Origin of the sequence: Peribacillus sp. V2I11 (genome assembly GCF_030817135.1) — a bacterium.
Lineage (GTDB): Bacteria > Bacillota > Bacilli > Bacillales > DSM-1321 > Peribacillus > Peribacillus simplex.
Genome location: NZ_JAUSYW010000001.1, coordinates 3350587 through 3581272, shown reverse-complemented (window position 1 = coordinate 3581272; position 230686 = coordinate 3350587). Strand labels below are relative to the sequence as shown.

The 230686-nt window shown below is 39.7% G+C and carries 209 protein-coding genes, 20 pseudogenes, 2 riboswitches and 3 other annotated features (2 of these 234 running past the window's edge); of the genes and pseudogenes, 66 read left to right on the top strand and 163 right to left on the bottom strand.

Annotated elements, in window-relative coordinates:
* The 5 genes from QFZ73_RS17460 to QFZ73_RS17440 form a co-directional block, all read right to left on the bottom strand.
* On the bottom strand, positions 1–695 hold the 5' portion of the coding sequence (locus tag QFZ73_RS17460; protein WP_307268719.1) for a sensor histidine kinase. It extends 352 nt beyond the left edge of the window; 695 of the gene's 1047 nt are visible here — the first part of the coding sequence; it begins with the start codon at positions 693–695; its stop codon lies beyond the left edge, outside the window.
* On the bottom strand, positions 692–1438 hold the full coding sequence (gene liaF, locus QFZ73_RS17455; RefSeq protein ID WP_251429541.1) for a cell wall-active antibiotics response protein LiaF: 747 nt from the start codon (positions 1436–1438) through the stop codon (positions 692–694). Before liaF ends, QFZ73_RS17460 begins: the two co-directional genes overlap by 4 nt.
* A gap of 157 nt (positions 1439–1595) precedes the next feature.
* Positions 1596–2231, bottom strand: a complete 636-nt coding sequence (locus QFZ73_RS17450) for a PspA/IM30 family protein (protein ID WP_251429538.1) — start codon at positions 2229–2231, stop codon at positions 1596–1598.
* Between the two features lie 19 nt (positions 2232–2250).
* Positions 2251–2598, bottom strand: coding sequence for a lmo0954 family membrane protein (locus tag QFZ73_RS17445; protein WP_034309581.1), 348 nt, complete (start codon positions 2596–2598; stop codon positions 2251–2253).
* An 874-nt stretch (positions 2599–3472) separates the two neighbouring features.
* A complete protein-coding gene (locus QFZ73_RS17440; RefSeq protein ID WP_251429531.1) occupies positions 3473–4087 on the bottom strand; it encodes a TetR/AcrR family transcriptional regulator in 615 nt (204 codons plus the stop codon).
* A gap of 173 nt (positions 4088–4260) precedes the next feature.
* On the opposite strand from QFZ73_RS17440, the gene kynU reads away from it, so the two are divergent.
* From kynU to QFZ73_RS17415, 5 genes are all read left to right on the top strand, one after another.
* Complete coding sequence (gene kynU, locus QFZ73_RS17435; RefSeq protein WP_307268707.1) at positions 4261–5538, top strand: kynureninase; 1278 nt, start codon at positions 4261–4263, stop codon at positions 5536–5538.
* A gap of 89 nt (positions 5539–5627) precedes the next feature.
* Positions 5628–7049, top strand: coding sequence for an amino acid permease (locus tag QFZ73_RS17430; protein WP_307268703.1), 1422 nt, complete (start codon positions 5628–5630; stop codon positions 7047–7049).
* Between the two features lie 60 nt (positions 7050–7109).
* Complete coding sequence (kynA, locus tag QFZ73_RS17425) at positions 7110–7955, top strand: tryptophan 2,3-dioxygenase (RefSeq protein ID WP_251429963.1); 846 nt, start codon at positions 7110–7112, stop codon at positions 7953–7955.
* Between the two features lie 48 nt (positions 7956–8003).
* Entirely contained in the window at positions 8004–8630 is a 627-nt protein-coding gene (kynB, locus tag QFZ73_RS17420; RefSeq protein ID WP_251429522.1) for an arylformamidase, read from the top strand.
* Positions 8631–8844: 214 nt separating this feature from the next.
* Positions 8845–9477 carry a LysE family translocator gene (locus tag QFZ73_RS17415; RefSeq protein ID WP_307268699.1) on the top strand — a complete coding sequence of 211 codons (633 nt, stop codon included), beginning with the start codon at positions 8845–8847 and terminating at the stop codon, positions 9475–9477.
* 650 nt (positions 9478–10127) lie between these two features.
* Here the strand turns inward: QFZ73_RS17415 and QFZ73_RS17410 are convergent.
* The 3 genes from QFZ73_RS17410 to QFZ73_RS17400 all read right to left on the bottom strand — a co-directional run bounded on the left by QFZ73_RS17410 (position 10128) and on the right by QFZ73_RS17400 (position 12539).
* Positions 10128–10292, bottom strand: coding sequence for a hypothetical protein (locus QFZ73_RS17410; protein ID WP_307268696.1), 165 nt, complete (start codon positions 10290–10292; stop codon positions 10128–10130).
* Between the two features lie 18 nt (positions 10293–10310).
* Positions 10311–10979 carry an MBL fold metallo-hydrolase gene (locus QFZ73_RS17405; protein ID WP_307268695.1) on the bottom strand — a complete coding sequence of 223 codons (669 nt, stop codon included), beginning with the start codon at positions 10977–10979 and terminating at the stop codon, positions 10311–10313.
* A 132-nt stretch (positions 10980–11111) separates the two neighbouring features.
* Complete coding sequence (locus QFZ73_RS17400; RefSeq protein WP_307268692.1) at positions 11112–12539, bottom strand: phospholipase D-like domain-containing protein; 1428 nt, start codon at positions 12537–12539, stop codon at positions 11112–11114.
* A 227-nt stretch (positions 12540–12766) separates the two neighbouring features.
* On the opposite strand from QFZ73_RS17400, the gene QFZ73_RS17395 reads away from it, so the two are divergent.
* On the top strand, positions 12767–13213 hold the full coding sequence (locus QFZ73_RS17395; RefSeq protein WP_307268689.1) for a hypothetical protein: 447 nt from the start codon (positions 12767–12769) through the stop codon (positions 13211–13213).
* Positions 13214–13755: 542 nt separating this feature from the next.
* Here QFZ73_RS17395 and QFZ73_RS17390 read toward each other — a convergent pair.
* Together QFZ73_RS17390 and QFZ73_RS17385 are read right to left on the bottom strand one after the other, a co-directional pair.
* A complete protein-coding gene (locus QFZ73_RS17390) occupies positions 13756–14316 on the bottom strand; it encodes a peptidoglycan-binding domain-containing protein (RefSeq protein WP_251438105.1) in 561 nt (186 codons plus the stop codon).
* 218 nt (positions 14317–14534) lie between these two features.
* Positions 14535–14717 carry a hypothetical protein gene (locus QFZ73_RS17385; RefSeq protein WP_307268685.1) on the bottom strand — a complete coding sequence of 61 codons (183 nt, stop codon included), beginning with the start codon at positions 14715–14717 and terminating at the stop codon, positions 14535–14537.
* 272 nt (positions 14718–14989) lie between these two features.
* On the opposite strand from QFZ73_RS17385, the pseudogene QFZ73_RS17380 reads away from it, so the two are divergent.
* Positions 14990–15764, top strand: a pseudogene (locus QFZ73_RS17380) (alpha/beta fold hydrolase).
* A gap of 91 nt (positions 15765–15855) precedes the next feature.
* On the top strand, positions 15856–16506 hold the full coding sequence (locus tag QFZ73_RS17375) for a DUF2238 domain-containing protein (RefSeq protein ID WP_373458948.1): 651 nt from the start codon (positions 15856–15858) through the stop codon (positions 16504–16506).
* Between the two features lie 169 nt (positions 16507–16675).
* On the opposite strand, the gene QFZ73_RS17370 is transcribed toward QFZ73_RS17375, so the two are convergent.
* From QFZ73_RS17370 to kdgD, 14 genes are all read right to left on the bottom strand, one after another.
* Positions 16676–17128: a DinB family protein gene (locus QFZ73_RS17370; protein ID WP_307268677.1), complete on the bottom strand. Its 453-nt coding sequence runs from the start codon at positions 17126–17128 to the stop codon at positions 16676–16678.
* A 146-nt stretch (positions 17129–17274) separates the two neighbouring features.
* Positions 17275–17424: an FbpB family small basic protein gene (locus QFZ73_RS17365; RefSeq protein WP_095393069.1), complete on the bottom strand. Its 150-nt coding sequence runs from the start codon at positions 17422–17424 to the stop codon at positions 17275–17277.
* Positions 17417–17749 carry a flavodoxin domain-containing protein gene (locus QFZ73_RS17360; RefSeq protein ID WP_307268672.1) on the bottom strand — a complete coding sequence of 111 codons (333 nt, stop codon included), beginning with the start codon at positions 17747–17749 and terminating at the stop codon, positions 17417–17419. Before QFZ73_RS17360 ends, QFZ73_RS17365 begins: the two co-directional genes overlap by 8 nt.
* Before the next feature lie 996 nt (positions 17750–18745).
* A complete protein-coding gene (locus QFZ73_RS17355) occupies positions 18746–19396 on the bottom strand; it encodes a DsbA family oxidoreductase (RefSeq protein ID WP_307268668.1) in 651 nt (216 codons plus the stop codon).
* 259 nt (positions 19397–19655) lie between these two features.
* Positions 19656–22691 (bottom strand): efflux RND transporter permease subunit, encoded by a 3036-nt coding sequence (locus QFZ73_RS17350; RefSeq protein ID WP_307268666.1) that lies wholly within the window; start codon positions 22689–22691, stop codon positions 19656–19658.
* 181 nt (positions 22692–22872) lie between these two features.
* Complete coding sequence (locus tag QFZ73_RS17345) at positions 22873–23058, bottom strand: hypothetical protein (protein ID WP_251438113.1); 186 nt, start codon at positions 23056–23058, stop codon at positions 22873–22875.
* Between the two features lie 170 nt (positions 23059–23228).
* Positions 23229–23927 carry a polysaccharide deacetylase family protein gene (locus tag QFZ73_RS17340; protein WP_307268661.1) on the bottom strand — a complete coding sequence of 233 codons (699 nt, stop codon included), beginning with the start codon at positions 23925–23927 and terminating at the stop codon, positions 23229–23231.
* A 103-nt stretch (positions 23928–24030) separates the two neighbouring features.
* Positions 24031–24480, bottom strand: coding sequence for an ASCH domain-containing protein (locus tag QFZ73_RS17335; RefSeq protein WP_307268658.1), 450 nt, complete (start codon positions 24478–24480; stop codon positions 24031–24033).
* 60 nt (positions 24481–24540) lie between these two features.
* Positions 24541–25011, bottom strand: a complete 471-nt coding sequence (locus tag QFZ73_RS17330; protein ID WP_307268653.1) for a VOC family protein — start codon at positions 25009–25011, stop codon at positions 24541–24543.
* Between the two features lie 66 nt (positions 25012–25077).
* A complete protein-coding gene (locus tag QFZ73_RS17325; protein WP_251438117.1) occupies positions 25078–25401 on the bottom strand; it encodes a hypothetical protein in 324 nt (107 codons plus the stop codon).
* A 122-nt stretch (positions 25402–25523) separates the two neighbouring features.
* The gene (locus QFZ73_RS17320) at positions 25524–25976 is read right to left on the bottom strand and encodes a GNAT family N-acetyltransferase (protein ID WP_307268649.1); all 453 of its coding nucleotides are present in this window, start codon (positions 25974–25976) and stop codon (positions 25524–25526) included.
* Positions 25977–26138: 162 nt separating this feature from the next.
* Positions 26139–27674, bottom strand: coding sequence for a galactarate dehydratase (gene garD, locus QFZ73_RS17315; RefSeq protein ID WP_307268646.1), 1536 nt, complete (start codon positions 27672–27674; stop codon positions 26139–26141).
* An 89-nt stretch (positions 27675–27763) separates the two neighbouring features.
* On the bottom strand, positions 27764–29227 hold the full coding sequence (gene gucD, locus QFZ73_RS17310; protein ID WP_251432806.1) for an alpha-ketoglutaric semialdehyde dehydrogenase GucD: 1464 nt from the start codon (positions 29225–29227) through the stop codon (positions 27764–27766).
* Positions 29228–29244: 17 nt separating this feature from the next.
* Positions 29245–30177, bottom strand: coding sequence for a 5-dehydro-4-deoxyglucarate dehydratase (kdgD, locus tag QFZ73_RS17305; RefSeq protein WP_307268641.1), 933 nt, complete (start codon positions 30175–30177; stop codon positions 29245–29247).
* A 317-nt stretch (positions 30178–30494) separates the two neighbouring features.
* Between kdgD and QFZ73_RS17300 the strand changes: the two genes are divergently transcribed.
* The 3 genes from QFZ73_RS17300 to QFZ73_RS17290 all read left to right on the top strand — a co-directional run bounded on the left by QFZ73_RS17300 (position 30495) and on the right by QFZ73_RS17290 (position 34108).
* Positions 30495–31856, top strand: a complete 1362-nt coding sequence (locus tag QFZ73_RS17300; RefSeq protein ID WP_251432800.1) for an MFS transporter — start codon at positions 30495–30497, stop codon at positions 31854–31856.
* 30 nt (positions 31857–31886) lie between these two features.
* Positions 31887–33245 (top strand): glucarate dehydratase, encoded by a 1359-nt coding sequence (gudD, locus tag QFZ73_RS17295; protein WP_307268637.1) that lies wholly within the window; start codon positions 31887–31889, stop codon positions 33243–33245.
* Between the two features lie 161 nt (positions 33246–33406).
* Positions 33407–34108, top strand: coding sequence for a FadR/GntR family transcriptional regulator (locus QFZ73_RS17290; RefSeq protein WP_063232459.1), 702 nt, complete (start codon positions 33407–33409; stop codon positions 34106–34108).
* Positions 34109–34501: 393 nt separating this feature from the next.
* On the opposite strand, the gene QFZ73_RS17285 is transcribed toward QFZ73_RS17290, so the two are convergent.
* The gene (locus tag QFZ73_RS17285) at positions 34502–35260 is read right to left on the bottom strand and encodes an SDR family oxidoreductase (RefSeq protein ID WP_251432779.1); all 759 of its coding nucleotides are present in this window, start codon (positions 35258–35260) and stop codon (positions 34502–34504) included.
* A 190-nt stretch (positions 35261–35450) separates the two neighbouring features.
* Here QFZ73_RS17285 and QFZ73_RS17280 point away from each other — a divergent pair, with 190 nt between their 5' ends.
* Positions 35451–36074, top strand: a complete 624-nt coding sequence (locus QFZ73_RS17280) for a TetR/AcrR family transcriptional regulator (RefSeq protein WP_307268629.1) — start codon at positions 35451–35453, stop codon at positions 36072–36074.
* A gap of 53 nt (positions 36075–36127) precedes the next feature.
* On the opposite strand, the gene QFZ73_RS17275 is transcribed toward QFZ73_RS17280, so the two are convergent.
* The gene (locus QFZ73_RS17275; RefSeq protein ID WP_307268626.1) at positions 36128–36817 is read right to left on the bottom strand and encodes an alpha/beta fold hydrolase; all 690 of its coding nucleotides are present in this window, start codon (positions 36815–36817) and stop codon (positions 36128–36130) included.
* 163 nt (positions 36818–36980) lie between these two features.
* Complete coding sequence (locus QFZ73_RS17270; RefSeq protein ID WP_307268623.1) at positions 36981–37883, bottom strand: LysR family transcriptional regulator; 903 nt, start codon at positions 37881–37883, stop codon at positions 36981–36983.
* Positions 37884–38004: 121 nt separating this feature from the next.
* Here QFZ73_RS17270 and QFZ73_RS17265 point away from each other — a divergent pair, with 121 nt between their 5' ends.
* Positions 38005–40008 (top strand): YhgE/Pip domain-containing protein, encoded by a 2004-nt coding sequence (locus QFZ73_RS17265; RefSeq protein WP_307268619.1) that lies wholly within the window; start codon positions 38005–38007, stop codon positions 40006–40008.
* Between the two features lie 223 nt (positions 40009–40231).
* Here QFZ73_RS17265 and QFZ73_RS17260 read toward each other — a convergent pair whose 3' ends face one another.
* On the bottom strand, positions 40232–41680 hold the full coding sequence (locus QFZ73_RS17260) for a DHA2 family efflux MFS transporter permease subunit (protein ID WP_307272867.1): 1449 nt from the start codon (positions 41678–41680) through the stop codon (positions 40232–40234).
* A gap of 258 nt (positions 41681–41938) precedes the next feature.
* Between QFZ73_RS17260 and QFZ73_RS17255 the strand changes: the two genes are divergently transcribed.
* A complete protein-coding gene (locus QFZ73_RS17255; protein WP_251432770.1) occupies positions 41939–42835 on the top strand; it encodes a TetR/AcrR family transcriptional regulator in 897 nt (298 codons plus the stop codon).
* A 135-nt stretch (positions 42836–42970) separates the two neighbouring features.
* Entirely contained in the window at positions 42971–44644 is a 1674-nt protein-coding gene (locus QFZ73_RS17250) for a ribonuclease J (protein ID WP_307268616.1), read from the top strand.
* A 46-nt stretch (positions 44645–44690) separates the two neighbouring features.
* On the opposite strand, the gene QFZ73_RS17245 is transcribed toward QFZ73_RS17250, so the two are convergent.
* From QFZ73_RS17245 to QFZ73_RS17235, 3 genes and pseudogenes are all read right to left on the bottom strand, one after another.
* Complete coding sequence (locus tag QFZ73_RS17245) at positions 44691–46028, bottom strand: amino acid permease (RefSeq protein WP_307272864.1); 1338 nt, start codon at positions 46026–46028, stop codon at positions 44691–44693.
* Between the two features lie 206 nt (positions 46029–46234).
* A pseudogene (locus QFZ73_RS17240) lies at positions 46235–46865 on the bottom strand (LysE family transporter).
* Positions 46866–46991: 126 nt separating this feature from the next.
* Positions 46992–48224 carry an MFS transporter gene (locus QFZ73_RS17235; protein ID WP_251432750.1) on the bottom strand — a complete coding sequence of 411 codons (1233 nt, stop codon included), beginning with the start codon at positions 48222–48224 and terminating at the stop codon, positions 46992–46994.
* Between the two features lie 515 nt (positions 48225–48739).
* On the opposite strand from QFZ73_RS17235, the gene QFZ73_RS17230 reads away from it, so the two are divergent.
* Positions 48740–49366, top strand: coding sequence for a LysE family transporter (locus tag QFZ73_RS17230; RefSeq protein WP_307268609.1), 627 nt, complete (start codon positions 48740–48742; stop codon positions 49364–49366).
* Between the two features lie 255 nt (positions 49367–49621).
* On the opposite strand, the pseudogene thrS reads toward QFZ73_RS17230, so the two are convergent.
* Positions 49622–51512 (bottom strand): annotated as a pseudogene (gene thrS, locus QFZ73_RS17225) (threonine--tRNA ligase).
* Positions 51513–51572: 60 nt separating this feature from the next.
* Positions 51573–51794, bottom strand: a binding site (T-box leader).
* Positions 51795–51824: 30 nt separating this feature from the next.
* Positions 51825–52045, bottom strand: a binding site (T-box leader).
* Between the two features lie 30 nt (positions 52046–52075).
* Positions 52076–52296: a binding site (T-box leader), on the bottom strand.
* A gap of 443 nt (positions 52297–52739) precedes the next feature.
* Positions 52740–53339 carry a DUF7010 family protein gene (locus QFZ73_RS17220; protein ID WP_307268605.1) on the bottom strand — a complete coding sequence of 200 codons (600 nt, stop codon included), beginning with the start codon at positions 53337–53339 and terminating at the stop codon, positions 52740–52742.
* 220 nt (positions 53340–53559) lie between these two features.
* Between QFZ73_RS17220 and QFZ73_RS17215 the strand changes: the two genes are divergently transcribed.
* The 3 genes and pseudogenes from QFZ73_RS17215 (at position 53560) to QFZ73_RS17205 (ending at position 56827) form a co-directional block, all read left to right on the top strand.
* Positions 53560–54075, top strand: coding sequence for a TetR/AcrR family transcriptional regulator (locus QFZ73_RS17215; RefSeq protein WP_251432738.1), 516 nt, complete (start codon positions 53560–53562; stop codon positions 54073–54075).
* A gap of 76 nt (positions 54076–54151) precedes the next feature.
* A complete protein-coding gene (locus QFZ73_RS17210; protein WP_307268601.1) occupies positions 54152–55096 on the top strand; it encodes an SDR family NAD(P)-dependent oxidoreductase in 945 nt (314 codons plus the stop codon).
* A gap of 370 nt (positions 55097–55466) precedes the next feature.
* Positions 55467–56827 (top strand): annotated as a pseudogene (locus tag QFZ73_RS17205) (IS1182 family transposase).
* Positions 56828–56977: 150 nt separating this feature from the next.
* On the opposite strand, the gene QFZ73_RS17200 reads toward QFZ73_RS17205, so the two are convergent.
* The 10 genes from QFZ73_RS17200 to QFZ73_RS17155 all read right to left on the bottom strand — a co-directional run bounded on the left by QFZ73_RS17200 (position 56978) and on the right by QFZ73_RS17155 (position 67348).
* On the bottom strand, positions 56978–58441 hold the full coding sequence (locus tag QFZ73_RS17200) for an amino acid permease (protein WP_251432732.1): 1464 nt from the start codon (positions 58439–58441) through the stop codon (positions 56978–56980).
* Between the two features lie 116 nt (positions 58442–58557).
* A complete protein-coding gene (locus tag QFZ73_RS17195) occupies positions 58558–59883 on the bottom strand; it encodes a peptidase (RefSeq protein ID WP_251432729.1) in 1326 nt (441 codons plus the stop codon).
* A gap of 44 nt (positions 59884–59927) precedes the next feature.
* Complete coding sequence (locus tag QFZ73_RS17190; RefSeq protein WP_098937287.1) at positions 59928–60590, bottom strand: 3-oxoacid CoA-transferase subunit B; 663 nt, start codon at positions 60588–60590, stop codon at positions 59928–59930.
* Positions 60575–61273 (bottom strand): CoA transferase subunit A, encoded by a 699-nt coding sequence (locus QFZ73_RS17185; RefSeq protein WP_285847228.1) that lies wholly within the window; start codon positions 61271–61273, stop codon positions 60575–60577. The genes QFZ73_RS17190 and QFZ73_RS17185 overlap by 16 nt, the downstream gene beginning before the upstream one ends.
* A 10-nt stretch (positions 61274–61283) precedes the next feature.
* Positions 61284–62651: an aspartate aminotransferase family protein gene (locus QFZ73_RS17180; RefSeq protein WP_307268591.1), complete on the bottom strand. Its 1368-nt coding sequence runs from the start codon at positions 62649–62651 to the stop codon at positions 61284–61286.
* A gap of 70 nt (positions 62652–62721) precedes the next feature.
* Positions 62722–62952, bottom strand: coding sequence for a ferredoxin (locus tag QFZ73_RS17175; RefSeq protein WP_061464616.1), 231 nt, complete (start codon positions 62950–62952; stop codon positions 62722–62724).
* A gap of 13 nt (positions 62953–62965) precedes the next feature.
* Positions 62966–63829, bottom strand: coding sequence for a putative beta-lysine N-acetyltransferase (gene ablB / locus QFZ73_RS17170; protein WP_307268588.1), 864 nt, complete (start codon positions 63827–63829; stop codon positions 62966–62968).
* A 65-nt stretch (positions 63830–63894) separates the two neighbouring features.
* On the bottom strand, positions 63895–64161 hold the full coding sequence (locus QFZ73_RS17165; RefSeq protein ID WP_063232442.1) for a YokU family protein: 267 nt from the start codon (positions 64159–64161) through the stop codon (positions 63895–63897).
* Between the two features lie 2 nt (positions 64162–64163).
* Positions 64164–65606, bottom strand: coding sequence for a lysine 2,3-aminomutase (kamA, locus tag QFZ73_RS17160; protein WP_251432856.1), 1443 nt, complete (start codon positions 65604–65606; stop codon positions 64164–64166).
* A 260-nt stretch (positions 65607–65866) separates the two neighbouring features.
* Entirely contained in the window at positions 65867–67348 is a 1482-nt protein-coding gene (locus QFZ73_RS17155; protein WP_307268581.1) for a sigma-54 interaction domain-containing protein, read from the bottom strand.
* 171 nt (positions 67349–67519) lie between these two features.
* Between QFZ73_RS17155 and QFZ73_RS17150 the strand changes: the two genes are divergently transcribed.
* Entirely contained in the window at positions 67520–68032 is a 513-nt protein-coding gene (locus tag QFZ73_RS17150) for a GNAT family N-acetyltransferase (protein WP_373459014.1), read from the top strand.
* Positions 68033–68306: 274 nt separating this feature from the next.
* Here QFZ73_RS17150 and QFZ73_RS17145 read toward each other — a convergent pair whose 3' ends face one another.
* The gene (locus tag QFZ73_RS17145; RefSeq protein WP_307268576.1) at positions 68307–69296 is read right to left on the bottom strand and encodes a LacI family DNA-binding transcriptional regulator; all 990 of its coding nucleotides are present in this window, start codon (positions 69294–69296) and stop codon (positions 68307–68309) included.
* Between the two features lie 168 nt (positions 69297–69464).
* Here QFZ73_RS17145 and QFZ73_RS17140 point away from each other — a divergent pair, with 168 nt between their 5' ends.
* Entirely contained in the window at positions 69465–70310 is an 846-nt protein-coding gene (locus QFZ73_RS17140) for an HAD-IIB family hydrolase (protein WP_307268573.1), read from the top strand.
* 94 nt (positions 70311–70404) lie between these two features.
* Here QFZ73_RS17140 and QFZ73_RS17135 read toward each other — a convergent pair whose 3' ends face one another.
* Positions 70405–71322 (bottom strand): M15 family metallopeptidase, encoded by a 918-nt coding sequence (locus QFZ73_RS17135; RefSeq protein WP_307268571.1) that lies wholly within the window; start codon positions 71320–71322, stop codon positions 70405–70407.
* 441 nt (positions 71323–71763) lie between these two features.
* Here QFZ73_RS17135 and QFZ73_RS17130 point away from each other — a divergent pair.
* Positions 71764–72339 (top strand): annotated as a pseudogene (locus QFZ73_RS17130) (DUF6434 domain-containing protein).
* 365 nt (positions 72340–72704) lie between these two features.
* Here QFZ73_RS17130 and QFZ73_RS17125 read toward each other — a convergent pair.
* The 6 genes from QFZ73_RS17125 to QFZ73_RS17100 form a co-directional block, all read right to left on the bottom strand.
* Positions 72705–73352 carry a 3-oxoacid CoA-transferase subunit B gene (locus QFZ73_RS17125; RefSeq protein ID WP_373458947.1) on the bottom strand — a complete coding sequence of 216 codons (648 nt, stop codon included), beginning with the start codon at positions 73350–73352 and terminating at the stop codon, positions 72705–72707.
* Positions 73353–73369: 17 nt separating this feature from the next.
* The gene (locus QFZ73_RS17120) at positions 73370–74065 is read right to left on the bottom strand and encodes a CoA transferase subunit A (RefSeq protein ID WP_251432696.1); all 696 of its coding nucleotides are present in this window, start codon (positions 74063–74065) and stop codon (positions 73370–73372) included.
* 32 nt (positions 74066–74097) lie between these two features.
* Positions 74098–75483, bottom strand: coding sequence for a GntP family permease (locus QFZ73_RS17115; RefSeq protein WP_307268566.1), 1386 nt, complete (start codon positions 75481–75483; stop codon positions 74098–74100).
* An 814-nt stretch (positions 75484–76297) separates the two neighbouring features.
* The gene (locus QFZ73_RS17110; protein ID WP_307268564.1) at positions 76298–77968 is read right to left on the bottom strand and encodes a sigma-54 interaction domain-containing protein; all 1671 of its coding nucleotides are present in this window, start codon (positions 77966–77968) and stop codon (positions 76298–76300) included.
* Positions 77969–78032: 64 nt separating this feature from the next.
* Entirely contained in the window at positions 78033–79208 is a 1176-nt protein-coding gene (locus QFZ73_RS17105) for an acetyl-CoA C-acetyltransferase (RefSeq protein ID WP_307268562.1), read from the bottom strand.
* Positions 79205–80152 (bottom strand): 3-hydroxyacyl-CoA dehydrogenase family protein, encoded by a 948-nt coding sequence (locus tag QFZ73_RS17100; RefSeq protein WP_307268559.1) that lies wholly within the window; start codon positions 80150–80152, stop codon positions 79205–79207. The genes QFZ73_RS17105 and QFZ73_RS17100 overlap by 4 nt, the downstream gene beginning before the upstream one ends.
* A gap of 255 nt (positions 80153–80407) precedes the next feature.
* Between QFZ73_RS17100 and QFZ73_RS17095 the strand changes: the two genes are divergently transcribed.
* Both QFZ73_RS17095 and mleCBF read left to right on the top strand, forming a co-directional pair.
* Positions 80408–81184 carry a 3-hydroxybutyrate dehydrogenase gene (locus tag QFZ73_RS17095; protein ID WP_061464627.1) on the top strand — a complete coding sequence of 259 codons (777 nt, stop codon included), beginning with the start codon at positions 80408–80410 and terminating at the stop codon, positions 81182–81184.
* 314 nt (positions 81185–81498) lie between these two features.
* Positions 81499–82338 (top strand): CBF family alpha/beta fold macrolide esterase, encoded by an 840-nt coding sequence (gene mleCBF, locus QFZ73_RS17090; RefSeq protein ID WP_307268556.1) that lies wholly within the window; start codon positions 81499–81501, stop codon positions 82336–82338.
* A 74-nt stretch (positions 82339–82412) separates the two neighbouring features.
* On the opposite strand, the gene QFZ73_RS17085 is transcribed toward mleCBF, so the two are convergent.
* Positions 82413–82592: a YjcZ family sporulation protein gene (locus QFZ73_RS17085; protein ID WP_285847226.1), complete on the bottom strand. Its 180-nt coding sequence runs from the start codon at positions 82590–82592 to the stop codon at positions 82413–82415.
* A gap of 582 nt (positions 82593–83174) precedes the next feature.
* Here QFZ73_RS17085 and QFZ73_RS17080 point away from each other — a divergent pair.
* The gene (locus QFZ73_RS17080) at positions 83175–83951 is read left to right on the top strand and encodes a hypothetical protein (protein ID WP_307268553.1); all 777 of its coding nucleotides are present in this window, start codon (positions 83175–83177) and stop codon (positions 83949–83951) included.
* 79 nt (positions 83952–84030) lie between these two features.
* On the opposite strand, the gene QFZ73_RS17075 is transcribed toward QFZ73_RS17080, so the two are convergent.
* The 5 genes and pseudogenes from QFZ73_RS17075 to QFZ73_RS17060 form a co-directional block, all read right to left on the bottom strand.
* Positions 84031–84912, bottom strand: coding sequence for an MFS transporter (locus QFZ73_RS17075; RefSeq protein ID WP_307268551.1), 882 nt, complete (start codon positions 84910–84912; stop codon positions 84031–84033).
* A gap of 690 nt (positions 84913–85602) precedes the next feature.
* Complete coding sequence (locus tag QFZ73_RS29170; RefSeq protein WP_483878192.1) at positions 85603–85707, bottom strand: ribonuclease E inhibitor RraB; 105 nt, start codon at positions 85705–85707, stop codon at positions 85603–85605.
* A gap of 71 nt (positions 85708–85778) precedes the next feature.
* A pseudogene (locus QFZ73_RS17070) lies at positions 85779–86234 on the bottom strand (SRPBCC family protein).
* 144 nt (positions 86235–86378) lie between these two features.
* Positions 86379–87251: an AraC family transcriptional regulator gene (locus tag QFZ73_RS17065; protein WP_307268549.1), complete on the bottom strand. Its 873-nt coding sequence runs from the start codon at positions 87249–87251 to the stop codon at positions 86379–86381.
* 108 nt (positions 87252–87359) lie between these two features.
* Complete coding sequence (locus tag QFZ73_RS17060; RefSeq protein ID WP_307268545.1) at positions 87360–87812, bottom strand: GNAT family N-acetyltransferase; 453 nt, start codon at positions 87810–87812, stop codon at positions 87360–87362.
* 252 nt (positions 87813–88064) lie between these two features.
* Here QFZ73_RS17060 and QFZ73_RS17055 point away from each other — a divergent pair, with 252 nt between their 5' ends.
* Positions 88065–88244 (top strand): small acid-soluble spore protein H, encoded by a 180-nt coding sequence (locus tag QFZ73_RS17055; RefSeq protein WP_251432660.1) that lies wholly within the window; start codon positions 88065–88067, stop codon positions 88242–88244.
* A gap of 377 nt (positions 88245–88621) precedes the next feature.
* On the opposite strand, the gene QFZ73_RS17050 is transcribed toward QFZ73_RS17055, so the two are convergent.
* The 3 genes from QFZ73_RS17050 to QFZ73_RS17040 all read right to left on the bottom strand — a co-directional run bounded on the left by QFZ73_RS17050 (position 88622) and on the right by QFZ73_RS17040 (position 92332).
* Positions 88622–89134, bottom strand: a complete 513-nt coding sequence (locus QFZ73_RS17050) for a DUF3189 family protein (protein WP_307272856.1) — start codon at positions 89132–89134, stop codon at positions 88622–88624.
* Positions 89135–89604: 470 nt separating this feature from the next.
* Positions 89605–90723: a D-alanyl-D-alanine carboxypeptidase family protein gene (locus QFZ73_RS17045; RefSeq protein WP_307268538.1), complete on the bottom strand. Its 1119-nt coding sequence runs from the start codon at positions 90721–90723 to the stop codon at positions 89605–89607.
* Between the two features lie 637 nt (positions 90724–91360).
* Positions 91361–92332 (bottom strand): acyltransferase family protein, encoded by a 972-nt coding sequence (locus tag QFZ73_RS17040; RefSeq protein WP_251432655.1) that lies wholly within the window; start codon positions 92330–92332, stop codon positions 91361–91363.
* Positions 92333–92733: 401 nt separating this feature from the next.
* Here QFZ73_RS17040 and QFZ73_RS17035 point away from each other — a divergent pair, with 401 nt between their 5' ends.
* The gene (locus QFZ73_RS17035) at positions 92734–93126 is read left to right on the top strand and encodes a thiol-disulfide oxidoreductase DCC family protein (RefSeq protein WP_137020835.1); all 393 of its coding nucleotides are present in this window, start codon (positions 92734–92736) and stop codon (positions 93124–93126) included.
* Between the two features lie 90 nt (positions 93127–93216).
* Here the strand turns inward: QFZ73_RS17035 and QFZ73_RS17030 are convergent, their stop codons facing one another.
* The 6 genes from QFZ73_RS17030 to QFZ73_RS17005 all read right to left on the bottom strand — a co-directional run bounded on the left by QFZ73_RS17030 (position 93217) and on the right by QFZ73_RS17005 (position 96418).
* Positions 93217–94563: a DUF3238 domain-containing protein gene (locus QFZ73_RS17030; RefSeq protein ID WP_307268532.1), complete on the bottom strand. Its 1347-nt coding sequence runs from the start codon at positions 94561–94563 to the stop codon at positions 93217–93219.
* 164 nt (positions 94564–94727) lie between these two features.
* Positions 94728–95192, bottom strand: coding sequence for a KGG domain-containing protein (locus QFZ73_RS17025; RefSeq protein WP_307268529.1), 465 nt, complete (start codon positions 95190–95192; stop codon positions 94728–94730).
* A 114-nt stretch (positions 95193–95306) separates the two neighbouring features.
* Entirely contained in the window at positions 95307–95573 is a 267-nt protein-coding gene (locus QFZ73_RS17020; protein ID WP_251432644.1) for a KGG domain-containing protein, read from the bottom strand.
* A gap of 156 nt (positions 95574–95729) precedes the next feature.
* Positions 95730–95885 (bottom strand): YvrJ family protein, encoded by a 156-nt coding sequence (locus QFZ73_RS17015; RefSeq protein WP_057913045.1) that lies wholly within the window; start codon positions 95883–95885, stop codon positions 95730–95732.
* Between the two features lie 52 nt (positions 95886–95937).
* The gene (locus QFZ73_RS17010) at positions 95938–96156 is read right to left on the bottom strand and encodes a DUF2922 domain-containing protein (RefSeq protein WP_063235182.1); all 219 of its coding nucleotides are present in this window, start codon (positions 96154–96156) and stop codon (positions 95938–95940) included.
* Positions 96157–96199: 43 nt separating this feature from the next.
* The gene (locus tag QFZ73_RS17005) at positions 96200–96418 is read right to left on the bottom strand and encodes a DUF1659 domain-containing protein (RefSeq protein ID WP_251432638.1); all 219 of its coding nucleotides are present in this window, start codon (positions 96416–96418) and stop codon (positions 96200–96202) included.
* 555 nt (positions 96419–96973) lie between these two features.
* Here QFZ73_RS17005 and QFZ73_RS17000 point away from each other — a divergent pair.
* Entirely contained in the window at positions 96974–97207 is a 234-nt protein-coding gene (locus QFZ73_RS17000) for a hypothetical protein (RefSeq protein WP_307268520.1), read from the top strand.
* A gap of 250 nt (positions 97208–97457) precedes the next feature.
* Positions 97458–98105 carry a hypothetical protein gene (locus tag QFZ73_RS16995; RefSeq protein WP_307268516.1) on the top strand — a complete coding sequence of 216 codons (648 nt, stop codon included), beginning with the start codon at positions 97458–97460 and terminating at the stop codon, positions 98103–98105.
* Between the two features lie 45 nt (positions 98106–98150).
* Here QFZ73_RS16995 and QFZ73_RS16990 read toward each other — a convergent pair whose 3' ends face one another.
* The 4 genes from QFZ73_RS16990 to QFZ73_RS16975 all read right to left on the bottom strand — a co-directional run bounded on the left by QFZ73_RS16990 (position 98151) and on the right by QFZ73_RS16975 (position 100510).
* Positions 98151–98405 carry a sigma-G-dependent sporulation-specific acid-soluble spore protein CsgA gene (locus QFZ73_RS16990; RefSeq protein ID WP_207438891.1) on the bottom strand — a complete coding sequence of 85 codons (255 nt, stop codon included), beginning with the start codon at positions 98403–98405 and terminating at the stop codon, positions 98151–98153.
* 109 nt (positions 98406–98514) lie between these two features.
* Complete coding sequence (locus tag QFZ73_RS16985; RefSeq protein ID WP_034309784.1) at positions 98515–98712, bottom strand: helix-turn-helix transcriptional regulator; 198 nt, start codon at positions 98710–98712, stop codon at positions 98515–98517.
* A 13-nt stretch (positions 98713–98725) separates the two neighbouring features.
* Positions 98726–99235 (bottom strand): DUF6773 family protein, encoded by a 510-nt coding sequence (locus QFZ73_RS16980; RefSeq protein WP_251432626.1) that lies wholly within the window; start codon positions 99233–99235, stop codon positions 98726–98728.
* A 705-nt stretch (positions 99236–99940) separates the two neighbouring features.
* Entirely contained in the window at positions 99941–100510 is a 570-nt protein-coding gene (locus QFZ73_RS16975) for a dihydrofolate reductase family protein (RefSeq protein WP_307268496.1), read from the bottom strand.
* 268 nt (positions 100511–100778) lie between these two features.
* Between QFZ73_RS16975 and QFZ73_RS16970 the strand changes: the two are divergent.
* Positions 100779–101703 (top strand): annotated as a pseudogene (locus QFZ73_RS16970) (NAD(P)-dependent alcohol dehydrogenase).
* Between the two features lie 112 nt (positions 101704–101815).
* On the opposite strand, the gene QFZ73_RS16965 reads toward QFZ73_RS16970, so the two are convergent.
* The 3 genes from QFZ73_RS16965 to QFZ73_RS16955 all read right to left on the bottom strand — a co-directional run bounded on the left by QFZ73_RS16965 (position 101816) and on the right by QFZ73_RS16955 (position 103623).
* Entirely contained in the window at positions 101816–102178 is a 363-nt protein-coding gene (locus tag QFZ73_RS16965) for a hypothetical protein (RefSeq protein WP_251432617.1), read from the bottom strand.
* A gap of 215 nt (positions 102179–102393) precedes the next feature.
* Positions 102394–103119 carry a ZIP family metal transporter gene (locus QFZ73_RS16960; RefSeq protein WP_207438902.1) on the bottom strand — a complete coding sequence of 242 codons (726 nt, stop codon included), beginning with the start codon at positions 103117–103119 and terminating at the stop codon, positions 102394–102396.
* 165 nt (positions 103120–103284) lie between these two features.
* Entirely contained in the window at positions 103285–103623 is a 339-nt protein-coding gene (locus QFZ73_RS16955; protein ID WP_034309801.1) for a hypothetical protein, read from the bottom strand.
* Positions 103624–103828: 205 nt separating this feature from the next.
* Between QFZ73_RS16955 and QFZ73_RS16950 the strand changes: the two genes are divergently transcribed.
* Positions 103829–104323 (top strand): L,D-transpeptidase family protein, encoded by a 495-nt coding sequence (locus QFZ73_RS16950; protein WP_307272852.1) that lies wholly within the window; start codon positions 103829–103831, stop codon positions 104321–104323.
* A 123-nt stretch (positions 104324–104446) separates the two neighbouring features.
* Here QFZ73_RS16950 and QFZ73_RS16945 read toward each other — a convergent pair whose 3' ends face one another.
* The 6 genes and pseudogenes from QFZ73_RS16945 to QFZ73_RS16925 all read right to left on the bottom strand — a co-directional run bounded on the left by QFZ73_RS16945 (position 104447) and on the right by QFZ73_RS16925 (position 110297).
* The gene (locus QFZ73_RS16945; RefSeq protein WP_307268487.1) at positions 104447–105502 is read right to left on the bottom strand and encodes a hypothetical protein; all 1056 of its coding nucleotides are present in this window, start codon (positions 105500–105502) and stop codon (positions 104447–104449) included.
* Positions 105503–105624: 122 nt separating this feature from the next.
* Positions 105625–105984: pseudogene (locus QFZ73_RS28960) on the bottom strand (YiiX/YebB-like N1pC/P60 family cysteine hydrolase); the annotation flags it as partial.
* Between the two features lie 60 nt (positions 105985–106044).
* Positions 106045–106287: a hypothetical protein gene (locus QFZ73_RS16940; RefSeq protein WP_307268483.1), complete on the bottom strand. Its 243-nt coding sequence runs from the start codon at positions 106285–106287 to the stop codon at positions 106045–106047.
* A gap of 393 nt (positions 106288–106680) precedes the next feature.
* The gene (locus QFZ73_RS16935; protein ID WP_307268480.1) at positions 106681–108282 is read right to left on the bottom strand and encodes a sodium:solute symporter family protein; all 1602 of its coding nucleotides are present in this window, start codon (positions 108280–108282) and stop codon (positions 106681–106683) included.
* Positions 108283–108423: a hypothetical protein gene (locus QFZ73_RS16930; RefSeq protein ID WP_214793556.1), complete on the bottom strand. Its 141-nt coding sequence runs from the start codon at positions 108421–108423 to the stop codon at positions 108283–108285.
* Positions 108424–108518: 95 nt separating this feature from the next.
* The gene (locus QFZ73_RS16925) at positions 108519–110297 is read right to left on the bottom strand and encodes a sigma-54 interaction domain-containing protein (RefSeq protein ID WP_307268475.1); all 1779 of its coding nucleotides are present in this window, start codon (positions 110295–110297) and stop codon (positions 108519–108521) included.
* Positions 110298–110633: 336 nt separating this feature from the next.
* Here QFZ73_RS16925 and QFZ73_RS16920 point away from each other — a divergent pair, with 336 nt between their 5' ends.
* Complete coding sequence (locus tag QFZ73_RS16920; RefSeq protein WP_307268474.1) at positions 110634–112592, top strand: oxidoreductase; 1959 nt, start codon at positions 110634–110636, stop codon at positions 112590–112592.
* Between the two features lie 213 nt (positions 112593–112805).
* Here QFZ73_RS16920 and QFZ73_RS16915 read toward each other — a convergent pair whose 3' ends face one another.
* Complete coding sequence (locus QFZ73_RS16915; protein ID WP_373459013.1) at positions 112806–114224, bottom strand: MDR family MFS transporter; 1419 nt, start codon at positions 114222–114224, stop codon at positions 112806–112808.
* 577 nt (positions 114225–114801) lie between these two features.
* Between QFZ73_RS16915 and QFZ73_RS16910 the strand changes: the two genes are divergently transcribed.
* Positions 114802–115215 (top strand): (deoxy)nucleoside triphosphate pyrophosphohydrolase, encoded by a 414-nt coding sequence (locus QFZ73_RS16910; protein ID WP_307268467.1) that lies wholly within the window; start codon positions 114802–114804, stop codon positions 115213–115215.
* A gap of 5 nt (positions 115216–115220) precedes the next feature.
* Here QFZ73_RS16910 and QFZ73_RS16905 read toward each other — a convergent pair whose 3' ends face one another.
* From QFZ73_RS16905 to QFZ73_RS16840, 14 genes and pseudogenes are all read right to left on the bottom strand, one after another.
* Positions 115221–118031 (bottom strand): DEAD/DEAH box helicase, encoded by a 2811-nt coding sequence (locus tag QFZ73_RS16905; RefSeq protein ID WP_307268464.1) that lies wholly within the window; start codon positions 118029–118031, stop codon positions 115221–115223.
* A gap of 290 nt (positions 118032–118321) precedes the next feature.
* Entirely contained in the window at positions 118322–118876 is a 555-nt protein-coding gene (locus QFZ73_RS16900) for a hypothetical protein (protein WP_307268460.1), read from the bottom strand.
* A 372-nt stretch (positions 118877–119248) separates the two neighbouring features.
* A complete protein-coding gene (locus QFZ73_RS16895) occupies positions 119249–119704 on the bottom strand; it encodes an SMI1/KNR4 family protein (protein WP_307268456.1) in 456 nt (151 codons plus the stop codon).
* A 123-nt stretch (positions 119705–119827) separates the two neighbouring features.
* Positions 119828–120442, bottom strand: a complete 615-nt coding sequence (locus tag QFZ73_RS16890; RefSeq protein ID WP_307268453.1) for an SMI1/KNR4 family protein — start codon at positions 120440–120442, stop codon at positions 119828–119830.
* 60 nt (positions 120443–120502) lie between these two features.
* The gene (locus QFZ73_RS16885) at positions 120503–121066 is read right to left on the bottom strand and encodes an ankyrin repeat domain-containing protein (RefSeq protein WP_307268450.1); all 564 of its coding nucleotides are present in this window, start codon (positions 121064–121066) and stop codon (positions 120503–120505) included.
* Between the two features lie 367 nt (positions 121067–121433).
* Entirely contained in the window at positions 121434–121871 is a 438-nt protein-coding gene (locus QFZ73_RS16880; protein WP_307268447.1) for an SMI1/KNR4 family protein, read from the bottom strand.
* A gap of 18 nt (positions 121872–121889) precedes the next feature.
* Positions 121890–121973 (bottom strand): annotated as a pseudogene (locus tag QFZ73_RS16875) (HNH endonuclease); the annotation flags it as partial.
* A gap of 458 nt (positions 121974–122431) precedes the next feature.
* Positions 122432–122893 carry a YrhA family protein gene (locus QFZ73_RS16870; RefSeq protein ID WP_307268444.1) on the bottom strand — a complete coding sequence of 154 codons (462 nt, stop codon included), beginning with the start codon at positions 122891–122893 and terminating at the stop codon, positions 122432–122434.
* 269 nt (positions 122894–123162) lie between these two features.
* Positions 123163–124284: pseudogene (locus QFZ73_RS16865) on the bottom strand (IS3 family transposase).
* 78 nt (positions 124285–124362) lie between these two features.
* Positions 124363–124589: pseudogene (locus QFZ73_RS16860) on the bottom strand (SMI1/KNR4 family protein); the annotation flags it as partial.
* Between the two features lie 240 nt (positions 124590–124829).
* On the bottom strand, positions 124830–125339 hold the full coding sequence (locus QFZ73_RS16855) for an ankyrin repeat domain-containing protein (RefSeq protein WP_307268441.1): 510 nt from the start codon (positions 125337–125339) through the stop codon (positions 124830–124832).
* 263 nt (positions 125340–125602) lie between these two features.
* On the bottom strand, positions 125603–126058 hold the full coding sequence (locus QFZ73_RS16850) for an SMI1/KNR4 family protein (protein WP_307268437.1): 456 nt from the start codon (positions 126056–126058) through the stop codon (positions 125603–125605).
* A gap of 350 nt (positions 126059–126408) precedes the next feature.
* On the bottom strand, positions 126409–126753 hold the full coding sequence (locus tag QFZ73_RS16845) for a tRNA-Val4 (RefSeq protein WP_307268434.1): 345 nt from the start codon (positions 126751–126753) through the stop codon (positions 126409–126411).
* A 2-nt stretch (positions 126754–126755) separates the two neighbouring features.
* The gene (locus QFZ73_RS16840; protein WP_307268432.1) at positions 126756–128489 is read right to left on the bottom strand and encodes a T7SS effector LXG polymorphic toxin; all 1734 of its coding nucleotides are present in this window, start codon (positions 128487–128489) and stop codon (positions 126756–126758) included.
* 737 nt (positions 128490–129226) lie between these two features.
* Between QFZ73_RS16840 and QFZ73_RS16835 the strand changes: the two genes are divergently transcribed.
* Entirely contained in the window at positions 129227–129475 is a 249-nt protein-coding gene (locus tag QFZ73_RS16835) for a hypothetical protein (RefSeq protein WP_307268429.1), read from the top strand.
* Between the two features lie 1203 nt (positions 129476–130678).
* Here QFZ73_RS16835 and QFZ73_RS16830 read toward each other — a convergent pair.
* The 5 genes and pseudogenes from QFZ73_RS16830 to QFZ73_RS16810 all read right to left on the bottom strand — a co-directional run.
* Positions 130679–131515, bottom strand: coding sequence for an alpha/beta fold hydrolase (locus tag QFZ73_RS16830; RefSeq protein WP_307268427.1), 837 nt, complete (start codon positions 131513–131515; stop codon positions 130679–130681).
* A gap of 392 nt (positions 131516–131907) precedes the next feature.
* The gene (locus QFZ73_RS16825; protein ID WP_307272849.1) at positions 131908–132516 is read right to left on the bottom strand and encodes an alpha/beta hydrolase; all 609 of its coding nucleotides are present in this window, start codon (positions 132514–132516) and stop codon (positions 131908–131910) included.
* Positions 132510–133457 carry a ring-cleaving dioxygenase gene (locus QFZ73_RS16820; protein ID WP_307268424.1) on the bottom strand — a complete coding sequence of 316 codons (948 nt, stop codon included), beginning with the start codon at positions 133455–133457 and terminating at the stop codon, positions 132510–132512. The genes QFZ73_RS16825 and QFZ73_RS16820 overlap by 7 nt, the downstream gene beginning before the upstream one ends.
* Positions 133458–133562: 105 nt before the next feature.
* Positions 133563–134504: a ring-cleaving dioxygenase gene (locus QFZ73_RS16815; protein ID WP_307268421.1), complete on the bottom strand. Its 942-nt coding sequence runs from the start codon at positions 134502–134504 to the stop codon at positions 133563–133565.
* A gap of 390 nt (positions 134505–134894) precedes the next feature.
* Positions 134895–135167: pseudogene (locus tag QFZ73_RS16810) on the bottom strand (low temperature requirement protein A); the annotation flags it as partial.
* 266 nt (positions 135168–135433) lie between these two features.
* On the opposite strand from QFZ73_RS16810, the gene QFZ73_RS16805 reads away from it, so the two are divergent.
* The 5 genes from QFZ73_RS16805 (at position 135434) to QFZ73_RS16785 (ending at position 140063) form a co-directional block, all read left to right on the top strand.
* Positions 135434–135994 (top strand): NADPH-dependent FMN reductase, encoded by a 561-nt coding sequence (locus QFZ73_RS16805; protein WP_307268418.1) that lies wholly within the window; start codon positions 135434–135436, stop codon positions 135992–135994.
* Between the two features lie 160 nt (positions 135995–136154).
* Positions 136155–136799, top strand: coding sequence for an isochorismate family cysteine hydrolase YcaC (gene ycaC / locus QFZ73_RS16800; RefSeq protein WP_251437498.1), 645 nt, complete (start codon positions 136155–136157; stop codon positions 136797–136799).
* 183 nt (positions 136800–136982) lie between these two features.
* Complete coding sequence (locus tag QFZ73_RS16795; protein ID WP_053535280.1) at positions 136983–137627, top strand: hydrolase; 645 nt, start codon at positions 136983–136985, stop codon at positions 137625–137627.
* Positions 137624–138217, top strand: a complete 594-nt coding sequence (locus QFZ73_RS16790; protein ID WP_307268409.1) for an antibiotic biosynthesis monooxygenase — start codon at positions 137624–137626, stop codon at positions 138215–138217. Before QFZ73_RS16795 ends, QFZ73_RS16790 begins: the two co-directional genes overlap by 4 nt.
* A 13-nt stretch (positions 138218–138230) precedes the next feature.
* Entirely contained in the window at positions 138231–140063 is a 1833-nt protein-coding gene (locus tag QFZ73_RS16785; protein WP_307268406.1) for an amidohydrolase, read from the top strand.
* A gap of 124 nt (positions 140064–140187) precedes the next feature.
* Here the strand turns inward: QFZ73_RS16785 and QFZ73_RS29165 are convergent.
* Positions 140188–140268: pseudogene (locus QFZ73_RS29165) on the bottom strand (IS6 family transposase); the annotation flags it as partial.
* Positions 140269–141137: 869 nt separating this feature from the next.
* On the opposite strand from QFZ73_RS29165, the gene QFZ73_RS16775 reads away from it, so the two are divergent.
* Positions 141138–142418, top strand: a complete 1281-nt coding sequence (locus tag QFZ73_RS16775; RefSeq protein WP_307268402.1) for a M20 family metallopeptidase — start codon at positions 141138–141140, stop codon at positions 142416–142418.
* A 336-nt stretch (positions 142419–142754) separates the two neighbouring features.
* Here the strand turns inward: QFZ73_RS16775 and QFZ73_RS16770 are convergent.
* The 3 genes and pseudogenes from QFZ73_RS16770 to QFZ73_RS16760 form a co-directional block, all read right to left on the bottom strand.
* A pseudogene (locus tag QFZ73_RS16770) lies at positions 142755–144230 on the bottom strand (IS1182 family transposase).
* Positions 144231–144790: 560 nt separating this feature from the next.
* A complete protein-coding gene (locus tag QFZ73_RS16765; RefSeq protein WP_307268398.1) occupies positions 144791–144943 on the bottom strand; it encodes a hypothetical protein in 153 nt (50 codons plus the stop codon).
* 310 nt (positions 144944–145253) lie between these two features.
* Positions 145254–145709 (bottom strand): SRPBCC family protein, encoded by a 456-nt coding sequence (locus QFZ73_RS16760; protein WP_307268394.1) that lies wholly within the window; start codon positions 145707–145709, stop codon positions 145254–145256.
* Between the two features lie 221 nt (positions 145710–145930).
* On the opposite strand from QFZ73_RS16760, the gene QFZ73_RS16755 reads away from it, so the two are divergent.
* A complete protein-coding gene (locus QFZ73_RS16755) occupies positions 145931–147199 on the top strand; it encodes an ATP-binding protein (RefSeq protein ID WP_307268391.1) in 1269 nt (422 codons plus the stop codon).
* A 473-nt stretch (positions 147200–147672) separates the two neighbouring features.
* Here QFZ73_RS16755 and QFZ73_RS16750 read toward each other — a convergent pair.
* From QFZ73_RS16750 to helD, 4 genes and pseudogenes are all read right to left on the bottom strand, one after another.
* Positions 147673–150842 (bottom strand): annotated as a pseudogene (locus QFZ73_RS16750) (ATP-binding cassette domain-containing protein).
* Between the two features lie 275 nt (positions 150843–151117).
* On the bottom strand, positions 151118–151252 hold the full coding sequence (gene sspL / locus QFZ73_RS16745) for a small, acid-soluble spore protein L (protein ID WP_307268388.1): 135 nt from the start codon (positions 151250–151252) through the stop codon (positions 151118–151120).
* Positions 151253–151501: 249 nt separating this feature from the next.
* Entirely contained in the window at positions 151502–151714 is a 213-nt protein-coding gene (locus QFZ73_RS16740; protein ID WP_307268384.1) for a hypothetical protein, read from the bottom strand.
* Between the two features lie 121 nt (positions 151715–151835).
* Positions 151836–154175: an RNA polymerase recycling motor HelD gene (gene helD, locus QFZ73_RS16735; RefSeq protein ID WP_307268380.1), complete on the bottom strand. Its 2340-nt coding sequence runs from the start codon at positions 154173–154175 to the stop codon at positions 151836–151838.
* 425 nt (positions 154176–154600) lie between these two features.
* On the opposite strand from helD, the gene QFZ73_RS16730 reads away from it, so the two are divergent.
* Positions 154601–154858, top strand: a complete 258-nt coding sequence (locus QFZ73_RS16730; RefSeq protein ID WP_251437481.1) for a zinc ribbon domain-containing protein — start codon at positions 154601–154603, stop codon at positions 154856–154858.
* Positions 154859–155053: 195 nt separating this feature from the next.
* Here the strand turns inward: QFZ73_RS16730 and QFZ73_RS16725 are convergent, their stop codons facing one another.
* Positions 155054–155974, bottom strand: coding sequence for a response regulator (locus tag QFZ73_RS16725; RefSeq protein ID WP_307268376.1), 921 nt, complete (start codon positions 155972–155974; stop codon positions 155054–155056).
* Positions 155971–157242, bottom strand: a complete 1272-nt coding sequence (locus tag QFZ73_RS16720) for a sensor histidine kinase (RefSeq protein ID WP_307268373.1) — start codon at positions 157240–157242, stop codon at positions 155971–155973. Before QFZ73_RS16720 ends, QFZ73_RS16725 begins: the two co-directional genes overlap by 4 nt.
* A 221-nt stretch (positions 157243–157463) precedes the next feature.
* On the opposite strand from QFZ73_RS16720, the gene aspA reads away from it, so the two are divergent.
* Positions 157464–158885 (top strand): aspartate ammonia-lyase, encoded by a 1422-nt coding sequence (gene aspA, locus QFZ73_RS16715; protein ID WP_307272847.1) that lies wholly within the window; start codon positions 157464–157466, stop codon positions 158883–158885.
* Between the two features lie 192 nt (positions 158886–159077).
* Here the strand turns inward: aspA and QFZ73_RS16710 are convergent, their stop codons facing one another.
* A complete protein-coding gene (locus tag QFZ73_RS16710; RefSeq protein ID WP_307268369.1) occupies positions 159078–160055 on the bottom strand; it encodes a 2-hydroxyacid dehydrogenase in 978 nt (325 codons plus the stop codon).
* Between the two features lie 100 nt (positions 160056–160155).
* A complete protein-coding gene (locus QFZ73_RS16705; protein ID WP_307268367.1) occupies positions 160156–161478 on the bottom strand; it encodes an Nramp family divalent metal transporter in 1323 nt (440 codons plus the stop codon).
* Positions 161479–162040: 562 nt separating this feature from the next.
* Here QFZ73_RS16705 and QFZ73_RS16700 point away from each other — a divergent pair.
* Together QFZ73_RS16700 and QFZ73_RS16695 are read left to right on the top strand one after the other, a co-directional pair.
* Entirely contained in the window at positions 162041–162343 is a 303-nt protein-coding gene (locus tag QFZ73_RS16700) for a hypothetical protein (protein WP_307268364.1), read from the top strand.
* 368 nt (positions 162344–162711) lie between these two features.
* Positions 162712–164028 (top strand): annotated as a pseudogene (locus tag QFZ73_RS16695) (IS1182 family transposase).
* Positions 164029–164552: 524 nt separating this feature from the next.
* Here the strand turns inward: QFZ73_RS16695 and QFZ73_RS16690 are convergent.
* The 3 genes from QFZ73_RS16690 to QFZ73_RS16680 all read right to left on the bottom strand — a co-directional run bounded on the left by QFZ73_RS16690 (position 164553) and on the right by QFZ73_RS16680 (position 167009).
* Positions 164553–165107 (bottom strand): competence protein ComK, encoded by a 555-nt coding sequence (locus QFZ73_RS16690; protein WP_307268361.1) that lies wholly within the window; start codon positions 165105–165107, stop codon positions 164553–164555.
* A gap of 489 nt (positions 165108–165596) precedes the next feature.
* Positions 165597–165914, bottom strand: coding sequence for a protealysin inhibitor emfourin (locus QFZ73_RS16685; RefSeq protein ID WP_251437178.1), 318 nt, complete (start codon positions 165912–165914; stop codon positions 165597–165599).
* A 33-nt stretch (positions 165915–165947) separates the two neighbouring features.
* Positions 165948–167009: a M4 family metallopeptidase gene (locus tag QFZ73_RS16680; RefSeq protein WP_307268356.1), complete on the bottom strand. Its 1062-nt coding sequence runs from the start codon at positions 167007–167009 to the stop codon at positions 165948–165950.
* Positions 167010–167386: 377 nt separating this feature from the next.
* Here QFZ73_RS16680 and QFZ73_RS16675 point away from each other — a divergent pair, with 377 nt between their 5' ends.
* From QFZ73_RS16675 to QFZ73_RS16655, 5 genes are all read left to right on the top strand, one after another.
* On the top strand, positions 167387–168730 hold the full coding sequence (locus QFZ73_RS16675) for a PepSY-associated TM helix domain-containing protein (RefSeq protein ID WP_307268352.1): 1344 nt from the start codon (positions 167387–167389) through the stop codon (positions 168728–168730).
* Between the two features lie 70 nt (positions 168731–168800).
* On the top strand, positions 168801–169226 hold the full coding sequence (locus tag QFZ73_RS16670) for a FixH family protein (RefSeq protein WP_307268349.1): 426 nt from the start codon (positions 168801–168803) through the stop codon (positions 169224–169226).
* Positions 169227–169460: 234 nt separating this feature from the next.
* Positions 169461–169943: a hypothetical protein gene (locus tag QFZ73_RS16665; RefSeq protein WP_307268346.1), complete on the top strand. Its 483-nt coding sequence runs from the start codon at positions 169461–169463 to the stop codon at positions 169941–169943.
* A 290-nt stretch (positions 169944–170233) separates the two neighbouring features.
* The gene (locus QFZ73_RS16660) at positions 170234–170395 is read left to right on the top strand and encodes a hypothetical protein (protein ID WP_307268343.1); all 162 of its coding nucleotides are present in this window, start codon (positions 170234–170236) and stop codon (positions 170393–170395) included.
* Positions 170392–170559, top strand: a complete 168-nt coding sequence (locus QFZ73_RS16655; protein WP_179890993.1) for a hypothetical protein — start codon at positions 170392–170394, stop codon at positions 170557–170559. The genes QFZ73_RS16660 and QFZ73_RS16655 overlap by 4 nt, the downstream gene beginning before the upstream one ends.
* A 256-nt stretch (positions 170560–170815) precedes the next feature.
* On the opposite strand, the gene QFZ73_RS16650 is transcribed toward QFZ73_RS16655, so the two are convergent.
* Positions 170816–172015, bottom strand: coding sequence for a phosphoglycerate dehydrogenase (locus QFZ73_RS16650; protein WP_307268339.1), 1200 nt, complete (start codon positions 172013–172015; stop codon positions 170816–170818).
* Positions 172016–172152: 137 nt separating this feature from the next.
* A riboswitch (ZMP/ZTP riboswitch) is annotated at positions 172153–172231 on the bottom strand.
* A 393-nt stretch (positions 172232–172624) separates the two neighbouring features.
* Between QFZ73_RS16650 and QFZ73_RS16645 the strand changes: the two genes are divergently transcribed.
* Positions 172625–173140, top strand: a complete 516-nt coding sequence (locus QFZ73_RS16645; RefSeq protein WP_307268336.1) for a GNAT family N-acetyltransferase — start codon at positions 172625–172627, stop codon at positions 173138–173140.
* A gap of 82 nt (positions 173141–173222) precedes the next feature.
* Here the strand turns inward: QFZ73_RS16645 and QFZ73_RS16640 are convergent, their stop codons facing one another.
* The 4 genes from QFZ73_RS16640 to QFZ73_RS16625 all read right to left on the bottom strand — a co-directional run bounded on the left by QFZ73_RS16640 (position 173223) and on the right by QFZ73_RS16625 (position 175466).
* Positions 173223–173639, bottom strand: coding sequence for a VOC family protein (locus QFZ73_RS16640; protein ID WP_251437166.1), 417 nt, complete (start codon positions 173637–173639; stop codon positions 173223–173225).
* 107 nt (positions 173640–173746) lie between these two features.
* Positions 173747–174238 carry a PTS sugar transporter subunit IIA gene (locus tag QFZ73_RS16635; protein ID WP_251437165.1) on the bottom strand — a complete coding sequence of 164 codons (492 nt, stop codon included), beginning with the start codon at positions 174236–174238 and terminating at the stop codon, positions 173747–173749.
* A gap of 88 nt (positions 174239–174326) precedes the next feature.
* A complete protein-coding gene (locus QFZ73_RS16630) occupies positions 174327–174716 on the bottom strand; it encodes an iron chaperone (protein WP_307268328.1) in 390 nt (129 codons plus the stop codon).
* A gap of 102 nt (positions 174717–174818) precedes the next feature.
* Entirely contained in the window at positions 174819–175466 is a 648-nt protein-coding gene (locus tag QFZ73_RS16625; RefSeq protein WP_307268325.1) for an alpha/beta hydrolase, read from the bottom strand.
* A 199-nt stretch (positions 175467–175665) separates the two neighbouring features.
* Between QFZ73_RS16625 and blaOXA the strand changes: the two genes are divergently transcribed.
* The 6 genes from blaOXA to QFZ73_RS16595 all read left to right on the top strand — a co-directional run bounded on the left by blaOXA (position 175666) and on the right by QFZ73_RS16595 (position 184558).
* Positions 175666–176457: a class D beta-lactamase gene (gene blaOXA, locus QFZ73_RS16620; protein WP_251437161.1), complete on the top strand. Its 792-nt coding sequence runs from the start codon at positions 175666–175668 to the stop codon at positions 176455–176457.
* 403 nt (positions 176458–176860) lie between these two features.
* Positions 176861–178621, top strand: a complete 1761-nt coding sequence (locus tag QFZ73_RS16615; protein WP_307268322.1) for a cache domain-containing sensor histidine kinase — start codon at positions 176861–176863, stop codon at positions 178619–178621.
* Between the two features lie 60 nt (positions 178622–178681).
* The gene (locus QFZ73_RS16610) at positions 178682–179854 is read left to right on the top strand and encodes a response regulator transcription factor (RefSeq protein WP_307268319.1); all 1173 of its coding nucleotides are present in this window, start codon (positions 178682–178684) and stop codon (positions 179852–179854) included.
* Positions 179855–179892: 38 nt separating this feature from the next.
* The gene (locus QFZ73_RS16605) at positions 179893–181170 is read left to right on the top strand and encodes an ABC transporter substrate-binding protein (protein ID WP_307268316.1); all 1278 of its coding nucleotides are present in this window, start codon (positions 179893–179895) and stop codon (positions 181168–181170) included.
* A gap of 236 nt (positions 181171–181406) precedes the next feature.
* Positions 181407–182873 carry a glycoside hydrolase family 68 protein gene (locus QFZ73_RS16600; protein ID WP_307268314.1) on the top strand — a complete coding sequence of 489 codons (1467 nt, stop codon included), beginning with the start codon at positions 181407–181409 and terminating at the stop codon, positions 182871–182873.
* A 182-nt stretch (positions 182874–183055) separates the two neighbouring features.
* Entirely contained in the window at positions 183056–184558 is a 1503-nt protein-coding gene (locus QFZ73_RS16595) for a glycoside hydrolase family 32 protein (protein WP_307272843.1), read from the top strand.
* A 494-nt stretch (positions 184559–185052) separates the two neighbouring features.
* Here QFZ73_RS16595 and QFZ73_RS16590 read toward each other — a convergent pair whose 3' ends face one another.
* The 10 genes from QFZ73_RS16590 to QFZ73_RS16545 form a co-directional block, all read right to left on the bottom strand.
* Positions 185053–186810 (bottom strand): SulP family inorganic anion transporter, encoded by a 1758-nt coding sequence (locus tag QFZ73_RS16590; RefSeq protein WP_307268309.1) that lies wholly within the window; start codon positions 186808–186810, stop codon positions 185053–185055.
* Between the two features lies 1 nt (position 186811).
* On the bottom strand, positions 186812–187420 hold the full coding sequence (locus tag QFZ73_RS16585) for a beta-class carbonic anhydrase (protein ID WP_307268306.1): 609 nt from the start codon (positions 187418–187420) through the stop codon (positions 186812–186814).
* Positions 187421–187761: 341 nt separating this feature from the next.
* On the bottom strand, positions 187762–188496 hold the full coding sequence (locus QFZ73_RS16580) for a PepSY domain-containing protein (protein WP_307268303.1): 735 nt from the start codon (positions 188494–188496) through the stop codon (positions 187762–187764).
* Positions 188497–188524: 28 nt separating this feature from the next.
* A complete protein-coding gene (locus QFZ73_RS16575; protein WP_307268298.1) occupies positions 188525–189868 on the bottom strand; it encodes a sensor histidine kinase in 1344 nt (447 codons plus the stop codon).
* A complete protein-coding gene (locus tag QFZ73_RS16570) occupies positions 189865–190566 on the bottom strand; it encodes a response regulator transcription factor (protein WP_251437144.1) in 702 nt (233 codons plus the stop codon). Before QFZ73_RS16570 ends, QFZ73_RS16575 begins: the two co-directional genes overlap by 4 nt.
* 355 nt (positions 190567–190921) lie before the next feature.
* The gene (ppsA, locus tag QFZ73_RS16565) at positions 190922–193537 is read right to left on the bottom strand and encodes a phosphoenolpyruvate synthase (protein ID WP_307268294.1); all 2616 of its coding nucleotides are present in this window, start codon (positions 193535–193537) and stop codon (positions 190922–190924) included.
* Between the two features lie 415 nt (positions 193538–193952).
* Complete coding sequence (locus QFZ73_RS16560) at positions 193953–194450, bottom strand: SRPBCC family protein (protein ID WP_307268292.1); 498 nt, start codon at positions 194448–194450, stop codon at positions 193953–193955.
* Positions 194451–194656: 206 nt separating this feature from the next.
* Positions 194657–195376, bottom strand: coding sequence for an alanyl-tRNA editing protein (locus QFZ73_RS16555; protein WP_307268289.1), 720 nt, complete (start codon positions 195374–195376; stop codon positions 194657–194659).
* On the bottom strand, positions 195345–196421 hold the full coding sequence (locus QFZ73_RS16550) for a threonine aldolase family protein (RefSeq protein ID WP_251437140.1): 1077 nt from the start codon (positions 196419–196421) through the stop codon (positions 195345–195347). The genes QFZ73_RS16555 and QFZ73_RS16550 overlap by 32 nt, the downstream gene beginning before the upstream one ends.
* Complete coding sequence (locus QFZ73_RS16545) at positions 196408–196866, bottom strand: MarR family winged helix-turn-helix transcriptional regulator (protein ID WP_307268284.1); 459 nt, start codon at positions 196864–196866, stop codon at positions 196408–196410. Before QFZ73_RS16545 ends, QFZ73_RS16550 begins: the two co-directional genes overlap by 14 nt.
* A 380-nt stretch (positions 196867–197246) precedes the next feature.
* On the opposite strand from QFZ73_RS16545, the gene QFZ73_RS16540 reads away from it, so the two are divergent.
* The 3 genes and pseudogenes from QFZ73_RS16540 to QFZ73_RS16530 all read left to right on the top strand — a co-directional run bounded on the left by QFZ73_RS16540 (position 197247) and on the right by QFZ73_RS16530 (position 199897).
* The gene (locus QFZ73_RS16540; protein ID WP_251437137.1) at positions 197247–197462 is read left to right on the top strand and encodes a hypothetical protein; all 216 of its coding nucleotides are present in this window, start codon (positions 197247–197249) and stop codon (positions 197460–197462) included.
* A gap of 295 nt (positions 197463–197757) precedes the next feature.
* Positions 197758–198102, top strand: coding sequence for a hypothetical protein (locus tag QFZ73_RS16535; protein ID WP_251437135.1), 345 nt, complete (start codon positions 197758–197760; stop codon positions 198100–198102).
* A gap of 435 nt (positions 198103–198537) precedes the next feature.
* Positions 198538–199897: pseudogene (locus tag QFZ73_RS16530) on the top strand (IS1182 family transposase).
* 162 nt (positions 199898–200059) lie between these two features.
* Here QFZ73_RS16530 and QFZ73_RS16525 read toward each other — a convergent pair.
* The 6 genes and pseudogenes from QFZ73_RS16525 to azlC form a co-directional block, all read right to left on the bottom strand.
* Positions 200060–200467 (bottom strand): YbaN family protein, encoded by a 408-nt coding sequence (locus QFZ73_RS16525; RefSeq protein ID WP_307268277.1) that lies wholly within the window; start codon positions 200465–200467, stop codon positions 200060–200062.
* Positions 200468–200558: 91 nt separating this feature from the next.
* Positions 200559–200987: pseudogene (locus tag QFZ73_RS16520) on the bottom strand (GNAT family N-acetyltransferase).
* 219 nt (positions 200988–201206) lie between these two features.
* Positions 201207–201605 carry a large conductance mechanosensitive channel protein MscL gene (mscL, locus tag QFZ73_RS16515; RefSeq protein ID WP_307268274.1) on the bottom strand — a complete coding sequence of 133 codons (399 nt, stop codon included), beginning with the start codon at positions 201603–201605 and terminating at the stop codon, positions 201207–201209.
* A 398-nt stretch (positions 201606–202003) separates the two neighbouring features.
* The gene (locus QFZ73_RS16510) at positions 202004–202408 is read right to left on the bottom strand and encodes a PaaI family thioesterase (RefSeq protein WP_307272840.1); all 405 of its coding nucleotides are present in this window, start codon (positions 202406–202408) and stop codon (positions 202004–202006) included.
* Positions 202409–202550: 142 nt separating this feature from the next.
* Positions 202551–202883, bottom strand: coding sequence for a branched-chain amino acid transporter permease (locus QFZ73_RS16505; RefSeq protein WP_251437129.1), 333 nt, complete (start codon positions 202881–202883; stop codon positions 202551–202553).
* The gene (gene azlC / locus QFZ73_RS16500) at positions 202880–203635 is read right to left on the bottom strand and encodes an azaleucine resistance protein AzlC (RefSeq protein WP_307268269.1); all 756 of its coding nucleotides are present in this window, start codon (positions 203633–203635) and stop codon (positions 202880–202882) included. The genes QFZ73_RS16505 and azlC overlap by 4 nt, the downstream gene beginning before the upstream one ends.
* A 196-nt stretch (positions 203636–203831) precedes the next feature.
* On the opposite strand from azlC, the gene QFZ73_RS16495 reads away from it, so the two are divergent.
* Positions 203832–205220, top strand: a complete 1389-nt coding sequence (locus QFZ73_RS16495) for an aminotransferase-like domain-containing protein (protein WP_307268266.1) — start codon at positions 203832–203834, stop codon at positions 205218–205220.
* Between the two features lie 296 nt (positions 205221–205516).
* On the opposite strand, the gene QFZ73_RS16490 is transcribed toward QFZ73_RS16495, so the two are convergent.
* Both QFZ73_RS16490 and QFZ73_RS16485 read right to left on the bottom strand, forming a co-directional pair.
* On the bottom strand, positions 205517–206203 hold the full coding sequence (locus tag QFZ73_RS16490; RefSeq protein WP_251430341.1) for an MBL fold metallo-hydrolase: 687 nt from the start codon (positions 206201–206203) through the stop codon (positions 205517–205519).
* A 150-nt stretch (positions 206204–206353) separates the two neighbouring features.
* Entirely contained in the window at positions 206354–206575 is a 222-nt protein-coding gene (locus QFZ73_RS16485; protein ID WP_307272837.1) for a DUF3953 domain-containing protein, read from the bottom strand.
* Between the two features lie 126 nt (positions 206576–206701).
* On the opposite strand from QFZ73_RS16485, the pseudogene QFZ73_RS16480 reads away from it, so the two are divergent.
* Positions 206702–207025, top strand: a pseudogene (locus tag QFZ73_RS16480) (cytosine permease); the annotation flags it as partial.
* 32 nt (positions 207026–207057) lie between these two features.
* Here QFZ73_RS16480 and QFZ73_RS16475 read toward each other — a convergent pair.
* Complete coding sequence (locus tag QFZ73_RS16475) at positions 207058–207507, bottom strand: NUDIX hydrolase (RefSeq protein ID WP_307268261.1); 450 nt, start codon at positions 207505–207507, stop codon at positions 207058–207060.
* Between the two features lie 244 nt (positions 207508–207751).
* On the opposite strand from QFZ73_RS16475, the gene QFZ73_RS16470 reads away from it, so the two are divergent.
* The gene (locus QFZ73_RS16470) at positions 207752–208333 is read left to right on the top strand and encodes an LOG family protein (RefSeq protein ID WP_251430338.1); all 582 of its coding nucleotides are present in this window, start codon (positions 207752–207754) and stop codon (positions 208331–208333) included.
* 72 nt (positions 208334–208405) lie between these two features.
* On the opposite strand, the gene QFZ73_RS16465 is transcribed toward QFZ73_RS16470, so the two are convergent.
* The 3 genes from QFZ73_RS16465 to QFZ73_RS16455 all read right to left on the bottom strand — a co-directional run bounded on the left by QFZ73_RS16465 (position 208406) and on the right by QFZ73_RS16455 (position 210006).
* The gene (locus tag QFZ73_RS16465) at positions 208406–208822 is read right to left on the bottom strand and encodes an NUDIX hydrolase (RefSeq protein WP_251430335.1); all 417 of its coding nucleotides are present in this window, start codon (positions 208820–208822) and stop codon (positions 208406–208408) included.
* A gap of 5 nt (positions 208823–208827) precedes the next feature.
* Positions 208828–209253, bottom strand: coding sequence for a 3-hydroxyacyl-ACP dehydratase FabZ (gene fabZ, locus QFZ73_RS16460; RefSeq protein ID WP_307268255.1), 426 nt, complete (start codon positions 209251–209253; stop codon positions 208828–208830).
* Between the two features lie 138 nt (positions 209254–209391).
* Positions 209392–210006, bottom strand: a complete 615-nt coding sequence (locus QFZ73_RS16455; protein ID WP_307268253.1) for an undecaprenyl-diphosphatase — start codon at positions 210004–210006, stop codon at positions 209392–209394.
* A 216-nt stretch (positions 210007–210222) separates the two neighbouring features.
* Between QFZ73_RS16455 and QFZ73_RS16450 the strand changes: the two genes are divergently transcribed.
* Entirely contained in the window at positions 210223–210549 is a 327-nt protein-coding gene (locus tag QFZ73_RS16450) for an SRPBCC family protein (RefSeq protein WP_251430326.1), read from the top strand.
* A 140-nt stretch (positions 210550–210689) separates the two neighbouring features.
* Positions 210690–211283, top strand: coding sequence for a dienelactone hydrolase family protein (locus QFZ73_RS16445; RefSeq protein WP_307268248.1), 594 nt, complete (start codon positions 210690–210692; stop codon positions 211281–211283).
* A gap of 19 nt (positions 211284–211302) precedes the next feature.
* Here QFZ73_RS16445 and QFZ73_RS16440 read toward each other — a convergent pair whose 3' ends face one another.
* The 12 genes and pseudogenes from QFZ73_RS16440 to QFZ73_RS16385 all read right to left on the bottom strand — a co-directional run bounded on the left by QFZ73_RS16440 (position 211303) and on the right by QFZ73_RS16385 (position 221059).
* Positions 211303–211497, bottom strand: a complete 195-nt coding sequence (locus QFZ73_RS16440) for a Fur-regulated basic protein FbpA (protein WP_251430320.1) — start codon at positions 211495–211497, stop codon at positions 211303–211305.
* A gap of 25 nt (positions 211498–211522) precedes the next feature.
* Positions 211523–211732 carry a Fur-regulated basic protein FbpA gene (locus tag QFZ73_RS16435; protein WP_251430317.1) on the bottom strand — a complete coding sequence of 70 codons (210 nt, stop codon included), beginning with the start codon at positions 211730–211732 and terminating at the stop codon, positions 211523–211525.
* 193 nt (positions 211733–211925) lie between these two features.
* On the bottom strand, positions 211926–213125 hold the full coding sequence (locus QFZ73_RS16430; RefSeq protein WP_307268242.1) for a M20 family metallopeptidase: 1200 nt from the start codon (positions 213123–213125) through the stop codon (positions 211926–211928).
* A 46-nt stretch (positions 213126–213171) separates the two neighbouring features.
* Entirely contained in the window at positions 213172–214044 is an 873-nt protein-coding gene (locus tag QFZ73_RS16425; RefSeq protein ID WP_251430311.1) for a MetQ/NlpA family ABC transporter substrate-binding protein, read from the bottom strand.
* A gap of 21 nt (positions 214045–214065) precedes the next feature.
* Positions 214066–214716, bottom strand: a complete 651-nt coding sequence (locus tag QFZ73_RS16420; RefSeq protein ID WP_056523294.1) for a methionine ABC transporter permease — start codon at positions 214714–214716, stop codon at positions 214066–214068.
* Positions 214717–214729: 13 nt separating this feature from the next.
* The gene (locus QFZ73_RS16415; protein ID WP_307268237.1) at positions 214730–215752 is read right to left on the bottom strand and encodes a methionine ABC transporter ATP-binding protein; all 1023 of its coding nucleotides are present in this window, start codon (positions 215750–215752) and stop codon (positions 214730–214732) included.
* 384 nt (positions 215753–216136) lie between these two features.
* Positions 216137–216247: riboswitch (SAM riboswitch) on the bottom strand.
* Positions 216248–216388: 141 nt separating this feature from the next.
* Positions 216389–216862: a GNAT family N-acetyltransferase gene (locus QFZ73_RS16410; RefSeq protein ID WP_251430305.1), complete on the bottom strand. Its 474-nt coding sequence runs from the start codon at positions 216860–216862 to the stop codon at positions 216389–216391.
* 86 nt (positions 216863–216948) lie between these two features.
* Positions 216949–217317 (bottom strand): nuclear transport factor 2 family protein, encoded by a 369-nt coding sequence (locus tag QFZ73_RS16405; protein ID WP_251430302.1) that lies wholly within the window; start codon positions 217315–217317, stop codon positions 216949–216951.
* 56 nt (positions 217318–217373) lie between these two features.
* A pseudogene (locus tag QFZ73_RS16400) lies at positions 217374–217739 on the bottom strand (hypothetical protein); the annotation flags it as partial.
* A 57-nt stretch (positions 217740–217796) separates the two neighbouring features.
* The gene (locus QFZ73_RS16395; protein WP_307268229.1) at positions 217797–218102 is read right to left on the bottom strand and encodes a hypothetical protein; all 306 of its coding nucleotides are present in this window, start codon (positions 218100–218102) and stop codon (positions 217797–217799) included.
* A 463-nt stretch (positions 218103–218565) separates the two neighbouring features.
* The gene (locus QFZ73_RS16390; protein ID WP_307268226.1) at positions 218566–219876 is read right to left on the bottom strand and encodes an amidohydrolase family protein; all 1311 of its coding nucleotides are present in this window, start codon (positions 219874–219876) and stop codon (positions 218566–218568) included.
* Positions 219877–220069: 193 nt separating this feature from the next.
* Positions 220070–221059, bottom strand: coding sequence for a zinc-dependent alcohol dehydrogenase family protein (locus QFZ73_RS16385; protein ID WP_307268224.1), 990 nt, complete (start codon positions 221057–221059; stop codon positions 220070–220072).
* A gap of 174 nt (positions 221060–221233) precedes the next feature.
* On the opposite strand from QFZ73_RS16385, the gene QFZ73_RS16380 reads away from it, so the two are divergent.
* Entirely contained in the window at positions 221234–221572 is a 339-nt protein-coding gene (locus QFZ73_RS16380) for a YmaF family protein (RefSeq protein ID WP_251430290.1), read from the top strand.
* Between the two features lie 97 nt (positions 221573–221669).
* Here QFZ73_RS16380 and QFZ73_RS16375 read toward each other — a convergent pair whose 3' ends face one another.
* From QFZ73_RS16375 to QFZ73_RS16330, 10 genes are all read right to left on the bottom strand, one after another.
* Positions 221670–222461, bottom strand: coding sequence for an ABC transporter ATP-binding protein (locus QFZ73_RS16375; protein WP_307268216.1), 792 nt, complete (start codon positions 222459–222461; stop codon positions 221670–221672).
* A 15-nt stretch (positions 222462–222476) separates the two neighbouring features.
* Complete coding sequence (locus QFZ73_RS16370) at positions 222477–223490, bottom strand: FecCD family ABC transporter permease (protein ID WP_307268213.1); 1014 nt, start codon at positions 223488–223490, stop codon at positions 222477–222479.
* Positions 223487–224491, bottom strand: coding sequence for a FecCD family ABC transporter permease (locus QFZ73_RS16365; RefSeq protein ID WP_307268210.1), 1005 nt, complete (start codon positions 224489–224491; stop codon positions 223487–223489). Before QFZ73_RS16365 ends, QFZ73_RS16370 begins: the two co-directional genes overlap by 4 nt.
* A gap of 84 nt (positions 224492–224575) precedes the next feature.
* Positions 224576–225544, bottom strand: a complete 969-nt coding sequence (locus tag QFZ73_RS16360) for an ABC transporter substrate-binding protein (protein ID WP_307268208.1) — start codon at positions 225542–225544, stop codon at positions 224576–224578.
* A 316-nt stretch (positions 225545–225860) separates the two neighbouring features.
* Positions 225861–226238 carry an MFS transporter gene (locus QFZ73_RS16355; RefSeq protein WP_307268205.1) on the bottom strand — a complete coding sequence of 126 codons (378 nt, stop codon included), beginning with the start codon at positions 226236–226238 and terminating at the stop codon, positions 225861–225863.
* A 300-nt stretch (positions 226239–226538) separates the two neighbouring features.
* Positions 226539–227384 carry an HAD family hydrolase gene (locus tag QFZ73_RS16350; protein WP_307268202.1) on the bottom strand — a complete coding sequence of 282 codons (846 nt, stop codon included), beginning with the start codon at positions 227382–227384 and terminating at the stop codon, positions 226539–226541.
* 119 nt (positions 227385–227503) lie between these two features.
* Positions 227504–228772, bottom strand: a complete 1269-nt coding sequence (locus QFZ73_RS16345; protein ID WP_307268199.1) for a PTS ascorbate transporter subunit IIC — start codon at positions 228770–228772, stop codon at positions 227504–227506.
* Positions 228773–228803: 31 nt separating this feature from the next.
* Positions 228804–229070: a PTS sugar transporter subunit IIB gene (locus QFZ73_RS16340; protein WP_048883161.1), complete on the bottom strand. Its 267-nt coding sequence runs from the start codon at positions 229068–229070 to the stop codon at positions 228804–228806.
* A 16-nt stretch (positions 229071–229086) separates the two neighbouring features.
* A complete protein-coding gene (locus QFZ73_RS16335) occupies positions 229087–229353 on the bottom strand; it encodes a PTS sugar transporter subunit IIB (protein WP_048883162.1) in 267 nt (88 codons plus the stop codon).
* Positions 229350–230686: the 3' portion of a BglG family transcription antiterminator gene (locus QFZ73_RS16330; RefSeq protein ID WP_307268158.1), read on the bottom strand. 730 nt of this gene lie beyond the right edge of the window; the window shows 1337 of its 2067 coding nt (coding positions 731–2067); its start codon lies beyond the right edge, outside the window; the stop codon is at positions 229350–229352. The genes QFZ73_RS16335 and QFZ73_RS16330 overlap by 4 nt, the downstream gene beginning before the upstream one ends.

Below are 230686 nucleotides of genomic sequence, written 5' to 3'. Positions count from 1 at the left end.
ACTTTTTGGGCCAATTCCAAAAGGAGCTCTTTCATTCCTTCATGTAATGATTTTCCCTTTAATGCGACAGGTCTCAAGTGAAGCAATAACGCCCTCATCTCAAGCTGGGATTGATGGATCATTTCTTCCACTACCTTGAATTGTTTCATTTCCGTTTTTTCCATATCGGATTGAGATTCGGTGATGGCCGACATGAACATCGAAGCGGCAAACAATTGCTGGCTCACCGAATCATGCAGTTCCCGAGCCAAACGGTTTCGTTCCTGGGAAACGATTTCCTGGATCTGTTTCTCCTGATCAATGGCCTTTTCATTCGCCATTTTTTGAGATAATTTTGTCTGCTCATTGATTTGCTTATGGATTAGTTGCATCCGCTCCACCATTTTAGCCATCTCTTGGACCGGATACGTCTCCTGTTGAGAAGGTAAGCGGCCTTGTTCAAGTAAATACAGCCCTTCATCCACCTTTTCCAGCTGCCTCTTCCAAAACATTCCGGAAACGACTCCATAAATCAACCCTACCGACATGACCAGGCTTGGCAGGAATATGACGAAGGGTAAACCCATGACCACTTTCTCCCACAATAAGCTCCAGTCGGATAAAGGAAAGATGACGAAAACAGCCGCCGGCAAGGCAATGGAAAGAACGAAAGCAACACCAAGGGCAGTCAATATCTGCCGTGTCAGTATGCTCATATCCGCTTCACCTCTAAATCCCCAACCAAGATTGAAGTGATGATATGAACCTTGTGATCCGTTTCATTGAACCCTTCCGTTTGGTAGGAATAAATTTGATTAAAGACCCTGGATTCAGGCTTATTTTCAAAGATCCGCGCTCTGCCTGCAATGACAGAATGATGGACCCTGATTTCGATGCCATACGGTACAAGCACAGTGATATTGCCAATGATATTCCTGATGGAAATGACGGCGTCGCCTTTCGGTAAAATCGTTTTGCTTAAATCGATAACCGTATCACCGACCCCGCCCTGAACATTCACGGAATTCCATTCATATACATGCTCGTCCGTTTGTTGATGGCCGAACAATTTATTTTTAAATAGATAATCGGTTTTCAGCAATCGTTCCTTATTGATCTTTTCTTCACCCGAATCATCATTGGTTAAAATCGGACTGACCCAATCAGGATTCTTTTTGGACTGATAATATAAAAGCAAAAGATAAATGAGGATTGCCATAAGGAAAAATCTAAAGACGAACATATTCAAGACAGTGATGATAAGGGAAATCAACCCTATAAAAAATAGTATTTTCCCGATTGTCCTTTTTGTGAATTTCCTGCCTAAATAGATACACCCTATTGAAAAAGCGAGGGAAAAAAGGAGACCTCCACCCGTAAATGAAATCTCTAAAAAAAGCAGGACGACCCCGATGAGAAGTATCCATCCCATATAGTCCGTCTTCATCTTGTTCAACATCGGTTCGCCTCCCCTGTATATGTCCATGATATTCTTAAAAGGCACAGGAACCCGTGCCTTTTAAGAATACCATGAAATTATCACGTTCTGACAGCCTGTTTTCCCCCGCCCTCCATTCCAAAAGGCCAGGGGATGACAGCGATGCCTAAAAAAAACTTTACGCTTCCTTCTGTTCCAATTCTTTTTCAAGCTGGACAATCCTGGCATCAATCGTATGCCGATTATAATCAGTATGGACCTGGTGCTCGATGCGATCGATATAATGCTCCATTTCTTCAAACATCGCTATCGGTTTGGCCTCGGAACTGCCTCCGTCCAAAACCCGATTGATCCGGTTGTTTGCCCGGGCAATATTTTCCCTGCCCATCAGTTCAAGCCGCTTTAGATGCATATCCTTCAGCTTATGCTTCATTTCTTCATATTTTCGCTCCAGTTCAGCCAGCTGAACCTCTGCGCTTTTATGCGCTTCCTTCAAACTTAACGCCCGATCTTCATAGTGCAGGCTTTCCTTTATAGCAAATTCCATTAAATCTGTTTCTCCCGACTGCTTAGCAATCTCAGCCTGATGCTTACGTTTTTCAGCTAGATTTTGCGCTTGATTATATTCACGCGTAAACTCTTCTTTCAAAAGATATTGACGTTCAAGCAGCTTACCGACCTTTTCTGTCTCCTGCTCACATTGACGCAAATATTGATTTAACATTCCAATTGGATTTTTTTGCTCCCTTTTATCCAACAAGTCGTGAAAATCCGCTGAAATCGTTTGTTTCATTCTTGAAAATAAATTACCCATTCCAATTACATCCCTTCTATTAGTTCTTATTCAACTCTTTCCACTCTCTTTCAAAATTTGAGAATGGGTCACTTTCTTTCGAAGATGCACTTTCATCATTTTCATTCCATTTTTTATAGACCAGGTAAAGAACATAAGCTGCCACCAATCCCAATATTGCCGGGATATGGGAAATAGAAACGATCAGCACGATAATGGAGACTGATCCCCACGCAATCTTGGCTCCTGTCGATTCGGACTTCATGAACTGTTTGAATCCAAAGTATAGGATCGCCAAGCAAATCGCCAGGCTGATCAATGGACCAACATTCGCCAGTAACAGGAATAATGCGATCAGTCCTACAATAAATAAACCAAATTTCTTCATTGTTTTCGTCCTCCTTTCCTTGTTTATATCTTATCTACTTTTACAAGTTCGTATAATGAGCCTTAGCTATATTTTCTAGTAAGACTTAAGGCGTAGTCGCTGTAAGTCCCACGCTAATGAGGGTGTTTTGATCGTGTGTTTGGGTGGTTCACTCGTGAATTCTGCGGTTTTACTCGTTAATTTGGCGTTTACTCGTGAGTTTGGGCATTTTACTCGTGAATTCTGCGGTTTTACTCGTGAGTTTGGGCATTTTACTCGTGAGTTCCGCTGCTTTACTCGTGAATTTGGCGTTCACTCGTGAATTCTGCGGTTTTACCCGTGAATTCTGCGGCTTTACCCGTGAATTTGGCGTTCACTCGTGAATTCTGCGGCTTTACCCGTGAATTTGGCGTTCACTCGTGAATTCTGCGGTTTTACTCGTGAGTTTGGGCATTTTACTCGTGAATTCTGCGGCTTTACTCGTGAGTTTTGGCGTTTTACTCGTGAGTTTGGCGTTCACTCGTGAATTCTGCGGCTTTACTCGTGAGTTTGGGCGTTTTACTCGTGAATTCTGCGGCTTTACTCGTGAGTTTGGCGTTCACTCGTGAATTATGATGTTTTACCCGTTAATTTGGCGTTCACTCGTGAGTTTGGGCATTTCACTCGTGAATTCTTCGGTTTTACTCGTGAGTTTTGGCGTTTTACTCGTGAGTTCCGCTGCTTTACTCGTGAATTTGCCGTTACTCGTGAATTTGGTTCGTGAGGGGTTTTCTCGTGAAAATTTTGCGGGTTTTAAGTGGCGGGAAGAAGTTTTTCCGATAAGGTGGGAAAGTCTTTAATAAAATTAAATCTTCCGATTGTATATAACCGGAAGATTGGTGAATTGCTAATATCCTTACAAATACAAGCCTTGGACGTAAACTGAGGTGATGGTTTGAGCAATTTCTTCGACAGAACTTTGATGTTCGTTTCGGACAATTTCCCATAGATACATTTCATTTGTGAAAAACCACCCTCTTGCCACAAGCTCATGGTTCAGATCAGCTCTTGCCAGCCCATTTTTCTGTGCATAGTCGACGTCCTTTGAAATTCGCTGAATGAACTTCATGCGGATCGCTTTCCATTTATCTGAAATAACGGTTGATATCCCTATGGCCTGTTCGAAAACTTGCATCATATTGCGTTCAGCTTCTGCCATTTTCAAAAAAGCATTAGCTTGCCTGTTTATGATATGTTTTGCTTCGTCTTTTGATTTTGGAAAGAAAGAGGTCTCGGCAATTTCATAGAATTGCTCCATTACATTTTCCATTAATACGATTAACAGATCCTCTTTTCCTTTAAAATGAACATAGGCCGTTCCGTATCCGATGTTTGCCCTTTTGATCATTTGGGAAATAAGCGCAGCTTGATAACCTTCTTCAAGAAATATTTCCTTTGCAGCCTCTAATAACTTTTGACGTGTCATGATCGAGCGTAAATGCCGTTTATCCCCTACTTTGCCATTCTCCATGCTTATTCCTCCCCTTATCTTCTAGCATAAAGGATTTCCATAAAATAAAAAACATTTGTTGGAAAGATTGATTTAATGTTTTTAATTTTCCGAATTAACTTATTGACACCATGTCATATTCTTTGGTACGATTCTCCTAGAATTATTTAGAATACTAATATAGGAGGATGATTATGGTTTCTGAATACACATTGGATCACGCTAAACAAATGGATGAGAATGATTCGCTTAAAGGTTTTCGAGAAGAGTTTTATTTAAAGCCGGATTCCATATATATGGATGGAAACTCTTTGGGGCTTCTTTCGAAAAGGGCTGAACGCACTCTTTTGGAATCTTTGGAAGATTGGAAGGAGCACGGGATTGATGGATGGACACAAGGAAATCACCCATGGTTTTTCATGGCTGAGAAATTGGGCGCGAAGATGGCCCAATTGGTCGGAGCTTCTGCTGAGGAAGTTATCGTAACCGGCTCCACAACTGTAAATCTGCATCAACTTGTAGCTACTTTTTATAAGCCTGAAGGCCTGCGCACAAAAATTTTAGCGGATGAATTAACCTTTCCAACTGATATTTATGCACTTCAAAGTCAGCTGCGTACACATGGATACGATCCGGAAACCAATCTAATCCGCGTGAAAAGCCGCGATGGAAGATTTCTTGAAGAGGATGACATTATCGAAGCAATGACCGATGACATCGCTTTGATCATCTTGCCAACAGTCCTGTATCGCAGCGGTCAAATATTGGATATGAAACGATTAACTGAGGAAGCTCATAAAAGAGGAATAGTAATCGGATTTGACGGATGTCATTCTATTGGTGCGATCCCGCATTCATTCAGCGAATGGGATGTGGATTTTGCATATTGGTGCAATTATAAACATTTAAATGGCGGTCCTGGCGGTGTTGGCGGTTTATATGTAAATCGAAAACATTTTGGAACGATGCCTGGATTGGCTGGATGGTTCGGCTCCAAAAAAGATAAACAATTCGATATGGAACATACCTTAACACCAGCTGAATCAGCAGGCGCGTATCAAATTGGCACACCGCATGTGTTAAGTTGTGCACCTTTGATTGGGTCTTTGGATATTTTTATAGAAGCGGGAATTGAAAATATTCGCGAAAAATCCCTGAAAATCAATCAATATTTAATGGATTTAGTCGAATTCGAATTGGAAGACATGGGATTTTTCATTGGAACTCCTAGAGAAGACATACGCCGCGGAGGTCATGTAAGCCTCGAGCATAAAGAAGCTGCACGGATATGTAAGGCCTTGAAAGAGAACGGTGTCATTCCAGATTTCCGAGCACCTAACATCATTCGTCTCGCTCCGGTTGCACTATATACTTCCTACGCAGAAGTTTGGGAAGTTGTGCAAATACTCAAGAAAATCATGTCAGAAAAACAATATGAAAAATTCAAAAATGAGCGTGAAGTGGTCGCATAACATGGAGTTCCGCCAGATGAGGCTCATCCCTCAAATGGTTAGTTAATTAGGGCAGGATAAAATCTTTTTTGATAAAAAGGGGATGAACTATGGAGAACAAAAATACTCAATTGAACTTTAAAGATGAGCCAGAAAAAGGATTAAAACGCGAGCTGGAAACAAATCAGCTTTCCATGATCGCAATGGGCTGTGCCATCGGGACAGGTTTATTCCTCGGCAGCGGGCTTGCGATTCAAGCGGCAGGGCCAAGTGTATTGCTGAGCTATGCACTCGGGGCGTTCATTGTTTTACTGTTGATGGGCTGTTTAGCCGAAATGACGGTTGCCCATCCTACTTCCGGATCTTTTGGAGCCATTGCTGAAAAGTACATGACTCCAATGGCAGGCTATCTTGTCCGCTATTCTTATTGGATTGCCAATGTTTTGGCTGTTGGGGTTGAAGTGAGTGCAGTCAGCGTGTATATGAAGTATTGGTTTCCGACCGTGCCGGGAATCGTATGGATTTTGCTGTTTGCAGGTGCCCTGATTTATGTAAATGCTACTAGCGTGAATACATTCGCTACATTTGAGTATTGGTTCTCCTTTATTAAAATAAGTGCCATCGTTGGTTTTATCCTTCTTGGATCCTATGTACTATTCGGTTCATCCGATCAGCCACATATAGGACCTGAGAACTTTGTAAATGAAGGCGGTTTTTTCCCATTTGGTTGGTGGGGAATGTGGGTAGCCGTATTTATTTCTTTATTCAGCTTTCTCGGAACCGAAATGATAGCGGTTACATCAGGGGAAGCAAAAGATCCTGATACAGCAGTTCCAAAAGCATTAAAAGCGACCGTGTTCCGTTTATCCACCTTCTATGTTTTGACAATCGGCATCATGCTGATGATCGTTCCCTGGAAAACGGCTGGGATCGAGGAAAGTCCGTTCGTAAAAGTGATGGAGATCTTGAACATTCCTGGTGCATCCGGGATCATGAACTTTATTATTTTAACGGCTGCTTTATCTGCCATGAATGCCCAGCTCTATGCTTCAACACGTATGATGTTCTCATTAGCCCGCGGAAAACACGCACCTAGCTTTTTAGGAAAGTTAAACAAAAGGGGCGTTCCGGGAAAAGCACTTGCTGTCTCTACAACTGGGATTTTCATTGCTGCAGGCGTTCATGCGCTACTTCCTGGTTCATCCTATGCATTCATGATGGGGATTTCCATGTTCGGTGCCATGTTCACATGGCTCATGATCTTCATTTCCCATTTATTTTTCAGGGTGAAATGGGAGAAAACCGGCGGACGCAAGTTACCGGTAAGGATGATCGGCTTTCCCTATTTAACGATACTAGGAGCCGTTCTTCTATTCAGCTTAATGATTACAACATGGTTTACAGATTTCAAGATCATGCTTCAATTCGGGATACCTTGGTTACTATTTTTAGCTGTTGCTTATTTTGTTTCAAAAAGAAGAAATATTAACCATAATGTAATGGAAGAATCTCTGGAAAAGAAGATAGAATAGAATGACGGAATAAAAAGTTTTTTGCATATGGAAAAGTGAGGGGATTAAGGAATGAAGAATATGGATAGCAATGAACAAACAATAACTGGTCTAGAGAAAGAAATTCAAACCGATTTTCAAAAATCGATGTCATACGGGGATTATCTCCACCTTGATAAGATTTTAACTAGTCAACATAGATGTTCCGATCATCATGATGAAATGCTATTTATCATTATCCATCAAGCGAGTGAGCTATGGATGAAGCTCATTTTACATGAGTTGACAGCAGCAACTGAGTCTATCCGCCAAAACAAGTTGGAACCTTCGTTTAAAATGCTGTCGCGCGTTTCGAGGATCCAGCAGCAATTGATCCAGTCATGGAATGTCCTTTCAACTTTAACACCGGCTGAATACATGGAGTTCAGGGATAAACTGGGACAATCTTCCGGATTCCAATCTTATCAGAATCGTTTGATTGAATTTGCATTAGGAAACAAAAATGTCCATACGCTATCAGTCTATCAGCACCAAACAGATTTATACGAGCAAATGCAGCAGGCCCTTCATGAGCCAAGTATTTATGACGCGGCGATTAATGCTCTTGTGGCGCGCGGATTACCTATTGATCAAGAAGCCATCAGCAGGGATTGGTCACAAAGATATGAACCAAATGCAAGTGTAGAAGAGGCGTGGCTGACAGTTTACCGCGATGTTGAGCAATATTGGGACTTATATGAGCTGGGCGAAAAGTTAGTGGACATTGGCCATCAACAGCAATTATGGCGTTTTAATCATATGACCACAGTGGAAAGGATTATTGGTAATAAACAAGGTACTGGCGGATCATCAGGTGTAACGTATTTAAAAAGAGCACTCGATCAACACTTTTTCCCAGAACTATGGAGTCTAAGAACGAAGCTATAAGATGAAATAAGTAGCAAAGAAACAGCCAGAAGAGATGGAGGTAAATGCATGGGGACATGGATTGATATTTCACAACGTCTGGATGAAAACGTTGCAGTCTGGCCTGGAGATACCCCTTTCTCATACAAAGTCAATTGGAGTAAAGAAGAAAGTGGATCTGTCAATGTAGGTCAAATCAATATGAGTGTCCACACTGGTACCCATATTGATGCACCTTTTCATTTTGACGATGATGGAAAAAGAGTGATTGATTTGGATCTCGAATTATATATGGGAAATGCCCGGGTTATCCATTTACCAAACAAGACAAGCATCGGAGTCGATGATTTATCCAATATAGATCTACAAGGCGTTACACGTCTGTTAATTCGGACGGATGCATGGAAGGATCGAAGTGTGTTTCCACAAACCATTCCTCATATCCAACCAGAATTAGCGGCATATCTTTCAGAACACGGCGTTCGTCTTATTGGACTTGATTTACCATCAGTAGATCCACTGGATAGTAAAGAGCTATCTGCCCACCATGAACTTGCCGATCATGGAATTCACATTTTGGAAGGTCTTATACTGGACGGTATAGGACCGGGTAATTATGAGCTGGCGGCCCTCCCTCTTCCATTAGTTGAAGCAGATGGAAGTCCGGTACGTGCTGTGTTGAAAAAGTTACCCTAACATATAACAGTGTTGGTATTGAATTAATAAAAAAACGAGCCAGATCAAAAAATGATTTGGCTCGTTTTTTTGTTTCATTAAACACTCTATTTATTAGTCAAGCCGATTCCCCCTCTCCTCCATTGTCCTGAGATCCTATCAAATTTGTCTCCCTAAACCAAGTACATCTATGTTATAATTTTCAGAATTCATCACTAAGAGTGGAGGTCCGAATATGGAAAACTTTTATTTGTTCATCATCATGTGCATTCTTCTCATCATCTTACCTGGTCCAGATACAGCAATAGCCACAAGGAACACCGTTACCGTGGGGACGTCGGGAGGTTTTAAAACGATGTTCGGCACATGCTGTGCCCTGCTTATCCATACATCAGCTGCCGTGTTCGGACTTTCGGCAATCATTGTGAAATCCGCTTTACTATTTTCCATATTCAAATATGTCGGTGCCGTTTACTTGGTATATCTAGGCTTCAAGACCTTATGGGGATTAAGGAATAAGCAAGTTGCCGCAGCGACGGAAACGTCAGTCAAAAGTAAATACGAAAACCAGTCCTGCTTTAAGCAAGGATTCCTTACCAACCTGCTGAACCCTAAAGTCGCCGTCTTCTTTTTAACGTTTCTGCCTCAGTTCGTGAATCCAGGAAATGATACGTTTTTACCGTTCCTGATCATGGGCATAACGTATACCGTTTTAACTGCGTTGTGGTTTGTATTTTATATCTATCTGCTGCACCAAATCAGTGCCTTTATGAAAAAGCCTAGAACCCAAGCGATTTTCGAGGGTATAACCGGGACGGTCTTGATTGGTTTCGGGATAAAGCTAGCTTTGGAAAAAGCTCATAATTAATTAGAACTGCACCCTAATTGTTAGACACCATTTAACAATTGGAGGTGCAGTTTTTATTGGAGTCTATTTTGGTTCTGATACAGGTGTAGGAATTTAAGTACTTGTTGAGTTATGTTACACTACAAAAAACCATAATTTGGTGTTTTTATACAAGGAGAAAAACACATGCCAACTATCGAAGTAGGAAAACAAAGGATATCGGATTAGGTTCTCTTTCTTTCGCGCTATGATTAATCGGAATATTGTTACCTTTCAATTTGGCGATAAATCTTGAATTGGAGATAATATTTTAAATAATATCGGACTTAGCGTATGGTCAAATGGAGATTCAGGTATTCATTATACAATGTTCTATTCGGCAATAATTTTCATCCCCTCCTTTATTATTGGTCATATTCATCCTGATAATAGGGGAGCAAAAGCAGGGAAAATCATATCAGGTTTCCTATCAATTCTTATTGTTTCAGTACTACTGACGATAATTATCGATTTTGTGCGGGGACCATGAATGAGCTTATTGAGGACTGTTGAGGAAAAAGGTCAAATTAAAGGGTATGAGCCCAGTAAATACCAAACTCATACCCCACCCAAACCTTTATAATAAACGTGTTTAACTTTTGTGTGATCTTTAACTTGCCATGGTGTTCAAATCACTTAACGTAACCATTCACGAAAAACCCAATCGTTTCGAGCTCGCCCTCAGTTAAATCCCGCTTTAATTCTTTAGCCAATCCCTGCTCCATTAAAGCTCGGTTTCCCCGATGTTCGACCACGGTTCTGGCACATTCTTTCATTAGCTTAAGCTCTGCCTCCATCTCCTGTCTCGTGCAAGGCTAATCATGATGGGAAAGTATATATGTTTCTGCATCATAGGCTTCAATTTTCTTAACGAGCAGCGAAGCCTGTTCAGCCGTATAATTCCATTTTTCAGCATAAAGATTGGCATATAGGCAGTCTCCCAGAAATAATGTTTTTTCCTCTGCGACATAAATGATGCAGGAATCTTTGGCATGGTCGCCGCCAACATGTTCTATGACACAGGTTATATTGCCGAGATCGATCGTCATCGTTTTTTCAAAGATGATATCGGGCAGGGGGAAGGCAATCTCTCTATTCACCCCATGTTCCAACTTGATTGCATCGGCGCAAAAGGGTATCTCCGTCCCTTCTTCGACCCGTTGATCAAGGGCTTGATCTTCCCATGAAAGCTGCTTCATATCTTTAATGTTCGTGTATGTTTTTTCCTGACAAATCACCGGAATCCCGATATTCTCCAGTCCGAATACATGGTCCCAGTGTGAATGGGTAAGAACGAGAAAATCCCCGCTTATATCATTCCGAAGCAATTCGTCCTTAAAGAGCTGTGCATGCCGGACGGAGTTACCGGCATCGATGATAAGCGTTTTCTTGTTTCCCGTAACGGCGGCAAGAACCGGGCGATCCGTTTCCTGAACTGGCGGCAGGTAGACAATATGTTTTGATAGGTGCTGCAATGTTTGCATGTTTCCGTTCTCCTTACGATTGTTGTGATTGGCTTGCTCAAGTATAGCAAATTACCCATTATTTCATAAGATAATCTCCGCAAAAGATTAAAAAGACAACAATCACCGTGATTGCTGTCTTTTCGTCATCATTCAAATGAACCTATTCACATATACCGTAACTTTCGAGAGGGCATTTAAAAAGGTGGCTTTAAAAAAAGACTCTTCCTTTTTCTGATCTTCAGGTGGTTCTATATATTTATTATTGTCCGCAACGAGTGTACTATTTGAGATTTTCGACTCGATGGCTCCTGTCAACTGGGCTGCAAATTTTTCACTATCGATGACCACCATCGATTCTGTATTTAAAAAGGCAGATCGAGAATCCAAATTGTAAGAACCCACTGCACTTAATCGTTGATCATAGACCACTGATTTACCATGCAAAGAATAAGGCTTTGCATATTCATAAAGCCTTGCGCCCGTCTCAACGATCCTATCCCTAAGCGCCAAGTAACCGGAAAAAGCGATCACATTCGGGGTTGATTCCACCGAGTTGGTAAGTATGGTCCAATCAGCCTTTGAATCCATCTGCTTCGGTACATATTCCTTCAAGGCATCCGCAGGAACAATATAGGGACTTTGGATGAGTACCGATTGATTGGAGTTAGCCGCTATGTCAACTAGAGATTTCCACACAATTGGGTATTTATTGAAACGCTCGATTGGATTATGAATGAAGGAAACTTTTTTAGTAGGTGTTGTAGAATTGCTCCAATCTACGACTGGATTAACGAAATCAGTTTCAGTTTGCAAAGCTTTGCTGTATTGATTCGCTAATGCATCTCTTTCACGTTTTCCTTTTTCCGTTTGCCTTTTCGAGAGCTCCGAAAAAACATCGCTCGTATACGGATGAGTCCATAATTCATTCAAATAGTCCTTCATTTCAACGATTACACTATCTTTCTCCTCTTTGGCATTGAAAATGAGCACATCCCTGTCATAGACAAAATTCCTCGGCGGATTGCTTGCTAAATACTTATCGGCAATATTTCTCCCTCCGATGATGCCTAACTTTCCATCTGCAGTGATGATCTTATCATGAAGGCGATTATGCCAGGTCCACGGCTTAAATGGCTTAAAGGTTTCGTAATATCTTAACTCAATGTTTTCATGAGAGGCCAATGCATAACGGGCACTGCTTAATTGACCTCTGAGTCCATGAGATATTCCATCCAAAAGGATTCGGACTTTGACACCCCGGTCAGCAGCTTCTATCAAGGCTCCAAGAAAAAGTTCGGTTGATTTGCCTTTTCCAAAGGCATAGTAGGCAATATCGATTGAATGCTGGGCTTCCTGGATCATTCGCATTCGGGCGAGTCCCGATTCATAACCGTCTTCGAGAAGAAGGACACGATCCACGGTGGCTTCCTTCTCTCCCATATATGCACTTACTTGATTAATCGGCCTACCTTCTTCTTTTTCCACTTTGGGGAAAAGAACCACAGCCGTCACCACTACATAAAGCAAATATATTAGAAGAACGAGCAGAACCCCTTTAATTGCCGTTTTTACAGTCATTGAGCACTCCCCCCCCCCCCTTTTAAGCGATATTTTATACTATTCGTAATATGCAAAGACTCTATTCAACATCTGCAAGCTTGATAAATCTGACTGGTTAGCGAGCGGTGCCGTTTACCCATCTGCTTGATCCTGGGTGGAACTTGGTGCAATTATTTCCCTTTTAAATGTGACAAAGTGGTGAACATGAAAGCAGTTGCATAATATGATATTGAAGGAGGGATTTCATGCTTAAACAACCTGATGGAATAAGTATCTTCAATTATTGTTTTGCATTAGGGGTGTCAGAAATTTTCTTTTTATTCAGCTTTTATCTTTCCATTCTTGACGTTTCATTATTTGCGATCGCTTTACCATTTTCCGCTTTATTTCTAATGTTCTCCTTGTACCTATTCCTTCGAACGCACAAAGCAGCAAAGACTTCACCCGACCAAGAGGAACGAAGAAGGGAAATTCATGCATTCTATCATCAATCTTTCGGGATTTTCACGATCATTTTTTTCACTTTACTTTTTGTTGCTTTAGCCTATATTCCCTTTCTGGAAAACGGAGGGCATTTCTATCTTCTTTATTGTTTGCCGATGGCCTTGCTTTGTATGATTCCTATGATTGTATCTTATAAAGGAATTAAATTATTCAAACTGGAATCCGGCAGGAATTTAACGAAAATCTAATTGATTTTACCAAAAGCTTCGTTCTGAAAGAAAGTAAAGAAACGAATCGATGCTCTTTCCATGTTTTTTAGTTGAATGTATAGGTAAAATGAGGATATAATAATGATAACTAACACATAAAAAAAAGACACTGGTTAAAACCAGCGTCTTAATGAACAGCAAAACTGCATAAAGAGCAGCGGCTTTCTGTGGTAAGTCAGTAGCTACTCGATCATGAAAGTAACCCTTTTCCTACATACATCTGGCCGGATGGTATGGAGGGGGTTACTTTTTTAATGTAACCGCGATTACTGCGACGATTAAAGAGGCGAATGAAATCATTAGCATCAGTCCGTCCATAATAGAAATCACCAGCGACACCCCCTTTCTGTAAAGGAGTGACCGCTGCCCACTATACCAAATTGCTGTCCATTTACTATTATATCTGTATTTACTTGTTATTTATAGCCAAAAATAGATGTATTTAGTCTTCTTATTATATCCTTGCTTTACATAAAAAAAATCCCACATGAAGTGAGAACATTTTTTGCATATTTATCCCTTTATTGTTCCACTACACGGCCATCTTTATAAATGTGGAACCACCCAATCGTTCCTGTTCCGCCTTGATCCATCCAATCTTTATTTGCTGCTTTATATTTGTAATATGATTTTCCTTTGCCATCTTTCAGCAATCTGCCATCACCGCTGAATACGATGTTGTTACCCAGTTTCTTCTTACCTAACGCAATCGCATCTTTCTCCGTGAACTGTTTTCTTTCCACCTTATTTTCATCTAAAGCAGCCCATGTCAGCGGTCCGACGATACCATCTGAAGCCAAGTTATGATCGACTTGAAACTCCCTTACCACATTTTGTGTTTGGGTGCCGAAAATCCCATCAACACCTACATTATATTTAACATCTTTAAGGCTTTGCTGTAAGTCTCTTACATAACTCGAACGTGAGCCTTTCCTGAGGGTCGGGCGCGTTTCCGCCTTCGTTTCGATTTTTTGGATTTGACTGCCCTTTGAAGCTGCGTGGGTAATTGAAGTTCCCATTCCCAGAGGGGCCAATATCAGGGCAACTGTTGGAATAATGACCAATAATTTTTTCTTCAACACATATAACCTCCCATCATATGATCACTCCTGCAGGTTTCTGCACTTTCCTTGGAGCCCATTCATTATAACGTATGGAGTTTTATTATTGGTGTTTTATTACTTTAATTATAAAAAATGGTAAATAGTATTCATGGTTTGGATTTCAAAAAGTCAGCATATGATGGAAGTCACGATTCTTGAATAAAACAAAAAAATCCCTTAAAGGGGATTTTTTTGTTTTATTGATATTCTGACTGTTGTTGATTCTGCCCTTGCATCCCAGTTCCCATTCCCATCAAGTTAGTGGCAAGCGGTACCATATTTTTCATTTTTCTGCCATTTCCACTCAACATTTGATAAGTGGCAATACCCACTCCGACCGAAGCAACAACTGGTAAAATTTTATCCATGTTTGCCTTCATTTACATCACCTTATTTTTATATATTTTTGTTCATTTCCTGAACTCTTATATCTTGTTCAAAAGAACTCAAAAAATTCAAGATGTTTGTTTCTAAAACAATTAGTAATAAAAATATGTTTTAAAGGGAAAATTCTTTTATGAGGGATATTAGCACTCTTCGAATGGGAATTTTATTTTTATGTAGTTATAATCCAAACGATTATCATCAAGTTGTTTATTCAATAGCCATTCATTGATAGAAAAATGATGTAAGATTATTGAGGTGAATATTCATGCCAATGTTAGATGTGGACGGTATTAGCTTGTATTATTCTGTTAAGGGAAAAGGGGTTCCTATTGTTTTTATTCATCCTCCAGTACTGACTAGTGTGAATTTCCAATACCAAATGGAGGAATTATCCCAAGAATTCAAAGTTATCACTTTTGATATTAGGGGTCACGGAAGAAGTCAGTATTCAAGACTGCCAGTAACTTATCCCCTGATTATAGAAGATATCAAACATCTGTTGGATCATTTGAAAATTAAAAAAGCAATCATATGCGGATATTCAACCGGCGGCTCTATCGTATTGGAGTATTTGCTGAGTTGTGCCGATAGGGCTCTAGGAGGCATTGTAATAGGTGGAATGTCTGAAGTGAGGGATAAATATTTAAAGCAAAAGATTTCTTTAGGAATATCACTTGCAAATAAAGACGCAGTTCCAATTCTTGCGTTATCCATTTCATGGAGTAATTCAAATACGGGAAATTTGTTCAACAAAATGTTTAAATGAAGCCCTAAAAGGGGATGCCAGAAATATCGAGCAGTATTACTATTATAGTTTGCATTATAACTGTACCCATCAGCTAGAGAAAATCAACCTGCCGATTTTACTGATCTACGGTAAAAAAGATAAACCACTTTTTCATTATGCTAATTTATTACATGAAAAATTGCCGTGTACGGAATTAAAATTCATTGATCATGCAAAGCATCAGATTCCCACAAAAGCGGCTAAAGTTTTAAATGAAAGTATTAAGCATTTTATCCATACACAAACTGTTTGATTCTTTCTATTTAAAAACGAATAAACCAATCCATCAAGTGCCATGCAGGAAATTTCATTTTTTACCATTGTACACATCATAAATTTATGGAGTGAAAAAATTGGGAAGAGATAAAAGTATTCTGATTCATTTAATATTACTATTGCTAGTCACTGCCGTTTTTATTTGGTCAGTCATTAAGCCTGAAGGATACTTGATATGGACAATGGAAGTACTTCCTGCCGTTGTGTTTCTGATTATTGTAATTGCTGCATATAATAAATTCCGCCTCACTACATTATCTTATTTCATTATTGCCGCTCTTTCAATTACCATGTTCATCGGTGCCCATTATACGTACACAAAAGTTCCTCTATTTGATTGGATAAAAGATCATTACGATTTAAAACGAAACCACTATGATCGGTTTGGACATTTCCTAAAAGGTTTATTTGCGATTGTGATTAGAGAAATAGTAATACGTAAAACCCCTCTAACAAAAGGACCCTGGTTATTTGCTGTTACATTAAGTTTTGCGCTTGCCATTGGAGCCTTATATGAAATCATCGAATGGATAGCTGCCATCATTTCAAAAGGCGGAAAGGCTTCAAAGGAATTTTTAGGAACACAGGGTGATATTTGGGACGCACAATGGGATATGTCGTTAACCTTAATCGGCTCTATCCTTGTATTGTTCACCTTGTCCAAACTTCATGACAAACTGTTACGAAAAGTGAAAAATCGGGAAGAAAAAAAGAAGTAATTATGTGTCCGACCTGCATAACTGTAATGGCTTAAAGGATTTACAATCAGGATTCTCGAAGCCTTGTACTAATTTTACTAGATCATCTCTAACAAGATATACGAATTATTCCACTTCCTTTAAAGAATTGCTCTGAAAAACGATAAAAAATAGTGATCTATATAGATCACTATTTTTTAATTAGAATTTGATTGTTAATATGATGTTCCATATGTTCTAGATAATCTTTTATTAGCCACTCCAATGATTTTTGTTGATTATTTCCTATATAACAAAGATTAGATAATCTATCATTTGGTGTATTCGTTATTATATATATGATTTGCTTATTTAAAGTACAAAAAAGGTTAACTATCTCATCCATTGGCCGCTCCTGATAATTCTGGACTAGTACCCATTGGTCTTGATTATATGTTTGTATAACATATGGCTGTTCTTCGTACTGAATCTTGATAAACCTATTCATATTGTTCAATGCAGAATCGCATAGATGTCCTAAGATCTCTTTTTTGGACCATTTGTGTGGCATTGGTCGATGATTTAATTCTTTTTCTGTCATCCGGCTGAACTCTTCAGGTATAAAACCTATCCAATGATTGATTCCATCTATTACATTTTTCAAGTTGCACTCCCCCTAAGTTTTACTTAAAGGATTTTTATTCGGCAACCAACCGGAAAATACCTTCTTCTTCAATCAACAGCATTCAATAACAAACCAAAAGAAAAAACCGAAATCAAAAATGGATTTCGGTTTTCATTTTTAACCAGTCATGATTGTACTTGCTTACTTCCCTTTTTTTCATTGATAGCTTTTTGATCGATTTTTGTATAGATGCGTTCCACTTCGATTTTGTCATGCAACAGAAGTTCGCGGTTTTCTTTTAGCAGTTCAGTATAAGATTTCCTTCTCCTAGACATTTTTTAATTCACCTCTCAAGTGATTGAATTCGCAAGGTTTCGAATGGGTCAAGTCTCCGGCACCATAGAATGCGACTTTCACTCCAGCAAAGTCCACTTGGTCAATTTCCTCATAAAACTCGTTTGCTTCGTACGGTAAATCTTCAAGATTCCATGTATATAAACCAATAAAGGCCAAATCAAAATCCTTTAAAGCATCAACTTCAACAGTATCCAATCTTTCCATATATACTTCACAGCCGACAGCCTTCATTCTATTCTTTATGTTTATAGCCATTTTCTCGGTATTACCGGATAAACTGACATAACCAATGAATACCTTCATCTATATCACCTTCCTAATTGAGAATTACTTTCATTACACATTTCACTATAAATGAAAATGATTCTCATTGTCAATTATTTACCTCCGCTAATTATATTAAACAGTCCGTCTCCGTCTCGTTTATAGTATAAATATCTCGTAAATTAAGTGGGATCATCAAAACATTTAGGTAAAAAAGACCATTTTTTATAAAATTTCATGATATAATATAACTATATAGGTAGATATAACAAAACAAAAAAACACCTTCCAATTTCATATCTATCTTTCTTGTTTTTATAATAAATCCATAACTATATGAATTTATTATGGAAAATAATTATTTAGGGGATTATTATAATGAGAAAAGTGCTTTATTTTATTTTTATTTTCAGTATTTTTTCATATTGTGTCTTGCTAATTGTCCCATATAGATTTTTTATTATTGGATTTAAATTAACAATTCTATTATCGACAAATAACGAAGTAACACTATTTTCATCCTGATAACCCAACAGTAAAAAGAATTGAGTTAATAGTGAATATTTTTTTTGGACATTTGAATTGGGGATAAATTCTCTGATCTTGAAATACCTCAAAAATCACACAAGATAATATCTGAATTTATAGAGAAATACGAAGATATGGAGTTCGATAAGGTATTAGATTGTTTAAAAAATACATCAAAGGGGCCAATAATCTCTCTCTCATTATACAATTGGACTTTGGAAGATTATTTAAAAGATACTATTGCCATTAGATATTTCACGCATAAATGTAAGAATGTTTATTTATGGGTTGATGATTCTAATATTGTTACTACCATTCAACTAGAATTACATTAAAATACCCCTTTTATTTTAAACAGTAAAACTAAAGGATTTATTGTTTGATAAAAGGGGTTTTTCTGTAATATTTAAGTACGCTATAATTAATCATGTCTTATTTTAAGGAGTATCTAAAATGGCCTTACCGTTTATTACCGCATTTCCCTGACAGTTAAAAGGCTTTTAGCTTTTAGCAATTCCCCTTACCATCACATTGCAGTCCATCAAATTCATTCCGTTTATTTTTTGCTTCTTCCTTCTCAATGACTTGCGCTAACCTTTCTTTGCTGGCTAGTCCTTGAATGACTTCATCACCAATAATAAACGTCGGAACAGCCCTGATGTCTGCTTCTTCATAGGCATGTTTCAGTGCTTGTTGGTGCACTTCCCGATACTTTCGTGACACTAACGCTTCTCTAAAAGCATCTACAGGAAGTTCAACTTCACCCGCTAATTTTGTCAATACTTCAATATCTTCAATATTTTGTTCCTCTTGAAAAAACGCTGTAAATACTCTGTTGTGGAACTCGTTCCCTTTTCCGTGCTCCTTTGCAAAATGGCACCCTTCGAACGCCAAATGTGTATATGGATGCGGGGAAATACGGGGTAAACGCATATCAACCCCTAGCTTTTTCGCAGCAGGAAGAATGTAAGAATCCCATGAATTCAACTTATCGGGCTCTTTCCATGGATCAATTTTGGAATATGGACTCGGACGCAATTCAAATGGCATCCATTCCACTTCTACATCACTTTCCTTCACGATTTCGTCCAAAGGACCTTTACCTAAAAAACAAAATGGACATATAAAATCAGAATACGCTTTAATTTTCACTGTCATAATATATTCCCTCACTTTTCATCATTAGCTCAACTTGTAACCGAAATGGTTACAACATAGAACAAAAAAATATTAATATTAGAACATTACATTTAGTAACCATACAGCCTTGTTTCATCACCTGCTGTAATCATTTTAGTTACAGGTAGAAGGAAAGTCAACCATTATTTTAAAAAAACTATAAAAGCATGTACTATTTTACAGAAAAAGGTTTGTAAAGAAAGCGTCGCTTTCTCTACAAACCTTTTATTAAGCACCATTACATCTCGATTTGTTCGTTAACGGGTTCTCTCTTTTTCTTTCTCTGTTTTTTCGATTTTTTATAGTACAGCAATTCATATATACATGGAATGACAATAAGTGTGAGCAGTGTAGAAACAGCTAGCCCGCCAATGACGACGATCGCTAAACTTTGTGAAACCAAGCTTCCTGTTTCCGCTTTTTTATATAAAAGTGGCAGCATGGCACAAATCGTTGCTACAGCCGTCATTATGATCGGACGGAATCTTGTAGCTGTCGCTTCGACGATCGCATCACGGATAATCATTTTTTCTTCGTTCTGTTTGACTCGATCCAGAAGCACAATCGCGTTTGTCACAACAATTCCAATTAACATGAGAGCACCCAGCAGTGCTGTAATATCCACTGGAATCTGACTGATAACCAATCCTAATACCGCTCCAATAGCAGCAAATGGCAAGGAAAATAGAATGGCGATCGGTGCTTTGATCGATTTAAATGTTATAACCATGATTAAAAAGACAATACCGATCGATATTAACATCGTAAGGAACAAATCGGAAAAATCATCTGTCTGCTGAGCACTGGCTCCCCCAACTAAAATTTCTACATCATTCGGAATATCAAGGCCTTTGTTCTCTTTATCTCCAAATATCTCAAGATTTATTTTGCTTGCAATATCGGAGAGCTTAGTCGGATCGACCGTTGCCGTTAATTGAAGATATGTTTCTCCATCTTTATGGAACTGCGTCGTTGCACTCTCTTCGCTCTTTAATGTAGCAACCTTGGATACCGGAGCTAGACCGCCCTCTGTCATGATCGGAATACTTTTTAAATCCTCTGGTTTTTTAGGATCTAAGATTGGTTCAAGGACGACAGGTGTCTGCTTATCCTGTAAAGTTATATTGCCGATAGGCGTTTTATTAAGCATGATACCCAATTGTTGACCGATTTGTTCTGTATTGCCTTTAGCTGGATCTACCTTGAATGAATAAATGGTTTTCTTTTCATCTTGGTTCGTTGTAACTTCTTCAATTCCTTTAATATCCTGAATTCTTTCTTTGACCTTATTGGCCGTCTGTTCCAAATCTTCAACATTACTGCCGATCACATCTATCGTAATGTTCGTCTTTGATGCCCCCATCATAAATGAAGAGGCTGTGGCCGTAAGCTTCGCATCAGGATAGTTTTCTTGTTCCTGTTCCATTTTTCCCAGGATTGTATCCACATTTGCCTTATCCTTCACCAGGATGCCAAAAATCGCTTCTGTAGGTGATGCGACTTCGCCATATTGTGCCATCTCGGCAGAGTTTCCTAATTGCATGAAAATATTATCCACTTCACTCATACCCTGCATCGTCTCTTCGAGTTCAATCGCTTTTTCCTTTACTTCCTCATAAGGCTGATCATTTGGATAAGTTAATGTCACGGAGACATAGTCTGCTGAAGAATTATCAATCGCCCCTTTTGGCATGGCAAAATATGTACCAACGGAACCGACAAACAACAGCATAGCAACAATCAAGACAACCCATTTGTGGTTTAGTGACCAAGTAACCAGCTTGGTAAAACGCTTGGCCGGTCGATGTTTTGGCAGCTGCGTCCTTTTCAGCAATCCTGCACTCATTAATGGAACGACCGTCAATGCCACAATTAAAGAAGCCAGCAAAGAATAAGTGACGGTCAAAGCGAAAGGAAGAAGAAACTCTTGAAGCCCTCCATTCAATAAAGCAACCGGCAAGAAAACGGCTACAGTAGTAAGGGTTGAAGCTGTTATCGCCACTCCCACCTCTTTAGTTGCATCCATCACCAATTCGATTGAAATCTTCTCCTGCTGCATTTTCCGGAAAATATTTTCAATAACAACAATACTATCGTCCACCAAGCGCCCAATCGCTACAGCGACACCGCCCAGCGTCAAAATATTCAGCGTCACTCCCGACAATGACAGCAGAAATAACGTAAAGCCAAGAGATAACGGTATGGATACGATTGTAATGAATGTAGATCGTACATTCCGTAAAAAGACCATGATGACAATCGTAGCGAATAGTGCACCTAGCAGAACTTCTTTTACCATCGTCTGAACGGAAGTCTCCACCATATCAGCTGTAGATAAATAAATGGTCGATTTCTGGTCGCTATACTTTTCATTAATTTCTTTTGCTACTTTTTCAACCTCTTTACTGATTGTGACAGCATTTGATTGACTGTCCTTGATAATGCTTAAATCAATGCTTTCCTCTCCGTTAAAACGACTGATGAGGTTGCCATCCTTCGCTTCTTCAACTTTTGCTATCTCTCCAAGAGTGACATTTGGAGTGACCTTTAACGTTTTTAATTTTTCAATACTTGTTAAATCCCCGACAACCTTGATGTTACTTGCCTTCCCATCAATCACTTTTTCGCCTACGGCCAGAGCTGCATTCTGACCGTTAAGGACGCCCATGACATCTTGAATGGAGACTTTCTTTTTAGCCAACTCTTCATTATCCACTTTGACAGAAAGAACGGATTGGGAAACCCCAAATGTCTGTACATCCGAAACCCCTTTAATATCTTTATATAGAGGCTCCAATTCTTTCTTGGTAAAGTCTATATTTTCAGCTGTTAATCCATCCTTAAAAGTAACAGATATAAATGAAATGGGAATCATTGATGTATTTAACTGTGTAACAGTAGGCTTTGCCATGCTTTGTGGCAATGCTACACTGCCTAAAGCCTCTTGAACATCAAGTTTCGCTTGTTTCATATCCGATCCGGCTTCAAAGAATAGATCTACTTTTGAAAATCCATCTCCGGTGGTGGAGTATATCGAACTCTTTCCTTTAACTCCCGTAACGGCTCTTTCAATCGGTTCTGTAACTTGTGCTTCCATCGTTTTCGAATCGGTGCCCTGTCCCATTGTGATAATCGTGACTTGCGGATTATCGGCAGATGGTAAAAATTCCATCGGCAATTTAAAATAACTGACAACTCCGAGCAACAAAATAAATATGGTCACCAATGAAACGGCAGCCTTGTTCTTAAACGACCACTTAGTAAAAAACTCCACGTACTAATCACCCCTGAACATAATTTAATAGAAAATAATTCCATTTAAAATATTACCATATATTACTATTATTTGAGTGTTAATTTTTTATTGATTTTTATATTTTTTTATGTTCTATATTCAAAGAACTTTTTCCACATAAAAAAAAGGCTGCGCAGCAGCCTCAAAGAAACAAACTCGATTATTTATATCCCTTGAAAAAAAGCATAACGATAACCAAGACCATTGTACCGATAAGCAATAACGGGCCGATGCCCGAGCTATACACAAAGTAAACCGTGATGTGGCGAAAAATGAGCACGACAAGAAACAGGAATAACAAGAAACACAACAAGATGATCAGAGCGGTATTTTTATTCCGATACAAGTAACCAGCCCCATTTTAATAGCTATATTTACACTATGGAAAAATTCATACGATGCATCCGTTAAGAAACAATATGCAGCCCATGTTTTGTACTATTCTGTATATCTAATAAAAAAGGGTTGCCGCAGCAACCCGTTTCTTTGAATATGGTTTGGACGGTATAAATGAAACTACATTTCTTGAAGTTCATTGACCGTTACAAACGTATACCCTTCGTTCGTTAACTCTTGTAAGATCCCTTCAATCGCTTGAAGTTCTTTACCCGTATCATCATACATCGGATGCATCAGGATGATCGAACCTGGTTTTATATTATCCTTCACATACTTCACTTTATCAGAAGCGGAAGTGTAATAGCTATCTGGTTCCAGATTCCAGGTAATGGTCTCTCTATCATTTTCATTTAAATAATAAGGCAGCCCTAAAATTTTTTTCCCGTTTGGTGGCCGGACGTCAATTTCACCCTTATATCCGGTGTTCTGAATTAATTTATCCGTTTTCTCGATTTCCGTCTTGATATAAGAGGGCGATTTAAAAACCATTCGCCTGTGGGAATACGTATGGTTCCCAATCTGATGGCCTGCTTCCGCTATTTTCCCAGCCTCCTCTGGATACTTTTCGATTTCGTTACCAATCAGGAAGAATGTTGCTTTTACATCGTATTTATCCAATAACGGAAGGATCTCATTTACATTCTTCGATGGGCCATCATCAAATGTCAAAGCGACCACTTTTTCATTCGTCTCGACATTATCCGTTAAACCTCCGAATACCTGATATGTTCTCGAATTCATTAATTTATATGTACCAAGCAATAGGAGGAAAACAACCAGGGTTCCCAATCCAATGAATATCAATTTCTTTTTCATGGCAAGTACCTATCTTTCTGTTAGTTTTTTAATCCAATGACCTATTATAGCAAATCACTGAACGAAAAAACTTATTGCTCTCTTCCGATCGAACCGTCTACATTCACTTTACATGTATCAATTCAAAACGCTCACACACAAGCAGCATATCTTCTTTAAATGTGTGGCCGATTTTGTCCAGTTCTTCTTTAAAAAATTTTTCATGTGCGTCCCACCAGTATGTATAGGTTCCATCGCCTTCCCCTTCTGCAATCGCAAACTCTTCACTCACTTCATTCATGGGCAATACTTCGACTTTCACTGTTTGTATGATGGCTAAGGGCACATCCTCACTGCTTAAAATAATGCTGTAATCACCCGCGGATGGTAATGGTTCATTTTCTTCTTCATAAAAAACATACCCAGAGCACGTAGCCGTTTTTATCCCATCCATCACTAATTGAGCCAAATGATCGGGATCGGCCCCGAATTGCCATGCACTGACTGACTGGGGTTTTTCTTCGTCTTTCCCCTGCCAAAATTCATTCCAATATAATTCCGCTTTGACATTCATTCCATGATTCCCCAATTCGGTTCTGAAATAATTATTATTCTTAAAATTTTCGCCCATCTTTCATTCGTTTTTTTCACTTCTGTATTCATGTTCCCACTCACTTAAATACATACGATTCGTGATTTTTTTAGAGTTTTCCAGTTTACTAATAAACTCCAAACTGTTTCCGTCTGGATCATTAAAGTGAATTTTAGCGTGGGCATATTCCCCGTGAGGCATCACGAAAGGTTCAACTGGTAGAAATCCGAAAGCTTCCCTTGGCGCATAGCCCCTATCTTCAAGCCATTCGACTGAACTTTTTAAATCTTCCAATGATACTTGAAAAGCGATATGCCGTAGGGAGGGATGATACTCAACCTCCACTTTTTCCGTTTCCCAAAGCCCTAACCAACTTTTATCCTTTTCAATCCATAGAAAAGCCAGGTTATCTTCAACCTTATGATCCAATTCCAAACCAAGCCCCTCATAAAATTCAATGGAACGATTCAAATTACTAACCGGTAAATGTGCTTCGTATAAACCTCTTATCATTGAATAATCCCCTTTTAGTCAGATCTATCTCCCAAGAAGCTTCATGACCATCCTGATTCAACCCCTTTATCTTATTGATCTACGGGGCAATTCTATTTCCCCAGTTAACAACAAAGTGATGACGATCACCCAAAATATAAAGAATGACGAGGAAAAAACCAAAGAAATGATAGAAATCACTTTTTTCTCCGTTTTCTTCAAAATTCCTATGACAGATAGGACGATGCCGGCAATCGTAAGGAAAAATGTTATATAATCACCAGTCATGCTCCCGATATTTTCCATTCTAATAGGTGTAATAAATACAGTAAAAAAGCAAATGATTCCAATGATGAATGAAGTAAAACTAATTACACCGTACCTCTTCTGAATACATGCTTCGTTTTCCATCGAGCTCACCCTTTCAGCAGTTTTTAAATCCTATATATATCTATTAATATCTCACAAATAATTTTAACATATAATACCAGACGAATTGTTATGCACAAAAAAAGGAGACAAAAGACCGTGAATTAAAGCTTCATTTTCATGCCCTCATGAGTGGCTTTAAATCCTAAACGTTCATAAAAACGCAGCGTTTCTTCCCGCTTTTTATCGGTCGTCAGCTGAATGATATGGCAGCCCCGCTTCCTTGCACGGTCGACCGCATATTGAATCAACTTGCTTCCAATACCTTTCCCCCGTTCTGAAGATGCCGTCCGAGCCCCTTCGATCGTAGCTCTCCAACCGCCTTGATGGGTAATATATGGAGTGAACGTGATTTGCTGCACCCCAACGATTTCCTCACCAAGACATGCTACGATCAATTCATTATTCTCATCTGCATCAATGGATTCAAATGCTTTTAGATAGCTTTCGGGAAGGGGATTTTCATAGCGCTCCCTTTCCCTCCCCAATACATCGTCCGCAAGCATATGTACTATTTCCCTTAAGTCTTTTGCTGTCGCATTCCTGAATGTGACCATACTATCCCTCCTGATATTTACTTAGTATCAACCTTTTTCGTCATGATGAAAACCAATCGTTCATTAATAACTTCTGCTAATGGTCCGTCGGTCCTCTTTTCTGGAGGAAAAAAAAAGGACGGACTTCCTCTATTAAAAGGAAGTCCGTCCAGTAAATCATTATTAAGTAATTGGCGCAGGATTGAAGAGTGCCAAATCATTATGCAGACCCCAATGCTCTGCCCAGGTTTTCTTTTTACCGCTGGCCACTTCCAGAATAAGGTGAAATATTTCCCACCCAACTTCCTCTATGGTTGCTTCACCAGTAGCGATGGTTCCAGCATTAATATCAATCAGATCTTTCCATTGCTCCGTCAATGTATTTCGTGTAGATACTTTGATGACGGAAGCCATTGCGAGGTTATAAGGGGTGCCTCTTCCAGTTGTAAAAACTTGAAGGTGCATACCGGAAGCTAGCTGTAACGTTCCGCAAACAAAGTCACTAGCTGGTGTAGCTGCAAAAATCAGCCCTTTTTCCGTAGCCTTTTCACCTGGGGCCAGTACGCCTGAAATGGCGCTGCCTCCGGATTTTGCAATGGAGCCTAATGATTTTTCCACTACATTGGCCAATCCGCCTTTTTTGTTTCCTGGCGACGGATTGGCACTTCGATCAGCATCACCTAAAGCAAGGTAGTTATCATACCAATCCATTTCCTTTATTAAAGCTCTCCCTACTTCTTCATTCACCGCTCGAGGCGTCAATAGATGAATCGCATCCCGTACTTCCGTGACTTCAGAAAATAGAACGGTTGCCCCTGCTCTAACTAACAGATCTGTAGCATATCCTACTGCAGGGTTAGCTGTCACACCAGAGAATGCATCACTTCCTCCGCACTGCGTACCGATGACTAATTCGGAAACCGGAAATGTCTCCCGCTGCCTGCGGTTCAACTTGATTAAACGTTGCTCGGCCATTTCCATAATCGATTGGACCATTCCCGCAAATCCCTGCTGATCCTGAAGTGAAATGATATCTGACTCGTCCCCGCTCGGATTTATTCTCATTGGAGACAGTTTTTCACATCCCAAACCAACTACCAAGGCTTCCCCGCCGAAATTCGGGTGTTTCGCAAGGTTCTGTATCGTGCGAATGGGAATAATTGCTTCCGGTGCATTGATTGCGACTCCGCACCCATAGTTGTGATTTATAGCGGCAACATCATCAACATTGGGATACTTCGGGAGAAGCTCTTTTTTTATCCGGTTCACGACGAAATCAAGCACGCCTACTACACATTGAACGCTTGTTGTAATGCCTAATATATTCTTGGTTCCAACACTGCCATCTTCATTGCGGAATCCTTGAAATGTATATCCTTCAAGTGGGGGCAAAGTTTTAGGTATATCATTTGCTACCGGTAATTCCTTTAAATCGGGAGATGCCGGCAGCATCACCAATGACTCGTCAATCCAACAGCCCTTACTGATTGATTCAGCCGCATAACCGATAACTTCCCCATAGCGTATGATGGCTTCATTCTCGGCTATATCCATTAAAGCCACTTTGTGACCTTGTGGTACTCTTTCTTTCAATTCAAGCCCGCAAGAGAAAACGGTTCCTTGATCCAAGCCCCCCGTATTAACCACGATGGCGACATTGTCCATCCCATTTACCTTAATATAAAGCGGTACCTCCGTCAGTTGCGTTTTTGTATCCACTTTACCACTCCTTCATTCTAATAAAGCAAACAGACACCACTAAAGATACACGGGCCGGTTATTTTCAGCTAAAATAACTTTTTTTTCCCTTATTTTACAAACACCGTTTTAATGGATGTAAAAAACTCTTTTGCTGCTTCTCCTTGTTCCCTGGAGTGGGAGCTGGAGTTTTTCATGCCGCCAAATGGCGCCTGTAATTCAACGCCTGCGCTCTCAGCGTTAACCCTGATCAATCCCGCTTCCATATCGTTAACAAATGAAAGCAAATGTTGGATATTGGCTGTAAAAATCGAAGCACTAAGGCCGTATTCCACGCTGTTCGCAAGTTGCAGGGCTTCTTCAACTGAATCAGCTTTCAATAAAGCGATTACCGGACCAAAGATTTCTTCCTGTACAATTGTCATATCTGACGTGCAGTTATCAAAGATCGTAGGCTCTACATAAAAGCCATTTGCCTGAGGGCCTTCTTCAGCACGCTTTCCGCCAATTAGAAGTGTAGCGCCTTCCTCCACTCCTTTTTCGATATAGGAAAGAACCGTATTTAATTGATTTTCGCTAGCACATGGTCCCATCCATGTCCCGCTGTCCAATCCATCCCCGATGGAAATGCCTTTCGTTTCTTTCACCAGCAACCCCTTGAACTCTTCATAAACTTCAGCTGCAACGATGACACGGCTTGTCGCGGTACATTTTTGCCCCGTTGAGCGAAACGCACCTGTAATGACTGCTTCTACAGCCAGATTAAGATCCGCATCCGCTGCAACGATTACCGGGTTTTTCCCGCCCATTTCAAGCTGGTATTTCGCTCCGCGTGCTAACGCCGCTTGTCCAATCCTTTTTCCAACTCCGTTTGAGCCAGTAAAGGTAATGCCGTTTACATCTTCGTGATCGGCGATGCCCTGCCCTATGACACTGCCCGGCCCTGTGACCATATTGACAACACCCGCCGGTAAACCGGCTTCTTCAAAACACTCCATGATCTTCGCACAGGTGATGGCCGTCTCGGTAGCTGGTTTGACCACAATCGTATTCCCATATACGAGAGCAGGAGCCATCTTCCAGATTGGGATGGCGATTGGGAAATTCCAAGGTGTTATGACGCCCACTACACCAAGCGGGACGCGCGTAGTGAACATAAGCGCTGAACTGTCGGTGGATGGAATGACATCCCCCACTTTACGCATTCCTTCTCCTGCATAATATTTCAGGATCGCAATGCCGCGTGCCGTTTCCCCTTTTGTTTCAGCAAATGTCTTTCCCATTTCCCTTGTTGCACATTCTGCGATTTCATCAATCCGCTTTTCAAGAATTTGCGCTACTTTATATAGATACTCCCCGCGCTCTGAACCAGCTAATTTGCGCCATTTTTCTTTTGCCTTTTTCGCAGCTTCCACAGCCAGGTTCAAGTCATCCTTGGTTGATTTCTGTACATATCCGACAATTGCCTGTTTATCTGCCGGGTTTAAACTTTTTTCAACTTCATTTGAAATGGAAGCAACCCATTCACCGTTAATATAGTTAAGATACGTTTTTGTTTGAACTGTAGTTATCATATATAATCCCACCCTTATTAGATTGATTGAATTGATGTTTCTTTTGGAAAACGATCTAAGGCACGCTCTAATATCGTTTGCATTTCTGCATAATGTTCCTTTTCAACCGGAAGTATTGGTAATCTGACTGTTTGCCCAACCGGCATTCCCATAATCTCCATACCTGCTTTAATGAGAGAGACGGCATATCCTTTTCGCTGACGGCGAATGTTGTTGATTGGCATAATGACCTGTTGGTAAATTTCATTGACCGTTTCTTGATCTCCACTCAAAATGCCATAATAGAATTTCCGTGAGATGTGCGGGATGTAATTTGATATCGCAGATGAATATGAGTCAAAGCCAAGTGGAACGTAGGCCGACATGGTAACTTCCGCAAGCGGCATTCCGTTCAGCCAGCCGAAACGTTTTCCGAAGGTTTGTGTCAGGAGTCCATTCAACTCCATATTGCCTAGACCGTCTTTGACGCCGACCACCTGAGGGACCTCTGCGAGCGCTTCCAAAGTTGAAATTGAAAGTGACACATTATCACGCTGATATACTATTGAATTTAAGTCTGTACTCTCTGCGATGGCTTTGAAATAAGCCGCCAGACCTGCCTGTTCTCCAGTAACGAGATATGGAGGTAATATTAAATAACCATCTGCCCCTCTATCCGCTGATATTCTGGCAAGTTCCAGAGAAGTTTGAATATTGCCTCCTACCCCTGTGTATACAGGGACTTTTCCAGCCGTGACGGATACGGCTACCTCTACCATCGCTTCATATTCCTCTTTACTTAACGATGGATATTCTGCTGCTGCACATGCCACGAAAATGGCCTCGAGTCCCTCATCTATCAAAAATTGGATATTTTGGGCGAGTGCTTGTTCATCAAGCTTATTACTTGTTGTGAATGGTGCCACGGGAAATCCGAGAATCCCTTTAGGTGCCTGGCGAATTTTATTCATTTTCTATTCCTCCTTGTGTATTATTGTTTTATTGTAAGACAAATACACCGAATGGTCAATTGTATTTTTTTATTTTCTGAAAAATCAAGCATTATTTGATCCCTCAATAATTTAGCTTCTAATATATACAAAAAAACAAGATAATTAAGGAGCTGAAATGAAAAACGATTTATAAAAAAAGCCATTGACAAACAATTTCATTTGTCTTACCATTGGACAAAACTAAATATTATGAATTTTCACAAAGGAGGAAGCGCTAACGTTGTAAGCGGTATCAAATGAAAAATATAATTAAATACTTTTAAGGAAGTGAGTATATGAACGCTGAAGAAAAAGTTTTTCAAGCAACTCCTAAACTGCCAAATGCCCAGAAAAAAACACGGACACGATGGTTCATTGTCTTCATGCTCTTTATGGTTACCGCCCTGAATTATGCGGATCGTGCGACGCTATCAATTGCGGGGACGGACATGTCTGGTCAGCTTGGTCTCGATTCAGTCATGATGGGCTATGTTTTCTCCGCCTTCGCTTGGTCTTATGTAGCTGGACAAATTCCAGGTGGATGGCTTTTAGACCGTTTTGGCTCAAAAAGAGTTTACTTTTGGAGTATCACGTTATGGTCCACCTTTACGCTTTTACAAGGGTTTCTCGGTTTTTTCGGTTCTGCCGGAACAGCTGTCCTGGTATTGTTCGGACTGCGTTTTTTAGTTGGATTGGCAGAAGCCCCTTCCTTCCCGGCCAACAGCCGAATCGTTGCTACCTGGTTCCCAAGCCATGAACGAGGAACCGCGGCTGCCACTTTCAATTCCGCCCAGTATTTTGCAACCGTTCTCTTTGCACCGATCATGGGTTACATTACGTATAAATTCGGTTGGGAATACGTCTTCTTCTTTATGGGCGCTTTGGGAATCATCGTTGCTTTCATCTGGATGAAAACGATTTATGGTCCAAAGGAACATCCTCGCATCAACGAAGCTGAGCTTGAATATATCGAAGCGGGCGGCGCTTTGATCAATATGGATCAAACCACTACAAATAAGGAGGAAAAGAAAGGCGTCAACTGGAATCATATTAAGCAGCTATTATCAAACCGTATGCTGCTGGGTGTTTATCTCGGACAATATTGCATTACAACGTTAACGTACTTTTTCCTGACATGGTTTCCTGTGTACCTTGTACAAGAAAGAGGCATGACCATTCTTGAAGTTGGATTAGTCGCTTCCCTTCCAGCCATTTGTGGATTTTTTGGCGGCATTCTCGGAGGGACATTCTCGGACTTCCTGTTACGGAAGGGATTCTCATTGACTGTCGCCCGAAAAGTGCCAATTGTTGTCGGGATGCTTCTATCGATGAGCTTGGTAGCTGCAAATTATGTAGATACGGAATGGATTGTCATATTCGTTATGGCCCTTGCGTTTTTCGGTAAAGGATTTGGGGCACTCGGCTGGGCGGTAGTGGCCGATACCTCACCAAAAGAAATGTCCGGTGTCAGTGGCGGGCTTTTCAACACATTCGGTAACATTGCCGGCATTACAACACCGATTATCATCGGATACATCATTGCCACGACAGGGTCATTCAATGGGGCGCTAGTCTTCGTATGTGCTAATGCTCTTGTCGCGGTTTGCAGCTATTTATTCCTAGTTGGTGAAATTAAACGTGTAGAGTTAAAATCATAGTCAACTAAATATTCTAGTAGGGGGAAAATTATGAACAATCAATTGCTTAAGGATAATGTAAAAATCGGCACACCGGTAATTTCAGAAATGAGCGTTATTCCAGTTGCGGGCCATGACGGGATGCTTCTGAACTTGAGCGGTGCCCATGCTCCTTATTTCACTCGGAACATTGTGATTCTAAAAGACAATGCGGGTAATACGGGTGTAGGTGAAGTTCCTGGAGGCGAAAAAATTCGCCAGACACTCGAAGATGCCAAACAATTGGTTGTCGGCCAGTCCATTGGAACTTACAACAACATTCTAAATACAATCCGTAAGCAGTTTGCGGACCGGGATGCAGGAGGGCGCGGCCTTCAAACGTTCGATCTCCGTATTGCCATACATGCCGTAACAGCATTGGAAGCGGCACTTCTGGATTTAGTTGGCCAATATTTAGGTGTTCCAGTCGCAGCCCTTCTCGGCGAAGGACAACAGAGAGATAAGGTGGAAATGCTGGGCTACTTATTTTATGTAGGTGACCGCAATAAAACAGATCTTGGTTATATAAGCGAACCTGAAGCGGAAGATGACTGGATTCGCCTCCGTCATGTGGAAGCGCTCACACCCGAATCGATTGTCCGCTTGGCAGAAGCCGCCCACTCTCGCTATGGATTCAATGATTTTAAATTGAAAGGCGGGGTTTTGCGCGGGGAAGAAGAAATCGAAGCGGTGACGGCACTTGCTGAACGCTTCCCTGAAGCCAGGATCACACTTGATCCAAATGGCGGCTGGCTCCTTGAGGATGCGATTAAACTTTGCCGGGATCAACATCATGTTTTAGCCTATGCGGAAGATCCATGCGGAGCGGAAAATGGTTTTTCCGCCCGGGAAATCATGACGGAATTCAGGCGCGCAACGGGCCTTCCCACCGCTACGAATATGATTGCAACGGACTGGAGGCAAATGGGGCACTCCATTCAACTTCAATCCGTGGACATTCCTCTTGCCGATCCGCATTTTTGGACGATGCAAGGCTCCGTCCGTGTTGCTCAAATGTGCAACGAATGGGGATTGACATGGGGATCACACTCCAATAATCACTTTGACATTTCACTTGCGATGTTTACACACGTTGCAGCGGCCGCACCAGGAAAAATCACTGCGATCGATACCCACTGGATTTGGCAGGATGGACAGCGTTTGACAAAAGAACCTTTTAAAATTGTCGGCGGGATGGTCGATGTCCCTTCCAAACCCGGACTAGGAATTGAATTGGATATGGAACAAATCGAAAAGGCACATCAACTTTATAAACGAAAAGGACTTGGTGCCCGTGATGATTCAATGGCTATGCAATACCTGATTTCCGGATGGAAATTTGATCCAAAATCACCTTGCCTTGTCAGATGATTTATTTCCAGCAATGCGTGCGCCTCTCTCTTTAGAGCGGCGCATTTTACTTTTTTTGGACATTGACCTTCTCATCCTCACATGCAAATAAGTGTATTATATTATATAATTAGTCTTACAGTAGGAATACATATAGGATTTCACAGAAAAGGGGTTACACAATGGAAGAATCGTCAAAGAAATTAGGCGTACAATCGGTACACCGCAACACTCTTTCACAACAAGTCGTGGATCAAATTGTCCATCTGCTCGTCAGCGGACAAATGAAAGCGGGCGACAAACTGCCTCCTGAAATGGAACTTATGAAAGAACTTGAAGTAAGCCGGCCGGTTTTACGGGAGGCGCTCAGTGCACTTGATACACTAGGGGTCATTACACGGAAAACGCGTGAAGGAACCTTTTTTAACGATAAAATCGGTACCCATCCATTCTCTGTCATGCTGGCCCTGGCCACTGATAATTTACCAGCGATCATCGAAGCGCGAATGGCATTGGAGTTGGGATTAGTAACGATGGCCGCCGAGAAGATCACAGACGAACAACTGGAGAAACTGCAAGTCACGATTGACACGATTGCCAATAGTGAAGACAACGATTATGGAGAGGCCGATAAAGAATTCCACAAGATCATTGCTTTAAGTGCGAACAATCCGATTATTGAAGGCATGATCGATTCCTTATTGATTACCCATAATAAGATAAATAGCCTGATTCAATTCAGAGAACGGGAACTGACCGTAAAGTATCATAAAGCCATCTATGCGGCACTTGCAGCACATGATCCACATGAAGCATTCAGCCAAATGTACAAGCACCTTGATTACGTCCGTCAGAAAGTCCTTCAATATTCTCACGCAAATTAAAATATCGTTTGAGAGGTATCGCAGCAAACTAATGGATCACTCAATGATCCAATTTCATAGGGAAAGTGGATTTTTTCAGGGAACCAATTTTGCTTCCAAGATTTCAGAGTTCAACTCATCTTTTAAATCCAATTGATAGCATAATTCTTTTTGAGAAAAACTGGATAGTAGTTGAACTATCCAGCCCCCACTTATCCAGTTCGATTGAAATGACAATGTCAGGACTCCCGAATGATGTCGAAACCCTCCTCTTGCAAATGTCTGGCTAACCAAAATCCCCATCCAATGAACCTGCCAAGGATCCACTCAAAAAAAAATGCATCCCTGCTTACTAGCAGGAATGCAAAAGTACAAGTCACCAAGTTTTTGACCATCCTCTTTTTAATCTACGGCTTAATATGCACTCCAACCTGCATCTGCCGTGATGACAGTACCATTAACAAAACTGGAATCGTCTGAAGCAAGGAACAAAGCCACTTTGGCGATTTCTTCAGGTTTGCCGTTGCGTGGATTGATAGCCATACCCAATTGTTGGCGAGAGATGCCGAACTCATTGATATTCGTCATGCTGGAACCAATATTGGTTTCAACTCCGCCTGGTGCTATTGCATTGCAGCGAATCCCTTTATTGGCATACATGAAGCCTGTGTTTTTTGTGAAACCAACCACTGCGTGTTTTGAGGCAGTGTAAGCTGCGCCTGCACGAGCACCATATAAACCGCCAGCAGAAGCAATATTGATGATGACTCCTTTTTGTTTTTCTAAAAAGATTGGCAATACCTTTCTAGTCGAACGCATGACGCTTGTCGTGTTAATTGCAAAAATCCGATCCCATCTAGAATCCTCAACGTCTCCAGCAGGTTCCATGCCATCCATGATACCCGCGTTATTCACCAAAATATCCACCGTACCATACGTACTGACCGTGGTATCGATCAAATGTTGAATATCTTCTTCCACCGCTACGTTCGTTTTAATGGCAAAGGCCATTCCGCCATTCGCTTTTATTTCTTCTACCGTCGCGTTCGCACCATCAAGATTTAAATCCGATACGACGACTTTAGCCCCTTCTCTAGCATAATCTATAGCAATTTGCTTCCCCATGCCTGATGCTGCGCCTGTCACTACTGCAACCTTGTCTTGTAATTTCATTTAAACTCCCCCATTCATTCTAGTGAAGTGTTACTTATTGTACAGATGTTCATTAACTAACTTCCTTTATAGTATAATTAGTTTCAGTAGGCTTATACAATCAGCAAATGATGACCTCGATGTTGAACAATGAACACGAAGGGTTAATTATGTTTATTAAAAGTACAATAACGAACAAAGGGTGAAGAAAATGTCCAATAATAACACTGGGATTGATAGAAGGATCAGGAAATCGAAAATGGCTTTGAAAGAGTCCCTCATATCATTAATGCAAAATAAGGATTTCAGGGAGATATCGATTACTGACATTGTAGAACTCGCCGACCTTAATCGGGGTACATTTTATAAACACTATCAGTACAAAGAGGAACTGCTCGAAGAGGTCATGGAGGATGTGATTGCCGATTTGATCATATCTTACCGGGAACCTTATAAAAACGTTGAAACCTTCACCATCAATGAACTGACGGCTTCAGTAATCAAGATATTTGAACATGTAGCTAACTATGCAAACATTTATACCCTCATCCTAAAGTCGAATGCATGGCCTACATTACTAGAAAGGATTTGTAATGAATTAAAGAAACTTCCATTAGAGGACCTAGAAGATTACCGGCCGAACCCTAAGATCAATAAAGAACTTGCCTCCAGTTACCAAGCATATGCGATATTAGGCATGATCATCGAATGGGTCAACACAGGCTTTAAATACAGCGCAGGCTATATGGCTGAACAGTTACTGGAAATCATTAATAATAAATCGGTAAATGCCGTCTATAAAATAAACCATACATTTAAAGATGCCCAGCAGTAATAAGAGGGATGCTTTGGCAACCCTCCTCCATTTCCATGTTCCTTTTGGAATGCTCAGCAAATAAGGAACCTTTTTACGGCAGACAAGAAAGCTGGTAAATTATCTTCATGCACAAAGTGTCCGGCATCCTCTATCGTCACCAATTCGCAATTTGGAATAAGCTCGGAAACCTCCTGCAATTTGTTTTGGGGAATATGGCTCGACCCGCCCCCTATAACAAGCGTCGGCATCATAATATCGGTAAGACGCGCCCACCATTCGGGATTGGGTTCATTAAGCTGCTGTAGAATCGAAGGCACAACCTGCCAATCAAACGGCAGGGGGCCAGAAGGTCTGGGAGGAACCTCCATGGTTTTTTCCGAAAAAGGAGGAGGCGTGTCTTCGACAATCAACCTATCTATCCTCGAAGGAAAAGTTTGCGAGAAAAGATAGGAAACCGTTCCCCCCATGGAATGCCCTATTAGTGAAAACCTTTCCAAATTAAGCGCATCCGCAAAATGAAGCAAATCATCACACATCCATTCAAAAGTGTATGTATCAGTTCTCGCACTCCCACCGTGGCCCCGTTGATCTAAAGCTAAAACACGATGATTTTCTCCTAATGCGGCAGCCACTTGATCCCATGATTCTGCACTTTTCCCCAGAGAGTGAAGAACAACAAGCGGTGGTGCAGAAACATCCCCGCTCTCCCGATATTGAAACGTGAGTCCATTCAACTTAATTTGATTAACCCGTATTTCCATCCATTCATCTCCTAGGATCGGATTCGTCATTTTGAACCCGATCCATTTAATAAAAACCTCCTAGAATACTATGTTCCCTATAATGAAATTATACTTTTTATGCCTTCACCCATTTATTCGTCCTAACAGCGATTTATTCCGACTATTTTGGCCTTTACAACATTTATTCATCCTTTGTCCTAGCGGAGTTGGCGGCAGCGAAGTAGTCCATGACAAATAACCGAAATTGCTTGGCTACTGGGGTGAAGTAGCGTTTTTCTGACCAGCCGAGCCCTATTGTTCTTTGACAAGCAGGTTCGGTTATCCGGATTTTATGGGATAATGACCCGGTTTGATGGAGCCATGTCAATTCGGATACGAAGGCGACCCCCAATCCTTTCCTGACAAGGTCCGATATGACAGCCGGTTCATCTCCTTCGAATGCGATGTGCTGGACGAATCCCGCTTCGAGGCAAAATTGGTCGGTTAGGCTGCGGAACCCGAAGCCTGTATTCATACTGATGAATGGTTCATCTTTCACTTCTTGGAGTTGAATGCTTTCCCTGCCTGCCAGTCGGTGATTGGGAGGAACGATCAAGTATATTTCTTCGGTGATCAGCGGTTCCCACTTTAAGTCTGGTCCTTCAATCGGAACGGAAGAAATGCAATAATCGATTTCTCCTTCAATTAGAAGCTGTTTCATGGATGATATGGATTTTAGGAATTGTTGAAAACGGACATCCGGGTATTGAGATAAAAATGTACCCAATAAATCAGGCAGGACCCTGGGAATGCTAACGGCCAAGGTGATGTTCTTTTGGTCTTGATCTGTTAATTCCACTATTTCGCGCCTTCCTTCATTCAGTTCTGCAAAAGCGCGTTCGACCCGGTTCAAGAAAATTCGTCCGGCTGCATTGAGCTTGATTTTCCGGTGTTCCCTATCGAACAGTGAGACTCCCAAATCCTCTTCAAGCCGGGATATGGTTTTACTGAGGGATGGCTGAGCAATCTGAAGTTGTTCCGCAGCCTTCGTCATATGTTCCAGTCGTGCTACGGTTTGAAAGTACTGCAGCTGTAATATTTCCATTTTCCCACTCTTTTCACATAGATTTTAATCTATTATTACATAATCAATTATGTATTATACAGTATCTTAAAAAGCCATTATGATGAAATAATCTCTTAGTTAGAAAGGGCAGGCTCAAATAATGAAAGGTTTACAACTTGTATTTCAAGATATAAAAGCAATGTGGAAACATAAACATGGGAGAATCGCCTTGATTTTCCTTTTGGTCGTTCCATTGATTTACTCAGGTTTCTTCTTGGCAGGATATTGGAACCCTTATGGAAAGTTGGATCAGCTCCCTGTTGCAGTGGTCAATCTCGATAAAGGTTCGGAAATGGACGATAAGCCAGTCGAGGCTGGAGATGATTTCGTTGAACAATTGAAAAAGCAGAAAGAATTGGACTTTCACTTTGTCACGGCAAAGGAGGCTAATACGGGTCTTGAAGAAGGTACCTATTATATGGTAGTCACGATTCCGGATGATTTTTCGGAAAATGTCACGACTTTACTGGATAAAAAACCGGAAAGAGCTAAACTTTTGTATTCCGTCAATCCAGGTAAGAACTTCGTTGCCTCACAAATCAGCTCTACTGCTGTTGAAAAGATGACTGCAAAAATCAACGCAAGCATTACGAAAGTCTATTCTGAAGGCATCCTTTCAAAATTCCAGGACGTTTCTAATGGCTTGGCGGATGCCGGGGATGGAGCGGAAGAGCTTCATCAAGGAACGGCGGATGCGAAAAGCGGCAGTGAGAAATTGAATGTTGGCATTCAGGATTTGAATGATGGCGCCCAGAAACTGCAAACAGGAAGCACCAAGCTCCTGGATGGACAAGAAGCCTTAACGGATGGTGCGAAAGGATTAACATCAGGTTCCCACAACTTGTATTCCGGCATGAAGCAGCTATCGGATGGACATGACTCATTGGAAAATGGGATGAATGAAGTAAGCAAGGGTGTTGAGAACTGGTCAGCCGGAAATGCAAAATTGATGCAAGGGCAAGAACAGGCTGCCGATACAGCGAATACTCTTGAGAAACAATTGGATGCCTATATGAAAAGTCATCCTGATGCAATAAAGGATCAAGACTTCAAGCAAATCGTTGTCCTATCAGAAGGTTTATCCAAAGCAGCCACCACTTTACATGCCAGTCAAAAGCAATTGGGCGAAGGTGCTGCCAAAGTGGCGGATGGACAAGAAACCGTTCAAACCGGGATGAATGCCTTTGGTGATAAAATGGCACAAGCTACCTCGGGTGCTAAGCAATTAAACGAGGGTTCTGAAGAATTGGCGAATGGATTATTTAAATGGAAAAATGGTTACTCCACTTTACATGCCGGAATCGATTCGCTAGCCGGCGGAAGCAGCCAGCTAGCCAGTGGATCGACGGAACTTCAAGACGGACTGGCTTCACTGGAAACGGGTTCAAGCAAGTTATCCACCAAGCTTAACGAAGCTGCCGATAAAACGGCCAGTCTTCAGTACGACGATTCGACAACTTCGATGTTCTCTGAACCCGTACAATTGGTCCAATCCAATTTATCTGAAGTACCTAACTACGGAACCGGGATTGCTCCTTATTTTCTGTCATTGGCCTTTTATGTAGGCGGCATCATGGCTTCCAATATCTTGCCGCTTGGCCGCAGGCAGAATCTTAAGGTTACCGGAACCGTTCATTTCACGAATAAATTAATGCTGGTATATGTAATCGGCTTGATTCAGGCACTTCTAGTGGATGCAGTCGTCCTTCTTGGATTCCATTTACATGTAGCCAGTGTCCCTGTATTCATTCTATCAAGCATCATCGTTTCATTTACCTTCATGACGTTCATCCTTATGTTGGTGACCGTATTCGGAGTGGTGGGCAAATTCGCAGCCGTGACCCTTCTCGTATTCCAATTGGCTACCTGCGGCGGAACATTCCCAGGCGAACTGGGCATGTCATTATTGACGAAAATCGGTCAACTTTTACCTATGGCCCACTCACTGAAGGAACTTCAAGAGGTCATCTCATTAGGAGGCTGGGAAAACTTGCAGACTCAGATTTGGATCTTACTAGCCTATCTTGCTTCTGCAGCGATCATTGGCTGGATGGCCAGTCATATTCAGCATGCAAAAATAACTTCAGAAGAAGTGACATCTTGATGTAAAAAGGGCAGTGCAAATGGCACTGCCCTTTTTTGTATACAAGTGAAAATCACCGGGTAAAACATACTGATGGATGGGTAAAATTATTCCGCTATTACCTGAATTAAATTCCGTTCCGGGCCTTAAATCGGTGGTAGACCAAACAAAATCGGCTGAAGTTAAAAGAAAAAGCCCTATGCTGCCTGACTATTCAGGTGGCAAGGGCTTATTCTTGTTTCATTTAAGCGGTTTGATCTTTTTTCATAGCTGGTTTTTCTTCAGCCGGCCATGCGCGCTTAATGAATAATGTCAAAATCAGTGCCACAGCAGCAATGAAGGTGGATACAAAGAAGGAGAAGTTAATTCCATCCAGCATCGCCTGCATCCCGATCTGGGCCTGCAGTTGTTCCATCATCTCCGCAGTGGGCTGGCTTGTTAGTTTGCTCATTGCTTTGGTCATTAAATCCTCACCGGAAGAAGCGGCATGGTTTGACATGACCGTAACAAGCAATGCTGTACCGATCGCCCCGGAGATTTGGTTCAGCGTGTTATTCATCGCTGTACCATGCGGGTTCATACGGGCTGGCAGCGAGTTCAATCCATTTGTCATGATCGGCATCATGGCCATGGACAAACCGAATAAACGGACGGAATACAGAATCACAATATGTGCATAAGAAGTATCCATTGTTAATTTACTGAAGAAATACGTCGTCACCACAGTGATAAACAAACCGGTTGAAGCAAGTATGCGCGCACCGAATTTATCGAAGAGCTTACCGGTAATCGGTGACATGAGGGCCATCAATAGTGCACCGGGCAGCATCAATAATCCTGAATCGAATGGTGAAATGCCACGGACCGTTTGTGTATACATCGGCATTAAGATCATCGCCGAGAACATCGCCATATTCAACACGATTGAAATCGTTGCAGATAAGGCGAACATCGGATGTTTGAAGATCTTGAATTCAAGCATCGGTGTTTCCATTTTAAGCTGGCGTGTAATGAAAAGGATCAGGGAAATGGCACCGACAATCAATGTTCCATATACCCAAGGGCTATCCCAACCTTTGCTGCCTGCCGAGCTGAATCCATAAAGCAAGCCGCCAAAGCCTAAGCTTGAAAGAATGACCGATAATTTATCAATTTTAATATCGACTTTTTCCTTTTTGTCTTTAAGTTTAAAGAAGCCGAGAATAAGCACCAATAAAGCTAGCGGAGTAATGAAGTGGAATAGCATTCTCCAATCATAATGTTCGATGATCCAGCCTGAAAGTGTCGGCCCGATTGCAGGGGCAAACATCATGACTAAACCGAATAATCCCATTGCCGAGCCCCGTTTTTCAACAGGGAATGCAGTTAAAAGCACGTTCATTAATAACGGCATCATAATTGCGGAACCTGCTGCCTGAACCATACGTGCGCTCAATAATAGCGGGAATGCATGCGCTACACCTGCAACGATCGTCCCGATTGAGAATAGGAGCATGGCTGTCAGGAACAAATTACGTACCGAATATTTTCTTATTAAGAAGGCTGTTGTCGGAATCATGATTCCGTTCACGAGCATATAGCCCGTCGTCAGCCATTGAACTGTGGAAGTCTCGATTCCCAGGTCCGTTTTGATTGATGGCAGTGCAATATTTAAAAGGGTTGAATTCAGTATCGCTATAAACGCCCCGACCATCAGTATGGCCAAAATGCCATACGATCCCTTTTTCTCATTTGTTTGTGCAGTACTCACTTTTTATCTATTCCTCCATTCAAACTATTGGTTCATTTAATTAGACGAGCGGTATATTCCAATCTCACAAAATCAATAATATACCCCTAGTTCATTTTTTGCAATAAAAATTTACTGGTTTAAATAAGGGTTTGTGCTGTGACGAAAAATAGAGTACGATTACATTTATACAAGCAGTATAATGAAAATTAGGTGATATTGATGAATAATCGAAGGCAGAATGTCATCGATACGGCTCATAAGCTGTTCATTGACAAGGGCTACCAAGCTACGTCCATCCAGGACATTCTAGATGGCAGCGGTATATCAAAAGGTACATTTTATAATTATTTCCCTTCGAAAGGTGAATTATTTATAGCCATTTTCCGTTCCTTCTATACAAAGATTCGCCATGAACGGGAAAAACTGTTGATTGGTCAAGATTCCTCCGATATTGAAATTTTCATCCGGCAGCTCGAACTGCAGATGATGGTGAACAAGCAAAGCAAATTGCTTATCCTGATCGAAGAAGTCCGTGTATCCAACGATGAGGAATTAAAACAATTCATCAATCAGACGCTATTGTTGAGCATACGCTGGATGTATAACCGTTTTCTCGATATATTCGGGGAAAGCAAAAAACCCTATCTATTAGATAGCGTCATTATCTTTCATTCGATGATGACCCACATGAATCATTTTAGTTATCGTGCTAATCCCGCCGGTACACCGGACATACAAATTATCCGCTATTGCATGAACCGCATTGTCCATTTAGTCCATGAAGTGGCTGATAGCGGGGAACAGATCATTGATCCGGAACTAATGGATTCGTGGTTTCCAAACTTTACAAACCACCTTGATCCTTGCCATAATGATTTGCTTCATTCCACCACGGAATTGAAAAAGGCGATAAACAAAGCTTTTCCTTGCGATGAAGATCGAACAAGAGCCATTGAATTGGTAGATTTTATCCAAGATGAGCTGATGCAATCCGACAAGCCGCGAAAATTTCTGATAGAAAGTTTGCTGCTCACTTTGAAGACTAGTTATGCATCACAGGTCCAAGCATACTTTGAGCCCTTTGAGGAAAGCATCAATTCTTGCTTGAACGGATGAGGATTGAAGACACACGCACCTACCGAAAACGGTAGGTGTTTTTTGAATTGCATCTGATTTTATAAAAAGAATTGGTTTTATAAAAGGGACCTAAGGAAACACTATCCTTATCATAATAAAGGGAGGTCTATCCACTTGAGTGTGAAAGAGAATGCTTTGTCCATACTGGCTCTGGGCGGAGTGAATGAAATAGGAAAAAACATGTATGTGATTCAATATTCTGACGATATCGTCATTATTGACTGTGGTGCAAAGTTTCCTGATGAAAGTTTATTGGGAGTCGATTTAATCATTCCTGATATTTCCTTTCTTCAGGAGAATAAGGAGAAGATCCGCGCTTTGGTTGTGACTCATGGGCATGAAGACCATATTGGCGGTATCCCTTATTTCTTGAAAAAATTGAATGTACCCATTTATGCTACACGTTTAACACTTGGTTTGATTGAATTGAAGTTAAAAGAACATAACCTTTTGGGTGATACGGAATTAATCCAGATCGATTCGGATTCAAGGTTGGAATTTGGGGAGATGGTTCTGGACTTTTTCAAAACGAACCATAGTATACCCGATTGCCTTGGAGTCACCATGCATACGCCAGAAGGCACGGTCGTTCATACAGGGGACTTTAAGTTTGACTTGACCCCCATGAATGATCAATATCCCGATATTCATAAAATGGCCAAAATCGGGAGTGAAGGTGTCTTGGTTTTATTATCCGAAAGCACGAACGCAGAACGTCCCGGCTCAAGTCCCTCGGAGCATCTGGTTGGCAGCCATATTGAAGAGGCCTTCATGCAGGCAAAACAGAAAGTCATTCTTTCGACCTTCGCTTCCAATGTCAATCGCGTTCAACAAGTTGTGAACGCTGCACAGAAGACAAACCGGAAACTCGCCCTGATTGGGCGTAGCATGGTGAACGTGGTATCCGTTGCCATTGAACGCGGCTACCTCGAGGTTCCTGATGGGATGCTTATCCAACCACAAGAAGTGGATAGTTATGCTCCTGAAAGGATCGCGGTTTTATGTACAGGAAGTCAAGGAGAGCCGTTTGCGGCCCTTTCCCGCCTATCCAGTTCGAATTATCGGGATATGAGCATATTACCTGATGATACAGTGATTCTTGCCTCCACTCCAATACCCGGAAATGAACGGGATGTTTCACGTATCATCGACAACCTGTTTCAACTGGGTGCCAAAGTCATTTACGGTTCTGGGACAGTAACGGGCATGCATGTTTCCGGACATGCCTATCAGGAAGAGTTAAAGCTCATGCTTACCCTGATGAAACCTAAATATTTCATCCCCATTCACGGTGAGTACCGGATGTTGCACCAGCATCGATTACTGGCTGAGTCTGTCGGGGTGGAGAAGGACCATACTTTCATCATCAATAATGGCGATGTGGTGGATATTGAAAACTCCGTTGCCCGTCAAACGAGAAAGGTGGCTGCCGGCAATACCTTTGTTGACGGAGTGGGCGTTGGTGATGTTGGAGAAATCGTACTGCGGGACCGGAAGCAGCTTTCCGAAGATGGAATGATCGTAATCGTCATAACAATAAGCAAGACGGAAAGAAAAATAGTATCAGGACCCGATACCATTTCCCGTGGATTTGTATATGTTCAAAATTCAGAGGACCTCCTCAGGCATGTTAATCGTCTTGTCACGAAAACGGTCAACGACTTACAAAGTGAAAAAATATACCGGTGGAACATCATTAAACAAACCATAAAGAAGGAACTGGGGCAATATCTCTTTAATCAAACGAAGAAAAAGCCAATGATCCTTCCGATAATCATTGAAATTTAGCGCCAAAATGAAAGGAACTCGACTTCGTATAGTCGAGTTCCTTTTTTTAATCAAGACCTGATTTACTGGCTTTGGCGGCCATCGCCTTGTTCTTATTCCAAACCTTGAACTTCATGAAAACGGCAGCAAGACCGATGATCACAATGAATAAAAGGCTGATGAAGAACCCTGGACGTATCTCTTTTTCAAGCAGGGTGCCACTGACCGCGGCTAAAATTAAAAGAATTCCGAAAACGGCCGTAATCTTACTCCACATCTTATTTTCCAAGATTTTGAATGAAGAAAGAATGATGAATGCCCAGTTATACAAAAGTAATATTCCAGCAGATGTTGTAATGTATTCATATATCTTGCCTGGCAGGAGCAAGGCAGTGATGATCGATCCTAAAAGTCCTAAGGCTCCAAGACCCAGTGAGGGCAGTGGAAGGTCCTTGAATTTCTTGATCTTTTGCATGAATAATGCGGGTGCATTCCCATCATTGGAAAGTGTTACCAATAGATTGGTTACACCAAATAGTGAGGCGGTCATCGTCGAGAAACCGGCAATGATGATCGCACCATTAAAAACGTGCGGAAAAAATGTCAGGTGATAACTGTCCAATGCCGAAACGAATGGGCTTTCTTTTTCACTGAATGCCCCTAACGAAATCATGGTTACGGCTAACCCCAATGAAACGACATATATAATGGTAAGAACCAAGAGCATGATCGTCCCTGCCTTTGGCGCATCTTCTTTCTTTTTAAGCTGCATCGCCATCAGTCCAATGACTTCAATCCCGCCAAACGCATAAAAAGCATAGATAAGGGATGTCCAAAACCCTTTTAGCCCTTTCGGGAATAATTCATTGTACGTATTCGGAAATGAGGGCGGTTTCCCTCCATCAAGTCCAAACCAGCCGAAAATGGCACATATTGCAATAATGATAAACATTACGATCGCTGCTGTCTTAATTACCGCAAGGATGTTTTCCACTCTATCGAACCCTTTTGTTCCCAGCAATACCACCACGATTGAAACAATTGCAAAACCGGATGCAAATAGCCACAGCGGTACTTTTGGGAACCAAAATTGCGATAATAGCGAAAGCGCAGTAAGCTGACTTCCCATGATCAATATATTGGAGGACCAATAATTCCAGCCACAGCTAAAGCCGGCCCATCGTCCAAATGCTTTATTGGCATAATAACAAAAAGAACCCTCTTGAGGATCGGCAGCCGTCATCTTAGCAAGCAGATTATAAACGATGTAAGTACCTAGTGCAGCCAATACAAATGAAAATACAATAGACGGCCCCGTCGTTTTAATCCCTATGGACGATCCAAGGAAATACCCTGTACCGATCGTACAGCCTACACCGACCAATGATAGCTGCCACCATTTCATATCGCCTTGTTGTTCACCCGATGCATTGGAATCTTGAACGGCCTTTCCCTTCGCTGAACTGCAATTGGCTTTTGTTGTCATAACATTACCCCCTTCCATCATTCATAGTGTTGATAAGGCCACAATGAATTATGCAAGGAAGAAGTTTTCCAGATGTTAAATCAAATATATAATAAAAAATGAAGTGATATGTAATGTTTTAAGCTTTATGGTAAGATGGCAGAAATGCCTTGATAAGCAAAATAAAACCCAAAGCCTATCAATGATAATCCAGAGATGATGGAAATGGCCATTAAGCTTTTTTCATTTAAGAACCTGCGAAATCCATTCGTTAATCCCGCTACAAAAAAATCCCAGCAGGTAAGACCCAGGAAGATCATCCCGCTATAGATGAATAGTTGGGAAGTCCCATAACTTGAAGCCGTTTTAGCTAAAACAGATCCATATATCCCCAACCAAAATAAAATGGATAATGGGCTGGTCACTGACATGATGAACCCAGTCAAAAAACAGGAAATTAAAGAATGCCTATTCCTGTATTGATTTAATGTTATCGTATTAACACGCAAAACACTTTCGGCCCCAGAATACATAAGCACAAATCCGCCAAAAAGCCATAGAAAGATCTGGACGATCGGAATTTCTAAAAAACCGCACCATACCTACATACACTAAAATCATGAACAAGGCATCAGCAATCATCGACCCTGTCCCAACGATCCAGGCATGCCAAAACCCGTTCTTGATTCCTTTATCGATACGAGCGGAATTCACAGGACCGATCGGTGCTGCAAGGGTAAGTCCTAAGAAAAAGAAACTCAGCAGTAAAATGTACACTCAAAATGCATCACTCCTTCGAGCTAGTTCATGACTTGTACATTTTATGTGACAACCCCCGGCCTATAACCCCATACAAAAAAATCCGTGGGAAAGCCCGGCTTTTTGGTATGTTATTGAAGCCTATTAGGCAGCAGCTTCTTTTTTGTCTGAACTTATGAATTTCAAAACAATCAAGACGATGCCTATGCCAATGATCCCTGAAATGATATAGGTCAAATTGATATGATTTTTCATGACAAGGGACATGACCGGTGGGCCTGCCGCAACTCCGATGAACCTTGATGACATGTAGAAGGAGGTTATCGTCCCCCGCTGTTCCTTTTTTATATTTTGAGTGATGATTGCGTCGAGTGTCGGCAATAACGCACCAATTGCTATGCCCACCAAACTCGTTACAAGTAATAAAAGGAAAATCCTGTTTTTTGTAAAACCGACAAATACAAGGCTGATTGAAAGGACAGCTAAACTGATCATGATGATCTTTTTCATGATTGGTAATTCACCCTTGATTTTTTTCCCTGCAACATAAGAAGAAATGCAAAGGAAAAACAGCGGGACCGCTATCACTAAACCTTTTTTGATTCCATGCAAATCATGGATTTTCTCAAGATTGTCAGACAAAAAGAAAAGAACACCAAACAAAACCAACATGACAAATACACCAATAAGGAAAACCGTATATAACCATTTTCCTTCCTGCTTGAATATTTTTTTCGTATCATGCCAGAATTCTTTGAATTTCTTCGGATCATCCTTCTCCTTTGGCACCTTTATAAAGAAAAAGACCAAGACAATAGATATTAAACTGAAGAATGAAATCGAGAAGAATGGTAAAAACCAGATAAATGCAGCAAACAGGGAACCCAATATGGGACTTAGTACTTTCCCAAATGTATTCGAGGTTTCTATGATACCCAAACAAGAACTCGTTTTTTCATCATCATCCTTGTATAGGTCCCCCACCAGAGGCAAAATGATCGGCGAGGCACCAGACGCACCGATCCCTTGCAATACCCTACCCATGATGATCCAGGTATAGGGATTTTCCATTTTCCATGAAGCATAACCAGCGACCAAGCCACCAATAAGGGCTAGGATCAGGCTTGGCAGGATCACCATTTTCCGTCCGAATCGATCTGATAAATAGCCAGCTATAGGAATTAAAAAAATGGATGCAACGGAATAGCTTGTTATCACCATACTGGATTGAAATGAAGATATCCCCACCTTATCCTCGAAAATGGGCAAAACCGGGATAAGCATAGAATTTCCAAGTGTCATCACCAATGGAATCGATGCCATGCTGATCAGGCACCACACGCTTACATCTTTATTTTGCTTCTCATGACCTTCCATACTTACACTCCTCATCCATTATAAAAGCAACTTATTGCATAAAAGGTAACCATTTGTGAACCCAATTTGTTTTGCATCATTTTTTAGATGTCTTAAATTATTATGTTAAAGCGCTTAAAGATTTATTCAGTAGCACTTTACCCAAAATTACCCCTTATGTCCTTTACAACAAAAAACAACATTATGTTTTAAGAATGGGTCAGACTGTAGACAAACTCGATAATAATTGATTTTGCCAACAATGTTTTTGGGAGTTTGTAAATTTCGAACGTGCCTCCAGGCCCTCGCTTTCCGCGGAAGGTCCGCCCCAGGCGTTTTTTGCGTCTGCAGGGTCTCCCTTGGACTTTTCTGTGTTGTTACAAAAACATCCAGGTCACGACCAGGTACATCCATAAGCAGCTAACCGGACCACGATTCACCATATCCACTCAAAAAAGGACTAAAAAGGTGGTACAAGTCCAATTGTTTGAATACATTCAAATAAGCGAAGATGTAACAAACGATGAGGTGATGATTTGGGTGTTTTTTTCAGCTATGTATTATTAGGCTTATCACTGGCGGCTCCTATCGGTCCCATAAACGCTGCCCAATTGGACAAAGGAATCAAGAAGGGTTTTTGGCATGCCTGGGTTTTTGGCTGGGGTGCCATTTTAGCGGATTTTGTTTTTATAGCCCTCGTCTTTTTCGGTGTCGTCCACTTTTTGGACAACTCCTTCATGAAGACATTTTTATGGCTTTTTGGATTTTTCGTCCTGACCTATACCGGAATCGAAAGTCTGCTTAGTGCAGGTAAGATAGAAGTGAATGCACGAAAAGCGAAAGATTCCCTTTTTTCTTCATTCCTGACAGGATTCATCATGTCCCTTTCGAATCCTTTATCCATTTTGTTTTGGCTGGGGATTTATGGGTCCATTCTCGCAAACTCCGCTTCAAAATATGATATGGATCATTTACTTTTATACAGTTCAGGAATCCTTATCGGCCTCTTAGTCTGGGATTTCGCTATGGCCATCATCGCCAGCACCTTCAGACGCTTATTATCCAAACCCATTCTAATGGGCATCTCGATCATTTCGGGTATATCCCTTATAGGGATTGGCATTTACTTTGCCATCCAAGCAGCCAAGGTTTTATTTACATAAAGATTTAAGCATTTACTCATGAGTTTCAGGGATTTACTCGTGAGTATGGGTGCTTTACTCGTGAATTCACAATAAATTTCTTACTTTTATATAAAATAGGCTGGGTATGGATTTGTAGATAAAAAAAGACAGCCGTTTTATTCGGCTGTCTCTTTTTATCCAAACCTATCCAATGGGCATTTACTCGTGAATTTCGCGCATTTACTCGTGAGTTCCGCGCATTTACTCGTGAATTTGGATTAAGCTGCTATCTTTTTAGATGCTGCGTTCTTTTATTTGCCGGACCATTTTCTTGATGAACGTTTCCATTGCGACATTTTCAAATTCTCGTTCCCCGTATTTCCGGACATTCACTTCATTTTCTTTCTCTTCTTTATCTCCAAGGACCAGCATATATGGGATTTTCCCCATTTGCGCTTCCCTGACTTTATACCCCAGCTTTTCATTCCGATCATCAATTTTCACTCTTATCCCTTGATTCTTCAGTTCTTTTTGAACCTTTAAACAATAATTCAAATGAACTTGTGAGACAGGAATGATCTGTACTTGCACCGGGGCAAGCCATACCGGAAAAGCACCGGCAAAATGTTCTATCAGGATTCCAAAAAAACGATCGATCCAAATATGGCACGATGAATGACGACCGGACGAACTTTTTCATTATTTTCATCGATGTAAGTCAGATCAAATTTATCGGGCATTTGAAAATCAAGTTGAATTGTTGCACATTGATGGCTTCGTTTTAATGCATCCTTAATATGAAAATCAATTTTCGGTCCATAAAATGCCCCGTCCCCTTCATTTAATTGATAATGTATCCCGATGCTTCCCAGAACATTTTTCAAGGCTGTTTCAGAAGCTTCCCAAAGGGAATCATCGCCCATTGAATCCTCTGGGCGAGTCGAGAGCTCAACGGAATACTCGAATCCAAAAGTGCGATACACCTTATCAATCAGATGAAACACTTGTTTAATTTCACTTTCGATTTGATCCTGCCGAACATAAATGTGGGCATCATCCTGACAAAATGTACGGACCCGCAGCATCCCGTTCAATGCACCGCTATATTCATGACGGTGGACTTGACCGAATTCGGCCATCCGGATGGGTAAATCCCTGTAAGAATGAAAATGAGCATATGACCCGGACAGTTCATTGGCTTCATCGCGAATTTTGTTTGATCCACCTCAGTGAAGTACATATTCTCATGGTAATGATCCCAGTGACCCGATTGTTCCCATAACCGCTGGTTCATCATGAAAGGAGTCCGAACTTCGTCGTAATCAGCTTCAGTCTGAAGCTCCCGCGAGAACTTCTCCAATTCATTTCTAACGATTTGTCCTTTCGGTAAATAAAACGGCATTCCAGGGGCTTCCTCCGAAAACATGAATAAATCCAACTGCTTCCCTATTTTACGGTGATCGCGTTTGGCCGCTTCTTCCAGGAATTTAAAATGATCCTGTAAATCCTTTTTCTTTCGGAAAGCCACGCCATACACCCTTTGAAGAACTTCATTTTGATTGTCTCCCCTCCAATAGGCACCAGATACGCGAGTCAATTTGAACGATTTTACAAATGATGTGGATGGAAGGTGCGGCCCTTTGCATAGATCGACGAATTCCCCCTGTTGATAGAGCGTTAATTTTTCACCCTTAGGGATGTTCTTTGCTATATCCAACTTGAATGACTCCCCTCTGCCCTCGAAAAACTTCACAGCTTCTTCATAGGACACTTCGACCCTCTTAATTTCCAGATTTTCACTTATGATATGTTCCATCTCTTTTTCAATAACTTGTAGATCTTCTGAGCTTAAAGGATGATCTAATTTAAAATCATAGTAAAAACCATCTTCCACGACTGGCCCTATCCCTAATTCCACATTTTGGTATATTCTTTTTACAGCCTGCGCCAAAACATGCGCCGATGTATGTCGTAAAACTTGTAATCCTTCGTCTGAATCCAGAGTCAAGATCGACAGTTCGGCATCCTTATTCAACTTGAAACTTAGGTCAACCAGTTGCTTATCCAGTTTTCCTGCTACTGCCTTTTTCCTTAAACTTGAGCTGATGGACCCTGCCACACTTTCCACTGTCATCCCTTGCGGATATTCCCTTTGCTGCCCATCCGGGAATTGAACTTTAATCATTTTTTCACCCATCACATAAACACCCCTTTTTTAGTAATAAAAAAACGCACTCATCCCTATGCAAGGGACGAGTGCGTTTACCCGTGGTTCCACCCAATTTCCCATAAGCAAAAATCACTCATGGCTCTGGAGCTTGTAACGCAGCTTAGACGATATCAGTTACTCTCGTTCACCGATATAGCTCAAAGGCGGTAAATCAGTTTCCTAAGCCAGGAAGTTCGCAGCTGCCCTTCCCTCTTTGCAGACCGTAAAAATGATTCATGTCCTTATCATGGCAATATTTTCATATATAAAAAACGCACCCATCCCTATATAAGGGACGAGTGCGTTTACCCGTGGTTCCACCCAATTTCCCATAAGCAAAAATCACTCATGGCTCTGGAGCTTGTAACGCAGCTTAGACGATATCAGTTACTCTCGTTCACCGTATAGCTCAAAGGCGGTAAATCAGTTTCCTAAGCCAGGAAGTTCGCAGCTGCCCTTCCCTCTCTGCAGACCGTAAAAATGATTCATGTCCTTATCATGGCAATAATTATAATAATAAAAAACGCACCCATCCCTAAGTAAGGGACGAGTGCGTTACCCGTGATTCCACCCAATTCCCCATAAGCAAGAAACACTCATGGCTCTGGAGCTTGTAACGCAGCTTAGACGATATCAGTTACTCTTGTTCACCGATATAGCTCAAAGGCGGTAAATCAGTTTCCTAAGCCAGGAAGTTCGCAGCTGCCCTTCCCTCTCTGCAGACCGTAAAAATGATTCATGTCCTTATCAATGCTTCTAAAATGTAAATGGATTTTTATATTGTTATATATATTACAATATATTCCCATAAGTGACAACCTCAAATTTTTTAATTTCATTACAAACACAAAATGGGATAATTAGTAAAAAAGGAGTTTCTATGAAAAGTTTAAGCAATTGGTCTATCGTATTTGCAGTGATGGTACACTATCATTTTGCTGTTCCCTTGCCTTACCTAAAACCTCCGAGCTGCTTATGATCTCAGGATTCGGTGCGATACTTATTGGTATGTTATGCAGTTTCGGGGCCATGTATAAAAATGAAAAAGGAAAGTCGAAATTTTTGGCCGTGGCTGCATTCTTTCTTTTAAGTTTCATTCTCGTTTGGAATGAACCATTACAAATTGTCAGGCTCATGACCTGGATGAAGAATTAATCAAAATGAAAAACCCATTCACCATGACGGGTTTTTTGATTGATTGATTCAATCTTCATCGGCTAGCGTTCGACTTGAATTCTTTATTCTAAGCCATAGCGTAAGTCCAGTGGTCCAGAGAATTAGCGCGCATCCAAAGCCCAGCAATGATAACGGTGCAAGGATTTGATGCTCCCCAAGCATGACAGTGTCTGGCACAATAAGCAATGTGATAAGCGCTAATAAACAGAGAAGCACTCCTGTTGCATAGTAGATCTTGATTTGGAAAAGCGATGCCAAAGGTAAAAAATGAATCCCGACAATAATGGCGATGACTCCCGGTATAAGATCGGTCTGATCGATCAAGTTACAGATGGCAATGGCAATCCCGATAAGCAAACCTTCGGCAATGAAGACCATATTAAACAAAAATCCGATACGCTTCATACGCCTAGCCCCATTTTCTGAAACTTGATTGGTCATTTTTTGTGATGCATGAATTAATGAAATGCCGCCGATGACCATTATGATTCCTACCAATATTGCTGCGAGTTCCACGTAGGGAAACCCCCACCCCTGCAATCCCATTACACCAATACCAGCCCACAGTGTACCGAAGAATGCCATGAAAATCACTCCAATTCCAGAACCGCGAAACGACTCTTTCATCATCAGTTTCCTTTCATCCACAGTAATATCTTACATAGAATAATAATATTCGTACACTCCCCAATTATTCATCTCACAGTGCCCTTCAGTTTAACTCCGGGCAGCCCAAACTGGAAAAAAATGATTTAAATACCTTGTTGCAAAAATTACCATACTGCGATATTATGTTATTAATTAGTGATTGATTAATCACTAATTAATTAAAATATGGAGGATACCAATGGCCAGACCCAAAAAAGAGAATCGAAAAGATGACATACTGGAAGCTGGTTTGGAGGTTTTTGCAGAAAAGGGCTATTACAATACAACGACTGCCTTAATTGCAGAAAAAGCCGGCATATCCCAGCCATATGTTTTTAAATTCTTTAAAACTAAAGAGGAGTTATTCGTAGCGGCTCTGGATCGAGCATACGAAAGGATCCTTCAAGCTTTCGAAATTGAAACAGAATCCGAAGACCTTGTTAACCATATGATCAAGGTATATGAAGATTTGACTGATTCCAATCCAAATGAAATTGCCTTACAGGTCATAGGACTTTCAGTAACGGAAGATGCAATAAGGAACTCTACGCAGAAAGGGTTATCCAGCATCAGAAATCTCACGCTGGAAAAATTTCAATCTGCTGGAATTCCGAATGCAGAGGACCAAGTGACCACCTTCCTGGCAAGGGGGATACTCTGTAATATTTCCCACTTCATCAATATGCCAGAACTTATAGATGGCGGGAGCAGGTAAGGACCGATTTTCATCGGTTTCTTATTTTAATCATTCATTTAGTGATTGATCAATAAATAAAAAGGGGATGAAAGATATGAAAAAAGCCATTGTATTAGGAGCAACCGGTGGATCAGGTCAAGTCATCGTTTCAGAATTGTTATCCAGGGGAAAAGAAGTCATCGCTTTCGGGCGATCAGAGAGTAAGCTTGAGCAATTAATGAAAGAGCATGATCATCCTCAACAATTAACATACAGAATTGGTGACATCTTTGATTACAAAACCATTGTAGAGGCTGCAGAAGATGCGGAAGTCATTTTCCAATGCGCCAACGTTCCCTATCAAGAGATGGCTTTGAGACTCCTTTCACTTGGAGAAAGTGTAATGAAAGCAGCCGATATTTTAGGAAAGAAGATTGTCATTGTAGACGGGATATATGTTTATGGGCATCAAGTTGCGAAAGGAGATGAAAACCATCCAAAACAGCCGCATACAAAAAAAGGGAAAATCAGGGTGGAATTCGAGAAGCTTATATTCAGCCAAAAATGGAAAAATGCCGAAGCAATGATTGTCAGGCTGCCCGACTATTATGGTGCGACTTCACAGAACTCCTACCTTCAGCCAACATTGAATGGGCTGGCAGCAAATAAAATGACCGTTTTTATCGGGGACTTAAAAACACCAAGAGAATATGTCTACTTACCGGATGCAGCAAAAATGATCGTGGAAATAGCAGAAAAAGACGATTCCTATGGAGAAGATTGGAACATCCCTGGACCAGGGCTAATTTCCGGAAACGAAATCATCCAAATTGCCCGTCAGGTAACGGGACAGAAAAAGATAGTCATTCCCCTAACAAAAAACATCATTCAGATGCTCGGCTTTTTCAATCCTTTCATGAAAGAAGTAGTGGAAATCATGTATTTAACCAAAGAAGGATTCATTCTGGATGGAGAAAAATATGAAAACCGCATCGGCTCCATCCCTAAAACTCCATACAAAGAAGGAATGGAAGAAACACTGCGACTTTTAATGAGATAATTGCCGCTTTCGTCGATATATTCCTATTTTCGAAGATATAACTGGATTTTCATACAAATCCCCATAAAAAAACCTGAGTCCCAAAGGGATCTCAGGCCAGACTGTAGACAAACTCGATGAAAATCGAGTTTGTCTATTTTTATGGCTTGTACAATTTGGACGTTGATTTCCACTCCAGGCACTCGCTTTCCGCGGGCGGTCGGGGAGCCTCCTCGGCTTTCGCCTGCGGGGTCTCCCCTAGACGCGCTTTTCCCGCAGGAGTCTCGTACCTTCCGTTCCAATCAACTTTGTCTTACCTTTTAGATAGAACACTTTTGCCTGGAGTCATTTTTGTTTTAAAATAGAAGTATTAAAACTTGAGGTGATGAGGATGCTTTCTAAACATGATTCTATTCAGCGAGATCAACTTGAAATGATTACTTTAGATCAACTGGTGCCACCGAACCATTTGGTTCGTAAAATGGAGGCTGCCATTGACTTCACTTTCATTTATGACTTGGTGAAAGATATGTATTCAGAGGTAGGACGCCCAAGTATTGATCCAGTTATTTTAGTTAAACTGACTTTCATTCAATATACCTTCGGTATTCGTTCCATGCGTAAAACGATTGAAGAAGTTGAAACCAATATGGCTTACCGTTGGTTCTTAGGCTATGGTTTCCATGATAAAGTACCTCATTTCTCTACGTTCGGGAAAAATTATGAGCGACGCTTTAAAGATACAGACCTGTTTGAACAGATTTTCTATCGCATTTTAATGACAGCTGCTAATAAAAAGTTAATAAGTGCTGAACACGTTTTCGTGGATTCCACACATGTGAAAGCCAGTGCGAATAAACGGAAATTTGAAAAGAAAATCGTTCGTAAAGAAACACGAGCGTATCAAGGACGTCTTCAAGAAGAAATCAATCAAGATCGTGAAAACCATGGAAAAAAGCCTTTTCCACCAGATAAATTTTTGATAAAGAAGAGACCAAAGCAATTAAAGAAAGTACAACGGATTCTGAGAGTGGCTACTATGTGAAAGATGAACGAACAAAACAGTTTGCCTATTCATTCCACGCGGCCGCAGACCGCAACGGTTTTGTATTGGGAACGATTGTAACACCTGGAAATACACATGACAGTCAGATCTTAGAGCCACTAGTTGAACAAGTGATTGAGAAAGTTGGAAAACCGGAAGCCGTTGCCGCAGATGCAGCTTATAAAACACCAGCGATTACAAGCTACCTATTTAACAAAGAAATCATACCGGCTTTACCTTATACACGTCCTCGCACCAAAGAAGGATTTTTCCGCAAACAGGACTATGTATACGATGAACATTTTGATTGTTACCTTTGCCCTTCGGGCGAAACTTTAAAGTACTCAACAACAAATAAAGAGGGCTATCGCGAGTACAAATCGCCAAAACAAATTTGTACAACATGCTCATTTTTATCTCGGTGTACAGAAAGCAAAGACTGTCAAAAAGTGGTGACACGGCATATCTGGCAAACACATGTGGAAGAAGCAGATCATCTGCGTCATCATCAAGATGTAAAACCTATATATGCAAAACGTAAAGAAACGATTGAGCGTGTATTCGCAGATGCAAAAGAAAAGCATGGTATGCGTTGGACTACTTTAAGGGGACTTAAAAAATTGTCGATGCAGGCGATGCTTACTTTCGCTGCCATTAATTTAAAGAAGATGGCCAATTGGACATGGCGAGGTCCAAAAATGGCCTAACATAGTGGGCTCGTAGAGCCCCAATCTCTTAACTTTAGGCGAAAATTCAAAGGGAATTTCAAAAGGGGTTCAGAATTTTTTAATTCCGAACCCCTTTTGTCTACAAACTGACCTGAGTCCCAAAGGGATCTCAGGCTTTTTCCATTGTTATCAAGCCACATCTGATTTATCGAATTGACAATCCTTTAATGATATTAATTTGGTCTTGTGATAAATCTTGTATCCTAACCAGATCACCAGGAATATCGGTAATCCGATATAGGAGACGGCGACGCCATACCAGTCGATGCTGCCGCTTAGGAATGCTTCATAATTCTGTCCTGCTATGACGAGCATACACAGGGTGAATGAAAGAATCGGACCGAATGGAAACCATTTTGCTTTATATTTCAATTCGTTTAGGTCACCACCCTGTGCAACGTAGGCGCGTCTAAAGCGATAATGGCTTATGGCGATTCCAATCCAGGCGATGAAGCCGGTTAGCCCTGATGCATTCAATAGCCATGTAAATACATGGTCCCCTAAAATGGAGGTCAAGAAGGCGAGTCCTCCAATTAAGGATGTCATGATCAAAGCATTCATCGGGATCCCCCTGCGGTTGACTTTGGCCAGGAATTTGGGAGCTTGATGATCTTTTGCCATCGACCATAACATCCGTGTTGATGCATATAGCCCCGAGTTCCCGGCGGATAGTAAGGAGGTTAATACGACCGCATTCATGACGGATGCCGCGAATGCCAGTCCTGCCCGTTCAAAGACAAGCGTGAAAGGGCTTACAGAAATATTATCGACATCTCCGTTCAACAAACTTGGACTTGTATACGGTATTAAGAGGCCGAGTATCAGGATGGCCCCGATGTAAAATAATAGGATGCGCCAAAATACTTGGCGGATCGCATTCGGAACATTTTTTTCGGGTTCTTCACTTTCTCCGGCAGCAATACCAACCAGTTCCGTGCCTTGAAAAGAAAATCCCGCGATTAGAAAGATGCTGATGATCGATAAAAATCCTCCCTTGAATGGTGCCTCATCCATGGTGAAGTTTTCAAATCCGATCACCTTTCCGCCAAAAACCCCCAATATGGTCAATAAACCAATAATGATGAAGCAAATGATGGCAATGACTTTTATTAAGGCAAACCAATATTCAGATTCACCATAGCTTTTAATGGATAGGGCGTTGAGGGTGAAGACGATTCCAAGAAATAATGCACTCCATATAAGGCTGGGTACATCAGGGAGCCAGAATTTCATGATGATGGCTGCAGCGGCTATTTCCACGGCAAGGGTGACTGCCCAGTTAAACCAATAATTCCAGCCAAGTGCAAAGCCGAATGCGGGATCAACAAAGCGTGTGGCGTAGGTGGAAAATGATCCCGACACAGGCATATATGTCGCCATTTCCCCTAAGCTCGTCATAAGGAAATAAACCATGATTCCAATGCAGGCATATGCAGCGAGGGCACCACCGGGGCCTGCGCTCTGGATGGTTGCCCCGCTTGCCAGGAATAATCCGGTTCCTATTGAACCGCCAATGGCAATCATGGTCATATGCCTTGCTTTCAGTTGCCTTTTAACTGTCGGTTCTTGATTATCAATGAGATTCATGTCCATATGGTTCCTACCTCATTTTCTTTTAAAGTTAAAAGTTCAAGAAATATAAGAGTTTTTAACAACCGCTTTGTGAAAGACTGAAATATTTCGCTTTACTTGCTGGGATGCTATCCAGTTTAATTGCCACTGCCTGGTATCGTTTCCCTATTCCCGGCCTGGGTGACCCCATCCTGCTCAGTCTCCATTCCACACCATTGAATTAAAGTAAGGGCAATGATCTCCGCTGTGGAGAAAACGTTGTCGAGCAGGATGTATTCATTTGGATAGTGGGCAACCTCGGTTACTCCTGGACCGAAAACGATTGCAGGCGTTTCACCGACATGTGTCAGCAATCCCCCATCCGTTCCCCAAGGGGATGCTTCAATGACCGGGTCCTGTCCGGCCACTTGCCGATATTGATGAACAAGCGCATTCATCAGTTCATGCTCTACATCAATTGCTCCTGGAACCCAGCGTGCCCCGAACCATTCCAGGACGGGCGGGTTTTCCTTGAACCATTGGTCCACTTCCCCCAGTTGCAATAACCAGGCAGCCATTTCGTCCTTCGCCAGCTCCATCGTTTCCTCCGGTGCAACGCCCATCCTTCCTTCGATTTTCACAAGGTCGGGAACGGATGACGGCCAATTACCGCCTTCAATGACACCTAAATTGATTGGAATCGGAATAGGCGTGTTCTGATAAAGCGGATCACTGATACGTGCATTTCGCTTGTCTTCCAAGGCACGAATATGATTGATGACGGTCATGCTTTTTTCAATCGCACTAACGCCTTCATACCTTGTTCCGCCATGTGCTGACCGTCCTTTAACATGGATTCGAAACCACATCGAACCCTGCTGTTTCGGGAAGATCCTCATATTCGTCGGTTCAGGGATCAGGGCGGCATCGGCTTTATATCCCCTCAGGACGGCCGCTAATGTTCCGGCTCCTCCGCTTTCTTCTTCAATCACACTTTGAAAAATGACATCTCCCTTTAATTGGATGCCATTTTCCTTCAATGCCTGCATCGCAAGGATCAGCGACACATTTCCACCCTTCATATCGGTTACTCCGCGTCCAAACATTCTTCCATTCTTAATCGCTCCGCTATATGGGTCGTCGTCCCACTGATCCCGGTCTCCATCCGGAACCACATCGATGTGTCCGTTCAAGATGATGGAACGTCCGCCTCCAGTCCCTTTCATGATACCCACCACATTGGGGCTGTTGGAAAAATCACTGCGCGGGGAATAGAAATAAGAATGCTTTTTCAGCTCGCCGCCGTCAGGTTCCCAACGATCGATCTGCAAACCCATTTCCTGAAGCTTTTGGGCGACGATGGCCTGTGCCCCTGCTTCATTTCCTTGCGTACTCGGGGCTTGTACCATTTTTTGCAATAGGTTTGTTCCTTCTTCCCGATGATCCTTGATCCATTGGTTTATCCGTTTTTTTATATCCGGCACATTTTATCCTCCTTAATTACACATATTCTGTTCCCTTTTTCGTCTTATTCAATGGTGTTGACGGCAGCATGGATTTTCAATGTCGCCTCTGTATTCCTTAGCACATCATCCACGGTATATGGCGCCATGACTTCCTTCAGCACCAATCCCTCTTCTGTAACTTCCATGACTGCCATATCCGTAATGATTAAATCCACACTCTGCCTAGCCGTCAATGGAAGCGTACATGTCTTCAATATCTTCGATTCACCCTGCTTATTCACGTGATTCATCAGGACGATCACCTTTTTGGCTTTCTGGGCAAGTTCCATTGCCCCGCCCATCCCCGGCACCCGCTTTCCTGGGACGATCCAATTCGCCAAATCCCCTTTTTCACTGACTTCCAGGGCTCCAAGGATGGTGATGTCGATGTATCCTTTCCTGATCATTCCAAATGCTGTTGCACTGTCAAAGTATGAAGCGCCCATTACAGTGGTGATCGGGAACCCTCCCGCGTTACAGAGGGCAGGATCTTCTTTCCCTGGATCAGGACTTGGACCTGTACCGAGAACTCCGTTTTCCGCATGGAACAGCACATGGATATCTTGAGGTATATGGTCGGCCACCAAGGTAGGGATACCGATGCCTAAGTTCACGATCAATCCGTCATGGATTTCCTTGGCGGCGCGTTTCGCGATGCGATTTCGTACATCTACTGCCATGCCCATTTCCAATTCACCCCTTTAGTCGGAATCACCATATCTACATAAATGCCTGGTGTGGCAATACATTCCGGATCCAATTCGCCTGCAGGAACGATTTCCTCCACTTCCGCAATCGTGAAGGCTCCAGCCATCGCTACCAGCGGATTGAAGTTACATGCAGTCTTGTCGTACACTAAATTCCCCAGCGAATCTGCCTTTTTGGCATGGACGATGCTGACTTCAGCCGTCAAAGCGGTTTCCACCAAATATTCTTTTCCTTCTATCACAATCTTGTCCTTGCCTTCTTCGGCTATCGTACCAATCCCGACATCGACAAAAATCCCGCCTAAGCCTACACCGCCAGCACGAATCCGTTCGGCTAATGTCCCTTGCGGTGAAAATTCGACTTGCAGCTTTCCTTCAGTCATGAGCCGGCCGGCATTAGGATTGGATCCGATATGTGAGGCGATCACTTTCTTTGCCCTTTCAGCAGTCACAAGCCGGCCAATGCCGATGTCAGGGAATCCAGTATCATTGCCAATCAAGGTCAATTCCTTGACGCCCTTGGCAAGGATACCCTGTACGAGCGTCGGCGGGGTCCCCACCCCGCCAAATCCTCCATACATGAGTGTGCATCCATCGGAAATATGCTCCAATGCTTCTTCCATGGTCACAATTTTGTTTTTCTTCGTAATGACCTGCTTCATACCGTTCCCCCTAAATAGCCTGCATGTCCTCAATCAAACCTTCCGCGTGCAATTCTTGCTGCAACTCTGCGAGGGAAGCTTCCAATATCTTGACGAGGCGATCGATTTCTTCATTCGTAATGATTAATGGCGGAGATAGGATAACCGCATCGCCAGCGATTCCTTCAATCGCACCTGCAGCAGGATAGATTAACAACCCCTTCGTAAAAGCCTTATTGACAAGCCTTGTAGTCAGGCCGACTTGCAAGTCGAATGGCGTTTTTGAAATCCGATCTGAGACAAACTCAAGCCCAAGGAGCAGCCCTTTCCCTCTTACATCACCAATGATGTCGAATTTCCCAGCCAATCCTTGCAGCTTCTTAAACAGATATAGACCTTTCTCTTCCGCTGCCTTAACCAGGTCATTTCCCTCAATGTAGGAAAGCACTTCCAATGAAACCGCAGCAGATAGAGGGTTTGCACTATATGTGTGTCCAGCCATGATTGATTTCGAGCCTTTTAAAATGGGTTCCATGACACGGTCAGTAACCATTGTGGCTGCCATTGGAGTATAGCCTGCGCTCATTCCTTTACCCAATGCGATGATATCCGGAGTGACTCCCCAGTGTTCCATCGCGAACATTTTTCCTGTCCGTCCGATTCCCGTCATTACCTCATCGGCAATAAAAAGGATGTCATAGTTTTCGCAGATTTCCTTAATCCTTTGATAGTAGCCATCCGGCGGTGTTACAGCACCAGCGGATGCTCCGATTATGGGTTCTGCGATGAAGGCGGCGATATTCTCGGAGCCGACCCTTTGAATGGCTGTCTCCAGTTCATTTGCACACTGAAGCTTGCATCCGGAAGTTTCAGTATTATAAGGACAGCGATAACAGTAGGGAGCCGAAATGCTAGGGAAATCCTCCAATAGCGGAACAAAACGCTTTCTTCTTGGTACATGGCCGGACATCGATAAAGCGCCCATCGTGATCCCGTGATAACTCGTCCACCTGGAGACGATGCGGTTTTTTCGCTCAAACCCTTTTTCTTGCCAATGTTGAATCGCGATCTTCATCGCCGTTTCGGTAGCTTCCGATCCACTATTCACGAAAAATGACCAATTCAAATCCCCAGGAGCCAACTCACTTAGCTTTTTGGCCAATGCCTCTGCGGCTTCACTAGTAAAATGAGATCTATATGCAAAAGAAACTTTGCGGGCTTGCTCCGTCATTGCCTCGACAACATCTACCACACCATGGCCAATACTTGCTGTGACCGCTCCTGATGATCCATCTATATACTGATTTCCATCTATATCATAAAGATAAATTCCATTCCCATGAGAGATAGTGGGATAGTCATGATCTAAAGTAGGCTTAATCAAATAATTGCGTGTCATGTCATCTCTCCTTTTAACGTTCGTACCCACTGTGCATTATTCTATTAATCAATTAATTTTCAGAACCAGTTTACCAACTAAAAGGCTCATCCTGAATCAGGATGGATTCTGTGGGGCAGCCTTCCATGGCATCTTGCATGTCATCATGCAAGATCTCAGGAACTTCGGCAATCCCCTGATTATCATCCAAGATGACGAAAGCGATCCCTTGATCGTCATAGTCATAAATTTCAGGACCTGTTGAACCGCATGCCCCGCACGCAATACAGGTTTCTTTATCAACCCATGTGTATTTAGCCATAGAAACAATCCTCCTACTTGAGGGATAAATCTTTACCCCAAATATTCATGTCCTCATACTTATCCCAAATATTGCAATTCTTCGTTAATCTGCCTCCATATTCATATCCCAGCTGATGAAAGACGGCGTTCATGCCCATTGACAATGAACGCGCTAATGAATAAGAGCAATAAATGTTTTTCCTGAACAATTCTTGTTCCAATGCGGAGATGAGCACCTTCATGAAACCATGCTTCCGATGTTGGGGAATTGTTGCACAGTCCGTTAATTCAGCATTGTGATACATCTCATTCACTTCCGCGGATGCAGCACTCACGATGGTCCCTTCATATTCGATAACACTAAAGATCGTACCTTCCTCCATCACTTTCTTGATATATCGCTCATCATTCATCGGTGTAGGATAGGTTTCAAAGATGGCACCATATAACTTCGCCAGCTCTTGTGCATCTTTCCCCGTAGCAAACCGAAGGATATAACTCTCAGGCATTTGCTGGGATTCAATCAGTCTAGGAATCTGACTGACGTCTTGGATGACTTTATCTTCCTTGACCCAAAAGTCGCTTGTTCGCCTTTCATCCGTTAAATAGAAGGCCATGCAATAGGCATCATTCCCTTTGAAATACTTGCTCAATATTCCTTCCAGCATGAATCCCTGACCCAATGCAGCGGATAAATCTTCATTCCTGGCTTTAAGTATCACTTTTGTAAAGCCCTGCTCCTTTGCGATGACAAGGGCCCGATCGATCGCTTTTTTAATATTTCCCCGATAATCATCCATGCGTAAGCGCTGATTGGCATGATCATGATAGAGTTCCATCGTATAATAATCCCCAGTCTCCATTTGGGTGAAAAAAGGCAGCTTTTGAACAGGCATTATGTACCCCCCTTATTTAAAGAATTCGGGAGAAGAGATGCATATCATCCGCTTCTCCCGGCATTCTATTTCCAATTAAATAATTTTTTGACAGGTGCCTGAAGAAGCTGATCATACGTAAACTCATCAGGATATTCACTCACATCATAGATGGATAAGGCTTCATCCACCTTTTGATTCATCGAATCAGACACATAGATTCCACATTCAGGACAGTTCAAGGCTGGAACTTGAAGGACTTTTATTGAGCGTTTCCCGTCAGGCATGATCCAGTAACAATCCTTCTTTTCGCTTTCTTCTACGTTTGGGGCATTGCACCACAAGCAGTCCATCTTCATTCCTCCTTGCCATCAGATTTCACCGAGCCACTAGCGGCCATGGCGTTCTTTTTTTCTTGGGCTAACCTTAATTTTTCCTTCATTTCATCCCGTTTATCACGGCGATCCTTCAAGGAAGCATGTTCTTCAGTGCTTTCATACGATTTTCTCTTGTCAAGACGACGAAGGCCCTCTGGCACCAAGTTGAATTTCTCGTCCGTCATGAGAGCGGAAATCCCGACGGCTTCTTTCCTATCCGCAGTACCATACACTTCATCAAAGTAAGCATCCGCACTGCCGGCAACATAATTCTTCGGCTCCGGATAACTTGTGATCACTCCTTCAAAGTTCCGTAAAACGACTTTATCCGGACTTTGCGAAAGAAGGTAATTCGGAGTCAAGGCAATCTTTCCGCCTCCGCCAGGAGCATCCACCACGAAGGTTGGCACCGCATATCCTGATGTATGGCCGCGAAGCGCTTCAATGATTTCCAGTCCTTTTGAAACCGGCGCCCGGAAATGTCCAATCCCTTCGGATAGATCACATTGATAAATGTAATAAGGTCTTACCCTTGCTTTAACACAGTCATGCATAAGCTTTTTCATGATATGTACACTATCGTTGATTCCAGCCAGGATAACTGCCTGATTGCCAAGCGGCACCCCTGCCATCGACAGCATATCACATGCTTTTTTCGCTTCATCCGTCAGTTCAAGTGAATGATTGAAATGCGTATTCAACCAAACCGGATGGTACTTTTTCAGAATATTACATAAATTTTCCGTAATCCTCTGCGGGAAAACGACCGGTGCACGTGTTCCGATCCGAATGATTTCCACATGCGGGATGGCACGTAAGTTACTCAATACATACTCAAGGATCTTATCATTGATCAACAGGCCGTCTCCTCCAGAGATCAGCACGTCCCTCACTTCCGGAGTGTTCCGGATATATTCAATCGCCCCATCAAGCTGCTTCTTGGGAACACCCATGCCAACCTGGCCTGAAAAACGGCGTCGCGTACAATATCTGCAGTACATGGAGCATTGGTTCGTTACAAGGAATAGAACCCGATCCGGATAACGATGCGTCAATCCTGGAACAGGGGAATCCTCATCCTCATGCAGCGGATCCTCCAAATCATATCTAGTCTTGTTCATTTCTGCCGAAAGCGGTACCGACTGTAAACGAATCGGACAGCGAGGATCATCGGGATTCATCAATGAAGCATAATAAGGCGTAATGTTCAACGGAATCGTTTGAGTCGAAATCCGGACTCCTTCCTCTTCATCCGGTGTCAAGTTGACGACCTTTTTCAGATCATCCAGTGTTTTAATCGTATTGGTCAATTGCCAGATCCAATCATTCCACTGCTCTTCCGTTACATCCTTCCACAATTCGATATCATTATAATGCCTGCGTCCACCTAGGTATTCTTTATGTTTTACATCCAATCCCATCAAATTCATTTAAAATGCCCCCTTATTCTAAGAACTTATATATATACTCTCGCAAGAATGATGCCAACATTAATAACAAGGAAAACATAAGCAAAAGGGGGCAAACCGAGCTTAAAATCGCAAGATATTTTTCATATCGCATAATTTTTTGCAGCCAGATTCTTTGCACCAAGCAAAAAAAAGAGGGTCTCTTTACACAAGAGCCCTCTTTACGTTACATCATGATCAAGAAAGTGACAGCGTTTCCAAAAAATCTGAATTTACTTTGATTCCTTCGATCCTGCCGTATAAACTTTTTCAATGCCGTACTTGTTTAACTTATATTGCAGTCCCTGTCTTTTAATATTGAGGGCTTCTGCCGTTTTGCTGATATTCCCGTTATATTTCTCGAACATATTGATGATCATTTCCCTTTCCATTTCTTCAAGAACGACAGGTAAATCAATCTTGTTTTTCAATGGGGAAGGATGGCTCTGGGCATTTGCTGCAGCATAATTTCCTGAAGGGAAAAGATAAGCAGGAAGATGATGTTCATCAATCAAATCTTCCCCTGCGTCCATGACGTTAAAGGTTAACTCAATGGCATGTCCCAGTTCACGAATGTTCCCGGGCCATGGATATTGAATAAGACGCTTCATCGCCTTTTGACTGATCCCGCGCACTTCGGTAAAAAATGATTTGTTGAATTTTTGAATAAAGTGATTGACGATTTCCGGAATATCCGTTTTACGCTCCAAAAGTGAAGGCATTTGGATTGTCACGACATTCAGGCGAAAGAATAAATCCGAGCGAATGATTCCCCGCTCCAACGCCTCTTCTGGAGAAATGTTCATCGCAGCAATGATCTTCACATTAACTTTTTGCTCCTTCGAACCTCCAACACGGCGCACCTCACCTTCCTGAAGCACTCGCAGCAATTTTGCCTGCAGACCGAGGTCCAGGCTATTCAGCTCATCAAGGAAAAGGGTACCCCCATTTGCTTGCTCAAAAATGCCCATGCGATCCATCGCTCCGGTAAAAGCCCCTTTCGTCGTGCCGAACAGCAGCCCCTCCATCAATTCCTTTGGAACAGCTGCACAGTTTTGCGCGATGAAAGGCTGATTTCGCTGAGCACTTACATTATGTATACTTTGCGCTACCAGTTCCTTCCCTGTCCCTGTTGGTCCATATATCATGACTGGGGAATGTGTACGGGCCGCTTTTTTCGCCAATGAAATCGCTTGCTGAAAAGCAGGACTATTACCGATCAAATCACTAAAATGATAGGTCGCCGTCCCTTCAGAAAACTTATTTTTCTTATGGGTCTCGGCCAGCTGGGAACGCAAATCGACAATTTGGTCGTACATATTCATGACCTTCGTAATATCCTTTGCGATTTCGACTGCCCCAATAATTTCACCATCCTCATACAAAGGATACGTACTATTGATGGATGTTATCTTTTTCTCCTTTAAGTTGACATATGTTTGAATGGATTCAATCGTTTCATTGCCTTTTTCCAATGCTACATGCAGCGTACTGGATTCATCAGTCAATGAAGGATAAAGCTGAAAAATATTTTCCCCCAGCACCTGTTCACGATCAAGCCCGTCGATATGTGCCATCATTTCATTGTAAAATACCGTATCCCCATCTTTATTCACAATATGGACACCCACATTGATCACATTCAATATCCATTCAAATTGAGTGGAAAACTGATTTACTGAAGATTTCATTTCTTCATCTCCGTTCTCTGTCATTTGATAGAATCACCTGTAAATTATAGCATTTAATGGGAAACAATCATCTCTTTATTCTTATTAAAATCAAACTTCAACACAAAGGCAATAGAATAATAAGGTCAATTAAAGGAATCTCGCATTAAGCCAAGAAGATTATATATGAAAATATAAAATTCAGGGGTGAGTCGGATTTCAGAACGAAGCAAAGAAACTAAAATAGAAATTAAATCGTGGGAAGATAAAGACCTTGAATTATTATTTCAACTAAATGCCCCAGAAATGATGGAACATCTTGGCGGACCAGAAAGTAATGAACAAATCCTGAAACGCCATCAACGGTACCTACAGATTGGAGAGAATGGATGCATGTTTAGCATCAACTCGTTTCCAGAAGGAGAGGCAGCCGGTTCCGTTGGCTACTGGCAAACAGTCTGGAACGATGAAAATGTGTACGAAATCGGTTGGAGCGTCCTCCTTTCATTTCAAGGAAAAGGAATCGCATCCCATGCCGTGAAGGCACTGATAGAGAAAATCAAAGCTGAACGAAAATACAAGTGCATTCACGCATTCCCTTCGATCAATAATCCTGCATCAAACGCAATTTGCCGCAAGCTAAAATTCAACTTCATCTCCGAATGTGAATTCGAATACCCGCCAGGGAGCTTTATGCGATGCAATGCTTGGTGCTTGGAACTTGAATGAATTTTAGATAAAAAGCGGATTTGTGTATAGGAAGGATCATTCCGGGGTAAGTCGAATCATGTTGGGTTTAGGTGAATTATTTCCCGGGAAAGTCGAATTATTCTGGGGGTTGATCGGATTATTCCCGGGTATTATTTCCGCTTTGATCTAATTACACCCTATCCGCCAACGTTATTATAACTGGAACTCCTGAACTCCGCACCTTTCAGAATTTCTTTAGCACTTTTAAAAGGATAATGATCCTAAATATAAAGTTTTTATATCCTAATGAAGGTTAGGTCGATTCCCTGATTTTAAGTTTAGTAGGTAATTTAATAACGTCGCGTTTTAATTTCAAATCATTATTTAAATATTTTATTAATTCCATTACAGTGCGTTGTCCTAGTTCCATAATCGGTATATCGATTGTGGTTATGGTGGGGGTTGTGACTTGGCAAATGGATTGATTATCATAACCAACTATAGCTAGGCTTTCCGGTATTTTATAGCCCAACGTATTTGCCCTTTTAATAATTCCTGCTGCGACCTGATCATTTCCAGTAAATAAGGCAGTAGGTTTTTCTTTTAATTTAAATATTTCATCACAAATACGGAATCCATCTTCAATATTAAACCCATGTCCAAATATCCAGTCTTCATTGTGTAGTAAATCATTATCTGCTAAAGCTTTTAAAAACCCCTCTTTTCTTTGACCCTGAGCCTGACTATAAGAAGTATCGTAGCAAAAACCTATCTTTTCATGGCCTTTTTTTATTAAATGATCAACAGCTTTGTATGTCGCTTCGAACTCATCATAACCAATAATCGGTATAGAGGCGAAATGATGGTATTCATTACACAATAAAATTGGGCCGTATTTCAAATAAGGCTTTATTAAATTCCATTCATTTTCTAACGCTCCTAAAATAACCCCATCCACTTCTCTATTCTTTAATTTCCCCATAACATCTAATTCAGTTTTCGAATCATAAAAGGTTTGAAAAATAAGAACTTTATAATCATTTTCCAATGCTGCTAGAGATACTCCTTTAATCAATTGGGCAAAGAATGGATGATCGAATCTTGGGACTAATATTGCAATGGTTTGGGTTTTATTTGTCCTGAAATTCCGGGCAAGTGAACTTGGTGTATAGTCAAGCTCTTCAATGACCTTTAAGATTTGTTCCCTTTTTTCCTTTGATACATATGGATGATTATTTAAGACTCTAGATACCGTTGTTTTAGAGACGTTACATAGCTTAGCTATCTCGCTAATTTTAGTCATTTAATCCCATCCTTGTAATAAGTTGTTGACATGTTATCGATTTCAGAAGTTATTATGAAACCGTTCCTAATATACCACATATTAAAAATATCTTCCGGAGGTGTATTTTTCATTAAAGTTTGTTGCTACTAAAGCATTTTAGATATTTTTAGCTAATGGAGGGATTGTATGTTATTGAATAAAAAGGGCGGGTTTCAATTATTGCCAAATGTTGAAAACCCAAAATACATTGTATTCTGTGATTTTGATGAAACCTATTATCCTCACTCCATGAGTCACGAGAGACAGAAAGATTTATATGAACTTGAAAATTTCTTAGAAGCAAAAAGCTATGATGAAGAACTTGTCTTTGGCTGGGTTACTGGGAGTAGTATCGAATCAATATTACATAAAATGGAACGCGGTGGATTCAGATTTTTTCCGCATTTCATAGCCAGTGACTTAGGTACCGAAATCACCTATTTTTCAGAAAAAAACTTTTTGGAAAAGGATCCAGATTGGCATTCACAGATTAATATCGAAGAATTTAATAAAAGGAAAGTTGAAGAAATTTATAATGTTCTACTTAACGGCAATATACCATTAACTCCTCAGACTCAAATGGGAAGTTCACGCTATAAAAGAAATTATTATTATCAAATACAACATGAATCTGTCGACAAGAAGAACTTATCCACCATCCAGAGAGTGGCCAAAGAGTACGGGATAGGGGTAAATATCAATCGTTGTAATCCCCTTGCCGGCGATCCTGAAGATAGTTATGATGTGGACTTTATTCCATTAGGTACTGGAAAAAATGAGATTGTACGTTTTATGCTAGACAAATTCGGGCTGAGTCGGGAGCATGCCTTCGCTTTCGGGGATAGCGGAAATGATCTACTCATGTTAAAAAGTGTTAAACATGGTTACCTTGTAGGGAATGCAACTCAAGAAGCCAAGGAAGCTCATACTAAAATAGCGACAGATACGTACTCTAAAGGAATATTAAGAACTTTACTTGCAATGAATATTTAATATTTGAGGGGAAGTATAAGTAATGAGAAAAATTGGTGGTAGTTGGAGCACCTTTGCCACAGCTTTAACTCCTGCTAACGGGATTGATGCCCTATCAAGCAAACAATTCATTCCATGTTTCTTGACCCGCAAGCTTATCAGCGGAAATTCTGCTTGCCTTTTGGTATTTGAATAATGCCGCCTCGGTTTTTTTCCCGAATTCTGCATCAAGGGGCCCGGGATTAAATCCTTTCATATAGAGCGCTGCTTGCAGGATCCATGTGATATTGCCTGCAGCTCCTTTCTTTATGGTGACGATTGCAGTCTTGGTTTTAGGTCCCCATTTTCCATCGACAACCAGCTTTTTATTGAATGGCTTATTCAGCTCCGTTTGTAAACCTTTTATAAGGGCCGACCGAGTTTCGGGACCATAAAACCCATCACCCTCAATAGCCGTTTCATACCGGCTATTTAACGTTTTTTGTATCGAAATTATATGACTATCTCCTTTGCTGTTCTTCGGCAGTTCCATTTTTTCTAATTTGAAGGTGAGGTGAGGTTCTTTTCCTGCTTGTAACTGTGTATAAGATAACCCGCCTGTCATCTCCAGGTGGGGATAATCCTTGAATGAACTCCAATCCCCTCCCCATTTAAATCCTAATTCCTTACCTATGTCAGCCACGCGCTTCCACTTTGAATTCACTGTCCATATTGCTCTCTTGCCATCATCACTCACAATGAAGAAATCGATAGCCAGTCCAAAATTATGATAAGATTGCCCTGGCTTAGCGTTCGTCACAATAAGTTTAGCTAGATTACTATAGTTTTTTCCGTTATAGCTATAAACTCGTCCTTGACCATAAAGCGCGGCTTGATCTTCCAAAGAGCGATGGCCGGCACTTATCTGTACAGTGATCCCTTCAGTATAAGCACGCTCCACCATTTCCAATGCCGATGCCTTCACCACAGGGTTCATCCCTTTGCCCATCTTTTTCACTGAACGATCCAATAATGTCTGTAATGCTACTTTCACTATAATCCCTCCTTTTAAATTCCCATCAGACTTTATATAAGCCTTTTTAACAGAAAAGTAGCATGGTTGGAAAAGTTTGTTCTCATTTATTAGAGAATAGAAGTAATATGTTATTTAATTAACAAACGTTCCGGTTGATTTCAGAAATCCGCTCCCTTTCCGCCGACTGTCTGCCAAGCCTCCTCGCCGGTAAACCGGCTGCGGGGTCTCGGCTAGCCAGTTTTTCGGCAGGAGTGTCGCATATTTCTTCCATCCATTAAGGGTTACAGTAAAAAAGCATGAAGGATAATCTAGTCTTAAACATGGTTCGGGATGAGAGTAGCCTACAGTTTTTTCTTAAGGCTGTTTTCGTAAATTGTTGTTTTTGAATTTGTTGTTTTGAATAACAAGAACATTCGTTCTATAATGGATATATAATAGAATTTAAGGAAGTGTTATTGTTTGAGACCTAATCTATCAAAAGATAGTAGCATTGAAAGTTTCAAAGATTTCTATTGGTTGAAAGAGGAATTGCAAACGTATTGCAGGGAAAGCGGGATAAGTTCTACTGGTTCAAAGATAGAAATTTCCGATAGGATTGAAACATTTCTTCGGACAGGAGAGATAAAAAGTCCTATTAGTAAAACCAAAATCAACAGGACGGTAGAGCCTCAAGTACATTTAAGCCTGGATACAGTCATTACAGAAAACCATCGTTGTAGTCAAGATGTGAGAGCCTTTTTCAAGACTGTTATCCCTAAATTTCTTTTTTAAACATATATTCAAAACTACCTTAAAAGTAACGTAGGGAAAACGCATCGTGATGTTGTAGATGCTTGGTATGAGGAAGAAGAACGAAAGAAAGACCCCACATTCAAGAAAAAGATTGCACCTCAATTTGAATACAATCAATTCACTAGTGACTTCTTTGCTGATTCGAAAAATCAAGGTAAAAGTCGTGCAGAAGCAATTGAAGCCTGGAATAAAATCAAGAAACTTCCTGGAAGCAACAAATATGAACCTAATAATGAAATATAAGGACACCTTAACATTTATACTTTAAAGTGATTTGATTTTTAGAAGTTCCAGTTGATTGGAACGGAAGGTACGAGACTCTTGCGGGGAAAGCGTGGCCAAGGGAGACCCCGCAGGCGAGCGCCGAGGAGGCTCCCGGACCGCCCGCGGAAAGCGAGTGCCTGGAGTGGAAATCCTTACACATACCCTCCTTAAGAAATCCTCTCCCTTTCCGCCTACTGTCTGCCAAGTATTGATAACTAAGGTGAAATAGCTTGTTGTTCCTTCACAGTAGAAAGGGAATTTCCAAAAAAAATTAGACTGCTTCCGTTCGCCCGTTTGCGAATGAAAGCAGTCTAATCATATATTATTTTATTAATCTCTTTAACTTACGCTCTAATTTCAATAGAGGGGCTTATTGTAAAGTCAGCCTCTGTTTTACTTTTCACTTCATCAAGTGTTATGCCATTTTGCAACTCAATCAATTCCATGCCAGCTTCTGTAAATTGAAAAACAGCCAGTTCCGTAATCAGGCAATGGACGACCTTTTCCCCCGTCAATGGCAATGTACAGTTCTTTTTCACTTTGGATTCCCCATGCTTGTTCACATGGTCCATAATGACAACAATTCGTTTTGCGCCTTGGACGAGGTCCATCGCTCCTCCCATTCCTTTTACCATCTTCCCTGGAATCATCCAGTTTGCCAAGTCCCCATTCTCGGAAACTTCCATCCCGCCTAAAATGGCTAGATCGATGTGGCCGCCGCGAATCATCGCGAACGATTCAGCGCTATCAAAAAATGATGCCCCCGACTTTGCCGTTACTGTTTCTTTTCCTGCATTAATCAAATCCGGATCGACTTCATCCTTTTGTGGATAAGGCCCGATTCCGAGTAAGCCATTTTCCGATTGAAGCATGACATTAAAGTCATTTGGAATCATGTTGGCAATTAAGGTCGGCATTCCAATCCCTAAATTTACACACATACCATCTTTGATTTCTTTAACGGCCCGTTCTAAAATTAGTTGTCTAGTCATTCGAATACTCCTCCTTTTTATGCGTTAGCAGTTGTAAGTTTTTCAATTCGTTTTTCATAGTCATTTCCTACAAGCACTTTTTGTACATAAACCCCTGAAGTATGAATTTCATCTGGATCGAGCTCTCCTGTGCCCACAAGCTCCTCCACTTCGACAATCGTGACTTTCCCTGCGGTGGCAACGACAGGGTTAAAATTCCTTGCGGTTTTCCGATATACAAGATTACCGAAATGGTCTGCTTTCCAGGCTTTTACAAAGGCAAAATCTCCGACGATTCCTTTTTCCATAATGTATGTGCGACCATCAAACTCTTTATGTTCTTTACCTTTTGCGACTTCCGTTCCTACTCCTGTAGCTGTATAAAAGGCAGGAATTCCCGCTCCGCCCGCTCTTAAACGCTCGGCCAGCGTTCCTTGGGGAACCAGCTCGACCTCCAGCTCGCCACTTAAAAATTGCTGTTCAAATAACTTGTTTTCCCCTACATAAGAAGCGATCATTTTTTTGATTTGTCTGTTTTCAAGCAAAAGACCGAGACCCCAATCATCGACACCACAATTGTTGCTGACAATCGTCAAATCCTTTACACCTTTGTTACGCAAAGCAATGATTAGTTTTTCTGGAATTCCGCTTAATCCGAACCCGCCAACGATAATGGTTGCTCCATCCTCGATTTGTTGAATAGCGCTATCAAAAGATGTTAATAATTTACTCATTTTCCATCATCTCCATTCTTAATACTATTCTATTAAATAAACAGTGATGTTGCAAAAGCAATGATGAACACGGTCACTGTTTTCAAAACCGTAATCGCAAAGATATCCTTGTAAGATTGACGATGTGTAAGTCCAGTAATGGCAAGTAAGGTAATGACGGCACCATTATGCGGCAGCGTATCCATTCCGCCAGATGCCATGGATGCAATTCGATGAAGCATTTCCGGAGTGATTCCGACACTTTGGGCCAACTGCAAATAGTGACCTCCCATTACTTCTAACGCAATCGAAAGTCCACCAGATGCAGATCCGGTAATCCCTGCCAGCACATTGACGGCAATGGCTTCGGATACTAGCGGATTACCACTTGCATTGAACACCCAGTTTTGAATGACCGAGAACCCAGGAAGCGTTTTCACCACATTCCCAAAACCAACTTCAGATGCGGTATTGAATATGGCAAGCAAAGATCCCATTGCAGCAGCTGTTAATCCACTTGCCAATTTGACCTTGATACGTCCAACATTCAGAAGCATCGCTGCAATAATGCCGATAGTCAGTGCAACAATCAAAGACCAGGATGAAGTGACTGTGCTTACATCGGCAATGTTGAAAGTTTCCTTCAACATCGATGCATCATACCAGTGCTTAACCGAAATGGAACTGCGGCTGAAAGCAAAATTAAATGCTACGACAAGGATTAGCGGTACAATGGACAGCCAAAAGTTAGGCAGGTTTTGCTGTTCTGCACTTTCTGGTTCATTAATATGCCCTTCCCCGTAGCCTTCACCATTTGCCAACGCTTGTTTACGACGACGTTCTAACCAGAGCATTCCTCCAGTGAATACCATGATCGCACCAATAATCCCCATTATTGGAGCTGCATAGGTATCTGTTCCGAAATAATTCGTTGGAATGATATTTTGAATCTGAGGTGTTCCAGGAAGGGCATCCATCGTATAAGTGAAAGCGCCCAACGCTATCGTTCCCGGCAATAATCTCTTTGGAATGTCTGCTTCTTTAAAAATTGCCGCTGCGAATGGATAAACGGCGAATGCCACTACAAAGAGTGAAACCCCGCCATATGTCAGCGCCGAACAGGCCAGCACCACAGCAAGAATAGCTTGCTTTGAACCTAGTGATTTTACGATGGTCTTGGCAATGGATGCAGCTGCACCGCTCATCTCCATGACTTTTCCAAATACGGCCCCTAATAAAAATATCGGAAAAAACGCTTTTATATAGTTAGCCGCAAACGTCATATATGTCTCTGTATAACTCGGCAGCAAATGTCCTCCGGATAAAATGACCGCCAATAAAGTAACAATCGGCGCTATGATAATGACCGGATAGCCCCGGTAGGCTAAAAAGATTAAAAGTCCCAGCGCCACAACGATGGCTAAAATTTGAATCAGCAACTCAATTCCCCCTTTTCTCCCCTTGCCCCAAAATTATTTCGGAAGCCTTTAAATAGAACTATTAATCTCCTAAATTCCACATTTTTAATCTTTCCGCTTTTACCATCCAAGCCTGCCTTCCCCAAGTCAAGCTGAATGATCTTCCTAAGCGCCTCCCAATTATTGAGAACGCTTTCAACAATTACTGAATGATATGAAATCCCTTTTCATTTTACGTGGAAGCACAATCTAAAATGACAGATAGGCCATTCACTAAATAATTATGCAATTATTGTGCCAACTTAAATACAATGAAAAATCTCATCTTTTAAAGCCTTTTCAAACATTTTGTTTCCCTTACGAAAGCTAAAATCCCTTAAAACTGTCAAGGTTTCAGTACACACGAGTATAAACTTCAAAAAAGTGTAAGCCTTTTCTTACAATATTTAAATTCCCTCTCGTTTTATGTACGGATTTCCTAACACACTCAAATATTTACTAGTGAAAAACATCCACTAATGTACCTACTGTTTTTTAATAAAAAAGACTTTAGGCTGGTCTCATCCTGAACCACAATTAAGACTTGGTTTTACTTCATTGTTTAATAAAACCCTCACTGGATTGCAGAAATTTGCGACACTCCTGCCGAATGACCTGGCTAGCCGAGACCCCGGAGACGCATGCTTTGATGAGACTTGGCAGACAGTCGGCGGAAAGGGAGCGGATTTCTGAAAACACCTGAAACGTTTTTAAAATGAAAAAACTGCAGGCAAACTCGATTTTCTTCGAATTTGTCTACAGTCTGAACCTTTTGGCAAAAGGATTATTTCTACAGTCATAAACCATATTTATTCATTTTTTCATACAGTGTTGTTCGACTCACTCCGAGTCTCTTTGCCGTTTCTGATTTATTGCCAGAAGTCATTTCCAAACATGAAACGATTGCAGCCCGTTCAGTTTCATCCATTACTTCAGCTAAAGTGCGGATCGATACTGATTCTTTATGACCCGTTATTTCTTTAGGAAGATGCTTGGAACGTATCATTTCCCCTTCTTCAACTATATTCATTGCGCGTTCAATGATATTCTCCAACTCACGAATATTTCCCGGCCATTTATAAAGACGCAACAGCCGTAAAGCTTGATCACTCATTCCCGTTACACGTTTTTTCATGAGGTTCTGGTACTTTTCAACAAAATGACTTACCAGTATTTCAATGTCCTCCGGTCGCTCCCTTAAGGAAGGAACCTGGATTTGCAAGACCTTCAACCGGTAATACATATCAAGTCGGAATTCCCCTTTCGAGACCATTTCCTCCAGATTACGGTTCGTTGCAGCGATTACCCGTACATCAATCGGAATGCTTCCCGTCGAGCCGACCCTTTCAATCTCTTTTTCTTGTAAAACACGGAGCAGCTTCACCTGCATATGCAGTGGCAGTTCACCGATTTCATCCAGAAAAATCGTTCCGCCTTCAGCCGCTTCGAACTTACCTGCTTTTCCGCCTTTTTTTGCACCAGTGAAAGAACCCTCTTCATAGCCAAATAGCTCTGACTCCAGCAGCTCTGCCGGGATGGCGGCACAGTTCACTTTGACAAACACACCCATGGCCCGTCTGCTATCATTATGAATGGAATGGGCAAACAGCTCCTTACCTGTTCCGCTTTCGCCCAAAATCAACACATTCGAGTCGCTTTTAGCTGCAATTTTGGCTTGTCCTTTTACTTCCATGAAAGCAGGACTTCTTCCCATCAAATGATCAAACGTATATGAGGCCTTATTTCTCTCGCGAAAATCGCCTTTGTACTTTTTCAGCTCTACTTCAAGTGAATTTATCCGCTTGGAAAGAGCGGTAAATTGCCCGACATTCTTAAAAAGAATCTTCCCGACCGCTCCTATTAACTTACCTTGTTTCCTTATCGGTGAGCGGGTCGCAATTATATAATTATCCTTAATTTTTTGTAATTCAGCGACCTCTTGCTTGCCAGTTTTGGCGACCACATGCATACGGGTGTTTTCAATGACCTCCGTTACATGTTTCCCTATTGAACTTTCCTGTTCGACCCCAAGAAAATCCGCATAAGCGTGGCTCAGCATTTGGACATACCCTTCCGTATCGACCATCACCAAGCCGTCATAGGCAAATTCGATAATATCCTTAAACAGAAGTTCTTCATGATTATCAATATTAAGAAAATCACTCCTATTATTTGTAAATAACAGGAGATAAATCTGATACTCCTCATCACCCATCTGAATGATGGCTTTTCTGACAATCCCATTATTATCATTCAAACGGATCGGAGTATTTACAGCTGGGACAAGGTTTTTTTCTAAAATCAAATTTATTTGCAGATCAAATTGATTCTCAGCAAAAGCCTCGGATAATACGCGATTGCATAGAACGATTTCTTTTTCGTTTTTCGCTACCAAAACACCAAAAGGCAATTCTTCCAATATCGCTTTCACTAATTCCAATTGAATAGTTTTATTATCGCTGACCATTCCTATTCTCCTTAACCCGTCTGAAGTTTCCTCCATTATATCATAGGAAAATGAGGCCAATTCATTACCGTTCCACAATCAGCGCAGTTCCCTGTCCGCCGCCAATACATAAGGTTGCAAGGCCGGTCTTTGCATCCCTGCGCTTCATTTCATACAATAAAGTCACTAAGATCCGGGCACCGGAAGCACCTACAGGATGACCCAGGGCAATCGCCCCGCCATTTACATTCACTTTCTCCGGCTTCAATTCAAGGTCCTTAAGCACGGCGAGTGACTGTGCCGCAAAAGCTTCATTCACTTCCATCAAATCAATATCATCTATTGTCATGCCCGCTTTTGCCAAAGCTTTTCTTGTCGCAGGAACCGGACCGTATCCCATGATTTTCGGATCAAGCGCGGCGTTTGCATAAGACTTGATCGTTGCTAATGCTTCCAGTCCCAGCTCGTCTGCTTTTTCTCTAGACATCAGGACCAACATCGCACCCCCATCATTGATTCCGGATGCATTTCCGGCCGTAACCGTTCCATTTTCCTTAAAAGCAGGGCGCAGCTTCGTTAGCTGGTCTATCGTCAGCCCATGACGTGGGTGTTCATCTTGGTCTACCGAGATCGTCTTTCCTCTTTGTTTATATTCAACAGGTACGATTTCATCTGCAAATCGTCCTTCAAGCTGCGCCTTTTCAGCCTTCATTTGGCTATCTAAAGCAAATTCATCCTGCTTTTCACGGCTGATTTCCCACTGCTCGGCAATATTCTCCGCAGTCACACCCATATGATATTGATTAAAAACATCCGTTAAGGCGTCATAAGTCATGGAATCCACTGCTTCGGTATTACCCATTTTCTGTCCAAAACGATAATTTGGAAGTAAATACGGGGCATTGCTCATGCTTTCGATACCCCCGGCAAGAATCACATCAGCATCACCAAGGGCAATGAATTGCGCTCCCATTATTACCGTACGGAGGCCAGATCCGCAAAGTTTATTAATGGCCATGGCCGGCGTTGTTTCCGGAATCCCTGCATGAATCGCAACCTGACGTGCCACATTTTGCCCTAATCCAGCAGATAGAATATTCCCAACCAATACCTCATCGATCATGTCAGCCGAGATATTTGCCCGCTTAATCGCTTCCTTAGCTGCCACGACTCCCAAGTCAACCGCCGACACATTGGCAAGATTGCCTCCAAAAGCACCAACTGGTGTTCTTGCTGCCCCTGCAATCACTACTTCTCTCATAATACTTCCTCCTTCTCCATTTTTAATTTTCCCAGTTTAATAAAATTACGGTCCCTCTCATTGATTTTCTGAGAAACGGTAGATTCTTCATACGTGAAAATCCCTTCTCCCGACTTCGTCCCAAGCATTCCCTTAGCCACCAAATCACGAATCAAATCAGGCGCTTCTTTACTCTGATCCAATACCGGTGAAACATTATCAAGTACGCGCTGCCATGTATCCAGCCCGCCAAAATCAGCAATCTCGATCGGCCCAGTGAATGCCCATCGAAAACCTGGTCCAGCCGTTATCGCTGTATCGATATCCTCAGCATTGGCAACGCCCTCTTTTAATAGATAAAAGGCTTCCCGCATCAAAGAAGTCTGGAGACGATTGGCGATGAATCCTGCTATTTCTTTTTTCAAGAGAATCGGTGACTTGCCGATTTTACGCATTAAATCCATTGTTGTCTTGACGATTTCCAGCTTTGTTTCGTCATGCTGAACAATTTCAACCAATGGAACCAAATGGCCAGGATTAAAGAAATGCGTGATGACCATCCGGTCCGCAAACGAGGCCTTCTCCATCAATTGGGAAATCGGAAAGGTCGATGTATTGGAAGCAACAATTGCATCCGGTTTGATTATTTTCTCCATTTGCTCATATAGATTCAACTTCAACTCGATGACTTCCGGAATGGCTTCAATGATAAAATCAGCATCCCTTACAGCCCCCTTTAAATCTACGCTATATGTAATATTCGCTAAAGCGCCTTGCTTTTCCTTATCAGTCAAAACCCCCTCCTCAATGAGCAGTGATAGATTCTCTGAAATTCGATTTTGGGCATGGTGCAGCAACTCTTCCTTTATATCGTTAATAGTGACGAAATACCCGCTAACTGCAAAAGACTGAGCGATCCCACTCCCCATTACACCCGAACCGATAATCGCTATTTTTTTAATCATCCAGCTTCCCCTTTCCGTTTTAATTACCTGTATTCACTCGTATTTTATTCATGCAATATCCATGCCAACGATAAGGGGAAATAAAATTCTTTTTTTATCTTGAAAATCATGATAGACTCTTACTCATTAACCTAAACCATATTTTTAAAACCTTCCCTTTATATTTCCAATGGAGCTTACCTTGTGAAATATTCCCTGTTTACGACATAAAATGACAGACCTGGACCATTACATTTTTTATTGGAGGAATGTAATATGGTTAAAGATAAAGTGGCGATAATTACCGGCTCTGCTAGAGGAATCGGCTTTGAGATTGGAAAGATATTTGCTGAAAATGGCGCAAAGGTCGTTTTGTCCGACCTTGATCAAAACACAGTTGAAAAAGCTGCTTTAGACCTAAGGAACAAAGGCTTGGAAGTTATCGGCTTAAAAGCGGACGTGACAAGTGAAGAGGATATTATCCAACTAATCAAACAAGCTAAAGACAAGTACGGACGAATAGATATTTTCATCAATAACGCAGGCCTTCAGCATGTTGCTCCAATTGAAGAGTTTCCAACTGAAAAATTCGAACTGATGATCAAAATCATGCTGACCGCCCCATTCATTTCAATTAAGAACGTTTTGCCCATCATGAAAGAACAAGGCTTCGGCAGAATCATCAACATCTCTTCCATTAACGGTCTAATTGGATTTGCCAACAAAGCAGCGTACAATAGTGCCAAACACGGTGTAATCGGATTAACGAAAGTCGCAGCCTTGGAAAGCGCCTCTTTTGGCATAACCGTCAATGCCCTTTGCCCAGGATACGTAGACACGCCTCTGGTCCGCGGTCAACTGGAGGATCTGGCGAAAACAAGACAAGTACCGCTTGAAAGCGTTTTGGAAGAGGTCATCTATCCGCTTGTCCCGCAAAACCGCTTACTTGATGTAAGTGAAATCGCCGACTACGCCATTTTCCTCGCAAGCGACAAAGCACGGGGCATCACAGGCCAGGCAGTCGTGTTAGATGGCGGATATACAGCTCAATAAAAGGAAAATGCATCTGCAAAAACCCCGAATGAATGACACCAAAAATGGTGCTCTTTATTCGGGGTTTTCTGTTTGTAAGGAATAACATGACAGACGTTTTCCCAAGGGATAACATGGAAATATTTGGTGGTACAAAGAATTCCCCCATGTTACAGTAACATAGGGATACTTCCCAATTTACAAATATAAAGGAGGCCCCGTCATGATTATTAAGTGGGTTAGACTGCGATAATTAACAGGGCAGGCCAATCATGCTCCGGAAAGAATTTATTGATCTGCGCAATTAGATAATATTTAATACGGAGGTAAAAAACATGAATGAACGGATACTGAAAATAAATAAAGTGGATATATGTACAGAAAGTTTTGGAAACCCCAAGGACCCTGCAGTGCTTTTGATCATGGGAGCGATGTCTTCATTAGACTGGTGGGATGAGGACTTCTGTCTCCGCCTGGCTGATCAAGGGAGGTTTGTCATTCGGTACGATCATCGGGATCTGGGACGATCGACCGTTTATGAACCCGGTACCTCCAACTATACAATAACGGATATGGCTGACGATGCCGCGGGTGTCCTGGACGCTTATTCCATAGAGCGGGCTTCTATCGCCGGAATGTCCCTAGGCGGTTTGATCGGCCAGATTCTTGCCTTGAGATATCCGGAACGCGTAACTACGCTTACGCTGATTGCATCCAGTGTGTTCGGGACTGTAATGGAAAAACTGCCTCCAATGGACCAAAGCATATTGGATCACCATGCGAAGAGTGCTTCCATGGATTGGTCAAATCGGGAGGCGGTCATCGCTTTTCTTGCGGATGGATGGAAAACTTTAGCCGCTTCCAAACCTTATGAGCAGGAAAGAATGTATAAACTGGCAAAAAGAGAGGCGGACCGCGCCAAACGGCTACCGAGCAGATTTAATCATGCTTTGCTGCAAGGCGGGGAAGAATATTTTGATAGAATGGGTGAGATATCCGTACCTGTCCTCATCATTCATGGCACAGAAGATCCAGCCTTGCCATACGAGCACGGGATTGCTCTTGCGAAAGCAATCCCTCATGCTGAATTAGTGACCCTTGATGGATCAGGCCATGAGATTCATAGTGAAGACTGGGATGAAATTATCGAATCAGTCATTAAGCTTACTTCGTGATAAATTAATTAGCGAATAAAATTAGCCATAAAAGAAGCCGACCAATAAAGGTCGGCTTTTTTCAAATACATTTTTTAGCAGAAACCGCCATAACCTTGAACGGGGCTGCAACCGCCGCCGTAACCTCCATCACCGCCGAAACAAGCTGCTCCAACAATGATTAAGAGTATAAACAAAACGACTATAAAAGCGAAACCGCCACCAAATCCACCGATATCGTTACCACAACTTGATTCATGACCACAATTTGACAATAGAAACATCTCCTTATTTGTTTTAGGAGGAAATAATTAAATGGGTTAATTCAACTTATGTTCTAATTAGGATAATGACACAAAAATCACCGGAAATTTTTTTTAAACCACCCTCACGACCTGAAATTAACAGTTTAACAGCACATTTATTAAAAGTTAACGGTTGAATTTCCCTCTATAAACCCCATAGATCTAAACTTTGGAAACGAAACTTCGTTTAGACAGCCTAGGACTTCTTTGTTCACTTTCCGAAAAATGGAGCAAAGAAGCCCTTTTTGGGTTTATCTGTTTTTTCCCAGGTTCTACTATTCATTGTTTAGCTTTTTGCTTCCCTTTTGGACTCGTCCTTTTCTTTACCGCGTTCCATACATCCTCTAATGCTAAATTATAAATGTAAACCCTATAAATATTTACCACTTGTCCGGAAATATAAGCAACCTGTCCAAGCAATTGCCTTATTTTATTAATACTATATTTTGTAACTACTCGAAAATGCTTTTGGCAGTGCTTTAGTACGGTTCGATACTACACTCCATTTCATTTTCGAAAAAAAAAATAGTTACAAGAAAGGATTGAGATTTTATGGGAAATTTAGGTAGTAAAGATCCAATGAACAGCATCTGGGGTTCTGCTTGTTCCGACAGCGACTTGGGTTTCGGTAGTGATTCAAGATTTGGCAATAATTCAAGATTTGATCCTCATTCAAATAAAAAGTCATGTAAGGTTTGTAAGTCTCAAGACGCTTCTGTTTGCAAATGTAATTTTAGAGCGCCAGAACGCCAACTCGCTGCACCATTAAACAGCGACTGTGTCCTAGTTAATTCAGTTGTAGGCTCAAAAGCGGTACAAAAGGTTGCAGAAGCAACACTTCCTTTTACCGCGTTCACTCCTGCTATACCAGCTGGATCCACTATTGTTTCGGTAGCTGTTACACCGAATCTAGCTGGTGTTACCCGTAATACGACAATCATTAGGGACAAAGTCGTTAACATCGGGTTAATTCCTGTAACTATTGTGGTAACATTTTTGGCACCAGGATCGACAACTCCTGCAACAGCTACACTTTCAACAAGTTTACCATTCCAGGAGCATACAGATTTTCCAGGTGCCTGCCCTGAGGATACAGTAATAGAACCCGCATTGGTAGTAGAAGGGATCTTTGCTCAACCAGGCGTTCCAGTCATCGGCACTACGGGACTTGTTACTCCCAATGCTATTTTAGTCAAGATTGTACTACGCACTACAATTACAGTGACTCGACAAGTTATTGTAGATTCACATGGTGGTATTTGCGACGTAAATGAACGTCGTTGTGAAACTACAACTACTCCACCAACTAGTACTCTTCCTGCTCCATAAATGACGGTGTTGAGTTAGTTTTTAGTCTTGACTAGCAAAGCCTTTCTAAATAAAGAAGGCTTTGCTTCTTTTATTTATATTATTTTATAAGGTGAAAGGAGTGACATCTATGTCTTATCACGAGGATTGTTGTAAGAAAAAACGCCATGATGAGGACCAACACAAGGATTGTTGTAAGAAGAAACGCTATGATGAGGACCATCACAAGGATTGTTGTAAGAAAAAACACTGCTATAATGACCAGCACAAGGATTGTTGTAACAAGAAACGCTATGATGAGGACCATCACAAGGATTGTTGTAAGAAAAAACACTGCTATAATGACCAGCACAAGGATTGTTGTAACAAGAAACGCTATGATGAGGACCATCACAAGGATTGTTGTAACAAGAAACGCTATGATGATGACCAGCACAAGGATTGTTGTAAGAAGAAACGCTATGATAATGACCAGCACAAGGATTGTTGTAACAAGAAACGCTGCGATGATGACCAACACAAGGATTGTTGTAAGAAGAAACGCTGCGTTGATGACCAGCACAAGGATTGTTGTAAGAAAAAATGCTGCGTTGATGACCAGCACAAGGATTGTTGTAAGAAGAAACGCTGCGTTGATGACCAGCACAAGGATTGTTGTAACAAGAAACGCTGCGATGATGACCATTACTATGATGGTTGTAAGAAAAAATGCTGCGATGATGACCCGCACAAGGATTGTTGTAAGAAGAAACGCTGCGATGATGACCAGCACAAGGATTGTTGTAAGAAAAAATGCTGCGTTGATGACCACTACTATGATGGTTGTAAGAAAAAATGCTGCGTTGATGACCATTACTATGATGGTTGTAAGAAAAAACGTTGTGATGATGACCAGCATAAAGATTGTTGTAAGAAGAAAAAATGCTGTGATGATGACCATTACCAGGATTGTTGTAAGAAGAAACGCTGCGATGATGACCATTACCAGGATTGTTGTAAGAAGAAATGCTGCGATGATGACTGTTGGGGTAATTGGTAGTTTGTTAAATGGAAAGTACTTTGATACCTTACTTGATCAAAGTACTTTTTTTAGTTCCCAAAAGATGAATGATGTCAACCTCACATGTATCGCGTACTCATTCTGCTCTCCTTAGACTGAACTCTCTAATTCAACTATCCTTCTTTTTAACTCTTCGTTTATCACCCTTTCTGCAATTACATCCCCATCGTCAATCTCATTCTGCTTAACCTTTTTTTAAACCTTTTAATTTCTCAAGCAAGTTGTTCCCGCCCATCCTAAGGAATATGATTTATTGATTCGACTTGCTTCTTCAACTACCCTGCCCCTTTAGTCTCCAAGAGAATTAACAATACCCTTTACCAGAGTGATTTTTGAAAAAAAGTAATAATTTTACACATTTAAACTGGAACGTTTGTTCTATTTATGTTATTCTTATAAAAACAAATAAAAAGATTAAATCGCTGCCAAACGATTTGATCCGTAATTATAATTAAAGGTCGGTTGTATCCGCGGGCCTAAAATGGTTGTACCGCTGAGCCGAGCCATTTACTAATCTTCAGGGTGCCGGTTATAAAGACAGCTCAGAACTTCAGCTAAGCACCCGTTAGTTCATTAATAACCGGTAATTTCATAACAAGAACAGCTATTAAATCAATCAACCAGTGCTCCCCATCCTTCTGTGTGTCCATCATAAGTTTTACTTAATCCATCAAGTCGTTTTTGTATATCAATAATGTCTTCGTAATTTAAAAGCATTTATCTCTTCTGGAACAAAAAAAAGACAGCAACCCCCCCTAATATTTAAAGCACCTGTTCGTTAGACAAGATTAGTGCAAATTCTCGGCAATCTTTTTCAGAGCCTTTGCACGAGAAACGATAAATTCTCTCATATACTTCTCTAAAAACAACTTATCAGCCATAACTCCAAATGGACCGAACGGTGACTAATATTGAAATTTATCTATCATTATAGTTCCACCTGTTTTTTCTATAAACTGATGTGTGTGTACGAAGGAATGGAAGGCCCCCTTCACCATGATATCTACAAACTTATTTGGTTTTTCCATGAATGTCACTTGGGCTTTCAGCCTTTGTTTAATACCAAAGTGAATGGCTTCCCAAGTAACAGTATCCCCCTCCTCTAATAGCCCTTCTGTTACACCATCAACAGCAATTTCCTTTGTTTTCGCTGTCGTTTTGGTATGGATGTCCACGCTCCTTGCAAGGTCAAAACATAATTCAACTGGTGCTTTAATAAATTGTTGATACTCAATAACAGGCATTTCCCAATCTCCTTATATAAGCACTTTCTAATCATCATTATAGCTCGTTATGGCAAATATTACCTATCCCTTATTCCATTATCCTGCCCTGTAAATAAAGCTGCCTTAAGACAGCTCCTCGGATAAATCTTTCGCCTACTATACTTACTTTTTCATAACGGGGATCCATATTTCACTTCTGAATGTTGGTGAGGTTAGATCTTTATTTTCGTTCCAAAGGATTTCTGGCCCTTCTCTTTGTTCATAGTTAGAGGATGGAAACCATTCGGAATAAATACGTCCCCATATATTTTGCAGTGTTTCAGGAAAGGGTCCGACTGCTTCGAATACCGCCCATGCAGACGCATCAACTTTCAGCTGTGTTAAGTTATCTGGACATTGCCACGTTGTTGCTGCGCCGATATAATGATCAAGTTCCCCTTTTTCCTCCAACCAGCCTTCGGAAAAGTTCGCAGATGCACTAAGCAGCCCTAATGGCTCGACATTCGATAGGTTTTTAAGTTCATTTATCGTTTTCTCGTCTAAACTTTTCCACATAGATGCAATCTCTGGATTAACCCCTTTAAAAATGATTGGAACTCTTTTTTTAATTCCAATTATGTGAAATGCCTCTTTTTCTTCAATTCGATAGTTCATTTCACTGCCTCCATTAATGGATAATTGGAAGGACATCGGTGGATAGGCTTTAAGTGAATGGCCGTTACTTCTCGCTTCTGATGGTGTGATGCCATGCAAATGTTGAAACGCTCTTGCAAAAGAGTCAGGTGAGCTGTACCCATACTTTATCGCTATATCAATGACCTTTATGTTGTTATCCTTTAGCTCAAACGCTGCAATTGTAAGTCTTCTTCGGCGGATATACTCGGAAAGTGAAATACCTGCAAGGAAGGAAAACATCCTTTTAAAATGATATTCCGAGCAATAAGCTAGCCTTGCAACTTCTTTAAAGTCAATTTCATTCGTAAGATTTTCTTCAATGAATTTAATGGCACCATTCATATTTTTGAGCAAATCCATTCAATGACCTCCTTATATCAAAAGAATAGCAGGAATTGAAACGAATCATCCGACATTCTGTGCACGATTATGCAGGGTCTAATCCCTTTTGAGTTAATGAAAATAACCTTATTGTTGTAATGGGGATTTACGGACTTTTTGCATAAATAGCTCTGGATTATCGATCTGATTAAAACCGTATTTTTTATATAATGAATGTGCATCATTAGTTGCTAACATAAACCTGCGAACCCCTTCTAGTTCGGAATGGTTGGTGATAACATCCATTAACCATTTTGATAATCCTAATTTACGATAGTCAGGTAATATAAACACATCGCAAAGATACGCATGTGTTGCTAAATCTGTTATTACCCTTGCAAATCCAACTTGTTCACTTACTTCATTACCTATTTCACCCTTATAAACCCCAAAACATAAGGTCGTATTATCAATTGACTTTATTACTGTTTCCTTGGGTATCCCCTTTGACCAGTAAGCTTCTTGATTCAAAAAATCATGTATTAAATCTACATCTAAATACTTTTTATTAGTAGAAATCGAAAATCCTTTACTATTCATTTTACATCCCCCTAAACTTTTTTAATTTTCTGTAATTATATCAGACCACTGATTTTAATCTTTTGAACTAGCCTGCCACGTTAGTCGAAATGATTAAAAGCTGCCTTAAATATAACTCGATCTTCAGCTAACGCACCAGTTAGTTAAGTAAGGGTGTAAGGGATTATTGGAAGAATTTTAATTACAACATGTATATCTAAGTAATTCGGAACAAATATTATACATGTTGCAACTTCAAAGGAGGTGGCTAAAATGAACGCACAACGAGCAGAAGAAATTGCTTCTTCACCAAATATGGTTAATGTAACCTATAATGAGGAAAGTATCTACATTGAGCACGTGGATGAACAAAATGGAACAGCTACAATCCATACCCTTGATGATCCAAATAAAAAACAAAGTGTTTCTGTAACCAGCTTAAAAGAACAGTAATTTCCCCATTCAATAATAGACCTCCACTTTCGGGTGGTGGTTTATTTTTCGATTAAGTTCATTTACCATCTTCTTTAACAATCTATCCCCTGGTTGAACTATCCTGCCCCTAAAAGTTCAATAAGAAAAAGGGTTGCCGCAGCAACCCTTTTTCTTATTGAAGTAAAGCACCCGTTAAATGAACAAGCACCACCTCTTCTATAGCACATCAATTGTCGACTTAATATATATCGACATTTAAGTTTATTACTGTATATCCTATTACTTCTAATTCAATTCTGGAATTCCTGATTAAGTTAACAACCTGCTATTTTCAATAAACGGATTCCTATCGGCTAAGCAATTTTTTACTAACAGATATAAAACATTTAATAGTATTACTTATATATTTCATTTTCTAATATAATCACTTTTTCCCCATTCGTTGCTTTCCCTATTTGTTTCGTATTTTCAACCAACCGAAAAATATTATCACAGCATTGTTTGGCACCTACAACCAATAATGGTACACCTATAAAATCAATTTTTAATGCTCTTGATAAATATCCCCCTATAGACATAGCAATAGGTACAGTTGGTGATGTATTGGAGAATACTATTTTTTCGTTAAAATGAAATTTCTCTTCTAGTAGTAAAGTCAATTCTTTTAATGCTGGAACAACAAGTTTGTCTCTTTTATGTCCAATTGTATAAACTGAGTCGCCCTCTTCATCGGTCCCGCGAAAAATCAGCTTTCCAAAATCTTCTTTCGTTAATTTATTAAAATATTTTACATTTAATATTTCTTCCGAAGTTAATTTTCTTTCCGATTGAGGTAATTGTTTTAAATGATATGCGGCAGCCAAAGACGTGGTATGTGTACCCCCATAATCATTATAGATATACAACATGACATCATCCCTAATAGTTTTATTTACTACTATTATGGTCATATACTCCATTTCCAATACAGCTGATTATTTTAGCTTTTATTACACTATATGTGGCAAATGCGACATACTCTCCTCTACAACAAACTACCCCGTTAGTTTCATAAATGGAATACATACATATACCCCACATATTTTAGGGAAATATATCGAATTTAGTCATATACTCTTGATTCACATAATTAAGTTGCCCTATCTATAAACACGACCTTTTTACGGTACCTCGATAAGAATATTCCTGTCCTGGAATTATCAAGACATAAATCATAAAAATCGTTAAAAAAAATAAAAAGTACACCTATTAGTCAAGTATAATAAGTGCACTCTTTTATTTGTTTTTATGATTTATAAGCTCCCCTTTAGTGTCTGGGGTATGTATAAGGCGCAACGCTTCTACTTGCCAGTCGGTGATTTCTTTAGAAAAAACGTTATCAGAATGATAAAAATGAAAACCCCTCCCCATCCTGGGACAGAAAATTTATTAGCTTCTGATTGATTGTTTCCTTTTCAATCGAGGCATTCAATACTGTGTTCCTGACATCAGCGACCGTTTTAAGGTCAAAGGATTCTATTGCTTTCCCTTCTTGGTTCATGATGGAGAGAATCCCATCATTACTCGTTTTTATACTAAGTTCATCATTAATTAAATGAGTATAATATAAGTTTTCGTTCAGCCTGTAGGAATGAGAGTAGTCCGCTGAATAAAGCATGCTTTTTTTATCAATTTTGGCTGATGTAAAGTTTTCAAAGCCATAGTCGAATAAAAGCTCAGTATCAGAGTAGGCAACCTTGTCTGAAGGAGCTTTAAGAGTGACGGCAATCAAGTCCTGTTCTCCTCTAGTAGCAGTAGATATCAGGGTGTAGCCGGATTTACTGACGAAACCGGTTTTCCCGCCGGTTATTCCCTTATAGGGGAGTTCGCCTTTTAAAATTTTATGATGGGTAACTAGTGTTGTGTCCCATGTTTCCACTTTCCATGGTAAATCCTTCTTCCCAAAATACTCACGGAAAGTTTCATTTTTCATTGCATATTGGGTAATTTTCGCAAGGTCACTGGCTGTAGTTACATGGTCTTTGTCAAACAATCCATGGGGGTTCGTAAAATGAGTATCGGTGACGTTTACTTCTTTTCTTAAAAACTCATTCAAATCTTCCATGAACAGTTTTTCACTACCAGACATATGCTCGGCAATTGCGATGGCTGCATCATTTCCGGAGTTGATTAGCATTCCTGCAATTAATTTCGAGAGCTCTATTTCCTCCCCAGGTTCAATGAATACCGAAGATCCGTCTGCATCCGCTGCCTTTTTGCTAACAGTCACTAGTTCGTTCTGATCCCCGTGTTCTATAGCATATATAGCCGTGGCAACTTTCGTTAGACTGGCTGGATACATACTTTTATTCATGTTTTTTTCGTATAATACTTTTCCACTTTTCGCATCAATAATGATCCCGGCTTCACTATTGAGAGGTAAGTCAGATTCTGCACTTACAGTCGTTGAGGCGAAAGGGATTAAAGCCAAAATGAAGATGAAGAAAAACTTTTTCATATGCCGCTCCTTTAATGATAGTAAAATCTTATATAGTCATAATAAAACAAATCTGAATGTTTAGAGATGATTTATTGAAAGTGAAATACAAAAGTAATTACCCTTTAATAATTTTGGAAACATTTCGGTTAATGACCTTCATTTTCTTTCCTGAAATAACTTTATAAGGGTCATCGCCCTTTTAGTGGGAGGCTCCATTTAAATTAAATAGATAGTTTTTTTGTAAATCGAATTAGGTCTTGATGGCGATTGAGGTCCTCCTGCCTGATAATATCTTTTCATGAAAAAACCCTTCAAACTGAAGGGCTGAGTTTGTAGACAAAAGGGGTTTTATCTGAATTTCAAAACAAAGTTGATCGGAACGGAAGGTGCGAGACTCCTGCGGGAAAAGCGGGTCGAGGGGAGACCCCGCTGGCGCAAAAGCGCCCAGGAGGCTCCCGGACCGCCCGCGGAAAGCGAGTGCCTGGAGTGGAAATCGACGTTCGAGGTTTTACAAACCCTCATAAAAACTGTAGATAAACTTGATTATCATCGAGTTTGTCTACATTCTAAACCCTTCAAACTGAAGGGCGAGTCACTTTTTTGGTGCTTGATACTTACATTACTTATATGAAATATTCATGTTTGTGTAATTCTGTTATGTTTTCATTTTCATTCCTATTAACACACATTCCACTTTTACAATCGGTTTTCTTGATAATATAAATATTATGGTTACAGGTATGACTAATAATACATAATATTGGCCACTTTCTTTGATCCAATCATAAATAAATGAGTTATAAACATATTCCAGAATAAACATATGAAAAAGATAAATAACTAATGTAATGGATCCTATCTCAGTAAAAAATGTATGCTTTTTAGGAACGATACAAAAAAAACAATAAGTTGCTGCTCCCATAATTAAATAAACGATCAACTTATATATAAAACCGAGGGCAATGGAACCTTCCATTAATTCCTTATAACCTAAACGACCATAAAACCATTCCCTCCAAGTAATTTCACCATAGAAATAAATACCGGTGAAGATTACCCCCAGTACAACCCAGCCTATTAGGGCATTACTTTTCTTTTTAACCCATTCAAAATGGTTTTTTTCTAAAAAATGTCCAACTAAAAAGAAAGGAAAGAAAAAGAACGTTCTCGACAAACTTAACCATTCATTTACTTCACCAATGTAACCAATTATTAGAGATACAATTATTGAAAAAACGATTCCATATTTACTAGAAGAAAATATTAACAATAATATATTCCAACAGAATAAGCTTATTAAGAACCATAAGGCCCATCTTGGAGTCAAAATTGTGAATTCAATTGGTTCATCAAATAACTTCTGATAATAGAAGGTATAAATCACCTGGAATATTACATAGGGAAATAATATTTTCTTTATTAGCACCCAGAGGTCCTTTTTACTTTTTATCTTTCTTGAAAAATAGCCGGATACTAAAATAAAAGCTGGCATATGGAATGAAAAAACAAACAAATAAATAGTTAAAATCCATTCGTTTTCTTCTACCATTCTAGCTAATGTGTGCCCCAAAACCACTAGTACGATTAAAACGGCTTTCGCATTATCAAAATAAGGATCACGTTTCATAAAATCTTTCCTCCTATAAAGAAACTACTAGTTATATCTCCTAATCCTCAATCATGGTTTGAATGAAAAAACCGGCTTTCCTCTAATAAAGGATTGCCGGCTTTTTACTAAAGGAACTTCATTGGAGTATCTACCATAACATAGCTTGTTTACAGTATAGTTAATGGAAAATAACAGTTTGATAACAGAGACATAAACCAAAAAAACTACCTAATCAGGGTCCACCGCCAAATGCGGCCTTCTTATGGCGCTAACGCACCCGTTTAGTGACTTGCCGGAACGAACAATCACTTCCAGCATTTCAAAGCTCCAAACAGTTCCAGACGTTTTCGCCTTACCAAAACGGGTAGTGTATGATATAAGCATGAGTATGATAACGTCTCTCTATAGGAGGAATGTTCATGAATCCGGTCATTTTATTTGATGGTGAATGCAACTTTTGCGATTCGAGTGTCCAGTTCATTATAAAGCGGGATCCTCAGGGGCTTTTTCATTACGCTTCGCTTCAAAGTGAGGCGGGACAAGAGTTGCTGAAGAAGTATGATGTTCCTGCAGATATAGATAGCATGGTCCTGATCGAAAGGGATAAGGCCTACTATAAATCATCTGCAGCCTTGAGGATTTGCCGCCGTTTACAGGGGGCATGGAAATTGCTTTACGGCTTCATCATCGTTCCTAGCTTCATCCGGAACTTCGTTTATGATTTCATTGCCAGAAATCGTTACAAATGGTTCGGAAAGAAAGAAGAAAGCTGTATGCTGCCGTCGCCAAGTGTCCGAAAGCGATTTTTATAAAAAAACAATGTATTTGTTGTATTTGAAATAGTCAACTTTCTAGTATCAACAAAAAAAAGGACGATCAGCGATCTTGGCTTTTCGTCCATATCATTGTGTAAATGTGGAGTATCTCCATAAATGATTGGCCGTAGGATGCGCCATCATTTCGAGCCCTTTGTTTTCCGCTAGGTGCAGCGGTTCCCAGTTTTCGCCATCTGCCTCCTTTAGGTAGACTTCGTGATGCGGTGCCTGATCATGATAGCCGGCGATATTGATTTCGCCATTTCGGTAAAAGGTCCCGATCACTTTATAATCCACGGCAGGAGAAATGATGATCGGGTTGCCTACGGAGTGTTTCAGCTGGATTGTCGTTTTCTCATGATTGGATAATACTCGTTTCACTACAATGTCTTCATCCGAGGCCACTCCTTCCTCGAGAAAATCCCCATCATGGTTGTAGGCTTCACTTTTTCCGACTGCTTTGGAAAATTCAATCTCGGCTTCACTTTCCTTTTCGTGAATGTACACATCGACCCTGGTCCGGTAACGGGGTGATTCAGGATCAAACCCGCGGTTGTCTCCTTTAAAATAAGGAACCTTTGAGGCAAGATTGGGGTTTTTCAGCCACTCTTCCGGTAAAAAGGTGGAATAGCGCAGCTGCCAATTTCTTTTCTTTTTACCATCCACATCGTTTTCAACTTGCTGTAAAAGCTGTTTTACAGGCCCTATCTTTTTTGTATTCGTTATTTCCTCAATCGCTGCCTGTGCTTGGGATGAACCTTTTTTTACGGCACCGACAATACTCGCTACAAGGGATTTCACTGCATAGGACTCCTGCTCTGACCGCGGCAGGGGCCGCTTAGCTTTTATGGTATATGTGTATTCCTGATCTTCACGAATACTCCGATCACTGAAGGAACATCCGTACACTTTTCCAAAATCCTCGCCGTTTCGGTAAATCGTATACTCTTCTATTCCTTTGATGGGCTCCCATTCCAGGCTGGCTTGGCCATTTGCGACAATCGTGGTGAATACCAAATCCAAAAGGATATTATCCTCTTTTTTCTTCTCGGCGGTCGTTGATGTCTGTATTTTCATCCTGTTCACTGGCTGTTCTTTTTCATTCAAGCTTTCTATCGTGTACGTATAGATGGTTCCTGGAGTCAGGCCCCGATCTGCAACCCTTGGCTCCGAACCGCTGTAAATCAGCTTTTGCCCCCTAAATACCCGATAGAAACCACCTTCATCAGGCCAAATAAGCTTTATGGCATCTTCTTTCCGTTCGATCTTACACATCAACGAAGCCGTTTTGAATACCGCTTGATGCTTCCTCTTATCGGAAATGAGATAAGCGATTCCAGCAAGACCGAGAGCAAGCAATGAATGCCTTGCAGTGAATACAACTCTGCCTACTTTTAAACGGGGGAATGAATAATGAGCGATCAACTTCTTCATCACCTCTTCCTTTTCTAAGTATTATTTCTTTACCCACTTTAATCTCCAAGCACACTTTGCAATGTGCTGTAAAGGTTAGTTCCACGGGACACTTGCTGATGGCATAAAAAAACCGAGGGAATGGTTACTCCCTCGGTCATTTATAAGTTTCACTGGATTATATTTTAACGGCGGCTTTTTTCCCCGCCCTTGCGTCCTGCTTCTTCCCGGCTCATTTTTCCATTACTGGAACCGTCAGAGCTGTCGTCGCCATCTCGTTGATTGGCGCGTGCCTCTCCGCCTTTTTCGCCGATTTCCTGATAGAATTCCTTGCCATGACTGTCGGATGTCGCTTCTCCGCCTTTTTGGCCAATCTCTTGATAGAATTCCTTATCATGTTTTTCAGATGTCGCTTCTCCGCCTTTTTGGCCAATCTCTTGATAGAATTCCTTATCATGATTTTCGGATGTCGCTTCTCCGCCTTTTTGGCCAATCTCTTGATAGAATTCCTTATCATGATTTTCGGATGTCGCTTCTCCGCCTTTTTGGCCAATCTCTTGATAGAATTCCTTATCATGATTTTTCGCTGTTGTTTCTCCACCTTTACGTCCTGCTTCTTCACGACTCATTTTATCATTGTTGTTAGTCATTAAAAATTCCTCCTTATTATTGGGATTTTCCATGAACTAGCTACATATGTCATGTACCCGCCTGAACAGCTATAAAACTAGAAACAACTAAATACTTCAGGTCGCTTCTTTTATTTAGCGTCGACTTTTTTCCCCGCCCTTGCGTCCTGCTTCTTCCCTGCTCATTTTTCCATCATCGGACCCGTCACGCTGATTGGCTCGTGCCTCTCCGCCCTTTTGTCCAATTTCCTGATAGAATTCCTTATCATGATTTTCGGAAGTGGCCTCTCCGCCCTTTTGTCCAATCTCTTGGAAAAATTCCTTATCATGATTTTTTGCTGTAGCTTCCCCGCCTTTGCGGCCAGCTTCTTCCCTGCTCATTTTTTCATTGTTGTTAGTCATTAAAACTCCTCCTTATTATTGGGATTTTTTATGAACTAGCTACAGTTTTATGTATACCCGATAGTTTTGATATAAAACTAGAATCTATTAAAACTTTTCCATTTCAAAAGGAAGAGCATCATGAATGATATCATTCATGATGCTCCCCGCCTATCCTTAACCTGACTTGGGAATCCCTTCTCGCAGGCGATCTGGCAGCTCCACAAGGGTTTCATTCAAAGTATCCAATTTCGTTTCAATCCTATGAAGCAAATAAAGGGTAACAATGATCGGGAAACCAATATCACTGACAAATGGCAGGATTTGATCCACTATTCATTCACCTCACTTCAAGTGTGTCCAACAAAGATGACCTTTCCATTCGTTAGATAAGTTCCACTTCCTCGACATTTCGCTCGACAAGGCGCGCCGCCTTCAAATCAACGAAATCCCCTGAAGATGTAACGAACACATTCCCCGCAATCATTTTTTCCATTGCCAGTTTAACCGTATTCACTTCGACCGGCTCCTTCGGATTATCAACGGAAATCGTCGCTGACTTTCCTTCCTCGGTAACGAAAATCAATTCAAGTACTTTAGCCATAACAAATCACCTCCCCCTCTTCCGACATCTTTCAAAAAACCGATTAGCCAATCAATGAATACGTATCCACTCGGGTCACTTCACCCATTGGATGATTCTGCACACTTGTGATTGCAACGGCTGTCGAAAACAACTGATCCGCCGTCGCCTCGACCTTGATGTTCGAAAATGTCCTCCGCTTGAAAACGATAGCCCCTTTTTCATTTAATCCCGACTCAAAATCGATTCGCAACGTACTTGATACTGGAATCTGGTTTGCCATGCCACTCACCCCCTTTCACACTCTATATAAACTCTTACGGTATGAAAGTAGCATGGTCTTGAAATTTCTTCAGGGAAACGAATAAAAGGCCGCCCATTTGAGCAGCTTTTGATCCGTATTTCGTTTTGACTTTATGTAAAAACTTCACAGAAAAAAAGGATTCATTTTGTTTTTTCCCACGTCTATAAATGTAATGCAATTGGTAACCTGCTTTCCCCTTTGAATCTGCAAAACCGGCATATCGGATAGCATGAGTTGTTTCTCCAACCTTCAACACTGCATTTGCAAAAGATGACTTCCATTTAAGCCTTCAACAAATTTGTATTGCAGGAAAACATTTTCTATATATTGTAAATATATTTACATCGAATGTATTATGTAAGTACTACATCTTTTCTTAAAAGAGGGGTTTTTAAAATGAAGGTAGTGTTATCTTTTGCTATTGCCATGATTGCACTTACAGGGTGTTCTGCAATAGCGGATGATGGAGCCGGTGAATTGAAATAGTTTAAAACCAAAGAAGAAACAATTAATCATGGCATTAAAGAAGAAAAGATGACAAAGGATGACATCATAGGAGAAGTTAGTGAAAACGGAGAAACATTTGTTATTTATAAGAAACAATTAGAGGAAGGCTTGGGTGTAGGAGTATCAAGCATCAGCCAGCAAAAAGGAAAATTTGCTTGGTATGACCCTGATCAAGATGCTCTTGTTAAGAATGATAAAGTCAAAAAGTATTCCTCCCAAATCAGTTGGGGAACAACAACACAATCATTTATAGGAAGTTAATAGTACAAAAAATTCCGTCTAAAAACTACATTAATCGCTGCCATACATACGGAATAGCCTTAAGGTCATTGGAATTTTTTCCACCTTTAATCCTGGGATTTTTAATTAGATATTCATTTCATCTTATTTTTCCTTTACATTACTTTTTTATAACTGACAATTTTCATTTTTTGTTAAGCATTTGGCTTTAAATGGCACGTCATGTTCTCCTTTTCTGGGAAATAATAATCACGAAAGGAAGTGGATGTTGATGTCATTAGAATGGTTTGACAGAGTAAGCGGGGAATTGCAGGATCATCTTCAATCAATTTGTGAGAAATACGACCGCAATGGCAGTATGATCGTGGAGCGCGGGTCTAAACATCCACGCATCGAGTTTTATACAGAGCTGGATGACAATGAGAGGGATTATTTTTCCACGCTGTTTTTTGATCCATATAACGAGGAATTTTATATGGAATCATTCGATCCGGACCTAGGGCAGATCAGCAAGGTCATCCTTTCAGACATTGAAGATATCGTCGATGCTGTCCATGAGAGCTTCCATAACTATCTGGAAGAGGATGATACCGATTACGAATATGATATGGATATGGATGATGATAATGATGATTCGTATGATCCAGACGGCGAGGATTCCGATATATACGAAATCGATGTAGATTGGGAAACGCCTGAAGTGACCGCCTATATCCAGGATAATGAAGTCGAGGTCACCTATCAATTTGGTATCGTGCAGGAAACAGGTGATGGTGTGCTGAAACGGATCAATCGGATTCGGACACCGGATGATGACCTGATAAAGGATGAAACGAATTTCATTTTCAGCAAAGAAGAAGCAAGCACGATCATCGCCATGATAGCCAGTCATATGGATTCACTTAGTGAAATGGAATAAAAAACCGATAAAACCTTGTCCATGATCATCATGGACAAGGTTTTATCATATAAGAATCAGTTCATATACCTCTGATAATTGCGTGACCCGTTCCGTATCACTAGCTTCCTTCGCATGCTTAATTTCCTGAGGAAGAATGTGGTTAAGGAGACTGGCTTCTTTACCGGAAAGCTTATTGACGAGTTCTTCTTCAGAATGAAAATGTCCGCTTTTGATTTTATTATAAATTTCCTGCGCTTCAGGATATTGGTCCGTATAGTTAGATAATATCTCACGTAAGTAACCAATCGTACGATCCATCAAACCATCCCTCTCGAATGTTAGATTTTTGCTTACATGCTATACCTTCCCCCATTTTTTGATGATAAATTCCTAAAAAAAAAGATACCCAAGTCAATGGATACCCTTATCAGTCTTCCTCCCAAAACAAATCATCCAATGTACGGGATAATGCTTTACAAATACCGACACACAAACTTAATGAGGGATTATACTTTCCGGATTCAATCAATCCTATCGTTTGCCTGGAAACGCCAACAATCTTGGCCAGTTCTTCTTGTGACAAGTCCTTTTCTACTCTCGCTAGCTTCAGTTTTATATTTTTCAAGGAAAGGCACCTACTATTTCTTATTATCTTCGCTATTTTTCATTCCGATTTTCTTTGCCAGCAAGTATATACCACCAAAAAACAGAAGTAAAATCGGCAAATAGATCATAACGGATACAAACGATACCAATACAAAATACCATACGCCCTGGGAACTGCCATCAGCATAGGATACAGCACTATTCACCCCCATGAATATAGCGATGATGAGTGCCAAAGCAACCGTACCAAGAATCGTCTTCCTGCTCATCGGTGTTTTGCTGGTACGGTCATGCATTTCCACTTCATCCCAGAATACACCTAAGAAAATGGAACGGGCTAAGTAATACATCCCTCCTGCAACAATGATCACGAATTCCAGATATAACTCCCCGCTGCCTGCACCATATTTATATAGTTTGAAAAGTGCACTCACCAGGCAAATGGCCAAGACGACGTAATACATTTCTTTATAAATTTTATTTCTTACATTCTCAACCCGCTCATCCGTGATCTTTTTCGTTCGTTTAAATACATTCATCATCTATCGACCTCCATTAATTCCATCGCTCACCCTTATTATATGATTTATTTAACTCTTTGCAACATATATATTACATTTTATAATTTATAAATTGCAAAATGCATAATAAGGGGTACCCACACATCAGTATAGGTACCTCACTAGCCTTATTTAGGGTTTTACTCGTGAGTTTTGGGGGTTTACTCGTGAATTCTAAGCTTTTACTCGTGAGATTTGGAGTTTTACTCGTGAATTTCAAGGTTTTACTCGTAAATTCATGATTTTAAATAATACCAAACCAAGTATAGAGGGCAATGATGACGAAGACAGCCAATGATTTAATGACGGTGATCATGAATATGCTGCCATATGATTGTCTGTGAAGGAATCAAATGTTCCATATTACATCGGGACTCCATTTAAGCAGCCATTTTAAACTCATAACAAAAAAACGCTGCTACTTCCTACGTAGATACAGGAAGAACAGCGTTTATTTATTTTTATAATGAACAGGGTTTTTTACATTCTATAAATTTGTTTATGAACTCAATAATAAATCCCCTTCCAGTAACAGCAAATACAAAAACTCCATTTTGAAAAAAAATTGATCAAAATGGAGTTACTCTTTTTATCTACATGATCATTTCAATGATCCTCATGCCGCAAACTCCTCCATTACTTGAAGAAGAAATTTATTTTCACCTTGGATTAAGCCTATCATCATGCTTATCCTTCATTAAGATGATAGCAAAGTTGAACAACGCCAGAGGAAAATCTTTTTGTATCGATCAGTCTTAGATTCACTCTCTCCTTTATGTCAATAAACAAAGGTTTTCCTTCCCCTAAAATAACAGGGTGAACAGATAACCTGAATTCATCAACCAGCCCAAATCTTATAAAAGATGTAATAAGACTTGCCCCGCCATAAAGCCAGATGTCTTTACCAGGCTTTTTCTTTAATTCATTTACTTCTTCAACAATATTATCATTTATGATTGTTACTTTATTATCGGTCCCTTTTTTTGTTTTAGAAAACATAAATTTTTCTTTGCCATGAACTAACTTCCAAATTTCATTTTCAGTTTCGGATATTTCATTTTCCGGAGTATATTGTCCCCATAATTCATAGCTTTTTCTTCCATATAAAATAGTATCAATATCATTTAAGAAATCAATGAACCCCATTTCAGGGTCCATAATGCACCAGTCCACTTCTCCTTTCGGCCCTTCAATAAAGCCATCTAATGTAACGGCTAAATCTAAAATTATTCTTCTTGGTCTTTCGTTAATGGCCATACTTTTATCTCCTTTTGTTCTATAGAATTTCCCTTGTTGGAAAAAATCATAAGGCTTCGAACGCTCAACACACTTGCGTCTGGCCTAAGCCGGACAAATCGTGTACCAGCAAAAGCCGTAGCCTTCGCGGCATTATCCGAATTGAACGTACTCCTACTGCTTTTAAGCATTCATTCAAAAGTTTCTTCCGTTTCGCAAACATGTAGTTTTATATTACAGCTTCTATCATAGTATTAAAAGATTGCATCAAAAACTAAGGAGACTCGCGATGAAAGCAATGGTATGCACAAAATACGGTTCACCCGATGTACTGGAACTCAAAGAGGTAGCAAAGCCAACACCCAAGGACAACGAAATACTGGTAAAGGTCCACGCGGCAACAGTGGCTTCAGGGGACATAAGAGTCCGGAGTTTCAAGAGCCCCTTCTTGTTATGGCTGCCGATGCGGATCTTCTTGGGTCTAAGAAAACCGCGAAAAACCGATACTCGGGGTGGAGTTGGCCGGGGAAATAGAGGAAACAGGGAAGAATGTGAAAAAATTTAAAACAGGTGACCAGATTTTTGCCATGACTGGAATGAATTTTGGAGCCCATGCCGAATACACCTGTTTACCTGAAGACGGGCCAATCGCAATGAAGCCTGCCAATATGACCTACGAGGAAGCCGCCTCCGTTTCTTTTGGGGGAACGACAGCCCTGCATTTTTTCAGAAAAGGCAATATCCAGGACGGACAAAAGGTCCTCATTTACGGTGCATCCGGTTCGGTAGGCACTTCAGCCGTACAGCTAGCCAAATACTTTGGAACAGAAGTTACCGGAGTATGCAGTGCCGCTAATTTTGAATTGGTGAAATCATTGGGAGCCGATAAGGTAATTGATTATACGGAAGAGGATTTCACGGAAAGACAAGAGCGATATGATATCATCTTTGATGCAGTCGGGAAAAACTCGAAAGCCAATTGCAAGAAAGCACTGACCCCGAACGGGAGATACGTGTCCGTCGAAGGACAAGGGATAGCAAAGGAACGTACGGAAGATTTACTATTTCTCAAAGAGCTAATCGAAACAGAAAAGTTAAAATCGGTCATTGATAAACGCTACCCGCTGGAACAGATTCCCGAGGCTCATAGATATGTAGAACAAGGACATAAAAAGGGAAATGTCGTCATAACTGTTCATCATGATAAACCCTGACAAAACCTTCCACATGTTTTAACTAGCCTCTTGGACATGGAAATACCCCTTAGACAATTGGATCTGAAGGGGTATGACGTCATAATTCTTATATAATTGGGGTCCACTTTCATCACAGAGCTTCCTCCTTGCAAAATGTTAAGCTGAGGCTATTCAATGTGTAAAGTCTAGCGGTAAAAATGAATAAATCGCTGTAGTTATTTTCTACGTACTCTTCAATGATGCCCATCCCTTTTCTGAATCTCTCGACTAATAAATGCGTGTAGTTTTCATCCCAGGTAAACCGATTGATTCGTTTAAGTTCATCTGCCAAGACTTGAAACTTGAACTCCTCAACAAGAAGTTTCAATTGATACAATTTATCTCTATTTAAACAAAAGCAATTGTTTTCATTTTCATGATTTTCCCGGACGAATGTAATGAAACCATTTATATTCTCAGCCAACATATTCGCAATTTGCATCTCGAAGTTCATTTCTAACATCCCCTCAATGTCTAAAATCTATATGTAGAGTGTATGTTTTGAAATGATATTTTAACACCAGCAATTCTTCTTTAGAGATAGCTTCCCTTATTTCGCCAGCGCATTTCCTTCTATGATAGATTTATAAAATCCGCCGTGCCGTGATTAACTTCCCCACAAAAAGATGCCCCCTTTCTTTCCAAGGGGACAATCTCACTTTTTCGTTATCACATCGAATCCAGAACCAAAGATATAAGCAGGCCGGCTGCGGTGAATATCCCCGTGATCGGTCCTCCGTCTTCATATGCTTCAGGCATCATCGTTGAGGCGATCATGGCGATGATCCCTCCGCCTGCAAAGGCTGCCATCGCTGCCAGGACATAGTCCGGGGCATGATCGAGGAATAGATAGCCCGACATCGAGGATAGTGCCGAAATGAGCAGGACGGAAAACCACAGCAGCATGATTTTCTTCTTGGAATAATCACTTTTCAGCAGACCTGTTGTACTTGAGAGCCCCTCCGGAATATTACTGATGAAGATGGCAATGACCAATAGCCAGCTTACCGAGCCACCGCTTATCAAGCTTGCGCCAATCATGATCGACTCCGGTATGGCATCCATAACCGTCCCGATGAAAATGGCTAATCCCGCTTCCTTCGAAGAGCTATTATTGGACCGTTTCCTTTTATCCGCACCTTTTTTGGAAATAAGAAAATCCAAGGCGGTAAACACGGCTGCCCCTGCGATGAATCCGATCGCCGTCGCCCAGATTCCTCCATCACTCACCGAATCAGCAAGCAGCTCATATGCCGCTGCACCAATCAATACACCCGTACCAAAAGCCATAATATAGCCAATGATGTTTTTCTTTATCGGAATGAAGATGGCGGCTAGTGCGCCAAGCAGGACAGCAGAACCCGAAACCCCTCCCCAAAAGACCGCATTCCACATAGAATTCCCCCATTTCCTTTTATAGGATAGTGTACCCGGGCAGATGTTGGGGTAAACAAGGGGCCGCTTTTTGCAAATTCCAGCAAAAAAAAGCAGTTATATTCGCTGCCGTAGTAGAAGTATGAAAAGATAGTAGAGTCTTTCCGATTATGGTGCATCGCTGCCTTATATGACTGATATTTGCGGTTTTCCTTCTTCCCTTTCACTAACCTTTTCAATCTTATCGACAAACATTTGGAAAACCTTTCTCTTTTCTTCCAACTCTTTTATAGACTCTTTCAATTCGTTCAATTTTTGTTCAAAAGGTTTATGATAGAGCTCGCGGATGTTTCGAATAATTTCATCATTTATAGTGGATTGTACAACTTGCTTGGTGATATTGAATTTATAGGAATAAACCTGAAGGTCACGCTTAACTTCTTCATACTCTTTTTCTATCCCATTTAATACATCACTGATTTCTTCATTCCATTCGATTAAAGCCTTTTTCACATGTTCCTCCACCCTTATTCCCCCTCTTTAACTAACAAAAAAATCTTCTCCATAAAAACTTATTTTATCAAAAGTTCATTTCGGTTTCTTTTCGGCTTAGTTACTTAACATATTAATTTCATTAAAAACAGATAACAGCTAACAGTAAGTTACGAAACACTTTTTAAAAATCACATAGAATGAAACATGACAACTATAACCTATGGAGGTGTTCAGTCTGATTCATACAGTTAAACCAGGTGAAACACTGACACAGATATCCAGGGACTACCGGAAACCGCTATCGGCAATCATCAATGCTAACCCGACAATAAATCCAAATGTCATTTATCCTGGTCAACCCATTTTGATCCCTGGTTTTCCCCCTCCTGATACCATTCCATTTCAGATCGATGTGTCGGTTAACAATCGGAAGCTAAGGCTGCTAAAAAATGGAGTACTGCAAAAACAATATCCAATCGCCGTTGGAAGAATGCTGTTCGGTACACCAGTAGGACAATTCATCATCATTAATAAAGCCCCCAACCCCGGAGGCCCATTCGGTACAATGTGGATGAGTCTATCCAAGGAGCACTACGGCATTCATGGAACGAACGATCCCGGTTCGATTGGTAAAGCCGTGTCAAAAGGCTGTATTCGCATGCATAATCGGGACGTGGAGGAAATATCAAGGACTGTTCCAATCGGGACACTGGTTTCGATTCATCCTTAATTCTCTTAAGTGTGTAGGGAAACCTGTACACTTTTTCAACCTCGATTTTTTCATATTCATAAGAAAGACCAGTCCCTAAAATTTAGAGTACTGGTCTTTCTTACTTTGTTTTCTTTACATTTATTAAGGTTTTACCAATAAACTACCAAACATCAAATGATCATCCGTTTTTATATCAAATGATTTGATCAACTCAAAATTGTTTATATTATATACATATACTTTATCATCACTGCTTAATACCATAGTATCTTTATCTATTACGACGTCCCGTACTGTATGTTTAAAAGTAACTACATCTTCTATTTGATGATCATCCATTCCCATTATGGCAATGGAATGATGATCGGATTCTAAATCTTGTTCTACAATATATAATTTATTATCCACTTCCTTTATATATCTTGGATCGTTAAAGGGCAATTCAAGCAATTCCTTGCTCCCATTCAGTAAATCATATACGATTACTTTATCCGTCGAAGAATCATTTTCATCGCTATTTGGGATCATATACAATTTATCACCCTTTAGTACAGCATCATATGAAACTGAGTAATCCTCTATCCTATATTCCTTTTCTATATTAAACGTATCGTCATCTAAAATTCGTATTTTCATACCTTGTTTTCCTGCCTTATCAGATATAAGTACGAGTTTTTCTCCATAAGGGATCAAATGGAGCAATACACTATCGTCTTCTATTACGATTTGATTGATCTTTTTATGATCAGATAAACTTGATTTGATTATAGGTGCTTCACCTGGTGCTGAATAGAATGTATATAGCCTATTTTTCTGAATTAAAAATCCAGTATAACTATACATTTCACCAATATTTGATGGGATTTTTTTCACTTCCAACGTACCACTATCTATCTCTAAAATAAAATCTTGAGCTTTTAAATCTGAACAAGCGCCAATATACCATTTTCCATTAACATAGTAGGGTCCAGTTAAAGCTGAGGCACCATTTTCATCTATACCACTTGCCTTTAGTTTTTTACTGCCGAGAAACTTACCTTCCTCATCATATAACTGAAGTTTACCATTCAGTTGTTGGTTTGATAAAATGATCCCATACTTATAATTTTCAATCAAGGTATCACTCGCTTGAGAACTGCAGCTTGCCGTTAATACTAACCCTATCATGGTACATATAAGACACATGATTTTTTTCATAAACTAGCATCCTTTAAAATTTTTTTTGATGCTTACACCGTTTTTAAAATTAAATAGACATATTATGAAGCTGAACATTTTTGACATTCATATATACACATTGTTTATATGTGACAATAAAACTATTTAATAAACTTATAAATTGTATACGTTTTAGTGGTATTTACTATATCAGCAGGTGTTACAATTCCACCTAACCAGTTTACATTGACTCCCGTTTTCGTTTTATACGCTTTATATACTAATTGAGAGCAATAGAACTTATTTGTATTTTCAATATCAAAGAAGTTCATATTATATGGCTTTCCTTTTTTGGAAACAGCCCAATCGGCTGCCGCTGCATCCTGAGAAGCAGCGGTACCAGAAGTAGTAACTCCCCAAACTTTTTTGTATCTTGTAGTCCATTTAGCAGATTTATATTGAACTCCACCATCCGGAAAGCTTTCAATCGCTTGCCCCTCCTTAGTAACTATGCCTGCATGACCAACAAGGCTATCCTCTCTAAGATCATCGGTTACTAAAACAACTCCCTTTCTCGTCGGTTAGGTTCCTGTTGTCGCGAATGTTGCAGGAGCACTTTTCAAGCTTGCATCCACTTCTTTATCATTGTATATTTTGGCATCACCATCATTTATTCTTTCCTCAAACTCCTGAAAATCATGAAGTTGTTCTTCTATGGATGGCATTTTTGTATTAGGTTCCTTCTCACTTGCAAATGTTGGTGTCGAAAATATTCCAAGAATAACGAGGGATGATAATATAGATATGCTTCTTTTCAGTTTCATAAAAACAACTCCCTTAAGATATTTTGGTTAAGTTCAACTTCATAATATGGCTATTTGGCTTAATTTAAGTTTTTAAAGTATCTTCCCTTCTTATTAAATAACCATGATTTTTATCCTAGTTCCATAGTATCATTCGATGTGTTCTATTTTTTAAAAAGTTATGATAATTCTGTGTATTTATCTCTACGTCCATATCTGTTTCTTTGTCTATAAAATTAGCATTCTCACAATTCGCTTATGAGCTAGAGGGGATAGTCCACGATTTGAGGTTGGGGTAAACAGAGAGTAGGAGAAGGTGGCATGGTGAGGGAAATATTTTTCTATCTATTACAAATCAAAATTACCTCAAAAAAAGGCAGGGATCTCCCCTGCCATAAAATGAGTACATTTCTATCAATTCATATTTATCGGCCAATAATAAAACACTAGCGTAACCATGATGATCATGACGCCGCTGATCATTAAATAGGCTGGGTATCTGCGGGTGATGTTCATTTCTTTTTGCTCATTTATTTCAATGGGGACTTGAAGGATATTTGCATGAAACTCCCTTTCTTCCATTGTAATCGTTCCATACTTGGAGCCAAGTATCAGTGCGCCTATACTTAGGATTAAACCGATGATTACAGGATTAAAGTAGACAGGAAGGCTTACTCCGAACATGCCGAGGCTTTCTCCGAATATCACACCAAAGAAGCCGAATACGATGCTCCAAAAGGCTCCTTCTTTCGTTACCTTCTTTGAAAATACGCTTGAAATGGCAATCGGTCCCCATGATGCCGCAAATAATGTAGCCGCAAAGTAGCCGATCCACATGACGGCAGGCGGCTGGAACAATCCAATCAATAAGATGATCAAGCTGATCACGACCATGGAAATGCGGCTGGCCCGTAATAGATGATGATCTGTGTATTCCTTTTTCCGTGATTGTTCCATGATATCCCGTGTAATGCTGCTTCCTATTATCTGAAGGAAACTCGAACAGGAAGATAATGCCGCAGCCATGATGCCGCTAACGATTATGACACCAAGCCATGTCGGGACAATATTCATCGCTGCCCAAATGAATACCTTTTCCGTCGGTGCGATGTCCGCTTTGATGGTGGTGATTGTCGATATACTGATATGGAGGAACAAATAGACGGTCAAGATGGATATCGTTGCCCAAACACCGGCCCGGATGGCTACGTGTTCATTTTTCGCCATTAAATATCGGCTGCTTTGCCATGGACTCACTGCAATGACAATGCCCCAGACCAAGCCCATGATGACTGCCCAGGCCAATGCTTCCCAAGGAGTTCCCATCGTTGCGGCAGGTCCGGTAATGCCATGCCAGCTTAATAAATCAGGTCGCTCGGCCAGGTTTGCCGCTTTAGTAACGGCATCAGGAAACCCGCCCGCAGATTTGATGATATAAGGAAAGCTCAGATACGTTGCGATTGAGAATAAAAAGAACATCACCGTATCATTCACCATGACCCCCTTCGCACCTGAGAGAATGGTAAAGGATGAATACACCACCCACATGATCACCAAGGCCATTGGATAGGAAACACCGGAAACCTCGGCCAATAAAACGGCTGCCCCTTGGGTAACGGCAACCAAGTATGCAGAGATTCCGAGAATCGTCGTGATGGCAGCTGCCAGTCTTACCTTCTTCGAATGAAAGCGATTACCAAAAAATTCAGGAACCGTCAATGATTTGCTTCTTCTTAAATACCTGCCAAACAGGAAGACTCCGAATATATAGCCGCTTGCATTAAAAATAACGAGGATCAGCAGTAGGATCGGATACCCTTCATAGGAAAATCCCGCTTCTCCCATGAATGATACGGTACTTAGGAAAGAGGCAACAAGCGTACCGGTTATCATCAATGTATTTCCGCTTCGCCCAGATACATAATACTCCTCTGAGCTTTTCACTTTCCTGAATAAAAAGATGCCGATCGAGACATACACACAAAAGGATACGATAATGCCAAGCAGAAAGGCCACTTACATCCCCACCTTTTCAATCGGATCTTTTGCTTTTATTTCTTCTTGATTCTTTTTCATTTTCACTAGGAAAACCTTCGTGATCCACCCCATGACAATTAAGGAACCCCCATAACTTAAAGAGAAAATCAACTCACCCATTTCTTGACCCCCTTATCAAAATAGAAATAATCAATAGTTAAATATGCAATATCCATACCAAGTTTTTGAATATTCAGATTTTAAATGAGGTTTATTTATATTTTATCTTCATCATAAATAAATTGGTATTTGCCAAGTTTGCGCATGATCGTCGTTTGGCTGACCTCCAGGGCTTTGGCTATTTTCCGGGTTGATTTATATGTGGAAAGGGCCTGTGACAATAATTGCTTTTCCGTTTCCTCTAACGCTTTTTTCAAGGGAATGATTCCTGTTAAATTCACGAGCGCCGTATCTTTGTAGGTTAAATCGGAAGGCAAATCCTCTATCGTTACGATAGGTTTCCTGGCCGTCACAACGATTTGCTCCATTACATTTTCCAATTCCCGAACATTGCCCGGGTAATCCTGCAGCTGCAAAATTAACTTGGAGTGATCATCTATCGTGATGGATTGACCGTATTTTTCATTGAATTTCTTCAGAAAATAATCGGTTAATAATAAGATATCTTCCTTCCGCTCACGCAGCTGCGGTATTTCCATTGGAACGACATGCAGCCGATAATATAGATCTTCGCGAAACTGATTATTTTTGATCATTTGCTTCAAGTCTTTATTCGTAGCGGAGATAATGCGGATATTCACCTTTTTCTCCTTCGTTCCACCCACCTTCATGAATGTTCGATCCTGGACCAGATGCAGGATTTTCACTTGAATGTCGAGCGGCATTTCCCCGATTTCATCAAGAAACAACGTGCCGCCATCAGCACTCTCAACAAGCCCTGGCTTCCCGTGCTTATTGGCTCCCGTGAAGGCACCGCTTTCGTAGCCAAACAGCTCGGACTCAATTAATGCCGATGGAATCGCGCCGCAATTCACTTGAATGAATTTCTTATCCTTTCTGCTGCTGAGATCATGAATGACCCTTGCTAAAACCCCTTTTCCGACTCCTGTTTCTCCATGAATGAAGATCGATGAATCCATCGGGGCGACTTTTTCAGCCAATTCCAAAACTTTTATCATCTTATCGGAATTTGTAATGAAGTTATTGAACGAAACGGTTCTCTTGGCATGGGAATTTTCATGCTGTGCCCGCTGGTTCCTAAGATTCACTCTGTTCAATTTACTCTTCATCTCAACCAATTCCGTAATATCCCTCGAATTCGAAACGATTCTGTATAAGTTCCCCTCCTCATCAAAAATCGGCTTCGCTGTGCTGAATACAGTCAATCCATGCGGATAGGTTTGCTCCGCTGAATGGATCGCTTTCGTTTTTATGGTTTTTAATGTAACCGAATTGACGATCAGTCCCTTTTCAACTAACTCTTTTATGTTCTTATTAATAAAGGCCTCCGGCGGCAGCCCCGTAAGCTTCTTGCACGCTTCACTCACGAATAACGTGTCCCCGTTGGCGTCGGTCACGAAAATTTCATCATAGCTGGAATGCAGGATTTGCGTGAGTTCTTTTACCTTCTTTCTTGTCACCTCCAGCTCTTCATTCAGTGATTCATTTAGACTTAGTAAACTCTTCATCTTCTTTTTAAGCAGCATTTCCCTGACTTCATGGATCGGGTAGCATCTATATTGGTTATCACTATGTTGAATCACAAAATCATAGATGCTCATATCCTCTTCACTTAGCTTATCTAGATTCTCCACGACGACAAACGATGTATTAAGATAAGCCATGATTTCCTGATTATGACCATCAAAATCCATTTGCTTCAAAAAGAAACCTTCATCTAATATGCCCAGGATTCCCAAGTGATTTTTCATGACAATAAAAGGCGAGGAATGTATTTTCAGTAATGCTTTCACATCCAAAATAGAAATATCGGAAAATACAATCAGTGATTCCTTTTTTAATTCCGTATCCACATAATCACCCCATATTTTAATTTCGAACCGATTTTGTTACACTTTTTGCTACGCAAAGAAATAAGTGACCCTTTCAAAAGATACGAATGTCCATATATCAACCGATTCGAACCTGAACCTATAATGAATCACCACTTTCCAAAAAAGGTTCAGTTATTATATATAAAATACTCGATTCATGAGCCATACCCTCTTTATGAAAGTAAAAAAACTATTTCCATCCAGATTCCCGGAACGGCATGGTTATTGCATATTGAACCTATATAGGGATAGGTAGAGGGCGGTCAATGCCCTCTATACTCTCATTCTATCTAAAATTAGGGAGTGGTCATGATCATGGCTCAATTCAAGAATCTGTTTACCCATTTAACGATCGGTTCTACTGAATTAAAAAACCGGATCTTAAGTACAGCACATCAAACAAATCATGTCACGGACGGAATCCCCACTTCGGATATGGTCGCCTATCATGAAGCCCGTGCTAAAGGGGGCGTCGGATTGATCATCCTTGAAGCGGCATCCGTTCATCCATCCGGCATGCTTACGTCCAAAACGATCGCAGGATATGACCAAAGGATTGTCGATGCCTACAAAGAGATTTCCGACACGCTCCATAAGTATGGAACAAAGGTTTTCTCGCAGCTATTTCATGGCGGAAGGGAAGTCGTTTCGAGCGACTACCGAAATGCAGCATGGGCGCCATCCGCCGTTCCCAGCCTGCGCTTCGGTGTCATGCCAAAACCAATGAGCTTAGAGAATATTGAAGGAGTGATTGAAGGGTTCGCCCATTCAGCACAGCTGGCAAAGGATGGCGGACTAGATGGAGTGGAAATATGCTGTTCACACGGATATCTTCCTGCGCAATTTTGGTCACTAAATACAAATAAGCGCACCGATCTCTATGGAGGATCATTCGAAAATCGGATGCGATTCATCGTGGAAATTTTGGAGAAAGTATGGGAAAGAGTCGGAGAAGACTTTACCGTCGGCATTCGCATGAGTTCAGACGAACTGACGATGGACGGGACAACGATGAAGGATTCCGTGCAAATCGTCGAATATCTCGCGGAAAAAATCCGATTGGATTTCATCAATGTCACAGCCGGAGATTCAAGCACCTTCGAGGGATCAACACATATCGTCCCTCCATCACCAATGAGACACGCTTACCTATCTCCACATGGATTCAAAATCAGGATGGCAGGAGCTGTACCGGTCTTTGTCGCCAATAGAATCGTCGACCCCGTTGAAGCGGAACAGATCGTATCAACCGGAAAAGCCGATGTCGTCGGAATGACCAGGGCCTTAATCGTCGACCCAGACATGCCCAACAAAGCAAAAAACGGCGACCTGCAAGCAATCGATGCATGCATCGGCTGTTTACAAGCCTGTATCGGTCACTATCATAAAGGACTGCCGATTGGCTGTGTCCAAAACCCAACAACAGGTAAAGAAGCATGGATTTTACCAGAATTAAAGAAAAAGAGAACCAAACAGAATGTCCTGGTCATCGGCGCCGGACCTGGCGGATTACAGGCAGCCATAACAGCTGACTCACTCGGTCATTCCGTTACACTGATCGATCAAAGCAAATCCATCGGCGGCCTGCTTCGGACCATGCGCAAAGCTCCAATGAGGCATGAACTGGCAGAATCGATGCTCGATAACTATTCCCGGAAACTAATGAGAAGCAATATAAATGTCCAATTAGGAAAAAAAGCAACCGCCCAAGAAATATCCGAATCGAAACCGGACGCCATTATCTGTGCAACCGGCTCACGGCCCTATACACCAGCCATCGAAGGAATCGATGACCCACGAATCATCATGAGTGATGACCTCTTCAGCTCAACTAAAAAAGTTGGAGACAACGTCTTGGTATTCGACTTTGGCGGCGACTGGCCCGGCATGGAAGCAGCCATTTACCTAGCAGAAAAAGGCCACCACGTCACACTCATATCATCCAGACTGCACATCGGTGAAACCGTCCACCAATATCTCAGGAATGAATACCTAAAAAAACTATACAACCTAAACGTCACACTCCTTCCCCATTACGATATCGGGGCAATCAAAGAAGATCACGTCATCATCCGGAATCTATTCACCCAACAAAAAGAAGAACGAACCAATTGGGACTCCATCATCCTCTCCCTTGGCCGCATTCCCAACACAGAACTATTCGAAGAAATGAAAGGCCATGCTCCCATCGTGAAACAGATAGGAGATTGCCTTGGCCCACGTACTATAGAGGAAGCGACGCATGAAGGGATGATGAGTGCGATAAGTTTATGAGGAGTTGGAGACATTCTGTCATGTAGAATGTCTTTTTTTTGAGGTTGAGTCTTTTCCTAAAAGAAAAATCCTACTGAAGAATGTATTTGACAAGTAATTTATGTATGAAATGGCAGTTATTTTTTGCATAAAAAGCAAGCCCTGATATACAAGTATTACTCATTCAGAGCCTTGTATATTAGGGCATTTTAAGTTTAATGAGTTAACTCTTACTCAGTTCGCTGAACCTTGCTTGATCTCCATTTCCTTTTCTTGAGGAACGGACCGCTTTATAAATAATGAAGCTATCCATGCGATGGCTACTAGCCCGAATGCAAGCAAGAACGCACTTTTCATTCCAGCAATCATCGCTAGAATTTGTAATGTAGACTCATCTTTCGTAATCAACGTATTTTCCATAAAACGCTTAGAGCTACTTGTCATAATTGATACAAGCAGTGCTGTCCCGACAGCACCCGCCACCTGCTGAAGTGTGCTGATAATGGCCGTACCGTGCGGATATAACGGAGGTGGCAGTTCGTTCAAAGCGTTGGTCATGACGGGCATCATGACCATCGAAATACCCAACATCAATAGCGTATTGAAAATCATAATCGTACTGTAAGAGGTTGACAATGTGATAAAGGCAAATTGCCACAGCGTATTTGCCATCAATCCTAATCCGATTAGCGCAAGCCACTTGGGGCCGAATTTATCAAATAATCGGCCTGTAATCGGCGACATGATCCCCATGACGGCACCGCCTGGCAACATAACCAAACCTGCCTCCAATGGACTGTAACCTAACGCATTCTGGAGAAAAATCGGCAACAACATCATCGCAGAGAACATCGCCATCATGACGATCATCATAATCAGCGTCGATACCCTAAAAATGTTGTATTTAAATGTTCTTAGATCTAGTAACGGTTGTGACATCGTCAATTGCCTCCAGGTAAACAGTACTAAAGAAACTACGCCGATTGCAATTGGAATAAGGACTTCATTGCTCGACCACCCCCCATTGCCTTCACCGGAACTGCTGAATCCGTACACAATCCCCCCGAAACCAAAGGTTGAAAGAAGAATCGACATCGAATCAATCTTCGGATTAGTTGTCTCCGTCACATTTTTAAGCTTCAAATATGCAAAGATAATAACAAACAGCGCAATTGGCAGAACACCGAAAAAGAGAACCCGCCAACTGAAATGCTCAACAATGATTCCTGAAAGAGTCGGTCCAATCGCGGGAGCAAATGTAATTACAATTCCAATCGTCCCCATTGCCGAACCCCTTTTTTCAATAGAAACAATGGCGAATACCACATTGGTTAGTAAAGGAAAGAGCAGCCCCGTTCCCGCCGCTTGAAGCACCCTTCCGAATAAAAGCATCCCGAACCCTGGTGCGATAGCAGATACAAATGTCCCCACCGTAAACAAGCCCATAGCCGCAAGGAACAATCTTCTTGTTGTGAACCGCTGAATTAAATAAGCGGTGACAGGTATAAGTACACCTATAACCAGCAGATATCCAGTTGTCAACCATTGCGCGGTACTTGGCGCCATTCCGATGTCATCCATAATTTTAGACAAGGCTACGTTAAGCAGCGTTTCATTCAAAATGGCTACAAACACACCTAGAATCATTATCATGACTAATAAAAAATTGCCTTTGTTCCCAAATGTCCCTCCGCTTTGATTTGATTCGTTGTGATTTTTCAAATTCTTTCCCCTTTCATTGCCAAATGCCTACCAACTGTGTTGTTGTATCAATGGTTAGGAAGGTATCATCGATTCAATCTCCAGTTCAGATCATTTGGTGTTGTTGTGCATTTCTTTCTCGTGCAAACCCTTGGTAATGATGTTATGTTTATCGCGATTGCCTCATCTATTTTAATTATGCACAGTCAACATTCCTACACCTTCTTTCCATCCATGTTCCTTTATTTTTGCCAACTATACAGAACAAATATTCGCTTTAATGCTACCACATATTTCATTTGTATAAAATGACCTATTTCAACTATTCTACCCAATTCAATATATTACGCGGAGTACTTTATGGGCCCGAAAACCTACATGGCTAAATTTGTAAGAAGATAATTATACTGTAAATTCTTAATTACAGTTAGTGGGGGTATCCAATTAGAGTAAGTAACCAACTCTATAATTTATTACACCCCTTAATAATGATATTATTTAATCATAGTAAAACCTATAGGAGGATAACATGAAAAAGCAGGTTAAAGTAGTTGCAGCCATCATTGAAAATGAAAAAGATGAAATACTATGTGCGTTACGCTCTCCAGATATGAGCATCCCGAACATGTGGGAATTTCCGGGTGGAAAAGTAGAAAAAGACGAAGATATTTTTACTGCTTTAAAAAGAGAAATTAATGAAGAATTGCAATGTAAAGTTGAAACGGAAACTTCAACATTTAATGATAATACGCATGAATATGAAACCTTTATCATTAATTTATTGTCTATAAAATGTAGAATCATTGAAGGTACTCCAACTGCCAATGAACATTCTAAACTGATATGGCTAAAGCGAGAGAATTTAAGCTCTTTAAAATGGGCTCCTGCTGACATTCCAGCTGTTGAACAATTAATAAGTGAAAAAAATAGTCTTCTCAAATGAGAAGACTATATTCTTTTAGTGAACTCCGTATATAAACTAGCTGGTACCTCATTCTCTAATTCCATTGTAACCGTAATTGGCTTTTCCCCTTCATATTCCACCGTGTTACCCTTCCCGATATAAATATAAGGTTCTGTCTTTCCATCTATTTCTTTATACTTTCTAATAAATAAATGTAAATGTATCCCTCTATCCTGGTTGAATACAATATTCTTTCCTCTCTCAGAACTTGGGGCTGTACTATTTGGAGTCTGCCATTGAAAAATACGCTCGTTTATAAATTCGTCGTGGTAATTAATGCTCTCTTTAATATCTTCTTCTTTATGTAAATCAATAAATAAGAAATAGTCATTTCCATTCGAAAGTAGACCAGAACCCCTAAATGCACTGTGGCTTTTGCGATAATTTGATAGTAATGCAGCATCACCCATTTGATATTGCTCATACAGCTTCAAATGTGGCACACCATAGTAATCTTCTTTAAATTCCTTTTCATATCTAAAGATCCCATAAATAATAAGATCTTCTATATATGTTCTATATTCTTCATTCTGTAGAACCTTTTGATAAGAAGCTGTCTTCGTTAAATGACCATCTTCAAGAATAAATAACTTTAAGTTCCTCTTTTTCTGACCAGGATCATAGAAATCCTGATTTAGACACTGAAGGGCATGCAATATGCTATCTTCATCTACCTCTTTAACCAACTTTAATATCTCTTGTTTTGCGGTTTCTAAAGAAATATCATCATGGTCCAATAGATATTTAGCAATAGCAAATTCATACACTCGCTTTAAAGGTAACTTACTCGATAGCTCCCTTAATACTCCTTCAAAAGCTTCGTCAAGTAATAGCCTTTTCAGGGAATCTTCTTTTTCTACCTTTGCTACAAATTGCAAATATGTTTTTTCGCGATTAATAAACTTAATCGGATCTGGGGCTCCATCAAATTTCATATAATCCATTAATAATAAAGGAATTTTACCTTGATTCATTTTCTTAAATTCAAAGTACTCTTCCTTCAAATACTTCAAAGAATTAAAGTTTTCCTTATCAATCTGCGCTAATATCCGTTCTTCAGAAATTTTATCCATTTGAATATGCGTACAACCTGGAATATTTGCAAAACCAGTCGCAATAGCAACCTTCAAGCTTTCTTTATCATAATAACGGCTTCCATTTAATGCGATGGCAATTAAGAACGTTTTACTATGATTCCCGATGAAATCAAGTACCGTTAGGAAAGTCTTGTCTTTATGTTTACGAAGTCCTCTTCCTAGCTGTTGAATAAAAACAATCGGAGAATTAGTAGGTCTTAACATTAATACGCTATTTACAGAAGGTATATCAACACCCTCATTAAAAATATCAACCGTGAAAATAAATTCCAAATCATCATGGTCATCTTCTAACTTATTTATATAATACGATCTCTGCTCGACTGAGTCATTTCCAGATAAACAGATACTTTGAATACCCCTACTATTAAATTCTTGTGCCATATATTGTGCATGTTCAACGGTTACGCAAAACCCAAGACCTTTTCTTTTTTCACCGTCATGACCATAAAAATTCATATTCTTAATAATAAAGTCGACTCTCTCGTTAACCTTTAATCTCTTCGTTATCTCCGCTACATCGTCAATATCTACATCACTTAAATCAATTCCCTCAATGTCAGTAATACCAAAATAATGAAAGGGAATCACCAGTCCATCCTCTAAAGCCTCATGTAAACGAACTTCCAAAGCAACATTATTATCAAATAGGTCAAAGACATTTTGTTGATCGCTTCTCTCTGGAGTAGCTGTCATACCTAATTTGAATTGTGGGTGGAAATATTCTAGCACTGCTTGATAACTAGGGCTAGTCGCATGGTGGGCCTCGTCAAAAATAATATAATCAAATTCGTCTCGTTTAAATTCCTCATAGCATTTAGACAAAGTTTGTATGGTAGAAAAAATATAATCGGCATCTTTTTGCTTTTGATTCCCAGTCAGTAATCCAAATGTTAGTTTTTCATTAGGAAGGAGCTTTTCAAAGGTCTCTTTTGCTTTTTTTAATATTTCTTCTCTATGTACAATGAACAGTAATCTTTTAGGCTTGAATCCCTTTACGTCAAAAGCAGACATATATGTTTTACCCGTCCCTGTTGCTGCTATAACTAAGGCCTTCTTTTCCCCAAACGATCTAATTCTCTCAAGGTTTTCAACCGCACGTTTTTGCATGTTATTGGGAATGATATATTCAGAGCCTTCATAAATAAATTGGTGAGTTTTCGTATAGCTCTTTAATTTACTCAAAAACTCTTCATACTTACTAATAAAATCGTCATCCGCTACGACGCTACTATTCCATAATCCATCATATTCCTTTAATACATCTTTAAGAAATTGAGCATCCTCTTTAGCAATAATCTCAACATTCCACTCAATGTTACTCTTAAGTGCACTTTGAGTAATATTAGAAGAACCAATAATCACCTTATAACTATCCTTAAATTCGAAAATATACGCTTTCGTATGAAAACCAATCGCCTTATCTGTTTCAAAAATCTTCAAATGGATATTACTAAACTCATTTATTTTCTTTAAAGCCTTCGCTTCAGTAAAATTCAGATAAGTAGAAGTAATAATCTTCCCCTTTACTCCCCTTTTCTCCGCGTTCTTGAAAGTATCCAACAACAGCTGAAGACCACTATAATTAATAAAAGCGACACTAAAATAAAACTTTTCACACTCTTTTATAGAAGAGATTAATTCATTTAATAAATTACCCTTGTCTGAATTGACTATTAGTTTTTTCTCGATGTTCATGGCTGGCTCCTGACTGTGAATTTTTAGATGTAATTTTCAATAACTCGTAGAATAATAATACATTACTCTGGCTTGTTACTAAAAGCGATGGTTTCTCTTCAACTATTTTATCAGATAGGAAAACTTATTCTATTCTTACTTCATCAAGTAGTTCTGGTAAGTCTTTAACTTTTTCTATATTACATATTTCTGAAAAGACCATTTTTTCTGTTATATTATTAAATATTTATTTTTATCGTAATTATCCTTAATTGTTACTATTCCATTACACCAAGAGACGTTAAAAACTCCTACAATAGACCATCTATTGTCTGTTTTAATTCTTCATATGTACTTGGTGGAGCTATTTTTTTGAGTGAATTTAAAGATATTGTTTTTTGATGGGGAAAATATATATCTAAGTCTTTAGTTAATACAACGTAAAATTCCCATTGTGTCATATTTAATGGTTCAATTATTTCATGATTTTTTTCTTTTAGTAAACAAAATACATATATATCTGCATTCCGTTTTACGGTAGGGCTATATTTATTTGTTGTATAATCATATTCTTTTTTTGCCCCAATACTAAAACTGATGTTTGAATATTTTTCTTTATGCCATGCTTGGATATACGCAGAAGATTTCACCTCAATTTTCATGTCTTTATAAACTAAATCAAATGCGTCCCATTCAACTCGTAATTGATTTAAACAGCCAAGAGCAGTTCCAATTAAAAACTCAGCAAAAATTCCCCTTAGGTTGTTTGTTAATATTTTTGAAAACCCCCATTGCCAGAAATCTAAAATAGTATGGTCTGTTCCTAATATTGGGGTTTCTGATTTAAGCGGTATATCATTATTCATTTATAACCACATCCTTTTATGCACATTTCAGACGACTACCAACGTTTCCTAATATATTTTATCTTCCCAATTAAGTTTCACATAAACCTAAAAAACATATCCCATTGGATAACAAGATCATTTATAAATTGCTTCTAGTTATCTATTTAAAGATCTTCTTCCCATGCTTCTTTTGCATTCAATAACCTTTGTGATAAAAACTCCGTGCTTTCTGCCTTTAGAGGATATGATAGTACATAAATCAATCCTGAATGAACAAAAAAAAAATGGATAGTCCTTTTGATTTTCGAAAGGCTCTATCCACTTCTTCTTTATATAAAAATAAATACTTCTTACTTTATAACAAATCAATATAACTATTACCCTCAGCTTTTACCAATCTTCTTCATCTTCATCCCAATTATCTTTAGCCTCCTCAAGGCGTTCGATAAAATAGTCTAAAAAATTATCGGCTAGTTTAACACCATACCCCTCCTGATTATCCCACGTAATAACTGGGCATTCTCCATTTTTCATTTTATTAGTATCGAGGCAATAGGCAAATTCATCAATATCTTCTATAACCACAAGTCCATCGATTAAACCATAATACTTTTGATGATCTTTGGTAGCAGTTACTACTGATGGACCTACAAAGTCATAACCAATTATATCAATACCAAAACTTCCCCCTGAGCCATAGTTTTTTAAAAACCATTTGTAGCTCTCCGGAAGTGGGACTTGTAATTTATTTTCTGTTTCTTTAACTTTGTCTTCACTTACCCCTCCAGTAAAATCATCATCTTTTCCATATTTCTTAATGAATTCCTGTAGACCTGAATATTTCACCAAAATCACCCTCTAATATTGTATTTCAAAAGTCCTTTCAAATATATTGGTTGGTGTATCCATTTAAAAGGTAATAATAATACGGTTAACCAATTAAGGCTAACCGCAATTGCTTAAAACAATTTAATCATCTAATAAGTCATCATCTAGCCACAGCTCTACATCATCAACATCTATATTATCAGTTTCATTAATTAATTCTAATCCACTTAAAAAACCTAAGAATGTTTCCGATACAAGATGTATATTTTCCCAATATGAGTTAATGTCATCTGAAGCAACTTCTATTCCTGCCATTATTTTAGCTTCACGTTCATTTTCATGGTCCCAGAAGTAAACTTTACCCATAAAGCTTTCCTTTACTCCTATGCAAGTTAAATTTCCTCCCGGGCTTTCCCCAATTGGAATCATACAATCTGGCATCCGAATTAAATAACCTTCGATTTGGTAGAATAAATTATTTTCACTAGATAATCCATAAAAACCTTCAAATACTTGAGTACCCTCCTTAGATGTCCAAGGTGAAGTCTCAATCGGTATATACGTTACCTTATTTTCAAAAAAAGTTTCATCATAGTTAAGAAGAAACTCCCTATAATCTTTTGGAATATTAATATCATACATCGTCTCTATTTTCTTAATCTGATTTTCTCTTGAACTTAAAGAAAAGACTTCTTGTTTCTTAATATTTAAGGTGTTTAATTTATTTTCTATTTGATCTATATAATTGTTACCCAAAAATCAAAACCCTCTTCTTAAACCTGATGCAGCACCAATGTGTGGTAGCCCGTTTTTCGCCTAATTTTGACTATTACACCCTTTGGCTTTCATTAATTTTTCATAAACTAACTTGGAGTCCCCTTCAGTCCATTTTTCCTTTAAATATTCAGCAATTTCTGTTTGTCCTCTTTCAATGGCAAATGCATGAGCATCTATATCTTTCATGTTGTCACCAGAGTATTTTATAGATATATCTATATTTTTCTCAACTAATAATTTAACAATCTCAAAATAACCACCATATATTGCAGCAAAAAGTGGATTTCTATCTGGTTCACTAGTATCCATCTCAACATTCTGGTTAATGAGATATTCGGGAATATCTAAATGCCCTTTTGTAGCAGCTCTTTCAAGGGCATTTGTAGAAAAAGTTCCACCCTGTGCATTAGTATCTATCCCGGCATTAATAAGATATTCTATTATTTTTAAATGCCCATAAGCTGCTGCTATATGTAACCATGTACCAAAGGGTATCATCCATGTTAACATTTCTGGTTCTCTCTCAAGTAAATCTTTTACCATATCCAATTGGCCACTTTTTATGGCACCTCTAATGTCTTTCGCAATTTGAATTTTATCCATTTAGTTTCTCCTTTATTTCCAAGGTCTTCTAGTATATCAATAATATCATCTAAGTCTGAACCCGCCGTATATGCTGCTTTTAATTGATTTTTAACACTTTCTAAAGATTTAATATTATGTTTTCCTATAATTAAATTTTTAAAAAAAAAAAGCATTTGTTGCCTAAAAGACAATCAAATGCTTTATCGTTAAAGTCATTACAAAAGCTTATCTTTAATCCAACGAGATTGTTTAATTTCGTAAGTTTATAGCTTGTTCCTTGTAACGATACTTCGTAAGCTTAAAATGTCATTTCACCTAGCTTGTAACTTATACAAAAAATCTAGGATTGCTTAAAACGGATAAATGTAGCTTCCTATAAGTATCATTATTCAGATTCATATAAGTTATTTAAGAACTCAACAAAAATATCTGCGAGGATAAACATATTCCCCATATCGTCCTCTGGTTCTATATCATGAATCCAAAAATATACCTTTCCCTGATACTCTCCACTAACCCCTAATAAAATCTCATTTCCACCTGGGTCATTAGCAATTGAAACAAAATTATTTGGTATTTCTCCTTCTAAAATCTCAAAAACTTTAGCTAAATTACTCTTCATATCCCCAATTCCATAAAACTTATTAATTAAACTTTCTCCTTCATCATCAGATATTCTGAAGTTAGATTCTTGAGGATATCCTCCATTGTATTCTAGTAGAAAATCAACATATTGTTTAGGTAGCGTAACATCGTACTCTTGTTCAAATTTTTTTATATCTTGTAAAGAAATCTTTGGATGTTTGCTAATCATTTTTGTCATATTCGCCCCCCTCTAATCTTACCTATTTTTCCCCTTAATTTTTGATTGACCACCAATATGTCTAAACTCTCTTTGAATATCTTCATATACTAGCTTCATCGTTTTTCCATCTTGGTGATGATGCCATGATACCCTTTTGGTGGTTTTCTAATATCCATTATAGAAGCATCAACTAGATATCATAACATCAGTAATGCAAAAAGAGCCCCATTACCACCTTACAAAGAGTTGCCCCCCCCGTTACAACTAGTGTCTTTTTAAATGATAAAGAGATATCGGCCTTTTTGTTGTGAATGGTTTTGGTTTAATAGCAAAAAAACACTTGTTGCCTATATTAGACAATCAAGTGCTTTTCGTTTATGTTTTTTTAGCTTAACAATAAGTGTTAATAGAATGCATAACGACAATAGCAATATTTTATTCTTAACTAGAGCCATGTAAAAACAATAAGCTGTTTATCTCTTTAGTTAATCGCATTTGCCTTACTTTCGGTAAACATGTCATGTCACCTATTCCTAGTATTATGCGACCTATCATTATAATACTTTCGGAGTATAGAATTACAGAAGGCTTGCTTCAAGTGCATCACTCAACATAGAATCGAAACTATCAAATGACTGAATTAAAGTTCCTGAGGGTTTATCAAGCTCTACATATACTCCCTCGTTTAAGTCATAACAATACCATGCAGTATCAGAATCCCCCAAAAATATGTATTGCTTTTGCCAGTCATTCTCATACCAAAGCTCATTTGTCTCAATAAACCCCTGAACCTCTTCATCTACTTCGTTATCTAGTAGCGTTTCATCAACACCATAGATTACTAATCCATTAAAGTCTAATCCATTTACATTCTTAAGAAAATCAATATACGACTCAGGAATAATAATGTTTCCTAGTTTCTGCTGAATAGATTGTTTCATTTTAATAATTTCTGAATTTGATACTGGATTCCTAAGTGAACTATCATATTTAACTTCAATTTTTTCTACTTTTATTAATAATTCTTTCCACTGGGGCATATGTACTCTTCCTTTCTTTAAAACCCTTTTGAAGGGTAAACATCATCCTCAAATATCAAAAAAGTATTCATTTTCTTCATCAATTTTTTTATAAACTCATCTAATGAATCCTTTATTTTAGTCTCAAAGAAGTGTACACAGGTCCTTTGAGTATAATTTAGATCAAGTGTTTAATATACACCCTCGTTTACTTCATAAAAAACAAGTTTGTCTGCTTCTTCATATATCCCCTCTAAGTCAGGGTCATACTCTGGATTGTCAACACTAAATCAAACAACTTTTTTAAGGGATAACTTCTTAAACTCTAGAGGGCTTACGTAGCCTAAAGTTCCATGAATTCGCAGCTTATTAAACCAGTTCACATAGTCTCCAAATTCGAGTGTTAGCTGATCTAAGCTTGCGAATGTTGTTTGATTGGCGAACTCAGTCTTAATGATTTTAAAGGTCGCTTCCGCGACAGCGTTATCATAAGGGCAACCTTTCATACTTAGTGAACGACCAATCTCAAATATGGTTAACGTTTCGTCAATCAGCTTGTTTTTAAATTCATTCCCTCGATCTGTGTGGAAGAGCTGAATATCACGGAGGTTCCCCTTTGATAGATGCAAACGCTCTTGCCACAAGCTTCGCATCCTTGTTAGGTCCTGTGCTAAATCCAATAATTTCACGATTAAAGAGATCGACAAAGACACATATGTAATGCCATTTATTTTTGACTTTGACATATGTTAAATCGCTTACCACTACTTTTTTCTCTTCTTTTTGTAGAAATTCCCGATTTAATTCGTTTGCCTGGACTGATTCGTTACATGAGGTCTTTTGCGGTTTGTACTGAGCGATTGTATAAGAGGAAACAAGCCCCTGTTCTTTCATGATTCGGCCAATTCGCCTTCTGGAGACCGTAAGGCCTCTTTTCTTTAATTCAACCTTAATCTTACGTGTTCCGTACGCCTTACGGTTTTTATCAAAAATGTCTAAAATGGCGTTTGTGACATCGTCTTCTGAGGTTCGTTCTTTTGCTTCGTAGTAATAGGTGCTCCGTGAAAGCTCTAGGACGCCACACATTGCTGATACCGAGTATTTATCTTTGTTCCGTTTAATTACATTTACTTTCGTCCTAGTATCAGCGCGGCTTGCTTTAAAATATCATTCTCCATCTGTAACTTCTTCAGTTCTTTTCGTAGTTTAATAAGTTCTTGTTCCTCAGGAGAACGGTTATCTTTTTCTTTAAAAGAACCTGTGTTTTCACTCTGTTGTATCCACCGGTCTAAAGAAGAAGGAGTAAGTTCATATTCTTCAATAAGAGCCTTTCGGTTTTTCCCATTTTGGTAGAGTTGAATGATCTGTTGTTTAAATTCGGAAGTGAACGTACGGCGTTCTCGCTTGGTCATTTTGAGTGCTCCCTTATCTGTAGTGAGTTAAGTGTATCTGCCCTTTAAACTTCTGTCCAGATAAGTGTAGACGATTCACTCAAAGATACCTTCCCTTAGAGTAATATCTGCAATAATATCAGGATCCATTAATCTACTTATTGAATTCTCATTATTGCCTTTTAAAAAACCATACCCAACTTCTAAGTAAAACTCCCTTAGTTCAGGAGGGAATTTAAATCCGAGTCTTTGCTCTGCTTCTATAAGATCTTTTTCTTTCAATGGAAAAAACTTATGATTTTTTTTATATAATCAAATTTAGCCACCATCAATTTCCTCCTTGGAAACAATTTATTTGATGGAGATCCTTTACCATGAATGCCTGCCTGATGTTCATCAGGCATTTGGCAGGACGTATATTAATTGTTCCATTTGCGCTTTATAAATTTTTAATCCTGTTGTTGTCTCTACATTTCTAATATAATCTAAGTTTATCTGTTTTTTTATAGTAGCAGTAGGACACCCTATATATATCATGACAATTAAATAATTAGTCTATTTTTTTTCTATTCCTTTTCATCCATCTTCTGCTTTAAATATTCAGCAATTTCTGTTTGCCCAAATTCTCTAGCATATTCATATGCATCCATATTCTTAATACTCTCTCCCGTATATCTAATTGAAATATCTATTCCTTTTTCAACTAGAAACTCCACAACTTCTTTATGTCCTCCATAAATCGCTCCAAATAATGGATTTCTTTTTGCTAAGGTCACATCTAATTCTGCGCCTCTCTCTATTAAATACTTAACTATCTCCAAATGCCCCTCTCCTGCAGCCACTCTTAAAGGAGAAGCATCAAATATATCACCTTTTGTATTGACATCAATTCCTTTAAGAATCAGATATTCTACTATTTCAAAATGTCCTTTCTTTGCTGCAACATGTAACCATGTACCAAATGGTGTCATTGTATGTAAAGATTCTGGATTATCTCCTATTAAACGCTTTACTTCATTATTATCACCGAGCTTAATAGCATTTCTTATAGTTTTATTTAGACTTTTTTCATCCATAACATTACCTCCTGTATTTCTACTACCTTGAACTAGCTATGTCTCCTAAATCTTCAAGAACTTCAACAGTCCTTAACCGATTCACTACTTCCTAGAGCATCAATACTATGTCGTCCTATTACGGCATTGGGTGCCCAAATAAATCTAAATGAAAAAAAATGGATAGTCCCTTTGATTTTTGAAAGGCTCTATCCACTTCTTCTTATATAAAAACAATTCTTACTTTATAACAAAACAAGATAAATAACTATTACCTTAAGCTTTTACCAATCTTCTTCATCTTCATCCCATTCTTCTTTTGCCAATTTAAGGCGGTCAATGAAATAGTCTAAAAAATTATCGGCAAGCGTTCGACCATAGCCTTCTTGATTATCCCACGTAATAACTGGACATTCTCCATTTTTCATTTTATTAGTATCGAGACAATAAGCAAATTCATCTATATCTTCTATAACCACAAGTCCTTCAATTAAACCATAATACTTTTGATGATCTTTGGTGGCAGCTACTACTGATGCACCTACTAAGTCATAACCAATTATATCAATACCAAAACTTCCTCCTGAGCCATAGTTTTTTATGAACCACTTGTAACTTTCCGGTAATGGCACCTGTAATTTATTTTCAGTTTCTTCAACTTTTTCTTCACTTACCCCTCCCGTAAAATCAGCTTCTTTGCCATACTGCTTAATGAATTCCTGTAAAGCTGAATATTTCACCAAAAATCACCTACTAATCTTGAATTTCGTATTGCACGAACAAGTTTTAAGAATACAACAGAATAAATATATTAAATTTTTTCTGCTAATTTATCGGGCAATTGATGACTTCATTGGCTTTTATGAATGGGGCCCGAAATAACCCCTGACACCATAGATGCCAAGGGTTTAGATTAATACGACATATATTGTTCGCGCTACCTGGGTGAACTTGTTATGTAAGATATCTTCGATTTTTATTTAGTTTTCACCAATACACATAGTGCTTATTTAATAAGGCTTCACATAACCTTTATAGACTTTTTAGTTTTTTTTTCATTTCAACAAACAATCAAACTAAAAGCATAAATTCAATTCTCATTTTTCTTGAATCTTTCTGGAATTTTATTTTTCCAAATTAGCATAAGTTCTTTAAATTGTTCTGTCTCCATTTCGTTTTCATAAGGCTCTTCATATGTAAAAAAGTGTTCAAGGACTGTCACATCTTTTTTTATTAGCACACTTGTGGCATTAAGTTGAATTTCAAACTTTTCGTGTAAACCATTTATAACATTTTCAACTATTGTAATATACTCATCTGCTTCTTCCTCAGTAGGGATGTCTTCAATAAAATCAGCGAATAATTCTATCTCACCTGGTAATTTTATTCTCAGCATATCTAAATGATCCCTATAAAACTCGTATGAATATTTCATACTCAACCTCCTTCATAAATTGGATAGGCAGTAGCAATGGTACCGTCTGGTTTTAAATACATTTCTATTGTAATTCCAGAAGAAGTTACCGTTGAATATTTATTTCTACCTATCTGTCCTTTATTATTAAAAGCATCTTCAATAGCTTTTAAAACTTGTATCCGATCCCACTCTTTTGGGAAAAAACTTGATTTTGCTCTTTTTTCTACCCCATCTATTACCACCTTAGCTCTATATACTCCATTTCTATCAGGTCTTGTTTCTGTGCCCGGAATTATTTTACCGCCCATCATGCTCTCGTGATGATAACCAACAGCTTGTCCACGTCGATTAATCTCTCCGTGATAAACATGCCTCATAGTATCTATAGTAAACTTCTTCCCACCATCTCCACTAACCTCAGACTCCACTTTCGCCATAGAAATTAACTGATCCTTCAACCCAGCACCATTAACCACATTATAAGGTACTCCCCCTGCCAACGACAGTTGGTTTTTAGGATTGTATGGTAATAGGTTAGGGATAGTGGCCAGTTCTTTTGCCTTCGAGGCACCTTTTACTGCAGCCGCTTTTGTAGCCGCTACCCCAGTTTTCGTTACGGCTCCCGCGCCTTTTGTCCCCACTACTGATGTGACGACTGTTCCGAGGGCGTAAGTTACCCAATGAGACCGCGAATAGGCATCGCCATTTACCATATCTCTTTCATATGAGTCCGAGATGGATTTGGATATATATTTATAGGTTTTTATCGGGTGCATGATCGAATTTGCTACGCCTTCAACCGTTTCTCCAGGGTCTGTGACAAAATCCCAAATTCCCGTCACAAAGTCTTTCCCCACATCATAAAGGCCTACGCCAATTCCTTTTGCTATGTCTGCCGTTTGCTTGGACGCTTCTAGCTGCATAACATATTGCTGTTGGGTGGGGCCTAGGTTTTCATACCCGATCTGCTCGGCGATTTTGAGGAACTCATCTGGATCTGTTACATGATCGAGTTGTGCCTTCAATTCCTTGATCCGACGGTTCTCTGCTTCCTCTTTCTTAACCTTCAGATATTCCGCAGTTTCTTTTTTCCTGACTGCTAGGTTTTTATAGGCTTCACTATTTTTATAAGCTGCTGCATTAAAATAGAGCGGGGATACTTCTCCTCCCCTTGTACTGGATACTTTCAATTGCTCCAAGAGTGCTGTCACTGCCGCTTGGTCCGCTTCGGATTTAGCATATTCAGTCGTCCACTTATGATCGATTTCGTTTACTTTGTCTATCGTTTGGGTCCGTTTCTTTTCAGCTTTCTCCATATTTTCAAAGACCGCATCGTCAGAAAAGGGCTCTAACTGAATGATATCACCAATTCCAGCAAATATTTTTTTCAAATCATTTTTTTGGGCCGTGACCATTTCCTTGGAATTTCGACTGGCGTTTTCCAGCTCTTCCTCTAAAAAAGGAATTGTGACCACGGTTTCACTCAGGTTAGCTTCGATTGTATCTCCTTGAATTCCACTTAAAAAGGCAACATGCCGATTGATCAGACGCAGCCAAGAATCCACGACATCGATCTGAGCTTTGTAAAATCCTTTAATGGCCACTGCGCCTTGCCCCTGCAGCTCATCATCCAAATTAACGATACTCTCAAATCCTTTTTTTAATTCCGTGAGCTGTTCTTTTAGGTCCTTATATTGTCCGACACGCGTTTGCATGGCAGAAACTAGTGTTTGAGATTCGTAAATCATCGACATAATGGAAAATCCTTTCAACTTCTTTTCTTATAACTAGATTTCATTTGTATGTAATATTTTTATTCACTGTAAAATTATGGACTAAATATATTTTAGAAGAGTTTCTAAATTTATTCAAGAAATGAAGCGGGGATTTCATTAAACAATTGTTTTTTTTAAATCAACTTTAACCTAAGCTTAAAACACTTTGAGACGCTATAATGTTGTCCAGCGCCACTGATCATCAATACGCGTTCTTCTGTTGTTCAGGTTAGTAAGTGGTTCAATTTTTTCCCATTATTTAAAAATTAGTTCCAACGATAAGAGATGGTTAGGATCTAATGGGTGGGTTAAAATGCAAAGGGTAATAAAAACTAGTAAAGGAAATATTCATTTTAACTATAATAAAAAATCAAAAAAATATGATGATTTTAAATATAAATGATTGAAGAAGATTATCTAGTGAATTTATTCAGAAGCGTAATAATTTGGTTCCTCTAACCTTCTCAATAATTTTCATTTATAAATAAAAATAACAGACATTAAATTTATGTTTACAATTTAATGTCTGTTATATCCCAAAAAGAAAGAGGCCATTAAAATGATTGTCAAATGTAAATCCTCTGAATGGTATATGTTCAGTCCTAAAGTGTAAAGGAAGGGCATAACATTAAAACTAAATATGATGAGTTAGAAATCAAGAATATTATGTCTATAGTATGATTTTGTATGAGGATGGTATAAGATATCTAATTTACGTGGATTCTGAAGTCCCAGCTTTCCCTCTTTGGTATCCCGCTGAGTTATTTGAAGTATCGGATAATACTTTACCTGATAATTGGCACTATAAATTTAATGGTATTATTGATGGAGCCGTATCTGCGATTTGGAGATACGAGGAGTTAGTTTTCTCTGATAGTCATTTTGATGGTTTAGGTGAACAGGATGTAAAAGACATCGGTTTGTTTTTAAAAAGAAAAAAGGAAATGTATGACAAAATGTACTAGTCTAAATTTCAGCCACTAGAAAAAGATTTTTTAAAACCTTTTTCTTAAATTATCTTATTTCAAATAGAAAAGAAAAAATAGTATAGTAATCTCGGTATTCAATCGGGGAAAGGCGTTAAAATTTTCTTGAAATCATATGCTATAGGAATGAATGAACGGTGCATCTTAGTAATTGACCTGTATCTTTGAGATGATGAAAACCTGATTTTACAGAACGGGATAGACAAAACCATGAATATAAGTGGAGTAAAATTAATTCTTTGGAGTGGCGTAAAATCCTTATAAAATTATGCACCCTCTGAAGCTAGCAATACGTCCACTTAAAACTAAATACTTTTCGGAAAGCCATACTCTTTCCAGGAAATAAATGTATATAATTCTCTTCACCTACGATTAGTAACTCAAAAGTACAAAAGCCTCCCAAAAGATCCAGCAAATAATAATAAAAATTCACGGAAAGCACCAGATATATTTACATCGGTCCCTCCTTAAAGCTTCTCCTTCAATTTTCAATAATTAACAGAATTCTCCATCATCCAATCCTTGCAATTTCATATCAAATCTCGTTTTTCTAATAAACCCCTGAATATCTTCATCTGCTTCGTTATCAAGTAGCGTTTCATCGACACCATAGATTACTAATCCATTTACATTCTTTAGAAAGTCAATATACGACTCAGGGAAAATAATGTTTCCTAGTTTCTGCTGAATAGTTTATTTCATTGTTATAATTTCTGAATTCGATACTGGATTCCTAAGTGAACCATTATATTTCCCTTCATTTTTTTCTATTTCCAGTCTCAAAGAAGGAAAATGCGGATTGACAACGTTAAGCACATTTCCCTGACGCTACCCGGGTACCACCAGCAAAACGCGAATTTACAACGTTTAGGATATTCCAGTTTCATATGTTTATTATCGGTACTGAAAAAGGATCTTCAAACGGGACTGTTGACAAACTAAAGAATCTCATAACCGGACACAACATATAGTAAACAAAAAAAGAAGATAAACACTACATTCAGTAGATGTTCATCTTTTTTTGTTTAAAGGGGTATTTGTCAACAGCTCCAAACGAAGATCCTTTTGTGCTGTTTTTTCAACTAAAGTGCATATGGATAAGGAGTTATTCCACACCTGATTCATACGATATTATTAACAAAGAATGCTCTTTCTCATTTAAGTAAAACTGTCATTACTTTATTAGTCTTTTAAAAATGTTAGTAACGCTTCATTGAATTCTTTTGGATGAGTTGCGTTTAATCCATGCGGACCACCCTTTATTAGAGCGAGCTTACTACCAGGAATGGAATCATATGTACGTTTTCCACTTAACTCAAAAGGTACAGTTGCATCAGAGTCACCGTGAATAATAAGAGTAGGTATATTGAACTTTTCCAAGTCCTTTCTAAAATCTGTCTTACTAAAGGCCGTTATACAATCGAGCGTTCCCTTAGGTGAGGCACTAGCTGCAATATCCCGATTATATAAACGGAATGGCTCACTAACTAAATCTGTTTGATTACCAGCCGCGAAAAATCCCTTCGTGAATTTGTCAAGAAATGCAAGGCGGTCATTTATCACGCCACTTTTGAATTCTTCAATTGTTGCATCATCTAATGCTCCTTCAGGATTATCCTCTGATTTGTATAAATAAGGAGGAACTGCTCCAGCAAAAACAGCCTTTTCAATACGATCTGTTCCATACGTACTAATGTATCGAGCTACCTCACCTCCACCCATAGAAAAACCAACAAGTGTGACATTTTGAAGATCTAAATGTTCTAACAGTTTATGTAAATCAGAAGCAAATGTCTCATATTCATATCCTTCCCACGGCTGAGATGATTTTCCAAATCCTCGACGATCATATGTTATGACTCTGTAACCTGCTTCAATAAGAGCTGGCACCTGATATTCCCAAGAGCGTCCACTTAAAGGCCAACCATGTATTAAGACAACGGGTTTCCCTGAACCATAGTCCTCATAATAAAGTTCAATTGGAGCATGATTTTCATTACCTACAGTAAATTTTGCCATATAAATTTCCTCCCATGAATCTATATTCTTGCTTCTCTGATCAAAAAAACTCTTTATCCAAAACATTTAAAATATTTTTTTTGCAAAATGTTTATAGGATTATTATATTCCCCACTATTAAAATTGTAAAATTATAGGAAAAATATTAAATCAATTAATATATTAGATTACAATTTATTTGTTTAAACCAAGGTGTGTAAATTATTAAAAAATATTGAAAAAATTAAACTAAAAAATCGAATTAGAGATTTCTAAGCAACTCCAATTGGGGTATCTACAATTAAGTTGGAATTAGGAATCACAGCCCTTCCTAAAACATCAAGGCTTATTTATCGATTTCACTCTGCAAGTTTTAAGTTATTTACAAAAAATTTAATTTGTATTACTAAAGTTTAAAAGACCCTACGATACCAGTGAGCCGCAGCTTCAACTTCATCAACAGTCAATTGATGCCCCCTATTTTCCCAATGAATTTCAACTTTTGCATTAGCCTTTTCAAATAAGGATTGAAGTTCAGTAGATTCCATCGACGAACATATAGGATCATTTTTACCAGCAGCAATAAATACTGATTTTCCTGACAAATCAGGAAGAACAATTCCTTTTCTCGGTACCATCGGGTGATGGAGAATGGCACCCTTTAATGCATTTTGATAGTGAAATAATAAACTAGCAGCTATATTAGCTCCATTTGAGTATCCAATAGCTATCATGTTTTCTCGATCAAAATTATACTTTGCAGCAGAATCATCAAGAAACTCATTTAATTCTTTTGTACGGAAAATCAGATCTTCCTCATCGAATACACCTTCAGCTAATCTCCGAAAGAATCGAGGCATTCCATTTTCCAATACATTTCCGCGGACACTTAGCACTGAAGCCTCGTCATCAATTCTTCCCGCTATAGGTAATAAATCTAATTCATTTCCGCCAGTACCATGTAGTAATAATAACGTTGGTTTCGTTGAATCTTTACCCTTATTAAATATATGTTTCATGATTGATCTCCCTCCAGAACGCGAACTTCCACAGTAGGTAAGGCTTCTTCTAATTCTTCTCGTTTTGGCTCCAGCCAAGATGGTAACATCAGTTTATTACCAAGCTCAACGACAGCTTCATCAACGGAAAAGCCTGGCGGATCGGTCGCTATTTCAAAAAGGATACCGCCTTGTTCATGGAAATACACAGCTTTGAAGTAGTTTCGATCACGAATCTCAGTCGGATAATACTCCTTATCTTGAAGAAGTGTTCTCCATCTCAAAAGATCTTGGTCATCCTTTGCCCTCCATGCGATATGGTGAACAGTTCCAGCCCCTTTTAACCCGCGAACCGAAGGAGTTAGCTTAATATCAATTGTATTTCCAAACTGACCATCCGATTTAAACCTAAGGAAGCTCGCTTCTTGCCCAAGACATTCGAGCCCTAATACGTTTTCAAGCACATTCGCAGTTTTATTAGGCTGAGTTGAAATTAAAATAGCTCCACCAAACCCTTTAATTGCAACCTCTGAATCGACTTCTCCAAAACTCCAATTATTTTTGGGCCCTTCATTTCGTTCCACTAATTCAATTTCAAGACCATCCGGATCTTGAAATTGTAAATATTTTTCTCCAAAACGTACTGATTGAATAAACCTAATTCTAAATTTTTTCAAACGATTTTCCCAAAATTCAATTGATTGATTCGGGATGATAAAACTGGTTACTCCAACCTGTCCTGTTCCAATTCGACCTTTTAACTGCTTTGGCCACGGAAAAAAAGTTATAACAGACCCAGGTTGACCAGTTTCATTTCCAAAATAAAGATGATAGACTTCTGGACGATCAAAGTTTATCGTCTTTTTTACAAGTCTTAACCCCAGTATGCCAGCATAAAAATCAATACTTCTTTGGGCATCGTTCACCATTGCTGTTATATGATGGATCCCTTTTGTTTTTTGCAACCTCACCATTCCCATTCTTTTCATTACTTTGATCAAGAAATTAATTAGGTCTCTCTATGGAAAAAATAACACCTAATTTTGCATAATTTGTACCAGCTAACCAGCTCACAACTCTAATTCCCTTACCTCAAATGGTAATAAACTTTGTTTAATCTGCCCTCTAAACTGTTCATACTGCTCTGGCAACATTAATTTTTCTCCCATCGTCGCTTCAGATTCATCGTGAGAAAATCCTGGAGGATCTGTTGCAATCTCAAAGAGAATTTCCCCGTGTTCTTTAAAGTAAATCGCATTAAAATAGTTTCGATCTCGTACAGGAGTTACCCCATATCCGTTTTCCTCAACATATTTTTGCCATTCCAATTGGTCTTGATCATCCTTTGCCCGCCATGCAATGTGGTGTACGGTTCCAGCACCCATTGTCCCGCGCCCTATTGGCGTTAATTTTAAGTCAATTACATTGCCAATTTCTGCTGAAGAACGGTAACGTGCAAAGTCGCCTTCCTTGCCGATTAATTCCAGTCCCAATATGTTTTCTAACAATACAGCCGTTTTGTCAGGATAGGTCGATAATAAAGTAGCACCGCCAAAGCCTTTAATAGCTACCTCAGGTGTTACCCCGCCAAAGGTCCATGTATTTACTTCCCCTTCTTCCCTTTCAACAATTTCCAAGTGTAGCCCATGAGGGTCATCAAATTCCAAGTATTCCTCGCTAAAGCGCTCCCTTACAGTAAAAGGAATATTGAAGGATTCCAGTCTTTTTTTCCAGAACTTCATAGCTCCTTTTGGAACAACATAAGATGTAACTCCTACTTGACCATCACCAATTTTTCCTTGACTAGCTCCTGCCCATGGAAAAAATGTCATGATTGTTCCTGGTTTTCCACCCTCATTACCAAAATAAAGATGGTAGGTACCTGGGTCATCAAAATTGACAGTTTTTTTCACTAAACGTAAACCTAATACACCTGCATAGAAATCAACATTCTCTTGAGGATGACCAACAATTGCAGTAATGTGGTGAATACCCATCGTTTTTTTACTCATTTTATTTTCACTCCCATTTTTATTTCTGGTTAGACACTACCCTTAAAAAAGCATCGCCAATTTGTCGATAATTGTATATACGACTTTATGGGTGTTTTTTCCTTTTTCTATAAATATTAGATCTTTAATTTTATTAAAAAAAGAATCATGGAAATTATTCACAATATCCATTATTAAGTTGGTTAAATAAAGGGGTATCGCCCAACATTTTCGATATCAAAGTGATATTGATGATATATGATTTCCAATGATTCAAATGAAATAGGTCAGAAGGAGAAAAAAGTTATAGTTGAGGTTGACATTATTGAAGTTTTCACCAGGAAGCTATATTGAATTAGCGATTACTATTTGAAATAGCAAGAAGATTCACCTTTATTCAATCAGAGAAGTAGATAAGCTTGATGTCATTATTAGGACAAAAAACATTTGCAGGATCAAAAAGATTCGTTGATAAAATAAATCTTTTCCAAAACGGTTAACAAAGATGGTTTGCCCTACCCAAGCCCACCAGATCGGAATGAAAATTAAGGCAAACTTTACTAAATACTCTACATGGATATGACCATCTTCAACATGAAGTAAAACATGAGTTGCAGCCGCAACCGCCGCCACAAATAACAAATCATAAAAGAGTTCTAACCACGTGACTTTCTTTTCTTCCATTTCTGCACTCCCTCCAATTTTTTTATAGTTACTAGAATGCTGGAAATATATAGTGATTGGAAGAGAAAATAAATAGACATAGTCTATTTGCCATAGCTTGCAAACACAAGCCAATAATAAGAAAACTAATGGGAAATCCTTACATCCTAGATTTTTTGTACTAAACACTTCATTAAATTAAACAGTTTGAAGATTAGGCATAAAGCCACTTTTTCATGTTGGCATATAATGGTACTATGAAGTGATTTTAACAAGGGAGGAAATATATGACAAAGACCATAGGCCTTATTTGTGGTAGTTTACGAAAAAACTCTTATAATCGAATCATTGCCCAATCATTAACAGAGATGGATGATTCCCATCAATTTCGTTGGATCGAGATAAATAATCTACCTTTTTTTAATGAAGACTTAGAAATAAGTGTTCCAGAAACAGTGACATCATTTAAATCTGCTATCCAGGACGTTGACGGTATCATTATTGTAAGTCCAGAGTACAATTCTGGAATTCCAGGCGTATTAAAGAATGCATTGGACTGGGCATCAAGACCTCGGAAATCCGCTGTTCTTAGCAGAAAACCGGTTGGCCTAATTGGAGCAACTCCTGGGGGATTAGGTACTGTTTATGCTCAGATGCAAATCAGAGAAATACTAGAAACTATGCAAGTTCATGTTCTTCCATTTCAAAAAGTGCTGATTTCTCAAGTACATGAAAAGATTGATTCCGATCAGAAAGTGCTTACTGACGAACAAACAAAACGTTATCTTCAGCGTTATTTACAACAATTTATAAATTGGATAGATAAAACCCTTGTTTTAGATAAATAGAAGTAGAGCAAGCATTTTTAAAAATAAATCTGACGTTTTTTCTGATTTCAAGAAAATTATTGACGTTAATATAAGTTTAGCTATAAACTGATTGTGGCAAATGAAGGAACTTATGGTAAATAAACTTTCTTCATTACTTTAATTTTAGGAGGAATACATAATGTCTGATCTCTATTCTCGTATTTCCAAAGATGATGCTGTCGTTCTTTTAGTGGATCATCAAACTGGCCTTATGGCTGGACTAGTTCGTGACTATGGTGTTGATGAATTCAAGAACAATGTTTTGGCTCTTGCTCACACTGCTAAGTTTTTTGATTTACCAGTTATTTTAACAACAAGCTTTGAAAACGGACCTAATGGACCACTAATGCAAGAATTGGTTGATCTTTTTCCTAACGCGCCAAAAATAGCTCGTCCTGGACAAATTAACGCATGGGATAATGATGATTTTGTAAAAGCAATCGAAAAAACTGGAAAAAAACAACTTATCCTCGCGGGCGTAGTTACGGATGTTTGCGTTGCTTTCCCGGCACTTTCCGCTATAAAAGCTGGGTATGAAGTATTTGCTGTTACTGATGCTTCAGGAACTTTCAGTAAACAAGTTGCAGAAGCTGCCAATACGCGTATGGCACATAGTGGCGTGCAACTTATGAACTGGTTTAGCGTAGCGTGCGAATTACAACGCGATTGGCGCAACGATGTCGAAGGTTTTGGCAATTTGCTTGCTAGTAATCTTCCAGGTTATCAAAATGTAATTGGAAGCTATATGGGAGCTCAGCGAGATCTCAGTAAACAAAATGCTTAGATTTATTTCTAAGAAATAGCTATAAATCACTTTTTTAAAAAGTGGATAGCATAAATTTAGCGCTGATTTAATCAGCGCTCCTTTTTAAATAAGAAGTATAGCAAGGCTTTTATTTTTACGATTACAGCTGAAACTAATAATTGCCTTTAAGATGAAACAATTTTAAAAAAGGAGTGTTTTATTATGAGTAATTTAGAATTGTTAACCCCGGAGAACAGTGCATTAATTTTGATCGATTTTCAGCCTCAAATGACTTTTGGAGTTGCAAGCATTGACAGACAAACATTAATGAATAACGTTATGCTGCTTGCTAAATCAGCAAAAGCTTTTAACGTACCTACTATTCTTACTACAGTTGAAACACAAAGCTTTTCTGGTTATTTTTGGCCACAAATTCTTGACATATTCCCAAACCATGAAATTATAGAACGTAGTTCAATGAACTCTTGGGAAGATTCAAAATTTGTTGAGGCAGTTAAAGCAACAGGTAGAAAGAAATTGATATTTGCAGCACTTTGGACTGAAGTTTGCCTTGCATTCCCTGTGCTTGAAGCAATTAAAGCTGGCTATGAAGTCTATGCAGTTGATGATGCTTCAGGTGGTACTAGTTTGACAGCACATAACGCTGCTATGCGTCGTGTAGAACAAGCTGGAGCAATTCCAGTGACAGCAATTCAAGTTTTACTTGAATACCAACGTGACTGGGCACGCAAAGACACTTATGATGCTGTTATGGAAATTGTAAAAGAACACACTGGCGCTTATGGTCAAGGCGTGGAATACGCATATACTATGGTACATGGCGCGCCTCCAAGCAGAAAAATATGAATCAAGAAACAGTAACTGCCGGAGAAAATCAAACAGGGAACACTATGGATGCTGGCGGTCCAGTAACAACGATTGTTACATGGGAAATTCAAGAAGGTAGAGAAAAGCAGTTTGAAACGTGGAGACATGAAATCGAAGCTGCCGCTACTGAATTTCCAGGGCATTTAGGCGTAAATCTAATAGTCCCCAATAACGGATCCAGAGAGTATACTGTTGTTTTTCGCTTTGATACGTATGAGCATCTACGTGCTTGGCAAGAATCAGATATTCGTCGAGATTTGTTAAAAAAGGCAGAACCATTTCAAGCTACTAATCCAACTTACAAAACTGAAAGCAGTTTGGCTTATTGGTTTGTTACTCCGAAAACGCCAGTTCCACCGCCAAAATGGAAAATGTCCATTGTTACCGTTCTTGGTGTATGGCCTCTTAGCATGTTGGTTCCTATAGTGATAGGACCTATTATAAAAAATATGAATCCTATTATGTCAGCTTTTTTTGGTTCAGTATGTATAGTGTCCTTGCTATCATGGGTAGTAATGCCGATTCTCGGTAAAATATTTCATCCATGGTTACAGAATAATAGGAAGTAGACGAGGTGTGAACATGAATTTACCGGATATGATCTTATATAACGGAAAAATCACTACCCTTGACCCATCTCAACCTGAGGTATCGGCTATCGCCATAACTGATGGTTTAATCACTGCGGTAGGTGGAGATGAGCTTCTAGATAGTGCCACAGAAAAAACCAAAAAAATAGACCTTAAAAGAAAGAGAGCTATTCCGGGCTTGAATGACTCTCATATACACGTTATTCGTGGCGGTCTTCATTATAATATGGAATTGCGCTGGGAAGGTGTGCCATCACTTGCTATTGCTCTGGAAATGCTTAGAGAGCAGGCAAGGCGGACACCTGCTCCCCAGTGGGTAAGAGTAGTTGGAGGTTGGTCTGAATTTCAATTTAAAGAAAGACGGATGCCAACTTTGGAAGAGATTAATGCTGTTTCTGAAGACACGCCTGTCTTTGTGCTACATCTTTACGATAGAGCACTTGTAAATCGTGCAGGGCTGCGTGCACTGGGATACACAAAAGATACCCCAGACCCTCCGGGCTGTTTAATTCAGCGAGATAAACGAGGTAATCCAACGGGTCTTTTAATTGCCAATCCTAACGCTTCTATTCTATATTCAAGTTTGGGTAGAGCTCCAGTACTTAATATTGACGACCAGATTAACTCTACTCGCCATTTTATGCGCGAATTAAATAGATTAGGTATCACAAGTGCCATTGACGCAGGTGGTGGATTCCAAAATTATCCTGATGATTACAAAGTTGTTGAACATTTAGCCGAGAATGATCAATTAACTTTGCGTATTGCTTATAATCTATTTACGCAAAATCCAAATCATGAATATGAAGACTTTGCTTCATGGGCAAAAATTGTTTCTCCAGGTCAAGGAAATGATAAGTATAAAATGAATGGTGCCGGAGAAATGTTAGTATTCTCGGCAGCCGATTTTGAAAAATTCCAAATGCCGCGGCCCGACCTAGCTACGGTGATGGAAGCTGACTTAAAGAAAGTAATTTCTCTATTGGTGGAAAACCGTTGGCCATTCCGTTTACATGCAACTTATGACGAGTCAATAACACGTTTCTTAAATGTTTTTGAGGAAGTCAACAGAGAAATTCCTTTTAATGGTCTACGCTGGTGGTTTGACCATGCAGAAACAATCTCAGATCGTAGTATGGAACGTGTTAAGGCTTTAAATGGCGGTATTGCCATCCAAGACCGCATGGCTTTCCAAGGTGAATACTTTGTTGATTTATACGGAAAGGAAGCTGCAAAGCATACTCCTCCGATTTATCGTATGCTAGACCTGGGTATACCTGTTGGCGCCGGTAGTGATGCAACGAGGGTTTCCAGCTATAACCCTTGGGTTGCTCTTTACTGGATGGTTGCAGGAAAAACCATTGGTGGTCTTTCGATATACGATGAAAAGAATAAACTTGACAGAAAAGTAGCCCTGGAACTATATTCCAAAGGAAGTGCATGGTTCTCCGGTGATGAAGATAAAAAGGGTACCCTTGCAGTAGGTCAGTTTGCTGATATTGCTGTATTGTCTGCTGACTACTTTACTGTGCCAGAAGAAGGAATCAAAGACCTTGAATCATTACTCACCATTATGGGTGGGCAGGTTGTTTATGGAAATGATGAATTTAAAAATTTATCACCTGAATTGCCGCCAGCATCACCTGATTGGTCACCGACGGGAGTTTATGGTTATGGTGGTGCTAACCTAGCCCACAATATACTTTCTCACGATGCCCATGATAACAAACATAGTTGCAGTAACCCTCTCCATCAACACACTCATACCGTAATAGGAAAAGATGGAACTAAATGGGGTATTGGTTGTACTTGCTTTGCTTTCTAATAAGGGTTTGGGGCCGAGGACGGACCCAAATAGTAATGGTATTAAGATCATAATGGTAATATGGGTTCTGGTGCAAATAGTATGTAGATACGAAATAGCAGTGTATTCCTAACGGAATCTACTACTATGCGGTAAGACCGAAGAGTTGATTGATTAACTTGATTTGTTTTTTGACAGACTTCTCTCCTTGCAAAGTCTGTCCTTTTTATATCCGCTATATTAATCGCCTATCTTATACCAAGAGATGCAAATAAGAAACCTGATGGGTCTGTTTTCTCTTGTTTTATTAAAATTGGAGTAATATTTAATAAAAAAGACTTACCTATTTGCTATATTATTTCAACAGTGCTCTTTATTTCACTAGTTGGCTATTATACAACCCTAGAAAGTTATCTAAGTGGTCCTAATTTTGGATTAAACCACTGGCAAATACTATTGATTCGAGCTGTTGGTATCATTGGAATGTTAGTTTGTTTCAGGTATTGCCTTGACCCTTCCTACCATCATTTCATTAATTGGACAACTAGCTGGATCCTCTCGTGGTATTGCTGTTTCGTTTCATATGTTTATGGCTTTCGTAGGTGCCTCTATCGGACCAATTGTATCAATTGCATTAGTCAAAAGTGGCTGTCATTTGATTACCTTTGCATCGTTGGCCGGAATACTACTTCTAAGTCTCATTATTCCGTTCTTCATCCGCATTGAATAAGGAAATAGAGAAAAAGCAACTCAGATATCCTAAGGGAATTCGTATAATAAGGGGTACCACATAGCCATCAAGTTAAAATTCTATAACTCCCCCAAAACGAAAAAAATGGGTTTATTTGTAACAAGTAAACCCGTTTTTTTCGTTTTGGGGTCGACTTGTTTTCTTAGCTTTATGGGCATGTGACGCTACCCCTATATATCTTTGGCTCTTTGGCTCATTAAGTTTAACTATAGCATTGAACGAGTTTAAATAACATGTATCAAATGTTTCCCCACTTTTAACCTCAGAAATATGATCTAGGAACAGCACATAGAATAGTATAGAAATACTGCGGCTAATGCCGGACATGGAGGGGATGTATTTATATGAGTACCAGAATAATCCGGCAGCTGATAAGGTCAAGGCAACAGGAATTAGTCGAACTTGCTGCTTCATTTATTCGAATTCCATCTGAAAATCCATCGCCCGAGTTTAAGAAGCGGTCAGCAGAAATGGGACGCCATATTAGCCGATACCTAGCAGCAAAAGGGTTCTTGATTACCGAGCACCGCCGTAGTGAAAATGCGCTGGTTACCGTGGTCTGTGATGCTCCCTTAACCAGGGTACCTGGTCCACGGCTCCTATTTTGTGGACATACAGATGTCGTACCTGCAGGCGATTGTTCACATTGGACCTTCGATCCTTTCTCAGGAGAAGTCAGAGCAGGTATGCTTTTGGGTAGGGGAGCCTCCGATATGAAAGGAGGCTTGGCATCACTGATTTTTGTGGCTGGACTACTTCAGGAGTTCGCCCCCACTCTTAATTTGAAAGGTAGCCTAGGAGTTATTGCCTCTCCGGATGAAGAGACTGGCGGCATTGAGGTGGCCTCGCTCCTGGATCAAGGATTGATTAAGGGTGATGCTTGTCTGATTGGTGAACCAACGGACCCCTACCATCCGAATGCCGGTGAAAAGGGCAAGGCATGGATGCAGGTGATCATACCAGGTCAGGCAGATCATGGCAGCCTACAACCGCTTTATGGAATCTCCGCCGTACGAAGAGGGGCAGCCGCGGTCGAAGCACTAACCAAGCTATGGGAGCTCAAGGCAAAGCCTCCGGCAGAGCCTTGTCAACTTTTGTACAATACTGAGTCGCTCCTATCCCAGCATCTAGGAAATCCCTTACTGTCACAGTTACTTTATCGTCCCTCTTACAATCCAGGTGTTATCCAGGGCGGAACAAATGTGAACGTCGTCGCAGACAAGTGTATCATTAAAGTGGATACCCGGGTTCCATTCGGTATGAAGCCCGAGTTTGTACTTGAAGTCGCTAGGAATCTTGTTAGTGCTGTAGCGCCAGGTGCGGTTGTAGAGCCACTGGTACCCTTTACTAATCCGAACTGGACCTTAGAGAATCGTCCAATTGTGAGGGCCATGGAACTGGGAATCCAGCGTGTCCTTGGAATGGAGGAACCCGTCTTCAGCGTACTTTTGCTTGGTTCAAGTGATGCCAGTCACTTCCGGCGCCATGGCATTGATACCGTCCTTTACGGTCCTGGGCTGGAACACACTATCCATGGGTACGATGAGCGGGTTTCAGTGGAGGACTTAGTAGAATCTGCCGAGATATATGCTGAGACGGCAGTCAAGTATCTTAGGTCATTTTAAATCTATTTTCACTAAACTTTATGCAGGGTATACTGCACGCGCTACTGCTAATGTTCTCTCAAGGTGTATATGGTGGTGGTTATTAGCGTGTTTTGATCAAACTTTGTTTCAAATTTACATGAAGACCAAAAGCTAAAAAAAGAGTCTGGAGCAGAAATAAAATGTACCTTTTGTAAAGGACAGCTTAAAAAAGCCTAGGCAGCTTGAAAAAGATGATTTTTGTATTGAACGAGGCTGCTGAAAAACTTACGTTTTAGAGTTAGTAATTGTTTTTCAAACAAAAATAGATCACTTTCTGTTCGATTTTGAACAGGAAGTGATCTATTTCTTTCATATTTAGTTACTTTTCTGCTTAAGGATCGTGAGAATTCGTTTGAGGTTGAGTTGACTACGAAAATGGCTGTTGCTCCTTGAATTTCCATGCCTAATAGACCGATGACGCCTCATTATACCCGTGTCTGTGTTTGAGTTCACTGTTCTTCGCCTCAATTTTATATCTTTCTTTCGCTAACATTTTAAATTCTTCACTATCTTGAAACGCTTCCTGTTCGCGATGCTCCGTTGATTTGATTGTGACAGAATACGTCTTGCTTTTTGCACCTTCCTTATAACACCCATTACGGAATGGACATATTTTACATTTTTCAATATCAAACATATAAGTGTCTTTTTGATTATTATTAATGCCCTTCTTGCCTGTACGTGCCTTGCGTTTAGCTAAATGTCCTGCTTTACACACACACATACATACCAGCATCTTTATTGTACTCAAATTCATCCTCTTTTTTTCTAGTACCCTGTGTGATATTAGGATTTAATTTTAATTTCGCAACTAATTGTAGTTCATTTTGATTCGCATATTGAATATTTTCTTTTTCTGAGTACGCCGTATCACCAATGACTGTTTCTATTTCAATGCCAGTTGTTTTACTTTTCTCGACTAAATCTTGTAGGTATTTTCCATCACTTTTTTCACCAGTTGTAACAATCGCAGCCGTAATAATACGTTCATCGCTCATCGCAATATGTGTTTTAAAACCAAAAAAAGAAGAATCAGCTGTCTTATGTCTAACACGAGCATCAGGATCACTGGAAAAGCTAAGCTGTTCTGTGTAATCTTCCACGACTTCTTTTAATACATTTAATTTTTCCTTCACAGCTGGAATCGTAGCGATTTGTGGTTCCTGTTCAACAATGGCAATGATTTCATTGCAATAATCTACTTCTTCTTTTACTTCGTTAGAAGTGGGTTTAGATGGGAATTTAGTTTTCATAGATTCATCGATTTGATACACGGCTTTTCGTACATTTTTCGATTTCTCTTGTAAAAATTCTTTGGGTGATTTTTGATTATAACGTGCTTTTGTATGAGTGGCATCGACGATAATTGTTTTACTTTTAATGATTTCCTTTTTTAGTGCAATCTCAACTGTCTTCCCAATAAGCATGTCTAATAAACTTACATCTTGTAGACGAAGTTTTCGGAATTTCGTTAAAGAACTCGGGTCAATTACTGAATCTTCTGGCGCCATATCAAGGAAATATTTAAACGACATATAAGTATTTAGAACGTTCCACTACATCCACATCTGGCAGATCATAAATCGATTTAAGCAATAAATATTTGAACATCCGAATGGGTGGCACTGCATTGCGACCGTTATCGAGACAATATTTTGTTTTTAATTCTTCGAGGGTGAACGTAAAGTCTACAAAGTCATTTATTTTTCGAAGCATATTATCTTTTGGCACAACAATATCATATATCGCCATGAATGGGCTAAGATTGAGAGATTCTTGGTTTGAAATCATTTGGATATCACCTACATACAATTAATATCATTATTATAAAGTAAAAAGGCAGTTGAAAGTTCGATTGAATCGAACTTTCAACTGCCTAATTTAAATATTGGACTTTTTCAGCAGCCTCGTATTGAACAGGAGTCATCTTTTGCCTGGATTTCCCATAATGACTCCTCCTATATACAAATTATAGTAACATCACTTATCTTAAACCTTCAGGTAATGTGTTTATTCCACATTTCAATCTATCTTCATAATGAATTCAAAATCAATTCATTATCATCCCTATTTTTTGTTGATTTTTGAACGAATAGGTATAGATATGGCACAAGAACCATAGAGATATAAAGCTATGAAAAGTAAAGGTGCTAATATTGATGAAATTTGATCTTTTGGAACAACCCAAAGTAATAAAACTGAAAAGGATATTGTTCCACGTATTCCCACAAATATCGCATAAAATAATAATCCAAAATTTAAAGCCTTCTTAAAATTCTCTTTATTAGTAGACATCAATATCAAAATTCACCACCTAATCTTTATTTTTTTTTAATCACTGTTTTTTAGAATTACTTATCTTCTTCTAATCCTACCTTTACTCCTACTCCGATACCATAACTTATTATTCTCGTATTCCATAAAACGTCGTTAAGTTCCTCCATTAGAAAAATAACGTCCGAAGCAACTCCCTTTTTGGGGTAAGCACCTGTAGGTTCAGTCAAAAATCCCATACACCCCAATGTTTTACGACAAATTAAAAAGAATCCATCTTTAAAAAAGATGGATCATTTTCTATCTGTGTTGCTGTGTCGACTTAGTTTTCACGCAGAGTTGATTGAAACGGAAGGTGCGAGACTCCTGCGGGAAATACGCGTCCAAGGGAGACCCCACAGGCGCAAAAGCGCCGAGGAGGCTCCCGGACCGCCCGCGGAAAGCGAGTGCCTGCAGTGGAATGAAACGATCAAAGCACACCCTCCAACATGGACAAGTTGTATGCCCCCTATAATGCGGAAGATTTACTTAATTATTTCATTACCCACTTGTTTCGGCTTCAGCTACCTTTTTGACACGTTCTAAAAATTCAACTACCACTTTATCGGTAGCAAATAATAAAAGGAATTTCACATACCATTTTAACGGGCGACTGGTGACTGTATATGTAAAGGAAGTTTTATTGTCATTGATTTTATTTAGTTCATAAAAAGCTTTAATTTCAAACATTTTAGCAAGTGTGAAGCCCACTTTTAGCTTTTTCTCATTAGTTTCATTCAAATATTCCAATGTTTCTATATCATACTCTTCTGTTCGTTTTCCTTCTCTATATTTTTGGCGATATACACTTCCAACCACTTCTTCTGTTATTTTAACCGGCTGGTGTTCAACTACTTGAGGCATGATTTGTTGCATATTTTCTACAGAACCATCAAGAAACTTCCAAACCTGTTCAATTGGGGCGTTTATTTCTATGTCTCTTGTCCATTCTTTCAATGTAATCACCTCTGCTTATATTATATTTCCTTTAATATGTAAAACCAACTTTACAACCGATTAATCGGTAAATAATTCAAGTTGCATTTTTTACTGGCGCTTTAAACAACACTTATTTTGAATTTATACGTCTTTCTGTAAATAAATTACTTTATAAGATTCTCTTTTTTAGCGTTATTCTTGTATAATAAAGCAAACGGTTACTTTTTCAGGAGAATCCAATGAATTTTATTTATATTAATCAGAACATATTAGATAATCTTTTTTATATCTTGGTAAGTATTTTGATTTATTACATTTTATTAGATCATGGCAAAAGGTTAAGTCAGTATGGCAAGACCCTTATCACTGCATGCCTGAGCATTCCTATTATATTATGTATGAAGTTTCCTATTTATATCGATGAATATTGTGTCCATGATCTTAGGCAAATCCCTTTTATTATAGGGACACTTTATGGCGGTTGGCCTGTAGGGGCTGCTCTGTTAGTCATCATATTGACTTTTAGGTTTGCTTTTTATGGTTTCAATTTACTTACGTTAATTGTTTATATCGTTATATTCATTATCACGGCTCTATTTTCTTCCAAATTCAAAAATTTTAATAGAAGAAATAAGCTAAATAGCTCCCTACTATTAATTTTGTTTCTGGGAATACTGACCAGCTTTATTTCACTCGGTATGTCTGATTATTTTCGAATAACGGAAGCGTATGTATTTTACTTTATCATCCTCCCTCCTTTCATTATCGTTTTGGCTTTATATATTATAGAAATTTTAAAAGATGCCATTTTAATCCGAACACAAATGGTAAGGCTTGAAAAAATGGAGGTAGTCAGTCAGCTTGCAGCAAGTATTTCACATGAAGTTAGAAATCCTTTAACAGTTGTGAAGGGATTTGTTCAACTGCTAAAGGCTCCTGATCTGACTCAAGAAGTAAAAGAACAATATATACAGCATGTTGTTAGAGAGCTTAATAGTGCAGAATCCATTATTAGTGAATACTTAGCATTTGCAAAACCTGCCATTGAAAAAGTAGAAAATATTTTTATTAACCGTGAAATAGGATATGTAATTGAAATGATAAAACCAATGGCTAGCATGAATTTGGTTACTATATCTGAACAGTTGGCTCCAGGCATTACCAGGGGGAATATTCAACATTTCAAGCAATGCTTCCTAAACCTAATTAAAAATGGTATAGAGGCAATGCCGAACGGCGGGGAACTTAGTATTGTTTCCTATGTAAATAATTTCGACGTCATTATCGAAATAAGTGACAATGGAATAGGAATGAACAAAGAACAAATAAATCGTTTTGGCGAACCTTATTACAGTTCCAAAGAAAAAGGGACAGGGTTAGGATCGATGGTGGCTGTCAAGACCATCCAAACGATGAATGGTACCCTTCATATTACTAGCCTTTTGAATAAGGGAACAACGATTTCAATAACACTTCCCGTTTATCATGAAGATCATTCTGCAAATTAACCCTCATATAAAAAGTCCGCCATTTACGGCGGACTTCAGACTGTAGACAAACTCGAAGAAAAGCGAATTTGCCTGCAGTTTTTTTATTTTAAAAATGTACCGGTGAATTTCAGAAATCCGCTCCCTTTCCGCCGACTGCCTGCCAAGCCCTCGGCGCAAGCGCCTATGGGGTCTCGGCTAGCCAGTAATTCGGCAGGAGTGTCGCAAATTTCTTCAAACCAATGAGGATTACAGTAAAAAAACATAAAAACCGGAGCACTTTATTCGACCAACTACACTGTCTTGGGCCATTGACGCACTTTATTCGACCCGCTGCATTTTCTTGGGCCATTGACGCAGTTTATCGACCTAAACCACACTATATTCGGCCGTTCACGTTCGACCTTCACCCACCATTCGGACTCTGAACCCCTGTTATATTCAAACAGAAGTCCGCCTACACCGGCGGACTTCTTACTGTTAAGTCCTTAAAATTAATTTTTCTGTTCAAGACATCGATAAACCGCCATCATGTCTCGTTTGTTCAATTCACGAATCCGGGCGAAAATGGGGATATCGGCAACGGCCTCGGTACGTTCACTTTCAGCCACGGCATCTTTTACTTTTCCTGTCAGCCAGGTCTGCACGTCGATGCTATCTACGATTGCTTTACGACCTTCATCTCGATGCCACTGGCATGACAACTCACACAGGATATCGTTAATTTATACACACCGTCATGGATGTTATCTTCTGAAATGACTTTCTTCCCATTACAGAATGGGCATTTATGACTTGCTTTAATTTTATTGATTTGGGTAACGATTTTTTTGTAACCAAACGCTTCATAGACATAGGTTAGTTTTTTGTATTTGCCATTGGTGAAGTATTCATCAATAATGGTTTCTCTTGTTTCGTTAATATTGGCAAAGTCACAGATGGTGATCTGGTTTTTGCTGCTGATTGCTTCGATATTGCCTTTTATGCTGTCCCAGAATGGCAGGGTATTTTGTAAAACCACTTCATACCCGACGAAGCTTGCCAGTTCCAGTTCGAGCATTTTCAACGCCGCTTTCGTTTCCCGAGGAAGGAATGAGACATCATCTGTAAGTGTGATATCGCCACCCACAATGGCTTTTAGTTTTTCCAGTTCCGGCAGCTTCCCTACAATTTTGATGACTTGATCGATCGGCTGTTGGATGATCTCGCGAATGTCTGTATCACCAAATGTCAGTTTTTTATGATGGTTCAGGACCGTTCCTTGACAGACTGGACAGGCGATCATCTCTTTAGATGCTTTCATCTGCTCTTTAATGATCGATTTCGATATGAACATATAACGTCCAATGATGAAATTGAATCCTTCCCATGTTCTTGATGCCTTGCCTGCTTTATCGTAAAAGGACTTTTCCCAATACCCATATAAGAAGGTTTGCTTTTCCTCATCTGTCATCTCATTATAACTTTTACTAATGTCGTGACCGAGTTCATTCTTGATCTCATCAAACAGGAATTGCAGTTTTGAATGTTGATAATATTTTAATACTTCCATCACGTCCGGATTTAATAATCCATCCCAGAATGGCACGTTTTTGTCTTGAATGACGACATCAAAGTCAAATTTTTCAATGACCCTGCGGCCCGAACAGCTTGGACAATGATTTTCTGCAGAATAGAAATCGAAGCTTCTTGTATCTTTATTGGTCGGATGTGCTGCCACTAGATGGTTGATCATTCCGCCCAATTCATAAAGAAACGTATATTGACTGTACAAGTGCCGTTCAAGATCGATGGCGATCACAGGTGCGATGGTGTCAGACTCGTATTCACCATAAATCACACGAGCAATTGGTGATAAGCTTTTTAAAATGCCGCCCTTATAGACGTTCTCTGCCTTTTTGAAATAGTCCAGATGATTTTCCTGTAAATGATCGATGCCCTTTTTTGACCGAAGTGTGGAAGTGATTTGCAATGGCTCCACTTGATCTCCATTGTCTTTGTGACGATAATGCTCATCATGACTGACAACGTCAAGATGCTGGACAGGTGTTAGCTGTCTTTTACCAAAATCAACGATATAATCCGAGCTATCCAGCATATAACCGTTATGTTCAATCATGATGATGGAGACGGATTCATCCTCCAGGATGACCCTGACACTATCGATGAATTGGTTTAAAATGTTTTGCGATAACCCTTTTGAAGGCTCGTCAAAAATGAACAGCGTGTGCGGGTTTCTTGTCTTTGCGAAAAGCTCGGAAACTAAGTGGACACATTGAAATTCACCCGTCGATAGTGTTTGTGTTTTTCTTTCTAACGTCAAATAACCAAGCCCAAGTTTGATCAATAAGCTCAAGCGTTTATGAGCGATGTCTTCCTTTGGCAATTCTTCGATGACATCTTCAATCGACCGCAGAAAAATATCATCAATTTCATCACTGTATTTGGTGAGTTTCTTTTTAATATCAAGAAACGTCGCAACGGTTGATCGACTGGTAATCGATTTGTTTCGGTCCTGACCGACCATGACCAGTTTATCTTTTGGGTAACGCTTCTGAAAATCTTTAGCGATACATTCATTGACAAGTGTTGATTTACCGCAGCCCGACTCACCCGTAAAGGTAACGAGCCTATTCTTGGGAATCCGGATTTCCTCCATTTGAATATTACGGCAGTAAAGATCCTGAAATTGATAGTATTCCGTTGGCGCTGCTTCATTTCGTTCCCAGCTGATTGGTTTGGGACGCGGTGATTCCTCAACAATTTTCCCGCCATATTTCCCGCTGCCAGGTCCAAAGAACAATTGTTCATTTGTGCTATCCAACACCGTGTCTGAGTGATCAATGAGCCAAATTTGGTTTTTATAACCTAATTGCTTAATCTGTTCCAAAATTTTCAAAAGGGTTTGATGATCAAGACCGACGGAGATCTCATCAATGATGATTACTGTATTTTCACTTGTTGCCATGAATTCAGCCAAGTAAAGCCGTGTTAATTCTCCCCCTGACACTGTCCCCATAATACGATTCAAACTTAAATAACCAATATTCATATTGATTATATTTTGGAGAATATGCTGTTTAGCTTCACTAATATGTAAGGTCTCTGCGAGTGAAAGGATCGTTTCGATGCTTAAGTTGTTGATATCGGAAATAGTATGCGGGCGATCTAATAATTCAATCGTATATTGCTCGACTTCTTGATTGTAGCGCTTCCCCTCACACTTTGGACATTCGACATTTTTCGTCGTACCGCGTCCTTTACAAGCGGGGCACCAGCCTAAGGCATTATTAAATGAAAAAACTTCCGGAGAAAGATTGAATTTTTCTGCAAGACAAACACGAATCTCTTTAAACACACCAGTATGTGTGCCAATGGTTGAACGGGGATTGGCTGAAATGGATGATTTGCCGAGAAAAAGGACCAGCGGCATTTCTTCCATCTTGATGGCGCTGAAGTTGGTTTCCATTATATTAGGGAATAAATACTGATATTCAGACTTGGGCAATAAGGAAACGAGACGCTTCTTGGATTCTTCCCCAATGGTTTGACAAAAAGTCGTTTTCCCGGAACCGGATAACCCGGCAATTCCTAATGATTGATCGTCTGCCAGTGCTGCATCTAAATGGTTTATATTATTCGCTATCAATCGATTTATTTTCATTTGTAACTCCTCTCCACTTTATTAAGCTCAGTCTTTCATATTAGCACAGCGATAAATGTATTTGGTATTTTTTTAACGGAAGCTCCATCCTTCCATTCTTTCACATTCCTCTGCTCCAAAAATATATGATTCATCGACAAAAATCGTGGACTTAGGAGAGGTTTTTTTCCATAATCAAAAAGATGATTAGAGCATTCTTATTAATTATTAAAGCCCCTCTCGATTAAGAGAAGGGCATTTTTTACGAAGTATGACCATATTTTTGCCCAATACACTTATTTTGTATTGGACTTTTTTTCCTTGTTTTCAAGCTCGCTTTTGGGCTCAGTGGAAAATTCGACATCTTTGCCATGTCCCTGCGGGTTAACACTTGGTGCGATTCGGCCTCTTCCTGCTGTCTTTTTACTCATTTCCTTCACCTCCAAGTATATTATGTCCGAACTGTTATAAATTAAAAACGAGGTCGTTTCTTTCTGTGAACGTCTCCCTGCAATCCAGGAACTTATAAAGAGTACCCCAATAAAAAACCTGCATAGAACTAAAGTCTACACAGGTTTCAAAAAAGCTGTTTTCGATATTTCGAATATGGAAATTGTCTAATCATGAACCAATAATCCTATAATGCAATGACCTTAAACACCCTACAATGCTGGACGGATCTACTTTAAATTACGGGTGTAATTAAATGTGTCTTTGTTCTGAGGAACATCAGGATCTTTTTTCCCGGCAGGCTGTACTGCTCTTCCTGTATTTCCACTATACCCTTCTTCCATGGGCCCTGGATAATGATAATGACCATCATTAACTGATTGAGTTGTTAATTCACCAGTCGCCTGGCTTACTCCCGTTTCCACCTTTTTCTCGTTAGTCAATTCATCTCCTCCTTTCCAAAGATTCCTTTATAGTATTTGATAAAGGAACGATAAAATTAAAGAAAAAAAAGGAAGCACTAATAATTACTCCATTCCCAAAAACCTGATAAGTCCCCTTTTGTTAATCTAGGGTCAGAAGTAAACTCTCCGTGGCATCGTTGAGCAAGAAAGGACTGGGTTCGCCGACCGTATAAATCTGCAAGTTATGCATAGCCCGGGTACATGCGGTGTAGAACAATCTCCGCAAGCTCTCATCACCGTATGTTTGCACAGATGCATCATAAATGATGACAGCATCAAATTCGATGCCTTTGGCCAAATATGCCGGAATGACAACAACACCCTGTTCATATTCATTTGTGCCTTTCTGTACGAGTTTAATTTCACCGATGATACTAAGGGCATCGTATGCAGCGGCACTTTCCGCAGCAGATTTACATATTATTGCGATTGTATTATACTCACGGCTTTGAAAGTCTTTGACTTTAGACATGATTTTGTAATGCAATTCATCGCGGCTGGACACTTGAGTCAGTACAGGCTTCTCGCCTTCACGATCGAATGCCTTAATTCGATGGCCTTCGGGAACTAGTTCACGTGTGAATTCTATAATCTGCTTTGTGGATCTGTAGCTTTGATCCAAGGTTATACTCTCTGTTTCACTTATTCCGTATAAACTGGTAAGAGTCTCGAAATCCACCCGTTCGCTGGCATGAGCGAATATTGCCTGGTTAAAGTCACCGAGTACGGTCATCCTCGCTGAAGGAAACAACCGTTTCAAAAACTCGAATTGAAATGGAGAATAATCTTGTGCTTCGTCTACAAGCACGTATTTTATAGCGGTATTCGTCTGAAATCCTAGAATTAGCTCCTTCAACAGCAAAAACGGAGTCGCGTCTTCGTAATGCAGTTTACCTTCGTCCAGCATTTTTTGCGTTGATAAACATATTTCCCTTTCGGCAGGTGTTTTACCCTCATTCCATAGGTCGATACGTGTTTGTTCGTCAAAAAGTTGCTTGTATATTCCCTTAATATTGATAAAATGAAGTGCTTTTATCCGTTTGCGTAACGTCTTCAATTTCTTTCGAACAATCATGCGCGCGAGCATTTTATTCTCTTTCTCATAATCGTCATAGGAATCTTCAGTAAGGCCGCGTTTTTTCTCTAAGTAGGTGTATACCTTCTGATAGTCTTCTTTGCTAAGATACTCGATTTCCTCCTCGACCCAAGGTTTTTTCAACTCAACCTTTTCCGTTTCATCAAGTAAGTCACATAACCACTCTTTCAACTTTTCAATCCTATTGTGAAATTTTAATGTGGTGTCTGTATTATAAAATCTTTCTGAGATTTGTTTGGCGGAGACGAGCGTTTTCCCTCGAAACCTTAACCCTTTAAAGATCATTCCAGATAATCCCAGTGATTGACTGTATGCTTTGATTATCTCAAAGAAGCGAATGGAAGCCTTAAATTGGATACTCGCTGTCCTAGTGCCATAGGAAGGATCATCCGCTTCAGTCAACAAAAATTCTAATTGCTCATAAGGGTCCTCAACTTGAAATGTGTCAGTAAGGCGATGGTCCAAATATTCCTGGAATGTTACCTGCTGCATATTCTCTTCGCCAAGTTCGGGCAATACATTGGATACGTAGTTATTAAACATTGAGTTAGGTGAGAATAGAATGATTTGATCGGCTTTTATCCTATCTCGATACTTATAAAGCAAGTAAGCGATCCGTTGGAGGGCAGCTGATGTCTTGCCACTGCCAGCGGCTCCTTGAACAATGAGCAGACGTCCGCGATCGTTCCGGATGATCCTATTCTGCTCCCGTTGAATGGTGGACACAATACTGTGCATATGCTTATCCGTCCCCTTACCAAGCACCTGCTGCAGTATCTCATCTCCAATGGTGAGACTCGTATCGAACATTGATTCGATAACCCCTCCCTTGATGATATATTGCCACTTATTCTCCAGCATCCCCCGAATTACGCCTCCGGGAGTAGAGTATTCTATGGGACCGGGAGGATAGTCATAATAAACACTCGAAATCGGAGCCCTCCAATCGTAGACAATGAAGTTTTCTCCTGTTGTATCAGTAAGGGTGGCGGTCCCAATATAAATATGTTCCGTAAGGGAAGACCCTTCTTCAGTTAAATCAATCCGGCCGAAATAAGGTGCCCCCTGCATGCGGCGCAGTGTTGACAACCTCTTGAAGGAATATCTATGTGCTCCTTCGCTTTGTGATAAGGCTTGAGCCTGCTGCCTTAAGCCAATGATGGTCTCGAGGTAATCATCGAAAGTATCGATATTAACCTTGAGGTCATCCCAAAAGTGTTTACGGATAGTAACGACTTCTTTTCTGCGCAGGGAAGTTTCACCTTCTATTTTGTTGATTTGTTTCGTAATTGTTCTTATCACCTCATCCAAACGTTCTTGCTCCTGCCGAATTTCATTGTTCATATCAGACACTCCTTTAAAAAATGAAAATAGGGGTTGACTAGAGGTGAGTTTTACCTTATAATTATATTAAGGGGTAAACTGTTTTTGTATATTATTAAATGTGTTTCTATACTAAGTTATCACAATTTCTGAATGATATCAATATATATTGCACATCAGTTGCCATAATAAATCGTCGTTTTAAACTCTAATTTAACATGTACATTCAGTAACCAGTTGAGCAAGCAGCTTGACTGGTTATTTTTATGACTATTTACATGTTGAAAGCCTAAATGCTTCGCTAGTCCTGTTTTCATAATAGTTGCAACACCCACATCAACGGTTGATTCGTAGTTATCGATGACATGTGATTCATACTGTCTTGACTTATTTTTGTTTGTTAGATAATTTGTTTAGAATAAAACTTTTTTGCAGGAGAATTTATAATGAAAAAATATAAAACATGTCAGAGTTGTGGAATGCCGCTTTCTAAAGATGAATTAGGTGGTGGAACTGAAAGAGATGGTAGTAAAAGTACTAAATATTGTAGTCATTGTTATATAAATGGTGAATTCACTCAAAATATTACTGCGATGGAAATGCAAAAATTTGTTCAAAATCATTTGATGGAAAATATGAAAATGCCTAAATTTATTGCTAAGTTTTTTACTAGAGGAATCCCAAAGTTAGAGCGATGGAATTAATCAACCATTAGAAAACGAATGAACCTTTTTTATCCTTTTCTGTTGATGTGAAAGAAAGTCATACCGTTCATAAAAAATACGAAGAAAAAAGCGATAAAGACAAATCCATATTAACGGATTTGTCTTTATGTTTCCATTGAAAAACACGAAAATGTTTTTGTGAATTTTCAATCTATTCCACTTGAGTTCCTGGTTTTATTTCATCATCTGTCTTGCTTCCATAAACAGCACTTGGATAAACTTTTTCATGTTATTACGGCTCTGGCTGCTTACTTTTTTGCTCTTGTCTTCCAGCTCCAGCATTTTTTTGCGGACTTCCGAGAAATCAAAAAATGTGGATGAATAGGCTTCGAATTTTGGATTCATATAATCCGTCAATCCTAATGAAGCGATATGGATGAGGGCCTGGTTAAGAGCGCGGCGGACACGCTGCTCAGAAGCTTTCATTTCTTTCTGGATTTCGGCCTCTTTCGCTTGATCTCCCAGCTTTTCAGCAGCAATCCCTGCAAAAATTTCCTTTAAATATGGAAATGTGTAGGCGGAACCGAGTCTTTGCTTTTCATTTTGGAGGAATCCTAAAATGTTCAATAAATCTTCGCTTCCCCCTTCGCCAATCATACCTAAATCGGAAATTAAGGAACGTCCGGCTTCCATAATATTTTTTGTATGAAAGGAGGACACTTTCGAAGACTTCGGGCGGCCCGTAAACACGTTCAACGATTTTTGAATGCCCTGGATCGATTGATCCACCAGTATTCGCTCGTTCACTTTGTTTAATATGCATGAAATTTCAACTTGGTTCAGCGGTTTTGTAATGTAGTATTCCGCCCCTAATCTATACGCCTCTCCAATCAGTTCTTTCGATTCCACTTGCGAAATCATTACAAACTTTCCTTGAAATCCATCAGCAAGAGCCCTGATCGTTTCAATTCCGTCCCTTATTGGCATGAGCAAATCAATTAGGACAACATCTGCTTTCTTTAAAAACAACAAGCCATTATTCACCAGCGAACCGTCTTCTGCTTCTCCCACCACTTTTCCTAAATCTTCGTCTTCAATCATCTCAATCAGCATTCCTCGAATGGCAGGATCGTCATCTATAATGAAATAATTCATCTCGTTAACCCTTTCTCCATAATCGCATCAATCGGAAGTTCTATGATGAATGCGGTTTCTTTATAGTTATCCATTAGCCTGATATGCCCTCCAAATTTTTCAACAGTTTGTTTCACATACGATAAACCAATTCCCGTCGAAGGGTTTCCCGCCGCATCGAATTTCTTAGTATATCCTGCTGTAAAAATGACTTCTTTCCGCTTCGGTGCAATGCCGGGGCCATTGTCACTGATGAAAAACTCCACGAATTGATCTTTCCTTTTCACATGCATTGATACGTATCCCTCTTCTTTAATGGCTTCCACTGCATTGGCCAATAAATTATTTATTAATGATAATACCATATATACATGGTAAGGCGGATGGTCACCATCTATATGCAAGGAAAATGAAATATCTTTGCGAAGGGACTCTGCATATCGTCTATTGGACACGATCATGATGTTACCAAGCTCTTCGATATTCATATATTCCTGCAGGTTTTCGGAAGACATGAGTTCCGACAGCCCCGCATGAATCCGCTGATTATCTTTTTTGATTTCATGCACGAGACCGGCAATCTGCAACGCAGTTTGCGCATCGCTTCCATTAGTCCCTTCTGATTTTAACCGACGGTAAAAGTCATAACAAGTGCGGGTGATTTCTTCCGCATTTTGCATCGTTTTCTTCAGCTGAACCGATTCTTCATATAAACTTGAAATGAAAAGCAGCATTTGTTCCTTTTGCATGCGCTGCTCCGCTTCTGCGAATCTTGCTTCTCTCAGCTTTAATATATTAAAAAAGCCGAGAACGAAAAAGCTTCGAATAAAGGCGATTAAAACGAGTTCGTCAATGGCTAGCAAGGGTGTGCCCTGATTCGCCAAGAAGGAACGGATCGCCATTTCCGATACACTTGCAATAAGCTCGATCAATACCCCTAAAAGCCCGACCATAAACGGCTTATCGTGCCGTTCGTTCAATTTCGTTTTATGAAATGCGAACGCGTAGATGAAGTAATAGAAAAAGGCTGGAACATGAAGATACATCGCTTCCTCAACAGATATGTCCCGAATCCCGACAGCCAGTGAAAAACGAAAAACAAACACACTCATTCCCGTTAATAGACCTGCAATAATCGGGTGTATCTCCCTCCCCCATAGTAAAAACAAGAAAAAGACGGGGGTTCCCAAACTGACCCTGAATGTATTGTCGAATGGATAAAACTTGAATTCACTCACAAGAGGCACCGCAATCATAATCAATAGTAATATCCTTATACTCTTTTTCAATACGGTCCCTCCCTAGTCACTATATTAAAAACATAACACATGAAGTGGTAAAAAAGAGAGAAGGGTTTTGACTGAAATGATTATTTTTTCTGGCGCTTGTAAATATCAGTAGGTTTCAGTAGGTTCCAGTAGGATGAACGTAAACTTGAAATAATCTAAAAATTGAAAGCGCTGACAATCAAACGACTATCATAGGAGGAAACACGATGTCAACAATCCATATGAATCATAACGTACGTATTGAGAAAGATTTCTTAGGATCAAAACAAGTACCAGCGTATGCATACTATGGTATCCAAACATTGCGTGCAGTCGAAAACTTTCCGATTACAGGCTATCGCATTCATGAAGAATTGATTAAAGCGTTGGCTATCGTGAAAAAAGCGGCGGCTTTGGCAAATATGGATACTAAACGTTTGTACGATGGTCTTGGTAAAATGATCATTCAGGCAGCAGACGAAGTAATCGAAGGCAAATGGCATGATCACTTCATCGTGGATCCCATCCAGGGCGGTGCAGGTACATCCATGAATATGAACGCAAACGAAGTCATTGCGAACCGTGCACTCGAATTGCTTGGAAAAGAGAAAGGGGACTATGTTCAATTAAGTCCAAATAGCCATGTGAACATGTCACAATCAACAAACGATGTGTTCCCGAGTTCGATTCATATCGCCACTCTTATTTCACTCGAAAAATTGTTAAATACGATGGAATATATGCTTACTATCTTCAGGAAAAAGGCCCAACAATTTGACCATGTGATTAAAATGGGACGGACACATCTTCAAGACGCAGTGCCCATTCGTCTTGGTCAAGAGTTTGAAGCATATGGCCGTGTAATAGAGCGTGATATTAAACGCATTCAACGATCACGTCAGCATTTATATGAAATAAATATGGGTGCAACAGCGGTGGGAACAGGATTAAATGCAGACCCTCGCTACATCGAAAGTGTGGTTGAACATTTGGCGGATATTAGCGGGCTTCCGCTTGTTGGGGCGGAGCATCTTGTTGATGCGACACAAAATACAGATGCTTATACAGAAGTCTCTGCTGCATTGAAAATATGTATGATGAATATGTCCAAAATCGCGAACGACCTTCGTTTAATGGCCTCAGGTCCCCGTGCGGGCCTTGCGGAAATCAACTTGCCGGCTCGTCAGCCAGGTTCATCCATCATGCCGGGAAAAGTCAACCCGGTCATGCCTGAAATGATCAATCAAGTAGCGTTCCAGGTTATTGGCAATGACCATACCATTTGCCTGGCATCTGAGGCGGGTCAGCTTGAATTGAACGTGATGGAACCTGTGCTTGTGTTCAATTTGCTTCAATCCATCAGCATTATGAACAATGCATTCCGTGCCTTTACGGACTACTGTCTTGTAGATATCGAGGCAAACGAAGACCGTCTAAAAGAGAATGTGGAAAAAAGCGTAGGGATTATCACTGCTGTTAATCCGCATATTGGATACGAAGTGGCAGCGCGTATCGCACGGGAAGCCATTTTAAAAGGAAAATCAGTACGTGAACTATGCCTGCAGTATGATGTGTTAACAGAGGAAGAGCTTGATCTTATTTTAAATCCTTACGAGATGACAAACCCAGGTATTGCTGGGGCTGAGCTGTTTGATAGATCGTAATTTCCGATTTTGATGGAATGGCAGATGTGGTTGATGAATAACAAAAGTCTGTGGAATCGATATAAAAGCCCTCCTTTATAGAGAGGGCTTTTTTTTTGCAGGATGAGTAAAAATATTGAATAATGCGAAATCAAAAAATGGATAGCCCCAAATAAGGCTATCCAGCGTAATTCATAAATGCCATCTAAAAAATCACTTTACCTTTACACCAGCTTTAATCAAGGTAGGCGGAGTTTCCCCCTGTAATCCGGCTACAAGGTTGGTTGCGGCCAGCATCGCCATTTTCAGGCGGGTTTCATATGTTGCGGAGCCGATATGAGGCAAAGTGACGACATTCTTCATGGAAAGCAGTGGGTTGTCTTCCTTTACGGGCTCCTGTACAAAGACATCCAGTCCTGCCGCATGAATTTCACCAGTTTCAAGCGCAGTGATCAAGGCTTCTTCATCCACTGTTTTCCCTCTTGAACAATTGATGAAAATGGCGGTCTCTTTCATGAGCTTGAATTCTTTTTCCCCCATCATCCTTTCAGTTTGGGGAGTGAGCGGTGTCATCAAGCAGACAAAATCAGATTGCTTTAACAGATCTTCCAGAGAACAGTATGCAGCTCCATACTTTTGTTCCTCTTCTTCATTTCTAGATCTGTTGTGATATAAGATGTTCATATCGAATCCGAAACGGGCCCTTTTTGAAACGGCAGAGCCGATTCCGCCCATACCGATAATGCCTAATACTTTATGGTGGACGTCCAACCCAAACGATTTTTCTCCGATATTCGATGTCCATTGCCCTGACTTTACCATTTGATCCAACTCTGGCATTCTTCTCGCTGTGGACAGCATCAAGCCCATAATCGTATCGGCTACCGTCTCGTTCAATACCTCAGGAGTGTTCGTAGCCATGATTCCTCGATTGGACAATTCGGTTACATCCAAATTGTCGTAACCAACCGATGAATTACAGACGATTTTTAATTGCGGTGCTTGATCCAGTAAAGTTTTATCCACTTTTAATCCTGAACCTAATATACCTTGTGCGTTCTTCAGCTCTTGAAGGAATTCAGGGTAATTTTGTGAGTCAAGACCCTCAAAATAAACGACCTCACAAGCCTCTTTAATATAATCCAACACTTCTTGATCCACTTTCTTATAGACGATTACTTTCGGTTTCATCACTGATGCCTCACTTCCAATAAAGTAGGACCCCATCGGGATCGAATGTCGACATAACCTTTATGTTTTGAAATACCTCTATCTATAATCTACCATTATTTCAAAAAAAGGTAGTAGCTAATTGAACCGCGGACCAAACAGCTAGAATGGAAGCTAAAGTTAAAACAATATTTTCGAACCAGTTGTTTTTATATTTTCCCATCAAGCTTTTTTGATTTGATAGCACCAGCATCCCAATTGCGATAACCGGAAAACCGATTATGTTTATTGCATTCACGCCGATTGTCAATGCAATGAAACCAGGCATGCCGGGAATCGACCAAATGATTGGGGTGACTAATACAAAAATCATAACCCATTTATACATTGGATCTTTTTCATATTTACCATTGTACTTTTCGCGTCGGTCTTTATTTATTACGTAAAAGGCATCTACTATCAATCTTGGAAAACCCGTTGACTTGCCTACTACACTCGCGAATAATACGCCAAATACCCCAAGATAGAAAATGTACCAGCCAAATGGCCCTAACGACATCTGTAATGCCATTGCCAAGTCATCAATCGTTTCCACATGGATTCCATTCGGTTTTAAAATCTCTGCACCAACAACCCAAATGGCCAAATTGATCACAATGCAAACTCCGATGGCAAACAGTAAGTCATTTCTTTGAACCTTTACATGACTCGGCTTAGTCCAGCCCTTTTCCCTCATGAAATATGGATGTACAAAGTTCGAAATCGATCCTGCCACTGCACCGATAATTGAAATCGCCACCAATAATGCCCCATGAACGCCAGTATCACTTGGAATGCTAAAACCGACAGTCCCCTTAATGATTTGCCCCACATCCGGTGTTGCTTGAACGGCCAGGAACAAGAAGGCAATGGTCAATAATGCCAAAAGCACTTTCATTACACTTTCAATTCTATTATAAATATTTCTGCCTATAAGCATAAAAACTAATCCCACAACTACCATTGAAGCTAGGAATGGCTGATTAACATGGAATAGGGTCGATAATACCTCTCCCGCTCCCTTAATCATATAGGCATTAAAAAGATGACCCATGATTAATGCATAACCAAACATGAAGTAACCGAAAAATGGATGAATACGTCCATAGCCTTCAAGAATGGTCAACCCCTCTGTGTTACAAAGCTGGAACCTAGCAATAATATTGACGATAAGAAAACGAAGTATTAAAGACAGAGCTAAAATCCACATTAAACTATATCCATAATCTGCACCGGCAACAGAAGAAGTCACCAGGTCCCCGGCTCCAAGCCACGTTAACACGGCAAGGATTCCCGGACCATAGGCGGTTTTAAATTTCGTGATGAAATTTGGTTTCTTACTTTCGATTTCAGGAACAATCACAGTGGATTCAGCTAGATTTGATTGATTTTCCAAGTTATTCACTCCATTCAAAAGAGTATGTATTCGCTTTCATTTGTTCTTGGCAAAAATACTTTGATAACTCTAAACATACAGAAATTGAAATTATGACATAAAGTTTACGCTGCAGTATGTTGTCATGCTTCCTGTTGAAGTGAATCAGCTTTTAAAAAGATCCCCTTTCGTTTGATTGAATGTTTTGACTATTTACAATTGAAATTGTAAGACAAATTAAAATGTAAGTCAATCATAATATTTTTAAGTTTCTTTAAAATCATTTCATTAAAAAACCTTGTGACCTATCGTACTAGCTGACAAATCAGAGGACCGGCGTTGTTGCAGATTAGAAAAAAAGTTGTACTGTTTATAAAAAGATGGACCGAAATGTCAATTTCGGTTTTTCTTATTGAACTAAAAGAGAAGCTGGAACTATTATGAAATTTAATGGTACGAAGATGTGGTGATGAATCACTGATAGCGAATCATAGTGCTGTCAAGGCAGGATTCGTTACTATATTAGGGATTAGTACGAGGTGCGAATAGATTAATGCCATCAGCAGATAATATAAGCGAAGGAGTGAAATATATGCCACAAGATAATGACATTGATCCATTTAATAATGCCGGGAACCTCGATACTGATAATCCTACTAATAATAATGATGACAACGATACAATTGACAGGCCTGTAATGATTGATGGTGGTTTGCACCCCGGATTTCAAAGAGAAGAACGTCCTAGGCCGAATGGCAATAGCCCAACAATAGAGGGAGTTGCAAACGTTAGAGAACGTTTTCCTTCGGACCATGAGAGACTTATGAGCAGAATCAATCTTGGTGATGCACTTATAAATCGAGAAAATACACATTTTGGACGGTTTGAAAGATAAAAAAGAAGATGAACCACGAGAAAAAAGCTAAAGACCTGTATAGGCTTTAGCTTCAGACTGTAGACAAACTCGATGAAAATCGAGTTTGTCTATTTTTATGGCTTGTACAATTTGGACGTTGATTTCCACTCCAGGCACTCGCTTTCCGCGGGCGGTCGGGGAGCCTCCTCGGCTTTCGCCTGCGGGGTCTCCCCTAGACGCGCTTTTCCCGCAGGAGTCTCGTACCTTCCGTTCCAATCAACTTTGTCTTACCTTTTAGATAGAACACTTTTGCCTGGAGTCATTTTTGTTTTAAAATAGAAGTATTAAAACTTGAGGTGATGAGGATGCTTTCTAAACATGATTCTATTTAGCGAGATCAACTGGAAATGATTACTTTAGATCAACTGGTGCCACCGAACCATTTGGTTCGTAAAATGGAGGCTGCCATTGACTTCACTTTCATTTATGACTTGGTGAAAGATATGTATTCAGAGGTAGGACGCCCAAGTATTGATCCAGTTATTTTAGTTAAACTGACTTTCATTCAATATACCTTCGGTATTCGTTCCATGCGTAAAACGATTGAAGAAGTTGAAACCAATATGGCTTACCGTTGGTTCTTAGGCTATGGTTTCCATGATAAAGTACCTCATTTCTCTACGTTCGGGAAAAATTATGAGCGACGCTTTAAAGATACAGACCTGTTTGAACAGATTTTCTATCGCATTTTAATGACAGCTGCTAATAAAAAGTTAATAAGTGCTGAACACGTTTTCGGGGATTCCACACATGTGAAAGCCAGTGCGAATAAACGGAAATTTGAAAAAAAAATCGTTCGTAAAGAAACACGAGCGTATCAAGGACGTCTTCAAGAAGAAATCAATCAAGATCGTGAAAACCATTGAAAAAAGCCTTTTCCACCAGATAAATTTGATAAAGAAGAGACCAAAGAGATTAAAGAAAGTACAACGGATTCTGAGAGTGGCTACTATGTGAAAGATGAACGAACAAAACAGTTTGCCTATTCATTCCACGCGGCCGCAAACCGCAACGGTTTTGTATTGGGAACGATTGTAACACCTGGAAATACACATGACAGTCAGATCTTAGAGCCACTAGTTGAACAAGTGATTGAGAAAGTTGGAAAACCGGAAGCCGTTGCCGCAGATGCAGCTTATAAAACACCAGCGATTACAAGCTACCTATTTAACAAAGAAATCATACCGGCTTTACCTTATACACGTCCTCGCACCAAAGAAGGATTTTTCCGCAAACAGGACTATGTATACGATGAACATTTTGATTGTTACCTTTGCCCTTCGGGCGAAACTTTAAAGTACTCAACAACAAATAAAGAGGGCTATCGCGAGTACAAATCGCCAAAACAAATTTGTACAACATGCTCATTTTTATCTCGGTGTACAGAAAGCAAAGACTGTCAAAAAGTGGTGACACGGCATATCTGGCAAACACATGTGGAAGAAGCAGATCATCTGCGTCATCATCAAGATGTAAAACCTATATATGCAAAACGTAAAGAAACGATTGAGCGTGTATTCGCAGATGCAAAAGAAAAGCATGGTATGCGTTGGACTACTTTAAGGGGACTTAAAAAATTGTCGATGCAGGCGATGCTTACTTTCGCTGCCATTAATTTAAAGAAGATGGCCAATTGGACATGGCGAGGTCCAAAAATGGCCTAACATAGTGGGCTCGTAGAGCCCCAATCTCTTAACTTTAGGCGAAAATTCAAAGGGAATTTCAAAAGGGGTTCAGAATTTTTTAATTCCGAACCCCTTTTGTCTACAAACTGAAGCTAAAGACCTGTATAGGCTTTAGCTTTTTATTAATTTTTCATATTTTTCCCCCTCGCTCCCTTTTGAAATTCATTAATCTTGGAATGGAATAAAAACATAAAAAAGACCGCTGGGTTCCAGGACACCAAACGGTCATGCTATAGAAGGTCCTCCGGTAAAGGCCATCAGTTATACAGAGAATACTCCACCATTTGCTACAAGGATCAAGGGTGGAGCATTGACAGGCTAGCATTACGCATGCCCGTTTATTTATGTGTAACAGAATTACACTATTATATCCCGCCTGTAACGCCGATTTCTTCACCAGTGATGGCTGCTGCACCTTCTGTAGCCAGGAATACGGCAGTTGCACCAATTTCTGATGCGAGAATACAAAAGACCGCCAATTTAGCGGTCCTTCTCTCATCTTATTAATCCTTCCCTTTCACCCTGTAATGGACCTCCCCCGGTTCTTTACAAAAGGTGATTCCGCTTCCCGGTTCGTAATAAAAGGTCTTTTTGCCTAATGAGCGTTCATGGAAGGTCGTATGCAGATAGGAAGCTTGGTCCCTTTTGAAGGCGAGCTGATTTTTGCTTAAGTTTACAGGAAGGCAATGTCCATAGTTTGTGTGGACAAGCGTTTCTTTTTCGTTCATTTCCTCTAAGTCACGAATGTGGATGTAGGAAAACCAAACTCCTCCTCTTTTCCGGAATGAGCGTGAGGAGAACCAGACCATTCCCAGCTGGGCATTTATGCAGACGGGCAGCCTGTATTTACCGCCCAGCACGGATTTGGCTGCTACAAGTCCGCCATCCAGGTCCAGCCCAAAGTGGTTTAATGTGTTATTCAGGATTTCCTGGCGCGGTTGGGCAACATGGAATGTATTCTCTCCTTCCACTACCGTAGTCATCTCTACACCATTGGCATCGTAACGCTCCATCATTCCTACCGTTTCCATATTCAATAAATAGTTTTTTCGTATCATCCTTCCATTCACTCCCCATTTCACTATTCCTTTTTATGGAGTATACTGGACATAGAGGCAGGTATACTCCTGCTCGCAAGCCCTTAGGTGATTGTCTGACCGGACGTACTCACCTAGGGGTTTTTGTTTTTGTTTTCGTCCGTCGTCACTTTCATTTCTTGATATGTCATACACCCCCTTGCGACCATTATCCTATTTTATGAATTTTTTGTAAAATCGACCTGACTTTACCTCTATCAAAATTCGTTCCCTTTTGTGACTAAATGACCTGTTTGGTTGGCTTACTCTTTACAAAATTTCACCAAAGGGCTATACTTTCCCATTTCCTTTTCAAATCTGCAACTCTTGATCGCTATTTTCTTGTTATTTTGTGTCCATTTAGAGAACAAACAGCCAAAAACCATCTAAAAGTGAACTGAAATGACATTTTTGTGAAGTTTTAAGACACGTCAAAAAAGTCTATCTGAATGATAGACTTTTTTGACGTGGTTATTCTGCCATTTTTATTTCAATGGCTAAATTCCGTAAATAATCCAATAAGGGCCGTACTTCCTCTGGAGCTGTTATGTCAGTAAACGAGAATGACTGCATCTTCTTTTCATCCGCTATATCCAGCTGGTATGAAAACGAGTCCGCTCCCTGAGCTTTAACTCCAGCCATTTTACTTTCGGCAGCATTAGGAAGGTCAGCTGTCTTCATTAAGTTCTGCAATTCCTCATTTTGCTTTTTCGACAATTCATCCGTATCGATCTGGAAATTCAAGTCGAGATTGGCAAATCCCCCTATACAGCTAAATTTGATATGCATGGTAGATGAAGCCTCCTATTCATGGAATAATGACTACTCAGGCAGTCCAACCGCTTTAAAAGCATTTTCTATTGTCCCGATGGCTGTTTGCGTAACTTCCCCGCTATCAACAAGTTTTTGCGCTGCTTTGATGACAATTTGCACGAATTGATTGAAATTTGCCGTTGCAAATAAATTCTGCATCGCATGGAACCAGATCAAAGCCGCCTTGTCCGTTCCGATCTCCATGGATACTAGATAAAAGGCCTTGTTTGGTATGCCGCTATTGATATGGACACCATGATTATCCCGTTCTCCTTTATAGAAGTTCTTCATATGATCAGGCTGAATATCTTTACCCATTAACTTATTGTCAAATGCAGTACCTGGTGCTTTCATCGAACGGAGTGCCTGCCCTTTCAGTGTCGGTCCCATTATATCAGCACCGATTAGCCAATCGGCATCTCCTGCAGTTTGCTTTAAGTGAAATTGTTTTATGGCAACTCCAAACACATCTGAAAGATGTTCGTTCAAAGCCCCGGACTGACCGTCATACTCCAATCCACTTGTGAACTGCGTAACCCCATGTGTAAGTTCGTGTCCAATTACATCGAGTGAATTGGCAAAATTGCTAAAGATGACCCCATCGCCGTCACCAAATACCATTTCATCTCCGTCCCAATAGGCATTCGTGAATTTATTCCCATAATGAACGTTCAGAATGAGATCCAGGCCTTGGTTATCAATTGAATTACGGTGCAAGACATTCTTGAAGTAGTCACGCACAACTCCGCTATAATCATATGCAGCGTTGACGACAGGATCTGCACTGGATCGATCTCCTTCTTTCCTTGCCTCATTCTCCCGTAGTTTCGTTCCTCCCCTGCAATCGTAAACATGGCGGGCAGATTCACCTTGACGTCCAGATCCTGTATCCGTTAAAGCGACAACACCGTCAATATCGTATTCTTTCAAAATTCTGCGCCTGCGCATTTGACGGCTTTTCGCTAAACTGATCCGTGCTTCTTCCACTTCATTTTGTGCCAAATTCTCAAGAATGTAGTTAGGTACGATGAAACACTGACATTTCAATTTGGAACACTCTCCTTTGTGCATATCCGTCACTCCTTCATGTTTTTTTACGATCTATTACCATTTCTTTTTTCAAGCTGTTTCTCTTAACACGTTTGTCTTCAGCATCCTTCAAGTTCTTTTGCAGTTTTATTTCATGTCGTGATCTTGATGCTATCTTCAACACATTCTATTGATTACTTTCGCCGCACTTCCCTCATTTCCCTCCATTCCTTCCTACTCTACAACTTTCCCTGCAAGTTCACTCCTTAGTTACAGTTGTTCTACTAAGTCGATATGACCATTTCATCTTTAACAAATACAACCTTCCTTTTTTTATATAAGTTTCATATTTTTCTCACAATTTTCTTTTATCATCTATATAGGTGAATTTAATAGCACTACTTGGAGGTCCTGTATAAATGGAAACTAAACAACCGAACACCTCTCTGTATAGAACTGTATGGAGATGGCATTTTTACGCTGGAATTATTTTTGCACCCTTACTTATCATTCTGGCAGTTACTGGCTCAATCTATTTATTTAAGCCGCAGATTGAACAAGTGCTTTATCAAGACTACCAAGGGGTAACACCGCAAGGAGATAAATTACCAGCATCCCAGCAGATTGAGAAAGTGAAGAAACTATACCCTGATGCAGTAGTGACAAAATATCATCCCGGAGAAAATGCCTCCCGTTCAAGCGAAGTGAGCATTACTGCTAATAATGAGTCTCTTACCATTTTTATAGACCCCTATACAGGTAAATCTATTGGAGAGTTAAATGATGAAGACAGAATTATGGATAAAATCGAGGAAATTCATGGTGAACTGATGGCTGGCACCCTGGGAGATAGAATTGTAGAGTTATCTGCGTGTTGGGCAGTTGTGTTAATTGTCTCTGGTCTTTATTTATGGTATCCAAAAAATAAGCTAAGTCTTTCTGGTGTTCTTTTTCCAAGATTAAATAAAGGTAAAAATACTTTCAGAAAAGATTTACATGCAGTACCTGCCTTTTGGATATCAGCAGGAATGCTATTTTTAATTATGACAGGTTTGCCTTGGTCTGGTTTTTGGGGAAGTAATTTTCAATCGGCAGCAACCAATTCCGGATCTGGGTATCCTCCTTCCATATGGACTGGAAGTGCTCCAGCATCCTTAATTAAAACAAAAGACATTGCAGATGTTCCTTGGGCAGCAGAAAATTTAGATGTACCAATCTCAGATATTCAAGGCTTTATCCCACTTTCCATTGATGATGTGATCACGATAGCGAATCGCGAGGGTATGCATCCAAGTTATAGCATTAATATTCCACAAGAAACGGATGGCGTTTATACATTGTCAGCTTTTCCACCGAAAGCACAAGATGAAGCGACTATACATATTGACCAATATTCCGGTGCAGTTCTAGCTGATTATCGTTATGATCATTACGGTTTAATCGGAAAAATAGTTGCTTGGGGAATTACCTTGCATAAAGGGACTCAATTTGGTTTGATTAACCAAATAATCAGCCTTCTTATTTGTTTAGGAATTATGCTTGTTGCATTTAGTGGTTTTTATTTATGGTGGAAGCGAAAGCCGAAAAAAGGATTAGGTGCACCAAAAGCTCCTCCTATAAAGAACATGAAATTCTTTCTTTTTCTGTTAATAGGTCTAGGAATTTTGTTTCCTTTGGTTGGTTTATCACTTATTGTTGTTTGGCTAATTGATTGGTTAATTATTAAAAGAATATCTCCAGTCAAGCAGTTTTTGAATGCATAATTCGAAATGTAAAGGGTGGCTTTTGCCGTGAAAAAATATATGTATTTCTTTAATCTTTATTTTCAGCCTATTGCTAAGTGCTTGTTCACTTGAAAAGGATGTCACTACTCTATACAAAGAAGAGACACCACTTGAAGCGGAAATAATTATACCAGCATCCTTTTCAGCTAAAATACAGGAGACCATGAAGGTTGTTCTTACTCAAGGTGGCAAAAAGGTTGAAAACGCAGATTTTGTTCATTTTGAGATATGGAAACAAGATGGCTCTCTCAAATATAGTATGGAACAAGCTGAGGAAGAGGGAAACGGTACTTATACTTTAAGTAAAAACTTTGATAGTGATGGCCTATACTATATAAAAGTACATGCGAGTAACGATGGTTCAATCATTATGCCTATAAAACAGTTTATCGTAGGAAAACTGTCTGAAAGTGAATTGAGATTCTTGCAAAGAGGGTACCAAAAACAAGAAGAAAACCATGAACATCATCATTAATAAATATATTTGAAATCCGGTCTTCAATTGAAGACCGGGTTTTTTATGTATGTTTGTTTACCAAGTTTTTTGCTGGATATTTTTATGGATCGGAGAGAATGCATTTACAGGCAGGGATGTAATACTTCACCTTTGTTTATTGGATTATTCTGCTCTTGCTGCATATACTGGATTGTTCCTTTAAATAAGGAAGCTTCCTCAGAACATAAACCACCTTTAAGGGAGGGCATAGCAATGGTAACTTCACAGGGAACTGCTTCAATTAGCTTTCCATTCCCATCTGTATGGGGTATCCACTCTTCAATAGCTGGCAGAACGATGATTTGGGGCACACTTACCATTAACTCCATTACAGATAACAGGGTGGTTGGTACGGTTAATTTTCGTGGTACACCCATCCCGATTAATGGATTTTGGAATGAAAGCACCAAACAAATCTCATTTGATTCACCTTATGCCACATTCTCTGGCAACTTAACCATAATTGATGATCTCCAGATCAGGATTCGACATTTCATTCTACAAGGACGGTTTCTTATGAAACCTCCCTCTCTACAAGCAGGTGAGTCTGGATCGTGGATTGCCACTACCGATATAGCTCTGAATGAATATCCTGTTAGCGGTAATGCCTATTCCACGCAATTACCTCCTGTTGGAGCTTTTTTAACTACGAATATCCTTCATCAGCATCAGAATTTTTGGGGAAGAACAATATAGGTTCATCCATTTGTGTAGAAAAGGTGTTTAATAAGGAATCGTCTCTGTATTTCATAGGGACGATTCTTTTACTTAGAGGAGTTGGGGTGCCTTCTGAATAAAGAAAGGTGCCATTTTGCCTATCTCACTAAGTAGATATATATGAGATAGTGATTTTGGTAGATAACTTTTGAATCAATCAACTCAAAATGAGTACAGATGGAATATAGATTGACAGCATTTTCCCTGTACTTCATACTATTGTAGTAACGGAAGTGACAGAATATTTAGTGAATTAGGAGGATGAAACTATGAAACCAGCAGTAATGACCATGGATTTACAATTATCAGCAGATGTTCTCAGGGAAAATGATTGTATAAGTTTAATACATGCAATAGCAGAAAAGGATATTCAAGTGGCTCAAATGCTTGATGTATTAATATTTGAGGATAAATGGGAGGATGGCATATGACTAAGCTCAGAATCCTTTTAACCATTCCAATATTGCTATATGGAATTTACATATTCGTTGCCATTCAAAACGATAAGAATATTCCACTTTATTTGCATCTTCTATTTGCAATCTACTTGATGTTGTTTGTACATTATGAAGAAAAAACGGAGGTGAAACCATGACAGATTTTTATCTTGGAGAATTTCGATGCTAAGCAAATCGTGATGAAAAAAGTTTTGACTTCAACTGAATGTATCAAGCTGCGTGGCATAACCCATGCCAGGCTGAGTTCGTTGTAATCCCTAGGTTCTCAACACGTGAGTCCGTTTAATATGGTCCACAATAAGTGGCTTGTTTTTGTTCAAAAACCTAAAAAAAGCCCCAACTCCTTAAAAGGATTGAGGCTTTCAGTATTTATCATCTTTCTTCCGGTTCCAATTAGATGAGGCGAGTTGTAACGATGCCTTCGATTTGTTTGATTTTTTCTTCCAAGCCAGGAATGATATCGCCGTTTACTTCACCTTCAATGTCGATGATCGTATATGCATATCCCCCACGGCTTCTGTTAACCATGTCAGCGATGTTCAGATTAAAGCTTGATACAGCCAGTGTGATTTGCCCAACCATGTTCGGAACGTTTTCGTGGAAAGTTGCCACACGACGGTTTCCTGTATAAGGAAGGGAAGTATTAGGGAAATTCACAGAGTTCTTGATGTTCCCTGTTTCTAAAAAGGTCTTCAACTGACGAGCAGCCATGATGGCACAGTTTTCCTCTGATTCTAGCGTAGAGGCACCAAGATGCGGAATTGGAACGACATTTTTCATTTTCAACACGTTTTCATTCGGGAAGTCTGTAATGAACTTGCCTACTTTTCCGCTTTCAAGTGCAGCTTGCATATCATTTTCATTCACAAGCTCGCCGCGTGAGAAATTCAAGATATGAACGCCCGGCTTCATGATGCTGAACGTTTCTTGGTTAAACATTCCTCTTGTGTCGTCTGTTAATGGAACGTGTACGGTAATATAATCAGATTCTGCAAACAATTCTTCAATCGTCATGGCGCGCTGTACATTGCGGGACAAATTCCAAGCTGTATCAACAGAGATGAACGGGTCAAACCCAATGACATCCATGTCCAAATCCAGGGCATCATTCGCTACAAGTGCACCGATCGCTCCCAAACCGATTACGCCAAGAGTTTTTCCCTTGATTTCTTTACCAACGAATTGTTTCTTTCCTGCTTCAACAAGCTTTGGAATTTGTTCTCCTTCGCCTTCCAGCGTCTTTGTCCAGGCCACACCGGCAAACAGGTTACGAGATGAAGCCATTAATGACGTCAGCACCATTTCCTTTACAGCGTTTGCGTTAGCTCCAGGTGTATTGAAAACGACAATTCCTTGCTCTGTGCACTTTTCGACCGGAATATTATTGACTCCTGCACCTGCCCTTGCAATTGCTTTTAACTGATCGCCGAATTCCATAGTATGCATGTTAAAGCTGCGAAGAACGATCGCATCAGGGTTTTCACTGTCATTGTCGACTTTAAAATCGCCTTTGTTGAATACATTTAGCCCGCTTTCGGCAATATTATTTAACGCTTTGATCGTTTTGACTTTTTCTAAAAGTAGTGTGCTCATTTTGTTTGCTCCTCTTTTGATTATGATAGTTTTGAAATTTCAAAATACTGACAAGATTTTTAAGCCCATGAAAATCTGCATACTTTAAACCTTCACTATCTGTTAATATACAGAAAGAGGCAAGGGATAAAATCCCTTACCTCTGCCCAGGCGAACGGCTACGACACTATGTGTTCCCTCACGGTTATCCGTGTTTCGCCAGTTGCACATAGTCTTTTCATTTATTTTATTCTATCAAATTATTCAGCAATCTTCAATATCATTTTAAAGGTTTATCTCTTTTTTTGCAGAATTCACAACTCACCATGGTTGCGAAACTTACAGTTTTATCTCCGAAAATAGGAATATATCGACGAAAACTATAGTTTTATCTCCGAAACATGGCTGTTTCAATCGGAATAAATTTCCAGAATATATTCTGTGACATACATGTTAAAATTCTGGATCTTTCATTCTTTAATGAATGGCTTACATATAATTTCCAAGGTGTTTTTTATCTAGTTTATTTTCCAAGAATTAATGGATGATTATTTCGGGCCAATTAGTTGCGAAATGGATAATATTAGTAAAAAACAAGGAGTATAGCAAACTTAAAAAGGAGGAACTAATATGCTAATTAGGGAGGCAACGGTTGCAGATGCGGAAGGGATAGCAATAGTCCATGTGGATTGCTGGCGATCTACATATAAAGATATAATGCCGATGGATTTTTTAGATAATCTGTCTTATGAGAAGAGGACAGAATTATGGAAAAAGAATATATCCGGTGAAGGAAATTATATTTATGTTGCAGAAAATAACGAGGGAGAAATAGCAGGATTTATAAGTGGCGGTAAAAGGGAAAAAAATCAAGTTGAGGATTCTGGTGATTTAACTGCGATATATATCCTCGAAAATTTTCAAAGAATGGGGATAGGTAAGAAACTCATCAAAGAATTATTCTTTAAATTCGAAGAACTGGGATTTAAGACAATTTTCGTAGAGGTGCTTGAGGATAATGATTCTCGATACTTCTATGAGGCATTTGGTGCTGAATTGCTTAAAACCGAAAAAATCAAAATGGCTGATGCTGAATTGAAACTATTGGTTTATGAGTGGAAAGACATTAGCCCAGTATTGTCATGAATGAACTTCAGGTAAGATCGCTAACTTAACACTTCAAAAGCAAGGCACAATCCTTCGTGAAGGATTGTGCCTTGCTTTTGATTTAATTTTGATTGAATCCGCTTTCGTCCATGTAAAATACTTCCCAAGAATGTCCGTCGATATCCAGAAAACTCCAACCGTACATGAAACCATGATCAATGGCTTCATTAAAAGGCTTTCCGCCAACATCCAGTGCCCTATTCACGATCTCATCGACTTCTTCCTTACTTTTAACGGACAGGGCGACGATGGCTTCCGTACTCGATGCAGAATCCGGGATCTCCTTCTTGGTAAACGTTTTAAAGTAATCTTCCACCAATAACATGACATATATGGACTCGCTGATAACCATGCATGTCGCATTTTCATTGGTCATTTGCTCGTTAAATTCAAAGCCGACCTTTGTGAAAAATTCCACTGAGGCATCCAAATCTTTAACAGGCAAGTTTACAAAGATCTTTTCTGCTTGAACTCCCATCCACTTCACCCTCGCTTGATTTATTTGTTCACTCACCTACTATTCGCTGCATTTTTCGATTATCCTGCTTGCAGCAAAAAAGGAGTGTCACCATGGAATCTTTCTTTTTACTTCAAATAAACACTCATTATCTCCGTTACATTAATATTTGCTTGGGTACTATTTGTTTTTTCCAGTTTTTCAACTAGCTCGCCATTCGTGACAACGATCGGAGTTACGATGCTTGGGGCTTTGGATTTTAGAAAATCGATATCAAATGTAACAAGCTTGTCTCCTGCTTTTACACTTTGCCCTTCTGCGACATGGACTTCAAATCCCTCACCTTCAAGGTTAACCGTTTCTAATCCAATATGAATCAACAATTCTATGCCATGCTTTGTGCGGAGGCCTAGAGCATGTTTAGTATGAAAAACCTGGATTACTTCTGCATCGATTGGAGATACGACCAACCCCTCCTCAGGAAGAATCGCTATTCCGTCCCCCATCATTTTACCGGAAAACACCGGATCCGGAACATCTTCAATATTTATTACTTGTCCATTTATAGGAGCCAGCAGTTGTTCCACACTTTCTTTTTTACTGAATAATTTTTTGAACATGATAATTCCACCCTTCTCTTTCGGTCTTGAATCCTTACATCTCACAAAGAAACGTTGAATATTTCGTTAATTCTGATAATAATTGGTTTTATTTTTTCGTTTTTGATTTACCTTCTGCTTTCTTTTTTTTGTTCTCATCCACTCTAAATATAACAATCTCGGTTATTAATTCATAAGGAATTGGCTTGTTTAGTGGAAACTGAACGGCCCCTTTTGAACAATTATATTCAGATAAAGCAGATTCAAACGCAGAGATCGCGCTAGGAGTTGGATAGAATCCTATATGTTTTTTATAGGCAGCGAAATGTACCAGATTTCCAAATAAAACAAAGGTAGGCATTTGATAGCTGATCTTTTCTTCTGCATCCGGAGCTGCATCCTTTATGACTTTTCTTAACGTTTTTAATATCTCCTGAACTTCTTCGGGAAATTGTAAAATATATTCATCAATCGAATGAAATGTATGGGTCCCCTCCATCATTTCTCCTTTCATCAATCCAAACTACAATACACTTATTATAACATTTCCCTCCCCCACCAACCCGAGCACCCGTCAGTTCGCTAACCTATATTAAGAGAGTCATTTTTTTAAGAACCCTTCCATTCTATTCATTACACCTTCTAGCATGGTTATCGACCTCGAAGTATTCAAAGGCTCAATATCCAAGGAATGGTTGGCATGCAGGATTTTATCCATGCTTATGTTCGTTTTACTTTCAATCCTTTCAATTTTACCTGGAACATAATAATGATGATCTTTTTCTCCTATAACTATATGTGCTGAATGATTGCTGCTCAATAACCCTTCAAAAATCGAATCGAACTTCAATAGCGGCGTGAGCAATATCATTTTGGCATTCATAAACCGCTCACTTTTCATGATTCCGTTGATGATGGGTATGGTACCAAGTGATTTGCCTAGAAACACTGTTCCTTGATATTCATGATTTTGAAGTACTTCCGTAATGACGGGATTCATATCATTAACGATCACTTTTGTGATATCTACCAATGGATGCTTGAAAATATCCTGGTCGTAAGCGTAATGAATATGCACGACATCATACTGATTTTGAAGCATCATCATCGTCGAATAATAGAATAACGGCTTCTCATACGTGTACCCCGCACCTGAAAACATAAAACAAATGGCTGGACTTCCGTTTTCAATATGTGTGTATGTAATTTCTTTTTCATTACTATTTATTGTTTTTTGGTTAACCTTCATGATAGATTCCTCCCATTCTATCGTTTGCTCTATATATTCATTAGCTACCCGCTGTATTCCTCCTTGATCGATACTATCTAAACAGAATCCAAGAATAAGGTTTCGTTTTTCATTTGGAATAGGTATACTTTAGCTATCAACCTATTTTATGGAAATTACTCTGTTAATCGATCAATCCAGCCCTGAAGGAGAGTGTGTAATGAAAATCAAAGTGTTATGTTTCATTCTTGTCCTGCTAGTCACTGGTTCCATGAGTACGATTCATGCAAGTGCCAACGATCAAAAGGTGAAAGAACTGGATATCGGGGAGTCTTTCGATGGTGCGGAAGGTACGATGGTACTTCAAAACTTAAAAAATGATAAAATGTTTATCTATAACAAACAGAGAAGTAAGGTACGCTACACTCCAGAATCGACATTCAAAGTCGCGAATGCATTAATCGGCTTACAGACAAAAGCGGTGAGCGATGAATATGAAGTGAAGCGCTGGGATGGCGTAATCAGGGAATTTGAAGATTGGAACAGAGATCATACACTGGCTTCAGCCATGAGGCATTCTGTGATCTGGTATTATCAAGCAATGGCCCGCGATATCGGGGCGGAAAACATGCAGCAATATGTGAACCTGCTCGATTACGGCAATCATGATATCTCCGGCGGGATCGATCAGTTCTGGCTCGATAGCAGCATAAAGATTTCTGCCCGGGAACAAGTCCAATTCATCGAAAACCTTGTAGAGGAAAAACTGCCTATCGATAAGCAGCATATGAGAACCGTAAAGAGAATCATGATCAATGAAGAAGCAGACTCATATGTGCTCCATGGAAAAACCGGTACACGCCTTTCCGATATGGGATTGGGCTGGTATGTGGGTTACATCGAAACGGACAAAGGCAAATGGGCCTTCGCCACCAACTTGGATGGCAGCGGAAGCAAAGCCAAAACGATTACGCTTGATGCCCTGAAAGGGTTGGATATCATAAAAGAATAAGATTTCACGCATGCTCTCAATCTTGGGCATGCGTTTTGCTTTGTCATAAAGGTATCTGAAACTTCACCTGATTTGTCAGCACACCCATTCAAAACTCTTCTAGACAAGCTCCTAATCATTTATACTCTTCCTTTCTTCTAACTTTGAAAAATGATAAATTATGAGTATTTCGTTTTTTAATATCAATTGTTATTTGATGCATGTCCTCAATGTGCATCACGTGTATGCCTTGTTGACGATATGTATTTATTTGATATAGTTTTAAAATAGTAATTCAAGACTGACTAAATAAAGTAAAAGTACTGCATCATCATAAAATGGAGCTAAGGATTATTTGTTTGTAACGTTTATATTAACTTTGCATGAAATAAAAAATGGGCCTTTAGCGAAAGGGGCACCTTCTGTGAAAACCATTCAAAGTCGCTTATTGTTAATGTTACTTCTTTTTATCATCTTACCGTATTTTCTATCAGTGTTTCTGATCTACAGCTATACAAAAAATAGCGTGGAGAGACATGAGCTTGAAAATAGCCAAGAACAACTTCAGAAAAACGCTGAAGAACTGGAGCAATACTTTGATGACATGATTAATCTTCCATATGTATTATATCGAAATCCCGATTTATTCCGGATTTTTAAAAATGGTTTTGAAGACTCGATATATTTTAACCCGATTGCGATGGAAAAAAGTATAGAAACCTTTTATCTGATGCGAAACGAAATCCGTCAAGTACGGTTTTATATTGATAAGGATAAAGAATCGTTTACAGTTTATAATGCGACGGTCAGTGCCCGGAAACCTCAACCCGATTTATTAAATGAGGATCCGATAAAACAATTTTATAGCTCTAACTCTAATTACATGATTGAGCCGCCACATCAAATTCAAAATTACAATGACACAGCGATCATTCCCCAGTCGGACGACACAATGGTGATGACTTTTCACCATAAAATAGTCGATGTGCCTTCAAACGAATATCTCGGAATAATTACAATTGATATAGATTTAGATGCCTATGCCCGTATATGTAACAGCCTTGTTCAAAAGGATGAAGAATCTGTATTACTTATGGATTCGCATAATAATGTCATGTATGCAGATGATCGGTCCCTTATAGGTACATCCGTTACTCCTGATTATAAAAAGCAGATTACGGGTGAAGAAATTATCTTAACCAAAACATTATCTGGAACACTAAATCATTGGAAATTAGTTAAGATAACCCCTAATCATGTATTATTCGATGATGTCCGGAAGACTGCCTATACAAATATAATTGTTGGACTGATAGTTGGCTTGTTAGGGCTATTAATGATTGGTATTATTTCATACAGAATTACTCGTCCCATTAAACTTCTTAGCAAGAAAGTGAGAACAATAAAAGGTGGAAATATGGATGTCCCCTTTGATGATGGAAGAAAAGACGAAATTGGTGAGCTTGAAAAACATATGATGGATATGATGAACCGAATCAATCTACACATTGAAAGAGAATATAAACTCGAAATAGAAAATAGGAAAAACCAATTCAGAGCATTAAAATCTCAGGTTAATCCGCATTTCTTATTTAATTCGTTACAATCTATCGGTGCAGTTGCCCTAAGATCTAATTCTCCAAAAGTCTACCAATTATTGACATCACTTTCTAAAATGATGCGCTACTCCATCAAGGCGAATCAATGGGTGTTGGTTCGAGATGAAGTGAATTATATAGAAGCATACCTAACCCTTCAAATGGAGCGTTTTGGAAACAATTTGAACTATTCCATTCAAATGAGCGAGACGATTCTTGATATGACGATTCCAAGTATGATTCTTCAGCCTCTCGTTGAAAACTTCTTTAAACACAGTTATGAAGAAGGTTTCTATCATGCTCATTTAACTGTTTATGGAGAAATGCAAGGAGAACTTTTACACCTCATCGTTGAAAATACTGGCCCTAGTTTGACACAGGCGGAGCTTCAAATATTAAGGGAAAATATATATGCGTCCCCCCATGAAAGCACATATTCACATAATCATATCGGTCTGAAAAATATTCATGACCGTTTAGTTCTAAATTATGGATCAAAAGCAGGCCTGGAAGTGGATACGTATCAAGGACAAGGATTTTCCGTTAAAATAGTGATTCCACTAGAATTCCCGCTTGCTAATGAATAGATTGCTTCGTGCTATTCAAAAACCGACCCTTTTACTCATTCATATAAGGAGATGAAATCTGTGAAAACTTTAATTGTCGATGATGAGTTCAATGTACGTGACGTAATACGCCATTTGGGGCAGTGGGAAAAATACGGTATCACCCATCTATTAGAAGCAAGTAATGGCGATGATGCAAAAAGAATGATAGAGAAGGAAAGTCCGGAAATCATCTTTACAGACGTGAAAATGCCTGGAATGAGCGGTATAGAACTAATCGAGTGGCTAGATTCCATTTCTTATCCTGGTAAAGTGATTTTAATTTCGGGTTATGACGACTATTCATTTATGCGTAAAGCCATTCAGTTTAGCAGCTTCGATTATTTGTTGAAACCGATTGAAGCTGATGCATTTAACAAAACATTGGAAGAAGCCGTTAAATCATGGGCGAATGAAGAGGAAGTTCGTGCTAATAATGATACCGGTGTATATGAAGATGTTAAAAGGTTTCGGAGTAATCAATTAGTTACTGCCGCTTGTATGGGGGAACACTTCGACAAAAACGATATTGAGTCATATGTTCCAAAAGCAGAAGGATACAACCTTACACTAATTTCCTTTTATCAAATGCACCATCCTGCCCCCTACATTCAGTTACTTGCTGACGAACTTGTTGAGCGGAAAATCGGAAATGTATTTGCGCTTCAGAATGATCATAATCTTTGTCTGGTGATCACCATTCCTGACCATTGGTTATCCGTTGAAGAATGGATCAGTCATCAATTTGATATTCCTGTTCGCCTTGTTTGTGGCGAGCCCTTGGAATCATTAGGGGATATCCACAATTCCTTTAAGTCATTACAAAAAGCAATGAACAATCAAAACTTCAGATCCATCCACCGTTTGGATGACTTGGATGTTGCACGTCGCATAGAGGACATCGTTTCATATGTTGAAAAATATTACATGGAAGAATTGAGTTTAGAAAAACTATCGAATGTATTCTTCTTAAGTCGCGAACATATCTCAAGAAAGTTCAAACAAAAAACCGGAATGCTCCTGTCCAAATACATCACTAAACTAAGAACTGACCAAGCAAAACGTTGGTTAAGAGAAACCGAAAAAAGTATTTACTCCATCTCTTTAATGCTCGGCTATCAGGATGAGAAATACTTTTCAAAACTATTCAAAAAAGTGGTTGGCATGACACCATTCGAATACCGAAACGGTGAAAAGAATGCAGATCGGAAGTAAATAATTCACCTTAATTAGAAAATTACAGGGGTGACATGATGAAAAAAGAGATACTGAACATATTTTTAATCGGAATATTGAGCCTATCACTTTGTGCATGTCAAACAAAGACCGAGAGCGGAACAAAAAAACCGGAAATTTCAGAGCGAAAAATCACTTTGAGCGTAAGGAATCCGAAAGTTGAAATTTCTACGCAGTTCGAACAAATGGTGATTGCTTATGAAAAAGAAAATCCAAATGTAGATATAAAGGTTCACACGGTAGGCGGGGCTATGGATAACCTTGCTGATTTGAAAGCAAAAATGGCCACTGGCAATGGTCCTGATATTTTCACCAACAACGGATACGAAAATGCCAAACAGTGGAGTGAATATTTAGAGGATCTTTCTGACCAACCCTGGGTTGAACATGCATATGAAGATGCGTTAACCCCTATGAAATTCGATGGAAAAATTCATGGGATGCCGGTTAATCTGGAAGGGTACGGATTCATCTATAATAAGGATATATTTAATAAGGAAGGAATAGATGAATTACCCAAAACGCTGACTGAATTAATAGCAGTGGCTGAAAAATTGCAAAAAGCTGGGGTTACTCCTTTTGCAACTGGATATTATGAAGAGTGGAAATTGGGTGACCATTTAATGAATGTCGGTTTTACAGAACAAGAAGATCCACCGGCTTTTATAAATGGCCTGAATGATGGAACTGAAAAAATATATAGTAATCAACAATTCAATGATCTAATCAATTTGTTGGATGTAACATTAAAGTATGGAAACAATAACCCGCTATCAACAGATTACAACATGGAAGTGAATCTATTCACTTCAAAAAGGGCAGCGATCATTCAACAAGGAAATTGGATACAGCCGATGATCGATCAACAATCACCGAATATGAACATCGGATTTATGCCAATACCAATAAATGATCAACCTAAGAAGGAAGCCTTGATGGTCGGTGTACCGAATTATTGGGTTGTAAACAAACAAACCACACCAGAAAAGAAGAAAGAAGCGAAGAGATTTTTAAATTGGATGGTTTCTTCTGAACAAGGAAAAATGTTTTTGACAGAACGCTTTAAATTCATTCCTGCTTTTACTAACATTGAAGCTGACAATTTAGGACCTCTTGCTGATGAAACAATTCAGTATTATAAAGAAGGAAAAACGTTAAACTCCAACTGGTTTAATTTCCCTGTCGGAATAAGAGAAGAGTTTGGGGCTGCCATGCAACTATATGTAGGAAACAAGCTTAATCGCGGTCAATTACTGCATGAGTTTCAGAAGTCATGGGAAAGGGCTTCAAGCTAATAAAATAGGACTTCTGTACACTTTTTGCCTCCTTTGTTGGGGCATTTTTTTATGTGTTGAAAACTACGATATCAATATAAGACTAAATTCTAATCAATATATGACATATCCATAGAATTAAGACTAACCTATAATTTTATTAGTACTTCAAATAGGCGGGACTGTTACTTCCAAAAAGTAACCGTTCCACTAGACTTTATTTTTATATACTAATAAACATTCTAGGAGGAAGGCATATGAACTTTAACAGGCTTGCCAAACAAGCAACAGTAATAACACTTAGTACAGTTATCTTATTAGGAGGCAGTCGCTCAGAAACTTTCGCGGCGGCAAAAGACCCATTAGATCACAATGAAAAGTATGGCACTTCACAAATCACTCGTTACGACATGCAAAAAATGATTAATCAACAAGGCAATGCAAAGTTTACAGTTCCCAAGTTTGACGAATCAACAATAAAAAACATTCCCTCAGCAAAAAAGTATGACAAATCAGGTAATTTAATCGATATGGATGTATGGGATACTTGGCCATTACAAAACGCTGATGGTACAGTGGCAGAATATAAGGGCTATCATATCGTTTTTGGTTTAGCTGGAGACCCCAAAAATGGTAGTGATACATTCATTTACTTGTTCTACAAAAAAGTTGGGGAAACATCCATTGATGCTTGGAAAAATGCTGGCAGAGTATTTGATGATAATGATAAAAATGTTCCAAATGATCCCTATTTAAAAAATCAAGCAGAAGAGTGGTCCGGTTCTGCAACCTTCACGTCTGATGGTGAAGTTCGCTTATTCTATACAAATCGCGGACAGTTTTCACCAGATTCTAAACAATACGGTAAACAAACATTAACAACAGCTCAAGTCAACTTATCTGAGTCAGATGCCGATACATTGCAAGTGGATGGCGTAGAAGATTACAAATCCATCTATGAAGGCGGAGACAGCAAGTTTTATCAATCACATGATAAAGCATTCAGTGATGAGAATTTTAGTGATAATCATACATTGAGAGATCCTCACTATATTGAAGACAATGGTCATAAATACCTTGTTTTTGAAGCAAATACCGGGACTGAATTTGGTTATCAAGGAGAAGAATCCCTTTACAATAGAGCGTACTATGGCAAAAGCAATGAATTCTTCCAAGCTGAAAAGGATAAACTTCTGCAAAGCTCTAAAAAAGGTTTAGCTGAATTAGCAAATGGAGCAATTGGCATCATTGAAATAAACGATGATTATACATTAAAAAACGAAATGAAACCATTGATTGTTTCGAATACAGTAACAGATGAAATTGAACGTCCTAACATATTTGAAAAAGACGGAAAATGGTATTTGTTCACAAGTACAAGAGGATCAAAAATGACCATTGATGGAATTGATGATAAAGATATTTACATGTTAGGCTACGTGGCAAATTCTTTAACTGGCCCATACAAACCGTTAAATAAAACCGGAATTGTCTTACATCAAGATCTTAATCCTTATGATATTACTTGGACATACGCTCACTATGCTATCCCGCAACCGAAAAGCGATAATGTAGTTATCACAAGCTACATGACAAATAGAGGTTATTTTGAAGACCATAAATCTACCTTTGCCCCAAGTTTTTCAGTTAACATTAAAGGGCCACATACAGCTGTGATAGAAGATAGTATTCAGGAACAGGGTCAACTAACGAATAACGAATAATTTAATGTTTATCATACGAAATTAATAAAAAAAGAAAATGTCTGTACAATTGGCATTTTCTTTTTTTAATTAAATAAGTTTTACATGATCTTAGGAACAAAATAGGGAAAATAAAAAGCGTGGTGATTTACTTGGACAAAATAGGTTTTAATAAGAAAGGTTTTAAGTCGTTGGTTTTATTAATGCTTGGATTGTTTACTGCCGGAATATTAGTCTATTTAGTCAAATCAACTTTACCAGTTAAGCATGAAGAGGAATCTTATCGAGCTAACTACCATTTCACTGTACCTGACAAATGGAAAAACGATCCTCAGAGGCCAATTTTCATTGATGGGGAGTACCATTACTTTTACCTCTATAATGGGGATTATCCGGATGGAAATGGAACAGAATGGCGTCATTCAACCTCAGAGGACTTGGTGCATTGGAGTGATCAAGGGATAGCCATTCCGAAATATACCAATGATAATGGAGATCCATGGTCGGGATCAGTCATTGTGGACAAGGAAAATACGGCAGGCTTTGGAAAAGATGCCCTTGTGGCAATTGTTACGCAGCCCTCCAAGAATGGCGGTAAACAGGAACAATTTCTATGGTATAGTACGGACAACGGTAAAACATTTACCTCCTACAGTGATGATCCCATCATTTCAAATCCAGGAACGAAAGATTTTAGAGATCCAAAAATCATCTGGGGTGACAATGATCATAAATGGATAATGGTCATGGCTGAAGGAACAAAAATAGGTTTTTATAAGTCTCACAACCTAAAAGATTGGCAGTATATGAGCAGTTTTGTCACGAAAAAAATAGGTATTGTAGAGTGCCCGGACCTTTATTTGTTACGGGCGGATGACGGGACTTTAAAATGGGTACTTGGTGTCAGTGCTAATGGGCAATCGAATGGTAAACCAAACACATACGCCTATTGGACTGGAAGCTTTGATGGAATGGAATTCTTCCCAGATCACAATGAACCGCAATGGTTAGATTATGGCTTCGATTGGTATGGTGGAGTTACATTTGAAGATGGGACGGAAAGCGATGAATATAATAAACGGTTTGCTCTCGCTTGGATGAATAATTGGGCCTATGCCGATAATACTCCGACCCTAAAAGAGGGCTTTAATGGAATGGATTCCGTCGTTCGCCAAATCGGGCTAAAACATGCAGGCAACAACCTATATTATTTATCTTCACAACCTATCGAAGCACTGAAAGAATTGACGAGTTCAACGGATTCTTATGAACAAATTGAAGTGAATGGTTCCAAAACTCTAGATGTAAAAGGTGATGTATATCAATTGGAGACGGATATCAATTGGTCAGACATAAACAATGTAGGCTTAAGGCTTCGGGAATCGGCAGATCAAACACGCCACATTGACGTAGGAATTTTTACAGAAGAAAACTACTCTTATGTCAATCGAGCTTTTACCGAACACCCTGACGAAAGTGATCAATATATTAAAAGCATCGCTCCATATGATGCTAGCAAGAAACATGTTCACTTAAAGATCCTCATTGATAAAACAAGTATTGAGGTGTTTGTGGATGATGGGAAGATTGCACATTCAAATTTAATATTCCCTGAATTTGATGATAAAGGAATATCCCTCTTCTCGGAAGGAGGCAAAGCGGTCTTTAATAATATTAAGATCAAACACCTCGGTTCGATTAATTGAACATCATTTATGAATGGCGATACTCTGGTTTATACTTTGACCACAATTCACCATGTCCACCCAAAACTCTTCAAATAGGAGTAATAACGAAAAGCCGGATTCAACAAGTATTGAAATCCGGCTTTTCGTTATGGCTGAGAGGCTCCCTATAAGGGGAAAACTGTTGAATCAATTACTATCCCACCGGTTTGTTGGTTAATGGTATGGATTTATGATGTTTAACGAAAGTTAACTTCAGTAAATTACCCAGTGCCATACAAAGGTACTTGCAGAAGCTACTGACCACATGTAAATGGAAGCTGTCCCTCCCTCTCCATTGTGTCTTTATGAATCTATTTGTATTTGAGTTACTTCTACTTGTAACCTTCCTGACTACTACATATCCATTTATAGCCATGGCGAATTAAGAATATAGCTGATTAAGAATAAGGGCATCTGCCAAAAGCAGATGCCTAAATATTGTTAATTGATCTATCTTTTTAGTTGTCCAGGGATCATGTTAATCCTATCTCCCGTTTTCTGTTCTGTTTTAATAACGCAGGCTTTGGAACTTGCTGCGAGAGTGCGGTACATTCAGCAAAAGAAAACTGTTTACACCCTTTACAACGGTTCTCATCCAGTTTGGATAAAGCTATATTGATGGCATCACCCGTACTGGAAAAGAACTGTTCCTCACCAACCAGTTTAATAAATCCAGTTTTTTTCAGCATTTCTTTAGGTTCCTGTTGAATCCCGGAAATCAACACTTGCAGGTTATGAAACTTGAATTGCTTCACGATGTCGGTTAGAAGTGCTTCTCCCGATGTATCAATGAATGGCACATTGCTCATTCTTAATAGGAGGACTTTTGGTTTTGAACGCATTATTTCTTCGAGTTCTTCTTGCAGCCTTTCGATCGAACCAAAGAATAAAGGTCCTTCTATCGTATATATGTTAATCTGCGGACAGCTTGAACCTTGTTGCACCATTTCCGGTTTAACTAGTTTATCAGCTGGATCTGGTAATACCTTTGATAATTTCAATGTACCGCTCATCAGTTTAACGAACGATAGAATGGCTAATAGCAATCCGATTCCGACACCTGTTGTCAGGTCAATCAATACGGTTAACACGAAGGTAACGATCAATACGGTAGAGTCCATGGTTTTTGCTTTTAAGATATGCGAAAATTCTTTGCGTTCGCTCATGTTCCATGCGACGAACATAAGAATGGGGGCCATACTGGCCAAAGGAATGGCCGAAGCATAAGGAGCCAAACTGACTAACACCAGCAATACCACCAGCCCATGAATCACACCTGATATTGGGGAAACTGCACCGTTTTTAATATTCGTTGCGGTACGCGCGATGGCACCTGTAGCCGGGATGCCTCCAAATAAAGGCGTAATCATATTGGTCAATCCTTGCCCCATCAGCTCTTTATTGCTGTTATGTTTACTGTTGGTCATGCCGTCTGCCACTACAGCGGATAATAGTGATTCAATTCCTCCAAGCATGGCAATGACCAAAGCAGCAGGAAGGAGTTCAATCACTAGGCCGCCAGTGATATGGGGAAACTGAAAATGGGGCAATGCATTAGGAATGGCGCCATATGCCGATCCTATGGTCGCTACCTGACCTGGAAAGAATACGCTGGCGACTAGGGTTGATACAATCAATCCCAGCAGTGCCCCAGGGATTTTCGGTAAATATTTTGGAGTTAATATGACGAGAGTTAAACTTATGCTAGCTACCAGTACACTATAGAAATTCACTGTATTGAAATTCAATAAGATTTCTTTCATATTTAAAAGAAAGACTTCTTCTTTTTTTAAGTTACTGAGTCCAAAGAAATTCGCAATCTGGCCAGAGAAGATAATCACAGCAATTCCAGCAGTAAAGCCGATGGTGACCGGACGCGGAATAAACTTGATGAATCTTCCCAGTTTGAAGACACCCATAAGAAAAATCATGATACCTGCCAGGAAACCTGCGATTAACAGTTTTTCATATCCGTACTGCATGACCACACCGAACAAGACCGGGACAAAGGCCCCAGTCGGGCCTGCAATTTGATATTTCGACCCTCCAAAAAGGGAAACCATAATTCCTGCAATAATTGATGTGTACAGTCCGTATTCCGGTCTTACTCCAGAAGCAATCGCAAAAGCCATCGCTAAAGGAATCGCTACAATCCCAACTACCACCCCTGCAACCAGGTCTTTCTGAAAATGGCCTAAGTTGTATCCTTCAAGCCTGCTAGAACCCCTCATTTTATCGCTCCTTCTTTAATTGATTATGTATTTCTTCCTTGCTGACAATGTTGCTATATCCATCTATGATTCGATCCAATTTACCGGTTTCGGGATGGATGACCATACCGTGAACGGCAATGGAATCCGGTAATAATGGATGGTTTTCAATCAAACGGACACTATTCGTTACACTCTCCTCAACGCATTGAAAGCCTGACAGCCATTTTGATAAATCAATACCAGAGTTTTTAAGGATATCAATTTGCTCCTGACTGACTTTCTTCTGCTTTGCGGCATCAAGCAGTGAAGAGGATTGAAGACCCACCATACCGCATCCGTGATGTCCGATCACACACACTTCCTCCACTTTCAGCTCATAAATAGCGACAAGGATACTGCGCATAATGCTGCCAAAAGGGTGAGAAACAATAGCTCCAGCGTTTTTAATGATTTTCGCATCTCCATTTCTTAAACCCATCGCCTTTGGAAGCAATTCCAACAGTCGGGTATCCATGCATGTTATGATGACGATCTTTTTATCTGGATACTTTGTCGTTTGAAACTCTCTATATTTGTTTTGATCGACAAACGTCTTGTTATAATCCAGAATGCTAGAAATAACTGACATTACTTATTCTCCTTTCTCTTGCAAATCTGTGTTAAGGTGGTGAAATATGAAGGAAATGTTCCATGTACAATAATCCAGATGCCTTTCATCCAACCAACTTATTTGGCTCTGTTTTATCATTTGGTTCTTTATTCCATGTTAGAGGTATTAAATTAGAGTTAAATGATAGAAGGATTAGAAATTGGTGAGAATTATTACATTTCCTTCTCTTTTTTTTTGCATTTTTCTTACTTACCGAAGCAAAAAAGGGTGATGCATATTAGACATCTAATATGCATCACCCTTTTTATGATTCGTTCCACTTACGTCCAGTTTAATAGACCCTTATCAGAGCAACCGTTTTATTCAGGGCCATCATTATCATCCACTTCATCATCTTCCCATGTGATTGTTTTCACTTCTTTTGTGTAGCCGTCCACTTGGACCACTGCGTCCCGATCGTCCTCTAATTCAACTTCGACCAAATAATAAGGAGTCTGATCTGAAGGTTGATAAAATTCTGTATCGTCACCTGTTCCCTTTACATGTTTTTCCGCAATCGCAATTGCCTCTTTTTCTGTAATGATACTATCCGCTACCATTGTCGAGTCAATGATAGCTCCTGTATATGGGTCGAGTATTAATGTTATTTTTTCGTCATTCTTATTTACCACTGCTTTATAATAGGAGTTGTCTTTCTCCTGCACAAAATCAATTTGTTCCAGGTCACCTTCTGAGGAAATGCGCGACATTATTTCTTTTTGGGTCAGTTGCTTTTGGGGTATTTTTCCAGTCGTTTCTTCAGCTGCATGAACTATGGTTTCTTTTTTTATAGAACGAACTTCCCCGCTTTTCGCATCCATCCTAATTTGATATACCCCGGTTTCAAGCTGCATTTCAATCTGATATTCCTCCCCTTCACTTTTCGTTGTCTTTATAATGGTCCCAGGATATTTATCCTTTGCTGTTTGGTTCACTTCTTCTTTCGTCAAGCTTTCCGCGGATAATGATGGAGCCCGCCATTGAAATCCAACGAATAATAGCAGACCAAAAACGAGAGTTGATCCAGCTGTGATCAGCACTTTTCCATTCTTCATCGTATCCCCCATCCAACGTCATTCTGACTTAATTAAATAAAAGAGTAACGATCGTTCCCCTGCCTTCGAGACTATCCATTTCAACCCGTACATCAATTGCCTCAGCAATTTCCCTTGCCATGGAAAGCCCCAATCCTGAACCGCCTTGCTTTCGGCTTCTTGCTTTATCTACACGATAAAAGCGATCGAACACTTTCGGCAATTCAGCCTTTGGAATTCCATCCCCGCTGTCTTCGATGCGGATATATGCTTCATTACTTGTTTGTCCTATGTAGACGGAGATATGCTCGTCACTATACTTTCTTGCATTGTCTAAAAAAATAAACAAAAGCTGTTTTAACTTTTTAACGTCCGTTACCGTTTCAATTGCATCGCCACTATAAATCTCCACTGTTCGATTGTACGCATTTTTATATACTTTCGCTAACTCTGCAATGATATCGGTCAAATTGACGTTTTCTTTCTCTATATTCCATTTTTCCTGATGCTTTGCAAGCAGAAGCATTTGCTCTGTCATCTCTCTCATTCTAATCGCTTCAGAATGAATGGCCTCTATGGATTCATCGAACAAATCAGGCCGCTCCAACCCTTTTCTTTTCAAAAGGCTTGCATAGCTTTCGATGACAGTTAACGGTGTTTTTAATTCATGTGAAGCATTTGATACGAATTGCTCCTGTTTTTCGAAGTTAGCTTGAAGCAAATCGATCATGTGATTAAAGGTTTTTCCCATTTCCACAAGTTCATCTTTTGAATTTTCCTCTAGGCTAAGACGCTTAAATTGGCCGCTTGATTGAATCTCCTTCATCGTATCAATTATCGATCGGATCGGACGGGCGATGAAGTTACTAAGAATAGTGCTTGATATCAGAACAGGTATCATGGCAATGACCGTTACAGCGATTAATACGATGCGCAGAACAGCGAGCATTTCTTCGGTTGCTGCCATGCTTTTGGTGATTTGAAGATTAACTACACTTCCATCCCCCCAAACGATCGGGTTTGAAACGAATACATACTTTTTCTGATGATTAGTGATGATCGCACTCTTCTCACCAGGATAAAAGCTACTATTTCGATAGCTTAATTGTTTTTCAGAATTGGATGTCACAGCTGTTCCTTTTCGTTGACCTTCTTTTACAATACCAATCATGCCATCTATAGGCAGATAAGCTCGAAGTAAATCATTTGGTGAAATATTATTAACATTCTTACTAACATCAAATGCAATTTTCTCTGTCTCCGCTTTCGCACGATTAAGTTCGTTCACCATCATCAGATTACTGAAAACAAAATAAATGGAAACATTCATCAAAAGGAGCAGGAAAATGAATAACACCGCTGTATATAAATTTATTTTCTTCCGCAGTCTCATTTTGCTTCCTTCATGACGTAGCCAACGCCTCTTACGGTATGAATAAGCGGCGTTTCAAAGCCATATTCGAGCTTTTTGCGAACATATCGGATATACACATCCACCACGTTTGTTTCCCCATAGAAATCATACCCCCAAACCGCTTCCAGAATTTGATCCCGGTTTAGCACTTGACGCTTATTCTTCAGTAAATAAAGAAGTAAATCATACTCTTTTGGCGTTAGGTCAATTTCACTTTCACCTCTAATGACTTCGCGCGTTTTGACATTCACCTTTAAATCAGCAGTATTGAGCCACCCATCATCCTCATCTTCCATTGAAGGTGCTGCAGTCCGCATTCTTAAAACCGCACGGATTCGGGCAAGCAATTCCTCAATTTGGAAAGGTTTAGTGATGTAGTCGTTCGCGCCGAGATCAAGACCGGAAACTTTATCTTCAACCGAGCCTTTTGCAGTTAACAGAATGACTGGGGTGGAATTGTTTTTCATACGAATTTTTCGAAGCAGCTCGATCCCGCTTATGCCCGGAAGCATCACATCCAATAAGATCAAATCCCACTTTCCTGATTGATACGCTTCAAGGGCTTCATTTCCGTCCATTGCCTTTCCGATTTCGTAGCCTTCGATTTCAAGCTCTAATTCAAGCAGTCTTAAGATTTTTTCTTCGTCTTCTACAATTAGTATTGATTCTTTACTCATTTGTAAGGCCTCCTTTACGGGAATTTGTTTGTGTGGGGTGTCCCCAGTTATGTATTCTGTCAAACAAAGATACTACAGTTGGAATACTATGAAAATAGTGTATTATGACGAGTTTAATAGGATTCATTACCTGAGGCTATCGTAGGTACGTGGAAACAAGTTTTTTCGGAATGGTTCCCATCCAATAGATACGAACATGCTGAAATAGCATCACTTGAATAGAAAACTGCGAATTTACAACATTATTAAAATCCAAAATAAAAAAGCCCAATTTCCCGGTGTTGTAGGCGGGAAATTGGGCTTTGGTTACTACGTGAAAGCAGATGCTCTTCTTTTATGATTTAAATGTAATGAATTATATTATTTCGATATACCCTTCTGTTCCATGCACGCGAATTCGTTGCCCGTCTCTTATCAGTTCAGTAGCATTCTCCACCCCGACAACCGCCGGTAAGCCATATTCACGTGCGATAACTGCTCCATGGGTCATCAGTCCACCAACTTCGGTGACCAAACCTTTTATGGATACAAACAACGGTGTCCAGCTAGGGTCAGTAAAGGTGGTGACTAATATATCTCCATCTTCCAGATCAGCATCTTCCATGTTTAAGATGACACGTGCTCGTCCCTCAATAACCCCGGAAGAAACAGGCAGGCCTACAATAGCTTCGGCTGGGAGATTTTCTCGTTTGTACTCACCTGCAATGATTTCACCATCAGACGTGATAACACGTGGTGGAGTTAGTTTTTCATATAATTTGTACTCGTCTTTCCGTTTGCCGATGATCTGGTAATCTAGTTTATTTATGCGGACGACTTCGTGAAGTTCGTCAAAAGTGAGATAGTATATATCTTCTTTTTCATGAATAACGTTGGCTTGCACAAGTTGTTCGGCTTCTTTCAGCAAAGCCTGCTTATAAACGAAGTAGCGATTAACCATGCCGTATTTTGGATATTCACGATAACCGATGAAATTCCGGATTAGGTCAATCATTTTTTTTGTTTCTTTAGCTTTTTGTTGACCATCCGGTAATTGCTTCAATCGATCTAATAACTCTTGTTCTTTTTTCAAAGCTCCCTGTCGCCCTTGCTCAAATTTCCGATTGCTAGCATTAGGCTCAAAGTTTTTGATATTACCAAGAATCACAGGGACAAGTATAGTTGGTTTTTCGCTCCAACGAGTTTTAGTCATATCGATTTCTCCGGTACATCGCATTCCGTATTTGCTGAGATAATCATAGATAGCGTCTTGGGTTTCCTGTCCACCATCAAACTTAACCAGTTCATCCAAAAAGTTATCATCTTTTACATGTTGTAAATAATCAATTACTTCTGGATAAGGACGAATCACATCTGCGACATCCAATAGCGCCAGACCCATTTCCGAAGTAATATTGTTTGGTACAGATTGAGAAAGCGTATCTGCTACGTTTTTTTCACCTAACCATTCGTTCATATTTTCATTGATCCATGATGAAGCATCTATAGCAGCCATAAACACAGCTGAACTTTGTGGGTCAAATAAAATCTTCTTTAATATCTGGATATCTTCCAGGATAAAATCAAATAAATCCGATCCTGATTTCGTTTGGATGTTTTGTTTTAACTCTTCTATCGATGTTTGACTACTCTTAATCAAATCTGAAACGATTGTAGGGTCGTTTTCGATTTGTCCCCTAGAATCCGCAGACGACACTCTTTTATTGCTTTTACCGGAACTCTGTTCTTGCTTATCATTTGGTAAAGATTTTATGAAATCTCCTCGCTCTATTATGGTCATAAGTGCGTCTTTCATGAGCGGATCGTGTTGTCCCATGCCATCTAATAACATTTTTCTGCTGTCAGGTGAAGCCAGCATATGTGTGACATCAACAAACAACCTTCCACCAGCTTTACGCATGGGTGCATTAGTCGTTAACAGGAAAAAAGACAATCCCAGTGGTTTCATGGGATCGGTCATCATTTGTTGGTGACCGACAGATACATACACGTGATTCTCCTGATCATTTGCTTCAGGAATGGGATACAAAGTAGTAATTGGTCGACTCTGGACAATATAAAATGTATCATCAACCAAACACCATTCGATATCTTGTGGGTAACCAAAATAAGATTCGATTTGTCTTCCTGTGCGTGCCAGTTGTAAAATTTGCTGTTCAGTAAGTGTTTGAGTCTTTTGCTGATCGGGATCGATCTGCTGGGTCTCTGTTCCGCCTTCTTTAAGTCCATGGATAGCCAATTTTTTGGTTGCTATCCTCTTTTCGACGATTTCCCCTTCCTGTACCTTATAACAATCAGCAGATACCAAGCCAGAGACCAGTGCTTCTCCAAGTCCAAAACTGGCATCGATCGATAGCAGCTTTCGGTTCGAAGTAATCGGATCAGCGGTAAATAAAATCCCCGAAGCCTGTGGGAAAACCATCCTTTGAACGATAACGGATAAATAAACTTGTCTGTGTTCAAATCCATTTTGCATTCGGTAGATTACCGCGCGATCCGTAAATAGGGAAGCCCAGCATCTGCTGATATGCTGTAAGATCGCTTCTTTTCCGATGATATTTAAATAGGTGTCTTGTTGTCCGGCAAAAGAGGCGTGTGGTAAATCTTCAGCAGTTGCACTGGAACGCACTGCATAAGCATGTTCATCGCCAAACTGGGAGAGATAGTGAGCAACAGCCTTCACTACATCGGAAGGAATCCCTGCTTCCATAATGATTTTCCGAATCTTCCTGCTGATTTCACAAATTTGATCTCGATCCTCTACTTTAAGCAGTGTTAGTTGATCCAACAATGCGTAGAAGGCTTCGTTTTGTTCGAGGGCTTTTTGATAAGCTTCTGTCGTAACACAAAATCCATCTGGCACTTGTATTCCATGAATCTTCGATAGTTCCCCTAAATTCGACCCTTTTCCTCCGGCGAGCAAAAGTTGCGTTTTATCGATCTCCCGAAACTCCAGTACATATGGTTCCATTTCTGTCCCTCCCATTTATCGCTCAATACCAAGACGAACCATATTACAAAAATTGTTCATCTGATCAACCAATTACGCTGTCCGCTCGTTCCTGCTACTGGCGAAGTTCCATGTTCATATCAAACCCTCCTTTTAAAAAATAAAAATAGTGGTTGACTGAAAAGGATTTTATGATGTATAATTAAAATAGGGATATTTTACAGACAAACCCCTCAACAGTGTATAACTATATAAATTTACCACATTTTTTCTTTTTTATCAATGAATTTACGCGACCATAATTGTTGCAAATTCAAAGAAGAAAAACCCCTTTTTACAAGACAAATGACTCACACTAATAAATAATTACCAAGAACAATGAGAACACTGCTATTGACAGTGTTCTCATTGTTCTTTTATTCGTCATCGGCCTATATCAGTTTTCTGAAACATTCGAGAGGTAATCAGCCAGTTGAACGAAGGTTCCTGAAAAGCCCGCCTGTACCATTTCTTGTGACTCCTCGTAAGTTTTCATTTCCTCATCAGTTGGGGATACAGGTGTCCCAATCATCGTAAGCATTGTTTTACCTTCATGCTCGGTGAATGTAAAAGTATTGAGAATTTCCAATGGCCAGCTGCCGTTAAAAGGAGCACGTACGATGTTACCCTTTTCATCAGAAAAGAAAGAGGTGTAAACGAGTTTCTCCGGAGCATTTACTTCTTGATAAACAAATTTGACCCACATTACATTACCCTCTGGAGATGTCTGGCTGTAATGGAAGACACCATCTTGGCGAAGCTCAAACTTAGAAATATCAAAAGCCCATCCTTTTGGGCCCCACCAGTTCTTCAGATGTTCTGATTCGGTAAATGCCTTAAATACAAGCTCACGAGTAGCGTTGAAACTACGGGTAATTTCGGTTTTTGTAAACATTTCATTCCTCCAATTATTGTTTTTTATTTTGTAGCTCCTTCAGATAAAGTTCCAAGCTGTCGAGTTTTTCTTCCCATATTTCACGATACTGTTCCAACCAAATGGTTAATGTCTTACAAACGGCAGCCTGGAATATGAAAATATTGTTCTATACTGATGCTGCCGTTTATGGAACTATTCCCGAGTATTCCTCATGATGGTAGAACTTAATCCAGCAGTTGAATTTTAATCCTTTTTTTCGCGGGACCTTTTTGTTGAATTTTCATAATGGAAAAGTCTTTAATTTCATTTGTGTTGTTAACGTGGGTTCCGCCACATGCTTGCTCATCAATATCATTTATTTGAACGATTCGAATTTCGTTAAGAGAAGCTGGAAGTAAATTAATGACCGTTTTAATAAACCCTTCTTTTTGCTCTGCTTCAGTCCTACTAATTGTTTTCGTGTAAACATTATGGGGTTGTGCCAGTACCTTCTTTATCGATTGTTCTAATGAATCAAATGGTATTTCTTCCATTATTTCAGGAGAAAAAGACAGTTCTAATCTCGCATGTTCTTTTTCAATTTGACTGCTTGTAGCCAAAGCATTGTAATGTTGATATAAATAACCTGAAATGACATGCAATAATGTGTGATACTGCATATTCTGATACCGCCAAGACCAGTCAATCTGCATTTCTACTGTTTGATTAATGTCCTGTAATGGACGTTCCAGTTCATGAATAATTTCACCATCCATTTTTTTTACCGTTACTATATTATAGGTTTCATCACCTTGTTTAATAATCCCCCGGTCACAAGGCTGCCCACCGCCACCTGGATAGAAAATGGTTTGATCGAACACAACAAATCGGTCTTGTATTGAAACAATGGTTGCCGAACATTCTTTTATATAACTATTCTCTGCATATAACTCTATCGTGGCCATTTTTTTCTCCTTTTGTTGCCTTAATATCTTCTACCAGCATTTCAACATGTTCTTTTTTCGTAGCCCAACTGGTACAAAATCTCACAGCACTGTGAGTAGCATCGACTTTTTCCCAGAAGGAGAATGAATACTTTTTGCCTAATTCCAAGATTACATCATCAGGCAAAATGGGAAACTGTTGATTTGATTTGGAATCATATCGTAATGAAAATCCATTTTCAATAAACGCTTCTCGAATCATGATTGACATTTCCACGGCATGATCAGAAATTTCATAGTATAAGCCATCTTCAAATAAGGTTTCAAACTGGATCCCCAATAGTCTCCCTTTAGCCAGTAATCCTCCCTTTTGCTTGATGAAATAACGAAAATCCTTTTTCAGGGCATCATTCATGATGACTGCCGCTTCACCAAACATTGCACCAATTTTCGTTCCCCCTATATAGAACACATCACATAGCCTTGCAATATCCGCCAAGGTTAAATCGCTGTCTATTGAAGCCAAACCATACCCTAATCTAGCGCCGTCCAATACCAATGGCAAACCACATTCGCGGCAAACTTTACTTAATGCTTCCAATTCGGCTTTACTATAAGTCGTTCCATTTTCTGTAGGGTTGGAAATGTAAACCAAGCCTGGCTGTACCATATGCTCATGAGTGACATCATTCCAGTGAGCATCATATAGTTCTTTCACCTGTTCAGCTTGAATTTTTCCATCATCACTCGGCAAAGTAAGCACTTTATGACCAGTGGCTTCAATCGCTCCTGTTTCATGTACTGCGATATGACCAGTAATTGCAGCTACCGCACCTTGATGCGGCCGCAAAATTGATGCGATGATCGTTGTATTCGTTTGTGTTCCTCCTACTAAAAAGTGTATATCCGCATTCGCCGCATCACACTCTTTTCGAATGTAAGCTCTCGCTTTTTCACAGTGCTCATCCACTCCATAACCAGGTGTTTGTTCTTCATTGGTTTCTATTAATCGTTTCAGAATTCGCTTATGAGCACCTTCTGTATAATCATTTTCAAAACGTATCATCCTTAATTCTCCCCAAACTATCCAATTTCTCCTGAATGAACAGCATAGAAGCATGGATTTCTTTTATTTCATTTTGTGATAATCCTTGGAATAACCTCACTAATTGTTCATCTGATCTTTCATTAAGCTGGTTAAAAAGAGTAATCCCTTCAGGAGTCAACCGAATCAGACTCGTTCTGTTATCCAAAGTCGAGTTTTCCTTAATAATCAGTCCATCTTTACTTAGCTTGGTAATTATTCTACTCATATAACTGCGATCAATTTCCAGTTTATCAACTAAATTGTTTGCAATACACTGCTCCATCAAACCGATCTCCAAAATTACCCGTGCCTCAGTGAAAGAATATCCGGTATCCAAAATATGCTTATCCAACACACCAAGTACATTCGTATAAAATCTATTGAATTTCCGTATATCAGCTATGGTACTTTTATTTATATTCATTATTGACTTCCTTTTTAGTGGACTTTATCCACTAATACTTTATTGTGATTAGTGGACTTTGTCAACATTTTTTATAAATCTTTGAAGGATCAATCGATGCCACTAGTTTAACCAATTTCAAAAAATTCACTTTTAGCTTGAACATGATTCAGTTTACATTCTTTTAGGTTGATTTTTTCTTCTCGAGGAAGTTACACTACTTTAACTAGAAACAATTGTGGAATTCCCCACTTAAACTTACCTCCCTCCATTGTTAAAGAAGGATATCCTTTGACCCATAACTTTTATCTATAAAATTAGAGATTATCGAACACGGGATGAGTTAAGGTGCATAAAATAGGATTGTGATATTCAACTATATTTTGAAAGGATGTAATATTGTGTATCCTTCTTACATGAACCCACACCATCTCAAACAAGAAACATTGTCACAGGTTGGCCCATGGGTACAGTATGGTTTAAACGAAGCTCAAAAAACATCTATCCCTCATGCAATGATGGAAATTGCAGCTATTTCCTATCTGATGGGTAAAGGATATGATCCAAGGATGGCGCATCAAATTGTCGAATCATGGGAAGTTAATGAAATGTTTTAACTGGCTGTAGTTTTGAAATAAAGATGAATCAATATGTCCTCCTTCCCCCCCATATTAGCGTAAATAAAAAATCCATTTTGAATGATTGATCAAAATGGATTTTCTTGTGTTTTAGGATACAGCTTTTATAAAATATTTTGATAATTTTTAGTGAGTTTTAATGAACCAACGCACCTGTTCGTTCATTAAGAAAAGCGATTCTTCATGCTAATGAGTAACTTCATTTTTTACATTACATAAAGATTTTGCATTTGGGCAAAATTATAGAAACAAATTCAATTGGAGAACAACATTTATGATTTTCCTTGCCCTTTTATTAATGTTAGGCGGTTTATTAATTATTAATACTATTTACGCTTATCACACCAAGCACATTGACTCAAATTTTTTATCGACTTTATGGTACTATGTAAAACTTTTACCTTTTTTCCTGTCTGCGAGTATTATGATTGGATACGGAGTGAAGTTTTTAACAAAAATTGTAGATAATTTAACCTTCTCACTTATTGTCTCTAAAGGAATGGAGATACTAGTTAGTGTCGCAATTGGATATATATTTCTAAAAGAAATTCCCAATTGGCGAACAGGGGTTGGTATCACCATTATATTAATTGGTTTTTGGTTATTAAAAGGAAAATAAGAAAGAGCTTACCTTGGATAGGCTCTTTCTTATGACAAGTGTACTTTCGTTAGTTATTCGAATATGGCCCAATTGTTGAACAAAGATCAAACAGCACTCGAACTACCCTGCCCCGTTAGTTCCATTAGAAAAAGAGCTGCCTAAGCAACTCCCAGACTGTAGACAAACTCGATGAAAATCGAGTTTGTCTACAGTTTTTTTTGGCTTGTACAAATTTGGACGTTGATTTCCACTTCAGGCACTCGCTTTTCGCGGGCGGTCCGGGAGCCTCCTCGGCGCACTTGCGCCTGTGGGGTCTCCCTTGGACTCGCTATTCCCGCAGAAGTCTCGCACCTTCCGTTCCAATCAACTATGTTTAAAAATTTAGATAGAACTCCTTTTGCCTACAGTCTTTTTTGTTTTAAAATAGAACTATTAAAACTTGAGGTGATGAGGATGCTTTCGAAACATAATTCTATTCAGCGAGATCAACTTGAAATGATTACTTTAGATCAACTGGTGCCGGCGAACCATTTGGTTCGTAAAATTGAGGCTTCCATTGACTTCACTTTCATTTACGACTTGGTGAAAGATATGTATTCAGAGGTAGGACGCCCAAGTATTGATCCAGTTATTTTAGTTAAACTGACATTCATTCAATATACCTTCGGTATTCGTTCCATGCGTAAAACGATTGAAGAAGCTGAAACAAATATGGCTTACCGTTGGTTCTTAGGCTATGGTTTCCATGATAAAGTACCTCATTTCTCAACGTTCGGGAAAAATTATGAGCGACGCTTTAAAGATACAGACCTGTTTGAACAGATTTTCTATCGCATCTTAATAACAGCTGCTGATAGAAAGTTAATAAGTGCTGAACACGTATTCGTCGATTCCACACATGTGAAAGCCAATGCGAATAAGCGCAAATTTGAAAAGAAAATCGTACGCAAAGAAACACGAGCATATCAAGGACGTCTTCAGGATGAAATAAATCAAGATCGTGAAAACCATGGAAAGAAACCTTTTCCACCAGATAATTTTGATAAGGAAGAAACCAGAGCAATTAAAGAAAGTACTACGGATCCTGAGAGTGGCTACTATGTGAAAGATGAACGAACAAAACAGTTTGCCTATTCATTCCACGCGGCCGCAGACCGCAACGGTTTTGTATTGGGAACGATTGTAACACCTGGTAATACACATGACAGTCATATTTTGGAGCCACTTGTTGAGCAAGTGATTGAGAAAGTTGGAAAACCAGAAGCAGTTGCCGCAGATGCAGCTTATAAAACACCAGCGATTACAAGCTACCTATTTAACAAAGAAATTACACACCTGCTTTACCCTATACACGTCCTCGTAAAAAGAAGGATTCTTTCGCAAACATGACTATGTTTATGATGAACACTTTGATTGTTACCTTTGCCCTTCGGGCGAAACTTTAAAGTACTCAACAACAAATAAAGAGGGCTATCGCGAGTACAAATCGCCAAAACAAATTTGTGCAACATGCTCTTTTTTATCACGGTGTACAGAAAGCAAAGACCATCAAAAAGTAGTGACACGGCATATCTGGCAAGCATATGTGGAAGAAGCAGATCATCTGCGTCACCATCAAGATGTAAAACCTATATATGCGAAACGCAAAGAAACGATTGAGCGTGTATTCGCAGATGCAAAAGAAAAGCATGGTATGCGTTGGACTACTTTAAGGGGACTTAAAAAATTGTCGATGCAAGCGATGCTTACTTTCGCTGCCATTAATTTAAAGAAGATGGCCACGTGGACATGGCAAGGTCCTAAAATGGCTTAACATAGTGGCTCGAAGAGCCCAAATCTCTTAACCTTTGGTCAAAATTTAAAAGGGAATTTCAAAAGGGGTTCGGAATTTTTTAATTCCGAACCCCTTTTGTCTACAAACTGAGAGTTGCCTAAGCAACTCCCTTATTGAAGTAAGGACCCATTATTTGAAGGTTCAAAAAGCTCTTTGTTTCGTACTTTTCCGGTCAATTGTCTTAATTTTTTTAATGAAATAATAATGTTTATAGAGGGCGAGCACTACCAACAAGATTTTCACTAATAGGATGTCCACATAAAATACAGAAATTACGATGAAGAAATCGGCAATTAAATGGATTCTGATTTTCTCTTTTCGAGTCATACCTTTTTTTTGCAGGAATGCTTCCACGTATTTTTCATATAACGAGGTGCTTTTGAACCAGTTTTCAATCGACTTGGAACTTTTAGCAAAGCAAAAAGCAGCAAATAAGTAAAACGGACCGCCCGGCAGAACTGGTAACACAGTCCCCGCAACACCAATCACAAGAGATATGGATCCAAGAAGAAAAAATAGGATACTTTTTACTTTTTTAATTGTAATCACCTTTTTATTTATATTCTATTCCCTTATAACGAAAAGAGAAAGTCTAATTTATTCAACATCATTGATTAGTATAGTTTCATAAGAAACATAGTTACTTTATAGGAAGAGACCAGACATCACCTGTTGAGAGAAAGCCAAAACGTTTATATAATTCACAAGCATTTTCGTTATCTTTAAATACGGTTAGACGAATTTCTTTACAAATGGTAAACCTATTCGCTATCCAATGAACCATCTCTGCCAGTGCGCCCTACCATATCCTTTCCCCTGATACCTTTCATCAATTATAAATCCGTTAATCCAATACATATTCGTCGTAATTTCATCGTAAGCATGCATGATAAAACCGACCATTATCTCTTTGTCATAGATGGCAAAGGGCAAATAAACAATGTTATCCCCTTCTGGTTTAATATAAACTTTGGCCAGTGATAGGCTACTGACGGTACAAAGTTACTTTGTGCTTCTTAACTTTCAGTGCTAATGCCTCTTCCCAATTTTCTCTCGTAACACCTTTCAAATGCTTTTTTCATAAATTCCACCTCTAATAAACCGACATTACCACATTATTAAATTCACTACTTACACTGAAATGCCTTGTTTAACTATCCTGCCCCATCAATTCTTTAAGGGGCAGCGTCAGGAAAATGCGGATTTACAACGTTAGGAAATTTCGATATTAAAAAGCCCAATTTCTCAGCATAAAATTGAGAAATTGGGCTTTTTTCGTGGTATGAACTTATAATCTTTCATCCTGCCGTGCATTTTTTTGTAAAAGGTCGCGGATTTCCTTTAAATATTGCTCAGTTGCCGGTACCTCTTCAACTGCCTCTTCCTCGTTCACTTGTTTTTTTCTAAAAAGAGAATTCGCCATCTTCATAAACATGAAAATCGCAAACGAAATAATCAAGAAATCGATCACAGCTTGAACAAATGCACCGTATTGAACAACTGCGTTTCCAACTGGAATGGATAAAGAAGAAAGATTGACTCCCCCTAGTAAAATTCCAACTAGCGGTGTGATAATATTTTCGACTAGCGATGAAACGATTTTTCCAAAAGCAGCACCCATCACTACAGCTATGGCAAGATCGAGAACGTTTCCTTTAGTTATAAACTCCCTAAATTCCTTAATCATCATAACTACACCTTTCTTTTTATAATTGATAAAAGCATATCAGAAACATGATGAAAATTGAATAGGGGACAAATTTAGTAATCATTCTTCATCAGCATAAGAAAAATCCGTCTAGTCTAGATGACAGATCAGATTTACTGCTATTGCACCTGTTACTTCCATATGACGTTTGATGGAGTTTCAGAAGCCCCCCTAACAATCACATAGGAATGTACCCTTTTCTTAGATATACTTATTTCATTAGAGGAATAAAACTAAAGACCATAAATAAATTGCTTATGGCTATTAATCTGTTGTTTGAAAAAGAACCTAATATAAAGTTTCCTAATTTCCCTGCCCGTTAGTCCATAAGAAAAGGCTGCCTCAATGACAGCTCTGACCAATAGCTATTAGACTGCTTAATCTTGTTCATAAAGTTCAATAAAATAATGATCCTTTCGGTATGACACCGCCTCCATGGTTGCTATCAGGTTTTGCTCATGCATGACGTCTATTCGATAGAAACCTGCCCGATAGTTTCGTTTAACTTCAGTTGCACGGGCCACTATCTTGTCACCGGGTTTAGCTGATTCAATAAACTGGATTGTTGTCGAGAGTCCCAATGATGTTTTTCCATATGCATTACAGGCTACGGAAAAAACATGATCTGCTACAGCATAAATAACAGCCCCGTGAACAGTTCCAAATGCATTTACCATATGGCTTTGCACGTCTAACGTTGCTTCTGCAAAACCTGCCTCGAATTTCGTTAACTGAATGCCTAACGACTGAGCATACGGATCGTTTTTTACTTGCTCATGAATTTGTTCATAGTGTTTTTCATAAATTTGTTATTCGTCAATTTTCTTCTGCACCATTACCTACCCCTTTGATTGAATATTTTTCTCCCATTACCATTGATATTAAGGATTGGTAATGGGGGATGGAACAATAGTCATTATGATTTTAAAAAACCAATTGCACCAACATCATGTAGACAATCGTTCCCCCTGCCATGGAGAGGAGCATCATTTTCTTCCAAAAGTGAAGCAGGGCAACTACAGCCACCGCAATAAATTCCGGGATGCCGTGACTTCCCGATTGTAAGCTTACATCCTTTAAACAATAAATGATCAAAAGCCCAATTACCGCGGATGGCAGCATTTTACCGAGATATTGTACATACTTCGGTGTGGGTTTACCTGATGGAAAAACGATGAATGGAAGAAATCTTGTAATCATTGTGCCTATAACAACCATTGCAATCGTAATGATCTGCTGCGATAAATCCATTGTCATATGGCCTTGACCTCCACTTTCTCTAATGGTTTTCTAAGTACGGTGATTACCCCCAAAATGGCAAACATGGCAGGGATAATGAAATCGTTCCCGCCAAAAATAATAAGGCAGACAGCTGACAGCCCAAGCCCTGCGAGAGCACTATGATGGTTTTTCTCTTTCATCCATTGTTCAATGAAGATGACAACAAAGAGAGCCGTCATAACAAAATCGAGTCCTTCTGTGTTGAACTTGACAAGTGACCCAAAAATGCCGCCTATCGCTGATCCTATCACCCAATAGGAATGATTGAGCAGTGTCACGAAGAACATGAACCAGCCCTTATCTACATTCTTCGGAACATCAACGGTACAATTGATGGAAAAGGACTCATCGCAAAGCCCATAAATCAGATACAGCTTTTTCTTCCCTGTCCCCCTATACTTATCAAGCATGGAAATGCCATAAAATAAATGTCGTGCATTCACCATTAAAGTTAGAAAAAGGGCGTTAATCGGATTGAACGCAACAAGCAATAAATTGGCTGCAATAAACTCCATTGATCCTGCAAATATCGTTAGACTCATCAATATCGGGTAAATCGCACTGAATCCTAATGAATTCATAAAGATTCCATAAGCGATTCCTAAAAATAAAAAGCCTGCAAAAATGGGCACTGTGTACGGAAAAGCTGCACGAAATGCAGTTAGCATTTGAGTTCTTTTTTTCATATCATTCACATCCTGATGGCTAAATTTATTTAAACTTAACATACAAAATCCGTACAAAAAACAAGTTAATTGTATGGATTACAATTAAAATAAAATTCCCCCATTTTATCAAAATGGGGGTACTGATAGGCTTATCACCTTTATTCGTTTAAAGCCAACTCAAATCATACCGTTTCATTATTAGAATTCCATACAAAAAATGATATGATTGTATGGAATATGATAGTAGAGGTGAACTATGCCAGTAAATTCATTTGACAATTATCCAATGTCTTGGAAACCTGATAAGAAAGCATTAAAGCGTCCTTTTTATAAATCCCTTGCATCATTACTTGAACAGGATATAACAAATGGTTTTTTAGCACCTGGAACAAAGTTGCCTCCGCAACGGGAATTGGCAGATTTTCTTGATTTAAACTTCACCACGATTACCCGTTCCTACAAAATATGCGAGGTAAAGGGATTAATATATGCCGTTACGGGAAGCGGAACCTTTGTAGCTCCTAATGCCACTCGTTCCATAACCATTTCCGCGGATAAAACGGCAAACAGCATTGATCTCGGTTTTGTGGCTTCTTTTGAGCAAACCAATGATATTGTATCAGAAACCATTCAAAAAACTGTGAACAAAAGTTATTTGGAGCAGCTACTGAATTACAACGATCCGGCTGGTATTCCACATCAAAAAACAGCAGCTCTAAACTGGATGGAATCTTTCGGAATTCACGCGGATCAAGAGCATATAGCAATCGTTTCTGGTGCCCAAAATGCATTGGCCATTGCCTTGGCTGCTTTGTTTGAGCCTGGAAATAGAATTGCAACAGACTTATACACATATTCAAACTTTATCGAGTTGGCAAAGATGTTCCATATTAAGTTAGTGCCCATTCCCGGAGACCAGTTTGGAATGCTGCCAGATGAACTTGAAAAGCAGTGTTGTCAAACGAATATTGACGGCATTTTTCTGATGCCCTCTTGCAACAATCCAACCACAATCATGATGTCAGATATTCGAAAGCAAGAATTAGCTGCGGTCATCCGTAAGCATCGTTTAATTTTGATTGAGGATGATATTCATGCATTTCTGACGGCAGGCATCATCTCAGATTACCGGCAGCCAATGTTCCATTTGCTTCCAGAACAGAGCGTTTATATTTGTGGCACCTCTAAGTCAATATGTTCTGGATTAAGAGTTGCCTATATGGTCTATGGGGATGCATTTCGCGAGAAAATTTCCCATGCCATTTTCAACATTAATGTAAAGACCTCTTCTTTTGATGCAGAGGTTATCACCGAGCTCATCCTATCAGGAAAAGCACATGAAATTGTTTCTCAAAAGAAACAGCTTGCACAGACTGCAAATGATATTTATTCGGAATATTTTCCTTTAAGAAAGGATGTTGGACATCCTCTCAGTCTTTATCGTTGGCTTCCAATTAAAGGACATAACGATGCGTTACAGCTGGAAACGGATTTAAAAAGGCGCGGTATTCGAGTTTTTCATTCCAATCGTTTTCAAAGCGGGCAGACCACCCCTGATATGTATTTACGTATTGCACTTTCTTCCACAAACTCATTTGATGAGTTAAAAATAGGATTGGATATATTAAAACAGTATCTCGACTGATTCAAAAAGATAAAGTAATCAATATTTACGAACCTGTCCCTCTAGTTACATAAGTTTGTCTACAGTTTTTTTAGAAAAACGTTCCCGTTGATTTCAGAAATCCGTTCCCTTCCCTCCGACTGTCTGCCAAGCCTTATCAAAGCAAGCGTCTGTGGGGTCTCGGCTAGCCAGTTATCGGCAGGAGTGTCGCCAATTTCTTCAATCCAATAGGATTACAATAAAAAAACATAACGATAATCTATTCTTGTTTTAAAATCATGGCTCGGGGTGAGAGCATTCCGAACCTCATTTTCCAATTATAAAGTGAATTTTCCACCATGATAACAATAGTAATTTTCAGCTTTAAGATTTTTAACCTTTCTTAAAGACTGTTCTGCTTTCTCGACATCTAAACAAAAGTGTGGATTAGCAATGACCAATTCATGATTCTCTTTAACAGCTGCATCACCTGTTATTACACTTTTTAAACTTGGAAAATATAATGAAATATGCCCTGAGGTATGCCCTGGTGTTGCCACTACTCTACATTCGTTATCTAAAATCAGATCACCATCATGTACCTTTTCATCAATCGAAACATGCTTCAAATTCTTTAATTGTTGTATAAACCATTTACCGAATTCGATTTCTTGATTTGGCATATTTTCAAGCATTTCTTCGGCTTGGACCAATCTCTCTGACTTCATTTCACCACTAATATATTTTGATTCTACTTCACTGGCCATAATGTTAATCAAAGGATACTTTTCCTTGAAATCATATAAGGAACCTATATGATCAATATCATAATGAGTAATGATCATATTCTTTAAATTCTTCATTTCATAACCATTTTTTATCATTTCATTTTCAATTAAAGGTAAAAAATCAGGATACCCTGCATCGACCAAAGTCAGTTCATTCTTCCATATAATCAAGCTAGGATTAATGTGATTTTTTTGTCCATTAAATTCAAATTCAATTGGCAGTTCTATTATCTTCATCTTTCCTCCACACCTCCCGTTTATGATAACCGAATATTTCTATATATTCTTCAACTATTAATTTTAACAAAATCTCCCTTTACCTGTCTCCTTTAATTGCATAACAAAAAGGCTGCCCGAAACAACCTAGTTATTGAAGTAAAGAACCTGTCAGTTCAAAAAGAAACCCTGTATGGAAACAAAGAAAAGAAATAATGAGACAACGACACACCCCAAAAATCCACCTTTTCTATCTTCTTGAAGTTCGACTAATCCTGTTACTAACATAATTGCCCCCAAAAACAACATAGAATACGGCAACAACTCAAAATTTTCGGTAATTAGTTGATAAGCTGATAAAGCAAGAACAAATATTACTAAGATAATTTTCACTTTTTTCAAGAATATATTTCTCCTTAAATACAATTTTTTCATTTCATCATACCAATTAACACCTTTTCATTTGTGGAAAATGGAAATTCCCTCATTCACTACCCCACTTTTTTGCAAGAAAAAGCAAACGATAGGTTTGGATACAGGACGGGCATTCCCTATGTTGTTCAGCGCGGAATTCCGGCCATCATCTGGTACGGTTTTCAAAGTTGGATCGGCGGTACTGCCTTAAACGAATTCGTGAAGGTCATTACGGGTGGTTCTTTTGATAATGCCGTCATTTGCTTTGTCGCGATCCAATTGGTGCAAATTGCGCTTTCGCTGTACGGCTTCCATGCCATCAAATGGGTGGAAATGCTTGCATCCATTGTTTTCATGCTAGCTCTAGTTTATGTATTCGGTATTCTTCTTACATCACATAGCGAGGTCATCGCGGAAAAATGGGTGCACGAAATGGTAGTATCCCTTTTTTAAGGTTGGTTTCAGGAATGATACATTTCACCATTATTGTAAGTGAATGTATAGTTTCCTTCTTTTTTCAATAAAACCGGCAAGTACTGCGCGGCCATTTCGGCAATTCCGAGATTAAGTGGATGGAGTATCCAATCAATGGATTTCCAATCAAGAATGCCTTCCCGCGTTTTTTTCGGTGTTTCATATATTAAATCCTCATCGGCCATATACAAATATACATATATTCCATCCAATTCACCTTCTGGAGTCTCCCAGGTTACCGTTCCTTTAGAAAAAAAGGTCTCTACCTCTATCCCCGTTTCCTCAAATACCTCACGCCGTGCACCTATATCAGGTGTTTCACCTTTCTCGATTTTGCCCCCCACCCCGTTCCAAACACCCATAATAGGAGCTTTCTCCCGGTTAAGCATGAGAAGTTCATTATTCTTCTTTACAAAACAAACCGTATACTTAAACATTATATAAAGTGACCCCTTTATCGTTAATTAACCATATGGCCGTGTGCTGTTTACTCGTGAATTTTGCTTTTACTCGTGAGTTTGCGCTATTTACTCGTGAGTTTTGCTGTTTTACTCGTGAGTTTTGCTGTTTTACTCGTGAGTTTAAGCTATTTACTCGTAAGTTAGGTAATTCAAGTTTAACAAATCTTCTTGAATTTTGTATGATATGAAAGGAAGATTACTAAATGGGAGATGTGATATTTTGAAAAGTCTAGCTGTATTTTGTGGATCAAGCAATGGTGCATCTGCTGTCTATGTAGAAGAGGCTAAAAAATTGGGTGCGGAACTGGCAAAACGTAATATTACACTTGTCTATGGGGGCTCAAGTGTAGGAATCATGGGTGCAGTTGCAGATTCCGTTTTGGAAGCAGGCGGAAATGTATTTGGCGTAATGCCAGATTTTCTAGAAAAAAAAGAAATAGCACATAAGAGCTTAACTGAACTGATTGTCGTGGAATCCATGCATCAAAGAAAAGCAAAAATGGCTGAGCTTGCAGATGGGTTCATTGCCTTGCCTGGCGGTCCAGGAACATTGGAAGAATTCTTTGAGATTTTCACTTGGGCTCAGCTTGGTCTTCATCAAAAACCTTGCGGACTCTTAAATATCAATCATTATTATGATCCTTTGGTCGCTTTATTCAATCATATGGCCGACGAACAGTTCCTGCATGAAAAGTTCCGTTCCATGGCGCTGGTTGATGTTGAACCAAATGGACTTCTTGATCAATTTAATGCATATGAACCGCCAACCGTAAAAACTTTCATAACCGAAAAACAAACCTGATCATTAAAAAACAACCGGCCAAGATCAATAATGACCTTGGCCGGTTGTGATATACTGCTGCGCACTGATGGGTTAGGTGAATATCAGGTTTAAATAATCTCCATGCCCTTTAATAAGTTCCACTTCATGTTCGGATGAAATCCAGAAGAAATGGAATGTCAGCCCCTCTTCATCTCCTCCACCCGTTGGCTGATAGTCCCATTCATTAGGAACATTCGATACACTTATTTTATAAAAATATCTATTATGTATGGCACCATCTGCGTTCTCCCAAAAATCTTCTGCAATTAATTTTTCCAGATGAAAATTTTCCAGACCTGTTTCTTCTTTCATTTCCCTCATCACTGCTTGGTATGCATCTTCTTGAGGCTTCACTGTTCCCTTGGGTATCTGTATACCCGCTTCCCTGATGGGATGTTGAAAAACCAATACCTGTGTTTCTCCATTTTTGATCCTTGTCACATACCCGTAAGCTTTTTTTATCGGCATCACCATCAATCACCAAAAGCAAATATGAGCTCAGTCTCGCATACCGTTTCTCCATCGACAGTAGCCCTTCCTTTTCCTTTACCGATAGGACCTTTCAAGCGAGTAATCTCTACTTCTAAACGTAATTGGTCCCCTGGCCTTACTTGCCTTTTAAAACGACATCCATCGATCCCAGCCAAAAGCCCGATCCGCCCTTGATTTTCTTCTTTTGTTAGCATTACAACAGCACTTACCTGTGCTAATGCCTCAACGATCAATACACCTGGCATCACTGGGTAATTTGGAAAATGACCAGTAAAAAACTCTTCATTTGCTGTTACATTTTTAATGGCCACCGCTCTCTTTCCTTCTTCCAATTCCAAAACTCTATCAACTAAAAGAAATGGATAGCGATGCCTGATAATGTCTTTGATTTCTTGGATATCTATCAATAGTAACTCCCCCATTGCGATGGATTGCTTTCACTTTATTTTACCATCAGCATCATCATATGGATATTTTTGTATTCAACACTGCACTTCTTTCAACAAAAAAAAGGTTGCCTAGCAACCCTGTTTTTTAAATCTTGCTTAAAAATCCTTTGATTTTTTTTCCTTCGATTTAGTTAACGGGGACAGAACCATTTGTTCATACCTTTCATAACCCCCTAATAATTTATGAATCAAGCTTATTTTAGGAACAACAAGGTAAACCACCAATCCTGAAATGGTGCTTAGTATAGCTCCTGCCAGCACATCCGCCGGAAAGTGGACACCTACCCAAATACGGGAAATGCCAACAAGGAAAGAAAGCATGATCCATAATAACCACCATCCTCTTTTGAAAAGCCAAAAGGATAAACAAAACGAGAAAAACAAGATGGTATGGTCGCTTGGAAATGAATTATCCACTGCTTTTTCAATTAACTTATTAACATCGGTCAATTCGGCAAATGGCTGATTGTTCGAATGCAATCTCCCTGCCATTTTCCCCATCATTTCAGCTATTACAAACGTAATCATCCCACAAACAACCATCATTCTACTCTGTTCATTTCGAGTGAACCATATTACGATGATTGCTAAAGCCAAGAAAAATACCATGTACTCGGCAATGAAAATGGCAGAAGGGTTTAAATAAGCGTACTGTTTCCCTAAGTCATTGATCATTCTAAATACATTGATATTCAGCTCAAAAAAATCCATTTCATTCCCAACTTTCCTCTTTTTCTTACATAATAAAGAGAAAGGGAGTAAATCGCCATCGTTCTTCCTAACAATTTAAGCTACCATCTTACATTATTGTCACGTGTTCCACTTCTAGCCGGTTAATTCTTAAGCAGTTTCGCCAGCGTATTAAATCTTCTTGTATATTTCCTAGGCATTCTATATAATCCAAGAAAAAGCAAGGAGGGTAGTCAAGTGAATAATGATAGTAACTCTGTTCTAATTCATAAAAACCAAGAAACTGTTTGGAATGCGATTACGAATGATGAAATCATTTCAAAATGGTATGCCCCGGGTTCAAAATGGAATATTCCTAAACTCAAGGTTGGAGAGAAGGCAATTTTCGTACTAATGCCTAGTGCATATAACAACCTTAAAGATAACGAAAGCATCCCTATGAGCTTTACCATCCAAGAGATAATTCCTAACGAAAGGTTTTCTTATTCCTCGGATTCAGATAACCTCGTTTTCACTTTTGAAATATACCCAGAATCTGAAGGAACTAGAGTTAGTTTCCATTAACATGGACGGATATGATCTTAGTTTGGCAAACTTAAAAGCATTTATAGAAGGAAGAGAACTTCCCTATGCCTAATAATTTATTTGAAAGTCAGGGGATATGTCTTAAAGGCTAAATAGTATTTTACTAAGGAGGGTTAAAAATGCTGCACATTCAGAAAGATTCCGATACTGTCATCATTGTCATTCACGAAATATATGGACTGAACCAACATATGCAGGGTTTTTGTGAGTCATTATCAAATCAGGATTTTGATGTCATCTGTCCTAATTTGTTAGAACGGGAAACGCCTTTTGATTATTCCCAAGAGGAGGCTGCTTATCGACATTTTATGGAGAACATAGGCTTCACAGGCGCTTTGCATAAAATAAAGGAAATATTATCGGAAATAAAAGGTGAATACCAGAAGATTTTCATCCTTGGATTCAGTGCAGGGGCAACTGTAGCATGGCTGTGCAGTGAGGAAGAATGTGTCGATGGAATAGTTGGATTCTACGGTTCCCGTATTAGGAATTATGCAGAATTAGCGCCACGATGCCCTGCACTGTTATTTTTCCCACTAGAAGAGCCATCATTTAATGTGGACGAGTTAATTTCAGCTTTAGAGAGAAAGAATGTCGAAGTTCATAAATTCAACGGAAAACACGGATTCAGTGACCCTTATAACTCAAACCATCATATAGAATCAGCTCAAGAAGCCTTTAGCAACATGATGAAATTTTTTAAGGAACATTAATGGAGGTTCCACATTCAGCCTAATGCCGTTTTGCACTGATCCATTGTATCGAGCCCGCATCACTATGGGGATGACAGTCATTTTGAACCTTTTTATATTCCATTTCCAATTCTTTTAAGGTTAACTTCATTAGCTGTTCCACACTCTTATTTACAGTATGGATCATAAGTTTATAGATTAATTCCTTCCGCTTTTCTTCCACGCCCTTCTTCATTTCACCCTCTCCTTTTATTCTGACATTATATGAAATGATGTATCCTCAGACAGGGGGAATGATCGTCGGATTCCTTCTCTTCGGTTTTAGTTATTTTAATATATTCATTCTCTAAATCGGTTAAGGTCAATTCAAAAAGATGGATGTCATTCTTTTTATAAACTCCCTTGTTAATCAACTTGTTGATTAGGAAGTTTCTTTTTTTCTCAATCGCTTTACGTAATAATATCCCCATGATAAATCCCCCTTTATAGGATGTATTGAAAGAAAATCTTTCGACTTGCCCATTCACAAAAAAACCGGAGACACCTCTTTACATGAAAGAAAAGTCTCCGGTTTTCCGGTCAATTAACCTATAAATCCTATTTAATTACTTGGTATTATTATTTTAATAATACTAACTCTGTGATCCGCAGTCAACAATTTTTTTATTGCTTCGCTTCATGAAAAGCCGTTTTCACTTTATCCAACAGGTCTTTATCCGAAATCAATTTATACCCTGTAAGTGCAAGGGCTTTTGCTCCGGTCAGGATGGCTTTGTCTCCAGCAGGAGATTTGGCACATTCTCGGAATTCATTCGTATGGGCAATCAGCTCATCATGTCCAATTTTTATATAAGGATGTGCTGTCGGCACTACATGGCTTACATTACCTGCATCCGTCGAGCCAAAGCCACTCTCTTTTCGAGGAGCCACCGCTTCCCCTAATTGAGCCAGTTCTTCTTTTAACAGTTCATCCAGGACTGGATTAATGACAAAATCGAGTACTTCATTTTGGAAACGTTCAACTTTAACCGTACTTCCTGTGGCAAGTGCTGCCCCTTCGGCAACAGCACGTATTTTATTGGATACTTCTTGGCAAAGTTTCCATGTTGTTGCTCTAATGTAAAACCTGGCAGAAGCATATTCAGGAATGATGTTAGGAGCTTCCCCGCCATTGGTGATGATTCCGTGAATTTTGACCTCGGCTGGGAGCTGCTGGCGCAAAGCATTAATGCCATTGAACAGCTGAATCACCGCGTCAAGTGCATTCACGCCTTCTTCAGGTGCAGCTGCTGCATGCGCTGACTTCCCGTAGAAATGAAAATCAAGGGGGTCGACAGCCAAAAATGGACTTGTGACACGCGTTTGCCCGGCAGGATGGATAAGGATGGCCGCATCCACCGCATCAAATAGACCGTGCTTCACAAAGCTGCCTTTTGCGCTTCCATTCGGCCCGCCTTCTTCAGCCGGTGTTCCGAAAACGATCACCTCTCCGCCCGTTTCCTCCAGCACTTGAGCCAGGGAAATGCCTGCTGCAACACTCGTTGTGCCGATGATATTATGGCCGCAAGCATGACCTAAACCCGGCAATGCATCATACTCGGCTAAAAAGGCAATGGTGGGCCCTTTCTTTGAAGAGGTTTTTTTGGCGATGAATCCTGTTTCATGCCCTGCTATATTGCGGGTCACTTCAAATCCTTCATTTTGAAGTATTCCGGTTAATGTATCCGAAGCGAAGAACTCTTGATTCCCAATTTCGGGTTTGGCATGAATGGCTTGACTTGTTTCAATATATAATTCGGAATGAAGGTCGATATGATCTTCAATGATCTGCTTATGCTGCTTCAGCACTAATTCTCTCGCCATACTCTGATCTCCCCTTTTTCTTGAATCGATCTATTTGTTCTCACCTTTACTTTTCATTAGCTGGCTTTGTCCATGCATCCTGGTAATTCACTAATTCATCTACGGAAACATATGCAGGAATGGTGTTTCCTTTAAACGTTTTTTCAATGAATGCCTCCACTTTTTTCGATTGATAAAGCTCCACTAATTTTTGCAGCTCAGGACGATCGGCATTTCCCTTTTTAACTGCAATGATATTAATATATGGTTTCGCGGTTTTGCTTTCATGGAATAATGCATCTTTCAAAGTAAGGCCTGCTTCGACGGCAAAGTTATTATTAATGGCTGAAGCATCGGCATCGTCCAATAGACGCGGGGTATTGCCGGCAGCAACAGGTTGGATTTTCAAGTTTTTCGGATTTTCCTTAATGATTTCCAATGATCCCGATCCATTGAATTCCTCTTTCAATGTAATCAATCCAGCTTCTTGAAGAAGGAGTAATGCACGGCCAAAGTTTGTTGCTTCATTCGGAACGGCTATCGTGGCACCATCTGGAAGATCCTTCAGATCTTTGTGTTTTTTCGAATAAAGGCCCATAGGTGCAATGACAGTCGACCCGATGGCCTCTAATTTCAGATTTTGATCTTGAACGAATTCATCGAAGTAAGCGACCGTTTGGAATGAATTGGCATCAATTTCCCCTTCACTTAAGGCAAGGTTCGGTTGGATATAATCATTGAAAGTGACCAGTTCAATATTCAGTCCCTCTTCTTTCGCCAAATCGACAATGTATTCCCATGTTCTCGTATCCCCGCTGCTGACACCGACTTTCACTGTTTTCACATCATCCGAACCGCCTGATGCACCCTCTTCCTTCCCGCATGCTGCAGCCACGATGGCCAATGCCAATACCATGATCGTTAATAAGATTTTCTTCATTTCTCCTACCTCCTGTTATTTTTATCTTCTTCTGATTTTTCTTGAAACGAAATTCCCGGTGGATTGCAATAATTGAACGATGATCACGAGTGCCGCCACTGTGACGACCATCGTCATCGTATCGAACCTTTGATAACCGTAAGCCAAAGCCAGATCTCCGACCCCGCCTGCACCGACGGCACCTGCCATGGCCGTAGATCCAACAAGCCCGATTGTCGCTGTTGTAAATGTAAGGATCAACGAACTAAGTCCCTCGGGAATCAAAAAGCGATAAATGATTTGCCATGTCGTCGCCCCCATCGCCTGTGCTGCCTCGATGATGCCTTTGTCCACTTCCAACAGGGAGTTCTCCACAAGCCGGGCAATATAAGGAGCCGCGTAAAAGATTAGCGGAACAATGGCCGCATTCGTTCCGATCGCACTGCCGACAATCATTCTGGTAAACGGAATAAGTGCTACAAGCAAGATGATGAAAGGAACCGACCGTAATATATTGATGACGGGGTTCAATACATTGAAGATCCATTTATTCTCCAGGATGTGACCCTTTCTTGTAATGACAAGCAGGATGCCGAGCGGAAGCCCAATCAATCCGGAAAATACCAATGAGATGGCTACCATATAAAGTGTGTCACCGAAAGCTGTCGACAGCTGATCTGCCGTTATTTCCATTCCCCAAAGCGTATTACCCATTTATCTGCACCTCCTGGACGAGAATCCCCTCATCTTTAATATATTGATAAGCCTTGTCCACCTCATTTTTGTTCCCGGTCACTTCAATGATCAAATTCCCGAAAGGCGTTTCCTGGATTTCAGAAATATTGGCTGATAAAACACTTAAATGAACATCATATTTCTTCGAGATCGTTGAAAGTAAAGGAGTACCCGAAGTAGTCCCAATAAAATTAATTTTCCAAATAATCGGAATGTGGGACCCTATGCCTTTTAAGAAACTTTGTGGAATCTCATCATGTATGACCGTTCTCACGAAGTTTTTTGCAATATCCGTTTGCGGTTTGGCAAAAACTTCGAAAACCGAACCTTGTTCAACGACGCATCCGCCCTCCATGACCGCTACCTTATTGCAAATTTCCCTGATGACAGACATCTCATGAGTGATTAGCAGAATGGTAATATTGTATTCTTTATTAATTTTCTTTAAGAGCTGCAGAACTGCACTCGTTGTTTGTGGATCCAATGCAGATGTAGCTTCATCACACAATAAGATTGATGGATTGGTAGCCAATGCTCTTGCAATGCCGATCCGCTGCTTTTGACCGCCGGATAATTGTTCCGGATAACTCTTTGCTTTGCTTGATAAGCCAACGAACTCCAACAGCTCGGCTACCCGCTTTTTGATTTCTTTAGCCGGAGTTCCCGATAAAATCAGCGGCATGGCGATATTATCAAAAACGGTCTTTGAATTCAGCAAATTGAAATGCTGAAAGATCATCCCGATTTTTTTCTTTTCTGCCCGTAATTCCTTCGGGTTCAATTTGGTTAAATCCTTGCCCCCAACAATCACCTGTCCATCTGAAGGATGTTCAAGCAAATTGACCAACCTGATCAACGTACTCTTCCCGGCCCCGCTGTAACCGACTACACCGAATATATCCCCCTTTTCCACTGTCAAATTAATGCCCTTCAAAGCCTCAACAGTCTGTTTCTTTGTTTGATAAACCTTTTTAACATTTTGAAACTCAATCATCCAATCTCCCCCCATGCTGTTTATTTGTACGAATTCATTATCCAGAGAGAAGAGCTTTGCAAAGTTTCATAATGATAGGGTTAAATTCTGCGAAATTTACGAGTAACTGCGTGAAACTCACGAGTAACTACGCCAAACTCACGAGTAAATCTGCGAAACTCACGAGTAACTGCTCAAAGCTCACGAGTTTATGATCACAATTACGAGTACTGCTCGAATTTCACGAGCAATTGCGCGAAACTCATGAGTAACTGCACCCATTCTCCAAATAACCATATACATTTTGAATAAACAAAAGAGGCCTCTTCCGTCATCAGACAGAAGAGGCCTCTTTTAGACATAAAAAAGAGTAAACTCTTAAATTAATTATCTAAGGAAAGCTCCTTCTTATCTTTCAAACTTTCGTCCGTTGGAATTAGCACAGTATTTTTACAAAGTAAAAACCCGCTGCCGAGGTATCATAGGGCCAAGTCCCTCCACATCTCTTGATAAGAATTAACGTTATATTTAATTATGTCCTTCACTATATATTCAATTTTCTCTAAAGTCAACCATATATTTCATTGTTCTAAATATTTTCACAGTATAGTGAATTGACACTTTTTTAATTATATTAATATAATTTATACTTCTATTTCATAATGATTTGCTCATTCTCCATACAGGGTATTTTTCATTTTCTTCGCTTATCTTCAACATGCCTGAACTCGTATATAAACGAATCGCCCTTTGATTATCCGGAGAAACCCTTAAATGATATTCGGATACATTGAATTGCCTGAAAAAGTTTTCTGCGTAGCGAACCAATTCCTTGCCAAGGCCTTTACTCCGGAATTCGGGAATAAGATAAAATAGATTCACATAGCCGATTTCAGTTCCTTCATACTCCCGAATTTGAAGTTCCATTTGTCCAATCGGTTCTTGGTCCTTTTCAATGATCACTTGTCCATCCGGAAATTTGCGGACCCTTTCTTTCATTCTTTGCAGATATGTATTTTCATCTCCAAAACCATCTTCAGATCCAAAACTTACAACAAAAGAATCTTTCCTGAATTTAATGATAATATCTTTATCTTTGTCCGTATCAATGGTCCGAAAGATCAGCTTCATCCACCCCTATCATTTTAGTGAAATAGTTTTCAAATAGGTAAAACTCATTTCACTTACGATCTTTTATGATATTTCACTATCAGGGCTTAAAGAGGCCCTTTCGTTTTTGTGCCTTGATGAAAAAACATTTGCCATCTTCCATTCGTACATTTCCAGATTGAACTCCTTAGGGTATGTTCCACTTTATCTTCATCAAAAATCCGGTACGTGGTTAACACGGTATCATCAGACAATTGATGCATATCAAATTGACTTAGTGTCATTTTAACCGCTGCGGCCCCCTCTTGCCCCAAAAAATCGCTTTTAGACCATATGTTACCCGAACTGCCGAACTCGAAGAAATCATCTTTCAATAATGATGAAAGCTCTTTTGGAGATGTACGGACTTCAGATTTTAACAATTTCTCCTCCAGTTGATGCAAATGCTCCTTTAACACTGAAGATTCACTTTCCATTCATCTTGTCCTCCTTTTACCATTAACGGAAACAACCTTTCAGCACCTGTAATACCTCAATTGATGAACTTATGCAATTCATTAATCTCTATGTTAGTATGTCTTTTGAATGATTTTGGAAAACCTAAATTATAGCTATCATCTATTATTTCCTTAAATATTTCCAAATCATTTTTTTCAATAATATATCTAATTCCATAATGAGATTGGGCATATAACTCTTTATGTTTTCTTCTTTGCTTTGCCCAATCTTCCCTGCTCTTCAACAATTCAAAATTAATTACTTCAGATAATGGGTCCGTAGCCTCAACTCCATCCATGGTAACTGCAACGTACTCGGCTAATCCTTCATCAAACCATTTCGGAACGTCTTTAATTTTATTTTCCTTAAGATATTTAGCCAAAAAATAATGTGTATACTCGTGGCGTAAATCTTTTCTAAAGAACCATTCATCTGCTTCTCTATTAAGGGAATCGGGTTATTCCAAGGCTATTAAATTATAATTATTATCAAAAAAAGCTCCGATATTTTCTAATTCACCATACTTTTGTAATTCCTCTAATTGCTCAAATATCACTATATTTAACCCGACATTTGGATCTATCTTCCCAAAAATATTAGATAACTCTTTATTAAGATTCGTTATCTCATTAATGATTAGATTATTCAATTCATTATTTTTCGAATTGAAAATTTTCAACTCATCAAAAGACTGGTGTACTTCACTTTTTAACAGTGCTTCCGTTCTATTTTTTTTTGATAATATATGATAAATACTTACCAAAATAATGGATCTAGGTCAATATTTGGGATAATAGTTTTTTTAAGGATACTTTATTACCCCTTAATATAAACAATTTCACATAGTATATCGGTTTATTGTAAAGGGTCTTTAGTAAACCTTTTTACATTGTTCCCAACCTTATTACTGTATTAAAAGAAGAAATTCTACAAATGAGGAATATGCTAAGAAAGCAGATACCTACTGTGATAAGTGACAAGTTATTTAAAGTAACCCCACTTCTTAATATCAATCTATTCCTTGTATCCCCTCCTTTTATATTTGCGTTTTCTGTTGAATTGGTAAATAACCTAATAATCCTTTGAACCCAAAACCCTTTTATTCCGTCCTACAACCGATTAATTCGTCCTCCACCCCATTCCCGGCCCTTCATTGAATCCATAAAAAAAAGCAGCTGCAAATGGCAGCTCCTTCTTCTGTGCATACGTTTGTTTTCCCATCATGGTTATCGTGATAGGGTACCTTGCAGACGATTCGTTTCGGCGATTACTTTTTCTTCATCGATCGTTAAGCAGCGGCCATCTTTCACGACCATTTTGCCATCAATGTATACATCACATACATCATTTCCGCGTGCTGCATAAAGCAGGTGCGAATAGGCTTCACTCAGCGGCTGCAGATGTTCTTTGTCATATGGGTAAATGGTGATGAAATCTGCTTTTTTACCAGCTTCCAGTGACCCTGTATGGCCCATGCCAATGGCTTCGGCGCCCATTCTAGTGGCCATGGCGAGTGCTGTTTGTGCCGGGAATTTAGTGGCATCCTTATACATTCCTTTTTGCAGTAATGCAGCGGTCCTCATTTCTTCAAACATATCGAAGTTGTTATTGGAGGCGACGCCATCTGTTGCTACTCCCACTTTAATGCCTGCATCAAGAAGGCTGACGACATCGGCAATTCCAGATCCGAGCTTCAGGTTACTGATTGGATTATGGGCAACGCGAACATCGTGCTGTTTTAGTATCGCCCGCTCTTCATCGTTGAGAACCACACCATGTGCCATCACGGTAGGCTGATCGAACAGTCCTAGACGGCGAAGGTGCTCGACAGGACGGGATCCGTAAACTTTTTCGATGTCGAGGATTTCAAAGTCCGTTTCCGATACGTGAATGTGCACCATCAAATCATTCTCTTTTGCAATCCGTGCACTTTCCATAATCGCTTCAGGTGTACAGGCATATGGGCTATGTGGTGCAACCATGGTAGTCATGCGGCCATCGGCAAACGTTTTATAGTTTTTTGAAAATTGCTCAGCCCCCATGAGGTTCGCTTTTTGGTCTTTTTCGGTACCCAAGCTGAAGATCGTGTAGGAAAAGGCTCCGCGCATTCCTGTTTCGCCTATCGTCTCCATGACAGCACCTGCATCTATTCCATTAGGATTAAACATATCCGAAAATGTCGTGGTTCCTGATTTCATCATTTCCATAATGCCAAGCTGAGAGCTTACAGAGGCGATTTCCGTTGTAAACTGGCTTTCAATCGGCCATATTTTCGTTTCAAGCCATGGCTTCAGCAGCATATCGTCCCCGATACCGCGTAAAAGGGTCATTACAATATGCGAATGGGCATTCACAAGACCTGGCATAATCCATTTCCCGCCAAGGTTGACCACTTGATCTGCATCTGCCAATTGTTGTTCATCATGCTGGCCGATGTAAGATATGGTATGATCTTGTACAATCATCATGCCGTTTTCAAAGATTCGATTTTCCTTATCCATAGTAAAAAATGTAGCATTCACATATATTGTTTTCATAAGTATTCCTCCAAAGTCGTATCATGTATCAACATGTTCTATTCCGCATTCTAAACTAGCACCTTACAGGTAATCAAGTAATTCCATATTATCAGGGGCCATTTCCATTTACCTTAGGAACCTATTGGAAGAGCTCCAAGATGAATGCTTCATCCGTTCAATCAGCAAACCACATAGTGGATGCATTGCAAAATCAGTTGTTTAAAAAAAGCTTCCCTCTATTGCTCTCATTGGTTTCGGTTACAATAATGGCTTCTTGCACATCTTGAAGGCTGTAGTAGGAATCCGGCATCATGAACTTCAACCTTTCATCATTAATGAACCCCATCAATAGGTGAAACGTTTCATGCCAAGTTTGAACGGAAGCCTGCTGATTCCAATGCCGAAGATGAAACATGTCAACATTCACTTTTGTCCTTTGTGAAATTTTCGCCCAATTAACAGACTGTCCTGATAAAAGGCCAATCGTTAATAAGGTGCCATTAGGCCGAACGCAATAAGCTAGCTCTGAACCATCGATGCCGCCCACTGAATCTATGGCCGCTTTCGCCCCGCGCCCATTCGTCCATTCCATCACTGTATCACACAATGATGATCGGGACGTATCGATCACATATGACGCACCAAGTTTAAGCAGTTTTTCCGTATACTTATTGTTTCTCGTTACAGCAATCAGCTTAAATCCAAGAATCTTGGATAACTGGGTAAAGATACGGCCAATGGAAGATCCGCAAGCATTTACGAGTAATACATCATCCGGTTTCAATGCTAATACTTCTGTACAGATTAACCATGCGGTTATCGGATTTATATATAATTGCGCTGCTATATAATCCTCGATCGAATCGGGAATGACGATGGCCAGTTCCGCAGATGTTTTAACATATTCCTGCCAGGTCCCTTCACCGCGCAAAGGCAGAACACGCTTGCCTATCAGCTCTTTCGAAACCGATGGACCCACCTCTTCCACAATGCCGACCCCTTCATAACCAGGTATGGAAGGCAAGGGAATTCGGTGGGAATATGCACCGCGAATGGGCAGCAAGTCAGACGGATTAATGGGACGTGTGGTCATCCGAACGAGGACCTCCCCCTCGGAAGGTTTTTGAATACATTTATTTTCAACGTTTAAAACCTTTTGCGGATTCCCAAACTCATAGAATTTAACACATTTGGCTTCCAAGATAATAAGTCTCCTTTATTGTATAAGTCTATCTATTTTATCATTTAACTGTGGATTTATTTTATGATGATTGTGGTTCTCCACGTTTTAATCCCTCAAAATTTGTCATTAAGAATCTTTCCGAGCATATAGTTTATAAAACTTTTGTTTATTCAAGTACAAGGGGTGAAGAGATTGAATAACGTAGGAAAAAATGATTTTGTATCTGGGTTTGTACCACATCATAATCATGGATCTGTTGATTATACTTCCATAGCGGACGACCATGTCCATCAATGTTTGGATGTAACATCCCCCCCAATTCCATCACAAGAGGGAGGACATATTCATTATACTGAAGGATATGTGTTATTTGAGGATGGACATTCCCATTATTATAAGGCATATTCAGGACCACCCATTCCGGTTGGAAATGGAATGCACGTTCATTATTATGATTTTTACACAACGGAAGATGATGGGCATAGACATAGAATTAAAGGGGTCGATCAACCTGCTCCAGGAAATAAATAAGAACAAAAAAGCATCAGGGGGATGGGAAATCCCCCTGATGTTTTCTTGCCTCCGATAGACTCTAGATGCATCTCTACCTTTATTAGAAATAGTTTTTCTAATGATCTTGAGATAAACCAATTGGAATGCAAAGAGGCGTTTGATCAACAGGATTTTCAATAATACAGCATTCCAGCCTGAAGACGTCCTTGATCATCTCTTTTGTAAAGACCGTTTCAGGCGGTCCCTCTTTATAGATCTTTCCCTTAACGATGCTAATCAGATGATCGGCATACTGTGCCGCTTGATTCAAATCATGCAGAACCATGACAATCGTGCGCCCATAAGTTACGTTTAAATCGCGCAGTAATTCCAATATTTCAATTTGGTGTGCTAAGTCTAGATAGGTTGTAGGTTCATCTAACAGTAAAAGATCTGTTTCTTGCACCAAAGCCATCGAAATCCATGCCCTTTGCCTTTGTCCTCCGGATAATGCATCCAATGTCCGATCAGCAAATTCCGTCATTTTTGTTGCTGATAATGCACGGTCGACAATAGCATGATCTTCTGGGGTTTGTCTGGAAAATAAGCCTTTGTGCGGATGCCTGCCATAATAGCATAGTTCTTTAACGGTTATATCTTCAGGAGCTTCCGGAGCTTGGGGTAAGATAGCCAATTTCTTTGCCACTTCCTTGGAAGATTGATGATGAATAGCTTTTCCATCTAAATAGATCGTGCCTTGCTGAGGTATTAATAATCTAGCTAGAGAACGTAGAATGGTAGATTTGCCACAACCATTGGAACCAATGATTATACTGATCTTACCTTCAGGAATTTCTAAATCGATATTATCAATGATTTGAGTTGAGCCATAAGAGAGAGAAAGATGCTCTGCTGATAATGTTGTCATGATCGCCAGCCTTCCTTATGTTATTTTTCGTTCACGACGTAATAGGTATAAAAAATATGGCACTCCAATCACCGCAGTGATAATTCCGGCGGGTATTTCTATTGGAGGGAATAATCCTCTTCCCAGGCTATCGGCAACGAGTAGAAAGATAGAACCAAAAAGAGCAGAAGCAGGAAGTAAAACCTTGAATTTTGACCCTACCACTCTCCGGGCAATATGTGGGGCAATTAAACCAATAAACCCGATGGAACCAACCGCTGCTACACAGACTCCGATTAAAATGACAGAAACACCCAGTAAAATATAACGCAGTAATTTTGATCTTTCACCGAGACCTGTGGCTATTTCGTCTCCAAGGCTCAGTACATCCATTTTAGAAGTTAATGCAATCAATACCGGGACAAGAACAAGACATGGAAGCAAAATGAATACTTGATCCCATCCTCTTCCCCATAGACTGCCTGTCAACCAGAGCAGTGTCGTATTTACATCATCCGGGAACTTGACCATGAAATACTCTATCCCCGCTTGACATATTGCCCCTAAAGCAATTCCCACCAAAGCTATTGTATTTGGTTGAGCTCCTTTTTTATAAACGAATATCATCAAAATTGCCGCCATGACCGCCGCTCCGATAAAAGCTGAAAGGGGCAGTATGATAATGGGCGATTGCGGAAATAAAACAATGACGATAACAGCTGCCAAACCGGCCCCTTTTGTTACCCCAATCACATCTGGGGAAGCCAATGGATTTCTAAGGACTCCTTGCAGAATGGCTCCAGCCGTTGCCAATCCGGCCCCCACTATCACGGCAATTAAAATACGCGGTATGCGATAGTTGTGCAGAATGAATGCTTGACTTTGCATGCCATTTCCAAGGAAATTTTGGATAATTTCTAAAGGTGAGATATAAATGGCCCCTAATCCCAGGCTCACCATTGTTAAAATCAGCATGGTAACCGTCAGCAATAGGAGAATAGAATAAAGGTGCAAAGTTGATTTCAACCCAAATGTCCGTTTTAGTTTCATTGCTTGATATTCCTCCCTCTCTTCGCTAAATAAAGGAAGAATGGCGCACCGATTATAGCTGTTACGATGCCTACCGGCGATTCAAAAGGATAAGCGATAAACCGGGCGAGCATATCTGCGTAAACTAAAAGTAAAGCGCCGAATAATGCAGAAAAAGGGATGATTCTTCGATAATCCCCGCCCACCAGTCTCCTGACGATATGAGGAACGATCAAACCTACAAAGCCCACTGGGCCTGCGACGGCAACCGAAGATCCTGCCAAAATGATCACCAATATTCCTGCTAAAATACGGATTCGGTACACCCGTTGCCCAAGTCCTTGCGCCATATTTTCTCCTAAGACAAGGATAGAAACAGATCGAGAGAACAAGACAGCGACAACTAGCCCAAAAAAAGACCAAGGAAGAATCATGTTAACATGTGCCCATGTTTTCCCATTAATGGACCCGACTAACCAATAGAGCACATCTTTCGCTTGTTCATTAAAGATGATCATGCCTTGCGTTAAAGAAGATAAGAAAAAGTGAACAGCCATTCCAGCCAATGCCAGCTTTACTTGGGTCATTCCCCCTCCCGAAGCAAAAGAATAGACTGCCATCCCTCCCACTGCTGCACCAATGAATGCCACGCAAACTAGAGAAACGGAAGAAAGGTTAGGAAAGAAAACAAAAGCTGACACAATAAAAAATGAGGCACCTGCATTAACACCAAACACTTGTGGGGAAGCTAATGAATTCCGGGTAATGGCCTGCATGAGAGCACCCGCCACCGCTAAATTGGCACCGACCAATGCTCCAACTAAAGCCCGGGGTAAACGTAGGGTCCTTATAATAGTCTGTTCCTTGGACGAGTCGACCTCAAAAAAGGACTTCAAAACCATTGATGCATCTATATCGGCCGCTCCCACAGATATACTCGCCATGACTCCTAAAATTAGCAAAACGATTCCAGCTATAGCGGTACATAACACGTTCATTTTACTTCTAACTACAGTTTCCATTGACTATACAACACACTTCCTAACTAAATTTAAACCTAATGGAAAGCGAAGTAAGAATTAGATCTCTTACTTCGCTTTTGTTCCTTATTCTTCACCAAGCATGTTTAAAGTGTCTTTAGCAATGGCCTCTGCGGATACAACACCACGGTATCTCGTCCATAAATCTCGATCGACACTATACACTTGTCCGTTTTTCACAGCCTTCAGGTCTTTCCAAAGAGGATTGTCTTTCCACTCATCAGTAAGTAACTTTCCCTCATTGTTCGCCAAAAGCAGCACATCCGGATTGATCTCGACAAGCTGCTCCAGATTCATCTCGGCATGTGGCTGTTCCTGCTGAATCGCATTTTTCAATCCCATGCGTTCAAGCAATTCCCCATCATAAGAAGAAGAAGTATGAGCTTGGAATGAAGTATCCCGTACAACTGCAGGTAAAACCGTCATATTTGAATCAACAGTAAGTTTCGCTTTAAGTTCTTTAATCGTTTTTTCATGCTCGCTCAATCTTTTTTCTGCAGCACCTTCCTGATTTACTGCCTTTGCAATCGTTTTAAAAGAATCCAGATTTTCTTGATAGGTAGATTCCCGGCTTTTTAAGACAACAGTAGGAGCAATCTGCTGCAACTCTTTATAAATCCCTTTATGCCGCTCAGCATCTGCAATGATTAAATCCGGCTGTAAAGAACTGATGACCTCTAAATTAGGCTGTTCACGTGTTCCTACAGAAGTATAATCCATTTCTTGACCTACGAGTTTTGTAATCATATCTTTTTTGTTGTCATCTGAAATACCGATAGGTTTTATTCCTAGAGCATTTAAAGAATCAACGAAAGATAACTCAAGCGCAACTATTTTTTTAGGAGTATTTTTAATTTCCGTTTCTCCCATTTCATGCTTAATCGTCCTTATTTCTTGATTACTTGTTTCGGCAGATGTCTTCTCTGCTTCTGTTGTTTTTTGAGAATTATTACATCCTGATAACACCATCATAATCGTAAATAACAGGATGAATGCTCCTCCCCCAAATGTTCTTACTTTTCTAGATTCTCTCATTTTTTGCACCCTTTCCGTCATCTATACCTATTTAACTTCTTATCCAACGAATATATTCATAATTGAAAATGATTATCATTATCCTGTTGTTATGATAAAGTCATAGATTGATACCGTCAATATTAATAAAATTTTGTGAATAAAAATCATTTTGGCCATTAAGGCAACCTACATGGATTTTATTGTTTATTATGAAGTAAGTGAAGTACGGATTCGGCACGGGCTTGAAGTTGAACTTTAAGCAAAGTAAATAAAAAAGAGCAAACCCGTTAAGGTCTGCCCTTTTTATCCTTGCCTTTTAAAAGAATTCTTTCCATCAGCATCTCTTCAAGAGGAAATTCTTCATTAGAAGCTTCTTTTTTTGAGCGTTTTTGGAGGTATTAATAAGAATCGTAGAAGCAATTGATAATGCCCCCATGATCAGGTAACCTGTGGATCTTGAAAACACTTCAATCAAGATGCCGATTAGGACGGGTCCCAAAAACATTCCAGCAGAATATAAACTTTGGAACAAGCCCATTCTCGTAGATTGTTTAACCTCTGGTATATTTTCAACAGCCCAGGAAGTGACGGCCGTAAAGATTAACCCGTAACCGAAACCTTGAAATGCCTGCAATTCAAAAAAACGTTCGGAGTTGATTTCAGAAATCCGCTCCCTTTCCGCCGACTGTCTGCCAAGCCTCCTCGGAAGCAAGCGCCTGTGGGGTCTCGGCTAGCGGGTAATTCGGCGGGAGTGTCGCAAAGTTCTTCAAACCATTGAGGATAATCTAGTCTTGCTTTAATATCATTGTTCGGAATGAGATCAGACACAGTTTTTTCTTAAAAAAACAATCCAGTTGATTGGAACGGAAGGTACGGGACTCCTGCGGGAAAAGCGCGTCCACGGGATACCCCACAGGCGCAAAGAGCGCCCGCGGAAAGCGAGTGCCCTACGTTCCAATCAACGTTCAAATCTTACGAACAAGATTGGATCCTCTTTTCCTTCCAGGTTATTTCAGTGAAACTTTTCCTTCAAAAAGCGATACAGCCCATCTTCTCTATATGAATACTCCGTCACTTCATCTGCTTGTTCTTTGACCAGGTCAGTGGCGTTTTTCATGGCCACGCAATGCCCGGCGAGTTTAAATAGCGGGAGGTCATTTTCGCCATCGCCTACTGCCAGGATATTTTCGGGTGCTAGCTGGAAATGCTTCAGCAGCAGTTGAACGCCTGTTGCTTTTGTGATGCCTTCCACGGTGACTTCTACATTATGATGGGTGGAGGAAGCTGTGGTAAATGCATTGTACTGCTTGATTTTCCCCAACTCCGCTTTCCATTTTCGAATCGTATTCATTTCATTGCTGAAGAAGTAGATTTTGGCTACGCTGCTTATATCCAGTTGTTCTGACCATCTTATTTTGTCATCCACTGCATCCTGTCTTGATAGCCATTCATTTTCATCGACTGTCTCAGGCTTTGGCATCAAACCTTGTTTAACCATATAGTCTTTATCTTTAAGTAATGCCATCCGTGTTCCATCGTTCGGATGAACTTCGTAAAAAATCTCTTCCGCTCCTGCTTTGGCTACCAATTCCTCCACAAGTTCCGTCGACAGGGCGTGTTCGACTATCTGTTTCTTTCCGATGAATACGGACATTCCATTGGCGGTCACCATTCCATCGGCTTCCATGCCGGACGGCAAAACGTCCCTCACTTCTTCCAGCGTTCTTCCTGTTGCAATGAAAATCAGCTTACCGCTTTCCCTAAGTTCACCTATGTATTGTTCCAGCGTCTCATTCACAGTATTTCTTTCGTTCAATGTCGTGCCATCCAAATCGAGCACAATTGCCTTGTTGGTCATGCAAATCACCTCAAAAATCCGAATGATGATGAAAATGCCAACAGCCCATTATCTATAAGATCTTAGGCTGTTGGTTTCATTCACTTATTTTTTTTCATGTACCTTATCAGTATAACAGTTTAGGATAATCCTAAAAGTTTCATGACGCTTAGGATGAAGAGACCTACCACACCGAAGTCCGAATCACCAAATGTGGTACCTTCAAACCCTACATCCCCCAAGAAGACCAGGAGTATCGCCGGCAGGAAACTAATGATGAGTCCGTTGGCAAAGGATCCAAGCATCGCTCCGCGTCTGCCTCCTGTGGCATTTCCAAATACACCTGCTGCAGCTCCGGTGAAGAAATGCGGTACGAGCCCCGGAACGATTACTTTCAATCCAAGTACCGGAAGGAGGAACATGGATAATAGTCCAGCCAAGAAACTGAATAGGAACCCGATGATCACTGCATTTGGAGCGAATGGAAAGATGGTCGGACAGTCCAATGCAGGTTTTGTATTCGGCGCCACCTTATCGGCAATCCCTTTGAATGCAGGGACAATTTCAGCAATTAACATCCGTACCCCTGCAAGGATGATGTAGACTCCTGCAGCAAATGTTATCGCCTGGATGAAAGAGAAGACGATGAAGTTCGAACCGCCGGATAATTTCGTTTCAATATAGTTCTGTCCCGCAAACAATGCGACGATCACAAAGAACATCGTCATCGTAAGCGATACAGCGACTGATGTGTCCCTCAGGAATCCTAAAGATTTAGGAACCTTGATTTGCTCTGTTGTTTTTTCCTTATTTCCAAACCATTTTCCAACAGTCGCGGATACAAAATATCCGATTGTCCCGAAATGGCCGATGGCAAAATCATCGCTTCCGGTAATCTTCCGTACGTATGGCTGAAGGAGGGCTGGGAACATCACCATGCATACTCCTAATAGAATGGAACCGACCAAGATAAGCGGAAATCCGTTGAGCCCGCCGACCGATAGGGTGACTGCAAGTAAACAAGCCATGAATAAGGTATGGTGTCCCGTTAAGAATATATATTTAAATGGCGTGAAACGGGCTAGCAAAACATTGACAACCATACCAAAAACCATGATAAGTGCAGTCGAAGTCCCAAAATCACTTTGGGCGGCTGCGACAATGGCTTCGTTATTAGGTATGACGCCTTGTACATTGAATGCATGATCGAACATTTTACTGAATATATCAAGGGCGCCAATGAGCACTGCGGCTCCCGCTCCAATGATAATGAAGCCCATGACGGTTTTTAGCGTTCCAGATACAACATCCGCACTGGATTTCCGCTGTAACAGCAGTCCAATGAGGGCAAACAGCCCCACAAGTATGGAAGGTGTACCCAAGATGTCATTCATGATAAGTTCCAGCATTGCCTCTCCCCCTCTTCTTTATGTTTTCTTCTTATAGATGCGAAGCTAATTTCGATGTGATTTCAGGAATGCTCATCATGTTCTCCAGCGTGACGATCGTCCGGGTTCCATCATCCAGCTGACCGACAATATCCGCCGCTCCCAGGAAAATATCTGCCTGAACCGTTTTTGCGGATGCAAGATCCGTATGATCCACCTCGGCCGTCTTCCCCATTTCCGTCAACGCTTTTTTCACATTCATCTCCATGATGAAGCTGCTTCCCAATCCGTTTCCGCATACTACCATGATTTTCTTCATATCAATCTCTCCTTTTTTATCCTACATGCATTTCCAATTTAGATTTGATTTCAGGGATGCTCATCATGTTCTCCAGTGTGACGATCGTCCGGGTTCCATCATCCAGCTGACCGACAATATCCGCCGCTCCCAGGAAAATATCCGCCTGAACCGTTTTTGCGGATGCAAGATCCGTATGATCCACCTCAGCCGTCTTCCCCATTTCCGTCAATGCTTTCTTCACATTCATCTCCATGATGAAACTGCTTCCCAATCCGTTCCCGCATACTACCATGATTTTCATTCCGCTTCCTCCTTCGAATATTTATGAACGTACTCCATAAGGACCGATTTATCTGAAGTGCGTAAGATTTCTTCTATATTGGCTGGTTCATTCAATAATTGAGTGAGCTGGATCAATGCCCGCAGATGCGAATCATTATCTACGGCCGCCAAAATGATGATCAGGCGAACCGGTTTATCCGGCGCAAAGTCAACGGCTTCATCCAATTTCAGCAAACTCATGGATAAAGACCTGACCCCCTGCTCCGGACGTGCATGGGGAATCGCCACTCCAGGCGTTATCACTACATATGGTCCATTCGTTTCTATCGCCTCGACCATTGCATCCACATATCGTTCCTCGACGGTTCCTAAGTCCACGAGAGGCTTGGCCGCTACTCGAATGGCTTCTTTCCAATCGGAAACATGCTGCCGTAATTGAATCGTTTGCATATTGAGCAGTTCTTCTAACACAGGCTTCTCTGCCTCCTTTAAAGAAAATTGGGTTATTTTTGGTGTATGGGTATACACATTCGACTTCAAAGCCTTTTCAAGCTGATCCTTTTCATGGATGGTTGCATACTTGGAAATGATTTTTAATAAAGCTGCAACATCCACACTTTCCGTCGTATATCCATACAACTCCTGCATGACCTGCTGGCGCAATGTATGTTTGTCCTGCATTTCCAAAATGGGCGGTACAACAAATAATGCCGCTTTTGTTCTCATATGCACCGTTGAAAAAACAAGATCGTACGACAGTGGGTATTCAGCCGCGTTCCTTACTGACAGAACATCCAGGAACAAAATATCCGGAAATAATTCCCTCAATGTATAAATGAGGATATTGCTGATGCCAATACCATTCGGGCATACGACAATCGCCCGTTTTCGATCATCCAATGTGGTCCCTTGCCTGCGCAGCCAGCCGCCAAAATAGATCGTGAAGTATGCCACTTCCTCTTCTGATACTGGACAGCCAATCTCTTTCTCCAACACCCACAGGGATTTTTTTGTCAAATGGTGCAGTTCAGGATAGACCTTCTGCACCCGTCCCGTCATCGGGTTCATTTGCGGGAGACCATACCGCAGACGATGATATGCCGGTTTAAAATGAACGTATAATTGTTGGCATAGCTGTTCTTTGTCTTTCAGGTGAACAAATGCCAGCCTCTCGAACTCTTCCACGATTTCCTGTAAAAGATGTTGAATGACTTCATCATCCTTAAGAGGGGAAATGTCCTTCGTTCGATTCATGCTCAGTAAATGTAAGGTTGCGTATAAGTTTTCCGTTTCGCTCCATACTGATTGAAAGGCATTCGTTCTGGTCATTTCCTCAACCATTTTGTATTCTT

Bases quoted from the DNA above. Each gene is read 5' to 3' on its own strand.
- liaF (WP_251429541.1), bottom strand. From the start codon at position 1,438: ATGTTGAACAAGATGAAGACGGACTATATGGGATGGATACTTCTCATC.
- QFZ73_RS17450 (WP_251429538.1), bottom strand. From the start codon at position 2,231: ATGGGTAATTTATTTTCAAGAATGAAACAAACGATTTCAGCGGATTTT.
- QFZ73_RS17445 (WP_034309581.1), bottom strand. From the start codon at position 2,598: ATGAAGAAATTTGGTTTATTTATTGTAGGACTGATCGCATTATTCCTG.
- QFZ73_RS17440 (WP_251429531.1), bottom strand. From the start codon at position 4,087: ATGGAGAATGGCAAAGTAGGGGATAAACGGCATTTACGCTCGATCATG.
- kynU (WP_307268707.1), top strand. From the start codon at position 4,261: ATGGTTTCTGAATACACATTGGATCACGCTAAACAAATGGATGAGAAT.
- QFZ73_RS17430 (WP_307268703.1), top strand. From the start codon at position 5,628: ATGGAGAACAAAAATACTCAATTGAACTTTAAAGATGAGCCAGAAAAA.
- kynA (WP_251429963.1), top strand. From the start codon at position 7,110: ATGGATAGCAATGAACAAACAATAACTGGTCTAGAGAAAGAAATTCAA.
- kynB (WP_251429522.1), top strand. From the start codon at position 8,004: ATGGGGACATGGATTGATATTTCACAACGTCTGGATGAAAACGTTGCA.
- QFZ73_RS17415 (WP_307268699.1), top strand. From the start codon at position 8,845: ATGGAAAACTTTTATTTGTTCATCATCATGTGCATTCTTCTCATCATC.
- QFZ73_RS17410 (WP_307268696.1), bottom strand. From the start codon at position 10,292: ATGGAGGCAGAGCTTAAGCTAATGAAAGAATGTGCCAGAACCGTGGTC.
- QFZ73_RS17405 (WP_307268695.1), bottom strand. From the start codon at position 10,979: ATGCAAACATTGCAGCACCTATCAAAACATATTGTCTACCTGCCGCCA.
- QFZ73_RS17400 (WP_307268692.1), bottom strand. From the start codon at position 12,539: ATGACTGTAAAAACGGCAATTAAAGGGGTTCTGCTCGTTCTTCTAATA.
- QFZ73_RS17395 (WP_307268689.1), top strand. From the start codon at position 12,767: ATGCTTAAACAACCTGATGGAATAAGTATCTTCAATTATTGTTTTGCA.
- QFZ73_RS17385 (WP_307268685.1), bottom strand. From the start codon at position 14,717: ATGAAGGCAAACATGGATAAAATTTTACCAGTTGTTGCTTCGGTCGGA.
- QFZ73_RS17365 (WP_095393069.1), bottom strand. From the start codon at position 17,424: ATGTCTAGGAGAAGGAAATCTTATACTGAACTGCTAAAAGAAAACCGC.
- QFZ73_RS17360 (WP_307268672.1), bottom strand. From the start codon at position 17,749: ATGAAGGTATTCATTGGTTATGTCAGTTTATCCGGTAATACCGAGAAA.
- QFZ73_RS17355 (WP_307268668.1), bottom strand. From the start codon at position 19,396: ATGACAGTGAAAATTAAAGCGTATTCTGATTTTATATGTCCATTTTGT.
- QFZ73_RS17340 (WP_307268661.1), bottom strand. From the start codon at position 23,927: ATGAAAAAGAAATTGATATTCATTGGATTGGGAACCCTGGTTGTTTTC.
- QFZ73_RS17335 (WP_307268658.1), bottom strand. From the start codon at position 24,480: ATGAATGTCAAAGCGGAATTATATTGGAATGAATTTTGGCAGGGGAAA.
- QFZ73_RS17330 (WP_307268653.1), bottom strand. From the start codon at position 25,011: ATGATAAGAGGTTTATACGAAGCACATTTACCGGTTAGTAATTTGAAT.
- QFZ73_RS17325 (WP_251438117.1), bottom strand. From the start codon at position 25,401: ATGGAAAACGAAGCATGTATTCAGAAGAGGTACGGTGTAATTAGTTTT.
- QFZ73_RS17320 (WP_307268649.1), bottom strand. From the start codon at position 25,976: ATGGTCACATTCAGGAATGCGACAGCAAAAGACTTAAGGGAAATAGTA.
- gucD (WP_251432806.1), bottom strand. From the start codon at position 29,227: ATGATAACTACAGTTCAAACAAAAACGTATCTTAACTATATTAACGGT.
- kdgD (WP_307268641.1), bottom strand. From the start codon at position 30,177: ATGAATAAAATTCGCCAGGCACCTAAAGGGATTCTCGGATTTCCCGTG.
- QFZ73_RS17300 (WP_251432800.1), top strand. From the start codon at position 30,495: ATGAACGCTGAAGAAAAAGTTTTTCAAGCAACTCCTAAACTGCCAAAT.
- gudD (WP_307268637.1), top strand. From the start codon at position 31,887: ATGAACAATCAATTGCTTAAGGATAATGTAAAAATCGGCACACCGGTA.
- QFZ73_RS17290 (WP_063232459.1), top strand. From the start codon at position 33,407: ATGGAAGAATCGTCAAAGAAATTAGGCGTACAATCGGTACACCGCAAC.
- QFZ73_RS17285 (WP_251432779.1), bottom strand. From the start codon at position 35,260: ATGAAATTACAAGACAAGGTTGCAGTAGTGACAGGCGCAGCATCAGGC.
- QFZ73_RS17280 (WP_307268629.1), top strand. From the start codon at position 35,451: ATGTCCAATAATAACACTGGGATTGATAGAAGGATCAGGAAATCGAAA.
- QFZ73_RS17275 (WP_307268626.1), bottom strand. From the start codon at position 36,817: ATGGAAATACGGGTTAATCAAATTAAGTTGAATGGACTCACGTTTCAA.
- QFZ73_RS17270 (WP_307268623.1), bottom strand. From the start codon at position 37,883: ATGGAAATATTACAGCTGCAGTACTTTCAAACCGTAGCACGACTGGAA.
- QFZ73_RS17265 (WP_307268619.1), top strand. From the start codon at position 38,005: ATGAAAGGTTTACAACTTGTATTTCAAGATATAAAAGCAATGTGGAAA.
- QFZ73_RS17260 (WP_307272867.1), bottom strand. From the start codon at position 41,680: ATGGTCGGGGCGTTTATAGCGATACTGAATTCAACCCTTTTAAATATT.
- QFZ73_RS17255 (WP_251432770.1), top strand. From the start codon at position 41,939: ATGAATAATCGAAGGCAGAATGTCATCGATACGGCTCATAAGCTGTTC.
- QFZ73_RS17245 (WP_307272864.1), bottom strand. From the start codon at position 46,028: ATGAAATGGTGGCAGCTATCATTGGTCGGTGTAGGCTGTACGATCGGT.
- QFZ73_RS17235 (WP_251432750.1), bottom strand. From the start codon at position 48,224: ATGGAAGGTCATGAGAAGCAAAATAAAGATGTAAGCGTGTGGTGCCTG.
- QFZ73_RS17220 (WP_307268605.1), bottom strand. From the start codon at position 53,339: ATGAAAGAGTCGTTTCGCGGTTCTGGAATTGGAGTGATTTTCATGGCA.
- QFZ73_RS17215 (WP_251432738.1), top strand. From the start codon at position 53,560: ATGGCCAGACCCAAAAAAGAGAATCGAAAAGATGACATACTGGAAGCT.
- QFZ73_RS17210 (WP_307268601.1), top strand. From the start codon at position 54,152: ATGAAAAAAGCCATTGTATTAGGAGCAACCGGTGGATCAGGTCAAGTC.
- QFZ73_RS17200 (WP_251432732.1), bottom strand. From the start codon at position 58,441: ATGGACATGAATCTCATTGATAATCAAGAACCGACAGTTAAAAGGCAA.
- QFZ73_RS17190 (WP_098937287.1), bottom strand. From the start codon at position 60,590: ATGGGCATGGCAGTAGATGTACGAAATCGCATCGCGAAACGCGCCGCC.
- QFZ73_RS17185 (WP_285847228.1), bottom strand. From the start codon at position 61,273: ATGAAGCAGGTCATTACGAAGAAAAACAAAATTGTGACCATGGAAGAA.
- QFZ73_RS17180 (WP_307268591.1), bottom strand. From the start codon at position 62,651: ATGACACGCAATTATTTGATTAAGCCTACTTTAGATCATGACTATCCC.
- QFZ73_RS17175 (WP_061464616.1), bottom strand. From the start codon at position 62,952: ATGGCTAAATACACATGGGTTGATAAAGAAACCTGTATTGCGTGCGGG.
- ablB (WP_307268588.1), bottom strand. From the start codon at position 63,829: ATGCCTGTTCAAAAGCTGCCTTTTTTCACCCAAATGGAGACTGGGGAT.
- QFZ73_RS17165 (WP_063232442.1), bottom strand. From the start codon at position 64,161: ATGGACTGCTTGTGGTGCAATGCCCCAAACGTAGAAGAAAGCGAAAAG.
- kamA (WP_251432856.1), bottom strand. From the start codon at position 65,606: ATGGGATTGGATGTAAAACATAAAGAATACCTAGGTGGACGCAGGCAT.
- QFZ73_RS17155 (WP_307268581.1), bottom strand. From the start codon at position 67,348: ATGACAGAGAACGGAGATGAAGAAATGAAATCTTCAGTAAATCAGTTT.
- QFZ73_RS17145 (WP_307268576.1), bottom strand. From the start codon at position 69,296: ATGACTAAAATTAGCGAGATAGCTAAGCTATGTAACGTCTCTAAAACA.
- QFZ73_RS17140 (WP_307268573.1), top strand. From the start codon at position 69,465: ATGTTATTGAATAAAAAGGGCGGGTTTCAATTATTGCCAAATGTTGAA.
- QFZ73_RS17125 (WP_373458947.1), bottom strand. From the start codon at position 73,352: ATGACTAGACAACTAATTTTAGAACGGGCCGTTAAAGAAATCAAAGAT.
- QFZ73_RS17120 (WP_251432696.1), bottom strand. From the start codon at position 74,065: ATGAGTAAATTATTAACATCTTTTGATAGCGCTATTCAACAAATCGAG.
- QFZ73_RS17110 (WP_307268564.1), bottom strand. From the start codon at position 77,968: ATGGTCAGCGATAATAAAACTATTCAATTGGAATTAGTGAAAGCGATA.
- QFZ73_RS17105 (WP_307268562.1), bottom strand. From the start codon at position 79,208: ATGAGAGAAGTAGTGATTGCAGGGGCAGCAAGAACACCAGTTGGTGCT.
- QFZ73_RS17100 (WP_307268559.1), bottom strand. From the start codon at position 80,152: ATGATTAAAAAAATAGCGATTATCGGTTCGGGTGTAATGGGGAGTGGG.
- QFZ73_RS17095 (WP_061464627.1), top strand. From the start codon at position 80,408: ATGGTTAAAGATAAAGTGGCGATAATTACCGGCTCTGCTAGAGGAATC.
- mleCBF (WP_307268556.1), top strand. From the start codon at position 81,499: ATGAATGAACGGATACTGAAAATAAATAAAGTGGATATATGTACAGAA.
- QFZ73_RS17080 (WP_307268553.1), top strand. From the start codon at position 83,175: ATGGGAAATTTAGGTAGTAAAGATCCAATGAACAGCATCTGGGGTTCT.
- QFZ73_RS17075 (WP_307268551.1), bottom strand. From the start codon at position 84,912: ATGGTCATCATCGCAGCGTTTCTTCTTACAACAATCCTGGTAATGGTC.
- QFZ73_RS29170 (WP_483878192.1), bottom strand. From the start codon at position 85,707: ATGCTTTTAAATTACGAAGACATTATTGATATACAAAAACGACTTGAT.
- QFZ73_RS17065 (WP_307268549.1), bottom strand. From the start codon at position 87,251: ATGGATTTGCTCAAAAATATGAATGGTGCCATTAAATTCATTGAAGAA.
- QFZ73_RS17060 (WP_307268545.1), bottom strand. From the start codon at position 87,812: ATGAATAGTAAAGGATTTTCGATTTCTACTAATAAAAAGTATTTAGAT.
- QFZ73_RS17055 (WP_251432660.1), top strand. From the start codon at position 88,065: ATGAACGCACAACGAGCAGAAGAAATTGCTTCTTCACCAAATATGGTT.
- QFZ73_RS17050 (WP_307272856.1), bottom strand. From the start codon at position 89,134: ATGTTGTATATCTATAATGATTATGGGGGTACACATACCACGTCTTTG.
- QFZ73_RS17045 (WP_307268538.1), bottom strand. From the start codon at position 90,723: ATGAAAAAGTTTTTCTTCATCTTCATTTTGGCTTTAATCCCTTTCGCC.
- QFZ73_RS17040 (WP_251432655.1), bottom strand. From the start codon at position 92,332: ATGAAACGTGATCCTTATTTTGATAATGCGAAAGCCGTTTTAATCGTA.
- QFZ73_RS17035 (WP_137020835.1), top strand. From the start codon at position 92,734: ATGAATCCGGTCATTTTATTTGATGGTGAATGCAACTTTTGCGATTCG.
- QFZ73_RS17030 (WP_307268532.1), bottom strand. From the start codon at position 94,563: ATGAAGAAGTTGATCGCTCATTATTCATTCCCCCGTTTAAAAGTAGGC.
- QFZ73_RS17025 (WP_307268529.1), bottom strand. From the start codon at position 95,192: ATGACTAACAACAATGATAAAATGAGTCGTGAAGAAGCAGGACGTAAA.
- QFZ73_RS17020 (WP_251432644.1), bottom strand. From the start codon at position 95,573: ATGACTAACAACAATGAAAAAATGAGCAGGGAAGAAGCTGGCCGCAAA.
- QFZ73_RS17010 (WP_063235182.1), bottom strand. From the start codon at position 96,156: ATGGCTAAAGTACTTGAATTGATTTTCGTTACCGAGGAAGGAAAGTCA.
- QFZ73_RS17005 (WP_251432638.1), bottom strand. From the start codon at position 96,418: ATGGCAAACCAGATTCCAGTATCAAGTACGTTGCGAATCGATTTTGAG.
- QFZ73_RS17000 (WP_307268520.1), top strand. From the start codon at position 96,974: ATGACAAAGGATGACATCATAGGAGAAGTTAGTGAAAACGGAGAAACA.
- QFZ73_RS16995 (WP_307268516.1), top strand. From the start codon at position 97,458: ATGTCATTAGAATGGTTTGACAGAGTAAGCGGGGAATTGCAGGATCAT.
- QFZ73_RS16990 (WP_207438891.1), bottom strand. From the start codon at position 98,405: ATGGATCGTACGATTGGTTACTTACGTGAGATATTATCTAACTATACG.
- QFZ73_RS16980 (WP_251432626.1), bottom strand. From the start codon at position 99,235: ATGATGAATGTATTTAAACGAACGAAAAAGATCACGGATGAGCGGGTT.
- QFZ73_RS16975 (WP_307268496.1), bottom strand. From the start codon at position 100,510: ATGGCCATTAACGAAAGACCAAGAAGAATAATTTTAGATTTAGCCGTT.
- QFZ73_RS16965 (WP_251432617.1), bottom strand. From the start codon at position 102,178: ATGAACTTCGAGATGCAAATTGCGAATATGTTGGCTGAGAATATAAAT.
- QFZ73_RS16960 (WP_207438902.1), bottom strand. From the start codon at position 103,119: ATGTGGAATGCGGTCTTTTGGGGAGGGGTTTCGGGTTCTGCTGTCCTG.
- QFZ73_RS16945 (WP_307268487.1), bottom strand. From the start codon at position 105,502: ATGAAAAAAATCATGTGTCTTATATGTACCATGATAGGGTTAGTATTA.
- QFZ73_RS16940 (WP_307268483.1), bottom strand. From the start codon at position 106,287: ATGAAACTGAAAAGAAGCATATCTATATTATCATCCCTCGTTATTCTT.
- QFZ73_RS16930 (WP_214793556.1), bottom strand. From the start codon at position 108,423: ATGGGTGAGTTGATTTTCTCTTTAAGTTATGGGGGTTCCTTAATTGTC.
- QFZ73_RS16920 (WP_307268474.1), top strand. From the start codon at position 110,634: ATGGCTCAATTCAAGAATCTGTTTACCCATTTAACGATCGGTTCTACT.
- QFZ73_RS16915 (WP_373459013.1), bottom strand. From the start codon at position 114,224: ATGATAATGATTCTAGGTGTGTTTGTAGCCATTTTGAATGAAACGCTG.
- QFZ73_RS16910 (WP_307268467.1), top strand. From the start codon at position 114,802: ATGAAAAAGCAGGTTAAAGTAGTTGCAGCCATCATTGAAAATGAAAAA.
- QFZ73_RS16905 (WP_307268464.1), bottom strand. From the start codon at position 118,031: ATGAACATCGAGAAAAAACTAATAGTCAATTCAGACAAGGGTAATTTA.
- QFZ73_RS16900 (WP_307268460.1), bottom strand. From the start codon at position 118,876: ATGAATAATGATATACCGCTTAAATCAGAAACCCCAATATTAGGAACA.
- QFZ73_RS16885 (WP_307268450.1), bottom strand. From the start codon at position 121,066: ATGGATAAAATTCAAATTGCGAAAGACATTAGAGGTGCCATAAAAAGT.
- QFZ73_RS16880 (WP_307268447.1), bottom strand. From the start codon at position 121,871: ATGACAAAAATGATTAGCAAACATCCAAAGATTTCTTTACAAGATATA.
- QFZ73_RS16870 (WP_307268444.1), bottom strand. From the start codon at position 122,893: ATGCCCCAGTGGAAAGAATTATTAATAAAAGTAGAAAAAATTGAAGTT.
- QFZ73_RS16855 (WP_307268441.1), bottom strand. From the start codon at position 125,339: ATGGATGAAAAAAGTCTAAATAAAACTATAAGAAATGCTATTAAGCTC.
- QFZ73_RS16845 (WP_307268434.1), bottom strand. From the start codon at position 126,753: ATGAAATATTCATACGAGTTTTATAGGGATCATTTAGATATGCTGAGA.
- QFZ73_RS16840 (WP_307268432.1), bottom strand. From the start codon at position 128,489: ATGTCGATGATTTACGAATCTCAAACACTAGTTTCTGCCATGCAAACG.
- QFZ73_RS16830 (WP_307268427.1), bottom strand. From the start codon at position 131,515: ATGGCAAAATTTACTGTAGGTAATGAAAATCATGCTCCAATTGAACTT.
- QFZ73_RS16815 (WP_307268421.1), bottom strand. From the start codon at position 134,504: ATGAGTAAAAAAACGATGGGTATTCACCACATTACTGCAATTGTTGGT.
- QFZ73_RS16805 (WP_307268418.1), top strand. From the start codon at position 135,434: ATGACAAAGACCATAGGCCTTATTTGTGGTAGTTTACGAAAAAACTCT.
- ycaC (WP_251437498.1), top strand. From the start codon at position 136,155: ATGTCTGATCTCTATTCTCGTATTTCCAAAGATGATGCTGTCGTTCTT.
- QFZ73_RS16795 (WP_053535280.1), top strand. From the start codon at position 136,983: ATGAGTAATTTAGAATTGTTAACCCCGGAGAACAGTGCATTAATTTTG.
- QFZ73_RS16790 (WP_307268409.1), top strand. From the start codon at position 137,624: ATGAATCAAGAAACAGTAACTGCCGGAGAAAATCAAACAGGGAACACT.
- QFZ73_RS16785 (WP_307268406.1), top strand. From the start codon at position 138,231: ATGAATTTACCGGATATGATCTTATATAACGGAAAAATCACTACCCTT.
- QFZ73_RS16775 (WP_307268402.1), top strand. From the start codon at position 141,138: ATGAGTACCAGAATAATCCGGCAGCTGATAAGGTCAAGGCAACAGGAA.
- QFZ73_RS16755 (WP_307268391.1), top strand. From the start codon at position 145,931: ATGAATTTTATTTATATTAATCAGAACATATTAGATAATCTTTTTTAT.
- sspL (WP_307268388.1), bottom strand. From the start codon at position 151,252: ATGAGTAAAAAGACAGCAGGAAGAGGCCGAATCGCACCAAGTGTTAAC.
- helD (WP_307268380.1), bottom strand. From the start codon at position 154,175: ATGAACAATGAAATTCGGCAGGAGCAAGAACGTTTGGATGAGGTGATA.
- QFZ73_RS16730 (WP_251437481.1), top strand. From the start codon at position 154,601: ATGAAAAAATATAAAACATGTCAGAGTTGTGGAATGCCGCTTTCTAAA.
- QFZ73_RS16725 (WP_307268376.1), bottom strand. From the start codon at position 155,974: ATGAATTATTTCATTATAGATGACGATCCTGCCATTCGAGGAATGCTG.
- aspA (WP_307272847.1), top strand. From the start codon at position 157,464: ATGAATCATAACGTACGTATTGAGAAAGATTTCTTAGGATCAAAACAA.
- QFZ73_RS16710 (WP_307268369.1), bottom strand. From the start codon at position 160,055: ATGAAACCGAAAGTAATCGTCTATAAGAAAGTGGATCAAGAAGTGTTG.
- QFZ73_RS16700 (WP_307268364.1), top strand. From the start codon at position 162,041: ATGCCACAAGATAATGACATTGATCCATTTAATAATGCCGGGAACCTC.
- QFZ73_RS16690 (WP_307268361.1), bottom strand. From the start codon at position 165,107: ATGATACGAAAAAACTATTTATTGAATATGGAAACGGTAGGAATGATG.
- QFZ73_RS16685 (WP_251437178.1), bottom strand. From the start codon at position 165,914: ATGCATATCAAATTTAGCTGTATAGGGGGATTTGCCAATCTCGACTTG.
- QFZ73_RS16680 (WP_307268356.1), bottom strand. From the start codon at position 167,009: ATGCACAAAGGAGAGTGTTCCAAATTGAAATGTCAGTGTTTCATCGTA.
- QFZ73_RS16675 (WP_307268352.1), top strand. From the start codon at position 167,387: ATGGAAACTAAACAACCGAACACCTCTCTGTATAGAACTGTATGGAGA.
- QFZ73_RS16665 (WP_307268346.1), top strand. From the start codon at position 169,461: ATGGTAACTTCACAGGGAACTGCTTCAATTAGCTTTCCATTCCCATCT.
- QFZ73_RS16660 (WP_307268343.1), top strand. From the start codon at position 170,234: ATGAAACCAGCAGTAATGACCATGGATTTACAATTATCAGCAGATGTT.
- QFZ73_RS16655 (WP_179890993.1), top strand. From the start codon at position 170,392: ATGACTAAGCTCAGAATCCTTTTAACCATTCCAATATTGCTATATGGA.
- QFZ73_RS16650 (WP_307268339.1), bottom strand. From the start codon at position 172,015: ATGAGCACACTACTTTTAGAAAAAGTCAAAACGATCAAAGCGTTAAAT.
- QFZ73_RS16645 (WP_307268336.1), top strand. From the start codon at position 172,625: ATGCTAATTAGGGAGGCAACGGTTGCAGATGCGGAAGGGATAGCAATA.
- QFZ73_RS16640 (WP_251437166.1), bottom strand. From the start codon at position 173,639: ATGGGAGTTCAAGCAGAAAAGATCTTTGTAAACTTGCCTGTTAAAGAT.
- QFZ73_RS16635 (WP_251437165.1), bottom strand. From the start codon at position 174,238: ATGTTCAAAAAATTATTCAGTAAAAAAGAAAGTGTGGAACAACTGCTG.
- QFZ73_RS16630 (WP_307268328.1), bottom strand. From the start codon at position 174,716: ATGGAGGGGACCCATACATTTCATTCGATTGATGAATATATTTTACAA.
- QFZ73_RS16625 (WP_307268325.1), bottom strand. From the start codon at position 175,466: ATGAAGGTTAACCAAAAAACAATAAATAGTAATGAAAAAGAAATTACA.
- blaOXA (WP_251437161.1), top strand. From the start codon at position 175,666: ATGAAAATCAAAGTGTTATGTTTCATTCTTGTCCTGCTAGTCACTGGT.
- QFZ73_RS16605 (WP_307268316.1), top strand. From the start codon at position 179,893: ATGAAAAAAGAGATACTGAACATATTTTTAATCGGAATATTGAGCCTA.
- QFZ73_RS16600 (WP_307268314.1), top strand. From the start codon at position 181,407: ATGAACTTTAACAGGCTTGCCAAACAAGCAACAGTAATAACACTTAGT.
- QFZ73_RS16595 (WP_307272843.1), top strand. From the start codon at position 183,056: ATGCTTGGATTGTTTACTGCCGGAATATTAGTCTATTTAGTCAAATCA.
- QFZ73_RS16590 (WP_307268309.1), bottom strand. From the start codon at position 186,810: ATGAGGGGTTCTAGCAGGCTTGAAGGATACAACTTAGGCCATTTTCAG.
- QFZ73_RS16585 (WP_307268306.1), bottom strand. From the start codon at position 187,420: ATGTCAGTTATTTCTAGCATTCTGGATTATAACAAGACGTTTGTCGAT.
- QFZ73_RS16580 (WP_307268303.1), bottom strand. From the start codon at position 188,496: ATGAAGAATGGAAAAGTGCTGATCACAGCTGGATCAACTCTCGTTTTT.
- QFZ73_RS16575 (WP_307268298.1), bottom strand. From the start codon at position 189,868: ATGAGACTGCGGAAGAAAATAAATTTATATACAGCGGTGTTATTCATT.
- QFZ73_RS16570 (WP_251437144.1), bottom strand. From the start codon at position 190,566: ATGAGTAAAGAATCAATACTAATTGTAGAAGACGAAGAAAAAATCTTA.
- ppsA (WP_307268294.1), bottom strand. From the start codon at position 193,537: ATGGAACCATATGTACTGGAGTTTCGGGAGATCGATAAAACGCAACTT.
- QFZ73_RS16560 (WP_307268292.1), bottom strand. From the start codon at position 194,450: ATGTTTACAAAAACCGAAATTACCCGTAGTTTCAACGCTACTCGTGAG.
- QFZ73_RS16555 (WP_307268289.1), bottom strand. From the start codon at position 195,376: ATGGCCACGATAGAGTTATATGCAGAGAATAGTTATATAAAAGAATGT.
- QFZ73_RS16550 (WP_251437140.1), bottom strand. From the start codon at position 196,421: ATGATACGTTTTGAAAATGATTATACAGAAGGTGCTCATAAGCGAATT.
- QFZ73_RS16545 (WP_307268284.1), bottom strand. From the start codon at position 196,866: ATGAATATAAATAAAAGTACCATAGCTGATATACGGAAATTCAATAGA.
- QFZ73_RS16535 (WP_251437135.1), top strand. From the start codon at position 197,758: ATGATTTTCCTTGCCCTTTTATTAATGTTAGGCGGTTTATTAATTATT.
- mscL (WP_307268274.1), bottom strand. From the start codon at position 201,605: ATGATTAAGGAATTTAGGGAGTTTATAACTAAAGGAAACGTTCTCGAT.
- QFZ73_RS16505 (WP_251437129.1), bottom strand. From the start codon at position 202,883: ATGACAATGGATTTATCGCAGCAGATCATTACGATTGCAATGGTTGTT.
- azlC (WP_307268269.1), bottom strand. From the start codon at position 203,635: ATGTTAAGTTTAAATAAATTTAGCCATCAGGATGTGAATGATATGAAA.
- QFZ73_RS16495 (WP_307268266.1), top strand. From the start codon at position 203,832: ATGCCAGTAAATTCATTTGACAATTATCCAATGTCTTGGAAACCTGAT.
- QFZ73_RS16490 (WP_251430341.1), bottom strand. From the start codon at position 206,203: ATGAAGATAATAGAACTGCCAATTGAATTTGAATTTAATGGACAAAAA.
- QFZ73_RS16475 (WP_307268261.1), bottom strand. From the start codon at position 207,507: ATGTTTAAGTATACGGTTTGTTTTGTAAAGAAGAATAATGAACTTCTC.
- QFZ73_RS16465 (WP_251430335.1), bottom strand. From the start codon at position 208,822: ATGCCGATAAAAAAAGCTTACGGGTATGTGACAAGGATCAAAAATGGA.
- QFZ73_RS16455 (WP_307268253.1), bottom strand. From the start codon at position 210,006: ATGGATTTTTTTGAGCTGAATATCAATGTATTTAGAATGATCAATGAC.
- QFZ73_RS16445 (WP_307268248.1), top strand. From the start codon at position 210,690: ATGCTGCACATTCAGAAAGATTCCGATACTGTCATCATTGTCATTCAC.
- QFZ73_RS16440 (WP_251430320.1), bottom strand. From the start codon at position 211,497: ATGAAGAAGGGCGTGGAAGAAAAGCGGAAGGAATTAATCTATAAACTT.
- QFZ73_RS16435 (WP_251430317.1), bottom strand. From the start codon at position 211,732: ATGGGGATATTATTACGTAAAGCGATTGAGAAAAAAAGAAACTTCCTA.
- QFZ73_RS16430 (WP_307268242.1), bottom strand. From the start codon at position 213,125: ATGGCGAGAGAATTAGTGCTGAAGCAGCATAAGCAGATCATTGAAGAT.
- QFZ73_RS16425 (WP_251430311.1), bottom strand. From the start codon at position 214,044: ATGAAGAAAATCTTATTAACGATCATGGTATTGGCATTGGCCATCGTG.
- QFZ73_RS16420 (WP_056523294.1), bottom strand. From the start codon at position 214,716: ATGGAAATAACGGCAGATCAGCTGTCGACAGCTTTCGGTGACACACTT.
- QFZ73_RS16415 (WP_307268237.1), bottom strand. From the start codon at position 215,752: ATGATTGAGTTTCAAAATGTTAAAAAGGTTTATCAAACAAAGAAACAG.
- QFZ73_RS16410 (WP_251430305.1), bottom strand. From the start codon at position 216,862: ATGAAGCTGATCTTTCGGACCATTGATACGGACAAAGATAAAGATATT.
- QFZ73_RS16405 (WP_251430302.1), bottom strand. From the start codon at position 217,317: ATGGAAAGTGAATCTTCAGTGTTAAAGGAGCATTTGCATCAACTGGAG.
- QFZ73_RS16390 (WP_307268226.1), bottom strand. From the start codon at position 219,876: ATGAAAACAATATATGTGAATGCTACATTTTTTACTATGGATAAGGAA.
- QFZ73_RS16375 (WP_307268216.1), bottom strand. From the start codon at position 222,461: ATGACAACATTATCAGCAGAGCATCTTTCTCTCTCTTATGGCTCAACT.
- QFZ73_RS16370 (WP_307268213.1), bottom strand. From the start codon at position 223,490: ATGAAACTAAAACGGACATTTGGGTTGAAATCAACTTTGCACCTTTAT.
- QFZ73_RS16365 (WP_307268210.1), bottom strand. From the start codon at position 224,491: ATGGAAACTGTAGTTAGAAGTAAAATGAACGTGTTATGTACCGCTATA.
- QFZ73_RS16360 (WP_307268208.1), bottom strand. From the start codon at position 225,544: ATGAGAGAATCTAGAAAAGTAAGAACATTTGGGGGAGGAGCATTCATC.
- QFZ73_RS16350 (WP_307268202.1), bottom strand. From the start codon at position 227,384: ATGACCAACAAGGCAATTGTGCTCGATTTGGATGGCACGACATTGAAC.
- QFZ73_RS16345 (WP_307268199.1), bottom strand. From the start codon at position 228,772: ATGCTGGAACTTATCATGAATGACATCTTGGGTACACCTTCCATACTT.
- QFZ73_RS16340 (WP_048883161.1), bottom strand. From the start codon at position 229,070: ATGAAGAAAATCATGGTAGTATGCGGAAACGGATTGGGAAGCAGCTTC.
- QFZ73_RS16335 (WP_048883162.1), bottom strand. From the start codon at position 229,353: ATGAAAATCATGGTAGTATGCGGGAACGGATTGGGAAGCAGTTTCATC.